The organism is Myroides sp. (genome assembly GCF_032073645.1).
In the GTDB taxonomy this organism is placed as follows: Bacteria; Bacteroidota; Bacteroidia; order Flavobacteriales; family Flavobacteriaceae; genus Flavobacterium; species Flavobacterium odoratimimum.
In genome coordinates this window covers 1-230,686 of record NZ_DAMANB010000003.1, presented here as the reverse complement: position 1 = coordinate 230,686, position 230,686 = coordinate 1, and the positions used below count along the sequence as shown (strand labels likewise).

The 230,686-nt window shown below is 35.3% G+C and carries 206 protein-coding genes, 6 tRNA genes and 2 pseudogenes (1 of these 214 cut by a window edge); 159 read left to right on the top strand and 55 right to left on the bottom strand.

Annotated features, from left to right (window positions below; all coding sequences use genetic code 11):
- From RT228_RS04025 to RT228_RS03990, 8 genes are all read left to right on the top strand, one after another.
- Nucleotides 1-100, top strand: the final stretch of a protein-coding gene (locus RT228_RS04025) for a CBS domain-containing protein (RefSeq protein WP_006259671.1). Its footprint begins 323 nt before the window's first position; the window shows 100 of its 423 coding nt (coding positions 324-423); its start codon lies beyond the left edge, outside the window; it ends in the stop codon at nt 98-100.
- Nucleotides 101-310: 210 nt separating this feature from the next.
- The gene (locus RT228_RS04020) at nt 311-775 is read left to right on the top strand and encodes a GAF domain-containing protein (RefSeq protein ID WP_006266872.1); all 465 of its coding nucleotides are present in this window, start codon (nt 311-313) and stop codon (nt 773-775) included.
- A gap of 206 nt (nt 776-981) precedes the next feature.
- On the top strand, nt 982-1,251 hold the full coding sequence (rpsO, locus tag RT228_RS04015) for a 30S ribosomal protein S15 (RefSeq protein ID WP_006259669.1): 270 nt from the start codon (nt 982-984) through the stop codon (nt 1,249-1,251).
- A 173-nt stretch (nt 1,252-1,424) separates the two neighbouring features.
- A complete protein-coding gene (locus RT228_RS04010) occupies nt 1,425-3,581 on the top strand; it encodes a polyribonucleotide nucleotidyltransferase (protein WP_006259668.1) in 2,157 nt (718 codons plus the stop codon).
- 481 nt (nt 3,582-4,062) lie between these two features.
- Nucleotides 4,063-5,448, top strand: a complete 1,386-nt coding sequence (locus RT228_RS04005) for an NAD(P)-binding domain-containing protein (RefSeq protein WP_006262183.1) — start codon at nt 4,063-4,065, stop codon at nt 5,446-5,448.
- A gap of 187 nt (nt 5,449-5,635) precedes the next feature.
- Complete coding sequence (locus RT228_RS04000; RefSeq protein ID WP_002987652.1) at nt 5,636-6,499, top strand: RNA polymerase sigma factor RpoD/SigA; 864 nt, start codon at nt 5,636-5,638, stop codon at nt 6,497-6,499.
- A 69-nt stretch (nt 6,500-6,568) separates the two neighbouring features.
- Nucleotides 6,569-6,937: a hypothetical protein gene (locus tag RT228_RS03995; RefSeq protein WP_006264640.1), complete on the top strand. Its 369-nt coding sequence runs from the start codon at nt 6,569-6,571 to the stop codon at nt 6,935-6,937.
- An 85-nt stretch (nt 6,938-7,022) separates the two neighbouring features.
- Nucleotides 7,023-7,895, top strand: a complete 873-nt coding sequence (locus tag RT228_RS03990) for a helix-turn-helix domain-containing protein (protein ID WP_006259665.1) — start codon at nt 7,023-7,025, stop codon at nt 7,893-7,895.
- 46 nt (nt 7,896-7,941) lie between these two features.
- Here the strand turns inward: RT228_RS03990 and lysS are convergent, their stop codons facing one another.
- Nucleotides 7,942-9,642, bottom strand: coding sequence for a lysine--tRNA ligase (lysS, locus tag RT228_RS03985; protein WP_006259664.1), 1,701 nt, complete (start codon nt 9,640-9,642; stop codon nt 7,942-7,944).
- Nucleotides 9,643-9,832: 190 nt separating this feature from the next.
- Here lysS and RT228_RS03980 point away from each other — a divergent pair, with 190 nt between their 5' ends.
- The 3 genes from RT228_RS03980 to rpe all read left to right on the top strand — a co-directional run bounded on the left by RT228_RS03980 (nt 9,833) and on the right by rpe (nt 11,443).
- Nucleotides 9,833-9,997 carry a YqaE/Pmp3 family membrane protein gene (locus RT228_RS03980; protein ID WP_006259663.1) on the top strand — a complete coding sequence of 55 codons (165 nt, stop codon included), beginning with the start codon at nt 9,833-9,835 and terminating at the stop codon, nt 9,995-9,997.
- Between the two features lie 11 nt (nt 9,998-10,008).
- A complete protein-coding gene (gene lipB, locus RT228_RS03975) occupies nt 10,009-10,713 on the top strand; it encodes a lipoyl(octanoyl) transferase LipB (RefSeq protein ID WP_006259662.1) in 705 nt (234 codons plus the stop codon).
- Between the two features lie 67 nt (nt 10,714-10,780).
- A complete protein-coding gene (gene rpe / locus RT228_RS03970; protein ID WP_006259661.1) occupies nt 10,781-11,443 on the top strand; it encodes a ribulose-phosphate 3-epimerase in 663 nt (220 codons plus the stop codon).
- A 138-nt stretch (nt 11,444-11,581) separates the two neighbouring features.
- On the opposite strand, the gene groL is transcribed toward rpe, so the two are convergent.
- The 7 genes from groL to miaB form a co-directional block, all read right to left on the bottom strand.
- Entirely contained in the window at nt 11,582-13,210 is a 1,629-nt protein-coding gene (gene groL / locus RT228_RS03965) for a chaperonin GroEL (protein ID WP_006259660.1), read from the bottom strand.
- A 36-nt stretch (nt 13,211-13,246) separates the two neighbouring features.
- Complete coding sequence (groES, locus tag RT228_RS03960; protein WP_006259659.1) at nt 13,247-13,522, bottom strand: co-chaperone GroES; 276 nt, start codon at nt 13,520-13,522, stop codon at nt 13,247-13,249.
- Nucleotides 13,523-13,672: 150 nt separating this feature from the next.
- A complete protein-coding gene (gene secG, locus RT228_RS03955; RefSeq protein ID WP_006259658.1) occupies nt 13,673-14,047 on the bottom strand; it encodes a preprotein translocase subunit SecG in 375 nt (124 codons plus the stop codon).
- A 4-nt stretch (nt 14,048-14,051) separates the two neighbouring features.
- Nucleotides 14,052-15,017 (bottom strand): tetratricopeptide repeat protein, encoded by a 966-nt coding sequence (locus tag RT228_RS03950; RefSeq protein WP_006259657.1) that lies wholly within the window; start codon nt 15,015-15,017, stop codon nt 14,052-14,054.
- Nucleotides 15,018-15,036: 19 nt separating this feature from the next.
- Nucleotides 15,037-15,540: an LptE family protein gene (locus RT228_RS03945; protein WP_006259656.1), complete on the bottom strand. Its 504-nt coding sequence runs from the start codon at nt 15,538-15,540 to the stop codon at nt 15,037-15,039.
- 2 nt (nt 15,541-15,542) lie between these two features.
- A complete protein-coding gene (locus tag RT228_RS03940) occupies nt 15,543-16,832 on the bottom strand; it encodes a sigma-54 interaction domain-containing protein (protein WP_006259655.1) in 1,290 nt (429 codons plus the stop codon).
- A 26-nt stretch (nt 16,833-16,858) separates the two neighbouring features.
- Nucleotides 16,859-18,307: a tRNA (N6-isopentenyl adenosine(37)-C2)-methylthiotransferase MiaB gene (miaB, locus tag RT228_RS03935; RefSeq protein ID WP_006259654.1), complete on the bottom strand. Its 1,449-nt coding sequence runs from the start codon at nt 18,305-18,307 to the stop codon at nt 16,859-16,861.
- A gap of 1,218 nt (nt 18,308-19,525) precedes the next feature.
- Here miaB and topA point away from each other — a divergent pair.
- The 8 genes from topA to RT228_RS03895 all read left to right on the top strand — a co-directional run bounded on the left by topA (nt 19,526) and on the right by RT228_RS03895 (nt 30,990).
- On the top strand, nt 19,526-22,057 hold the full coding sequence (topA, locus tag RT228_RS03930; RefSeq protein ID WP_006259653.1) for a type I DNA topoisomerase: 2,532 nt from the start codon (nt 19,526-19,528) through the stop codon (nt 22,055-22,057).
- A 6-nt stretch (nt 22,058-22,063) separates the two neighbouring features.
- The gene (locus RT228_RS03925; protein WP_006259652.1) at nt 22,064-23,206 is read left to right on the top strand and encodes a formimidoylglutamase; all 1,143 of its coding nucleotides are present in this window, start codon (nt 22,064-22,066) and stop codon (nt 23,204-23,206) included.
- A gap of 121 nt (nt 23,207-23,327) precedes the next feature.
- A complete protein-coding gene (gene gldK / locus RT228_RS03920) occupies nt 23,328-24,728 on the top strand; it encodes a gliding motility lipoprotein GldK (RefSeq protein WP_006259651.1) in 1,401 nt (466 codons plus the stop codon).
- A gap of 34 nt (nt 24,729-24,762) precedes the next feature.
- On the top strand, nt 24,763-25,425 hold the full coding sequence (gene gldL / locus RT228_RS03915) for a gliding motility protein GldL (RefSeq protein WP_006259650.1): 663 nt from the start codon (nt 24,763-24,765) through the stop codon (nt 25,423-25,425).
- Between the two features lie 28 nt (nt 25,426-25,453).
- Nucleotides 25,454-27,016 (top strand): gliding motility protein GldM, encoded by a 1,563-nt coding sequence (gldM, locus tag RT228_RS03910; RefSeq protein WP_006259649.1) that lies wholly within the window; start codon nt 25,454-25,456, stop codon nt 27,014-27,016.
- Nucleotides 27,017-27,053: 37 nt separating this feature from the next.
- Complete coding sequence (gldN, locus tag RT228_RS03905) at nt 27,054-27,941, top strand: gliding motility protein GldN (protein ID WP_006259648.1); 888 nt, start codon at nt 27,054-27,056, stop codon at nt 27,939-27,941.
- Between the two features lie 58 nt (nt 27,942-27,999).
- Nucleotides 28,000-29,061 (top strand): NAD(P)/FAD-dependent oxidoreductase, encoded by a 1,062-nt coding sequence (locus RT228_RS03900; protein WP_006259647.1) that lies wholly within the window; start codon nt 28,000-28,002, stop codon nt 29,059-29,061.
- A gap of 12 nt (nt 29,062-29,073) precedes the next feature.
- Nucleotides 29,074-30,990 (top strand): ABC-F family ATP-binding cassette domain-containing protein, encoded by a 1,917-nt coding sequence (locus RT228_RS03895; RefSeq protein WP_006264646.1) that lies wholly within the window; start codon nt 29,074-29,076, stop codon nt 30,988-30,990.
- A 113-nt stretch (nt 30,991-31,103) separates the two neighbouring features.
- Here the strand turns inward: RT228_RS03895 and RT228_RS03890 are convergent.
- Nucleotides 31,104-31,176 (bottom strand) — tRNA-Met (locus tag RT228_RS03890).
- 332 nt (nt 31,177-31,508) lie between these two features.
- Between RT228_RS03890 and RT228_RS03885 the strand changes: the two genes are divergently transcribed.
- Nucleotides 31,509-31,949: a hypothetical protein gene (locus RT228_RS03885; protein WP_006264647.1), complete on the top strand. Its 441-nt coding sequence runs from the start codon at nt 31,509-31,511 to the stop codon at nt 31,947-31,949.
- 34 nt (nt 31,950-31,983) lie between these two features.
- Here the strand turns inward: RT228_RS03885 and RT228_RS03880 are convergent.
- Both RT228_RS03880 and RT228_RS03875 read right to left on the bottom strand, forming a co-directional pair.
- Nucleotides 31,984-32,056, bottom strand: a tRNA-Met gene (locus RT228_RS03880).
- A 76-nt stretch (nt 32,057-32,132) separates the two neighbouring features.
- Complete coding sequence (locus RT228_RS03875) at nt 32,133-32,789, bottom strand: CatB-related O-acetyltransferase (RefSeq protein WP_006259645.1); 657 nt, start codon at nt 32,787-32,789, stop codon at nt 32,133-32,135.
- Nucleotides 32,790-32,946: 157 nt separating this feature from the next.
- On the opposite strand from RT228_RS03875, the gene era reads away from it, so the two are divergent.
- From era to RT228_RS03860, 3 genes are all read left to right on the top strand, one after another.
- Complete coding sequence (era, locus tag RT228_RS03870) at nt 32,947-33,834, top strand: GTPase Era (protein WP_006259644.1); 888 nt, start codon at nt 32,947-32,949, stop codon at nt 33,832-33,834.
- Nucleotides 33,835-33,901: 67 nt separating this feature from the next.
- Nucleotides 33,902-35,212: a ribosome biogenesis GTPase Der gene (gene der / locus RT228_RS03865; RefSeq protein ID WP_006259643.1), complete on the top strand. Its 1,311-nt coding sequence runs from the start codon at nt 33,902-33,904 to the stop codon at nt 35,210-35,212.
- 105 nt (nt 35,213-35,317) lie between these two features.
- Nucleotides 35,318-38,017 (top strand): TonB-dependent receptor, encoded by a 2,700-nt coding sequence (locus RT228_RS03860; RefSeq protein ID WP_006259642.1) that lies wholly within the window; start codon nt 35,318-35,320, stop codon nt 38,015-38,017.
- 291 nt (nt 38,018-38,308) lie between these two features.
- Here RT228_RS03860 and RT228_RS03855 read toward each other — a convergent pair whose 3' ends face one another.
- From RT228_RS03855 to RT228_RS03835, 5 genes are read right to left on the bottom strand one after another with little or no spacing between them, the layout of a single operon-like run.
- On the bottom strand, nt 38,309-39,139 hold the full coding sequence (locus RT228_RS03855; protein ID WP_006259641.1) for a TPM domain-containing protein: 831 nt from the start codon (nt 39,137-39,139) through the stop codon (nt 38,309-38,311).
- Nucleotides 39,140-39,143: 4 nt separating this feature from the next.
- Nucleotides 39,144-39,584 carry a TPM domain-containing protein gene (locus tag RT228_RS03850; protein ID WP_006259640.1) on the bottom strand — a complete coding sequence of 147 codons (441 nt, stop codon included), beginning with the start codon at nt 39,582-39,584 and terminating at the stop codon, nt 39,144-39,146.
- 11 nt (nt 39,585-39,595) lie between these two features.
- Nucleotides 39,596-40,180: a LemA family protein gene (locus RT228_RS03845; RefSeq protein ID WP_006259639.1), complete on the bottom strand. Its 585-nt coding sequence runs from the start codon at nt 40,178-40,180 to the stop codon at nt 39,596-39,598.
- A gap of 16 nt (nt 40,181-40,196) precedes the next feature.
- Nucleotides 40,197-40,526 carry a MerR family transcriptional regulator gene (locus RT228_RS03840; RefSeq protein WP_006259638.1) on the bottom strand — a complete coding sequence of 110 codons (330 nt, stop codon included), beginning with the start codon at nt 40,524-40,526 and terminating at the stop codon, nt 40,197-40,199.
- Nucleotides 40,526-41,503, bottom strand: coding sequence for a M23 family metallopeptidase (locus RT228_RS03835; RefSeq protein ID WP_006259637.1), 978 nt, complete (start codon nt 41,501-41,503; stop codon nt 40,526-40,528). The genes RT228_RS03840 and RT228_RS03835 overlap by 1 nt, the downstream gene beginning before the upstream one ends.
- A 224-nt stretch (nt 41,504-41,727) precedes the next feature.
- Here RT228_RS03835 and alaS point away from each other — a divergent pair, with 224 nt between their 5' ends.
- From alaS to RT228_RS03820, 3 genes are all read left to right on the top strand, one after another.
- Complete coding sequence (alaS, locus tag RT228_RS03830) at nt 41,728-44,355, top strand: alanine--tRNA ligase (RefSeq protein ID WP_006259636.1); 2,628 nt, start codon at nt 41,728-41,730, stop codon at nt 44,353-44,355.
- 78 nt (nt 44,356-44,433) lie between these two features.
- Nucleotides 44,434-45,390 carry a GSCFA domain-containing protein gene (locus RT228_RS03825; RefSeq protein WP_006259635.1) on the top strand — a complete coding sequence of 319 codons (957 nt, stop codon included), beginning with the start codon at nt 44,434-44,436 and terminating at the stop codon, nt 45,388-45,390.
- Nucleotides 45,391-45,392: 2 nt separating this feature from the next.
- Entirely contained in the window at nt 45,393-46,025 is a 633-nt protein-coding gene (locus RT228_RS03820) for a DUF4230 domain-containing protein (RefSeq protein ID WP_006259634.1), read from the top strand.
- Here the strand turns inward: RT228_RS03820 and RT228_RS03815 are convergent.
- The 3 genes from RT228_RS03815 to RT228_RS03805 all read right to left on the bottom strand — a co-directional run bounded on the left by RT228_RS03815 (nt 46,020) and on the right by RT228_RS03805 (nt 50,515).
- A complete protein-coding gene (locus RT228_RS03815; protein WP_006259633.1) occupies nt 46,020-47,771 on the bottom strand; it encodes an aromatic amino acid hydroxylase in 1,752 nt (583 codons plus the stop codon). The genes RT228_RS03820 and RT228_RS03815 overlap by 6 nt on opposite strands.
- A 177-nt stretch (nt 47,772-47,948) precedes the next feature.
- On the bottom strand, nt 47,949-48,506 hold the full coding sequence (locus RT228_RS03810; RefSeq protein WP_006259632.1) for a DUF4136 domain-containing protein: 558 nt from the start codon (nt 48,504-48,506) through the stop codon (nt 47,949-47,951).
- Between the two features lie 20 nt (nt 48,507-48,526).
- Nucleotides 48,527-50,515 carry a urocanate hydratase gene (locus RT228_RS03805; RefSeq protein ID WP_006259631.1) on the bottom strand — a complete coding sequence of 663 codons (1,989 nt, stop codon included), beginning with the start codon at nt 50,513-50,515 and terminating at the stop codon, nt 48,527-48,529.
- Nucleotides 50,516-50,695: 180 nt separating this feature from the next.
- On the opposite strand from RT228_RS03805, the gene RT228_RS03800 reads away from it, so the two are divergent.
- From RT228_RS03800 to hemL, 4 genes are all read left to right on the top strand, one after another.
- The gene (locus tag RT228_RS03800) at nt 50,696-51,028 is read left to right on the top strand and encodes a hypothetical protein (RefSeq protein ID WP_006259630.1); all 333 of its coding nucleotides are present in this window, start codon (nt 50,696-50,698) and stop codon (nt 51,026-51,028) included.
- Complete coding sequence (locus RT228_RS03795; RefSeq protein ID WP_006259629.1) at nt 51,021-51,899, top strand: 1-aminocyclopropane-1-carboxylate deaminase/D-cysteine desulfhydrase; 879 nt, start codon at nt 51,021-51,023, stop codon at nt 51,897-51,899. Before RT228_RS03800 ends, RT228_RS03795 begins: the two co-directional genes overlap by 8 nt.
- Before the next feature lie 81 nt (nt 51,900-51,980).
- The gene (locus RT228_RS03790; protein ID WP_006259628.1) at nt 51,981-52,877 is read left to right on the top strand and encodes a glucosaminidase domain-containing protein; all 897 of its coding nucleotides are present in this window, start codon (nt 51,981-51,983) and stop codon (nt 52,875-52,877) included.
- Nucleotide 52,878: 1 nt separating this feature from the next.
- A complete protein-coding gene (gene hemL / locus RT228_RS03785; RefSeq protein WP_006259627.1) occupies nt 52,879-54,159 on the top strand; it encodes a glutamate-1-semialdehyde 2,1-aminomutase in 1,281 nt (426 codons plus the stop codon).
- 289 nt (nt 54,160-54,448) lie between these two features.
- Here hemL and RT228_RS03780 read toward each other — a convergent pair.
- A pseudogene (locus tag RT228_RS03780) lies at nt 54,449-55,047 on the bottom strand (ribonuclease HII).
- A 407-nt stretch (nt 55,048-55,454) separates the two neighbouring features.
- Here RT228_RS03780 and RT228_RS03775 point away from each other — a divergent pair.
- The 10 genes from RT228_RS03775 to RT228_RS03730 all read left to right on the top strand — a co-directional run bounded on the left by RT228_RS03775 (nt 55,455) and on the right by RT228_RS03730 (nt 77,348).
- Nucleotides 55,455-58,514, top strand: coding sequence for a SusC/RagA family TonB-linked outer membrane protein (locus RT228_RS03775; RefSeq protein WP_313138473.1), 3,060 nt, complete (start codon nt 55,455-55,457; stop codon nt 58,512-58,514).
- A 6-nt stretch (nt 58,515-58,520) separates the two neighbouring features.
- Nucleotides 58,521-59,939: a RagB/SusD family nutrient uptake outer membrane protein gene (locus RT228_RS03770; RefSeq protein WP_006259624.1), complete on the top strand. Its 1,419-nt coding sequence runs from the start codon at nt 58,521-58,523 to the stop codon at nt 59,937-59,939.
- A 65-nt stretch (nt 59,940-60,004) separates the two neighbouring features.
- Nucleotides 60,005-60,496, top strand: a complete 492-nt coding sequence (locus RT228_RS03765; protein WP_006259623.1) for a sugar-binding protein — start codon at nt 60,005-60,007, stop codon at nt 60,494-60,496.
- A gap of 284 nt (nt 60,497-60,780) precedes the next feature.
- Nucleotides 60,781-63,984, top strand: coding sequence for a SusC/RagA family TonB-linked outer membrane protein (locus tag RT228_RS03760; protein WP_006259622.1), 3,204 nt, complete (start codon nt 60,781-60,783; stop codon nt 63,982-63,984).
- 17 nt (nt 63,985-64,001) lie between these two features.
- On the top strand, nt 64,002-65,504 hold the full coding sequence (locus tag RT228_RS03755; RefSeq protein WP_006259621.1) for a RagB/SusD family nutrient uptake outer membrane protein: 1,503 nt from the start codon (nt 64,002-64,004) through the stop codon (nt 65,502-65,504).
- 169 nt (nt 65,505-65,673) lie between these two features.
- Complete coding sequence (locus tag RT228_RS03750; protein WP_006259620.1) at nt 65,674-68,733, top strand: SusC/RagA family TonB-linked outer membrane protein; 3,060 nt, start codon at nt 65,674-65,676, stop codon at nt 68,731-68,733.
- Between the two features lie 5 nt (nt 68,734-68,738).
- Nucleotides 68,739-70,205 (top strand): RagB/SusD family nutrient uptake outer membrane protein, encoded by a 1,467-nt coding sequence (locus RT228_RS03745; RefSeq protein WP_006259619.1) that lies wholly within the window; start codon nt 68,739-68,741, stop codon nt 70,203-70,205.
- Nucleotides 70,206-70,473: 268 nt separating this feature from the next.
- Nucleotides 70,474-73,593 (top strand): SusC/RagA family TonB-linked outer membrane protein, encoded by a 3,120-nt coding sequence (locus tag RT228_RS03740; RefSeq protein WP_006259618.1) that lies wholly within the window; start codon nt 70,474-70,476, stop codon nt 73,591-73,593.
- Nucleotides 73,594-73,601: 8 nt separating this feature from the next.
- Complete coding sequence (locus tag RT228_RS03735; protein ID WP_039851946.1) at nt 73,602-75,272, top strand: SusD/RagB family nutrient-binding outer membrane lipoprotein; 1,671 nt, start codon at nt 73,602-73,604, stop codon at nt 75,270-75,272.
- A gap of 93 nt (nt 75,273-75,365) precedes the next feature.
- Entirely contained in the window at nt 75,366-77,348 is a 1,983-nt protein-coding gene (locus tag RT228_RS03730; protein WP_259637926.1) for a putative porin, read from the top strand.
- A gap of 53 nt (nt 77,349-77,401) precedes the next feature.
- On the opposite strand, the gene RT228_RS03725 is transcribed toward RT228_RS03730, so the two are convergent.
- Nucleotides 77,402-79,087 (bottom strand): PNGase F N-terminal domain-containing protein, encoded by a 1,686-nt coding sequence (locus RT228_RS03725; RefSeq protein WP_259637927.1) that lies wholly within the window; start codon nt 79,085-79,087, stop codon nt 77,402-77,404.
- A gap of 78 nt (nt 79,088-79,165) precedes the next feature.
- On the opposite strand from RT228_RS03725, the gene RT228_RS03720 reads away from it, so the two are divergent.
- From RT228_RS03720 to RT228_RS03705, 4 genes are all read left to right on the top strand, one after another.
- Entirely contained in the window at nt 79,166-80,449 is a 1,284-nt protein-coding gene (locus RT228_RS03720; RefSeq protein WP_259637928.1) for a DUF2851 family protein, read from the top strand.
- A 68-nt stretch (nt 80,450-80,517) separates the two neighbouring features.
- Nucleotides 80,518-80,739, top strand: a complete 222-nt coding sequence (locus RT228_RS03715; protein WP_006259613.1) for a hypothetical protein — start codon at nt 80,518-80,520, stop codon at nt 80,737-80,739.
- 63 nt (nt 80,740-80,802) lie between these two features.
- Nucleotides 80,803-81,699: a ComEA family DNA-binding protein gene (locus tag RT228_RS03710; RefSeq protein WP_313138471.1), complete on the top strand. Its 897-nt coding sequence runs from the start codon at nt 80,803-80,805 to the stop codon at nt 81,697-81,699.
- Nucleotides 81,700-81,710: 11 nt separating this feature from the next.
- The gene (locus RT228_RS03705; RefSeq protein WP_006259611.1) at nt 81,711-82,853 is read left to right on the top strand and encodes an acyl-CoA dehydrogenase family protein; all 1,143 of its coding nucleotides are present in this window, start codon (nt 81,711-81,713) and stop codon (nt 82,851-82,853) included.
- A gap of 30 nt (nt 82,854-82,883) precedes the next feature.
- On the opposite strand, the gene RT228_RS03700 is transcribed toward RT228_RS03705, so the two are convergent.
- Nucleotides 82,884-84,062: a cation:dicarboxylate symporter family transporter gene (locus tag RT228_RS03700; protein ID WP_006264679.1), complete on the bottom strand. Its 1,179-nt coding sequence runs from the start codon at nt 84,060-84,062 to the stop codon at nt 82,884-82,886.
- A 49-nt stretch (nt 84,063-84,111) separates the two neighbouring features.
- Nucleotides 84,112-85,266, bottom strand: coding sequence for a dicarboxylate/amino acid:cation symporter (locus tag RT228_RS03695; RefSeq protein ID WP_058699090.1), 1,155 nt, complete (start codon nt 85,264-85,266; stop codon nt 84,112-84,114).
- A gap of 467 nt (nt 85,267-85,733) precedes the next feature.
- Here RT228_RS03695 and RT228_RS03690 point away from each other — a divergent pair, with 467 nt between their 5' ends.
- The 25 genes from RT228_RS03690 to RT228_RS03570 all read left to right on the top strand — a co-directional run bounded on the left by RT228_RS03690 (nt 85,734) and on the right by RT228_RS03570 (nt 108,427).
- Nucleotides 85,734-86,234 (top strand): GNAT family N-acetyltransferase, encoded by a 501-nt coding sequence (locus tag RT228_RS03690; protein ID WP_006259608.1) that lies wholly within the window; start codon nt 85,734-85,736, stop codon nt 86,232-86,234.
- A gap of 46 nt (nt 86,235-86,280) precedes the next feature.
- Nucleotides 86,281-86,733 (top strand): hypothetical protein, encoded by a 453-nt coding sequence (locus RT228_RS03685; protein ID WP_006259607.1) that lies wholly within the window; start codon nt 86,281-86,283, stop codon nt 86,731-86,733.
- A 935-nt stretch (nt 86,734-87,668) separates the two neighbouring features.
- Complete coding sequence (locus RT228_RS03680) at nt 87,669-89,801, top strand: TonB-dependent receptor (RefSeq protein ID WP_006259605.1); 2,133 nt, start codon at nt 87,669-87,671, stop codon at nt 89,799-89,801.
- Between the two features lie 96 nt (nt 89,802-89,897).
- Nucleotides 89,898-90,518, top strand: a complete 621-nt coding sequence (locus RT228_RS03675; protein ID WP_006259604.1) for a hypothetical protein — start codon at nt 89,898-89,900, stop codon at nt 90,516-90,518.
- 45 nt (nt 90,519-90,563) lie between these two features.
- A complete protein-coding gene (locus RT228_RS03670; protein WP_230486183.1) occupies nt 90,564-91,646 on the top strand; it encodes a sensor histidine kinase in 1,083 nt (360 codons plus the stop codon).
- Complete coding sequence (locus tag RT228_RS03665) at nt 91,646-92,389, top strand: LytR/AlgR family response regulator transcription factor (RefSeq protein ID WP_006259602.1); 744 nt, start codon at nt 91,646-91,648, stop codon at nt 92,387-92,389. The genes RT228_RS03670 and RT228_RS03665 overlap by 1 nt, the downstream gene beginning before the upstream one ends.
- Nucleotides 92,390-92,463: 74 nt before the next feature.
- Nucleotides 92,464-92,919: a hypothetical protein gene (locus tag RT228_RS03660; protein ID WP_006259601.1), complete on the top strand. Its 456-nt coding sequence runs from the start codon at nt 92,464-92,466 to the stop codon at nt 92,917-92,919.
- Nucleotides 92,920-92,928: 9 nt separating this feature from the next.
- Nucleotides 92,929-93,297 (top strand): hypothetical protein, encoded by a 369-nt coding sequence (locus RT228_RS03655; protein WP_230456765.1) that lies wholly within the window; start codon nt 92,929-92,931, stop codon nt 93,295-93,297.
- Between the two features lie 332 nt (nt 93,298-93,629).
- Complete coding sequence (rpsU, locus tag RT228_RS03650; RefSeq protein WP_006259599.1) at nt 93,630-93,824, top strand: 30S ribosomal protein S21; 195 nt, start codon at nt 93,630-93,632, stop codon at nt 93,822-93,824.
- Between the two features lie 66 nt (nt 93,825-93,890).
- Nucleotides 93,891-94,793, top strand: a complete 903-nt coding sequence (locus RT228_RS03645; protein WP_006259598.1) for a tyrosine-type recombinase/integrase — start codon at nt 93,891-93,893, stop codon at nt 94,791-94,793.
- Nucleotides 94,794-94,812: 19 nt separating this feature from the next.
- The gene (hpf, locus tag RT228_RS03640) at nt 94,813-95,112 is read left to right on the top strand and encodes a ribosome hibernation-promoting factor, HPF/YfiA family (protein WP_006259597.1); all 300 of its coding nucleotides are present in this window, start codon (nt 94,813-94,815) and stop codon (nt 95,110-95,112) included.
- A 93-nt stretch (nt 95,113-95,205) separates the two neighbouring features.
- A tRNA-Thr gene (locus tag RT228_RS03635) sits at nt 95,206-95,279 on the top strand.
- A gap of 30 nt (nt 95,280-95,309) precedes the next feature.
- Nucleotides 95,310-95,390 (top strand) — tRNA-Tyr (locus RT228_RS03630).
- Between the two features lie 20 nt (nt 95,391-95,410).
- Nucleotides 95,411-95,482, top strand: a tRNA-Thr gene (locus RT228_RS03625).
- Nucleotides 95,483-95,540: 58 nt separating this feature from the next.
- A complete protein-coding gene (tuf, locus tag RT228_RS03620; RefSeq protein ID WP_006259596.1) occupies nt 95,541-96,728 on the top strand; it encodes an elongation factor Tu in 1,188 nt (395 codons plus the stop codon).
- Between the two features lie 60 nt (nt 96,729-96,788).
- Nucleotides 96,789-96,859: transfer RNA gene (locus tag RT228_RS03615), tRNA-Trp, on the top strand.
- A 16-nt stretch (nt 96,860-96,875) separates the two neighbouring features.
- Nucleotides 96,876-97,073, top strand: coding sequence for a preprotein translocase subunit SecE (gene secE, locus RT228_RS03610; protein WP_006259595.1), 198 nt, complete (start codon nt 96,876-96,878; stop codon nt 97,071-97,073).
- Nucleotides 97,074-97,092: 19 nt separating this feature from the next.
- Nucleotides 97,093-97,644, top strand: a complete 552-nt coding sequence (gene nusG, locus RT228_RS03605) for a transcription termination/antitermination protein NusG (protein WP_006259594.1) — start codon at nt 97,093-97,095, stop codon at nt 97,642-97,644.
- Between the two features lie 56 nt (nt 97,645-97,700).
- Nucleotides 97,701-98,138 carry a 50S ribosomal protein L11 gene (gene rplK / locus RT228_RS03600; RefSeq protein ID WP_006259593.1) on the top strand — a complete coding sequence of 146 codons (438 nt, stop codon included), beginning with the start codon at nt 97,701-97,703 and terminating at the stop codon, nt 98,136-98,138.
- An 18-nt stretch (nt 98,139-98,156) separates the two neighbouring features.
- Complete coding sequence (rplA, locus tag RT228_RS03595) at nt 98,157-98,846, top strand: 50S ribosomal protein L1 (protein WP_006259591.1); 690 nt, start codon at nt 98,157-98,159, stop codon at nt 98,844-98,846.
- A 23-nt stretch (nt 98,847-98,869) separates the two neighbouring features.
- Nucleotides 98,870-99,358 (top strand): 50S ribosomal protein L10, encoded by a 489-nt coding sequence (rplJ, locus tag RT228_RS03590; RefSeq protein WP_006259590.1) that lies wholly within the window; start codon nt 98,870-98,872, stop codon nt 99,356-99,358.
- Between the two features lie 83 nt (nt 99,359-99,441).
- Nucleotides 99,442-99,810 carry a 50S ribosomal protein L7/L12 gene (gene rplL, locus RT228_RS03585; RefSeq protein WP_006259589.1) on the top strand — a complete coding sequence of 123 codons (369 nt, stop codon included), beginning with the start codon at nt 99,442-99,444 and terminating at the stop codon, nt 99,808-99,810.
- 125 nt (nt 99,811-99,935) lie between these two features.
- Entirely contained in the window at nt 99,936-103,748 is a 3,813-nt protein-coding gene (gene rpoB, locus RT228_RS03580; protein ID WP_006259588.1) for a DNA-directed RNA polymerase subunit beta, read from the top strand.
- Nucleotides 103,749-103,818: 70 nt separating this feature from the next.
- Nucleotides 103,819-108,114 (top strand): DNA-directed RNA polymerase subunit beta', encoded by a 4,296-nt coding sequence (rpoC, locus tag RT228_RS03575; protein WP_006259587.1) that lies wholly within the window; start codon nt 103,819-103,821, stop codon nt 108,112-108,114.
- Between the two features lie 4 nt (nt 108,115-108,118).
- On the top strand, nt 108,119-108,427 hold the full coding sequence (locus tag RT228_RS03570; RefSeq protein ID WP_006259586.1) for a DUF3467 domain-containing protein: 309 nt from the start codon (nt 108,119-108,121) through the stop codon (nt 108,425-108,427).
- A gap of 143 nt (nt 108,428-108,570) precedes the next feature.
- On the opposite strand, the gene RT228_RS03565 is transcribed toward RT228_RS03570, so the two are convergent.
- On the bottom strand, nt 108,571-108,939 hold the full coding sequence (locus RT228_RS03565) for a hypothetical protein (protein WP_313138469.1): 369 nt from the start codon (nt 108,937-108,939) through the stop codon (nt 108,571-108,573).
- Nucleotides 108,936-109,529, bottom strand: a complete 594-nt coding sequence (locus tag RT228_RS03560; RefSeq protein ID WP_006259584.1) for a superoxide dismutase — start codon at nt 109,527-109,529, stop codon at nt 108,936-108,938. The genes RT228_RS03565 and RT228_RS03560 overlap by 4 nt, the downstream gene beginning before the upstream one ends.
- Before the next feature lie 211 nt (nt 109,530-109,740).
- Between RT228_RS03560 and RT228_RS03555 the strand changes: the two genes are divergently transcribed.
- The 8 genes from RT228_RS03555 (at nt 109,741) to RT228_RS03520 (ending at nt 121,253) form a co-directional block, all read left to right on the top strand.
- Nucleotides 109,741-112,989 (top strand): SusC/RagA family TonB-linked outer membrane protein, encoded by a 3,249-nt coding sequence (locus RT228_RS03555; protein WP_006259583.1) that lies wholly within the window; start codon nt 109,741-109,743, stop codon nt 112,987-112,989.
- Between the two features lie 17 nt (nt 112,990-113,006).
- Nucleotides 113,007-114,455, top strand: a complete 1,449-nt coding sequence (locus RT228_RS03550; protein ID WP_006259582.1) for a SusD/RagB family nutrient-binding outer membrane lipoprotein — start codon at nt 113,007-113,009, stop codon at nt 114,453-114,455.
- Between the two features lie 708 nt (nt 114,456-115,163).
- On the top strand, nt 115,164-116,162 hold the full coding sequence (pdhA, locus tag RT228_RS03545; protein WP_006259581.1) for a pyruvate dehydrogenase (acetyl-transferring) E1 component subunit alpha: 999 nt from the start codon (nt 115,164-115,166) through the stop codon (nt 116,160-116,162).
- Nucleotides 116,163-116,172: 10 nt separating this feature from the next.
- Nucleotides 116,173-117,786 (top strand): 2-oxo acid dehydrogenase subunit E2, encoded by a 1,614-nt coding sequence (locus RT228_RS03540; RefSeq protein ID WP_006259580.1) that lies wholly within the window; start codon nt 116,173-116,175, stop codon nt 117,784-117,786.
- Between the two features lie 145 nt (nt 117,787-117,931).
- Complete coding sequence (locus RT228_RS03535) at nt 117,932-118,864, top strand: M20/M25/M40 family metallo-hydrolase (protein WP_006259579.1); 933 nt, start codon at nt 117,932-117,934, stop codon at nt 118,862-118,864.
- Nucleotide 118,865: 1 nt separating this feature from the next.
- Nucleotides 118,866-119,543: an SDR family NAD(P)-dependent oxidoreductase gene (locus RT228_RS03530; protein ID WP_006259578.1), complete on the top strand. Its 678-nt coding sequence runs from the start codon at nt 118,866-118,868 to the stop codon at nt 119,541-119,543.
- Nucleotides 119,544-119,555: 12 nt separating this feature from the next.
- Nucleotides 119,556-120,179, top strand: a complete 624-nt coding sequence (locus RT228_RS03525) for a SprT-like domain-containing protein (RefSeq protein ID WP_006259577.1) — start codon at nt 119,556-119,558, stop codon at nt 120,177-120,179.
- A gap of 6 nt (nt 120,180-120,185) precedes the next feature.
- Entirely contained in the window at nt 120,186-121,253 is a 1,068-nt protein-coding gene (locus tag RT228_RS03520; RefSeq protein ID WP_006259576.1) for a mannose-1-phosphate guanylyltransferase, read from the top strand.
- 53 nt (nt 121,254-121,306) lie between these two features.
- Here the strand turns inward: RT228_RS03520 and RT228_RS03515 are convergent, their stop codons facing one another.
- The 3 genes from RT228_RS03515 to RT228_RS03505 form a co-directional block, all read right to left on the bottom strand.
- Entirely contained in the window at nt 121,307-122,083 is a 777-nt protein-coding gene (locus tag RT228_RS03515) for an ABC transporter ATP-binding protein (RefSeq protein WP_006259574.1), read from the bottom strand.
- Nucleotides 122,084-122,086: 3 nt separating this feature from the next.
- A complete protein-coding gene (locus RT228_RS03510) occupies nt 122,087-122,833 on the bottom strand; it encodes an MlaE family ABC transporter permease (RefSeq protein ID WP_006259573.1) in 747 nt (248 codons plus the stop codon).
- Between the two features lie 68 nt (nt 122,834-122,901).
- Nucleotides 122,902-123,756 carry a glycosyltransferase family 2 protein gene (locus tag RT228_RS03505; RefSeq protein ID WP_039328535.1) on the bottom strand — a complete coding sequence of 285 codons (855 nt, stop codon included), beginning with the start codon at nt 123,754-123,756 and terminating at the stop codon, nt 122,902-122,904.
- Nucleotides 123,757-123,892: 136 nt separating this feature from the next.
- Here RT228_RS03505 and RT228_RS03500 point away from each other — a divergent pair, with 136 nt between their 5' ends.
- The gene (locus RT228_RS03500; RefSeq protein WP_006259571.1) at nt 123,893-125,359 is read left to right on the top strand and encodes a lipopolysaccharide biosynthesis protein; all 1,467 of its coding nucleotides are present in this window, start codon (nt 123,893-123,895) and stop codon (nt 125,357-125,359) included.
- A gap of 77 nt (nt 125,360-125,436) precedes the next feature.
- Here the strand turns inward: RT228_RS03500 and RT228_RS03495 are convergent, their stop codons facing one another.
- The 4 genes and pseudogenes from RT228_RS03495 to RT228_RS03475 form a co-directional block, all read right to left on the bottom strand.
- Nucleotides 125,437-126,348, bottom strand: coding sequence for a DMT family transporter (locus tag RT228_RS03495; RefSeq protein ID WP_006259569.1), 912 nt, complete (start codon nt 126,346-126,348; stop codon nt 125,437-125,439).
- A gap of 295 nt (nt 126,349-126,643) precedes the next feature.
- Nucleotides 126,644-127,865 (bottom strand): annotated as a pseudogene (locus RT228_RS03490) (MFS transporter).
- Nucleotides 127,866-127,960: 95 nt separating this feature from the next.
- Complete coding sequence (locus RT228_RS03480) at nt 127,961-128,872, bottom strand: helix-turn-helix domain-containing protein (RefSeq protein WP_006259565.1); 912 nt, start codon at nt 128,870-128,872, stop codon at nt 127,961-127,963.
- 128 nt (nt 128,873-129,000) lie between these two features.
- A complete protein-coding gene (locus tag RT228_RS03475) occupies nt 129,001-130,386 on the bottom strand; it encodes a phosphatase PAP2 family protein (RefSeq protein ID WP_006259564.1) in 1,386 nt (461 codons plus the stop codon).
- A gap of 415 nt (nt 130,387-130,801) precedes the next feature.
- Here RT228_RS03475 and RT228_RS03470 point away from each other — a divergent pair, with 415 nt between their 5' ends.
- Nucleotides 130,802-130,951 carry a hypothetical protein gene (locus RT228_RS03470; protein WP_155242285.1) on the top strand — a complete coding sequence of 50 codons (150 nt, stop codon included), beginning with the start codon at nt 130,802-130,804 and terminating at the stop codon, nt 130,949-130,951.
- 65 nt (nt 130,952-131,016) lie between these two features.
- Here RT228_RS03470 and RT228_RS03465 read toward each other — a convergent pair whose 3' ends face one another.
- Both RT228_RS03465 and RT228_RS03460 read right to left on the bottom strand, forming a co-directional pair.
- Nucleotides 131,017-132,075, bottom strand: coding sequence for a 3-oxoacyl-ACP synthase III family protein (locus RT228_RS03465; protein ID WP_006259563.1), 1,059 nt, complete (start codon nt 132,073-132,075; stop codon nt 131,017-131,019).
- Nucleotides 132,076-132,285: 210 nt separating this feature from the next.
- Entirely contained in the window at nt 132,286-133,335 is a 1,050-nt protein-coding gene (locus tag RT228_RS03460; protein WP_006259561.1) for an alpha/beta hydrolase, read from the bottom strand.
- 142 nt (nt 133,336-133,477) lie between these two features.
- Here RT228_RS03460 and RT228_RS03455 point away from each other — a divergent pair, with 142 nt between their 5' ends.
- Together RT228_RS03455 and RT228_RS03450 are read left to right on the top strand one after the other, a co-directional pair.
- The gene (locus RT228_RS03455; protein ID WP_006259560.1) at nt 133,478-134,092 is read left to right on the top strand and encodes a hypothetical protein; all 615 of its coding nucleotides are present in this window, start codon (nt 133,478-133,480) and stop codon (nt 134,090-134,092) included.
- Nucleotides 134,093-134,936: 844 nt separating this feature from the next.
- Nucleotides 134,937-138,413, top strand: a complete 3,477-nt coding sequence (locus RT228_RS03450; protein ID WP_006259559.1) for an AAA domain-containing protein — start codon at nt 134,937-134,939, stop codon at nt 138,411-138,413.
- 322 nt (nt 138,414-138,735) lie between these two features.
- Here the strand turns inward: RT228_RS03450 and gcvP are convergent, their stop codons facing one another.
- Nucleotides 138,736-141,585, bottom strand: coding sequence for an aminomethyl-transferring glycine dehydrogenase (gene gcvP / locus RT228_RS03445; RefSeq protein ID WP_313138468.1), 2,850 nt, complete (start codon nt 141,583-141,585; stop codon nt 138,736-138,738).
- 124 nt (nt 141,586-141,709) lie between these two features.
- Here gcvP and RT228_RS03440 point away from each other — a divergent pair, with 124 nt between their 5' ends.
- On the top strand, nt 141,710-142,546 hold the full coding sequence (locus RT228_RS03440) for a hypothetical protein (RefSeq protein WP_006259556.1): 837 nt from the start codon (nt 141,710-141,712) through the stop codon (nt 142,544-142,546).
- An 18-nt stretch (nt 142,547-142,564) separates the two neighbouring features.
- Here the strand turns inward: RT228_RS03440 and RT228_RS03435 are convergent, their stop codons facing one another.
- From RT228_RS03435 to RT228_RS03425, 3 genes are all read right to left on the bottom strand, one after another.
- Nucleotides 142,565-142,774 (bottom strand): helix-turn-helix domain-containing protein, encoded by a 210-nt coding sequence (locus RT228_RS03435; protein WP_006259555.1) that lies wholly within the window; start codon nt 142,772-142,774, stop codon nt 142,565-142,567.
- Nucleotides 142,775-142,783: 9 nt separating this feature from the next.
- Nucleotides 142,784-143,326 carry a DUF2975 domain-containing protein gene (locus RT228_RS03430; RefSeq protein WP_313138467.1) on the bottom strand — a complete coding sequence of 181 codons (543 nt, stop codon included), beginning with the start codon at nt 143,324-143,326 and terminating at the stop codon, nt 142,784-142,786.
- 81 nt (nt 143,327-143,407) lie between these two features.
- Nucleotides 143,408-144,028, bottom strand: coding sequence for a DUF2975 domain-containing protein (locus RT228_RS03425; RefSeq protein ID WP_313138466.1), 621 nt, complete (start codon nt 144,026-144,028; stop codon nt 143,408-143,410).
- 295 nt (nt 144,029-144,323) lie between these two features.
- Here RT228_RS03425 and RT228_RS03420 point away from each other — a divergent pair, with 295 nt between their 5' ends.
- Nucleotides 144,324-145,715 carry a leucyl aminopeptidase family protein gene (locus tag RT228_RS03420; RefSeq protein WP_041894145.1) on the top strand — a complete coding sequence of 464 codons (1,392 nt, stop codon included), beginning with the start codon at nt 144,324-144,326 and terminating at the stop codon, nt 145,713-145,715.
- Between the two features lie 70 nt (nt 145,716-145,785).
- Here RT228_RS03420 and RT228_RS03415 read toward each other — a convergent pair whose 3' ends face one another.
- The gene (locus tag RT228_RS03415; RefSeq protein WP_313138465.1) at nt 145,786-146,361 is read right to left on the bottom strand and encodes a hypothetical protein; all 576 of its coding nucleotides are present in this window, start codon (nt 146,359-146,361) and stop codon (nt 145,786-145,788) included.
- Between the two features lie 125 nt (nt 146,362-146,486).
- Here RT228_RS03415 and RT228_RS03410 point away from each other — a divergent pair, with 125 nt between their 5' ends.
- A complete protein-coding gene (locus RT228_RS03410) occupies nt 146,487-146,996 on the top strand; it encodes a GNAT family N-acetyltransferase (protein ID WP_313138463.1) in 510 nt (169 codons plus the stop codon).
- A gap of 35 nt (nt 146,997-147,031) precedes the next feature.
- Here RT228_RS03410 and RT228_RS03405 read toward each other — a convergent pair whose 3' ends face one another.
- From RT228_RS03405 to RT228_RS03395, 3 genes are read right to left on the bottom strand one after another with little or no spacing between them, the layout of a single operon-like run.
- On the bottom strand, nt 147,032-147,910 hold the full coding sequence (locus RT228_RS03405; RefSeq protein ID WP_313138462.1) for a hypothetical protein: 879 nt from the start codon (nt 147,908-147,910) through the stop codon (nt 147,032-147,034).
- 17 nt (nt 147,911-147,927) lie between these two features.
- Nucleotides 147,928-148,776 carry a hypothetical protein gene (locus RT228_RS03400; RefSeq protein WP_313138460.1) on the bottom strand — a complete coding sequence of 283 codons (849 nt, stop codon included), beginning with the start codon at nt 148,774-148,776 and terminating at the stop codon, nt 147,928-147,930.
- A gap of 4 nt (nt 148,777-148,780) precedes the next feature.
- Nucleotides 148,781-149,674 (bottom strand): hypothetical protein, encoded by an 894-nt coding sequence (locus RT228_RS03395; RefSeq protein ID WP_253113302.1) that lies wholly within the window; start codon nt 149,672-149,674, stop codon nt 148,781-148,783.
- Nucleotides 149,675-149,864: 190 nt separating this feature from the next.
- On the opposite strand from RT228_RS03395, the gene RT228_RS03390 reads away from it, so the two are divergent.
- From RT228_RS03390 to RT228_RS03375, 4 genes are all read left to right on the top strand, one after another.
- The gene (locus RT228_RS03390; protein ID WP_006259546.1) at nt 149,865-150,410 is read left to right on the top strand and encodes a HugZ family protein; all 546 of its coding nucleotides are present in this window, start codon (nt 149,865-149,867) and stop codon (nt 150,408-150,410) included.
- A 109-nt stretch (nt 150,411-150,519) separates the two neighbouring features.
- Nucleotides 150,520-150,834: a hypothetical protein gene (locus tag RT228_RS03385; protein ID WP_006259545.1), complete on the top strand. Its 315-nt coding sequence runs from the start codon at nt 150,520-150,522 to the stop codon at nt 150,832-150,834.
- Nucleotides 150,831-151,220: a hypothetical protein gene (locus RT228_RS03380; RefSeq protein WP_313138459.1), complete on the top strand. Its 390-nt coding sequence runs from the start codon at nt 150,831-150,833 to the stop codon at nt 151,218-151,220. The genes RT228_RS03385 and RT228_RS03380 overlap by 4 nt, the downstream gene beginning before the upstream one ends.
- Before the next feature lie 506 nt (nt 151,221-151,726).
- Nucleotides 151,727-152,080 (top strand): hypothetical protein, encoded by a 354-nt coding sequence (locus RT228_RS03375; protein WP_041894120.1) that lies wholly within the window; start codon nt 151,727-151,729, stop codon nt 152,078-152,080.
- Between the two features lie 180 nt (nt 152,081-152,260).
- Here RT228_RS03375 and RT228_RS03370 read toward each other — a convergent pair whose 3' ends face one another.
- On the bottom strand, nt 152,261-153,157 hold the full coding sequence (locus RT228_RS03370) for an EamA family transporter (RefSeq protein WP_313138458.1): 897 nt from the start codon (nt 153,155-153,157) through the stop codon (nt 152,261-152,263).
- 222 nt (nt 153,158-153,379) lie between these two features.
- On the opposite strand from RT228_RS03370, the gene RT228_RS03365 reads away from it, so the two are divergent.
- The 6 genes from RT228_RS03365 to RT228_RS03340 all read left to right on the top strand — a co-directional run bounded on the left by RT228_RS03365 (nt 153,380) and on the right by RT228_RS03340 (nt 158,097).
- Nucleotides 153,380-154,090, top strand: coding sequence for a hypothetical protein (locus RT228_RS03365; RefSeq protein WP_313138457.1), 711 nt, complete (start codon nt 153,380-153,382; stop codon nt 154,088-154,090).
- A 23-nt stretch (nt 154,091-154,113) separates the two neighbouring features.
- Entirely contained in the window at nt 154,114-154,809 is a 696-nt protein-coding gene (locus RT228_RS03360; RefSeq protein ID WP_313138456.1) for a hypothetical protein, read from the top strand.
- 177 nt (nt 154,810-154,986) lie between these two features.
- Entirely contained in the window at nt 154,987-156,552 is a 1,566-nt protein-coding gene (locus RT228_RS03355) for a M20/M25/M40 family metallo-hydrolase (protein ID WP_313138454.1), read from the top strand.
- Nucleotides 156,553-156,645: 93 nt separating this feature from the next.
- Nucleotides 156,646-156,975, top strand: a complete 330-nt coding sequence (locus RT228_RS03350) for a hypothetical protein (RefSeq protein ID WP_006264716.1) — start codon at nt 156,646-156,648, stop codon at nt 156,973-156,975.
- A gap of 199 nt (nt 156,976-157,174) precedes the next feature.
- Nucleotides 157,175-157,606, top strand: a complete 432-nt coding sequence (locus tag RT228_RS03345; protein ID WP_006264717.1) for a hypothetical protein — start codon at nt 157,175-157,177, stop codon at nt 157,604-157,606.
- Between the two features lie 104 nt (nt 157,607-157,710).
- Nucleotides 157,711-158,097 carry a hypothetical protein gene (locus RT228_RS03340; protein WP_313138451.1) on the top strand — a complete coding sequence of 129 codons (387 nt, stop codon included), beginning with the start codon at nt 157,711-157,713 and terminating at the stop codon, nt 158,095-158,097.
- 76 nt (nt 158,098-158,173) lie between these two features.
- On the opposite strand, the gene RT228_RS03335 is transcribed toward RT228_RS03340, so the two are convergent.
- Complete coding sequence (locus RT228_RS03335) at nt 158,174-159,124, bottom strand: alkaline phosphatase family protein (RefSeq protein ID WP_313138450.1); 951 nt, start codon at nt 159,122-159,124, stop codon at nt 158,174-158,176.
- A 222-nt stretch (nt 159,125-159,346) separates the two neighbouring features.
- On the opposite strand from RT228_RS03335, the gene RT228_RS03330 reads away from it, so the two are divergent.
- The 3 genes from RT228_RS03330 to RT228_RS03320 all read left to right on the top strand — a co-directional run bounded on the left by RT228_RS03330 (nt 159,347) and on the right by RT228_RS03320 (nt 166,950).
- The gene (locus RT228_RS03330; protein WP_313138448.1) at nt 159,347-165,229 is read left to right on the top strand and encodes an alpha-2-macroglobulin family protein; all 5,883 of its coding nucleotides are present in this window, start codon (nt 159,347-159,349) and stop codon (nt 165,227-165,229) included.
- Between the two features lie 133 nt (nt 165,230-165,362).
- Nucleotides 165,363-166,235: a pirin family protein gene (locus tag RT228_RS03325; RefSeq protein WP_006264720.1), complete on the top strand. Its 873-nt coding sequence runs from the start codon at nt 165,363-165,365 to the stop codon at nt 166,233-166,235.
- Between the two features lie 169 nt (nt 166,236-166,404).
- Nucleotides 166,405-166,950 (top strand): hypothetical protein, encoded by a 546-nt coding sequence (locus RT228_RS03320; RefSeq protein WP_006264721.1) that lies wholly within the window; start codon nt 166,405-166,407, stop codon nt 166,948-166,950.
- A gap of 59 nt (nt 166,951-167,009) precedes the next feature.
- On the opposite strand, the gene RT228_RS03315 is transcribed toward RT228_RS03320, so the two are convergent.
- From RT228_RS03315 to RT228_RS03305, 3 genes are all read right to left on the bottom strand, one after another.
- Complete coding sequence (locus tag RT228_RS03315) at nt 167,010-167,543, bottom strand: DinB family protein (protein ID WP_235811665.1); 534 nt, start codon at nt 167,541-167,543, stop codon at nt 167,010-167,012.
- 37 nt (nt 167,544-167,580) lie between these two features.
- Nucleotides 167,581-168,090 (bottom strand): Crp/Fnr family transcriptional regulator, encoded by a 510-nt coding sequence (locus tag RT228_RS03310; protein WP_016650402.1) that lies wholly within the window; start codon nt 168,088-168,090, stop codon nt 167,581-167,583.
- Nucleotides 168,091-168,154: 64 nt separating this feature from the next.
- Nucleotides 168,155-170,182, bottom strand: coding sequence for a M3 family metallopeptidase (locus RT228_RS03305; protein WP_006259528.1), 2,028 nt, complete (start codon nt 170,180-170,182; stop codon nt 168,155-168,157).
- 157 nt (nt 170,183-170,339) lie between these two features.
- Between RT228_RS03305 and RT228_RS03300 the strand changes: the two genes are divergently transcribed.
- Both RT228_RS03300 and RT228_RS03295 read left to right on the top strand, forming a co-directional pair.
- Nucleotides 170,340-171,416: a hydroxylase gene (locus tag RT228_RS03300; protein ID WP_313138447.1), complete on the top strand. Its 1,077-nt coding sequence runs from the start codon at nt 170,340-170,342 to the stop codon at nt 171,414-171,416.
- Between the two features lie 106 nt (nt 171,417-171,522).
- Entirely contained in the window at nt 171,523-172,587 is a 1,065-nt protein-coding gene (locus RT228_RS03295; RefSeq protein ID WP_313138446.1) for a hydroxylase, read from the top strand.
- A gap of 41 nt (nt 172,588-172,628) precedes the next feature.
- Here the strand turns inward: RT228_RS03295 and RT228_RS03290 are convergent, their stop codons facing one another.
- The 3 genes from RT228_RS03290 to RT228_RS03280 all read right to left on the bottom strand — a co-directional run bounded on the left by RT228_RS03290 (nt 172,629) and on the right by RT228_RS03280 (nt 174,811).
- On the bottom strand, nt 172,629-173,003 hold the full coding sequence (locus RT228_RS03290; protein ID WP_016650406.1) for a four helix bundle protein: 375 nt from the start codon (nt 173,001-173,003) through the stop codon (nt 172,629-172,631).
- A gap of 162 nt (nt 173,004-173,165) precedes the next feature.
- Nucleotides 173,166-173,651 (bottom strand): 5-(carboxyamino)imidazole ribonucleotide mutase, encoded by a 486-nt coding sequence (gene purE, locus RT228_RS03285; protein WP_025124058.1) that lies wholly within the window; start codon nt 173,649-173,651, stop codon nt 173,166-173,168.
- Nucleotides 173,652-173,656: 5 nt separating this feature from the next.
- Nucleotides 173,657-174,811 (bottom strand): 5-(carboxyamino)imidazole ribonucleotide synthase, encoded by a 1,155-nt coding sequence (locus tag RT228_RS03280; RefSeq protein WP_286415803.1) that lies wholly within the window; start codon nt 174,809-174,811, stop codon nt 173,657-173,659.
- 1,022 nt (nt 174,812-175,833) lie between these two features.
- Between RT228_RS03280 and hpt the strand changes: the two genes are divergently transcribed.
- The 13 genes from hpt to RT228_RS03215 all read left to right on the top strand — a co-directional run bounded on the left by hpt (nt 175,834) and on the right by RT228_RS03215 (nt 189,583).
- A complete protein-coding gene (gene hpt / locus RT228_RS03275; RefSeq protein ID WP_006259520.1) occupies nt 175,834-176,367 on the top strand; it encodes a hypoxanthine phosphoribosyltransferase in 534 nt (177 codons plus the stop codon).
- Between the two features lie 30 nt (nt 176,368-176,397).
- Nucleotides 176,398-176,973: an adenylate kinase gene (locus RT228_RS03270; RefSeq protein WP_006259519.1), complete on the top strand. Its 576-nt coding sequence runs from the start codon at nt 176,398-176,400 to the stop codon at nt 176,971-176,973.
- A gap of 88 nt (nt 176,974-177,061) precedes the next feature.
- Nucleotides 177,062-178,063 (top strand): GTPase ObgE, encoded by a 1,002-nt coding sequence (obgE, locus tag RT228_RS03265; RefSeq protein ID WP_313138445.1) that lies wholly within the window; start codon nt 177,062-177,064, stop codon nt 178,061-178,063.
- Nucleotides 178,064-178,226: 163 nt separating this feature from the next.
- Entirely contained in the window at nt 178,227-180,533 is a 2,307-nt protein-coding gene (gene mbhE / locus RT228_RS03260) for a hydrogen gas-evolving membrane-bound hydrogenase subunit E (protein WP_313138444.1), read from the top strand.
- Nucleotides 180,523-180,966, top strand: coding sequence for a Na+/H+ antiporter subunit B (locus RT228_RS03255; RefSeq protein WP_006259516.1), 444 nt, complete (start codon nt 180,523-180,525; stop codon nt 180,964-180,966). Before mbhE ends, RT228_RS03255 begins: the two co-directional genes overlap by 11 nt.
- Nucleotides 180,967-180,977: 11 nt before the next feature.
- Complete coding sequence (locus RT228_RS03250; RefSeq protein ID WP_006259515.1) at nt 180,978-181,331, top strand: Na+/H+ antiporter subunit C; 354 nt, start codon at nt 180,978-180,980, stop codon at nt 181,329-181,331.
- On the top strand, nt 181,328-182,839 hold the full coding sequence (locus RT228_RS03245) for a proton-conducting transporter membrane subunit (protein ID WP_006264730.1): 1,512 nt from the start codon (nt 181,328-181,330) through the stop codon (nt 182,837-182,839). Before RT228_RS03250 ends, RT228_RS03245 begins: the two co-directional genes overlap by 4 nt.
- 7 nt (nt 182,840-182,846) lie before the next feature.
- Nucleotides 182,847-183,329 (top strand): Na+/H+ antiporter subunit E, encoded by a 483-nt coding sequence (locus RT228_RS03240; protein ID WP_006262079.1) that lies wholly within the window; start codon nt 182,847-182,849, stop codon nt 183,327-183,329.
- Entirely contained in the window at nt 183,326-183,601 is a 276-nt protein-coding gene (locus RT228_RS03235; protein WP_006259512.1) for a cation:proton antiporter, read from the top strand. The genes RT228_RS03240 and RT228_RS03235 overlap by 4 nt, the downstream gene beginning before the upstream one ends.
- Entirely contained in the window at nt 183,594-183,995 is a 402-nt protein-coding gene (gene mnhG / locus RT228_RS03230) for a monovalent cation/H(+) antiporter subunit G (protein WP_006262078.1), read from the top strand. Before RT228_RS03235 ends, mnhG begins: the two co-directional genes overlap by 8 nt.
- 65 nt (nt 183,996-184,060) lie before the next feature.
- Nucleotides 184,061-186,214: a S46 family peptidase gene (locus RT228_RS03225; RefSeq protein ID WP_313138443.1), complete on the top strand. Its 2,154-nt coding sequence runs from the start codon at nt 184,061-184,063 to the stop codon at nt 186,212-186,214.
- A gap of 83 nt (nt 186,215-186,297) precedes the next feature.
- Entirely contained in the window at nt 186,298-187,302 is a 1,005-nt protein-coding gene (locus RT228_RS03220; protein WP_313138442.1) for a hypothetical protein, read from the top strand.
- Nucleotides 187,262-189,583, top strand: a complete 2,322-nt coding sequence (locus RT228_RS03215) for a hypothetical protein (protein ID WP_313138441.1) — start codon at nt 187,262-187,264, stop codon at nt 189,581-189,583. Before RT228_RS03220 ends, RT228_RS03215 begins: the two co-directional genes overlap by 41 nt.
- Nucleotides 189,584-189,632: 49 nt before the next feature.
- Here RT228_RS03215 and RT228_RS03210 read toward each other — a convergent pair whose 3' ends face one another.
- Entirely contained in the window at nt 189,633-189,932 is a 300-nt protein-coding gene (locus RT228_RS03210) for a hypothetical protein (protein WP_073145607.1), read from the bottom strand.
- Between the two features lie 106 nt (nt 189,933-190,038).
- Here RT228_RS03210 and murC point away from each other — a divergent pair, with 106 nt between their 5' ends.
- From murC to RT228_RS03195, 3 genes are all read left to right on the top strand, one after another.
- Nucleotides 190,039-191,400 (top strand): UDP-N-acetylmuramate--L-alanine ligase, encoded by a 1,362-nt coding sequence (gene murC / locus RT228_RS03205; RefSeq protein WP_006262074.1) that lies wholly within the window; start codon nt 190,039-190,041, stop codon nt 191,398-191,400.
- Between the two features lie 165 nt (nt 191,401-191,565).
- Nucleotides 191,566-192,258 carry a RadC family protein gene (gene radC / locus RT228_RS03200; protein ID WP_313138440.1) on the top strand — a complete coding sequence of 231 codons (693 nt, stop codon included), beginning with the start codon at nt 191,566-191,568 and terminating at the stop codon, nt 192,256-192,258.
- Between the two features lie 55 nt (nt 192,259-192,313).
- The gene (locus tag RT228_RS03195; RefSeq protein ID WP_313138439.1) at nt 192,314-193,012 is read left to right on the top strand and encodes a YjjG family noncanonical pyrimidine nucleotidase; all 699 of its coding nucleotides are present in this window, start codon (nt 192,314-192,316) and stop codon (nt 193,010-193,012) included.
- 14 nt (nt 193,013-193,026) lie between these two features.
- Here RT228_RS03195 and RT228_RS03190 read toward each other — a convergent pair whose 3' ends face one another.
- The gene (locus RT228_RS03190) at nt 193,027-194,304 is read right to left on the bottom strand and encodes a replication-associated recombination protein A (RefSeq protein WP_006262072.1); all 1,278 of its coding nucleotides are present in this window, start codon (nt 194,302-194,304) and stop codon (nt 193,027-193,029) included.
- Nucleotides 194,305-195,041: 737 nt separating this feature from the next.
- Between RT228_RS03190 and RT228_RS03185 the strand changes: the two genes are divergently transcribed.
- Entirely contained in the window at nt 195,042-195,785 is a 744-nt protein-coding gene (locus RT228_RS03185) for a rhomboid family intramembrane serine protease (RefSeq protein WP_006259502.1), read from the top strand.
- Between the two features lie 22 nt (nt 195,786-195,807).
- Here RT228_RS03185 and RT228_RS03180 read toward each other — a convergent pair whose 3' ends face one another.
- Nucleotides 195,808-196,854, bottom strand: coding sequence for a hypothetical protein (locus tag RT228_RS03180; protein WP_006264736.1), 1,047 nt, complete (start codon nt 196,852-196,854; stop codon nt 195,808-195,810).
- A 3-nt stretch (nt 196,855-196,857) separates the two neighbouring features.
- Nucleotides 196,858-197,592 carry a 23S rRNA (guanosine(2251)-2'-O)-methyltransferase RlmB gene (gene rlmB, locus RT228_RS03175; protein ID WP_006259500.1) on the bottom strand — a complete coding sequence of 245 codons (735 nt, stop codon included), beginning with the start codon at nt 197,590-197,592 and terminating at the stop codon, nt 196,858-196,860.
- Between the two features lie 461 nt (nt 197,593-198,053).
- On the opposite strand from rlmB, the gene rpsL reads away from it, so the two are divergent.
- The 40 genes from rpsL to RT228_RS02975 all read left to right on the top strand — a co-directional run bounded on the left by rpsL (nt 198,054) and on the right by RT228_RS02975 (nt 225,998).
- Nucleotides 198,054-198,434 carry a 30S ribosomal protein S12 gene (gene rpsL / locus RT228_RS03170; RefSeq protein ID WP_002987523.1) on the top strand — a complete coding sequence of 127 codons (381 nt, stop codon included), beginning with the start codon at nt 198,054-198,056 and terminating at the stop codon, nt 198,432-198,434.
- Between the two features lie 25 nt (nt 198,435-198,459).
- On the top strand, nt 198,460-198,936 hold the full coding sequence (rpsG, locus tag RT228_RS03165) for a 30S ribosomal protein S7 (RefSeq protein ID WP_006259499.1): 477 nt from the start codon (nt 198,460-198,462) through the stop codon (nt 198,934-198,936).
- A gap of 21 nt (nt 198,937-198,957) precedes the next feature.
- Entirely contained in the window at nt 198,958-201,093 is a 2,136-nt protein-coding gene (gene fusA / locus RT228_RS03160; protein WP_006259498.1) for an elongation factor G, read from the top strand.
- Nucleotides 201,094-201,105: 12 nt separating this feature from the next.
- Nucleotides 201,106-201,411, top strand: a complete 306-nt coding sequence (gene rpsJ / locus RT228_RS03155) for a 30S ribosomal protein S10 (protein ID WP_006259497.1) — start codon at nt 201,106-201,108, stop codon at nt 201,409-201,411.
- Between the two features lie 112 nt (nt 201,412-201,523).
- Nucleotides 201,524-202,141 (top strand): 50S ribosomal protein L3, encoded by a 618-nt coding sequence (gene rplC, locus RT228_RS03150; RefSeq protein WP_006259496.1) that lies wholly within the window; start codon nt 201,524-201,526, stop codon nt 202,139-202,141.
- Nucleotides 202,141-202,770, top strand: coding sequence for a 50S ribosomal protein L4 (gene rplD, locus RT228_RS03145; RefSeq protein WP_006259495.1), 630 nt, complete (start codon nt 202,141-202,143; stop codon nt 202,768-202,770). The genes rplC and rplD overlap by 1 nt, the downstream gene beginning before the upstream one ends.
- 7 nt (nt 202,771-202,777) lie before the next feature.
- The gene (rplW, locus tag RT228_RS03140) at nt 202,778-203,068 is read left to right on the top strand and encodes a 50S ribosomal protein L23 (RefSeq protein ID WP_006259494.1); all 291 of its coding nucleotides are present in this window, start codon (nt 202,778-202,780) and stop codon (nt 203,066-203,068) included.
- A gap of 6 nt (nt 203,069-203,074) precedes the next feature.
- Complete coding sequence (gene rplB, locus RT228_RS03135; protein ID WP_006259493.1) at nt 203,075-203,899, top strand: 50S ribosomal protein L2; 825 nt, start codon at nt 203,075-203,077, stop codon at nt 203,897-203,899.
- Between the two features lie 11 nt (nt 203,900-203,910).
- On the top strand, nt 203,911-204,189 hold the full coding sequence (gene rpsS, locus RT228_RS03130; RefSeq protein WP_006259492.1) for a 30S ribosomal protein S19: 279 nt from the start codon (nt 203,911-203,913) through the stop codon (nt 204,187-204,189).
- A 9-nt stretch (nt 204,190-204,198) separates the two neighbouring features.
- Nucleotides 204,199-204,609 (top strand): 50S ribosomal protein L22, encoded by a 411-nt coding sequence (gene rplV / locus RT228_RS03125; RefSeq protein ID WP_006259491.1) that lies wholly within the window; start codon nt 204,199-204,201, stop codon nt 204,607-204,609.
- 8 nt (nt 204,610-204,617) lie between these two features.
- On the top strand, nt 204,618-205,337 hold the full coding sequence (rpsC, locus tag RT228_RS03120) for a 30S ribosomal protein S3 (RefSeq protein WP_006259490.1): 720 nt from the start codon (nt 204,618-204,620) through the stop codon (nt 205,335-205,337).
- An 18-nt stretch (nt 205,338-205,355) separates the two neighbouring features.
- Nucleotides 205,356-205,775: a 50S ribosomal protein L16 gene (gene rplP, locus RT228_RS03115; RefSeq protein WP_006259489.1), complete on the top strand. Its 420-nt coding sequence runs from the start codon at nt 205,356-205,358 to the stop codon at nt 205,773-205,775.
- Nucleotides 205,776-205,788: 13 nt separating this feature from the next.
- Nucleotides 205,789-205,980: a 50S ribosomal protein L29 gene (rpmC, locus tag RT228_RS03110; RefSeq protein WP_006259488.1), complete on the top strand. Its 192-nt coding sequence runs from the start codon at nt 205,789-205,791 to the stop codon at nt 205,978-205,980.
- A gap of 17 nt (nt 205,981-205,997) precedes the next feature.
- On the top strand, nt 205,998-206,255 hold the full coding sequence (gene rpsQ, locus RT228_RS03105; RefSeq protein ID WP_006259487.1) for a 30S ribosomal protein S17: 258 nt from the start codon (nt 205,998-206,000) through the stop codon (nt 206,253-206,255).
- 2 nt (nt 206,256-206,257) lie between these two features.
- Nucleotides 206,258-206,626 (top strand): 50S ribosomal protein L14, encoded by a 369-nt coding sequence (rplN, locus tag RT228_RS03100; protein ID WP_006259486.1) that lies wholly within the window; start codon nt 206,258-206,260, stop codon nt 206,624-206,626.
- 12 nt (nt 206,627-206,638) lie between these two features.
- Entirely contained in the window at nt 206,639-206,956 is a 318-nt protein-coding gene (rplX, locus tag RT228_RS03095) for a 50S ribosomal protein L24 (protein ID WP_006259485.1), read from the top strand.
- 2 nt (nt 206,957-206,958) lie between these two features.
- On the top strand, nt 206,959-207,510 hold the full coding sequence (rplE, locus tag RT228_RS03090) for a 50S ribosomal protein L5 (protein WP_006259484.1): 552 nt from the start codon (nt 206,959-206,961) through the stop codon (nt 207,508-207,510).
- Between the two features lie 2 nt (nt 207,511-207,512).
- Nucleotides 207,513-207,782 carry a 30S ribosomal protein S14 gene (rpsN, locus tag RT228_RS03085; protein ID WP_006259483.1) on the top strand — a complete coding sequence of 90 codons (270 nt, stop codon included), beginning with the start codon at nt 207,513-207,515 and terminating at the stop codon, nt 207,780-207,782.
- A gap of 21 nt (nt 207,783-207,803) precedes the next feature.
- Nucleotides 207,804-208,202: a 30S ribosomal protein S8 gene (gene rpsH, locus RT228_RS03080; protein ID WP_006259482.1), complete on the top strand. Its 399-nt coding sequence runs from the start codon at nt 207,804-207,806 to the stop codon at nt 208,200-208,202.
- A gap of 17 nt (nt 208,203-208,219) precedes the next feature.
- Entirely contained in the window at nt 208,220-208,762 is a 543-nt protein-coding gene (gene rplF / locus RT228_RS03075; RefSeq protein WP_006259481.1) for a 50S ribosomal protein L6, read from the top strand.
- Nucleotides 208,763-208,773: 11 nt separating this feature from the next.
- On the top strand, nt 208,774-209,124 hold the full coding sequence (gene rplR / locus RT228_RS03070; RefSeq protein WP_006259480.1) for a 50S ribosomal protein L18: 351 nt from the start codon (nt 208,774-208,776) through the stop codon (nt 209,122-209,124).
- Between the two features lie 6 nt (nt 209,125-209,130).
- Complete coding sequence (gene rpsE / locus RT228_RS03065) at nt 209,131-209,655, top strand: 30S ribosomal protein S5 (RefSeq protein WP_006259479.1); 525 nt, start codon at nt 209,131-209,133, stop codon at nt 209,653-209,655.
- Nucleotides 209,656-209,667: 12 nt separating this feature from the next.
- Entirely contained in the window at nt 209,668-209,850 is a 183-nt protein-coding gene (gene rpmD, locus RT228_RS03060) for a 50S ribosomal protein L30 (protein ID WP_006259478.1), read from the top strand.
- Nucleotides 209,851-209,861: 11 nt separating this feature from the next.
- The gene (rplO, locus tag RT228_RS03055) at nt 209,862-210,314 is read left to right on the top strand and encodes a 50S ribosomal protein L15 (protein WP_006259477.1); all 453 of its coding nucleotides are present in this window, start codon (nt 209,862-209,864) and stop codon (nt 210,312-210,314) included.
- A 16-nt stretch (nt 210,315-210,330) separates the two neighbouring features.
- Entirely contained in the window at nt 210,331-211,677 is a 1,347-nt protein-coding gene (gene secY, locus RT228_RS03050) for a preprotein translocase subunit SecY (RefSeq protein WP_006259476.1), read from the top strand.
- Nucleotides 211,678-211,682: 5 nt separating this feature from the next.
- Nucleotides 211,683-211,898 (top strand): translation initiation factor IF-1, encoded by a 216-nt coding sequence (gene infA / locus RT228_RS03045; RefSeq protein WP_002987492.1) that lies wholly within the window; start codon nt 211,683-211,685, stop codon nt 211,896-211,898.
- 13 nt (nt 211,899-211,911) lie between these two features.
- The gene (ykgO, locus tag RT228_RS03040) at nt 211,912-212,028 is read left to right on the top strand and encodes a type B 50S ribosomal protein L36 (RefSeq protein ID WP_002987490.1); all 117 of its coding nucleotides are present in this window, start codon (nt 211,912-211,914) and stop codon (nt 212,026-212,028) included.
- A gap of 2 nt (nt 212,029-212,030) precedes the next feature.
- The gene (rpsM, locus tag RT228_RS03035; RefSeq protein WP_006259474.1) at nt 212,031-212,405 is read left to right on the top strand and encodes a 30S ribosomal protein S13; all 375 of its coding nucleotides are present in this window, start codon (nt 212,031-212,033) and stop codon (nt 212,403-212,405) included.
- An 11-nt stretch (nt 212,406-212,416) separates the two neighbouring features.
- Nucleotides 212,417-212,800 carry a 30S ribosomal protein S11 gene (gene rpsK / locus RT228_RS03030; protein WP_006259473.1) on the top strand — a complete coding sequence of 128 codons (384 nt, stop codon included), beginning with the start codon at nt 212,417-212,419 and terminating at the stop codon, nt 212,798-212,800.
- Between the two features lie 89 nt (nt 212,801-212,889).
- Nucleotides 212,890-213,495 carry a 30S ribosomal protein S4 gene (rpsD, locus tag RT228_RS03025; protein ID WP_006259472.1) on the top strand — a complete coding sequence of 202 codons (606 nt, stop codon included), beginning with the start codon at nt 212,890-212,892 and terminating at the stop codon, nt 213,493-213,495.
- Between the two features lie 25 nt (nt 213,496-213,520).
- On the top strand, nt 213,521-214,513 hold the full coding sequence (locus RT228_RS03020; protein WP_006259471.1) for a DNA-directed RNA polymerase subunit alpha: 993 nt from the start codon (nt 213,521-213,523) through the stop codon (nt 214,511-214,513).
- A 32-nt stretch (nt 214,514-214,545) separates the two neighbouring features.
- Nucleotides 214,546-215,022: a 50S ribosomal protein L17 gene (gene rplQ / locus RT228_RS03015; RefSeq protein WP_006259470.1), complete on the top strand. Its 477-nt coding sequence runs from the start codon at nt 214,546-214,548 to the stop codon at nt 215,020-215,022.
- A 105-nt stretch (nt 215,023-215,127) separates the two neighbouring features.
- Nucleotides 215,128-216,252, top strand: coding sequence for a glutamine-hydrolyzing carbamoyl-phosphate synthase small subunit (carA, locus tag RT228_RS03010; RefSeq protein WP_006259469.1), 1,125 nt, complete (start codon nt 215,128-215,130; stop codon nt 216,250-216,252).
- Nucleotides 216,253-216,348: 96 nt separating this feature from the next.
- Nucleotides 216,349-217,641, top strand: a complete 1,293-nt coding sequence (eno, locus tag RT228_RS03005; protein ID WP_006259468.1) for a phosphopyruvate hydratase — start codon at nt 216,349-216,351, stop codon at nt 217,639-217,641.
- Between the two features lie 339 nt (nt 217,642-217,980).
- Entirely contained in the window at nt 217,981-219,267 is a 1,287-nt protein-coding gene (locus tag RT228_RS03000) for a citrate synthase (RefSeq protein ID WP_006259467.1), read from the top strand.
- A gap of 108 nt (nt 219,268-219,375) precedes the next feature.
- Nucleotides 219,376-220,290 carry a dimethylarginine dimethylaminohydrolase family protein gene (locus RT228_RS02995; RefSeq protein ID WP_006264737.1) on the top strand — a complete coding sequence of 305 codons (915 nt, stop codon included), beginning with the start codon at nt 219,376-219,378 and terminating at the stop codon, nt 220,288-220,290.
- 10 nt (nt 220,291-220,300) lie between these two features.
- Entirely contained in the window at nt 220,301-221,239 is a 939-nt protein-coding gene (gene ctlX, locus RT228_RS02990; protein ID WP_006259465.1) for a citrulline utilization hydrolase CtlX, read from the top strand.
- 144 nt (nt 221,240-221,383) lie between these two features.
- Nucleotides 221,384-223,507, top strand: coding sequence for a TonB-dependent receptor plug domain-containing protein (locus RT228_RS02985; RefSeq protein ID WP_313138437.1), 2,124 nt, complete (start codon nt 221,384-221,386; stop codon nt 223,505-223,507).
- 50 nt (nt 223,508-223,557) lie between these two features.
- Nucleotides 223,558-224,949 carry an HmuY family protein gene (locus RT228_RS02980; RefSeq protein ID WP_230456763.1) on the top strand — a complete coding sequence of 464 codons (1,392 nt, stop codon included), beginning with the start codon at nt 223,558-223,560 and terminating at the stop codon, nt 224,947-224,949.
- A 380-nt stretch (nt 224,950-225,329) separates the two neighbouring features.
- The gene (locus RT228_RS02975; RefSeq protein ID WP_036496893.1) at nt 225,330-225,998 is read left to right on the top strand and encodes a hypothetical protein; all 669 of its coding nucleotides are present in this window, start codon (nt 225,330-225,332) and stop codon (nt 225,996-225,998) included.
- Here the strand turns inward: RT228_RS02975 and RT228_RS02970 are convergent.
- A complete protein-coding gene (locus RT228_RS02970; protein WP_006264741.1) occupies nt 225,995-226,963 on the bottom strand; it encodes an AraC family transcriptional regulator in 969 nt (322 codons plus the stop codon). The two genes, RT228_RS02975 and RT228_RS02970, sit on opposite strands and share 4 nt — an antisense overlap.
- 130 nt (nt 226,964-227,093) lie before the next feature.
- On the opposite strand from RT228_RS02970, the gene RT228_RS02965 reads away from it, so the two are divergent.
- From RT228_RS02965 to xpt, 3 genes are all read left to right on the top strand, one after another.
- Nucleotides 227,094-227,756, top strand: a complete 663-nt coding sequence (locus RT228_RS02965; protein ID WP_006262058.1) for a class I SAM-dependent methyltransferase — start codon at nt 227,094-227,096, stop codon at nt 227,754-227,756.
- A gap of 70 nt (nt 227,757-227,826) precedes the next feature.
- Nucleotides 227,827-229,161 carry an MATE family efflux transporter gene (locus RT228_RS02960; RefSeq protein WP_006262057.1) on the top strand — a complete coding sequence of 445 codons (1,335 nt, stop codon included), beginning with the start codon at nt 227,827-227,829 and terminating at the stop codon, nt 229,159-229,161.
- Between the two features lie 153 nt (nt 229,162-229,314).
- Nucleotides 229,315-229,881, top strand: a complete 567-nt coding sequence (gene xpt / locus RT228_RS02955) for a xanthine phosphoribosyltransferase (protein ID WP_006259458.1) — start codon at nt 229,315-229,317, stop codon at nt 229,879-229,881.
- Nucleotides 229,882-230,686: the final 805 nt, after the last annotated feature.

The window sequence follows — 230,686 nt, the reverse complement described above, 5'->3', positions numbered from 1 at the left end:
GAGAGGATTTAGATCATTGCCTGTTATGGATGGAGATATATTAGTAGGAATGCTTACTAGTACTGATTTGATTAAGTATTTGATAAAGCAATACGAATAAGAAATAAAAAGAATTGCTATAAAAAAGATTATTATATTTTGTAGTTTGTGAGTTTGGCTACGAAATTACATATTGTTGTTTGAAAAAAGCATTAGAGGTGAGTTCTAATGCTTTTTTACTTTTATACCTATGTGTACGTTTTTTTGAAATATTTCTATTGATAGAATGAAGTGATTGTTATATTTGTTTTTCTATAAAACCATATTTAAGATGAATAATTTATATCAAGAGCTTTTAGTGGCAGCTAAGGCAATATTAGAATCTAATGTATTAGATAGAACAGAGAAGTTAAAACAGGTATGTGTTCTTTTAAACGAGAAAATATCGTACTATGATTGGGTTGGTTTCTACTTTGCAGTGCCAGAAGAGAGAGTGCTTCATTTAGGACCTTACAGCGGTCCTGAGACAGACCATACAGTGATTCCCTTTGGTAAGGGGATTTGTGGACAGGTGGCTGTTAGTAATGAGACTTTTTTAGTAGAAGATGTGACTGCTCAAGATAATTATATTGCTTGTAGTATTACTGTTAAGTCTGAGATCGTAGTTCCGTTATTTGTTGATGGAGTTAATATCGGACAAATAGATATTGATTCTAATACAATTAATGCATTTACAGCTGAGGATCAATCATTTTTAGAATTACTAAATGTAGAAATAGCTAAATTGTTTATTTAGTTCCTATTATAAAGAAGACTTGCGTTTTGTTTAGATTATACTGTTGTTAATTGAGGTATTGGTAATCAATGTACTAGAGGGTAAATAAGAACCTAAAAAAAAGTGTATTATTTATAGTTGTATTTTGAAAAATAAAATTACCTTTGCAAACGTAAATATGGATACACCATATTTCATGCATAAAAATCATTAAAAATAATATTGGCATGTATTTATCAAAAGAGAAAAAAGCTGAGATCTTCGCACAACACGGTGGAGCTGCAGCTAACACTGGATCTGCTGAAGGACAAATCGCTTTGTTCACATACAGAATCACGCATTTAACTGAGCACTTGAAAAAAAATCGTAAAGATTATAATACAGAGCGTTCATTAGTTCTTTTAGTAGGTAAAAGAAGAAGACTTCTTGACTACTTAAAGAATACAGAAATTAACAGATATCGTGAGATTATCAAAGTATTGGGTATTAGAAAATAATCAATATAGAGAAGAGGTGCCTTTGTGCGCCTCTTTTTCTTTTTAGCCTTTTTGCAGAAAAAGACTGGTTTTTCATTGGGTTTCATACAACTACACAACAACACACACAACACAACACACAATTATTAATGTCTCTCTTCGGAGAGACAGAAACCCTAAAGTATTAATTTATTATGATTCCTAAGGTAACTAAAGAGATTATCGATTTAGGAGATGGCCGTAGCATCTCGATCGAAACTGGGAAATTAGCGAAACAAGCAGATGGTTCTGTAGTTGTTCGTATGGGAGACTGTATGCTTTTAGCTACAGCTGTATCAGCGAGAACTGCTAACCCTGGTGTAGACTTCCTTCCTTTAACTGTAGATTACAGAGAAAAATTTTCTGCTGCTGGACGTTTTCCAGGAGGCTTTTTTAAACGTGAGGCTCGTCCGAGTGATCAAGAGGTGTTAACAATGCGTTTAGTAGACCGTTGTTTACGTCCATTGTTCCCAGATGACTATCACGCAGAAACACAAGTTATGATTCAATTAATGTCTCATGACGAAAATGTAATGCCTGATGCATTAGCTGGATTAGCTGCTTCTGCAGCATTAGCAGTATCAGATATTCCATTCTATAATTCTATTTCTGAGGTAAGAGTTGCTCGCGTTGATGGGCAGTTCATCATCAATCCATCTAGAGAACAACTAGACGCATCTGATCTTGATATGATGATCGGTGCATCTAAAGACTCTGTATGTATGGTGGAGGGTGAGATGAAAGAAATCTCAGAACAAGAAATGATTGATGCAATAAAGTTTGCTCATGAGGCGATTAAAATTCAGATCGAAGCTCAAGAGAAGATGCGTGCTGCATTAGGACTTACTTACCGTGAGTACGAACCAGAAGCAACTGATGAAGAGGTGGAGAAAATCGTACATGATGCAGCGTATGCTAAATTGTATGAAATAGCTTCTCATGCTAGTGCTAAATCTGAGCGTGGAGAGAAATTCGCTGAGGTGTATGAAGAAGTTAAAGCTTTATTCTCTGAAGAAGATTTAGAAGAGAAAGCAGAACTAATCAGTACATACTTTAAGAAAACTCAAAAAGAGGCTGTACGTAACCTTATTTTAGATCAAAACATTCGTCTTGATGGTCGTAAGACTACTGAGATTCGTCCTATCTGGAGTGAAGTAGATTACTTACCTTCAGTGCATGGGTCTTCTATCTTTACACGTGGTGAAACGCAAGCGTTAGCTACTGTAACATTAGGTACATCAAGAGATGCGAATATTATTGACTTACCAAGTGAGCAAGGTGAAGAGAAGTTCTACTTACATTATAATTTCCCTCCATTCTCTACAGGTGAGGCAAAACCATTAAGAGGTACTTCTCGTAGAGAGGTAGGTCATGGTAACTTAGCACAACGTGCTTTGAAAAACATGATCCCTGCAGACTGTCCTTATACTATTCGTTTAGTATCTGAGGTATTAGAGTCTAACGGTTCTTCTTCTATGGCTACTGTATGTGCTGGTACTCTAGCATTAATGGATGCAGGTATTCAAATTGAAAAACCAGTTTCAGGTATTGCAATGGGACTTATCTCTGATGCAAAAACTGGACGTTGGGCTGTATTGTCTGATATCTTAGGTGATGAGGATCACTTAGGAGATATGGACTTTAAAGTTACTGGTACTAAAGATGGTATCACTGCATGTCAAATGGATATTAAGATCGAAGGATTAGCTTATGATATCATGGAGCAAGCGTTAAAACAAGCTCATGATGGTCGTATGCATATCTTGGGATTATTACAAGAGACTATCGCTGTGCCTAATCCTACTGTTAAACCTAAAGCTCCTAAGATTGTTACTGTTACAATTCCTAAAGACTTTATCGGTGCAGTTATCGGACCAGGTGGTAAAAACATCCAAGCGCTTCAAGCAGAAACTGGTACTACTATCGTTATTAACGAAGAAGGTGATTATGGTATCATCGAAGTATTAGGTACTGATCAAGCAGGTATGGATAGAGCATTAGCTGCTATTAGTAATACTACTTTCTCTCCAGTAGAAGGTGAGACTTACCATGTTAAAGTGGTTAAGATGCTTGACTTCGGTGCAGTAGTAGAATTTGTACCAGGTAAAGAAACTTTACTTCACGTATCTGAATTAGATTGGAAACGTATTGAGAATGTATCTGACGTTCTTAAAATGGGAGATGAATTAGATGTTAAGTATTTAGGTATAGACCCTAAAACTAAAAAAGCTAAAGTATCTCGTAAAGCTTTAATGCCACGTCCTCCTAGAGAAGAGAAAAAAGACGCGGCTCCAAAACAAGAAAATAAATAAGAGTAATTCTTTTTATTATATAAAGGACATCTAGTAATAGGTGTCCTTTTTTTGTATTCATTTTTATGAGATAGCTAGTCTGTGGGGGACTATATTAGATATATGTTAGTATATTCCGCTTCTTATTTTCATATCTATATTGTAAATTGCTGATTATTGTCATTGTGACAGTTGTGTTTTTGCGTTTAATAATGGTGTTTTTTGGTTAAGTCATTAATTTGTATTATATTAGCAATTAACGTTAATAGGGGGTGGCGTGCTTATATATTTCTAGCACGTGTATTCAACTCCTATCCAAATTCAAGTTTGATATACTTGACCTTATTTTCAGCATATAATTATGCTGCCTAATGTACATCGCTTATTAGATGTATCTATTATAGAATACGAACATGTGGTATTCTATCTCGGCTGAGCAATCAGTGATAATCATTTTATTAATTTCTTCACTTTATAGTGAGGACAAATTCGTTATGTAGTTATGTTAAATTTAAAAGTTGGAATTATTGGTGCTGGTCCGAGTGGATTAGCCATGTTACGTGCGTTCGAGTCAGAACAAAAAAAAGGTAACCCTATTCCAGAGATTAAATGTTATGAAAAACAAGATAATTGGGGAGGAATGTGGAACTATACTTGGCGTACAGGTGTAGGAAAATATGGTGAACCAATACACGGGAGTATGTATAAATACTTATGGTCTAATGGGCCTAAAGAATGTTTAGAGTTCTCTGATTATACATTTATGGAGCACTTTAAACAACCTATATCTTCATACCCACCGAGAGAGGTTTTATTCGATTATATACAAGGGCGTATTAAGCAGAGTAATGCAAGAGATTTTATCAAGTTTAATACTGTGGCTAGATGGGTAGATTACCTAGAAGATAAGAAGCAGTTTAGAGTAATATTCGATGACTTAGTAAAGAATGAAACTTTTGAGGAGTACTTCGATTACTTAGTTGTGGGAACGGGACACTTCTCAACGCCAAATATGCCTTATTTTAAGGGAATAGATAGTTTCCCTGGAACAGTGATGCATGCGCACGATTTTAGAGGTGCAGATCAGTTTATAGATAAAGATATTTTGTTAATAGGAAGTAGTTATTCTGCTGAGGATATCGGTGTACAATGTTTTAAACACGGTAGTAGATCAGTTACTATTTCGTATAGAACCAATCCTATTGGGGCTAAATGGCCTAAGGGGATTGAGGAGAAACCCATTGTAACCCATTTCGAGGATAATGTGGCTCACTTTAAAGATGGCTCTAAGAAGGAATATGACGCAGTAATTCTGTGTACGGGGTACCAACATAAGTTCCCGTTCTTGCCAGATAATTTAAGGTTAAAGACAAAGAATAACTTATATCCAGATAATCTGTATAAAGGAGTTGTGTTCAATGAGAATGAACGACTAATCTTTTTAGGAATGCAAGATCAATATTATACGTTCAATATGTTCGATACGCAAGCTTGGTTTGCTAGAGATTATATGTTAGGGCGTATCACTTTACCTAACAAAGAAACTAGGGATAAGGATATCGCTAAGTGGGTAGAACTAGAAAAAACATCTGTAACAGGAGAGGAACATGTAGATTTCCAAACTGATTATATTAAGGAATTGATAGAGCTGACAGATTATCCTACTTTTGATCTAGATAGAGTGGCAGAGATGTTTAAAAGTTGGTTAAATGATAAAGAAACTAATATTCTAAATTATAGAGATAAAGTATATACTTCTGTGATGACAGGTGTCACTGCTGAAGAGCATCATACACCATGGATGAAGGAGTTAGATGATAGCTTAGAAAGGTATCTAGATGAGGTAGAGGTAGATGAGTTAGAATTAAGTAAAGAGAATTACTACTAACATAAAAGAGTTATATTTTTTATAAAATAAAGTTAGCGCTACAGGATTTTGATTTTGTGGCGCTTTTTTTGTGTAGATAATATGAGGTTAAAAAATATTTTTAAAAATGTTGTAACCTTTTAGTAATAGTGTACGTATAACTAATGTGTGAAGAGCACATCATAGCAAAAATAAGGATAGAAATAATATGAGACAACTTAAAATTACCAAGCAGGTAACGAATCGTGAGACCGCTTCTCTAGATAAGTACTTGCAAGAAATTGGTAAAGTAGATTTAATTACTGCGGATGAGGAAGTAGAGTTAGCGCAACGAATCAAAGCAGGAGATCAAAGAGCACTAGAGAAATTAACGAAAGCAAACTTACGTTTCGTAGTATCGGTGGCAAAGCAATATCAAAACCAAGGATTGACATTACCCGATTTAATTAATGAAGGAAACTTAGGTCTGATCAAAGCTGCACAGCGTTTTGATGAGACACGAGGATTCAAATTCATTTCTTATGCAGTATGGTGGATTCGTCAGTCGATTTTATCAGCTTTAGCAGAACAATCTCGTATCGTACGTTTACCATTGAATAAGATCGGTTCTATTAATAAAATTAATAAGATGTATGCTTTATTAGAGCAATCTAATGAACGTCCACCTTCAGCAGAAGAAATCGCTGTAGAGCTTGATATGACTGTAAATGATGTAAAAGAGAGTATGAAGAACTCTGGTCGTCATTTATCAATGGATGCTCCGTTAGTAGAAGGAGAAGATTCTAACTTATACGATGTATTGCGTTCAGGTGAGTCTCCTAATCCAGATAGAGAGCTTATTCATGAGTCTCTTAGAACAGAAATCGAGAGAGCATTAGAGACTTTGACTCCTAGAGAAGCTGACGTTGTACGTTTATACTTCGGTTTAGGTGATCAACATCCTATGACATTAGAAGAAATAGGAGAAACATTCGATCTTACTAGAGAGCGTGTTAGACAGATTAAAGAGAAAGCTATTCGTAGATTAAAACATACGTCTAGAAGTAAAATTCTTAAGACATACTTAGGATAATATAGATTAGAAGCGTTACTATTTAGGTAACGCTTTTTTTTATACCTTAGGTTAGCGTATATTTGTATTGTGAGAAAGTTTTTGTTTATAATCATATCCTTATTAGTATTTAGACCAGTAGTGCCGTTGGTAGACTACCTGGTAGACTATGATTATATCGCTACTTTTTTATGTGTGAATCAAGACAAGCCTGAGATGCATTGTAATGGACAGTGTTATCTAATGCAAGAATTAGCTAAGATAGCTAAGGAAGAACAAAAGAAAGATGCTGTTAAGCAGGTATATACTATTGCTTTTGTTTTGATGTATGTTGATTATAAATCTGAACTACCTACTCCTAATTTTGATATAAAAGGAGTACATAAGGTTTATGATAGATATAATAATTTGTATTCCTCTTTATTTAGCCGTCAGGATCTACGTCCTCCCCTCGTTTAATTAGTATTTATAATGTGATTATTTGATCGTCTATCTATAGTAGTGCGGTCAGTGAGCTTATGTATAATATTAATTAAAGATTCTTATGTCTACTAAGATTATAAAATCCTTTCCAATCAGTTATTTTACACAAGATCAGTCTTCATTTTTTATTAAGCCAATAAGTGCCTTAGGCAATGCTTATCCTTTATTAAAAGATAGTTTTAGGGCTAACTTTTACATGATTGTCTTTGTGTATAGAGGGAGTTATGCTATTAAGATTAATGGGGTTGATTATGTTGATTATCAGTCAAGTGTTTACTTTATAAAACCAGGTGATGTTGTACAGATGCAGTTCAATACTGAATGTACAGGTATATTCATCGGTTTTGAGGATTCTTTCTTTTCTCAACGCTATCATGAGAACATATTGCGTTATTTTGATTTCTTTCAATTAGATAGTGCCTCTCAGCAGATAGTGAGTGAGAGTGTGCGTACTAAGGTTGTGTTATTGGTAGATATGATGTTGGGTGAGTATAGTACTGATAGAGTATATCGAATGAAGGTTCTGCGTTCTTATTTAAATATATTGCTATGTGAGTTACAGAGCGTGGACGAAGAAGATCAGCACTTTTCGATAGAGTATAATAAGGCTGGTTATAACGATCGTATTCTTGCTTTTATGGATTTAGTCGAAGTTCACTTTAAAGAGGCTAAAACGCCTTCTTTTTATGCTGAGAAGCTCTGTGTGACTCCTAACTACCTCAATAAACTTTGTAAACAAGAGCGAGGTATAACTGCAGGACAATTAGTTCGTCAACGCATTGTGGTAGAAGCAAAGAGATTGTTGCAGTTTAGCACATTTAATGTCAATGAGATTGCGCAGGAATTGTGTTTTGATAGTACGTCTTACTTTGTTACATTCTTTAAAAAACAAGAAGGGATTACACCAGATCATTACCGCAAGTCATTTTCTTGAATATAGGTATAAAAAAACGAGACTTAATAGTCTCGTTTTTTATTTCTTAGTGTTGGTACACTACATATTTTGTATCACCTTCAGTTTCTACTTTAGTAAGATTGTGAGAAGCAAGTCCTTTCATTGCTTTATCCCATTTCTTACCACTTAAAGCAGCTTGTTCTTTTAGAGAACCTAATTCTACTTTATTGTCATTGTTTTCTAATATCTGAATAATGATTTTCTCTTCATCTGATAATTCTACTGAAGGAGCTGTTTTCTCTGGTCTCATTTGAGGGAAGAATAGCACCTCTTGGATAGAAGGATTATTGGTTAAGAACATAATTAAACGGTCCATACCGATACCTAATCCTGATGTAGGAGGCATACCATACTCTAATGCACGTAAGAAGTCTTGGTCGATAAACATCGCTTCATCATCTCCACGATCAGCTAAAGCCATTTGAGCTTCGAAGCGCTCTCTTTGGTCAATAGGGTCATTAAGCTCAGAGTAAGCATTCGCAATCTCTTTACCACAAACCATTAGCTCAAAACGCTCTGTCAATTCTGGATTATCTCTATGAGCTTTTGTCAATGGAGACATTTCTTTTGGATAGTCAGTAATGTATGTTGGTTGGATATAGTTTCCTTCACATTTCTCTCCAAAGATTTCGTCGATAAGTTTTCCTTTACCCATTGTTTCATCTACTGGAATACCCATGCCTAAAGCAGCTTGACGAATCTCATCTTCTGATTTACCAGTGATATCAAATCCTGTAAACTCTTTAATAGAGTCAGCCATCGTGATACGTTTGTAAGGAGCTTTAAAGTCGATTTCGTGTTCTCCGAAAGTAGCTTTAGTAGTTCCATTAACAGCGATAGCACAGAATTCTAATAAACGCTCTGTGAATTCCATCATCCAGTTATAGTCTTTATAAGCTACATAGATCTCCATAGCTGTAAACTCAGGATTGTGTGTTCTGTCCATTCCTTCGTTACGGAAGTTTTTAGAGAACTCATACACACCATCAAAACCACCAACGATTAAACGTTTTAAGTACAATTCATTAGCGATTCTCAAGTATAGAGGAATGTCTAATGCATTGTGGTGAGTGATGAATGGACGAGCAGAAGCTCCACCAGGGATAGACTGTAATACAGGAGTTTCTACTTCCATATAACCAGCTTCGTTGAAGAACTGACGCATAGCGTTGAATAACTTCGTACGTTTAATGAAGATATCTTTATTTATAGGGTTTACCACTAAATCAACATAACGCATTCTGTAACGCAATTCTGGATCTGTAAAAGCGTCAAATGTATTTCCTTCTGCATCCGTTTTTGGTAATGGAAGTGGTCGTAAAGATTTACTTAATAGTTGTAATCCTTGTACACGTACTGTTTTTTCTCCTACTTGTGTAGTGAATAACTCTCCTTCGATACCAACGAAGTCACCTAAGTCAATAAGTTTTTTGTAAATCTCATTGTAAAGAGTCTTGTCCTCTCCTGGGCATAACTCATCACGATTGATATATAACTGAATCTTTCCTTCGCTATCTTGAATAGTTGCAAAAGAAGCTTTTCCTTGAATTCTTGAAGACATTAATCTACCAGCCACGATAACCTTCTTACCTTCTTCAAAATCGTTCTTTATCTCCTTCGATGTATGGTCTACTGGAAATAGATTAGCAGGATAGGGATTCACACCAAGCTCTTGTAACTTGCTCAGCTTTTCTCTTCTGATGATTTCTTGTTCTGAAAGTTGCATAATAACTGTAAATTAATTTAAAAGGCAAATATAGTTAATCTTTGAAAATGCGACAATTAGTATTCGCTATAAAACGACTTAATTTGCAATACTTTGTAATAAAACGAGGTAGGTCTCATCATTTTAACTTCATTAACGAGGGAGTTGACTAAAAAATGCCGAAATTTGTATCAGACAAAATTATTTAGCCATGAGTTTAGGAAGAGTATTATTATCTATTTTTTTACCACCTTTAGCCGTTTTAGACAAGGGATGTGGATCTATTTTGATAGTGACACTGTTGACTATCGCAGGTTGGGTACCAGGGGTTATTGCGGCATTAGTCATACTAAATAATCCTAAATACAATAAATAACAAACAACACAATGAATAAACAAGTAAAGCTTATTGATTTAGGCGAGAAAGATTATAAAGATACTTGGGATTACCAAGAAGAGATATTCCAATCTATTTTAGATGTCAAAATTAGAAATAGAAGAGAAGAGCGTACAGATGATACAGATAACTATTTACTATTCGTAGAACATCCACATGTTTACACATTAGGAAAAAGTGGAGATGTGCACAATATGCTTTTAAACGATGAACAGTTAAAGGCAAAAGGTGCTACATTCTATAAGATTAATAGAGGAGGTGACATTACTTATCACGGACCTGGTCAGGTAGTAGGATATCCTATCTTAGACTTAGAGAACTTCTTTACAGATATACATAAGTATTTGCGTTTATTAGAAGAGACTATCATTTTAGTTTTAAAAGATTACGGAATAGAGTCTGGTAGAAGTGAAGGAGAGACAGGAGTATGGTTAGGAGTAGGAACACCTTTTGCACGTAAGATATGTGCGATGGGGGTAAGAGCCTCTCGTTGGGTGACGATGCACGGTTTTGCCTTAAACGTAAACTCGGACTTAGGTTACTTTGACAATATTATCCCATGTGGTATTCGTGGTAAAGGAGTTACTTCTCTGAATGTAGAACTAGGTGTAGAGCAGGTAGATGAAGATGAGGTAAGAGCTAAGATTATCCAATATTTTTCTGAATTATTCGAAGCAGAAGTCATTAAACAATAAGCAATATACGTCCCAAGAGCCTTCGCTGTTGGGATTTTTTTTATCTTTGTACAAACAACACAATTATATGAAAAATACGATTATAGCACCTTCAGTATTAGCAGCAGACTTTGCTAATCTTCAGAGAGATATTGAAATGGTGAACAACAGTCAGGCAGATTGGTTCCATATTGACATTATGGATGGAGTATTTGTGCCAAATATTTCTTTTGGAATGCCAGTATTAGCTGCTATTAATAAGCATGCTAAGAAGACATTAGACGTTCACTTAATGATAGTAGACCCTGATCGTTATATTAAGACGTTTAAGGAGCTAGGAGCAGATATCTTGACTGTGCATTATGAAGCGTGTACACACCTACACCGTACAGTACAAGCTATTAAAGCTGAAGGTATGAAAGCTGGAGTAGCACTTAACCCTCATACACCTGTAAGTGTATTAGAAGACATCATTCAAGACTTAGATTTAGTACTTATCATGAGTGTTAACCCTGGTTTTGGAGGACAGAGCTTTATTGAGAACACATATGAAAAAGTGCGTAAACTAAAAGCAATGATAGAAGCTAAAGGAGCGAATGTAATGATAGAGATAGATGGAGGGGTAAATAATAAAAATGCAAAAGCTTTAGTAGATGCTGGAGTAGACGCTTTAGTAGCAGGTAACTTTGTGTTCAGTGCTGCTGATCCTATCGCAACTATTGCAGACTTAAAAGAAATTACTTCTAAGTAAGAAGTTTAAAATAATGATATAAAAAAGGCTTGGTGTATTCAGTACACTAAGCCTTTTTTTGTTCTTACTGGTAAGGTAAAAAATAAGAGGCTGTCTAAAAAGACAACCTCTTATATAATATTGAAATAAGATAAGGTATTACATCATACCTGGCATACCACCACCCATAGGCATAGCAGCAGCGCTGTCATCTTTAATGTCTACTAATGCACACTCAGTGATTAAGATCATACCAGCTACAGAAGCAGCATTTTCTAAAGCTACTCTAGTTACTTTCTTAGGATCGATTACACCAGCGTTAAGCATATCTACATACTCGTTTGTTTTAGCATTGTATCCGAAGTTTTCTTTTCCTTCTAATACTTTAGAAACAACTACAGAACCTTCTAATCCAGCATTCTCAACAATAGTTCTCAATGGAGCTTCTACTGCTTTAGCGATGATAGCGATACCTGTTTCTTCGTCAGCATTCTCAGCTTTAATGTCAACTAAAGTATTTTTAGCTCTTAATAAAGCTACACCACCACCAGCTACGATACCTTCTTCTACAGCAGCTCTAGTAGCGTGAAGAGCGTCATCTACGCGATCTTTCTTCTCTTTCATCTCTACTTCAGATGGAGCACCTACGTATAATACAGCTACACCACCAGCTAACTTAGCTAAGCGCTCTTGTAACTTCTCTCTGTCATAGTCAGAAGTAGTAGTTTCCATTTGAGCTTTGATTTGGTTGATTCTGTTTTTGATCATTTCAGCCTCACCATCACCACTAACGATAGTCGTATTATCTTTATCGATGCTAACTCTCTTACAAGTACCTAGCATTTCTAAAGTAGTATTCTCTAATGTATACCCTTGCTCTTCAGAGATAACCACACCACCTGTTAAGATAGCGATATCTTCTAACATAGCTTTTCTTCTATCTCCGAATCCAGGAGCTTTAACAGCAGCGATTTTTAACGCTCCTCTTAATTTGTTTACTACTAATGTAGATAACGCCTCTCCATCCACATCTTCAGCGATGATTAATAGAGGTTTTCCTGATTGAGCGATTGGCTCTAATACTGGTAAAAGTTCTTTAAGAGAAGATACTTTCTTGTCGTATAATAAGATATATGGAGTATCTAATTCTACTTCCATTTTCTCAGAGTTTGTAACGAAGTATGGAGATAAGTACCCTCTGTCAAACTGCATTCCTTCTACTACATCTACATAAGTCTCAGTTCCTTTAGCTTCTTCTACAGTGATAACACCTTCTTTACCTACTTTTTCGAATGCTTGAGCGATTAACTCACCGATGAAGTCATCGTTATTAGCAGAGATAGATGCTACTTGTTTGATTTTATCCATAGAACCACCTACTTCTTGAGATTGTTTTCTCAAGTCTTCTACGATGATTTCTACAGCTTTATCTATACCACGTTTTAAGTCCATTGGGTTTGCACCAGCAGCTACGTTCTTAAGTCCTTCTTTTACGATAGCTTGAGCTAATACAGTAGCAGTAGTCGTACCGTCACCAGCTAAGTCATTCGTTTTAGAAGCAACCTCTTTCACCATCTGAGCACCCATGTTCTCTAATGTGTTCTCTAACTCAACTTCTTTAGCTACAGAAACACCATCTTTAGTTACTGTAGGCGCACCAAATGATTTACCGATGATTACGTTTCTTCCTTTTGGTCCTAATGTTACTTTTACTGCGTTTGCTAAAGCGTCTACTCCGCGTTTTAAACCTTCGCGAGCTTCGATGTCGAATTTAATATCTTTTGCCATTTTATTCTTTTGGATTTAGTTGTTAATGATTCAATTTTAAACGATTGCTAAAATGTCGTCCTCTCTCATGATTAGATAGTCTGTACCTTCTAATTTTAGTTCAGTACCAGCGTATTTACCGTATAGTACAGTATCTCCTACTTTTACTGTCATTTCATGATCTTTAGTACCATTTCCTACAGCTACTACAGTACCTCTTTGTGGTTTTTCTTTTGCTGTATCAGGGATGAATAATCCTGAAGCAGTTTTAGTTTCAGCTGGTAATGGTTCGATAAGAACTCTGTCTGCAAGTGGTTTAATATTTACTGCCATAGTTTTATAGTTTATGAAATTGAATTATTATTTTTAATTATTATAGATAATGAAAAGGCATAAAGTGTGCCAAAGCTAAAAAGTGACAATATAGGCAAAAAAAAATGCCAGCTTGACAGCCGGCATTTCGTGTATTGTTTAAAGCTAAAATTATTCAGCTTGATTTTGAGTCTCTTGAGTTGGAGTAGTCTCTTCTGTTGTCACAGGAGCTTCTTGCGTAGCAGGCGCTTCTGGTGTCAGATTTTGAGTAGGTACTACTGCGTTAGGATCTAATAATTTAGAATCTCCAGCAGCTCCACCACTGAAACTAGTAGATGATAACAGGATTAAGATGATTAATGCTGCACCTAATGTCCAAGTACTTTTATCTAAGAAATCATTTGTATTTTTAACTCCTCCAGCTACAGTAGATCCACCGAAAGAAGAATCTAATCCTCCACCTTTAGGATTCTGTACCATAATTACTACGATTAGTAAAAAACATACAATTGCGATTAAGATTAAAAATATTGTAAATGTGTTCATGGTGTTAACTATTATGTTGTTGTAACGCTTTTATATCTAATATTTGGTTTGCAAAGAAACTACTTTTTTCTGGATATTTCAAAATTAATATTTCATAAGCTTGTATTGCTTTCTGATATTTCTTTTGTTCTAAGTATATTTTTGCCAACGTTTCTGTCATTAAACTACTGTTCTCTTGTACTGAAGTGTCAATGTTTGCAGGGGTTACGGTAGGTTTCTTAGTAGGAACTATCTTAGGGTTAGTTTCTATAAATTTATCTATTAATTCTATTTTTTTTTGTTTTTCGATATCTGATTTTTGTTCTAAATCTGTTAAAATAGAATCATTTTCTCTGTCTATCGGTTTTATTTTAGATAATTGTAACCACTCTTGGAAAGACAATTTCTCGTTTTCTGAGAAGTTTAATGGTTTTCCTATTTCTAATTTCTCTTCTAGCTTTTCTATTTCTTGCTGTACAGTTTCTTTTTCTTCTAGCGTAGTGACGATGGGAACCTCTGCGATGACCTCTTCAGACTCTATAACGACTTCTGTAGGTGTTTCTTCTACAGGATCTTGTATTTCTTCCTTATCGTCTGTCTCGTGGAAGGTGATAGACTGTAGTAAGCTCTTAATAGCCGTAGAGGTTAGCTTAGGTTCTGGAGCCTCTTGTTGAGGTTCTTCTTCTGTTGGTATTTTAGACTCCTCAGCAGCTGTAGGCTCTGTCATGTCTATCACGATAGGAGTATACGTAGCGAACTCTGGAGAAACGATGAAATCAAAAAGAATATCTCTGTCTAGCGTATGTGCAGCAGTCTTCTTTAACTCTAAGTTATATTCTGTACTTTCTTGTACATATAAGCTCTTCAAATAAAGACTTCTCACAGACTGGAAGTACGGATACTTCTCTATGAGTTGCTTTAGCTGAGGACTGTCACTCTCTTGGATTTGCTGAGGTTGACGAAGCAATATGTCTAATTCGTTTAGAGTCAAGATATTTATTTTTATATAATTACCACTTAGCTAATGATTCATTGAACACATCCTGTGTGATACGCTCATAGATAGTCTCGATAGCTGTGTTAAGACTAGCCCCTGCTAACTGTACGTTCGCATCATAGTCATAATAGAATGAGAATCTCTTTTCGAAGTCGTCATCAGGTTTTTTCTTGTTGAAGAAACGCACATTCACAGACACATATAGTCTGTTCTGAGCCGCTCTCTGATCAGCTGTAGCAGTCATCGGACTGATACGGTATTCTACGATTTCTCCCTCATAGACTAAGTCAGCATCAGCATTAGTAAGACTTAAACTAGTTTGGTTTTGGATAAGATCTTGTAAGGACATTGTGAAGGTACGCTCTATACCAGGCTCTACTAAAGGAGCATTGTTCTGGAATGAGTTGACCTGAAATGAACTAGCATCTATCTTACCTGTTCCCGTAAAGTTATAATATTTACAGCTAGTAAAAAATAAAGATATAAATATTAGAGCAAATAATTGTTTGATTCTCATGTCTATAAGTCGTATTGTTTTATTTTTCTATACAATGTTCTCTCTGAGATGTTTAATTCTTTAGCAGCAGCCTTTCTCTTGCCGTTATGTCTCTCTAGTGCTAGTTTGATCAGCTTTATCTCCTGATTTGCTAAGTTTAGAGGTTCATCATCTACTGTCTCTGCTTCTAGATAGTTAGAAGTATCTTCGTCATCATCTACTGTCTCGTGAAAACCTAGATTAGCACTAGGAGATACCGGAGTATCCATAGCGATGATGTCTAGATTAGTACTCGGTGGAGCCATCAGTTCTGGTAGCTCAGTCTTCTTCGTACCATAGATCTTTTGGATAAGAGATTTGTTGGTTTCGGATACTGTCCCTTTATCGTGTTGTAGTAGCTCTAGTGTCAGCTTCTTTAGATCAGTTAAGTCACTCTTCATGTCGAATAGGACTTTGTACAGTATTTCTCGTTCATTGCTGAAGTCAGACTCTGCCTTTGGCCCATTCACGATAGAAGGTAACTGTCTGTCATGGTTGGGTAAATACCCTTGAAGTACAGGTAGAGAAATATCTCTATTGGTCTCTAATACCGATATCTGTTCTGCCACGTTTCTTAACTGACGGATATTACCATTCCAGCTATAGCGCATAAGGTATGCAGCTGCAGCAGGCTCTAGCTTTATCGGAGGCATCTTATACTTATGTGAGAAGTCAGAAGCAAACTTTCTGAACAGTAGGTGGATATCTTCGCCTCGCTCGCGTAGAGGAGGTAAGGTGATCTCTACCGTACTCAGTCTGTAGTATAGGTCTTCTCTAAACTTGCCCTTATTGATAGCATCCATCATATTGACATTAGTCGCAGCGATGATGCGTATATCTGTTTTTTGGACTTTAGAAGAACCTACTTTTATAAACTCTCCATTCTCTAACACACGCAATAGTCTTACCTGAGTAGTCAGAGGTAGTTCTCCCACTTCATCTAAGAAGATTGTACCGCCATCTGCCTCTTCGAAGTAACCTTCACGAGTGCTTATAGCACCCGTAAAAGCCCCTTTTTCGTGTCCGAATAACTCACTGTCTATCGTCCCTTCTGGGATAGCACCACAGTTCACCGCGATGAACTTACCGTGCTTTCGATGAGACATAGAATGTATAATCTTAGGAATACTTTCTTTACCCACACCACTCTCTCCAGTGACTAAGACTGAGATATCAGTAGGAGCTACTTGTATAGCTTTTTCCAATGCACGGTTTAGTTTGACATCGTTACCGATAATTTCGAAGCGTTGTTTTATGACTTGAAGGTTTTCCATTCTTATATTTTAAATATTGCTATTTACTATCCTTGCATAGGAGAGTATCCTACCGCTTTACCGATTAATGTAGCAGAAGTACAGTCAGCGATCTCTACCATCACGAAGTCTCCTACGTTATAGTGCTCCTTAGGGAATACTACTGTAGTGTTCTGAGAGTTACGCCCAGACCATTCGTCTTCATTACGCTTAGATGTTTTCTCGATAAGTACTTCTACCGTTTGACCCACGAAGCGTTTTGTACGCTCAAGGCTGATTTTGTTTTGTACAGCGATGATCTCTGTAAGACGACGTTTTTTAACCTCTTCTGGCACATCATCCTCTAACTTACGAGCAGCTAATGTACCTGGTCTCTCAGAGTAGGCGAACATAAACCCGAAGTCATATCTCACGTGCTCCATTAGTGATAATGTATCTTGGTGATCCTCTTCAGTCTCTGTAGGGAATCCAGTGATCATATCTTGTGATAACGAGATATCTGGTATCAATGCATAGATCTTATCTACTAGTTCGATGTATTCTTCTCTAGTATGCTGACGGTTCATCTCCTGTAAGATACGTGTACTTCCAGACTGTACTGGTAAGTGGATATACTTACAGATGTTCTCATGTCTAGCGATAGACTCTATCACCTCGATATGCATATCTTGAGGGTTAGAAGTAGAGAAACGGAAACGCATCTTAGGGAATGTAGTAGCACACTGATCTAATAACTGAGCGAAATCTACAGCTGTCGCTTTCTGCATATCGCTAGCTTTATCGAAGTCTTTTTTAAGACCTCCACCATACCATAGGTAGCTATCTACGTTCTGACCTAGTAACGTGATTTCTTTAAAACCTCTCTCTTGTAAGTCTGTGATTTCTTCTATAATACTCTGTGGGTCACGGCTACGCTCACGACCTCTAGTGAATGGTACCACACAGAATGTACACATATTATCACATCCTCTAGTGATAGATACGAATGCTGTCACCCCATTACTCTGTAGACGCACTGGAGAGATATCACCATAAGTCTCATCTTTAGATAAGATCACGTTGATCGCATCTCTACCTTCTTCTACGTCTTTAAGTAAGTTAGGAAGATCTTTATAAGCATCAGGACCTACTACCATGTCCACGATTTTTTCTTCTTCTAAGAACTTTGCTTTAAGACGCTCAGCCATACATCCTAGAACACCTACTTTCATACCAGGGTTCTTTCTTTTTACTTGGTTGTATTGGTCTAAACGTTTTCGAACAGTTTGTTCTGCTTTATCTCTGATCGAACAAGTGTTTACTAACACTAAGTCCGCTTCTTCTAAGTTGTCTGTTGTATTATACCCTTCGTTAGATAGGATAGATGCTACAATCTCACTGTCAGAGAAATTCATTTGACAACCGTAGCTTTCGATAAATAGCTTCTTGTTGTTGTCTTGTTTTTGTTCTAAATGTAAGCTTGTACCTTGTTTATTTTCGTCAATTACCTTTTCCATAAGATACTTTAAGGATGTTTTACTTTAAGGGACAAAGATACTTTTTTTTGTCTAACTGACAAGATGACAGTGTTAGTTTTAAGGTTTTTTTGTACCCCATTTTATTTAACGCTATAGAATACCTTTTTTGCTCATAATCTTTGAGTTGTAATTCTAAGTTGTTGAGTTGATTATTACAGAATGGATACTAATGAACTGATTTGGCGTTTATGGCTCTATAATCCCTTTTTGACCTCGTATGCACTTTTGTTTTGGTTTTATTTTATTGATATTCAGTATTTAGTGTTGTTTTGGTTTATTTTCGTTCGGAAGTTGTTCGGAGATAGTCAGTGCTTACTTGGGATGAGAGGTGTTTTCTAAAAGCGTACCCTATCTCTACCCGAACCATCTACTACCAAAATAAAATGGAATACAAGGAAATTTCTAATAATGATACGATGAATAGTGGGGCATATATATAAAACTATAAATATTAAACAAAACATATAAACCTCAGTTCAATTAAAAAGATTTTATGCACGATTCTAGAATAATGTTGTTTTTAAATGATATAAATATGTGTACTTCGCTTGCACTTCTTAGGGGATTCCTAGGAGTTTTCTAGGGCTTTCCTTGCCCAGAAGGCATCTTTGTCGAAGAAAGGTGCAAGAAACCCTCAAGCAATCCCCTAGTAGATCAGAACGAAAATATCTTTAGTTAACTAGTATATGCTGATGAGCTAAAAATAGTTTTTTACGTACACGCCTTTAAAAAACACTAAGTCGTTGTATTTATAATGTTTAAACTAATACTGTTTTTGCTTATTAAGTAATTATTTAAAACAATTGATTAATAGAACTCAGGTTATAAATAAAAAGTGATTTTAAAAAAATGCAATTTGTTTAGTTGTTAAACAGTAGATTCACTATTGACTTTTTTACTTCTAAAGGTTTAGAAAACTTTAAGCATTGTGCGAAATAAAAGGGGTATAAAAGCATTGAGAGAGGTAAAAATTAAAAAATTTAGAGAATTGTTATTAAATTGTGTAATTTCTTGATTTTGTTTGTAAAAAAAATCAATATATCGGTTTATTACTAGAATGTTGGTTTATTTTACGAATAACTAGGTAATTATTACAATTTTTATATGCTGGCATATTAGTTAAAAGAAGCATTAATAAGTAGTGGCACGGATATATTCAAAAAAATCATATATTTTTGCTTCACAAAATAATGAAGTATGGCAAAGAATTTAGTGATTGTTGAGTCACCTGCAAAGGCAAAAACCATTGAAAAATTTTTAGGACAGGATTATCAGGTAGAGTCTAGCTATGGACATATAGCGGATCTGCCTTCTAAAGAAATAGGAGTAGATGTAGAGAATAACTTTAAGCCTAAATATGAGGTATCGAGTGATAAGAAGGCGGTAGTTAAGAAGTTAAAGGATCTTGCGAAGAAAGCTGAAATGGTTTGGTTAGCATCCGATGAGGACCGCGAGGGAGAGGCTATTGCATGGCACTTAGCGGAAGAACTAAATTTAAAGAGTAATAACACAAAGCGTATTGTATTCCACGAGATTACAAAAAATGCTATTTTAAAAGCGATAGATAACCCACGTCAGATAGACTATAATCTAGTGAATGCACAACAGGCTCGTCGTGTACTAGATAGATTAGTGGGGTATGAACTGTCTCCTGTACTGTGGAAAAAGGTAAAAGGAGGATTATCTGCTGGACGTGTACAGTCTGTGGCTGTACGTCTTATCGTAGAGAGAGAAAGAGAGATTAATGACTTTAAGGTAGAGTCATCTTACCATATATCAGCAGAGTTTAAGACTGCTGAAGGAAAAACATTAAAAGCTAAACTGCCTAAGAACTTTGCGACTGAGAAAGAAGCAAGAGACTTTTTAGCAGTTAATATTGGAGCAGCGTACAGAGTAGCAGATTTAGAGACTAAACCTGCTAAGAAATCACCTGCAGCTCCATTTACCACTTCTACACTACAACAGGAAGCGGCTAGAAAGCTTCACTACTCAGTAGGTCAGACGATGATGTTAGCGCAGCGTTTATACGAGAGCGGACTGATCACGTATATGAGAACGGATAGTGTGAACTTATCTAAAGAGGCAATGAGTGCAGCAGCAGCTGAAATCACGAAGTCTTACGGAGCAGAATATTCTAAACCACGTACTTATACGACTAAGAGCAAAGGAGCTCAAGAGGCGCACGAGGCTATCCGTCCGACGAATATGGCTCTGCACAGTGCTCCTGTAGATAGAGATCAGGCTCGTCTATATGATCTGATTTGGAAGCGTACTTTGGCATCTCAGATGAGTGATGCTCAGTTAGAGAGAACGAATGTGCGTATAGAAGCAAATAAGTTTAAAGAGTTATTTGTGGCTACGGGTGAGGTATTGCTTTTTGAAGGATTCTTAAAAGTGTACTTAGAAGGGCATGATGATGAGGATGAAGAAGTAGAAGGAATCTTACCAGCATTGAGAATTGGAGAAGGATTAGAACAAAATGCGTTAGTAGCTACTCAACGTTTTACTAAGCCTGCTGCTAGATATACAGAAGCGTCATTAGTGAAGAAGTTAGAGGAGCTAGGTATCGGTCGTCCGTCTACTTATGCACCTACTATTTCTACTATTATCGCTAGAACGTATGTCGAAAAAGGAGAGACTGAAGGTAAAGAGCGCAACTATAAGATGATGATGCTTAGAGGTGCTGAGGTGAAAGAGAAGGTGCTGACAGAGAAAACGGGATCTGATAAAGGGAAGTTAGTACCTACAGATATCGGTATGATCGTGAATGACTTCTTAGTGAAGAACTTTAAGACGATCTTAGATTATAACTTCACTGCTAAGGTAGAAGAGGACTTCGATGAGATCGCGGCTGGTAATGAGGATTGGGCTAAGATGATGAGAGAGTTCTACGATCACTTCCACCCAACAGTGAAAGATGTAGAAGAGAACGCAGAGCGCGAGTCTGGAGAGCGTATATTAGGTATCGACCCTAAGAGTGGACGTACAGTATTAGTGCGTTTAGCTAAGTTTGGTCCTGTGGCGCAGATCGGTAATCCTGAGGATGAAGAGAAGCAATATGCTAGCCTTACTGCTGAGCAGAATATCGGTACGATTACATTAGAAGAAGCACTAGCATTATTCCTATTGCCAAAGGTATTAGGAGAATATAAAGGAGAAGAAGTAGAGGTAAACAATGGTAGATTTGGTCCTTATGTGAGAGTAGGTAAGTCATTTATCTCTCTGCCTAAAGGAGAAGAACCTGCTGATGTGACGCTAGATAGAGCATTAGAATTAATCAAAGAGAAAGAGCAAGCAGATGCTCCTATCGCTACATACCAAGGGCTGCCTGTGCAGAAAGGTGTGGGACGCTTCGGACCATACTTAAAGTGGAATGGTATTTTTATCAACGTGAATAAGAAGTATAACTTCGACAATCTATCTCAAGCGGATATCAACGAGCTAATCGAAGATAAGATTCAGAAAGAGAAGGATAAGGTAATTCACGATTGGGCAGAAGAAGGTATCCGAGTAGAGAAAGCAAGATGGGGTCGTTCTGTAATCTTAAAAGGAAAAACGAAGATAGAGCTAGGTAAGGATGTGGATGCTGCAGCGTTATCTCTAGATGAGGTAAAGGCAATGATCGAAGCAAAAGCGCCTGCTAAAAAGACAGCTGCTAAGAAAACGACAGCTAAAAAAGCAACTACTACTGCTAAGAAAACAGCAACTAAGAAGACGACTAAAAAATAAGAAAGAATGATCTACGAACTGCTAAGACCGATAAATAACGAATTAATCACTTATATAGATGGTTTACAGAGTCAGTGTATAGGGAAGAAAGTAACGTTCTTCTCTGGTGGTTCTTTTGAGAATGAAGGTCGATATAATATTGCTATTATAGGTATTAGCGATAATCGAGGTAATGGTGAAGGAGTGAGTATAGTAGATATCACTAAAATAAGAAAGGCTTGGTATTCGTTATATCCTGGTAACTGGGGTGTGAATATTATAGACTTAGGAGATGTAGTAGCGGGTGAGAGATTAGAGGATACATACTATTTAGTAAAGACTCTAGTAGCTGATCTAGTGAGACAAGGGGTAATCCCTGTGTTCGTAGGAGGATCTCAGGATATGACTTATGCGATGTATAGAGCATATGATGCGCTAGAGCAGTCTGTGAATCTAGTGTCTATAGATGCTAAGTTAGACCTTTCTAAGACAGAAGGTGATGTGGCAAATAGTTATCTGACGCGTATTATACTAGAAGAGCCTACGAATCTGTTTAATTTTTCTAATATCGGGTATCAGACTTACTTCAATGCACAAGAAGAAATAGACTTAATCGCTAGTTTATATTTTGAGGCGTATAGAGTAGGAGAAATATCTGGTAATATAAAATTAGCTGAGCCAGTACTTAGAGATGCTGATATCGTAAGTATCGATATGACTTCTGTTAAGTCTGCAGATTCTGGTAATTTTGAGTTCTTTAATCCGAATGGATTTGATGGAAGAGAGATATGTGCCTTAGCTAGATACAGTGGGTTAAGTGATAGAGTTTCATCTTTTGGAATATTTAATTATAATAATAATAAAAATGAAACGTTATTAATAGCACAAATCCTTTGGTATTTTGTGGAAGGTGTTAATTATAGATCGAATGAATACCCTTTTGTCAGTAAGGCTAGTTATATGAAGTATATCGTGCCGATAGAGGGATATGACGACTTGATATTCTATAAGAGTGATATCTCCGAACGCTGGTGGATAGAGGCTTCTATAGAAACGATGGATGCCGAAAGAAAAGTGTTGTTGCCTTGTAGTTATGAGGATTATGAGCTGGCTATAAGCCAAGTTATACCTGAAAGATGGTGGCGAACAATAAAAAAAAGTGTAGTATAAAAATTAATTTAACAAAAATAAATAATTAAGTTAAATTAATTTTTAGCTTTGTTTTGTGAAATAAAAAGAAAAAAAATTACTTGTAAGTATTTTATAGTAGTACATAAAAACCTAAAATTATATGAAGAAGATCATTACGTTAGGAGCAGTTTTAGCTTTGATGACCAGTTGTGGAACTGGAGATCGAGGTGAATTGATGCATGGTGAGGCTGGAAAAAGATGGAGCAGTGAGAAACCACAAGGGATGTCACTTATTCCAGGAGGTACTTTTACCATGGGTCAAGCCAATGAGGATTTCTTAGGAGCCCAAGATGCGCCAACAAAAACAGTTACTATCGGTTCATTTTATATGGATGAAACTGAAATTTCGAATAACCAATACCGCAAATTCGTAGAATGGGTAAAGGATTCGGTTGTTCGAACTAAATTAGCTATTGCAGCTGATGAAATGGGTGTGGCTAAAGAATCAGGTGGTATCGGTGCGTATGCATTCGTAGATGCTGAAGAGGATTTAGAAAGAATGACTCCATACCAACGATATATGTATGAGAACTATTACAGCCTTCAGGTGAGTGATGATATCTACTCTGGACGTCGTTTAAATAAAAAAGTTCCTTTAGTGAAAGATACTAGAAAGTATCCAGACGCTAACTATGTGGAAGTAATGGATTCATTATATATCCCAGCTAGTGAGACGTATAATGGTATGACTACTTTCGATAACTCTAAGTTGAAGTTTAAATATTCTTATGTAGATGTAGATGCAGCTACTAGAGATAGATCAACAGAAAATAGAGGGAAGAGAAATAGACACTTAAAAACGGAGACGCTATTAATCTATCCTGATACAACACGTTGGATTAAAGAATTCCAATATTCTTATAACGAACCAATGCACAATGATTACTTCTGGCACGAAGCTTTTGGTGATTATCCTGTAGTAGGGGTAAACTGGCACCAAGCTAAAGCATTCGCTGCATGGAGATCAATGTATAAAAACATTTATCTGAAAGATAATAAGATGACTCTTGAGATCAATGAATTCCGTTTGCCAATGGAAAGTGAGTGGGAGTACGCTGCTAGAGGTGGTCTAGAAGGAGCTATGTATCCTTGGGGTGGACCTTATGCAACGGATGAGAAAGGATGCTTTATGGCAAACTTTAAACCAACTCGTTTTGATTATGCAGCAGATGGAGCTCTTTATACAGCTAATGTTCGTTCTTACCCTCCTAATGGATATAACTTATACAATATGGCAGGTAACGTAGCAGAGTGGACTAGCTCTACTTATGATGCTTCTAGTTACGATCACATGTCAGCTTTAAAGCCTAGAAATAGACCTAGCGAAAGCCCACTAAAAGTAGTAAGAGGTGGTTCTTGGAGAGACCCAGCATATTTCTTACAAGTTGCTACTCGTGATTCTGAGTACGCAGATTCAGCAAGAAGTTACATTGGATTTAGAACAGTACAATCTGTGTCAGGTTCTTTATCACGTGTTAACCAAGCAAAAATGGCTCGTTAATAATCAAACAAAAAAATAAAAGAAGAAAAAGGCTATGGCAATATCTAAAAAAGTGATGAACTTCTGTTATGGAATGGGAGCTTCAGTAGTAATCATCGGTGCATTATTTAAAATTACGCACATGGAATTTGGACCTTTTAATGGTAACAATATGTTAACTGCAGGTCTATTAGTAGAGGCGTTTATTTTTGCAATCTCTGCATTCGAGCCAGTTGATGAGGAATTAGATTGGGCAAAGGTATATCCAGAATTAAAAGATGGGAAAGCTAGAGAAGTAAAAGTGGCTAAACAAGCTGTTGTAGAGCCTCAAGATACAGAAGGGATGCTTTCTAAAAAATTAGATCAGATGTTGAAGGATGCTAAAATTGATGGAGAGTTAATGAATAGCTTAGGAAATAGTATTCGTAACTTCGAGGCTGCTTCTAGAGAGATGGGGCCTTCTGTGAATTCTGTTGCTTCAACACAAAAATATGCGCAAGAAATGACATTAGCTGCTCAACAGTTAGAGTCTCTAAATAAAGCTTATAAAGTACAATTAGAAAGCGCAACAGCGAATGCTGAAATCAATAAGGCAGTAGCTGAAAACAATGCTCAGTTAAAAGAGCAAATGCAAGCATTAACAAACAATTTAGCGTCATTAAACAACGTTTATGGTGGAATGCTTTCTGCTATGGGTGGTGGAAGAAATGCTAATTAGTTTATAATTTTTAAAATATTATAAGGTAATGGCTAAACAAAAACTGACCCCAAGACAAAAGATGATTAACCTGATGTATCTGGTGTTTATCGCGATGATGGCACTTCAGGTATCTACAGAGGTTTTATCAGCTTTTGGTGTAGTGAACGAGAAGTTCGAGGCAGCTAATGAAGGTGCAAAAGCAAATAATGAAGGTTTGCTAGGGGCTTTAGAGAAGAAGGCTGAGGAGAACCCAGCTCAATTCGCTGACCCTGCAAAAAAAGCAAAGGAAGTAGAGAAAATTACGCAAGAATTCTATGACTTCGTGGGTAAATATAAAACTCTAATTACTAGCGAATTTGAAGGAGAACGTACAGAGAATGGTAAGTTACCTGCTGAGCGTATGAATAAATCTGATATTATCAATGACGCTTGGTTTACAGGTGATAATTATTCAGCAGAAGGACAGGCTTTTATCGATGGTATTAATAAGTACAAAAAAGCACTTCTTGATATCTTAGAAAAAGATGCTAAGTTCCAACCTATCGTATTAGATATAAATAGTAAATTTAATCTAAACGATGTTAAAGATAGCCAAGGAAAAGATAGAGCTTATTTAAATTATAACTTCTATGGTTTCCCAGCTATTGCTTCTTTGACTAAGTTATCAACAATGCAAAACGATGCAAAAATAGTTGAGGCAGAGATTTATAACAGCTTAATGGGTAATACACTTAGTAAAGCTGCATCTATGAAGAACTATCAAGCAATCGTAGTAGCTGATAAATCTACTCTTTTTGCTGGTGAAACTTATAAAGGTAAAGTTGTCTTAGGTCGTTATGACAAATCAACTGTTCCTACTAAAGTAGTTGTTAATGGTCAAAACATTGATTTATCTAAATCATTAGTTGATGGACAAGTTAACTTAGGGTTTACTGTTGGTAACGTAGGTGAGCACCAAATCGGAGGTAAGTTTACTTTCGTAGAGGATGGCCAGCCAGTAGAGATTGATATTAAAGGTAGTTATGTAGTAGTACCTAAACCGAACTCAGCTAATATATCTGCTGATAAGATGAACGTAGTATATCGTGGTGTTTCTAACCCTATGACTATTTCGTTTGCTGGTATCGCTAATGATAAAGTACAAGCTTCTGCTCCAGGACTTACAAGTCAAGGAGGTGGTAAATATACACTAAGACCACAATCAGGAAGAGAAGTAGTTATCAATGTAACAGGGACTTTACCTGATGGACAAAAAGTATCTGATAGAAAAGTTTTCCGTATTAAAGATATTCCTTCTCCAAGAGGAACAGTACGTGGGGAGTTCAATGCTAAGGGACCTAAGTCTAACTTAGAGATTGTGACTATCGGTGCTAAATTAGAAGACTTTGACTTTGATTTAAATCTTACAGTTACTAGTTTTGTATTGCAAATACCTGGACAACCTAGTATCGTTGTTCCTGGAAATAGAATGAATGAAAGAGCAAAAGCGGCTATTCGTAGAGCTCAGTTAGGTGACGTGGTAGTAATTTCGGATATTAAAGTGCGTTTAGAAGGTGCAGGAGACTATGCATTGAAAAAAACATCACCATGTACGTTTGAGATTATGTAATTTCACTTAAATTTATAAGAAGAAAATTTTGAAGAATATGAACTTGAAGAATTTTTCACTATATATAGTGTTTACGCTGTTTTCAATAGCATCATTCGCTCAGACGAATCTATTGAATGCAAAATCTGCTGCTGATATTGGTATTATGCCAATCTCGGAGATTCTAATCAAAGCAGAAGGACCAATACCTTACGGACACGTTCGTGAGAAAGATATCTTATTCGGTATTAAAGTATGGGAGAATATTTCATTAGCTGAGAAAGCGAATGAGATGTATCTATATCCTATTGATGAGTATTCATCTGAAGGAAGAAAACCTCTGTTCCAAGTTTTAATCGATGGTATTAAATCTGGAGAGATTACTGAAGTGTATGATAATAGTGATTTTAAAAATCAACGTACATTAAAAGATATTCAAGACTCTTTCGTGAGAGTTGATACTACAGATGCTGGTATCGAATATTACAATGCTGGAGAAGCTATTCCTGAGGAATATATTCAGAAAGTAGAGTTAAGACCTTCTGATGTTAAAGAGTATCACATCATGGGTATGTGGTATTTCGATAGAAATGAAGGACAGTTAAAATATAGATTATTAGGTATTGCTCCAGTAGTAGCAGACTTGTATACTAAAGGATCAGCTAACGAGAACTATGTAGAGTTATTCTGGATATTCTTTGCTGATGCTCGTAATACATTGTTCCAAAACTATGCATTCAATGCTAAGAACCCACTTAATCCTATCAACTTTGACCATTTGTTAAACTCGAGAAGATTCAGTGCTACTATTTATAAAGCAGATAACCAATACGGTAATCGTAAAATTGATGATTACATCAAGAGTAATGATTTAAAACGTTTATTTGAGGCAGAAAGAATTAAAGAATTGATTCGAAACCTTGAAGATGATATGTGGAATTACTAATTTTGTAGTTTCTAATTTATTAAGCTCTTATCTATTAGAATAGATAAGAGCTTTTTTAATGGCTTTAAGTATGGTAGATTATATTGTAGTAGGTACGGGTTTGGCAGGAATCTGTTTTACAGAAAAACTAGCTAGTGAAGGAAAGACCTTTGTGGTGATAGACAATGAGAAGCGCTCATCTTCACTAATGGCCGGTGGTATGTATAACCCTGTTGTATTAAAGCGTTTCACGGATGTGTGGAAAGTAGGAGAACAATTAGATATTGCTTTGCCTTTTTATGCAGCATTAGAAAGAAAGTTAGGAGAGAAGTTTATCTTTGAAATGCCTTTGTACAGAAGATTGTTATCTGTTGAGGAGCAGAATAATTGGTTCCATGCAGCTGATAAACCTAATTTAGAAAAGTATTTATCGCCTAAGTTAGTTCGTAATGAAATTAATGGAGTGAAGTCTCCTTTTGGTTTTGGTGAAGTGAATTATACAGGTTATGTCGAAACTAAAACCTTGATTAAGGCTTATAGAGCTTATTTGAACGAAATCAAGAGTTATAGACAAGAGGATTTTGATTACGATTGTTTAAGTTATACAGAGGATGAAGTTAGCTATAAGGATATAGTGGCTAAGCATATTGTTTTTGCAGAAGGTTTTGGGATGTTACAGAATCCATTCTTTAAAGATTTGCCTTTAGATGGTACTAAAGGTGAGGTGCTTTTGGTGAAGATTCCAAATCTTAATATAGATATTATATTGAAGGCAAATGTATTTTTAATCCCAGTAGGTAATGATCTATATAAAGTAGGTGCTACTTATGATTGGGAAGATAAAACAGATACGACTACAGAAGAAGGGTTAAGAGAGTTATTAGAAGGATTGAGAGATGTTGTTGACTTAGACTTTGAAGTAGTAGCTCATAATGCTGGTGTGCGTCCTACTGTAAAAGATCGTCGTCCATTGTTAGGAAGAAGTAGAGAGTCTGCGAGAATCCATGTGTTGAATGGATTGGGAACTAGAGGGGTGTTATTAGGCCCTTTCTTAGCAGAGAAATTATATAATAATATAGAAAAGGCTATGGAGCTAGAGGAGAATATCTCTATTCATAGATATAAGAAGTTTAAATTTTAGTACAATCTAAGTATGTTAAATATACACAATCTATCAGTTTCTTTTTCTGGTGAGTATTTATTTGAGAATGTGACATTCCGCATCGGTGCAGGTGACCGTGTGGGGTTAGTTGGGAAGAATGGAGCTGGTAAGTCCACTATGTTGAAATTATTATCAGGAGATTTAGAGCCTGATACTGGAAGTATGGCTGTTGAAAAAGACCTCCGTATCGGATTCTTAAGACAGGATATTGATTTTATACCTGGTAGGACTGTACTAGACGAAGCTTATCAAGCTTTCGTAGAAATCAAGAAGGTAGAAGCAGATCTTGAAAAGGTTAATATTGAATTAAATGAACGTACAGACTATGAGTCTGAAAGTTATAGTGAGTTAATCGAAAAGTTAAGTGATTTGACGCACCGCTTTGAGATTATCGGAGGATATAATTATGTTGGTAACACAGAACGTATCTTATTAGGACTTGGTTTTAAACGTGAGGATTTTAATAATCAGACAGATACTTTCTCTGGAGGATGGCGTATGCGTATCGAGCTAGCGAAATTGTTATTACAAGATAACGATTTGTTACTTCTGGATGAGCCAACGAACCACTTGGATATCGAGAGTATCATTTGGTTAGAACAATTCTTAAAGTCGTATGCTGGTGCAGTAGTGATTATTTCGCACGATAAGATGTTCTTAGACAACGTAACGAATCGTACGATAGAAATATCACTAGGGAAGATATATGACTTTAATAAGCCTTATTCACAGTATTTAGTATTGCGTGAAGAGCTTCGTGAGATGCAGTTAGCTTCTCAAAAGAATCAGGCGAAGAAGATTGAGGAGACAGAGAAACTTATCGAGAAGTTTAGATATAAAGCGACGAAGGCTTCTATGGCACAATCTCTTATCAAGAAATTGGATAAAGTAGAGCGTATCGAAGTAGATGAGGATGATAATGCGGTGATGAATATCTCTTTCCCTGTGAGTATAGATCCAGGTAAAGTAGTTTTGGAAATTGATAAAGTAACGAAGCGTTATGGTGATAAAGTGATCTTTAAAGATATTGATCTTTTAATTGAACGTGGTACTAAGGTAGCCTTTGTAGGACAGAATGGTCAAGGTAAATCTACGTTGATCAAAGCTATAATGGAGGAGTTTGAATACGAGGGTACTATTAAGCTAGGACACAATGTTCAATTAGGATACTTCGCTCAGAATCAGGCAGACTACTTAGATGGTGAGAAAACGGTATTAGACACAATGTTAGACGCGGCTACTGATAGTAATCGTGTGAAAGTACGTGATATGCTAGGGTCTTTCTTATTTAGAGGGGACGATGTTGAGAAGAAGGTGAAAGTACTGTCAGGAGGAGAGCGTAACAGACTTGCGTTGTGTAAAATGTTACTTCTTCCTATCAACGTATTGCTGATGGATGAGCCGACGAACCACTTGGATATTAAGTCTAAAAACGTATTGAAGAAAGCTCTAGAGAACTTTAAGGGAACTTTACTGTTAGTATCTCACGACCGTGACTTTTTACAAGGGTTAACGCAGTTGGTTTATGAGTTTAAGGATCAGAAGATAAAACAATACTTAGGTGATATCAATTACTTCTTAGAAGAGCGCAATGCACAGAATATGCGTGAAATCGAGAAAGTAACTGTTGCTCCAGTAGCTAAAGCAGTAGTGGTGGAGGAGAAAAAAGCACCTGCTTTATCTTATGAAGAACAAAAGAAGCAAAAGACACTTCAAAATAGATTGAGCAAGATTGAGAATGAAATAGCTGAACTTGAAAAAAAGGTAGCTAAGGATGATGAACGTCTAGCTGTGGACTATGAAAAACTAATGGCTGACTCTAATTTCTTTAGTGACTATGAGAAGAAAAAGAATAAGATTGATGATTTGATGATTGAGTGGGAAGAAATCCACGAACAATTACAATAGATAATAAAAAAGGGATTACATTAAGTAATCCCTTTTTTTATAAAATAGGCGTAATAAAGTTATATTATTTCAAGAAAAAACCACTTCAAGTGATTGAAGTGGCTTTTACTTAGTAGCGGGAACAGGACTCGAACCTGTGACCTTCGGGTTATGAGCCCGACGAGCTGCCTACTGCTCTATCCCGCGCTATTGTGGTACAAATGTACAACCAATATTCGGGTTGACAAAATCAGACAATTGAGTAAAACAGTGTTTATTGGCTTTAATGTTAAATGTTTTTCACTGCTAGGAGTCTTTTTTACTTAATTATTATTGATAATATATTTTATAGAAGTAATATTACTAGAAGGTTATATTCTTTTTAAGAAAGTTGTTTGATAGGTGTGTAAGTGTTAATTAAAAAAGAGGTGATTCATTTATTTTGTGAATATTTTAGTATTTTTGACTGTGTTAGTCAGGGTAATAATAGTACTTATTCTGTTTCTGAGACTTATTATGAATTAATACTTCCCTATTATATGAAGAATATTGAGAAAACATTTCAAATTATTAGTTACCTACAGTACCCTTTTCTATTAATAGCTTTATTCTATAGCTTTAAACCGATCTATGATAGAATAGCTTTCGGTAATATGGATACTTATTTATCGTGTATGAATAATGCATTGATGTTTATAGGAATTGGGGTCAGCTTTTCGGCATTGCAGGATTCGACCAAGACGCAGAATAATTTCTCTAAACGTATATGGCAGGACAAGAAGAAAGGTGTAATAGCCTTATATATTATAACGCTAATGGCTGTACTTTCTTTTATTGGAGGTGGAGTAGGATACTATTTTGCTGTTTCTAGTGTTTTAGAAGAGATAGCAGTTGGTTTACTTGTACTAGGTATTGGTTTGCTTGGATTGCTAAGTGTTGCCATAAATATGTATAAGTACCAACAGAGTATCATCAAATAAAAAAGCCACTTCGTTAGAAATGGCTTTTACTTAGTAGCGGGAACAGGACTCGAACCTGTGACCTTCGGGTTATGAGCCCGACGAGCTGCCTACTGCTCTATCCCGCGTTATTGTGGTGCAAATATAGAACGAATATTTGGGACTCACAAATGAGTCCCTAAAATAATTCGCTCTTTTTTACTTTTATTTTGATTGTAAGCCTTGTGTATACTCAGAATGAGCTGATTCTAAAGCCTCAATGTCATTGTTAAATAGGTGTTTAAGGAGATGATTTAGTTTTTCTTCTGGCCAATCATAAATTTTTAAATCCAATAACTTTTTTATTATTTCTTCTGAGAAACGCTGTTTTATTGGTTTTGCAGGGTTACCAGCTACGATAGTATACGGTTCGACATCCTTTATAACGACAGCACCCGAGGCGATAATAGCTCCTTCACCTATAGTGATGCCTGGCATGATCATAGATCGCATACCTAACCATGCGCCATCGCCTATCGTAGTGTCTCCTTTTGCCTGATACGCTTCTTGTATCACATCTAGATAAGGATATAGACTAAACCAATCTGTGCGATGCGTATTATTCCCTCCCATTAAGATAACGACTTCCGCCGCTATACAGACATGAGATCCTATGTATAACTGATCTATATGCCATAGTGGTTCCCAGGCTTGTAGACTGTATTCATCACCATATAGGTAACGTACTACACTATCTTCAAAGCTGTCCGTCCAGGCATTGCTGTAATAACTTGTTGTTCCCTTGATATGTATATTAGGATTCTTGACTGTTTCGTGTAGGTATTCTACTTTAGACCAATGTTTTTTGTTCTCATCTATCATTTGTTCTCTTCTATTTTTAAGTATATAACCTTAGGTAGGCTAATTGTTTATCTATATTTCAAAAGCTAAATATATATAAAGTGTTGTTATAAATAATATTTAATTTTTCCTATGTCATTGATATAAGCTACCTTTGCTACCGAAAAAATTAAATAATATGACGCATAAAGCTGGTTACGTTAACATTATTGGTAATCCAAATGTAGGTAAATCAACACTAATGAATGCTTTAGTAGGAGAGAGATTGTCTATCATCACTTCTAAAGCACAGACTACTAGACATAGAATATTAGGAATCGTAAATGGAGATGATTATCAGATCGTTTTCTCAGATACTCCTGGTATTATTAAGCCTGCATACGAATTACAAGAATCAATGATGGACTTCGTTAAATCTGCTTTTGAGGATGCGGACGTATTGATTTATATGGTAGAGATAGGGGAGAGAGAGTTAAAAGACGAAGCGTTCTTCGCTAGAATTAACAACTCTAAAGTACCTGTAATGTTGCTTCTAAATAAGATAGACAAATCTAATCAAGAACAACTAGAAGAACAAGTAACCCTATGGAGTGAGAAGGTTCCTAATGCTGAGATATTCCCAATATCTGCTTTAGAGAAGTTTAATACGCAGGCTGTATATGATCGTATCATAGAACTATTGCCAGTATCTCCACCGTATTTCCCTAAAGATGCCCTAACAGATAAGTCAGAACGTTTCTTCGTGAACGAGATTATACGTGAGAAGATTTTGCTTAACTATGATAAGGAGGTGCCTTATGCTGTAGAGGTAGAGACAGAGGAGTTTAAAGAAGAAGAGAATATCATTCGTATCAAAGCTGTTATTATGGTAGAGCGTGATAGTCAGAAGGGGATTATCATCGGACATAAAGGTGCTGCTTTAAAGAAAGTAGGGATAACAGCTAGAGAAGAGATGGAACAATTCTTTATGAAGAAAGTTCACTTAGAACTATTCGTAAAGGTGAATAAAGATTGGAGATCGAGCGACTATCAACTACGTCGTTTTGGATATAATCAAAAGAAATAAGGAATAATAAAATAATCATTAAAATATCGCATTGAAATACTAACTTTGCGACATATTTAAAATATTTATGAGTAGTATAGTAGCCATAGTTGGTAGACCAAACGTAGGGAAGTCAACTTTTTTTAATCGATTGATTCAAAGAAGAGATGCCATCGTAGATTCGGTTAGTGGAGTGACACGTGATAGAAACTACGGCAAGTCAGAGTGGAATGGAAGAGAGTTCTCAGTGATTGACACTGGAGGATATATAAAAGGATCTGACGATGTTTTTGAAGGTGAGATTAGACGTCAAGTATCTTTAGCTATTGAAGAGTGTGATGTAGTAATATTTGTAGTAGATGTAGAAGAGGGTATTACACCTATGGATGCTGAAGTAGCTCGTTTATTGCGCAAGGAGACTAAACCTGTATTCGTAGCTGTAAATAAAGTGGACAGCTCGAAGCGTATGGATGATACATTCGAGTTCTATAACCTAGGTTTAGGAGAGATATACCCTATCGCAGGGATGAGTGGAAGTGGTACTGGAGATCTATTAGATGCTGTAGTAGCTGCATTGCCAGAAGAAGAAGTAAGAGAGACAGAAGAAGAAGAGTTACCACGTTTTTGTGTTGTAGGTCGTCCTAATGCTGGTAAATCTAGTTTTATCAATGCACTTATTGGTGAAGATCGTTATATCGTTACAGATATTGCTGGTACTACACGTGATGCTATTGATACGCGTTTTACACAGTTTGGTTTTGACTTTAACTTAGTGGATACTGCGGGTATCCGTAGAAAATCAAAAGTAAAAGAAGACTTAGAGTTCTACTCAGTGATGAGATCTGTGAGAGCTATCGAGCACAGTGATGTATGTATCCTTATGGTAGATGCTACACGCGGGTTCGAAGGACAGGATCAGAATATATTCTGGTTAGCAGAGAAGAATAGAAAAGGGGTTGTTATCCTTGTAAACAAATGGGATTTAGTAGAGAAAGATACTATGACTACTAAACAGTTTGAAGATAGAATCCGTCAAGAGATCGCGCCATTTACAGATGTGCCTATTATCTTTACCTCTACAGTGACTAAACAGCGTTTATTAAAAGCGTTAGAGACTGCTGTGGAAGTATATGAAAATAGAAAAGCAAGAATTTCGACTTCTAAATTTAATGAAGCGATGTTGCCTATCGTAGAGAATACGCCACCTCCTGCAATTAAAGGAAAATATATCAAGATAAAATACTGTATGCAATTGCCTACAGCTACACCTCAATTCGTATTTTTTGCTAACTTGCCACAATATATCAAAGACCCTTACAAACGATATATTGAGAATAAGTTAAGAGAAATGTACAACTTCAGTGGTGTGCCTATCGATATTTATTTCCGTCAGAAATAGTAAGTAATATATTCTATATATACTAGCGGTCTTTGTGTAATAACATTGACCGCTTTTTTTATGAGAAACTTATTGACGTTACTACTATTAATCTCCTGTGTGAATATGTACTCACAGAGTACTGTGAATATTACTGGGACAGTAGTAGATAGTTTAAAACAGCCGATAGAAGCGGTGACGGTATACCTATCGAAAGAGAAAGACTCTACGCTAGTGGAGTACACCATGACGGATGTCAAAGGTAACTTTAAGCTTGCCTTCAGTAAGCTATCTGATCCTTCAGTGCTCAAGCTTTCTATGGTAGGGTACCAAGATTACGCTAAGAAGTTTGAAAAAGGGGTACAAGAAAATATAGACCTTAAAACACTTATCCTTAAAGAATATGGCAATCAGCTAGACGAAGTGCTGATTGTGGCAGATGCTCCACCTATTCGAATGAAGAAAGATACTTTAGAGTTTAACGCTGCTTCGTTTAAGGTAAGACCTGATGCTAATCTTGAAGAGCTTTTAAAGAATCTACCAGGAGTGCAACTAGATGAAAATAAAAAGATCACGGTCAATGGTAAGCCTGTCAATGAAATCTTAGTCAATGGTAAACCTTTCTTTAACGAAGATGGTGCAGTAGCGCTAGAGAACTTACCTGCTGAGATTATCCAGAAAGTACAAGTCACTGAAAAAAAGACTAAGAAAGAAAAATTCACAGGTGAACGCAGTAGAACAGATGATGCGAGTATCAATATCACGATAGACGAGGATAAGAATAAAGGGCACTTTGGACGAGTATCAGGCGGATATGGAACAGATGAGCACTATGAAGCAGGAATGTTCTTAAACACCTTTAATAAGCGTAGAAAGATTAGTCTGATCGGATCTGCTAATAATATTAACGCTGTTGGGTTCTCTATGGACAAGGTGTTTGATAATATGCGTACAGGGCGCTCTAGAGGAGGGCTTACAGAGTCGCGTATGTTAGGATTAAACTTTGTAGAAGATGTATCCGATAAGCTCAAGGTTAATGGTAGTTACGATTATAACTTTGCAGAGACAGAACAAGCTAATAAGTCATCTAGTACTAAGTTTTTGCCTTCAGGGCAGTTTAGCACAGATTCTAATTCTTCTTCCCTAGGAGGGAATGAAGGGCATAGGGGGAATGTATCTGTAGACTATATGGGAGAGAAAGACGCTTTCTATTTTAGCCCTCATTTTAGTACAGATCACACCTATTCGACTAGTGAGAGCAATCAAGTATCTTATGATGAGCATGGAGAAAAACTGAATAGTAGCAATGCTCACTCATCATCTAGAGGAAACTCAGATAGTTTTAGTTCATCTGCACAGTATACACGCAAGTTTAAAAAAGAGGGACAATATCTAAGTATAGGTTTTAATAATAGCAATAGGAGTGCTACAAATAATGCATTGAGCGAATCTCTGACGCAGTTTTTTCAATCAGATACAGAAGACGATTGGCGTAGACAGTACAGAAAGAATTATACGACTACGGATAGTTATGGTATATCTGTAGAATTCACACAGCCGATTACAGATTCATTAAGAGTATCTATAGGTGTGGACTGGAGTAGAAATCAGAGCATTAACGATCTGCAAGTGTTTAACTATAATGAGACAGAGCAGGGGTATACTGATGTCAATGTACTAGAGACAAATAGATATACGGATATTGGGAATAAGGTGTCTCCTTATGTAAACTTTGCGTTGAATAAGAATAAGTACAATATTAATATTTCGACGAGGACTCAGATCGTTAAGAATACAGCTACTGCTCTTTATAATGCGAAGTGGTATAGTCTAGATAAACACTACATCGACCCGAATATTAATGCTATGATTAATTATAGACTGACGAAGGATAAGAGTCTATTCGGTATCTATCGATATAATGTGAATTATCAAAGTGCAAGCCAATTACTAGATATCACAGATATCTCTAACCCATTAACGACTACGATCGGTAACCCGGATCTGAAGCCTACTGGGCAGCATAACGTTAATCTTAGCTACCGTTCGTATGACTTTCAGACTCGTGCTGGATATAGTATTTCGGCTAATGCAGGAATATTTGATAATAGTATAGTAGGATCTGTAATCTATGATGAGGATAAGAAGGCTATCTCTACGTATAAGAATATACAAGGGAACTACCAATGGGGAGTTACAGCTGACTGGTTTAAGAATAGTAAGTGGGGAGAGCATGCGCTGAGATACGGTATTATGTTTAGATATAATCAGACCATTAATAATGGGTATATAGACGGAGAGACCTATACCGCTAGAGGGAATACGATGGGACCACGTGTGTATCTAACCTATGATTACGGAGAATGGGTGTCTATAAAACCATCATATAACTATAATTATAATAGAACGAGTTATACTAATTTCTCTGTAGATAAGGCTTCTAACTTTACACATAGATTTAATATACAGACAACAACGTATTGGCCGAAGAAGGTTACATTTGGTAACGACTTTGCTTATAATTATAATTCACAGATTGCTAAAGGCTTTAAGAAAGATTTCTATATGTGGAATATTAGTCTAGCGTATGATTTCTATAAAGACAAATTCAGTGCTAAGGTGAAAGTGTATGATGTATTAAATCAGAATACTAGTAGTACACGTACCATCGACCCAATGCAGATAGTGGATTCTGAGAGTTTGGTACTGAAGCGATATGTGATGTTCTCATTGACTTATAAGCTTAATGAGTTCGCAGGAACTAAAAAAGGAGGGAATAGAGGAAGAGGAGGAGTCTCTAGACCGATGCGTGTGATGAGGTATTAAAAAAAGGACTTAAGTAAAATACAAGAAAATATAGTAAAGGCAAGTCGAGTATAGCTAGAATAGGAGTTATACTCGATTTGCCTTTTTGACTTGTGCGGTTTGACTCCGTAGTGAGTCCGTTATGTGTCCGTACTGACTCCGTAGTATCAAGAGAAATAACGGAGTCAGTATGAAGGTGTAAAATAGTTGTGTTGTAAAGACAGCGAGCGAGAGTGCATAAAAAAAGCAGGCAATGTAGAAGCGACTAGCACTAACTATATTACCTGCTTATATGTTTAGAATGACGTATGTCTACCAGCTACCGCTAGATCCTCCTCCGGAGAACCCACCGCCGCCAAAGCCTCCACCGAAGCCTCCGCCACCGCCTCCACTTCCGAAGCCACCACCGCCACCGAAGCTTCCGCCGCCTCCGCCACCACGGCCAAGACTGCTTAATACAAGGATGTCTAGTAAGCTACTTCCAAAGTCACGTGAGCGATGATTACCTCCGCCTCTTCCATTGTTATCTTTCTTACCGAATACGATAGTCAGTACGATGATCAGTATAATGATTCCTAAACACGCTAGACCACCGATGCTATTATCACCATCTGTTCTAACGGTCTTGTCTGCCTTATATGTACCCGTCAATAGCTGGAAGATGGCATCTGTCCCTTTGTCTAATCCTGCGTAATAATCATTGCGCTTAAACTCTGGGATAATGATATTACGGATAATCTCTCCTCCTTGTCCGGCTGTGATAAGGTGTTCTACTCCATAACCAGGGTAGATACCGATCTGACGTTCTTTTGCCGCCATAAGGATTACGATACCATTGTCCTTTCCTTTCTGTCCGATGCCCCATTCTTGTCCCCATTTAGGTCCTAGTATACCAATGTTTTCTCCTTTTAGAGATGGAATGGTAATTAGGACTATCTGAGTAGAAGTAGAATCACTATAAGCAATGAGTTTGCGCTCTAGCTGCTTCATTTGATTCGCTTCTAATATGGTAGCATAGTCGTATACAGAAGTTTGGAAAGAGGGTTTCTTAGGGACGTCTAATTGAGCATAAGTTACCTGTGATAATAATAGAATTATAATCAGGGTTATGAAATGATATGCTTTTAGTAATAGCTTGATCATTGATTTATGCTTTTGAAATTTCGTTTGATAATTCGTTTTTATTTTCTTCAAGTGAAGGGAAGTGTACTTTTAGTTGACTTCCTGCTTTTAGGATCCCGTAGACTAATCCTTCTTTGAACAGACCTTGTCTGAAGTGATTAATCACTAGTTCTTTGGTTCCTTCCCAGAAGTTATCTGATCTAACTTTATGATCTATTCCCTGATCACCCAGTATCACGAATGCTTTAGAGTTAATACAGATGTAAAACAGTACACCATTTCTAGCAGCTGTCTTATCTATGCCTAATTCAAAGAAGACCTCCTGAGCTCTTTCAAAAGGATCTTTCTTAGAAGTCGTTTCGATATGTACTCTAATCTCTCCAGAAGTATTCTTTTCTGCTTGAGTTATAGCAAGAACAATTTCTTCTTCATCCGTTTTGGTTAAAAACTCTCTTAGTCTATCCATTTTATAGTTTTTTAGAATTTTACTTCAGGTGCTTTCTCTGCTCCAGCTTCTGCTTGGAAGTAAGGTCTTTCTTTATAATCGCTTAAGAAGAACTTATTAGGCATCTTAAGTACATAACTGTTATATACAGCTACAGCGTCATTAAAACGAGTACGTTGAGTTAATATTTGGTTCTCTGTACTAGCTAGTTCATCTTGTAGTTTTAAGAAGTTTTGATTTGTTTTTAAATCAGGGTATTTCTCTACAGTTACTAATAATCTTCCTAATGCACTAGATACACCAGATTGAGCTTGTTGGAATTCTTGGAATTGTTCAGGGGTTACATTAGATGGGTCTATATTAATAGAAGTAGCTTTTGCACGCGCATTTACTACAGCTTCTAATGTTGATTTTTCGAAGTCAGCAGCCCCTTTTACTGTGTTTACTAAGTTTCCGATAAGGTCGTTTCTACGTTGGTAAGCCCCTTGCACATCAGCCCAAGATTTATCTGTAGCCTGTTTGTGTACTAGAGCCGAGTTGTTGTAGTTCATAGATAGCATAAAGTATCCTCCGATTAATACTACAAGTACGATGATAATTGGTAAAGCTTTTTTCATTTTGATTTTTTGTTATTTAGAGTTCATTTTTAATATTCAGTAGCGCTGTTTTGATTCCTTCTAGTTTCTGTATGATTTCGAAGTTATCCATAATGTCTTTTGCATTCTTCTTCATGTGTTCTTTAGCACCGTCTAGTGTGAATCCTCTTTCTTTCACTAAGTGATAGATGAGCTGAAGATTTTGCACATCCTGAGGTGTGAACATTCGATTTCCTTTTGCATTCTTTCTAGGTTTGATAATGTCAAATTCTTTCTCCCAGAATCGCAATAACGAAGCATTTACATCAAATGCCTTGGCAAGTTCGCCAATGCTATAGTATCGTTTATCAGGTAAGTTTAATTCCATTAGTCAAGTGATTGGTTTTCTTGGTTAGCTTCTTGTGATAGAAGTTCAAATTCTTTAGCAGAGATTTCTCCGTAGTAGTAATTCAGTGGATTGACTACGTTCCCTTGGTAGTGTACCTCATAGTGTAAGTGAGGACCAGAGCTACGCCCAGTACTACCTACATATCCTATGATATCTCCACGTTTAACAGACTGTCCAGCTCGAGCTTGGTACTTGCTTAAGTGAGCGTACCTAGTTAGGTATCCATATCCGTGATCTATCTCGATTAGGTTACCATACCCAGATAGTTCGTTGTTAGCACGGATTACTTTACCGTCTCCAGTAGCGTATATCGGAGTACCTACCTCTGCAGAGAAGTCCATACCAGCGTGGAACTTCTTGATTTTAGTAAAGGGGTCACTACGATATCCGTATCCAGATGCCATTCTCTTTAGATCTTCATTCTTCACTGGCTGTATCGCAGGGATAGAAGATAAGAATTCTTCTTTCTTCTTGGCCAGTGCGATGATGTCATCTAAGGATTGGGACTGTATGGCTACTTGTTTCAGTAGTTGATCCATCTTCACATTCGTTTCTGTCAACAGCTTTTCGTTGTTAAGCCCTACGAATGATCTATATCTATTAATACCTCCTAGGCCAGACTTGCGTTGTTCATCAGGGATAGGCGCGGTATTAAAGTAAGCTCTATAGATATCGTTATCTCGCACCTCTAATTCGTCTAGTACCTCTGTGATCAGGTCAAGTTTCTTGTTTAGAAGAGTATAGTTAGTTTTGAATTCTGCTATTTCTCTAGCTTGTTTCTTTTCTTTAGGAGTTTGTAGGATATCACTATTAATTAAAAAGATTAATCCAAGCACTCCAAAAATAGCTGCTGTTAGTAAAAACAAGAGTATATTACCTATCTGTCTAAACTTTTTAGGGCGTATTTTAAGGAACGCTAATTTTTCAGGGTCGTAATAATATTTTACCTTAGCCATATTTTTAAAAAAACACTATTTTTGCACTATCTTTTTTGTATCTTATAAGAAGTGCTGTCATTGGTTAGCTAACAAATTTAAAAAATGTTTTCGTTATAATGATAGTTTAAGTGCCAAAGAGAATAAAATAAAAGCTAGTTATTCGTTAATTTATAATATGTTTAACAACTAACCGAATAACTTAATAATAAGAATATAAAAGAATAAATTAGTTTCCAAAGGATATGAAATCACAAGAAATTCGTCAGAAGTTTTTAAACTTTTTTGAAGAAAGAGGTCACATGGTAGTGCCTTCTGCTCCGATCGTTCTTAAAGACGATCCAACTTTAATGTTTAATAACTCTGGGATGGCCCAGTTTAAAGAGTATTTCTTAGGAAACGCCAAGCCTAAAAGTAACCGTATCACTGATACACAGAAGTGTCTTCGCGTGTCTGGTAAGCACAATGACTTAGAAGAGGTAGGTATCGATACATACCACCACACAATGTTCGAGATGCTAGGGAACTGGAGTTTCGGAGATTACTTTAAGAAAGAAGCTATCAATTGGGCTTGGGAATTATTGACTGAAGTTTATAACATCCCTAAAGATATTTTATACGTTACTGTATTTGAAGGTAGCGAAGAGGAGAACGTTCCTTTTGACCAAGAAGCTTATGATATTTGGAGTACCCTAATCGGCAAGGATCGTATCCTGATGGGGAATAAGAAAGATAACTTCTGGGAAATGGGAGATCAAGGACCTTGTGGACCATGTACTGAGATACACGTAGATATCCGTAGTGCTGAGGAGAAGGCAAAGATAGCGGGTAGAGAATTAGTGAATGGAGATCATCCACAGGTAGTAGAGATCTGGAATAACGTATTTATGGAGTTTAACCGTAAAGCGGATGGTTCGCTAGAGAAGTTACCTGCTCAGCACGTAGATACAGGTATGGGGTTTGAGCGTCTATGTATGGTGCTTCAAGGAGTACAGTCTAACTATGACACAGATGTATTCTCTCCACTTATCGCTAAAGTATCTGAGCTAACAGGTGGTAAATACACAATGAAAGCAAAAGATGATGAGGAAGAGAAGATTAATATCGCTATCCGCGTTATCGTTGACCACGTAAGAGCAGTTGCCTTTGCTATTGCAGATGGGCAGTTGCCTTCTAACAATGGAGCAGGGTATGTGATCCGTCGTATCTTACGTCGTGCTATTCGCTATGCATTTACGTTCTTAGATAAGAAAGAACCATTCATCTATGAGTTAGTAGAGGTGTTAAGTACACAGATGGGAGCATTCTTCCCAGAAATCACTAGTCAAAAAGAATTAGTGAAAAACGTGATTAAAGAAGAAGAAACTTCTTTCTTAAGAACGTTAGAGCAAGGGTTACATTTATTAGACAATGTGATCAAACAAACAGAAGGTAAAGTAGTATCAGGAGTGAAGGCTTTTGAACTATACGATACTTTTGGTTTCCCTATTGACTTGACAGCGCTTATCCTTAGAGAGAAAGGGTATGAACTAGACGAAGCTGGTTTTGACGCAGCAATGTTAGAACAAAAAACACGTTCTCGTGCGGCTTCAGAAGTATCTACTGATGACTGGACTGTGTTAGTGTCAGGAAATGTAGAGCAGTTCGTAGGATATGATCAGTTAGAGAATGAAGTGAAGATCACTCGTTATAGAAAGATTGACAGTAAAAAAGATGGTAAGTTATTCCAAATCGTGTTAGATTCTACTCCATTCTATCCAGAAGGAGGAGGACAGGTAGGAGATACTGGAATATTAGTATCTGCTAATGACACTATCCAAGTAATCGATACGAAAAAAGAGAATAACTTAATATTACATATCGTAAGAGAGCTTCCTGCTAATGTAGAAGGAACTCTAGTAGCGAAGGTAGATGTAGAAGCGCGTAAGCAATCTATGGCTAACCACTCTGCTACTCACTTACTACACCAAGCATTGCGCACTATCTTAGGTACTCACGTAGAACAAAAAGGTTCGTTAGTGGCTCCTACGCACTTGCGCTTTGACTTCTCTCACTTCTCTAAAGTGACAGAAGAAGAGTTAGCACAAGTAGAGGTATTCGTGAATGATAGAATTCACGATCACTTGCCATTAGTAGAGCGCAGAAGTATACCGATGGCTCAGGCTATTGCTGAAGGTGCTATGGCATTATTCGGTGAAAAATACGGTGATGAGGTACGTGCTATTAAGTTTGGAGAGAGTATGGAGCTATGTGGAGGTACTCACGTAGGAAATACAAGTGATATCTGGCAGTTCAAGATCGTAAGTGAAGGAGCTGTAGCTGCTGGTATTCGTCGTATTGAGGCGATTACGAATAAAGCTGCTCGTCAGTTCTACGTAGAACAAGAAGATACATTAAAAGAGCTTAAAGCAGTATTAAAGAATCCACAAGATACCTTAAAAGCGGTAGTATCTCTTCAAGATGAGAATGCTAAACTTAAAAAACAAGTAGAGCAATTATTAAAAGAGAAAGCAAAGAACCTAAAAGGAGACTTAAAAGGTCAAATCCAAGAGGTAAACGGTATCTCTTTCTTAGCTGTAGAAGTGGACTTAGATGCTGCTGGAGCAAAGGACCTTGCGTATGAGTTAGGTAATGAGTTCTCTAATCTATATGTACTGCTTGGTAGTGTAGCGAATGATAAGCCAATGCTGACTTGTTATGTATCTAAAGATATAGTAGAGAGCAAAGGTCTTAATGCAGGTACTATCGTACGTGAGTTAGGTAAACACATCCAAGGTGGTGGTGGTGGACAAGCGTTCTTCGCTACAGCAGGAGGTAAGAACCCAGCAGGTATGGCAGACGCTATCGCTCACGCAAAAGATTATTTGAAATAGTATTATATTTGTAATAATAATAGATAAAAAAAGATTCTCATATGAGAATCTTTTTTTTGTTCAAGAGTTCATCAGATTATGAAGTTTAGTACAGTAGTGCCTACTAAGGTAGCAAAGGATAGAATTAAATACGAGCATAAGATCTTATCTATGGGATCTTGTTTTGCTGTGAATATAAGTGATAAGCTAAAAGAGTATCAGTTCCAAAGTGTGGTGAATCCATTCGGTATTCTGTTTCACCCTATCGCGATAGAGCGCATATTAGAGTATGCGGTGAAAGGGCATGAATTTACAAGTGCAGATGTGTTCTGTCATAACGAGGTGTGGAGTAGCTTTATCGCACATTCTGATTTGAATGAATTAGAAGAAGAAGATATCGTGACGAAGCTGAATGTAAAGTTGTTTGACTTACAGGTAGCTTTAAAAGAGAGCTCGTTTATGTATATCACTTTAGGAACAGCTTGGGTATATGAGCATATCGAGAGTGGAATGGTTGTTGCCAATTGTCATAAGGTAGCGCAGAGTAATTTCAAAAAGAGGTTATTAAGTACTGAAGAAGTGAAGGTTAGCTTGTCTAAAATTATTACATTAGTACAAGCTATTAATCCGGATATACAGATTGTGTTTACGGTGTCTCCAGTGAGACATTTTAAAGATGGTATAGTAGAGAATCAGAGAAGTAAGTCAGTATTATTTACTGCCTTACACGATGTGTTAGATCAGCAAAGTGGAGATAAAATTAGTTACTTCCCTTCTTATGAGATTGTAATGGATGAGCTAAGAGATTATCGCTTTTATAAAGCTGATATGTTACATCCAAATGAGTTGGCGATAGATTATATCTGGGAGCGCTTTGTGACGACTTGGATTCATCCTGATATGTATCCGATTATGCATAAAGTAGATGAGGTGCAAAAAGGATTGAACCATAGACCTTTTAACCCTACTGCAGAACAGCACTTAGCTTTCTTAGATACATTGGTAGCCAAGATAGATTACTTATTAGAGAAATATCCATTTATGAACTTTAGATAGTTATGAGAAAGTTATTGCGCGTACTCTTCGGTATATTTATAGTGCTCTTCTTTATGTTTGCAGGAGTTGTTTTGTATAACAGCTTTGTGAAGGGGGATAAAGATGATATGCAATACAATACAGCTCTAATCCAAGAGCAGTTAAAAAACGTGAGTAAACTAGTCGTGACAGAAGCTACTTTCTCACAAGTAATGACGTATAAGGATCAGCAGAAATACTTTTTAAATATGCTTTCTTTTGATAAAAAGGCTGTGGTTATTATTAATGCAAAGGCTACAGTGTCTTATGATTTGAGTCAACTGCAATATCAGATCGATGAGAAGAATAAGGTAGTGCAATTAATATATATACCAGAAGCAGAAGTTAATATATATCCTGACTATAAAATACTAGATGTAGAACAGAGTACTTTCAACCCTTTTAAAGGTGATGACTACAATAAGATTAATGCAAAAGTGAAGAAAGACTTAGAAGATAAAATAGAAAAGTCCACTTTAAAATCGAATGCGGAGAATCGACTTATAAGTGAACTTTCTAAAATATTAATAGTTACCAATACTCTAGGTTGGAAACTAGAGTATCAAGGTAACGTTATTCAAAGTGATAAAGATTTGGTATTAGATATAGCTTTATAAGCTTTTTAGAATAATATCTATACCGTCTTTGATTAAATGAGCTACTTCAGGTCTGTTTGTTTGAACAGATTTAAGGTGGCTCATTGCTTTTTCAGCTAATACTGTATTTGAAGCTTTTTTAGCTAATTCCAGTATTTCTACTGTAAGTAACCAATCAGAAGGGTATTCGTTGATTAGAACATCTAGTACGTTGTTTAAATCAGTTGTTTTACTCTCTTCTCTCATGGCTCTAACTTCTTGGTAGAAGTTTTCAAGCTTTATTTTACTCTCGTCTCTTTTTGCTTTTATTGTTTGGCTAGAAGGAACATGATTGATTAGATCAAAACTGTGGTAGTCAGCAGGTCCTGAGAAAGCAGAAATCACATGAGCACCAACAGCCATATCATAAGTCCCCCATTCTGGTTGGAATAGTACTTCATCATTGTGCTTCACTGTACAGTCACTAAAACTAATCAGAATAATCTTACCATGTATATTGCGAATACCCGTGATATTAGTTCCAGATACAGTGATCCCTCCTTCGAACTCTAGAGTTACTGGCTTGCCTTCATATAAGTTATAAGCTTTTAGATCTCTAGGGCTCATGTCTTCTATAGCAAGGTTGATTCCCTTTAAACGACCTAATGCAGTACCAAAACCATGTGGATGAGTCTCTGTGCCGTGTCCTACTAATTCTTTCTCTCTATAAGACAAAGCTGTTTTGCCTGTTGTCTGTACATAAGCAGGTGTGCCTTCGTGTTCGATTACACGTGTAAATACACCTGATATCTGTAGACCTGTATTCAGTTCTATCGTACCTAAGGCTTTAGAGTCTATTAGTTTGTTTATTCCCATTAAGCCTCCTTTTCTTAAAGCCATCTTATTTGCAAACTCTTCTAATACTTCACTTAGATAAGCAAAGTCAGGAGTTACATATAACTGAGGTTGAGGTTTAGTGATATCAAAGCCTTGGTATGCAGCTTCTATGCTGTAAGGAAGTTTTTTTACATTATCAGTCATACACCATGCACTCTCTCCGATAGAAGATAGTAAGCCTGCTCCGTATATCTTAGGGTTATCCGTAGTACCGATTAATCCATACTCTACTGTCCACCAGTGAAGATTACGGATAAGTGCCATCTCAGAAGGTTCTTCTGTTATACCTTGTAAATAATCTACCTGCTCTTCTGCCTTTTTGATTTCTTCAGGGTCTACACCCTCAGCCTCTTTTAAGATAGACAGTAAGCGGATAGCTTCATATATCTCATAGTCTCTGCCAGAAGAAATAGCCTTACAGCCTATCTCTCCGAAGCGTCTCAGATACTCAGCATACTCAGGGTTAGCGATAATAGGAGCATGTCCTGCCCCTTCGTGTATAATGTCTGGTGCAGGTGTGTATTCTATATTTTCTAATTGTCTAATATCTGATGCAATAACAAGTACTTTATACGCCTGAAACTCCATAAAGGCATTCGGTGGTATAAAGCCATCTACTGCTACAGCAGCCCAACCAATTTCTTTTAATATTCTATTCATCCCATACATACTAGGGATACTTTCTATAGAAATACCTGTTTTAGCTAGACCGTCAAGATATGATTCGTGAGCAACTTTAGATAGATAATCAACATTTTTACGCATAACGTATCGCCACACAGCTTGATTAATAGGTGTATAATCCTGATAACTCTGTGGTTTGATAAATTGTTTTAAATGCTGTGGCAATCTTTCGATCAAGTCGTTACTTTCATATTCTTGTGTTTTCATAAATGAAATTTGTTATTGTTTGTCGTAAATATAATAAAAACAATGGACGATAGGCACTCAGAATACCCTATTATTGTGTTTTTAGTCGAATCATTAAGAGAATTCTTTGGAAAAGTATAAAAGAACAGAGGCTCTCCTTTAAGGGAAAGCCTCTGTGTATATCATCTATAGGAAGAATTATTTCTTCTCTAGCGTAGGAGGGAACTTAGTTAATATCTTTTCGATAAACTCATGTATTCTCTCTTCTTTTTTCTCTGGAGTAGGTGCATTGTCTAGGTATCCTGTTCCTATTCCTTGCCAGATTAAGGCTTTTTTCTTTGTGTCTAGAACGTCTATATAAAGTGTCCCCTCTATAGAAGTAGACACTGTCGTATTATTAGGTCCCCAATATGGTCCCCATCCCCAACCGTAGTATCCGTAAGGAGAATAGAAGTTGTTATGGGTAGTCACATTGACTTGTTTTGACGCTTTAGTGAAAATATTAATAACAAAATCAGGATTGCTACTAGCTTTTGTAAAACCTTTTGCTGTAAGATTACTATCAATAGCAGTTAGAATTCTCTTCTTGTCTAAGTCATTAATCGTTGCTTGATCAATACCTTCTTTAAAGAAAGCATACGTTTTGTATTGTTCGAAGTCCACAGCTTTATCATAATCTGCTGTTACTTTAACGCTACTACATGATGCTATAAATAACATCAATAGAGCTAGTGGTAATAATTTAATAGCTTTCATGAGTGAAATTGTTTTAATTGTTATTTCAATAAGTTTTCATCTACTATATTTGGAATAGTTACTTTTAGAAGTGGTTCTACTTCCATCGCTCTTTTTATTGCAAAAATAGCTTCGTCATTTCTAGCCCAGCTTCTTCTAGCGATTCCATTATTAACATCCCAGAATAGCATTGATTCTAATCTTTTTTGTGCTTCAATAGTACCATCAAGTAACATACCAAAACCACCATTGATTACTTCTCCCCATCCTACACCACCACCATTGTGGATAGATACCCAAGTAGCTCCTCTGAAACTGTCTCCGATAACGTTATGGATAGCCATATCAGCTGTGAATTTAGAACCATCATAGATATTAGACGTTTCTCTGTATGGTGAGTCTGTACCTGATACATCATGGTGATCTCTTCCTAATACTACAGGGCCTATCTTACCTGCTTTAATAGCGTCGTTAAATGCTCTGGCGATATTAATACGCCCTTCAGCATCTGCATATAAGATACGAGCTTGTGACCCTACTACTAGTTTATTCTCTTGAGCACCTTTTATCCAACGGATATTATCAGCCATCTGTTGTTGTATTTCTACAGGCGAGTTTTTAATCATCTCTTCTAATACCTCACAAGCGATCTCATCTGTTTTGGCTAGATCTTCTGGCTTACCAGATGTACATACCCATCTAAATGGTCCAAATCCGTAGTCAAAACACATTGGCCCCATAATATCCTGTACATAACTAGGGTATTTAAAGTCGATATTATTAGCTGCCATAACATCAGCTCCTGCTCTAGAGGCTTCTAATAAGAAAGCATTTCCATAGTCAAAGAAATAAGTTCCTTTAGCTGTGTGTTTATTAATAGCGGCAGCTTGTCGTCTTAGAGACTCTTGTACTAGTTCTTTAAACTTAGCTGGGTTATTAGCCATTAAGTCATTTGCTTCTTCAAAAGCAACGCCTACTGGGTAGTATCCTCCTGCCCAAGGGTTGTGAAGAGAGGTCTGATCAGAACCTAAGTCTATGTATAAATCTTGTTTGTCAAATTCTTCCCATATATCTACTACGTTACCTTGGTATGCGATAGATACGATTTCTTTATGCTCTTGTGCTTTTTTAACGCGAACGACTAGGGCGTTGATATCAGTTATTACTTCGTCTACCCATCCTTGAGAATGTCTAGTATGTACTGCTTTAGGGTTTACCTCTGCACATACCGTAATACATCCTGCAATATTTCCAGCTTTTGGTTGAGCACCACTCATTCCTCCTAATCCTGAAGTCACAAACAGCTTACCTGCTAATCCTTCTCCGTTTTTAGCTATTTTTCTACCGCCGTTTAGCACTGTGATTGTTGTCCCGTGTACGATACCTTGAGGACCTATATACATATAGCTACCTGCAGTCATCTGACCGTACTGTGTCACACCTAACGCATTGAACTTTTCCCAATCATCCGGTTTCGAGTAGTTAGGGATCATCATACCATTAGTCACTACTACACGAGGTGCGTTTTTATGAGAAGGGAATAGCCCCATAGGATGACCAGAATACATTACTAATGTCTGCTCGTCAGTCATCTCTCCTAAATACTTCATCGTCAGTAAGTATTGAGCCCAGTTAGAAAACACAGCTCCATTACCTCCGTAAGTAATTAACTCATGTGGATGTTGTGCTACAGCATAGTCAAGGTTGTTTTGGATCATTAGCATGATTGCCTTCGCTTGTAGACATTGTCCAGGATATTCATCTATTGGTCTAGCATACATCTTGTAGTCCGGGCGTAGACGGTACATATAGATTCTTCCGTACTTTTCAAGTTCTTCTTTGAACTCAGGGATAAGTGTACTGTGGTTCTCACTTGGGAAATAGCGTAGCGCATTCTTAAGGGCTAATACTTTCTCATCATCAGATAAGATTTCTTTTCTCTTAGGAGCGTGGTTGATAGATAAATCATACTCTTTCTTAGGAGGTAACACAGTCGGTATCCCTTGTAAAATATGTTCTTGAAAAGTCATTTTTATAATTTTTTGTTTGTTATTAATTTTTATTTAAATACTAGTGAATTAGCCAAATCATTAACTATTTTTGCTACGTTGACGCTTTATTACACTAGCTGTAGTAAAACTGATGGGAAGATAGTAATAAACTTGGATAAAATTAATATCTCGATTATTAAAAAGTTCTAAAAAAAGAGAGTGGTAATTGTTTGTAAATATTTAGTTCCTAAAGGATATCAGGGAATAACATTGTTTCCCTTTATTATTTTAAGATCAGCAGAATCTAAAGGAGATCGTTATTTACTAAATCATGAACGCATCCATCTAAGGCAACAAATAGAACTGTTGATTGTGTTATTTTATCTTTGGTATGTTTTAGATTTTGTGTGGCGTTATTTTCAAACTAAGGATGTGAAAAAGGCATATCGTAAGAACCTGTTTGAGAGAGAAGCGTATCAATATGAACACAATCTTGACTATTTAAAAACGAGAAGACTTTATTCATTCTTAAGAAATAATACTAATGTTTGAGAGCGAGAATGTATATAATGAACAATTGAAAGTAGAATTGCCTAGAGGGATTACTATTTTTGTCAAGAGAGAAGATTTATTACATGAAGAAGTATCAGGTAATAAGTTTAGAAAATTAAAGTACAATATTTTAAAGGCGCAAGAGTTAGGATATAGTAAGCTTTTGACATTCGGGGGGGCATATTCTAACCATATAGCGGCTACTGCCGCGGCAGGACGTATCTGTGGAGTAGAGACGATAGGTATCATTAGAGGTGAAGAGCTAGAAAATAACTACACAGGCAATCCAACACTAACGAAGGCAGTAGAGGATGGAATGACGCTTGGTTTTATGACGCGCACAGAGTATAGAAGTAAAGGAGAGGTAGAGATCATCGATAGACTAAAAGCTAGGTATGGAGATTTTTATTTAGTACCAGAAGGAGGAACGAATGCAGAGGCAATAAAGGGAACAGAAGAAATATTAAAAGAAGGTGATGAGGCCTTTGATTATATCTGTACAGCTGTAGGAACAGGAGGGACGATAGCGGGTATTATTAACAGTTCTCATCAGAATCAAACCATATTAGGCTTTCCTGCCCTTAAAGGGAGCTTTTTATATGAGGATATTCGTAAGTTTGCTACTAATGACAATTGGGACTTAGTTTTAGACTATCACTTCGGAGGATATGCTAAGTACAATGAGGAATTGCTGTCATTTCTAAGAGAACTCTATAGACTGACAGGCGTTTTGTTTGATCCTATTTATAATGGTAAGATGATATACGGGGTGTTAGAAGAGATTAAGAAAGGAAGATTTAAGGATAATAGTAAAATACTTGTAATACACACTGGTGGCTTGCAAGGTTGGAATGAAAAGATAAATATTTAGCAATAGTAATGTATGTATAGAAGAATCATTTTTTTTATTTGTATGGTCTTTCTTGTTGGGTGTGCTAGCAAGAAAACTCCAATGCCTAAGAGTAAGGCTCTAACTACGAAGAGATATCCTGCTCCTACTGGAAAAAAAGTAAAAGAAAAAGAACTCGTGTCTAAGTCTGAGTATAGAGATAAACTTCAGAAAAATGAAGTGGATAGAAAAAAAGAAGAGAAGAAGAGAAGCTCTAGTGAGGTCTTAGAAGCTACCTCTAGACTAAGTGTGACGACTGATATGATACGCGACTATATACTTACATATAAAGATGTTGCAAAAGATAATATGACGACATACGGGATCCCTGCTAGTATTAAATTAGCTCAAGGGGTGTTAGAATCTGGCTCAGGACAAGGGACACTGAGTAGAAATGCGAATAACCACTTCGGTATTAAGTGTCATCAAGGATGGGACGGTGAGTCTGTACGCCATACAGATGATGCACCAGACGAATGCTTTAGAAAATATAGCAATCCTAACGAATCTTATACAGACCACTCTCTGTTTTTAACGAATAGAGGGCGTTATAGCAGTCTGTTTTTATTAGAAAAGGATGATTATGAAGGATGGGCAGTAGGACTAAAGAGTGCGGGGTATGCTACTGACCCTAGATATGCTGAGAAGTTGATCAGTCTTATCGAACGATATGAACTGTATAAATACGATGCTGAGGTGCTAAATAAGACTGTGACAGGGCCTAGACCTAGAACAATAGCTACAACGACTGATAAGCCGAGTACAGTAACAGAAACTAAATCTACATCGAAGTCTTCTCAGTCTAGTGCTAAAAGTAAAGGGACGGTACATGTAGTGAAAAAAGGTGATACATTATACTCTATCTCTAAGAGATATAATACCACTGTAGCACAAGTACAGAAAATGAATAAATTAACAGGAACAAACCTTTCAATAGGTCAAACTTTAAAAATAAAATAATATGTTATACCAAAGAAGTAGTAAGCTTTTTGCAGAAGCTGAGAAAGTGATACCAGGAGGAGTTAACTCTCCAGTACGTGCTTTTAAATCTGTCGGAGGAACTCCTATCTTCGTTAAAGAGGCTAAAGGAGCATATTTATACGATGAGGATGGTAATAAACTTATAGATTATATTAACTCTTGGGGACCTATGATCTTAGGACATGCTTATGAGCCAGTAGTTAATGCTGTAGTCGAAAAAGCAAAACTAGGGACTTCTTTTGGGATGCCTACAGAGATAGAGACACAGATAGCTGAGCTAGCTGTATCTATGGTACCTAATATTGATAAAATTCGCTTTGTGAATTCTGGTACAGAAGCCTGTATGAGTGCTATTAGATTAGCTAGAGGGTATACAGATAGAGAGAAGATTGTCAAATTTAAAGGTTGTTATCACGGGCACTCAGATTCATTCTTGATTTCTGCAGGAAGTGGAGCTGTTACTTTTGGTTCTCCTAACAGTCCTGGTGTAACTGCAGGTACAGCAAAAGATACTTTATTAGCAGATTATAATAATCTGAGTAATGTAGAGTCTATCCTAGAAGCCAATAAAGGAGAAGTAGCTGCGATCATCATCGAGCCTGTAGCGGGGAATATGGGATGTGTACCTCCTGCAAAAGGATTTTTAGAGGGATTAAGAACACTATGTGATAAACATGGTGCGCTATTAATCTTTGATGAGGTGATGACAGGGTTCCGTCTAGCGAAAGGTGGAGCACAAGAATTATTTGGTGTGAATGCCGACATCGTTACTTTTGGTAAAGTGATTGGTGGAGGATTGCCAGTAGGAGCTTTTGCTTCTCGTAACGAGATTATGAATTACCTTGCACCAGTGGGGCCTGTATACCAAGCAGGAACACTATCTGGTAATCCATTAGCGATGGCAGCTGGTCTTACGATGTTACAAGAGATTAATAAGGATGCTGATTTATTTAAGCGCCTTGAAGAAAAGACAGCATATTTAGAAAAAGGAATGCGCAAGGTATTAACAGATAATAAAGTAGCTTATACGATTAACCGTGTGGGATCTATGATCTCTGTATTCTTTGACGAAAGAGAAGTTGTTGATTTCGAAACAGCAGGGTATGGTAATAACGATACGTTTAAGAAATTCTTCCATGGATTATTAGCTGAAGGGGTATATATCGCTCCATCATCTTATGAAACTTGGTTTATTACTGACGCATTGACTTATGAAGATTTAGATTACACGATTAATGCAGTGAATAAGATCTTCTCTTAAGCGAATTATTGCAATTTCAAAATACAGATCAATAACCTATTCTATGGAAAGAATAGGTTATTTTTTTATCTGCTATTTTGGGAGTTATCGCATAGTGGTCGCATAGTGATGGGATAGTGGTCGCATATTTTTGCCTGTTTTTAATGCGATCACTATGCGATAAGTGTCTTATCATTATGTTATGATAGGTATCTATGAGGACTAAATGAGATATTGTGTAGACTGTAGTGAGATGTTGTTAATAAAAAAGCACACCGAAGTGTGCTTGTAATCTATAGTATTTAGGCTATTATAAGTCTAGTTTTAATTGATCAGGTAGAAGTTTAAAAGACATTCTATGGTACTTGCAAGGGCCATATTTTGCAATAGCTTCTCTGTGTTCTTTAGTAGGGTATCCTTTGTTTTTCTTCCAATTGTACATTGGGAATTCCTCGTGGATTTTATCCATATAATCATCTCGATACGTCTTTGCTAATATAGAGGCAGCTGCTAAGCTTAGGTATTTCATATCTCCTTTGACAATACACTGATGAGGTAAATCTGGGATAGGAGTGAACTTATTTCCATCTATAATGAGAAACTCTGGTTTAGGGTCTAAGTCAAGTACAGAAAGAGTCATAGCCTTAATAGAAGCGTGTAAGATGTTTAGTTCTTCGATTGCGTCTTCGTGAAGATGAGTCACTTTATAAGTTAATGCCTGATCTTCTATGATATCTCGGAGTTTGTATCGTATCTTAGAGGTGATTTTTTAGAATCGTTTATTTCTTCATTGATAAAGTCTAGTGGGAGTATTACAGCTGCAGCCGTTACAGGGCCAGCGATGCATCCTCTACCAGCTTCGTCAGTACCAGCTTCTAAGCTAAACTCGGAGAAATTTTTTAATAACATCTAAAGTCTCGTTTTTAATTACCGCAAATGTAAATAATATTAGCTGGATAGTTAGAGAGAATCTTATGATAAATTTTATAGTTCTTAGTTCAATGTTTTGTTAAAAAACGATGAGTTTTTTAGTGATTTATTTTTGCTGATAAGACGTATTTAGTGGTATTGGAAGATTTAAGTGTTAAAAAAAATAAGTCAGTTTTGTTTTTTTTAGCATTGAGTTAAAAAAACAATTGTTTTGATGTTTAGTTATTGTTGTTTTATTTGATTGTATGTATTTTTTAATTGTTAATATTTTAAATATTAATTAATATATTGTGAATGCAATTGGTTAGTATTGTTAATAATGGGTATTCTAGTTAGGTTATCTAATTACTTTTTTAGATTTGTGAACTAACTAATTCAATTTAATAATGATTTCTAAGTTAAGATGGACTTTAGCTCTTGTAGCAGGGCTAGCTGTGCAAACTTCTTTTGCACAAGAAAAGACTCTATCTGGAGTAGTATCAGAAGGAGGACTTCCATTACCAGGTGTAAGCGTGGTAATCAAGGGGACTAACGAGGGTACTCAAACAGATCTAGATGGAAACTACTCTCTTAAGGTAAAACCTGGAGATGTATTGGTATATTCTTTCATCGGAATGAACGATAAAGAATATAAAGTGTCTACAGCAAATAACTATAATGTTTCTTTAGAATCGGAAGATTCTGTGCTAGAAGAAGTAGTAGTATTAGCTTATGGGCAGGTTAAAACTAAGAATGAAGTAACAGGTAATGCTGTAGCTATTAAAGGTGATGCTGTTGCAGCCACTCCATTGGCTTCTGCTGACCAAGCTTTACAAGGACGTGTGGCAGGTTTACAAATGTCTGCTTCATCTGGTTCTCCTGGAGCTAAACAAAATATTCGTATTCGTGGACGTAACTCTATGACTGCTACTAATGAGCCGTTATACGTTATCGATGGTGTACCTATGTATGATGGTGATTTCTCTGGAGGAAATCAAGGATCAGACTCACCTTCTACATCATTATCATTATTAGCAACAATTAACCCAGCAGATATTGAGTCTATGACTGTATTAAAAGATGCTGGTGCGACTGCAGTATATGGTGCTCGTGGTACAAATGGGGTAATCTTGATTACTACTAAAAGAGGTAAATCAGGAGCTACTAAATATAATTTAAGTGCGCGTGTAGGATTCCAAAATAACGCTGTTAGAGGACCTAAATTATTATCATCTAATCAGAAAGAAGAGCTTTATTTAGATGGGTTATATAATACTTTTGGTGCTGCAAATGGGTTCACTCGTGCAGAAGCTGGAGCTTGGGCATTAACACAACCTAAACATGCTAATGCAGGTGGTTACAGTAATTGGATTGCTGCAGGCCGTCCTGATAATGATTGGGGTGAATATGTTAAGAATGCAGATGCACCTTTAACTAGTATCAACTTTTCTGCTACAGGTGGTGGTGAGCGTAACAATTTCTACGCATCTATGTCACATGACAAAATGGAGAGTACTGTTATCGGATCTGATTTTAGACGTATCGGAGCTTCTTTAAGCTTTATGCAAAAATTAAGTGATAAAATCGAATTTAATACTAGTATTAAAGTTACAAATACTAAACAAAATGGTATTTCTGAAGGGGGATCATATTTCTCGAATCCTAACTATATTAAGTTAGTTATGAATCCATGGAACCCATTGTATAACGAAGATGGTAGTTACTATCTACCACCATCAGGATATCACAATGTTGTATATACTACAAAGCATAATCAAAATTTGAATGATGTTACTCGTGTAATTAATTCTAATTCTATTAGTTATGCTATTACTGATAACTTGAAGTTTACTTCTTCTATGGGTATTGATTATACATTAGCAGATTATTCTGAGTATAGAAACCCTATTCATGGTGATGGTAGAACTTATGATGGTACTGCTGCTAAATATGTTAGAAGAAACTTTAGTTATGTAGCTCAAAACGGATTAGACTATAGATTCTATTTAGGAGAGAACCATAAGTTCGATGCTAAAGTATTAGTAGAATATCAAAAATCTAAACGTAGCTTCTTACAAGGAACGGGACAAATCATCTTAGATGGATTCAATTCTTTAGCTGCTGCGGCTGCTAATAGAGATGCTGGATATGATTTCTTAGATGATTCTAACTTAGGATATGTAGGTATCTTAAACTATAACTATCAAAATAGATTCTTAGTAGATGTAACAGGAAGACGCGAAGGTTCTTCTAAATTTACAGATAGAATAGGTTACTTCTATTCAGTTGGTGGTGCATGGAATATGCATATGGAAGAGTGGATGCAAAATCAACAAACTATTTCGACATTACGTCTTAGAGGATCTTATGGTACGAATGGTAACTCTCAGATTAATCCTAATCAATATGTACGTCGTGCTGATATCGTATCTTATGATGGAGAGGCAGCACTTATTCCAACTCAGATTGGAGGACCAATTGGATGGGAGAAACAACAAAAAATGGACTTTGGTTTTACTTTAGGGTTATTTAATGAGCGTATTACATTAGGAGCTGCTTATTTTGACAGTAAAACAAGTGACTTACTATACAATAGATCTCTTTCTAAAATGTCTGGTTTCACTAGCCAAATGATGAATATGGGAGCTATGAATAACCGTGGTATTGAAGTAGAGTTCAATGGGGAAGTTGTTAGATCTGATGATTTTAATGTTTCTGTTGGTTTTAACTTTGGTACAGTTCGTAATAGAATTACTGAGATGCCTGTTGTTGATGGAAAAGAGTTGGAGGTTTATAAATCTTATAATGCTGATGTAACTGGACATGAAGTAGGTGAGTGGTATATGCCAACATGGGCTGGAGTTGATCCTGCTACAGGACAACCTATGTGGTTTGATAAAGACGGTAATGCTACTTCTGATTATTCTAAAGCAGAACATAGATTCCAAGGAGCGAGTGCTTTACCAAAATATACTGGAGGTGCTAACTTACACGTAGATTATAAAGGATTCTTCTTAGATGGTATGTTTACTTTCGCTGGAGGACATAAAGTATATGAGCAGTATGCATTTAAAACAGCTGGTACTACAAGTGCTTTAGTTTCTTCAAATGCTTCTGTAGAGATGTTAGATAGATGGCAAAAGCCAGGTGATATTACTAACGTGCCAATCGTAGAGTACACTGCTACTGGAGGTAACAAGAGTTTCACAAGTCCATCTACTAGATTCTTACACGATGGAGATTATATTAGATTGCGTAATGTTACTTTAGGATATAATTTCAATTCTGAATTTACAAGAGCTTTGAAAGTTGATGGTTTAAGTTTCTCAGTTATTGGAACGAACTTATGGACATGGGTTAAAGACAAAGGATTAAAATATGATCCAGAGGTTGACCCTTCAGGTTACGTTAGTGTAGCTACTCCGCCTGTAAAATCAGTAGTATTCTCTGTAAATGTTAAGTTTTAAAAAGTTATGAAAAAAATTATATTTTCAATATTATCTGTAGTTCTTTTATCTGCTGGAATGACTAGTTGTTCAGATGATAGATTAGACGCTACATTAGAAGGTGCTCGAGATATCGAATCTAAGCCACTAGTATCTGCTACTGACTTAAGAGCGGCAGTATCTGGGGCGTATTATAGAATGGTAAATTATAATTACTACGGACGTGATATGGTTATCTTCAGTGAAGTACGTGGAGATAATGCATATGCGGCGGCTGGTTTTTCTAACCGTTTTCAAAATGTATCTAGTTTTACTTTGACTCCTACTCATGCTTTTCCATCAGATACATGGAAGAAGATTTATGAGGTAATTAGTTCTGCTAACTTAGCTATAGGTTCTAATATTACAATAGGTGATAAAACTGATATTAATCAAGGAAAAGCTGAAGCTTTAGCAATAAGAGCATTAGCTCATTTTGATCTATTGCGTTTATTTGGACAACAAAATGTTGACAATGCAGGATTAGCAGGATTAGGAGTACCTTATATTACGCAGTTTGGTGAATTAGATGCTAAAAATTACAAAAGACTTTCTGTTAGAGAAGTTAGAGATCTTATTTATAGAGATTTAGATGAGGCTTTGACTTTAGTGAACAAGATTGAAACTAAGAAAACACGTTTCAATGCACAATCAATTAATGGTGTGAAATCAAGAGTGGCATTGTTTTTTGGAGCATTTGATAGTGCAGATTATAACATTGCAATGGAAAGTGCTGAGAAAGCATTGAGTTTAGGTGGTGCTGTTGTTCAAAGAAGTGCATATGTTGCTTCATTTAGAGCTGAAGAACCACAAAGTAACTCTATATTAGAATTAGCACAAGATAATATCAATAATCAAGGTATTAATGGATTATCATATATCTATTCTTATTTAGGATATGGAGATGTAGTAGGTATAGAAGAGAACTTAAAAGCTCTTTTTACAGACAAAACAGATATCCGTTCATCTGAAGAGATGCAAGGTGTAAATATGGTGAAAGGTGCACCTGAGTACTACCGTAACTTTGGTAAGTATACAGCTGTTAGCTCTAACATCAAGGTTATGCGTTATGAGGAGTTAATTTATAACTACGCGGAGGCTGCAGTTCGTACAAAATCAAATGTTACAAGAGCTTTAGAATTAGTTAATAAGGTGGCTGAAGAAAGATATGAAGGTAACCCTAAGGCTAAATTTACTTCTTTAACGTTAGAAACTGTATTAGCAGAGAGACGTAAAGAATTAGTATTTGAAGGATTCCGTTTCGACGATCAAATGCGTAATAAAGAGAATTTAGGTGCTACGCCTCAATCTAAGGATGGAATTAAATATGGTGATGCTAAGTTAGCATTCCCTATACCTCGTAGTGAGATCAATGATAGTAAAATCGATCAAAACAAAGGTTACTAGTTTTTTAGTAATGTTTAATATAAAGGCTTTCGCAGATGCGAAAGCCTTTTTTGTTGTAAAATAATTTGTTATTACTATCTGTGAATAAAAGAGAATATAATTTAGTTAGTATAGGCTGTATATTTGACTATTTGAATGATTTGACAGGTAAGAAGAGTTCTTTTATGTATGAATATTCAAGCGGTAATGTAGTTAAGGCATCTAGTAGTGATAAAGTTTATACTTATGACTATGATAACCGTGGTAATCTGACTTCAGTATCGGACGATACAGGTGAATTATTTACCTATACTTATGGTGCAGGATATAATCCATTTGTACACAGTGAGTATAATTTGACATTTGAGTATTTTCCCGGTGGTGATCTAATCCGTTTTGTTCAAAGTTCTAAGAACAATATAGAGACAGCTACTAATAAAAAGACAGGAGAGATATATACATTTAAAACGACTGCCTCTCATGAATTTGGGTATCCTACTAGTATAGAAGTTAAAGGAAAAGATACTTCTAAATTGTTTAAGTTTGATTATGTTATTATTAGAGAGCCAGAGAAATAATCCTATGTAGTATCTAAAATAAAAAAACCTATAAGAATTTCTTATAGGTTTTTTTTATGAAAAAAATTAAGATATAATTATTCGTATTTTACGATGAATTTATAAGTTTAAAATATTTATAAGTTTATTTTTTTGTTAATTATATAAGTTATGTTTTTATTTTTTGTGTTTTAGTTATCTATTATTTTTTACTACAAATATGTTTTACTGTTGTTTCTTAATATTATTGTAAAATAATTCAAATATTTTGTTAGATTTGTTTCACTAACTAATCAATGTTATTAATGAAGAAATCTAGACTTAATTGGTTTTATGCTAGTTTGCTATTACTTTCGGTAAGCGCAGGTTATGCACAAGACAAGAAGCTTACGGGAGTTGTAAGCGAGGGAGGAACTCCTCTTCCAGGGGTTTCTGTTACAATCCAAGGTACTAACCATGGGACACAAACAGATTTGGATGGTAATTATTCTTTGAATGTAAAACCAGGAGATGTATTAGTCTTTAGTTTTATTGGTATGCAAGACACCACTTATAAAGTAGGTAATGCAAATACTTACAATGTAAATCTATCTACAGATGAGAACATCCTAGACGAGGTTATAGTTGTGGGGTATGGAACTGCAACTAAAGAGTCATTTTCAGGTTCAGCATCTCAAATTAGTTCTGCTCAAATTGAGAAAAAAAGTGTTTCTAATGCTGTAGCCGCATTGGCCGGAGAAGCTGCAGGTGTACGTATTATAAATCCAACTGGACAACCGGGGGCAGAGCCAACTGTACGTATTCGTGGTTTTGGTTCTGTTAATGGTAACCGTAGCCCATTGTATATTGTAGACGGCGTACCTTATAGTGGTAGTATTAGTTCTATTAATCCAGCAGATATTGGTTCAATGACTGTGCTTAAGGATGCTACTGCAACTGCAATTTACGGTTCTCGAGGAGCTAACGGGGTAATCATAATAAATACAAGAACTGGGAAAGGCTCGAAATCTTTTATAGAGGTTGAAGCAAAAACTGGTGTTAACTGGAGAGCTCTACCTAAATATGATAAGATTGAATCCCCTGAAACCTATATAGAGTATTCTTACGAAGCATTGAAAAATTATGGTAAAATTAAAGGTAATTTTTCTGATGCTGATGCTACTTTATGGGCGAATAAGAATTTATTTCTAGCTGATTATGGTATTCGTCCAAATTATAATATGTGGAATGTTGCTAATGGAGGAGAGTTAATTGATCCGACTACTGGTAAAGTTCGCCCAGGTGTGACGAGAAAATACACTCCTGAAAAATGGGATGATTATGCATTTCAGTCTTCTAGACGTATAGAGGGAAATTTAAATATGGGTGGATCAAGTGATAAGACATCATATTTTAGCTCTATTGGATATTTAAAAGATGAAGGATATTCAGTGAAATCTGATTATGAAAGATTAACTGCTAGATTAAACTTGCAACATAAGCCAAAAGAATGGTTAGATGCAAAAATGAATATTGGTTATACTCATTCTCAAAGTAATAACAGTGGGCAAGCTAGTGATTCTGGAAGCGTGTTTTGGTTCACAGATAATATACCATCAATCTATCCATTGTTTTTAAGAGATTCAGAAGGAAATTATGTTAAAGATATTTATGGTGGGAATCAGTACGACTATGGTGCTGGTAGAGGATTTGGTGCATTAACCAACTCTCTTGGAGATGTTCATTATGGCTTAAATAGAAGTATTCGTGATGAGATAAATGCAAACGCATCATTTGTTGTTGATTTATATGATGGTTTAACCTTTGAGACAACTATTGGAGGTCAGTATTACAATAATACGAATAATCAAAGAAGTGACCGTTTTTATGGATCAGCTGTTGCGATGAAAGGGTCTATTTATAAAGTAAAAAGTGAGGTTTTTTCTTATAACTGGACTAAGATGTTAAGGTATAAAAATGTTTTTGGAGAACACGGACTTGAGGCTTTAGCTGCACATGAGAATTATTCATATGAGTATAGATATAATACGATGAATAAGAGTGGCCTTGCAGATCCGAATGGTACAGAATTAAATAATGCAAGTACTACGATCAATGCTACAGGGTATATTAGTGATTATACTTTAGAAAGTTATTTTGGACAAGTAAATTATGATTATGCAAATAAGTATTATTTAACTGGGTCTATTAGACGAGATGGGTCTTCTAGATTTAAAGAAAATAAATGGGGAACATTTGCTTCTGTAGGTCTTTCTTGGGTAGCTTCAAAGGAAAACTTTATGTTAAATCAAGACTTATTCAGTTATTTAAAGTTTAAAACAAGTTATGGTACTGTTGGTGATCAAGCTGTAGGTAGCTACTATCCAGGGGAAAATATGTGGCAAGTAGATAGTTATGGAGGTGCTTTAGCAATCTATGAAACGAGTATTGGAAATCCTCTTTTGACTTGGGAAAAAAGTAAAATGTTTCAGGTAGGAGTAGAGTTCAGTCTTAAACAATTTTTAGATGTAAATATTGATTATTATATAAAAAATACTGATGATCTAATCTTTACACGTGCTGTTGGACCTTCTGCAGGATATGCTTCAATGACGGTAAATGACGGTAAGTTATTAAATAAGGGATTAGAATTCAATGTTACTGGTCATTTGTTAAAAACTAAAGATGCTTATATCGATTTATCTATCAACGGAGAGTATTTAAAAAATGAATTAAAGAGAATGCCAATAGATCCATCTACAGGTAAGGAGAAGGTTCTTGATGTAAGTGGTATTTATGGAAGAGCTAAAGGACATTCTTTAGGAGATTTCTATATGAGAGAGTGGGCAGGAGTTAATTCAGAAACGGGACAAGCTCAATGGTATACCTATACCTATATGGGGGATGATGGTAAAAAGAAGCATGTAGGGTCAATGGTAGATTTTTTAGAAAGTAATCCTGAAATGAAAGGGAAATTAACAAAAGAAACTACAACAACTTATTCTAATGCTACTTTACAACATACTGGTAAGTCTGCAATACCTAAACTTAGAGGAGGTGTTAATTTAAGTGCAGGGTACAAAGGATGGGATTTAAGCGTTCAGATGTTGTATAGTCTAGGAGGATATGCGTATGACAGTGCTTATGCTCAATTGATGGGTAATGATAAAATAGGTAGTAATAATTGGCACAATGATATTGCTAACCGCTGGCAAAAGCCAGGAGATATCACAGATGTTCCAAGATTATCTAGTGAGGCTGATACAAATGTAAATTCAACATCTACAAGGTTTTTAGTTAAAAGTGATTACTTAGCGATAAATAATATCAGATTAGGTTATACACTACCTAAAACATATGTAAAACAATTAGGATTAGCGGATTTAAGTTTCTTTGTTTCAGGTGATAATTTATTCTTGTTTACAAAACGTGATGGATTTAATCCTGCAGCCTCAGAGTTTGGTTCTTCTTCTATGTACCAATATCCTCCATTGACAACATTCACAGGAGGTGTTAAAGTTAAATTTTAAGTATTAAATTGAAGATAATGAAGACAAAAATAATGATAGCACTTAGTGCAAGTATGCTTTTAGGAGCTTGTTCTAAAGATTTTTTAGAGACATCAAGTACTTCTACTCTCTCTAAGTCAGATATAGATAAAATTTCAGAAAACTCTCCTCATTTAGGTGAAGCAACGTTAAATGGATTGTATGCTTATAACGTACGTGCTGGTGGAGGTGGAACTACAGGACATGATGATTTCGGACAAAAGGGGTATGATGTATATATGGATATTCTAAGTGGCGATATGAATCAAAATCAAAATGGCTACGGTTGGTATAGAGAAATAGGGAATTTTAGTGGTTTGATAAACTTTGCTAGTCAACCGAATTATAAAGGATGGCGTTTTTATTATTATATGATTCGTGGAGCTAATAATATTATTGTTAGTTACAATGGAAAAACTAGTTTGAATGATAGTGAAAAGAAAGTATTAGCTGAGTCTAAAGCTCTTCGTGCATATATGTATTATAACTTGGTTATGATGTATACAAAGGGATATGATGCTAATGAAAAATTATTGCCAGTTTATACAGATCCTTCATTAGCAAATAAACCTGCAAAACAAACACAAGAAGTTTTTGAGCTTATGATTGCAGATTTAAAAGAATCATTATCGTTATATGAGGAGGCTAATTTCACGAAGGGACCGAATATAAATTATTATGTGGCTAAAGCATTTCTAGCTTATGTCTATGCAGCTAAGGGAACAACTGATGCTTTACAAGAAGCAGCCATATTAAGTGAATCTATTATCAATGAAGGAGGATATCCTTTAGCTACTAAAGAAGTATTATTAGGAGGGTTTAATAAAGCTGTAAGTAATCCAAACTGGATGTGGTCAGCTACATTGACACTAGACAATAAATTGAATCTTATTTCTTGGTATGGACAAATAGATGTATTTACTTATGGTTATGCCGGTCTTGGAGATACTAAAGGAATGGCATTTGAATTATATAATGCTATTCCAGTAAATGATGTAAGAAAGAATCAATATGTTGTGAATACGGTTACTGATGATAAAGGAACTTCTAGGGATTATGGAACTAAAGCTGTTATTGCAGCAAATAAATTTTATTCAGCAAAAGGAAAGATTTTAGATGGACAACGCTACATAGAGTCTGATTATGTGTTTATGCGAATAGAAGAAATGTATTTATTAAATGCAGAAGTAAATGCTAGGCTTGGTAATGAAGCTAATGCTAAGCAAGTTTTAAAAGATTTGTTATCTATTCGTCTTGATGATACTTCACATGTTGATAATTTATCAGGTAAAACATTAATTGATGAGATTTTATTCCAAACTCGTATAGAGCTATGGGGTGAAGGTAAAGCTTATGCTGCTATAAAGAGAAATAAAGGAGTATTCCAATATGCTTCTAATCATTTGGCCAATCCAAGTGGTAGATTTCAGTATAATGATGATCGTTTAACTTTTAAGGTTCCGCAAGCCGAATTATTAAACAATACTGTTTATAATGATTAATTAAAATTAGATTTCTAATTTTTCTTTAGAATTGTATTAAAGCCCATCCAAATTTTGGATGGGCTTTTTTATTTGAATTCTATTACAAATACTTTATAGTTCTTTGTTTATGTTAATTTAATGTTAAGTACTGTGTTTAGATTTGTCATACTAACTAATCAATGTTTTTATGAAGAAATTTAGACTTAATTGGTTTTATGCTAGTTTACTATTACTTTCAGTAAGTGTAGGACACGCACAAAACAAAACACTTACAGGGAAAGTGAGTGATGGAGGAACGCCTCTTCCTGGTGTTTCGGTTACTATAAAAGGAACACAACATGGGATACAAACTGATTTGGATGGTAAGTACTCTTTAAATGTTAAGCAAGGAGATGTGCTTGTATTTAGTTTTATTGGTATGCAAGAAGTTACTTATGAAGTGGGTGCTCATACTATGTATAATGTCAATTTATTGGCTGAGGATAATCAGTTGGCGGAAGTTATTGTGACAGCTTATGGAGAAAATAAAGCTAGAAATGAGGTTACAGGTAATGTAGTATCAGTTAAGGGAGACGTTATTTCTAGTGTGCCAGTGGCATCTGTTGATCAAGCTTTGCAAGGTCGTGTAGCAGGATTACAAATGGCAGCTACTTCGGGATCACCTGGTGCTATGCAAGATATTCGTATACGTGGACGTAATTCATTGTCTGCTAATAATGAACCATTATTTGTAGTAGATGGAGTGCCTCTTACAAGTGGCGATATCTCTGGTAGTAAGACTGAAGTAGGTAATAGTTCTACATCAATTTCGTCTATATCTGGTATTAATAGCGAAGATATCGAAAGTATTAGTGTGCTAAAAGATGCTGGAGCAACTGCTGCATATGGTGCAAGAGGTGGAAATGGTGTTATTTTGATAACCACTAAACGTGGGAAAAAAGGAAAACCTAGTTTTGACTTTAAAGCTACAGTAGGTTTTCAAGATTTTGCTGTAAAAGGCCCTAAGTTTTTGAATGGGGAACAGAAAAAAGAACTTTGGTTAGAAGCTATTTATAATACGGATGGAAAGGCGAATGGGTTTACAAAAGATGGTACTTATGATTGGTATGTTCAAACCCGAGAAGGTTCACAAAGTCAATTAAAAAATTGGGTAGACAATGGTTCTGTCAATAATGATTGGAGAAATGCTGTATTAAATAAACACGCTTTTATGAGTTCCGTAGCGTTAAGTGTAACTGGTGGTGATGATAAAGGAACTTATTTTGCCAGTGTTGGACATGAGAAGTATGATGGTGTGGTGATAGGAACTGACTTTAGAAAGGTAACAGGTTCTTTTAATATGAGTCGCAACCTGTCAGATAGGTTTGATATAAAAATCGGAGCGAATGTATCTAATATTAAGCAAAATGCAATTTTAGAAGGAGGAGCATACTTTTCTAATCCGAATTTAACAGGTATGTTTATGAGTCCATGGGTAGCTATTTATAATGAGGATGGTAGTTTAAATACTAATATTGGTGGACTTCATAACTCTTTGTATACTGTTAAAAATGATTTTACTGAAAATGACATTTCTAGGGTTATTTCGAACAACTCTCTAGGATTTAAGATTATAGATGATTTAAAGTTTGAATCTACCTTGGGTTTAGATTATATCTTAGCTAATTATAAAGAATATAAAAATCCTAATCATGGAGATGGTGTTGGTGTAAATGGTTATGCTCAAAATGCAGTAAATCAGCGTTTTAATTATGTTTGGCAAAACTCTTTTAATTATAAGTTTTATTTAGGAGATGGACACCGTTTTAATACTCGTGCTATTATGGAGTTCCAAAAAAATAAATCAAATCTATTAAATGGTTATGGAGAAGTGATACCTCCTGGAATGACAGGTTTAGGAACGGCAGCAGCTAATTTTCACACTAGTGCAGAATATATTGATTGGTCGCAGTTAGGTTTTTTAGGATTAATGAATTATAGTTATGAAAATAGATATCTTCTTGACCTTACTTTACGTAGAGAAGGTTCGTCAAGGTTCTCAGATGACAATCGTTGGGGGACTTTCTATGCTATCGGTGGTGCTTGGAACCTGAGTTCTGAAAGCTTTCTAAAAGATATAAAGAATATTAATTTACTTAGACTGAGAGGGTCTTATGGAACTACAGGGAATTCTGAAATTGAAGCAAATAGATATGTGCAGCTTGTAGGTACAGGATATTATAATAATGAGTCGGCTTTAGTTTCAACTCAGTTTGGAGGCCCATTAGGCTGGGAGAAACAAACTAAAGTAGATTTCGGTATCGAGTTTGGTTTGTTTAATAATCGAATTTCAGGTAGCGTAGCTTATTTTGAAAGTAAAAGTAAGGATTTATTATATAGAAGACCTTTATCATTGACTTCAGGTTTTGAATTTCAATGGATGAATATGGGGGATCTTAAAAATAGTGGTTTTGAGTTTGAAATAAATTTTGACGTGATAAGAAAAGATAATTTTAATTGGTCAATAGGTGCAAATTTAGGAACTGTTAAAAACGAAATGGTTAATATGCCAATAGTGGATGGCAAACCATTAGAGGTTTTGGGGAGTTTTAAGGGGACAGTAAATGGTAAAGCCTTAGAGACATGGAGGCTAAGAGAGTTTGCAGGTGTTGATAGTCAAACAGGTTTGGCACAGTGGTATAAAGAAGATGGAACTAAAACTACTTCGTATAATCAAGCTGAAATTCGCTTCCAAAACACAAGTGCATTACCAAAATTTACAGGAGGTGTTAATACTAGGCTAGAGTATAAAGGGGCTTATATTGATGCATTATTCTCTTTTGCAGGGGGGTATAGTGTATATGATTATTGGGCAGGTTATACTAATGGAGTAAATTCAAGAACATTAAACACATATAATGGAACTACGGAATTATTGGATAGATGGCAGAAACCAGGTGACGTTACTGATGTACCAAAGTTAACAAAAGGTGGTGGAGGAAGCTATACTTCTGCAAGTACTCGTTTTCTTTATAAAGGAGATCATATACGATTAAAGCAGTTAACTGTTGGGTATAGTTTGAACAAGAAAGATGTTAAATTTATCGGCGTAGATGCAGTAAATTTATCTTTAACAGCACGTAATCCATTAACATGGGTTAAAGATAGCAGATTAAAGTGGGATCCAGAAGTGAAAGCAGATGGTTATATTGAGATGGCAACACCACCTTTAAAAACTTTTATATTTACATTAAATGTTAAATTCTAGATAGTATGAAAAAGAAATTTAGTATTTTCCTGATAGTAGGAATGATAACTTTGACGGGTGGTGTGCTTAATTCATGCTCCATAGAACCTAGTCAATCAAATTATAAAGACAACACAAAAGATCCTATTAAAAACAAGTATGACATGTTGGCTAGTTTAAATGGATCTTATGCAAGAATGACTTCTGCAAGTTATTATGGAAGAGATATTATTGCTTTTTCTGAATGTAGGTCGTCTTATATGTACTCAGATGATAGAACTGGTCGATTTGGAGTAGTATCAGCTTTTTCTTTGAATCCAACGTTTGCCTATCCAAGAGATACTTGGAAGCAAATTTATATGGTAATATCTAATACAAATAGAATTTTAGAAGCTCAAGTAGAGGATTCTCCTGAAGTGAAAAATTATCGAGGACAAGCTTATGTGATTAGAGCATTAGCACACTATGACTTATTGCGTTTGTATGGAGAGCAATATGTGGATGGTAAAGGCTTGAATGCTTTAGGTGTTCCATATAAGACAAGCTTTAAAGATATTGATGAAATATTATCACGTCCAAATGTTGGAGAAAACATGAATGCCATTTTTGCTGATTTGAATCAAGGTATTGATTTGCTTAAAGATGCAAAACTTGGTAATGGCGACAAACATCGTATAAATTTAGCGAGTGCTTATGGGATTAAATCAAGAATAGCATTGTTTTTTGGTAAATATGATAAAAGTAAATATGATATTGTGATAGAGAGTTCTTTGTTAGCTATTAACAGTTCTAATGTTAAAGTAATGTCTCGAAGTAGTTTTTTAGATGCTTATAAAGGAGATGGAATTATGTCAAATTCTTTGTTTGAATTAACTCAAAGTGGTACTGATAACAAAGGTAATAATAGCCTGTATAACATTTATGTGAAGAAACCTGATACAGGAGAAGGTTATGGAGATTTAGTATGGATAGAAGCAACAAAAGAAAATATCTTTCCAACAAAAAAGAATAATGTTCGCATAGATGATATTAGAAGTGCTGTAGTTGATACTTTAAAAAAGAATGATGTGTATCGAAATATTGGCAAATATACGAGTCGTAGTTCTAATATTAGAATGTTACGTATAGAGGAAATTATGCTTAATTATGTTGAAGCGGCGCTTTATGGAGCATCAAATGCAGATATGGCTAAGGCTTTAGATTTTTTCAATCAAATTGTAGAAGAGCGCGTGCTTGAAGGAGGAATTCCTAAAGTTTATTCTACCCTTTCTATATCTGAATATAAGGATGAGAGAGTAAAAGAGTTAATGTTTGAAGGGTTCGCTTATGAAGATATTATGCGTTGGGAAACTAAAGTTAATAATCCAAAATTGTCAGAAAATCCTGATATTCCAGTAAAAACAATTCAGTTTGGTGATAAGCTGACAGTTTTTCCTATACCACAATCAGAGATAAATGTTAGTAAGGTAGAACAGAATCAGGCTTATAAATAGAAGATTAAGAGTCTTGTTTAAAAGAAAAGGTTACTATGTTAGATAGTAGCCTTTTTGTTTTAATGTTAAAAATGTTTTTGTTTTTAATTTAATGTTTATTTGTTTTTGGATTATGTTTTCTTTTTGTTGTTTTTTTTTGATAAAAAACACAAGTTTGGATGATTTAATAATGTAGGTTGTAATTTTTTTATTTAAAAATAATTAAAGAAAACTTAACATGTTTAAAATCTTTTGTTAGATTTGTGATACTAACTAATCAATAATTAAAATGAAATCAAAGTTTAAATGGATCTTAGTAGGGTCTCTTGCTTTTTTGGTGCAAGTAGGTTTTGCTCAGGAAAAGACTTTTAATGGGATTGTAAGCGAAGGTGGGCTTCCTCTTCCAGGTGTTTCCGTTACGATTTCTGGTACTTCAGAAGGTACTCAGACTGACCTTGACGGAAAGTATTCATTAAAAGTTAAAAAGGGAGATGTAATTATTTTCTCTTTTGTAGGAATGAAAGACATTAAACACACTGTAGGTGGTGAAGCTGTTTACAATGTGACTATGGCGAGCGATGAAGAAATGCTTGACGAAGTGGTAGTAACAGCTTTAGGTATTAAGCGTGACAAGAAAAAGTTAGGTTATTCTTCACAAGAAGTTAAAGGTGATAACTTATCTGGATCAGGTCAGACAAATGCTGTTAATGCACTTTCAGGAAATGTTGCTGGTCTTCAAGTGACTTCTCCTTCTTCTATGGGTGGTTCTGCGCGTATCGTATTGCGTGGAGTGAAGTCTGTTACGGGGAATAATCAACCGTTAATTGTTGTGGATGGAGTGCCATTGGATAATAGTAACTTTGCTGATAGCAATATGCAACGTGGAGCTGGAGGTCGTGATTACGGAGATACTTCTGCCGACATTAATCCAGATGATATTGAATCTGTAACAGTATTAAAAGGAGGGCCTGCTTCTGCACTTTATGGTAATAGAGGAGGTAATGGTGTAATTATATATACTACTAAGTCTGCTAAAAATGGACGTACTGATATCGAGTTTAATACTGGATTGAGTTTTGAGAGCATTAATATTATGCCGAAACTTCAGACCTTGTATGGAGGGGGGTCTGCTAGTAAATTACCTACTGCTGTTATAGGTGGTAAAACGTATAACATTGCGGAGTATAAAGTAGATGAAAGTTGGGGACCTAAATTTGATGGTACACCATATTTACCATGGTATGCGTTCGATCCTGAGTTTGCTGATGATTATATGAAAGAAGTGCCTTGGCAAAAAGCTAAAAATGACGTTAAATCATTCTTCGATACTGGAATTACACATAGTCAATCTGTTTCTGTTGGAAAATCGTTTAAAGAGAGTAATGTAAGGATGTCTTTTAGTAACAATGTTACAGAAGGAGTAGTTCCAAACTCTAAATTGCAACGTAACAATTTTTCGGTTAATGCTTCTACGCAGTTGACAGATAAATTAAAGGCAGAGACTAACTTTAATTACGTTTATACAAAAGGATTTAATCGCCCTGAGGTAGGATATGGTGATAATTCTGTTGCACAAAAGTTCTTTCAATGGGGACAACGTCAAGTTGATTTTAAGAAATTAAAAGATTATAAACTTGCTAATGGAGATCAACGTTCTTGGAATAGAAATGCTTGGGATGATGGTACTCCTGCTTATTCTGATAATCCTTATTGGGTTGTTAATGAAAATACATCTCAAGATGTTCGTAATAGAATGTATGGGAATGTGAAGTTAACATATAATATTACAGATAAAATTTATGCTGTAGGTACTGTATATGGTGATCGTTATAGTTTTACAGTGGAGGAGCGTGTTGCTAAAGGATCCCAAGCTACGTCTAAGTATAGTATTATGAAACGTGATGTGTCAGAGTACAATTACGAAGGGCGTGTGCATTATGATGATCACTTTGGAGATTTTGGACTTAACGCTTTTGTAGGTGTTAATAGAAGTGAAAAGCGCAGAGACTATGTTTATGGTACTACTGTTGGTGGGTTAGACTTACCTAATCTTTATAACTTAAGTAATAGTGTTTCTGATGCGAAAGCAAGTAATGAGAAATTTCATTCAAGAACGAATAGTGTTTTTGGGTCTGTTAGTTTGAATTATAAGGAATTTTTATTCTTAGAGGGAACTATGCGTACGGATTGGTTTTCAACTGTTAAAAAATCAGTTACGTATCCTTCTGTAACAGGAACATTTATTTTCTCACAATTATTGCCAGAAGTTGACTGGTTATCATTTGGTAAAGTTCGTTTAGGATGGGCGCAAGTTGGAAATGATACAGAAGCTTATAGAACAGCAGATTATTATAATTTAGATGGACCATTTAACGGAAGTCCTACTTATTCATTAAGTGCAACTGCAAATAATCCTGATTTAAAACCAGAGATGATGACTACTAAAGAAATTGGATTAGAAGCTGGTTTCTTAAATAATAGAGTAGGGTTTGAGGTTTCATATTATCAAATTGACACAAAGGATTTGATTACTCGTGTTCAGTATGATGCAGCTAGTGGATTTGCTTATCAATGGCAGAATGCTGGAGATATGAAAAACAAAGGTATTGAAGCTACAGTGAATTTAGCGCCTGTACGTACTGATGACTTCTCATGGGATATTACTTGGAACTTCTCTAAGAATAAAAATGAGTTGACTCGTTTAGCGGATGGTGTTAAATCTGTAGAAATCACACGTGCTCCATTCCAAGTTTCATTACAAGGACAAGTGGGAGAAACTTATGGTCAAATTTATGGAACTGATTTTGTCTATGATGATCATGGAAATAAAGTTGTAGGTGCAGATGGTCTGTATCAAAAAACAGGTATTCAGGCATTAGGTTCTTATTTACCAGACTATAATATGGGACTTAGAAATAGTTTTAAGTATAAAAACTTTAGCTTAGGCGTGTTAATCGATATGCAAAAAGGAGGTAAATACTTCTCTACTTCACATATGTTTGGTATGTATACTGGTATGTTAGACAAGTCTGCAGAAAATGGTGTACGTGAAAATGGAATTATTCTTGATGGGGTTAAAGAAGATGGGACTAAAAATGATAAAGTAGTTTCTGGGCAGAAGTGGGCACAAAGCCACTATGGCGGTGTTGATGCACAAAACGTTTTTAACTCTGATTATATAAAATTACGCGAGATTTCTTTAGGATATGATTTGCCTACTAAATGGATAGGACCTTTCAAAGGGATTACTATCTCAGCTTATGGGCGTAACTTGTTTACATGGAACTTAGACTGGAAAGGAATGGATCCAGAAATGGCTTCTTACGGAAGTGGAAATATTCAAGCTATTGAAGGGGCTTCATTGCCTTCTACAAGAACTTATGGTATGAATGTTAAATTTAAATTCTAGAAACTCACATGAAAAAATATATGTATAAGATATCTCTTTTAGCTTGCGTTATAGCTTTTGTGAGCTGTGATAAAGACTTAGAAGATATCAATGTTAACCCTAATAAACCTTTGGAGGTACCAACGGGAGGGTTGTTTAATAAAGCGAATAAAGATTTAATGACTAATACACGAGGGGTATTCCCTTCAGGGCGTATGTCGTTACCTTGGGTTCAGTATTCAGCTCAAAGAAATTATACTGATGAGGATTTATATTTATTCCGTACAGGAGTGAATAATAGTTTATACACGAATATTTTTTTAGCAGCAAAAAACTATAAAGAAATAATAGATATTGTTACTAATGAGAATAATCAGATAAAAGTTCAAACTTATGGACATCCTGGAAATATGCTATCTGCGGCTCGTATAATGATCGTATATGCTCAGTTACAAGCTTTAGAGACGTATGGTGATATACCTTATTATTCATATGGTAGTGATGATCCTGATTTTGAAGCAATGACTGTGGGTACTGCAAATGCAAAACCAACACCTAAATTTGCTCCTCAGGAGAAAATTTATAAAGATATGTTGAAGGAATTGAAGGAAGCAGCAGAAAGTATAGAATTGGATGCAAAGATTTTTAATGCTGGAGATTTTCTTTTTCAAAGTCCTCTTAAGATGCAAAGATTTGCAAATTCACTTAGATTGAAAATTGCAAATCGTGTTAAAAGTGTTATTCCTGAAGCTCAGGCACATATTGATGATGCTGTTAAGGGAGGTGTTATGCAGTCTAATGACGATACAGTTGGATTAAAGTTTCAGAATGATAAAGTTAATCCAGCACCTTTTTATAGAGGAGCTTTTATAGATAATCGTAATGACTTCGCTCCTACAAATACGTTTGTTGAGCTATTAAAAGGAGAGGAAAAAATGACAGGTAAAAAGAATCCTTTTAAAGGTATTGTGGATCCGCGTTTATTTAAAATGGTGGCTCCTAAGACACAATATCTACCTGTGAAGCAAGATGATGGTTCAGTAAAAATGGAAGAGGTTACTGTGCGTTTTAGAGCAACTGATGATATTCCTAGTATTGAAGGAATGAACTATATAGATCGCCCTGTTGAATTTTATGTTGGATTGCCTATAGGGATTGAAGGTGCTTTTACTGGCTCACAGATAGGAAGTGTATCTCAATTTGGTGGTGCTATTTATAAAGCCGATAAGGTAGAGGTGCTAATGGAGTATTCAGAAGTAGAGTTTATTCTATCAGAAGTAAATAAATGGAATGATACTAATTATAAAAATGGAATTAGAGCATCTATGCTTAGTTGGGGAATCGATCAGACAGAGATTGATAAGTATCTGAAAAGTGTGCCAGCGGCAAATGAAGAGAACGTTATGACACAAAAGTATATTGCTCTTTATATGCAGCCTTATGAAGCATGGTCTGAATACAGAAGAACTAAATTCCCTAAAACATTCCTTTTACCAGGTGAAACAAGAGAACTTGTTGCACCTGGACCAAATGGAGAAACTCAGTATACATTTGTGCCAAAAGTAGATCTGAAAGATTTACCTGAAAGAATTACATATCCTTCTGATATGGAACTTGTAAATAAGGCAAATAAAGATGCTGCAGCTGCTCGTATGGGTGGTGACAAAATGGATACAAAACTTATCTGGGCTAAGAAATAATTAGCTTATTAAGTATAAAATAGAAAGCCATCTTCGGATGGCTTTTTTTATTTAATTCAAAAATAAATTTACCTTTGTCCAAATTATATTTTTATGAGCAAGTACCTAGGTGTTTTTCTATTGTTTTTTTGTTGTATGACTATCCATGCACAGTTTCAAACTTTAGATATGCAAGGAAGTTATAGACCTGATGGAGACCAAGATAAAAAAGGGAAGAAAGAAATAGGAAGCCTTAGACAGAAGGTAAAGAAAGACTCTGTGGCACCTATCAGTGACTATAAGATAATCTCAATTAAGAATGATACGATAGCTGTTGATACAGCTCTATCTGTAAAGAAGCACTATGAGTTTAATTACTTAAGAAAGGATCCTTTTGGGTTACTACAGTTTGCTAATGAAGGCCAGACCTATAACGTATTAAAATATAATTATAAAGCAAATCATGTTTTACCAGGTTTTGGTTTCGAAGCAAAACAATTTGCATACTTAAACGTAGAAGATATAAAGTATTATTCTGCACCTACGCCTTATACTGATTTATATTATAGATCTGTAATGAAGCAAGGACAAAATCTAGATGCTTTTATTACCTTAAATACAAGTAAGAACTTAAATTTCTTTGTAGGATATAAAGGATTGCGTTCTCTTGGGAAATACATTAATCAACTGTCTTCAACAGGAAATTTTAGAATAGGATCTAGTTATCAATCAGAAAATAAAAAGTATTTGATGAGAGCTCACTTTACAGCTCAAGACATCATGAACAAAGAAAATGGAGGAATACGTGACTTAGATCTTTTCGAAAGTAGTGTTAAACCATATAATAAACGTGAACGTCTTAATGTGTATTATCGAGATGTTGAAACGATGTTGAAAGGAAAGCGTTTATACTTAAATCATCAATATCAATTAAATAATTCTTTTAAGAATGGTATTCTACTGACTCATGAGTTTACCTATGAGGATAAGTTTTTTGAGTATCAACAAGCTGATATTAATAATCAATTTACTGATAAGACACACTTTGGAGAAGCATTTAATAGTAGTATAAATAATAAAACTAGATATTACAATGTATTTAATAGAGTAGGAGCAGCGTATCAATCAGATGTGGCAGGACGCTTTGAAGGATTTGTTGATTTCTATAAATATAGATACCATTATAAGAGCATAGCACATATTGGCGGTGGTCTAATACCTGATCAGTTAGAGAAGAATATAACAATGTTAGGTGGTAGATATATTTATCATAAAGATAATTGGAAAGCAAATGTTTTAGCGAGCACATCTTTAGGTAATGATGAAACAAGGAATTTTGAAGCTAATTTAGATTATAAGTACTCAGAAGACATTGCATTTCAATTAGGCTATCAAAATCTAAATAGAATGGGGAATTTAAACTATTATTTATATCAAAGTGATTATGTTAATTACAATTGGTATAATGAGTTTAAGAACGAAAAGATTAATCAATTCGACGCTTCTGTGACTACACCATGGGTAAAGCTGTCAGGGACATATTCAGTATTAAAAGATAAATTATATTTTTCAAACGATGCTACTGAGTTTGATAAGTTTGGTATACCACAGCAAGTATTAGTTACACCTAAACAATATGGAGGTACAATAAACTATCTATCTATTCAAGCTGAGAAAGACTTTAAATTTGGTAAGTTTGGATTAGATAATACATTCTTGTATCAGAAGGTAGATCAAAAAGATAATATCTTAAATGTACCAGAGTTTGTGACACGCAATACTTTATATTTCACAGATGCATTCTTTGATAAGGCTTTAAAGTTTCAGACAGGTATCACCTTGAGTTATTTTACGAAGTACTATGGAAATGACTATAATCCATTGATAGGAGACTTTTTTGTACAAGATAAAGTAGAAATAGGGAATTATCCAGTATTGGATTTCTTTATTAATATGAAGATTAGAACAGCTAGAATATATTTAATGTTAGAGCACTTTAACTCTAGTATGACAGGATACAAGTATTATTCAGCTCCTAATAATCCTTATAAGGATTTTACTTTGAGATTTGGGATAACTTGGAACTTCTTTACATAAGAATTTATAAATAAAAAAAGCGCAGTTTTACTCTTTGTAAAACTGCGCTTTTTTTATTCTCCAAAGAGAACACCTGATACATTCCAATAACTAAAGCTATTACCTTCTCTTCTTCCTTGCGGTATTTTGACTTCTAATGTATGTGTACCTTTCTTTATATTTCCTAAAGGAACCCAAATAGGTGGTGTGACAGTGCCCGGACACCAGTTAGAACGACTGAGGTCAGATGAAGATAATCCACTCTCAAAATTACCAGAAGCTGGATTGTATTCTCTATAAGAGCCACAGTCTTGTCTCCATGGGAAGTAGTCTAACACTTTAGTAGAATCTAAGGTAATTGTATTTAGTTTAGGGTTAAATTCATCTCCATTCTCCCATCCGCCATGACCTGTTGTGATATACCTTAATCTAGCATTTTTGATATCAGTAGTTGTCGTAAAGGTTATTTTTAAACCTGTTGGAGAAGCAAACATAATAGGATAGTTCTGACCTGCCATCTCCATTAGATTAGTAGTGTTAAAGATAGGCATCATCGTTGTCGTTTTATTAGCGTTGCTTAGTCCGTCAGGATGGATAGTAATATCAGCACTTATTTTATGACCACCTTTATCATAATTGCCTATATATACCCCTACATACCATTCACTATTGCTTAATAAAGGTTGAAACTCAGAAATCTCCTGTCTATAATAGACTTTCTCTTGCCATGTATAATCTAGTACATCGATATGATTAAAGCCTTTGACACCGAATGGAGTGAAGAAGCGCATTAACTCTATAGGAGGTGTATAGTTTTGTGTAGCGATAACACCTTGAAATTTCTCTGACGAATCCTGATTCTGATAGATAGGGAGTACCTCTATACCTTGTTCTAAAGCATCCATAAAAGAAATTTCGTGATAGTGCGGTATTAAGAACACACTACCTGTTCTATCATAAGCATCACCGTTAGATTGTTCTGTTAAGTTGACAAATATCTGATCAGTCGGTTTTATAGCAGGTATTTTTACTCTAGTAACGATAACTGTTCCTTTAGCGAAGCGCATTAGATTTGGCTTATTAATAATAGAGTCAGAGAAATTGACCAAGTCATCTTCGAATAACTTAATTGTAGTGAATCTACTTTTCCATAACTCAGTTTTATAAGTTTTAATATCTACCTCATGAGTATCTTCTAGCTGTATATAGTCTTGTATATTCAGTTTTAAATCTTTGTTTATTTTATTAGCTATCGTTTTGTATGTACCATTGCGATCTATTTCTAACACTACCCCTAGATTAGCTCCTAATGACATAGGACTTCCTTTCGCTTTTAGATCGTTAGTGTACCATAAGGTGATTTTATTAGAATTAATTGTTATAGTCGCTTTATTGCATTTATAGCCTAATATTGTTTTGGTCTCTTTATGATGTGTGAAGGATTGGTTGGTGTTTGGAAGTACCATCTTTATTTTATTCTTCTTTGTTAGATGGGCTACACTGTATTGAATATTGTTTTTATAGTCGATATAAGTTTGTTCATAGGGATATTTTTCTAGCCCTACATCGAGTTGTTTTTTCTTAGCGATAAAAGCATTATCCTCATTTGCTATCAGTATTATAGGGTCTTCTACATTGACTATTTTATTATTGGAGTAAGTATAGTATTCTATAAGCGTATTTTGGTTAGGTTTTTGTGCGTATATAATACTAGAAGACAAGGTCATAGTAAGACAACTGAGGTAGAATAATATTCTCATGATTGTAGTTAGTGTGATTATAGTTTTTTATAAAAATAGAGAAAACGAATTGAATATAATCAATAAGCGAATACTTTTATGAAAGAAGCATTTCTACATTATGTTTGGGCAAATCAGTTGTTCAATTCTAAAGACTTATATACAACATCTAATGAATCTCTCAATATACTTTCTACAGGGACTTTTACAGGTCTAGATGGGCCTGACTTTTTTAATGCAAGAATATGCATTGCTGATCAGGAATGGGCGGGAAATGTAGAGATACATATTAAGGCTTCTGACTGGTATGCACATCATCACGAGCGAGATCAACGTTATGATAGTGTGATACTACACGTAGTTTGGGAATATGATATTCCAGTTTTTAGATTAGATGGCAGTGAGATATCTGTTTTCATTTTGAAGAACTATGTAGATCAACAAGTATTAGAGAAATGTACTCAACTCTTTTTGCGCAAGAATCACTTAAACTGTGAAGATAGCATAGGAGCAGTTGACCCATGTATCTGGACCTTCTGGAAAGAGAAGTTGTTTCTGGAACGGTTGATAGAAAAAACCAAACCAATGGAACAATTGCTTTTAGAAACAAATAATCATTGGGAACATGTATTCTTTTGTTTTCTAGCTAAGAGCTTTGGTTTGAACGCGAATGGCGAAGCATTCTATGATGCAGTAAGACATCTACCTATAGTGTCTATTTATAAACAATCCCAATCCTTGTTACAAATAGAAGCCCTATTGTTTGGAGTAACAGGTCTGTTAGAAGAAGAGTATGAGCTAGAGGATGACTACGTAAAAGACATAAAAAGAGAGTGGGCATTCTTAAGACATAAGTATACTATTTCAGTATCACCCCCATCCTCGATACGTTTCTTTCAGCTTAGACCACCTAATTTTCCTACTATTAGATTAGCACAGCTGAGTAGTTGGTTATATCACCAGCAGATCCCTGTTGTAAAGATACTGACAACAACAGATTTAAATTATTTCTATCAATTATTTGATATAAAAGTGAGTTCATATTGGGAGACACATTATGTATTTAATAAAGTAAGTAAGAAACAGGCTAAGAAGCTGACTAAAGACTTTATTGATTTAGTAATTATCAATGTCATTTTACCGATGCAGATTATTTATCAGAAGTCCATATCGCATGAAGATTACGATATTAGTGATATTATAACACTAGCCGAAAGCATAAAAGCGGAGAAGAACAGTATCGTCAGTTTATTCTCTAATTATAATATAACAGCGATTAATGCTGTAGATAGCCAAGCTCTAGTTCATCTGAAGAAGAAGTATTGTGATACTAATCGATGTATAGAGTGTGCTATAGGGAAAGAATTTCTCAAAAAAAGTTAATCATACACCATAGTTCACTTCGCTGTGATGGATATTGTTTATCTTTGTCTAGTTAATATGATATAGGTATGGTTACTAGTTTAAGACACTATTTCGAGAAAAGAGGATTCAGAGTATCTAGCCGTCTAGGGGATAGACTAGGGATGCGCGCTACTAGTGTACGTCTGTTCTTTATCTATTTATCATTCTTCACCTTAGGATTAGCTTTTGCTTTATATCTTACTTTAGCTTTTTTAGCTCGTATTAAAGACTTAATCTATACAAAGAGAACATCAGTGTTCGACCTATAAATCTCTTTGAATACTGTATGTGAGTTAGATAGTAATCTTGTAATTTTCCTGTAAAAAGAGGAGATGTTATCTAACTACAGAAAAAGATTTTACTACTACACGAAGTCACAGAAGCGAGGCCTTTTCTTTTTAGTGCTCCTTGTGATTGCCATTCAGCTTTATATCTATTATCCTAGGTCATCTGATCAACATATAGTTGATCAGTATTCTACCCTTTTTAACGATGAGTATCAGAAGCAGATTAGTCTCTTAGATAGTATTAATACTATTGCTATAGCTAAGCGAGATACGATCTATCCTTTTAACCCCAACTTTATTACAGATTATCGAGGCTTTGTTTTAGGAATGTCTACAGCGGAGATAGATCGGTTATTGTTATTCCGAAAGGAGAATAAGTATGTCAATTCTGCTAAAGAATTTCAACAAGTTACTCAAGTTTCAGACGAATGGCTGAAGACCTATAGTACTTATTTTAAGTTCCCAGATTGGGTGAATAACCCTAAGGTGAAACGAGAATATGTTGAGTATAGTAAGCCTAAAGTAGATGTCCCTGTAGTAGCAATATGTATAAATAGTGCAACTTTAGAAGACTTACAGAAAGTCAGAGGAATAGGCCCGTATTATGCAGATAAGATTATGAAAGAAAGGGAGAAGTACGGCGGTTTTGTGTCCATACAGCAGTTAAGGTTTGTGTATGGGCTTTCTGAAGAGGTTGTAAATGAATTATATAGGCATTTTAAAGTGATGAATGCCCCAACTGTTACAACTTTAAATATCAATGAAGCCTCTATAAATCAATTGAAAGAATTACCCTATATGAATTATTATATCGCAAGAGAAGTAGTTAAGCATAGGAGTATGAACGGATATTTTGTTAATAAAGAAGGATTACTACAAATTGAGAAATTCCCTATTGACAAAATTGATATAATTAGTTTATATTTGAGATTTACGAATTAAAACTATCAACCATGAATTTTGAATACAATGAAACTCAAGCAATGATTGCTCAATCTATAAGAGACTTTGCAGAACAACATATTCGTCCACATATTATGGAATGGGACGAAGCTCAAATCTTTCCTGTAGATTTATTTAAAAAACTAGGAGAGATGGGATATATGGGAGTTTTAGTTCCTGAAGAATACGGAGGATCGGGACTAGGTTACCACGAATATATCACTATCGTAGAAGAGATTTCTAAAGTTGACTCATCTATTGGTTTATCAGTAGCAGCACATAACTCATTATGTACTAATCATATTTTATCATTTGCCAATGAAGAACAAAAGAAAAGATGGTTACCTAAGCTAGCGACAGCAGAGTGGATTGGTGCATGGGGATTGACAGAGCACAACACTGGATCTGATGCAGGAGGTATGAGTACTACAGCTGTGAAAGATGGTGATCACTGGATCTTAAATGGAGCGAAGAACTTTATCACTCACGCTATCTCTGGTAACGTTGCAGTTGTTATCGTTCGTACAGGAGAGAAAGGTGATTCTCACGGGATGACAGCTTTCGTAGTAGAGAAGGGTACACCTGGATTCTCTAGTGGTAAGAAAGAAAATAAATTAGGAATGCGTGCATCTGAGACTGCAGAACTTATCTTTGATAACTGTCGTGTACCTGATGCTAACCGTTTAGGAGAAGTAGGAGAAGGGTTCATTCAAGCGATGAAAGTATTAGATGGAGGGCGTATCTCTATTGGTGCATTATCATTAGGTATTGCTAAAGGAGCTTATGAAGCGGCATTAAAATACTCAAAAGAGAGAGTTCAATTCGGAAAACCAATTAGCCAATTCCAAGCTATCGGTTTTAAATTAGCTGATATGGCTACTGAGATTGAGTGTTCTGAGTTATTATTACACAAAGCAGCTTTCTTAAAAAACAATAACAAACCGATGACTAAGATCGGAGCTATGGCGAAGATGTATGCGTCTGAAGTATGTGTGAAAGTATCTACAGAAGCGATCCAAATCCATGGAGGATATGGATATACTAAGGACTTCCCAGTAGAGAAGTTCTTCCGTGATTCGAAGTTGTGTACTATCGGAGAAGGAACTACAGAGATTCAAAAATTAGTTATCTCTCGTAACATTTTAAAAGACTAATCAGATTAGGCGATATATAAGAAAGGGAAGCTACTGAGCTTCCCTTTTTTGTTGTCGTTCATGGAATGCTGTCGCCATAAGACTTAATGCGCCATCACCCACTATATTACACGCAGTACCAAAACTGTCTTGTAGTGCGAATATGGTTAATACTAATGCTATCCCTGTATCATCGAAGCCCAGCATAGAGGTTATTAATCCTAAGGATGCCATTAGCGCTCCCCCAGGTACACCAGGTGCTCCTAGAGCGAATACGCCTAGCAAAAGCACAAAGAGAATCAATGTGCTAACATCAGGTAAATGCCCATAAAGGACTAAGGATACTGTCATCACAAAGAAGGTCTCTGTAACCATAGCACCACATAAGTGTACGTTAGAAAAGAACGGAATAGTGAAGTTCGTAATCTCTGGTTTCAGTACCTTGCTCTTATGTGCCGATTGTAGAGCCACACCTAAGCTAGCCGCTGAAGACATCGTGCCTAATGCTGTTAGATAGGTCGGTCCATAATGTCTGAGTACTTCCCATGGGTTCTTTTTAGCGTACAGACCTGCGATCGTGTATAAGATGGCGATCCATACGATATGAGCTAAGATCACGATGATAATCACGATTAAGAATATAGGTAATTGGGACTGTATGCTACCTACATAACTAAGCAAAGCAAAATTACATGCAATGTATAGAGGTAATAAAGGAACTAGTACTCTATTGACTAATAATAACACGATCTCTTTAAAATGATCGAAGGCGATTTCTAGTGGTTTAGACTGCGTCCATAGAATACCTAAACCTATCATGAGTGCAAGTACTAAGGAAGTCATCACATCGAATATAGGTGGAATGTCTAGTTTAAAAAGCATTTCAGGTAATGCTCTTCCCGTAGCAGCAGTAGAGGGGATATCTAGCCAAGGTAATATAGTGTATCCTAATGAACCACTGAATAGTCCTGCTCCCACACTCGATATATAGGCTATAGCTAGGGAGAACCCTATAATAACAGAAGACTTCTGATCTAGCTTAGCGATAGACGATACGATAAATCCTAAGATGATTAAAGGAACTAAAAATAAGATTAATTGCCCTAAAATATGTTTCGTTGACAAGATGACTTGAAGTAGAATATCATTTAGATAAGGTCCTACTAATAGACCGATGATTACTCCTGATATTAATCTAACGATAGTATTGTTTACTAATTTCTTTAGCATAGCGTAGAAGGTATAAAAAAGGGAAAGCACAGGCCCTCCCTCATTATCTTTATTTATCACTGTATTTTGTTACCATAAGGCTAAGTGCTCCATCTCCTGTAATATTACATGCAGTACCGAAGCTATCTTGTAATGCAAATATCGTTAAGGTTAATGCAATACCAGCATCGTCAAAACCTAGTACGGAAGCGATGATACCTAATGAGGCCATTACAGTACCGCCAGGTACACCAGGTGCTCCGATAGCGAAAATACCTAGTAGTAGTACGAATAAGATCATCGTACCCAGCGTAGGTAATGTACCATATAACACTTGAGATACAGTCATCACGAAGAATACTTCTGTCAATACTGATCCACATAAGTGTATATTAGAGAAGAACGGAATAGTGAAGTTCGTGATCTCAGGTTTTAGCACTTTACTTTTGTGTGCAGACTGTAGTGCTACACCTAGAGAAGCCGCTGAAGACATCGTCCCTACTGCTGTTAGGTAAGCAGGAGGATAGTGTTTAATAACTTCCCATGGATTCTTACCAGAGTATATCCCTGCTATCGTATATAACACACCTAACCAAATGAAGTGTGCCACTATCACGATAAGAATCACAGTTAAGAACACAGGTAGCTGTGACTGTATAGACCCTTCATAACTAAGTAATGCAAAGTTTGCCATAATATAGAATGGCAATACAGGTACTAATACTCTATTCACTAATAATAGTACGATACCTTTAAAAGAATCAAATGCACGCTCTAGTGGTTTAGACTCTGTCCATAGAATACCGATACCAATCATTAAGGCAAGTGTCAGAGAAGTCATTACTCCAAAAACTGGCGGTATATCTAGCTTAAACAACATCGCAGGAAGCTCCTTAAGAGTCTCCACATTGTTCTCTATCTGTAAGTGAGGGATAATGTTAAACCCTAGTGTACTACTAAAGAACCCTGCTCCGATACTAGATAAGTAAGCAATAATAATAGAGAAACCGATTATACCAGTCTGTCCCTTGTCTAGTTTAGCGATAGAAGATACTACGAATCCTAGAATGATCAGCGGTACTAAGAACAGAATGATCTGACCTAGTATATGTCTCGTTGATAAGATGATTTGTAGTAAGCTGTCTGTAAGATATGGTCCTATGACTAGACCAACTATCACCCCTAGTAAAAGTTTTACTATTGTATTACTAAAGAATTTCTTCATGTTCTGATACCTGTATTTTTGATTAAAGTACTAAATTATTCAAAGCAAAGATATTTATAAACCTTGTTTTTTATTAGTCATTTTCAGAATATACCATATATATGGTAGTCGAGGTAGGGAGGTATAATATAGGATGTTAGTAATGATATGTTTTTGTTGATATAGTTTGGTTCGGAGACAGATTTAGTGTCGTTCGGAAAAGGGGTCTTTATCCTAGTAAAAACCGAGGTTTTTCCGAACAACTTCCGAACAATGTGCTTAGTAAAGCGTAACCAATTTCTTGTAAGCCTTGTCAATAAAGAGTTGATAAGGATTATCGTTTTCTCATAAATATCTATTTTAACCAAATCAGATCATTTTCTCCAAAGTAGGTCAACTCTAAAATGAATAGGGTGTTTATAAGGAGTTTATGAATTGTTACTTCATTAAATATTCGTAATATTAACCTATTGGAAATATGAATAGGCATGAAGAGCGTTTTAGAAACAGATCGATTAGCATTAAGAGAATTAACTACTGCAGATGCAGCGCACTTTTATCAACTAAACCTTAATCCTAATGTGATGCGCTATACAGGAGATGATGCTTTTGACAGTGTGGATGATGCGCATACTTTCTTAGCTAATTATAGCGATTATGAGAGAAACGGATATGGACGATGGGCAGTTATTCGTAAGGAAGACAATGCGTTCTTAGGATGGTGTGGGCTGAAGTACAATGCTGATATAGATAAGACAGATATAGGCTTTCGCTTCTATGAGGAGCATTGGAATATGGGGTATGCTACCGAGAGCGCAAAGGCGTGTTTAGAATATGGATTTACAACCTTAGGGCTACACTGTATTATTGGTAGAGCGATGAAAGAGAATATCGCATCGATTAAAGTATTAGAGAAAATAGAACTAGTCTATGAGAATGATTTTGACTTCGATGAGCATATAGGCGTGTTGTATGTAATAGCACAGTAGAGGCGGCAATACTTTTTGACTAAATAGTATAAAAAATAGAACTGAAATGGATAAAGAAATAAAAGAATATACAAAGCAAGAATTAGGGATATCAGCTATGTCTATTGGCCAATTAAAACGGATAAGAGTATTAGCAAAAGCGTTATTAATCTTAATTTTATCACAGGTATTGTTAGTAATACTATTTGATCTTTTTTTAAGTGATACACTTCAACCTTTAATGAGTCAATTTTTCCTTATCATAATAGCGGGTTTTATAGATGGTAAATTGTTTGGTTTAGGATTGTGTTTCTTATTAGCCTTCTTAATATTTGTGTATATATGTTATCTTCTATATAGATTTAGTACATCTTTAAAAATAGCTTTAGAGATGAAGAACAGTAATAAGTTAGAATATAGTTTAGGTAATCTTAGTAGGATAACTATACTTATCACTAGTTCTGTTTTAGTAGGTATTATTACTGCATTTATAATTTTTTTCTCAGTTATTAAGTCATGAATAATCAAGTAAATCAACATAGTGAAGATAGCAATCAAAAGTTAGTGCTAACAGAACAATCACTACTCTACTTAAAACGTATTAGTAAGTGGGTTATACCTTTAATTGTTGTATGTGGAGTCATTAGTTTAGTCAGTTTTTTTGAACTATTTGTGAGGTTATCAAAACAAGAATATCTGCCTGTTTTAATGAATCTGTTAAGTTTTGTATTAAGTAGTTATTCATGTATGCATTTGTTCTTTTTAAGTAGACGAATCAGAAAGACCATTATTCATAATTCTGAAGAATTTTTAGAAGACACTTTCAGTACTATTCGAAAGTTATTGTTTGTTTTCTGTTTATTCTTTATAATTAATTTAGTTATGACAGTCATTATAGGATTCGTAAGATAGAGAAGTAGGAGAATGATTTTGACTTCGATGGTCATGTAGGTGTATTGTATGTAATAACACGGTAGAAACATAATACTTTGTGTCTAACATAATACATTCTTAATGATGATCCTTATTTGATGTAAGATACTAATGAATTGTTTCTCATAAGCTTTTTTTAAAAGAATAGCTCTATCTGTCTAGTATGTCATTCCGACGAAGGAGGAATCTCATATTATAAGACATGCTGTATATGATACAAAGTGTTATGTTTTAAACCTAATCTGTTCAATATAGCATTCTTTATCTGAGTTAGTATACGAAAAACGGTTAATAGTATAAAAGCTATTAACCGTTTTTTTATGGCTATAAGTCAACAAGAATAAATAAACACCTCAATGTACTAGAGTTTATCCACATCACTAAAACTGTGAACCGCGAACTGATAACAGTAAACTGTTAACCAATCCCCATTCGCGCAGTAAATACTCCCATTCGCGCACTCGTTTTTTTAGAAGTTGTGTTGTCAGATTACGTTTGTGATAGAGTTAATCAAGAAGAAAGATGAGAACACTACTATGTTTGTTATTAACCATGTGTTTAGGTGCTTTACAGGCACAACAGATTCAACTATCGGGTACAGTGGTAAACGATAAGAATAAACCAATCGAGAATGTGAATGTATACCTTGAAGATAGCTTTGAAGGAGGATTGACCGATGCGAAAGGGCATTTCAGTTTTATAGTTACAGATACAGTAGTGAGTGGCGTACTGAAGTTAATGCACCCACAGTATGGCAATCTAGATGTAGAGATCAATACAAAGGAGAATTATAATGAACATTTTGTGTTAAGTGGGCAAGATGAGGTGATGGGAGAGATACTTATTACTACGAATAGTAAGAATAAGAGAGGACGCGCAGAGAGTATAGGATTAAATGCGATGGATGTAGTGAGTACTGCGGGTAGCCCTGGTAATATTATGGGAGTCCTAAGTACCATGCCAGGAGCGCAGACCAATGGAGAAGATGGGAGGCTACTGATACGTGGAGGTAGAGCAGAGGAGAGTGGTATATTCGTCAATGGTGTAAGGGTGTTTCAGCCTTATACTTCTTCGGTGGGTAATGTACCTGTGCGTTCTAAGTTTAATCCATTTCTGTTTAAGGGAATGTCCTTCTCAGCAGGAGGGTATAGCGCAGAGTTTGGAGATGCGCTATCAGGAGTATTACAGTTAGATACATCAGATGAGATAGATCCTTCACGTAGAGATTACTCTATCTCTACTGTAGGAGGGAGCTTCGCGCAGACACATCAGTGGGGCAAGAACTCGCTGTCATATAGTCTAAACTATCTAAACTTAGGAGCCTATACTGCAGTGGTAAGACAGCGATATAATACTAAAAAACCATTCTCTACAGCTTCTGGAGAGATGATGTATAAGCGCGAGATTAAGGACGGAGGATATAAACTATATACTGCTGTAGACTTCTCTACCATTAAGTATGAGCAAGAGATACAACCAAGTAATCGAGTAGATACACTAGGCTTTAAGTCGAGTAATGTGTATATGAATAGTGTGTTCTTTAAGAAGCTTACTCCTTATATGAGACTTGATATTGGTACAGGGTTAGGGTATATGGATTATACAGGAGATAGCAATGATTTGAGTGTAAAGAAGATTAGTTGGGATGTGAATCAGAAGGTGAAGTTGTCTTATCAGTGGAATGGGCAGTTTCAGTTTTTTGTTGGGGTAGATGTACAGGCTTCTAAGTTAGATTTGACGAGAAGTAAAGGAAGTAGAGCAGAAGACTTAGGTACGGATGCGAATAGATGGGCATTGTTTTTTGAGAACAATTGGAAGATAACATCAGACTTGTCATTGAGAGCTGGTTTGAGAACGAGTAAGTATTCAGAGATAGAAGATTGGACAGTGGAGCCACGAGCGATGCTGACGTATCAGATGACATCTAAGCATCAGATGTCTTTCTCTTATGGGGTGTTTAATCAAGCGATGAACTTAGAACAGTCATTAGCAGTGAAACAAGAAGACTGGATGCAGGCTAATCATTATATACTGAACTATACTTATGAGTTTAGAAAACGTCTATTGAGAGCAGAGATGTTCTATAAAGATTACAGTAAGTTGTTATTAACTCCACTGGGTAAACCAAGTGAGTATGCACAGTTAGGAGAGGGGTATGCAAAGGGATTTGATTTGTTTTGGAAAGATAATATCACGTTTAAGAATTTTAGCTATTGGGTAACCTATACTTACATTGACTCTCAACGTAAAGAGATGTATTGGAACGAATGGATACAGCCGTCTTATGTAGTGAAGCACAATTTCTCTGTGGTGACGAAGTACTGGATAGAGCAATGGAAGTCTCAGGTGAGTATGACGTATAACTACAGTAGCCCACGTCACTTTCACGATATAAATACAACTAATAAAGCTACTTATGAGAGTAGTCCCATACACAATGTAAGTATGAGCTGGGCTTATCTATTCAGTGGGCAAAAGATAGTGTACTTATCAGTAGATAATTTGTTAGGACGCAATCCTGTGTATGCTTATCAGTTTAATCAACGAGGGGGACAACCTGATATCACAAATGCCTCTGCAAAGCGATTTATATATGTAGGGTTTATGTGGACAATAAGTGCTGATAAGAAGAAAAACCAATTAGAGAATTTGTAAAACAACTTAAACATTAGAAACAACAGTTCGCGCAGTTCGTTTTTTAAAGATTTGATAGTCAGTGTAGATTTGTTGTGTAATTAAATAATTAGAAAGATGAAAAAGTTATTGATTTTATTATTCAGTGTATTTAGTGTAATGAGTTTCGGACAATCTAAATACGAGGCAGGAATGCAAAAAGCGATGCAACAATGGCAAAGTGGGCAATCGAAAGAAGCAGTGGCTATGCTAGACCGCATAGCGATGTCTGATAAAGAGAATTGGATACCAGTGTACTACAAGGTGTTTATAAGTATCACAGGAGGGTTTAGTAATCCGCAGGCTGATAATATAGAAGATATCGTAGCAGCTAACCGCGTACTAATAGACCAATGGTTAGAAAAGGGAGGAAGTGAGTGGTATGTATTAAAAGGAATGAATGAGACACTAGAGTTAATTACTGATCCGATGAATAAGGGGATGGTACAGACTCCAATTATCAATAAAGCGTATGATAAGTCGATAGAGTTAGATCCTACTAATCCGAGAGCGGTGTACTCTGTGGCAAGTTTTCAGATTAATAGCGCTAAGTTTATGAAGGTAGATATGACTTATTACTGTAAGATGCTAGAGAAGTCGATAGAGCTATTCGATAAACAGAAGAGTGATGTGCCATTTTATCCATCATGGGGGAAAGATTGGGCATTAAAAACACAAGAATTGTGTAAAGGGAAATAATTGTTACTGTCTTTGTTGTAATTTAGATTTTTATACATGAGAACTATGGTTATTAATTGGCGTCGACATATTCTATTAGCTACCAGCTTTGGATTGATTTTAAGTTTAATGATATCTTACTATTCTTTTCAAGATAAAGGGATGAGTTTTTTTGAGTTGTTTGGTAATGCTCGTTTTCAAAAAGCTACATTCTCTTCATTTGTATTATCAGTACTGATCTATCTGTCTAATTTTATTACAAGCACTTTAGTTTGTTGGGGGATAGAGAGGCATGAAAAAAAGATAAAAGGACAGTTAAGTAAGAAGGTTAGTAATATAGCGTTCTTTATAAATGGTATCATTACTTCTGTTACTGCCTATTATCTGTTCTTAGCTATAATGCTCAATATCTTTTATGGTTTATCGTTTAAAGACTTTTACAATGGAGATCATATGCGCTTTGGTAACTTCTTAGCAATTGTGTTGATTAGTGTATTTATTTTACTTGTTGTATTCATATTTGCTTATAATGATCAATTAAGGTTGTTAGAGTTGAAGAATAAGGAAATAGAGATAGAATTACAGAAGAGTCAGATAGAGAGTATGAAAGAGCAGCTATCGCCACACTTCTTGTTTAACAATATGAATGTACTGATAAGTACAATACAAGAGGATCCTGTTAAGGCAGAACAGTTCGCCCGTTCGTTCTCTAAAATTTATAGGTATGTATTAGAAAGATTAGACAATACATCATGTGCTCTATCTGATGAGGTAGCTTTTATAAAAGACTATGTATATCTACTCAATGTGCGTTATGATAATGCTATTGATTTCAGAATTAGTGATGAGGTGATGCACTATAGCGATATACAAGTACCTACGTTATGTCTACAGATTTTGATAGAGAATGTAGTAAAGCACAATATAATTCCTTCTGATGGAAAAATTAGTGTGATACTTACTGTAGAAGATAATGGTTTAGTGCTGTGGAATGAAAGATGTGCGAAGCCTAAACAAGTAGATTCAACTGGATTAGGACTTCAGAATTTGTCTAAGCGAAGTCTGTTGTTGTTTAAACAAGATATTGTGATAAAAGATTTAGAAGATAGTTTTAGCGTTAGAATACCTTTAGTTAGAAAAGACAGCTGATGAAAATAGTAATTATAGAAGACGAGAAGCCTGCAGCAAGGCTGTTAAGTAGAGAATTAGAAAAACTTGGGTTAGAAGTACAGCATACGCTGTATTCTGTAAGTGAGGCTATCCCTTGGTTTGTGCAACATGAGCACCCAGACTTGATATTTGCTGATATACAGTTAGCGGATGGGCTGTCATTAGAGATATTCGAACAAGTAGAGATTAAGAGTGCTATCATCTTTGTCACAAGTTTTGATCACTATGCGATTAAGGCATTTAAACTAAACAGCATTGATTATCTACTAAAGCCAATAGAGCCAACAGAACTATTAGGTGCTATTAATAAATACAAGTCACAACAACGCAGTACAACACAGACCGTAGAAAACCTTAGGCAAAGTATAGGTGGGAATAGTTATGCAAAACGGCTGATGATAAAAGTGGGGATGCAGATAAAGATGGTGTTGGTAGATGAGGTGGTGTGTTTTTATAGAGAGGATAGAGGAGTGTATGTCTCTACAGTAGAAGGAAAGACTCATCTGCTAGAAGAAGGCTCTATAGAAGCAGCTATTAAAATGGTCAACCCAGAGAAGTTCTTTCGAGTGAATAGATCTCAAGTAGTGTGTATCGATTATATAGAACAGATCGTACAACTGTCTACTGCTCGATTAAAACTAACGATGAGGAATTATACAGATGAGGTGATTGTGAGTAGAGAAAGAGTGAGTGAATTTAAGAGCTGGTTAGCGGAGAATTAGTAAGAAGTAAAAAGGATAATAGTAGTCCTAGATTTATTTAGTAATTTGGTGAGGATAAATAATACCTATTATTAATGAATGAAGGTTACGAACAAATCACAGAGAGTAATATAAAAGTACTTACTTCTATGCATAGTGGTTTAGGACTATTAGGAACTTATATGAATCGGGTAAGTTATGTGACGATGTTACTTTCTTTAGGAGGAGTAGGGTATACATTATACTATATGAAGTATAAGGTAAAACCCCCAATGTTTGATAACCCAGCGTTAGATGATCGACTAATGACAGAAGATACCTGTTTAATATTAGCAGGGGGTTGTGTGATTTTCTTTTTGATTAATGTACACCTGATGAATAGTAGTAAGAAATTGAGAAAAGCTGTGGATGTGAATAATGTGGAGTTATTAGAGAGTGGATTAATGAGCGTGAGCTGGAGTATGAGGATTATGGGGATATTTATTATGCTGTTAGTATCCTCTTTTATCGGCTGGATTGCTTATTCATTAGTGATAATTGATTTACCTTAATTTGTTTGAATGATGACAAAAGAATTTGTGTTTACTCAAAAGATACAGTCATATTTGAGAAGTATTGGTAGATGGGGAGCGTTTATAGCTGTGTGTAATTTGATGTTAAGTGTCTTATTAGTGATTATGTTTGGGATAGCATATTCAGATAAGATGATAGTCGTTTTCACTTTAGCTATTTTGTTTTTTCTTCAATTAGTTTCTGTAATAGGAATGTTAAACTATAGTATAGGCTTAAAGTCAGCCATTAGAAATCATGATAGAGAAGGGCTAGAGTATGCAATAGAAGGGATTAAAGGTTATTTTAAATATCTGTTCTTCACACTGTGTTTAGCATTTTTAGCTTTAGGAATAGGTTTGCTTTTAGTAGGATGGTAAGTGTATAGAAGTTAGCTGTTTGGTCAGCTGTTTTATGTACTAATACCTTAGTAGATAGTATAGGAAACAATGTGATCTTAAGTATTCGTATAGAATTTTTGAAATTGTTGTTTTTGGGAGGGAAACCTCAAAGAGTGGGTAATAATTAGGTAAGAGGCTCTAAGAATGTTCACACTCGTTTCTATGGCTGTTAGTTCTCTATCTTTATTTCTTAGATAAACGATAAGTATTTGTTTTTAAGTATATGTTTTTTAAAAAAAGATGTTTTTTTATTGTGATGAATAAAAAAAGTTTTACTTTTGCACCACTAATGAGAGGAGGTGTATGAAAACATGTTAATCATTCCAATTAAAGACGGAGAAAATATCGATAGAGCACTTAAGCGCTATAAAAGAAAATTTGACAGAACAGGAACTTTACGTCAGTTAAGATCTCGTCAGGCATTCTTAAAACCGTCTGTACTTAAAAGAGACAAAATGCAAAAAGCTGCATACGTTCAACACTTGAAAGATTCAGTAGAAATCTAATAAGTATTGAATATTAAAAAATAACCGTTGTAATAAAGTATTAACTTTGTTGCAACGGTTTTTTTTATGTTTGAAAATTTAGAAAAGTTTATTGAGTATATACAGAAAGAAAGAAAGTATTCTGACAAGACGGTTTTAGCCTATCAGAACGATATTGGAGATTATGTGTCTTTCTTAGAGCAACTGTCGTTAGATTATCTAAAGGCAGGATATGATGGTGTTCGTCTCTGGATAGTGAAGTTATCCGAAGAGGGACTGACTAATCGGTCTATAAATAGAAAGACTAGTGCGCTGAGTTCTTTTTATAAATTCTTGTTGAAGATAGGGGAGGTAGAGACTAATCCGCTTTACTTACATCGATCTTTAAAAGTGGAAAAAAAGTTGCAATTGCCTTTTTCTATAAAAGAGATTGATGCAGTACGTACGATGTTTGAAGGTAAGGAGGATTTTAATTCTCTGAGAGATTTGCTGATTGTGGAGATGTTGTATTGTCTTGGGCTTCGTAGAGCAGAGTTGGTTGCTTTAGATGTGGATGATATAGATTTTTATTTGCATCAAGTGCGTATTTTAGGAAAGGGGTCAAAACAGCGCATCGTACCATTATTAGGTAGTGTAGAAGTGTTATTGAAAAAATATCTTGAATCAAGAAGTTTAGTCTTGAGTTCTGTGGTGGGTATTAAGGGACTTTTGGTAACAGAATCTGGTAAGAAAGTTGATGAAATGTTTGTTTATCGAGTAATAAATTCATACTTTAGTAATGCAACAACAAAGGAGAAGAAAAGCCCTCATATGTTGCGTCACTCTTTTGCTACGCACCTTTTAGAAGGAGGAGCAGATATTAATTCAATTAAAGAATTAATGGGGCATGAAAGCTTATCAACAACACAAGGATATGCACAGATTAATCTAAGTGAGTTGAAGAAAGTGTATCAAAGTTCGCATCCAAGAGGGAAGAATAAAGAAAAATAACCTTTTAAAACCGTTAATTATGAAAGTAAACATTCAAGCTATTAATTTCAATGTGGATCGTAAGTTGGTAGATTTTGCAAACGAGCGTTTGTCAAAAATCGAAAAGTATTATGATAAGATAGTTTCAGTAGATGTTTTTTTTAAATTAGAGAACACAAATGAAAAAGAAAATAAGATTACAGAAATAAAAGTACTGGTTCCGGGTGACGAGATGATTGTTAAAAAAACGTGTAAGACTTTCGAAGAAGGTTTAGATGCTGGAGCAGATGCACTAGAGCGATTAGTGGTAAAACACAAAGAGAAAATCAAAGCTCATTAATTTAAAAAAATAAGTAAATTGTTTTTTTTAATCAATAAAATATATACATTTGCAGTCCGTTAGAAATAGCGGACTTTTTCTATTGAGTCATTTGCCGGTGTAGCTCAGCTGGCTAGAGCAGCTGATTTGTAATCAGCAGGTCGTGGGTTCGAGTCCCTCCATCGGCTCAAAGAAAAGTAATATCAAACACAGTTTGAGGGGAGATACTCAAGCGGCCAACGAGGACGGACTGTAAATCCGTTGGGAAACCTTCGCAGGTTCGAATCCTGCTCTCCCCACAGAGAATAAGAAGCATCAAGCCGGTGTAGCTCAGGGGTAGAGTGCTTCCTTGGTAAGGAAGAGGTCACGGGTTCAAATCCCGTCATTGGCTCAGGTTTTTTTATTATATTTGAACACTAATTATATAACTAAGATTAAATTATTAAATCATGGCAAAGGAAACTTTTGATCGTTCGAAACCGCACTTAAACATCGGTACTATCGGACACGTTGACCACGGTAAAACTACTACTACTGCTGCTATTACTAAAGTATTAGCTGACGCAGGATTCTCAGAAGCTCGTTCATTTGATTCAATTGATAATGCTCCAGAAGAAAAAGAGCGTGGTATTACAATTAATACTTCTCACGTAGAGTACCAAACAAAAAACCGTCACTATGCACACGTTGACTGTCCAGGTCACGCGGATTACGTGAAAAACATGGTTACTGGTGCTGCTCAGATGGATGGTGCTATCTTAGTAGTTGCTGCTACTGATGGACCAATGCCACAAACTCGTGAGCACATCCTTTTAGGACGTCAGGTAGGTATTCCAAGAATCGTTGTATTCTTAAACAAAGTTGACTTAGTTGATGATGCTGAGTTATTAGAGCTTGTTGAGATGGAAGTAAGAGATTTATTATCTTTCTACCAATACGATGGTGATAATGGACCAGTAGTTCAAGGTTCTGCTTTAGGAGCATTAAACGGAGAGCAAAAATGGGTTGACGCATTATTACACTTAATGGAAGAAGTTGATGCTTGGATCGAAGAGCCAGTACGTGACAACGAGAAACCATTCTTAATGCCAGTAGAAGACGTATTTACAATTACAGGACGTGGAACTGTTGCTACAGGACGTATCGAAACTGGAGTTGCTAATACAGGAGATGCTGTTGAAATCATCGGTATGGGAGCTGACAAATTAACTTCTACTATTACAGGAGTTGAGATGTTCCGTAAAATCTTAGACCGTGGAGAAGCTGGAGATAACGTAGGTTTATTATTGAGAGGTATTGACAAAACTGATATCCGTCGTGGTATGGTTATTTGTAAACCAGGTTCAGTAAAACCACACGCTAAATTCAAAGCTGAGGTTTATATCTTGAAAAAAGAAGAAGGTGGACGTCACACTCCATTCCATAACAACTACCGTCCACAGTTCTACGTACGTACAACTGACGTAACTGGAACTATCCAATTACCAGAAGGAGTAGAGATGGTTATGCCTGGAGATAACTTAACTATCACTGTTGAGTTATTAAGCCCAATCGCTTTATCAGTAGGTTTACGTTTCGCTATCCGTGAAGGTGGTAGAACAGTAGGTGCTGGTCAGGTAACTGAAATTATTGACTAATTATTTAGTATAAATAAGTTCCAAAAGTCAGTGGTTACGGCCACTGACTTTTATTAACAAACGGGTGTAGTTCAAGGGTAGAATAGCGGTCTCCAAAACCGTTGATGGGGGTTCGAATCCCTCCACCCGTGCAAAAACAATATTAACATGGCAAAGGTTTTTAATTACATATCTGATGCTTTCACAGAGTTAAAAAGTAATGTTACTTGGTCTCCGTGGTCAGAAGTTCAACGATACACTATAATAGTTGCTATTTTTGCAATTTTGTTTTCTTTAGCAACGTGGGGTGTAGACACTGCGTTCGGAAGAGTTTTAGGAGTATTTTATAATTGGGCTACTGCATAGAGAAAATTAAAGAAAGATTATGGCTGATACAAGTGTCAAAAAATGGTATGTGGTTCGTGCGGTAAGTGGACAGGAGAATAAGGTTAAGAATTATATCGAAACTGAAATTACTCGTTTAGGTTTATCAGATTACTTATCACAGGTATTAGTTCCTACTGAAAAAGTAGTAACTGTAAAAGATGGTAAAAAGAAGACTACGGAACGTGTTTACTTTCCAGGTTATGTTATGATTGAAGCTAACTTAACAGGAGAAGTTCCTCACGCTATTAAATCGATAACAGGAGTTATTGGTTTCTTAGGAGGTGAAAGAGGTGGAGATCCACTTCCTTTACGTGAGTCAGAAGTAAACAGAATGTTAGGTAGAGTTGATGAACTAGCTGTAAAAGTTGAGTCAGGATCTATTCCTTATGAAGTAGGAGAGTCAGTGAAAGTTATCGACGGGCCATTCAATGGATTCGATGGAACAATCGAAAACATTAATGAAGAGAAACGTAAACTAGAAGTAATGGTTAAGATTTTCGGAAGAAAAACACCATTAGAATTAAGTTTTACACAAGTAGAAAAATTATAATGTTACAATAGTCACATCTTGGCTTCCAAATGAGATGTGCCAAATTTTTTTAAGAAATGGCAAAAGAAATTAGTAAAGTAGTTAAACTACAAGTTAAGGGAGGTGCTGCGAACCCATCGCCACCGGTTGGACCTGCTTTGGGGGCTGCTGGAGTTAACATCATGGAGTTCTGTAAGCAATTTAATGCTAGAACACAAGATAAACCAGGCAAAGTTTTACCAGTACAAATTACTGTTTACAAAGACAAATCATTTGACTTTGTTGTTAAAACGCCACCTGCTGCTGTTCAATTATTAGAGGCTGCGAAAGTGAAATCTGGATCTGGTGAGCCTAATAGAAAAAAAGTAGCTAGCGTAACTTGGGAACAAGTTCGTGCTATTGCGGAAGACAAAATGCCTGATTTAAATGCATTTACTGTTGAGGCAGCTATGAGTATGATAGCTGGTACTGCAAGATCTATGGGAATATCAGTAACAGGAACAGCTCCTTTTTAATTGTAAAAGAAAGAAGAAATGGCAAAATTAACGAAAAAGCAAAAAGAGGCTGCTGCTAAAATTGAAAAGAATAGATTGTATTCTTTGAAAGATGCATCTGCATTGATTAAAGAAGTTGCTTCTGCAAAATTTGACGAGTCTGTAGATATCGCTGTACGTTTAGGAGTTGATCCACGTAAAGCAAATCAAATGGTTCGTGGTGTGGTTACGTTACCTCACGGAACAGGTAAAGATGTAAGAGTGTTAGCATTGGTTACTCCTGATAAAGAAGCTGAAGCTACAGCTGCTGGGGCTGACTATGTTGGACTAGATGAGTACTTACAAAAGATCAAAGACGGTTGGACAGATGTTGATGTAATCATCACTATGCCTGCTGTTATGGGTAAATTAGGTCCTTTAGGTCGTATTTTAGGGCCAAGAGGTTTAATGCCAAACCCTAAAACAGGAACTGTTACTATGGACGTAGCGAAAGCTGTTCAAGAAGTGAAAGCTGGTAAAATCGATTTTAAAGTTGATAAAACTGGTATTGTTCACGCATCTATCGGTAAAGTTTCTTTCGAAGCTGATAAAATTACTGAGAATGCAGCTGAATTAATCCAAACATTAATCAAATTGAAACCAACTGCAGCTAAAGGTACTTATATCAAGTCTATTAATATATCTAGTACTATGAGCCCTGCTATTGCTTTAGACCCTAAAGCAGTATAATTGGTAAATAAAAAATTATTCGTATGACTAGAGAACAGAAAGCAGTAGCGATAGAAGAATTAAAAGCTAAGTTAGCTGACGCTAATATCTTCTATATCGCTGATATATCAGGATTGAATGCTGAAGTTACTTCAAACTTAAGAAGAGCTTGTAATAAAGCTGGAATTAAAATTGAAGTAGTTAAGAATACATTGCTTGCTAAAGCAATGGAAGCTTCAGATAGAAATTATGAAGAGCTACCTTCTACTTTAAAAGGGAACAGTGCTGTTTTATTTGCAGATGTTGCAAATGGACCTGCTAAAATTATCAAAGACTTTAGAAAAAAATCTGATATTCCAGCTTTAAAAGGAGCTTATATCAACGAGGAAATCTATATCGGAGATAACAATTTAGATGCATTAGTTGCTATTAAATCTAAAGAAGAAGTTATTGGAGAAATCATTGGATTACTTCAATCACCAGCTCAAAGAGTTATTTCAGCTCTTAAAAACCAATTTAAAGACGAAGAATAGTCGACGACTAGATCTAGTTTTTAAAGTTCATCAGAACGCACATTAATAAATTATATTTTTACAAATCATTAAAAGATAGAAAAATGGCAGATTTGAAACAATTCGCAGAACAATTAGTTAACTTAACTGTAAAAGAAGTTAACGAATTAGCAACTATATTAAAAGATGAGTACGGAATCGAACCAGCTGCTGCTGCTGTAGTAGTTGCAGGAGGTGCAGGAGGTGATGCTGCTGAAGAGCAAACAGAATTCACTGTAGTATTAAAAGAAGCTGGAGCTTCTAAATTAGCTGTAGTTAAAGCTGTTAAAGAATTAACAGGTTTAGGATTAAAAGAAGCTAAAGATATCGTAGATTCTACACCAGCTAACATCAAAGAAGGAGTTTCTAAAGATGAGGCTGAAGGTCTTAAAAAAGCATTAGAAGAAGCTGGAGCTGTAGTAGAGCTTAAATAGTTTTTTTCTAAAAAATATTTTAGGTTTAGGTCTTGGGAAGCTTCCCACAGGCCTAAACCATTTTGCGTATAAAGAGATTTTGCGTAAAAACAATTCAAATTCTAATCAAAATTTTTTGTCCATTGATGATCACAAATCAGACTGAAAGATTAAATTTTGCCTCTACAAAGAACATACCTGCGTATCCAGATTTCTTGGATATTCAAGTTAAGTCTTTTAAAGATTTCTTTCAATTAGAAACGAAATCTGAAGAGAGAGGTAAGGAAGGTTTATACAATACCTTCATGGAGAACTTCCCGATCACTGATACAAGAAACCAGTTCGTATTGGAGTTCCTTGATTACTTTGTTGATCCTCCTCGTTATTCAATCGAAGAGTGTATTGATAGAGGATTGACTTACAGTGTTCCGCTAAAAGCGCGTTTAAAATTGTACTGTACTGATCCTGAACACGAAGATTTTGAAACAATAGTTCAAGATGTTTATTTAGGAACAATTCCGTATATGGCACCAAGTGGTACTTTCGTAATCAATGGAGCAGAGCGTGTTGTAGTTTCACAATTACACCGTTCACCTGGTGTTTTCTTTGGACAGTCATTCCATGCAAATGGAACTAAGTTATATTCGGCGAGAGTAATTCCTTTTAAGGGATCATGGATTGAGTTTGCTACCGATATTAATAGTGTAATGTACGCTTATATCGATAGAAAGAAAAAGTTACCTGTTACAACATTATTCCGTGCTATTGGATTCGAAAGAGACAAGGATATCCTAGAGATTTTCGACCTTGCAGAGGAAGTTAAAGTATCAAAAACAGGACTAAAAAAATATAGCGGAAGACGTCTTGCTGCACGTGTGTTAAACACTTGGCATGAGGATTTCGTAGATGAGGATACAGGAGAAGTTGTTTCAATTGAGAGAAATGAGATTATCTTAGACCGTGATACAGTCCTAGATAAAGATAATATCGAAGAAATCATTGAGGCTAACGTTAAGACGATCCTTTTACATAAAGAAGATAATAATCAGGCAGATTATGCCATCATACATAATACATTACAGAAGGACCCTACTAACTCTGAAAAAGAGGCAGTAGAGCACATCTACCGTCAGTTGCGTAATGCAGAACCGCCAGATGAGGAAACTGCACGTGGTATTATTGATAAATTGTTCTTCTCAGATCAACGTTACAATCTAGGTGAAGTTGGTCGTTATAGAATGAACAAGAAACTTAATCTTGATACTCCAATTGACAAACAAGTTTTAACAAAAGAGGATATTATTACTATTGTTAAATACTTGATTGAATTAATTAACTCAAAAGCTGAGATTGATGATATCGATCACTTATCTAACCGTCGTGTTAGAACAGTAGGAGAGCAATTATCTGCTCAGTTTGGTGTTGGTTTAGCTCGTATGGCTAGAACTATTCGTGAGCGTATGAACGTACGTGATAACGAGGTGTTTACTCCAATCGACTTAATTAACGCTAAGACTTTATCGTCAGTAATTAATTCATTTTTCGGAACGAACCAGTTATCTCAATTCATGGACCAAACGAATCCATTAGCTGAGATTACACACAAACGTCGTTTATCAGCTCTAGGACCTGGAGGTTTATCTAGAGAAAGAGCAGGTTTCGAGGTGCGTGACGTTCACTATACTCACTATGGACGTTTATGTCCTATTGAGACACCAGAGGGACCAAACATTGGTTTGATTTCATCTTTAGCAGTTTATGCTAAAGTAAATAATATGGGATTCATCGAAACTCCTTACCGTCCAGTTACTGAAGGGCAAGTAGATATCGTTAATGATCCTATTTATTTAAGTGCAGAAGAGGAAGAAGGTATGTTAATCGCTCAAGCGAACATTCCTGTTGATGAAAAAGGATTTATCACTGAGCAAAAAGTAGTAGTAAAAGAAGAGGGTGACTTCCCTGTAGTTGAACCAAAAGATGTTCACTATACTGACGTTGCACCAAACCAGATTGCTTCTATTTCTGCGTCATTGATTCCTTTCTTAGAGCACGATGATGCCAACCGTGCGTTGATGGGATCGAACATGATGCGTCAAGCGGTTCCTTTATTACGTCCAGAATCTCCAATCGTAGGTACTGGATTAGAAAGACAAGTAGCTTCAGATTCTCGTGTTTTAATTAATGCTGAAGGAGAAGGTACTGTTGAGTATGTTGATGCTCAGAAGATCATCATTAAGTATGATCGTACTGATGAAGAGCGTTTAATTAGCTTTGATCCAGATGAGAAAACATACAACTTAATTAAGTTTAGAAAAACGAATCAAAGTACAAGTATCAACTTAAAGCCAATTGTAAGAAGAGGTGATAGAGTTACTAAAGGACAAGTACTTTGTGAAGGATATGCTACTCAACAAGGAGAGCTTGCTCTAGGTCGTAATATGAAAGTGGCGTTCATGCCATGGAAAGGTTACAACTTCGAGGATGCTATCGTTATTAGTGAAAGAGTAGTACGTGAAGATATCTTTACATCTATCCATATTGATGACTATACTTTAGAAGTTAGAGATACTAAGTTAGGTAACGAAGAGTTAACTAATGATATTCCTAACGTTTCTGAAGAGGCAACAAAGGATCTAGATGAAAACGGTATGATCCGCATTGGTGCTGAAGTTAAGCCTGGTGATATTCTTATCGGTAAGATCACTCCAAAAGGAGAGTCTGATCCTACTCCAGAAGAGAAATTATTACGTGCTATCTTTGGTGACAAAGCAGGAGACGTTAAAGATGCTTCATTAAAAGCTTCTCCATCATTAAGAGGGGTTGTTTTAGATAAGAAATTGTTCGCAAGAGCAGTAAAAGATAAACGTAAACGTTCTAAGGATAAAGACGAATTGGCTTTATTAGAAACTAGATTTGAAGTTAAATTCAACGAGTTAAAAGAGCGTTTAGTTGAGAAATTATTCTTCATCGTGAATGGTAAAACATCTCAAGGTGTATTGAATGATTTAGGAGAAGAGATTTTACCAAAAGGTAAGAAATTTACTCAAAAAATGTTATTTGCAGTAGATGATTTCGCTCACTTAACTAAAGGACAATGGACAACTGATGAGGATACAAATGGTATGATTACTGATTTGATCCACAACTACAAAATCAAATTAAACGATCTTCAAGGAGTTCTAAGAAGAGAGAAATTCATGATTACTGTAGGGGATGAGTTACCATCTGGAATTTTGAAATTAGCGAAAGTATATATTGCTAAAAAACGTAAATTACGTGTAGGAGATAAGATGGCTGGACGTCACGGTAACAAAGGTATTGTAGCTCGTATCGTTAGAGATGAGGATATGCCTTTCTTAGAAGATGGAACACCAGTAGATATCGTATTGAACCCATTAGGGGTACCTTCTCGTATGAACATTGGACAGATTTATGAAACAGTATTAGGGTGGGCTGGTCAAAAACTTGGTAAAAAGTATGCGACTCCAATCTTTGATGGTGCTGAATTAGATCAAATCAATGCTCTTACAGATGAGGCAGGTATACCACGTTTTGGACATACTTACTTATATGATGGAGGTACAGGAGAGAGATTCCACCAACGTGCAACTGTTGGGGTTATCTATATGCTGAAACTTGGTCACATGGTAGATGATAAGATGCACGCGCGTTCTATTGGTCCTTACTCATTGATTACGCAACAACCATTAGGAGGTAAAGCTCAGTTTGGTGGTCAACGTTTCGGAGAGATGGAGGTTTGGGCATTAGAGGCTTATGGAGCATCTAGTACATTACGTGAAATCTTGACGGTAAAATCGGATGACGTTATTGGTAGAGCTAAAACTTACGAAGCAATCGTTAAAGGAGAGACTATGCCAGAACCAGGATTACCAGAATCATTCAATGTATTAATGCATGAATTAAAAGGTCTTGGACTAGACATCAGATTAGAAGAATAAACTAAGATTATAGGGTAAGCAGTGTTGCACTGCTTACTCTTTATCATACACTTTAACAAGTAAGTTTACCATGAATAAAAATAAAGAGAAAAATACCGTAAAAAGGTTTAATAAAATCTCAATAGGTTTAGCATCGCCAGAGTCTATTCTTGCAGAATCGAGAGGTGAGGTTTTAAAACCTGAAACAATCAACTATCGTACTCATAAACCAGAACGTGATGGTCTTTTCTGTGAGCGTATTTTCGGACCTGTAAAGGATTACGAATGTGCGTGTGGTAAGTATAAGAGAATCCGTTATAAAGGAATCGTGTGCGACCGTTGTGGTGTTGAAGTTACTGAGAAGAAAGTACGTAGAGATAGAGTTGGTCACATCAATTTAGTTGTGCCAATTGCTCATATCTGGTACTTCCGTTCATTACCAAACAAAATTGGTTATATCTTAGGTCTTCCTTCTAAGAAATTAGATATGATCATTTACTATGAGCGTTATGTGGTAATCCAAGCTGGTATTGCTAAAAACGTTGATGGTGAACCTATCAATAGATTAGATTTCTTAACTGAAGAAGAGTACTTAAACATTTGTGATACTCTTCCGATGGAAAATCAATATTTAGATGATACAGATCCAAATAAATTCATCGCTAAAATGGGTGCTGAATGTATTATGGATTTATTAGCTACTACAGACTTAGATCAGTTATCATATACTCTACGTCACGCAGCTAATAACGAAACATCTAAACAAAGAAAAACTGAGGCGTTAAAACGTCTTCAAGTAGTTGAGTCTTTCCGTGATTCTAATTTGAATCGTGAGAACAGACCAGAGTGGATGATTTTGAAAGTTATTCCAGTTATTCCACCAGAATTACGTCCATTAGTTCCACTTGATGGAGGTCGTTTTGCTACATCTGATTTAAATGACTTATACCGTCGTGTAATTATCAGAAATAATCGTCTGAAACGTTTAATGGAGATCAAAGCTCCTGAAGTAATTTTACGTAATGAGAAACGTATGCTTCAAGAAGCTGTTGATTCATTGTTCGATAACACTAGAAAATCTTCTGCTGTTAAAACAGAATCTAACCGCCCATTAAAATCTCTTTCTGATTCATTAAAAGGTAAACAAGGACGTTTCCGTCAAAACTTACTTGGTAAACGTGTTGACTATTCAGCTCGTTCGGTAATTGTTGTTGGACCAGAATTAAAATTATTCGAGTGTGGATTGCCAAAAGATATGGCAGCTGAGCTTTACAAACCATTCGTTATTCGTAAGTTAATCGAAAGAGGTATTGTTAAGACAGTAAAATCTGCTAAGAAGATTATAGATAAAAAAGAACCAGTTGTTTGGGATATTTTAGAAAACGTAATTAAAGGACACCCAGTTTTACTTAACCGTGCTCCTACGTTACACAGATTGGGTATTCAAGCGTTCCAACCTAAGTTAATCGAAGGTAAAGCGATTCAATTACACCCATTAGTGTGTACGGCATTCAATGCCGATTTCGATGGTGACCAGATGGCAGTTCACTTACCTCTAGGACCAGAGGCAATCTTAGAAGCACAATTATTAATGTTAGCTTCTCACAACATCTTAAACCCTGCAAATGGTGCTCCTATTACTGTACCATCTCAGGACATGGTATTGGGGTTATACTACATGACTAAGTCACGTAAATCTACTCCAGAACATATCATCAAAGGTGAAGGATTGACTTTCTACTCTGTAGAGGAAGTACATATTGCATTAAATGAAGGTAAACTTGATCTTAACGCTAACGTTAAAGTTAGAGCTAAAGATTATAATGCTGAAGGAGAATTAGTATATCAGATTATTGAGACTTCTGCAGGTAGAATTTTATTTAATGAAGTAGTACCTGAAGTTGCAGGATACATCAATGAGGTATTAACTAAGAAATCATTAAGAGATATTATCGGTCGTATTTTAAGTATTACTGATGTACCTACTACTGCTGCATTCTTAGATGATATCAAAAACATGGGATACGGTTACGCATTCCGTGGAGGATTATCTTTCAGTTTAGGTGATATTATGATTCCTGAGCGTAAACAAGAATTAATTGATGATGCGAACCAACAAGTAGATCATATTACTATGAACTATAATATGGGACTTATCACAAATAATGAGCGTTACAACCAAGTTATTGACGTTTGGACTTCTACAAATGCTATGTTAACTGAGTTAGCAATGAAAAACATTCGTGAAGACAAACAAGGATTTAACTCAGTATATATGATGCTTGACTCTGGAGCCCGTGGTTCTAAAGAGCAGATTCGTCAGTTAACTGGTATGCGTGGTTTGATGGCTAAGCCTAAGAAATCTACAGCTGGTGGTGGAGAGATTATCGAAAACCCAATTCTTTCTAACTTTAAAGAAGGTCTTTCGATTTTAGAGTATTTCATCTCTACTCACGGTGCTCGTAAAGGACTTGCGGATACGGCGTTAAAAACAGCGGATGCTGGATACTTAACTCGTCGTCTACATGACGTAGCTCAAGATGTTATCGTTAACTCTGTTGACTGTGGTACATTAAGAGGTATTGAAGTTAAACCACTTAAGAAGAATGAGGAAGTTATCGAATCATTAGGAGAGAGAGTTTTAGGACGTGTTGCTCTTAATGCAGTGATTAACCCACTTAATTCTGATGTATTAGTTGAAGCTGGTGAAGAAATTACTGAAGCTATTGCTAAATCAATCAACGCTGCACCAATTGAATCAATTGAGGTACGTTCGCCATTGACTTGTGAGGCTAAAGTTGGTATCTGTGCTAAATGTTACGGACGTAACTTAGCTACTGCTAGAATGGTTCAAAAAGGTGAAGCTGTAGGTGTTATTGCTGCTCAATCTATTGGGGAGCCTGGTACACAGTTAACATTGAGAACATTCCACGTGGGAGGTACTGCTGGTAATATCTCTGAGACATCTAGTATTACTGCTAAATTTAAAGGTCGTTTAGAAATAGAAGATCTTAAAACAGTAAAAGGTGAGGATAATGAAGGAAATGCTATTGATATCGTTATTTCACGTTCTACTGAGGCTAAGTTATTTGATACTAATACAGGTATCTTATTAACAACAAATAACATTCCTTATGGTTCTACAATCTATGTGAATGATGGAGATGTTGTTGAAGAAGGTGCTACGTTATTTAAATGGGACCCTTATAATGGTGTAATTGTTTCTGAGTTTACTGGTAAAGTTGCTTATGAGGATATCGAACAAGGACAAACGTTCATGGTTGAGATCGATGAGCAAACAGGATTCCAAGAAAAAGTTATTACTGAATCAAGAAATAAAAAATTAATTCCTACTTTATTAATCTATGGTAAAGATGGTGAGTTAATTCGTTCATACAACTTACCTGTAGGTTCTCACCTAATGGTAAATGATGGCGATAAGATTAAAGCTGGTAAAGTTTTAGTTAAGATTCCTCGTCATACATCTAAAGCTGGGGATATTACTGGAGGTCTTCCAAGAATTACTGAGTTGTTAGAAGCTCGTAATCCTTCAAACCCTGCAGTAGTTTCAGAAATTGATGGTGTTGTATCGTTCGGTAAAGTTAAGAGAGGTAACAGAGAGATCGTTGTTGAGTCTAAAACTGGAGATGTTAGAAAATACTTAGTTAAGTTATCTAATCAAATTTTAGTTCAAGAGAATGATTACGTGAAAGCTGGTATGCCACTTTCTGATGGAGCTATCACTCCAGACGATATCTTAAGAATCCAAGGACCTTCTGCTGTTCAACAGTACTTAGTAAACGAGATTCAAGAGGTTTATCGTCTACAAGGGGTTAAGATTAGTGATAAACACTTTGAGGTAGTTATCCGTCAAATGATGCGTAAAGTTAAAATCGAAGATCCAGGAGATACTTTATTCTTAGAAGATCAATTAGCACATGCTGCTGACTTCATCGCTGAGAATGATAGATTATATGGAATGAAGGTTGTAGTTGATGCAGGTGAGTCTGATAATTTGAAAGAAGGACAGATTATTACTATGCGTGAATTACGTGACGAGAACTCATTATTGAAACGTGAGGATAAGAACTTAGTAGTTAGTCGTGATGTTATGCCTGCTACTGGTACTCCAATGTTACAAGGTATTACTCGTGCGTCTTTACAAACGAAATCATTTATTTCTGCTGCGTCGTTCCAGGAAACAACGAAAGTGTTAAACGAAGCTGCTGTAGCAGGTAAAGTAGATGGATTAAACGGATTAAAAGAAAACGTTATTGTAGGTCACAGAATCCCTGCAGGTACAGGTATGAGAGAGTACGAAAGTATCCTTGTTAGTACTTCAGATGATGAAGGATTTGCAAATAAAGAAACAGATTTAAACTTCTAGTATTATGGAAAAAGAACAAGATCAATTTAGCCTTGAATTAGACGAGGCAACAGCAGAAGGAGTGTATTCTAATTTAGCGATTATCAATCATTCTAATACTGAATTTGTGGTTGATTTTGTTACCATAATGCCTGGAATGCCAAAGGGTAAAGTAAAGTCTAGAATTATTTTGACGCCTCAACACGCGAAGAGATTAATGACTGCTTTACAAGAAAATATCCAGCGCTATGAAGGTAGTAATGGAAGTATAGTTGATGTTGAAGCTACTGGTGAATTATCAGCTATAAAGTTTGGCACTAAAGGAGAAGCATAAATCCAATAGAATAGTTGATTTAACATCAACCAAAAGAAAAAGGTCTACATTTAATGTAGACCTTTTTTGTTTAAAAAGAGTTTTTTATTCTTGTCAATTTAGAATTATGGCTTTACTAATTAATGGAATAATCTCTTTTAGTTTTAAATATTATTAAGCTTCAGTTTGAAGTTAGCTAGTGTAATTGACATTTCATGATCTTTGCTTATAAGCTCTTTGACATTGTCAATATAATTGTTAAGCTTAGAGACTAGTTTTTTATACTTGTCAGTCTCCTGTTCTTTCCTATATAAGGTGGCTAACCTCATAGATATGTCTATGTATTGTAGATAGAGTTTAGGACCTGTTTTTAGATATGCTTTATAAGAAGCACATAATACTTCTAATCGACTTATGGCTTCGATATAGTAGTTAATAGCTAAACCATTATTTCCTTTTTGGAGCTGCTCATTAGCAAGTTCTTGCTTTAGTTTACAGCTTTTCTCTATGTGCATAATACATTCTATACTCATTTTACTAAATTTTTATTGACAAATTCCCAGTTGATTGCATTCCAAAATAATTGAATAAAGCTTGGCCTTGAATTTCTGTGGTCTATATAATATGCATGTTCCCATACATCTATAGTTAGTAAAGGCGTGTTTCCATAAACTATTGGTGTGTCAGCATCTTTTAGACTCATTAGTTCCAGTTTATTTTCTGGAGTTAGTACTAACCATACCCATCCACTTCCAAATAATTTAGTCGCTTTGTCAATGAATTGAGTTTTTAGTTCTTCTAGAGATCCGAAGTACTTACCTATCATATCTAGTAGCTCTTCATTAGGCTGACCACCTTGGTTCGGAGTGATGGATTTCCAGAAAAAAGAGTGATTAAAATGTTGTGCAGCATTGTTAAATATGGCTACTTCTCCTTCTGCTTGTGTACCTGTGATAATGTTCTCTAAACATTCATCTTCCCATTTCGTGTTTGTTATTAAATGGTTAAGGTTGTTTACATACGTTTGATGATGTTTTCCATAGTGATAATCGAATCCTTCAGTAGATATAAAAGAATTGAAAGAATTTTTATCATATGGTAAATCAGGAAGTTTGAATTTCATTATTTATAGTTTTATTTTTATTAGACAAGGCTAAATTAATAATTTAGATTAGACTAAAAAATTATTTAGATATTTTTTTGTTTACAATTATATAACAATGATTAACTGTTTGGTAATCGTTAAACGTTGTGCCGACTAATGGCATTTCATTCTTTTGTGACTGTATTAAGTGGGGTATTTAGTACAACCAACAACAACACAATTTTAAGTAATGAAAAAAGTTAGACGTAATTGTCATCAAATTTGTTTGATTATAGGAAGTGTTTTATTGCTACAATCAAATTCATTATTCGCTTCTAATGTTTCAACTGATGCGTTAGATAGTATGACTACTGAATCTTCTTCAGAGCAAAGTAGTGGCTCGATCGTAAAGGGAAAAGTAATTGATAACCTTGGATTGACTTTACCTGGTGCAGTGGTTCAGCTGTCTGGATCTAAGCACATCACATCGACTGATCTAGATGGTAACTTCACATTATCTGTGCCTGATACTTTCTTAAAAGGTGAGATCATCATTTCTTTTATGGGATTTGAAGAGAAGAAAATGATTGTTAGTAAAGGTGATTTTGTGAATGTGACCTTAGTAGAGTCAAGCAGTATGCTTAATGAAGTTGTAGTAACGGCTTTAGGTATTAAGAGAGAAGAGAAGCAATTGGGGTTCTCTCAACAGACTTTGAACAGTGAACAACTTGATAATACTCGTTCTAATACTTGGTCAGATGCTTTAAAAGGAAAAGTGGCTGGTATGACTATGACCTCTGCTAGTTCTGGTCCAATGAATTCGACACAAATTAAGTTGCGTGGTGATCGATCATTAAATGCTGATGCTAATGGAGCGTTAGTGGTAGTAGATGGTGTGATCGTTAATAGTACTTTGTGGAGCAGTGGTGCTGGAGATTCTTATATTGGTACTGATGCTCCTGTAGATTATGGTAACGGTATAGCTGATATAAATCCTGATGATATAGAAAGTATCTCTGTGCTTAAAGGACCTGGTGCAGCTGCATTGTATGGTTCTAGAGCTAGTAACGGAGTATTAATGATTACTACTAAATCTGGAAAAAAAGACAAAGGATTAGGTATATCATTTAATTCTAATGTTAGTTTTGATGTGATTCAGAGATGGCCAAAATATCAATACGAATATGGTCAAGGTAGTGGAAATAGCTTTGACAAGGAAGGTAATCCTTATTACTCTTACGGCTTATCAGATGATGGTGCGAATACGGGAAGTACGAGTAGTGCATTCGGACCTAAGTTTGAAGGACAATATTACTATCAGTACGATCCTACAACAGAGACTCAAGGTGCAGAAAGAACCTTGTGGAGACCATATAAGAATAATATAAAAGACTTCTGGCGTACAGGTATTACTACCACTAACACTTTAGGTCTATCAGGCGGAAGTGATAAAGGAGATATTAGAACAACGATAACGCACTCTAAGAATGAGTGGATCATGCCTAACACCGGCTTCGATAGAACTACGCTGTCTACTAAGGCGAAGTATAATATCTCTGATGCAGTTACTTTAAATGCTAATGTTAGTTATACCAACAGAAAGAGTGATAACCTACCAGGTACAGGATATGGTAACCATACGATAGGATATTTTATGATCTTTCAGAATCCTAATGTTGACTTAGAATGGTATAGACCTATCTGGAAAAAAGATTATAACCAGACACAACAAATACATCCGTTTAGCTCATATATAGAGAATCCTTATCTAATCGCTTATGAGACGACTAATCCAGTAAATACAAACACTATAACAGGAAGCCTATCGACTGATATTACTCTTGCACCTAAATTAAAATTAATGTTGCGTGCTGCGTTGAACTCACGTAATGATAAACGTGAACAACGTAGACCTTATAGCACGACTAAGTTCGGTAAAGGATACTTTAGAACACAACAGATAAACTTCCAAGAGATCAACACTGATGTCTTATTAACCTATACAGATAATGACTCAGATATATTTACCTATAGCGGATCTATAGGAGGGAATATGCTTGATTCTAAATATCACAGTGTGACATCTTATGTAGACGGACTAGTTACGCCTGGTGTATATATGTTAGCGAATGGTATCAATAATCCTATCACTAATGTTCTAGATGACGATTATAAAGTGAACTCTGTCTATGGAATGGCTTCAGTTGGGTATAAGAATATGGTATTCTTAGATGGAACTATTCGAAATGACTGGTCGAGTACATTGCCTAAAATGAATTGGTCATTTTTATATTCTTCATTAAACGCAAGTTTTGTGTTGAATGATATTTTTAGAATGCCTGCGAGTATTGATTACTCTAAACTGAGAGTGTCTGTGGCAAAAGTAGGTAATGGTACTAAACCATATCAAACGTTGAAATATTATTCTAATAGTGCTTTTGCGAGCTCTGCTACGTCTGCTACCACTTTACATAATGGTGAATTAAAACCAGAAGGTACTAATTCGTTTGAGATTGGATATGAACACAAAATGTTTGGCAATAGGTTAGGTCTTGATGTGACAGTCTATGAAACCAATACAAAAAATCAAATTATTACTGTACCATTAAATTATGTGACAGGATATAATAAGGCTGTAATTAATGGAGGAGATGTACGCAATAGAGGTATTGAACTAATGTTAAGTGGTACACCTATTAAGACAAAAGATTTCTCTTGGAACACCTCAGTGAACTGGGCTAAAAACAAGAATAAAATCTTAAGCCTAGCAGAAGAGTTCGAAGGAGGAGATCAACAAGTATTAGCTACATCTGGTACAGCATCTATTATAGCTAAAGTAGGAGGAACCACAGGAGACTTATACGGTTATAAATTTGTGAGAGATGATCAAGGGCAAATCGTATATACTGATAAAGGACTTCCTGAACAATCTAAAGAAATAGAATATATCGGTAGTGCTTATGCAGATTGGACGATGGGATGGACTAATACGTTTAAGTACAAAGGATTTAAGTTCAGCTTTACGATAGATGGGCAGTACGGAGGTAATGTATATTCACAGTCCCATCATAAGATGAGTGAACAGGGGAAACTAGAACACACTTTATACGGTAGAGAACAAGGATATATCATAGGAGATGGAGTAGTGAGAAATGGAGATGGTACATTCTCTCCTAATACGACTAAGGTAGACCCAGCTAGTTACTATAAAGAATACTATAGAAGAGCTAATCTAGAGTCTAATACATTCGATGCTTCTTACATCAAATTGAGAGAAGTGAGTTTTGAATATAATTTCTCTAAGCAGATATTAAATAAGTTACGCCTGAAGAAGCTAAGTGTGTCTGTATATGGACGTAATCTAGCGATGTTGTCTAACTTCCCGTTATTTGATCCAGAGACAGCAGCGTTAAATGGAGGTTCTATGATGCCAGGAGTAGAGATGGGGCAGATGCCATCACCTGCTACTTACGGTTTTAGCATTAAACTAGATATCTAATATTAAGAAAACGACAGATGAAAATCAAAAATATATTTTTAGGATTATCAGCAACAGTATTGCTGACTGTAAGTTGTACTTCTGATTTTGAAGAGAAGAATATTGATCCTAACCGTTTACAACAGATTAGCCCAGCAACGTTATTAAATCCTATCATCTATGAGATGGCTAGTCATAATATGTATCGCAGTTGGTCTCATAATAATCATTTAATGCAAGATATCGTGGTTTATCCTAGTGATGTACCAGGTATGCAACGATATGATTTAAGTGATGATGTAGGAGCGTCATCGTGGAATGCTTATTACAGATGGTTAAAGAATGCTCGAGATATGGAGTATGAGGCTGTGAAGGTTGCAGATCCTAACTATGAAGCGATGGCTTTAACTCTAAAAGCGTGGATCACTTCTAACTTAACTGATTTATTTGGGGATGTACCTTATTTTGAAGCGTCTAAGGGAGAAGAGAAGATTCTATATCCAGCATTTGATTCACAAGAGAAGATATATGATAGTCTTTTAGCTGATCTAGAGAGAGCGAATAGCTTATATGATTTAAATAGGAAGTTAGTATATAATCCTGATATTTTATATATAGACTCAAAGACATATTGGGATGACTGGCAAAAGTTTACGAATAGTTTGCATTTGCGTTTATTGTTGAGAATATCAAATAAAGAAAATAAGAATGCATATCAACGTATGCTAACGATACTTAACGATCCAGATAAATATCCTATTATTAATGATGTGAAGTCACAGGCTAACCTAAAGATAACAGGGGTAACACCTAATATCTCTCCATGGAGTCGTATTCAAGATTTTACATTAAGTCGTAAGATGGCTTCTTTCTTTATTGATAATTTAAATGATTTTAATGACCCAAGGCTTCCATTATATGCAACAGAAGCATACAGAGTAGAAGGAAAGAAGAAAATATATATAGGGTATAAAGGAATACCTAGTGCCTTTGATGGTTCAGATTCACAGTTTGATTACGAAGCTTCTACATTGAATAATGTTATGGCGGCTAATCCTACAGAAGCACCTATACTAACGTATGCTGAAGTATTATTTATAAAGGCTGAGTTAGCTCAGAAGGGATACTTATCAGATGCTAAGAGCTATTATGAGCAGGCGGTGAAAGAGGCTATTACATCTAAGGGATTAGAGATGCCAACTAATTATTTTACTTTAGAAAGTACTAGGTATAATGGTACATTAGAGCGTATTATGTTGCAGAAATATTATGCATTGTATATGAACGATTATCAACAGTGGTTCGAATACAAGCGTACAGGATACCCTAAACTACCTAAGACAGAGTCAATGCTAAACGATGGGAATATGCCTAATAGATTCCCATACCCGATCAATATACGTACTCAGAACAAAGGTAATTATGAGAAAAAGGTAGCAGAGATGGGAGGAGATAATATTAACTATAAGATGTGGTGGCAAAATTAGTTTTGATTAGAACTACTTAGTTTATTCACTATTATAGATCATTAAGTAAGAGAGTGTTTATAGTGTATTATATATTTTATAATGTAGAAGAGAGCCTGTGAGAATAGGCTCTCTTCTTTTTTAGGTATTGCATGCAAACTTAGTATGAATTGGTACTAAAGTAATGCGAGTTGAGTCCGTAGTGAGTCCGTTATGAGTCCGTAGTGAGTCCGTTAAAACAAGGATAGAAACGGACTTAGTATGCAGGCAAGATAGAAGTGCGATTAACTGATCTGCACTAAGAGACAATGAATAGTCAAGGTTGATAGATGACAGATAATAACACTAGCAGATGGAGAATACTATAAATGAGCTATAATAGGAGTTTTTAGAAGATTTTACAGACTAGTTGCCCTTTATTCGAAAGGTGGTATAATTTATGTCTCTTTAAATGAGGTTGATATTAGCAATATTGAGGATGTTATAATAAGATTAAAAAAGCAAAAGAGGGATTTTTAGGTTTAAGTTTTAAAAAATAGAAATGTAAGTAAACGATCTAATTATAAGGTATTGTTAAATTAATTGTCTAAAATATTATCAAATCTAAAATACTTCAAATAAATTTTTCAGTCTAGTGTAGATATATTATTTTTGCTTCTCCACAGTAGTGTGGTTAAACGAGAAAGTCTGTATTTTAAACGGGAGACCGTTTATGAAAAGTAAAGTCATATGAGAGAAATTACAAAAGAAGTTTATCTAAAGTGGTATGAAGACATGCTATTTTGGAGAAAGTTTGAAGATAAGCTTGCTGCTTTATATATTCAACAAAAAGTGAGAGGATTCTTGCATTTATATAATGGGCAGGAAGCAGTATTGGCTGGAGCTTTACATGCAATGGACATGTCTAAAGACAAGATGATTACAGCATATAGAAATCACGTTCAGCCAATCGGATTAGGAGTAGATCCTAAGCGTATTATGGCTGAGTTATTAGGAAAAGGTACTGGTACATCACAAGGATTAGGTGGATCTATGCACATCTTTTCTAAAGAACACCGTTTCTATGGTGGTCATGGTATCGTAGGGGGGCAAATTCCTCTAGGAGCTGGATTAGCATTCGCTGATAAATATTTTGACAGAAATGCTGTGACTATGTGTTACTTCGGTGATGGTGCAGCACGTCAAGGGTCTTTACACGAGACATTTAATATGGCTATGAACTGGAAATTGCCAGTAGTATTCATCATTGAGAACAATGGATATGCTATGGGGACTTCAGTAGAGCGTACAGCTAACCATAGTGATATTTGGAAATTAGGTTTAGGATACGAAATGCCTAGTGGACCAGTAGATGGTATGAACCCTGTAAAAGTAGCTGAAGCTATGTACGAGGCTATCGAAAGAGCTCGTCGTGGAGATGGACCTACTTTATTAGAAATGAAAACATACAGATATAGAGGTCACTCTATGTCAGATGCTCAACACTACCGTACTAAAGAGGAAGTAGAAGAGTACAAAAAAATAGACCCAATTACACAAGTATTAGATGTAATTAGAGAAAAAGGATATGCTACTGAAGCTGAGATCGAAGCAATGGATCAAAGAGTAAAAGATTACGTGGCTGAGTGTGAGAAATTCGCTGAAGAGTCTCCATTCCCAGAGAAAAACGTAATGTATGACGTAGTATACGAACAAGAGAATTACCCTTTTATCCCTCACAGATTATAATAAAAAGAACATGGCAGAAGTAATTACAATGCCACGCTTAAGCGACACGATGACAGAAGGTGTTGTTGCAGCATGGTTAAAAAAAGTTGGAGATAAGATTTCTGAAGGAGATATCCTTGCAGAAATTGAAACAGACAAAGCAACAATGGAGTTTGAATCATTTAATTCAGGTACATTGTTATATATTGGATTACAAGAAGGTGAATCTGCTCCTGTAGATTCGTTACTTGCTATTATAGGAAATGAAGGTGAAGATATTTCTGCTTTAATCAGTGGTGCGGGTAATGCTGCTCCTGCTGCTGAGGCTGCTGCTGCTGTAGCAGAGGCTAAAGTTGAAACACCAGCTCCTGCTGCGGCTACTATGCCTGCTGGAGTTAAAATCATTACTATGCCTCGTCTTAGTGATACTATGACTGATGGTACAGTAGCTACTTGGATTAAAAAAGTAGGTGATAAGGTTCAGGAAGGTGATATCCTTGCAGAAATCGAAACTGATAAAGCTACTATGGAGTTCGAAGCTTTTGAGGCTGGAACTTTATTATATGTTGGTATTAACGAAGGTGAGTCTGCTCCTGTTGATAGCGTATTAGCGATCTTAGGGCCAGAAGGAACTGACGTATCAGCTGTAGTTGCATCTGCTCAAAATGGTGGTACTTTCGCTGCTGAGGCTCCTGCTACGGAGGCTCCTAAAGCTGAAGAACCAAAAACTGTAAGTGTGGAGGCTGCTACTTCTACTAATGGGAGAGTATTCATTTCTCCATTGGCTAAGAAAATTGCTGAAGATAAAGGAATAAATATTACTGAGGTGAAAGGTTCAGGTGAGAATGGACGTATCATCAAGCGTGATATTGAAAACTATACACCTGCTGCTAAAACTGCTGCTCCTGAAGCTGCAGCTACTGCTGCTGTACCTGCTGTTAAGGCATTCGTACCAGCTGGAGAAGTAAGTGTAGAGGAAGTGAAAAACTCACAAATGCGTAAGACGATTGCTCGTCGTTTAGCTGAGTCTAAGTTTACTGCTCCTCATTACTATTTAACTATCGAGTTAGACATGGATAATGCTATTGAATCTCGTAAGATTATCAATAACTTACCTGATACGAAAGTGTCGTTTAACGATATGGTAGTGAAAGCATGTGCTATGGCACTTCGCAAACACCCTCAGGTGAATACACAATGGACTGATAATGCAACTATCTATAACAATCACATCAATATCGGTGTAGCTGTAGCTGTAGAGGATGGATTAGTAGTACCAGTATTACCATTCACAGATCAGATGTCTTTAACTCATATCGGTGGTAAAGTAAAAGAATTAGCTGGTAAAGCTAAGACTAAAAAACTTACTCCTGCTGAGATGGATGGAAGTACATTCACTGTGTCTAACTTAGGTATGTTTGGTATTCAGTCATTTACTTCTATTATTAACCAACCAAACTCTGCAATTCTATCAGTAGGTGCTATTGTAGAAAAACCAGTAGTGAAGAATGGTCAAATCGTAGTAGGTAATACAATGACAGTAACTCTAGCATGTGACCACAGAACTGTGGACGGTGCTACAGGTGCTCAGTTCTTACAAACATTTAAAGATTATGTAGAGAACCCAGTGACTATGTTGGCGTAATCTAAATAATAATATACTTAAGCCCTTATTCTTTTGAATAAGGGCTTTTTTATTGGTGATAATTTATTGTGTATGCTTGATATACGGTAGAATTTATTTTCTATAGTTGATTACCTTTTTGTATTTTTGATAAAAATATTTATAAATGAGAATTTTAAGCCTATTGGCAGCAGTCTTATTAGTTGGATGTGCTACTACTAAGACACCATCTGTTGTTAAAGCTAATGCTGAACAAAAGAATATTAAAGAAACATTATATTATTTAGCTTCTGATGAGTTACTAGGTAGAGATACTGGTACAGAAGGAGGTAAAATGGCTGGAGAGTACTTAGCTAAGCGATTAGAAGAGTACAAGATTAAGCCTTATTATAGTTCTTATAACGATACGTTACAGAATGTAGCAGATGCTTGGAATATCGTAGGAGTTATACCAGGTAGTGATGAGACTTTAAAAAATGAGGTAGTGGTGTTAGGTGCTCATTATGATCATATCGGAATAGAAAAGCCTGTAGATGGGGATTCTATTGCAAATGGAGCGAATGATAATGCTGCTGGTACAGCTATCCTGTTAGAGTTAGCACGTAACTTGAAGTTGCAAAATAATAAGCGTACAGTACTTGTGGCATTCTTCACAGGAGAAGAGAAGGGACTATGGGGATCTAAGCATCTAGCAGAGCGTTTAAAGAAAGAAAATGTGAATGTGGTATCTATGCTTAATTTTGAAATGTTAGGGCTGCCAATGAAGAGAGATTATATGACTTATCTTACAGGGTATGATCTATCTACTATGGCAACTAAGTTAAACGAATTGGCAGGGAAGCCTATTGTAGGTAAATTAGAAAAGGCTGAGGAGTTTAATTTGTTTAAGCGTTCTGATAATTATCCTTTCTATCAAATGTTTAAAGTACCATGTCAAACATTTAGTTCTTTTGACTTTGAAAATTATGAATATTACCACCATGTAAAGGATGAAGCTCATTTAATGGATTTAAATTTTATGACTTCTTTTACACAAGATATAATACCGGTTGTGAACAAACTTGTTAATTTAGCTCCGGGAGAAATAAGAATGTATTAAGATGAAAAATGTAATTGTTACAGGGACAAGTAGAGGTATTGGACTAGAGTGCGTACAATGGTTGTCAAAATTAGGTCATAATGTATTGGCTGTATCTAGAAAAATATCAGATAAACTTATTGATTTAGATAATGTTACTTGTTTAGCTGTTGATATAACTAAAGAAGAGGACATTCAGAAGGTAGTTGCCTTTGTACAGGACAATTGGGAGCATGTAGATATCCTGATTAATAATGCAGGGGCTATCGTGAACAAACCTTTTGAGGAGATCACACAAGAAGATTTTCAGTATGTATATAACGTGAATGTATTCGGTGCTGCTCGTCTAATGCAAGTTACTATCCCATTTATGAAAGTGAATAGTCATGTGGTATCAGTAAGTAGTATGGGAGGAGTGCAAGGAGTATTAAAATTCGGAGGATTAGCTGCCTATAGTTCTAGTAAAGGGGCTATCACTATCTTAAGTGAGTTGCTAGCTGAAGAGTATAAGGATAAGGGAGTATTCTTTAATGTAGTAGCTTTAGGAGCAGTACAGACAGAGATGTTAGAAGAGGCATTCCCTGGATATCAAGCTCCACTTATGCCAGATGAAATGGCTGAGTATATCGTGAATTTTGCGATACATGGAAATAGATTTTTTAATGGGAAGGTGTTGCAAGTGTCTACTACTACCCCTTAAATAAAAATGTAATTGATAGAGAAGCTAAAGCCATATTTACCAGAACAAGCAGTTGAACCTGTATTTGAATTGATAAAACACTATCATGTGCATCTAAAGATTGTACATGAGAGAGTTACACGTCATGGAGATTATACTCGTAATCACGATGGGAAACACATTATAACGATAAATTCTAACCTGAATCCTTACCGTTTTTTGATGACCTTGATTCACGAGATAGCTCATTTAGTGGCTTATCAGAAGTATAGAGGAGGAATAAAACCGCACGGAGTAGAGTGGAAAAGCACTTTTCAATTATTAATGTTACCCTTTTTAAGAGAAGAAGTGTTTCCTAGTGCATTATTACCTTTGTTAGCAAATCATTTTAGAAACCCTTCTGCTAGTAGCGATACTGATGAGAAGTTATCTATAGCGATGAGAAGGTATGATGTGCAGGATATAAATAATAACAATTGTTTTATATATGAAATCCCTTTAGGGAGTCATTTTAAAACGTATAACGGAAAGATATTTAAGCGTGGTCCTATACGGGTAAAACGCTTCGAGTGTTTAGAAGTTTCAACGGGCAGAATGTATACTTTTAAAGCAAATGCTGAAGTAGAGTTGTTGACCCATTATGTTGTAAATAGATAAAGATATATGAGTTCAAATTATTACGCTGTGATTATGGCAGGTGGAGTAGGGTCACGTTTTTGGCCTGTGAGTACACCAGAGTTTCCAAAACAGTTTCACGATATGTTAGGATCAGGAGATACCTTGATACAAAAGACTTTTAAACGTCTGTCTCAGGTAGTGCCTAAAGAGAATATTCTGATCTTAACACATGAGAATTATAAAGAAATTGTAAAAGAACAATTGCCTTCTGTAGAATCTGATAGTATTATCCTAGAACCAGATATGCGTAATACAGCTCCTTGTATTCTCTATGCAGCTATGAAGATTAAGAAGAAGAATCCTAATGCTGTAATGGTTGTGGCTCCTAGTGATCACTGGATAGAAGATGAGTTACAGTTCGTGTCTAACTTACAACGTACCTTTGATGTATGTGAGCGAGATAAGGTATTGATGACTTTAGGTATCTTACCTACGTTCCCAAATACGGGGTATGGGTATATAGAGTTTAACAAGTTAGACTCTCGTCCTATTAAAAAGGTAGTTCAGTTTAGAGAGAAGCCTGATTATGTTACCGCGCGTAAATTTATTCAAAGTAGACATTTTCTTTGGAATTCGGGTATTTTTATATGGAGTGTAAGCTCTATTTTAGATGCCTTTTCAGAATTTCAACCTGCGATGACTGAGTTGTTTGATAAAGGATATGAGTTCTTAAATACAGATAAAGAAAAAGCATTTATAGAAGAGAATTATTCTAAGGCAGAAAATATCTCTATAGACTATGCTGTGATGGAGAAGGCTAATAATGTATATGTATTGCCAGCTACATTTGATTGGAATGATTTAGGTACATGGGGATCTTTATATGATAAGCTTCCTAAAGATGATAATGACAATGCAGTAGTGAATGCTACAGCTTTCTTTAATAATGCTACAAATAACATTGTTAGAACTGCGAAAGGAAAAGTGGTGGTAGTAGATGGTCTGAATGACTATATCATCGTAGATAAGGATGATATCTTACTATTATACCCTAAGAAGAAAGAACAAGAGATTAAGGTTGTGAGTCAGCAAGTGACAGATAAACTTAAGTAAGAATACAAGAAAAGAAAAAGGAGTAGAACTATTAGTTTTACTCCTTTTTTATATTATTTCTTTTCGTTTCCGATTTGTCTCATAGCTTGACGTACCATTCTGAATAATTCTGATGAGTACACAAAGTCAACTACATCTTCATTGTCTGTCTGAATGATCTCTTTATGATTACCAGACCAAGCTAATACTCCATTCTTTAAGAATACAATGTGCTCGCCGATCTCTAATACAGAGTTCATATCGTGTGTATTGATTACTGTAGTAATGCCGTACTCATGTGTAATTTCTTGAATAAGGTTGTCTATAACGATAGCTGTCTTAGGATCAAGGCCTGAGTTAGGCTCATCACAGAATAAGTATTTAGGGTTGTTAACTATTGCTCTAGCTATTGCTACCCTTTTTTGCATACCTCCTGATATTTCTGAGGGCTTTTTTGTGTTAGCATTGATTAGATTCACACGATCTATAACTTCATTTACACGATGTGCTATTTCTGCATCGGATTTATTAGTAAACATTCGAAGAGGGAAAGCTATATTCTCTTCTACAGTCATAGAGTCAAATAAGGCACTTCCTTGGAATACCATTCCTATTTCTGTTCTCAACTCTCTTTTTTCGGTATTTGTCAGGTCTGTATATATTCTGCCATCAAAACTGATGGTTCCTTCATCAGGAGTGTGAATACCTAGAAGAGTTTTAAGCATTACTGTTTTACCAGATCCACTCTGCCCAATGATAAGGTTAGTTTTACCTGTTTCGAAAGTAGTTGTAATTCCTTTCAGTACTTGTGTACCATTGAACGACTTTTGTATATTTTTTACTTCGATCATTTCTTAGTTGCTTAAAAGTAGAGAGGTTAATATATAGTTGGTTAAGATAATAGCTACACTCGTCCATACGAATGAAGTAGTACTGGCTTTACCAACTTCTAATGCACCACCTTTCATATAGTAACCAAAGTATGATGGGATGGTAGCTAATAAGAATCCAAATAAGAAGGTTTTAATAAATGCGTATGTAACGTGGAATGGAGTAAATGAATCTTGTAATCCAATGATGAATTGTTCTGATGTAACAAAGTTCCCCATCACACCACCAAACCATCCTCCGACGATTCCTAAGAACATACTGATACCGATAACGAATGGATATAACATTACTGCTACTAGCTTAGGGAACACTAGGTAGTTAAGTGAGCTAACCCCCATTACTTCTAGTGCATCGATTTGTTCTGTTACACGCATCGTACCAATACTAGAGGTAATAAATGATCCCATCTTACCTGCCATAATGATAGAGATAAAGGTAGGAGCGAACTCTAGGATTACAGATTGTCTCGTCGCGAATCCAATAAGATATTTAGGTATAAGAGGGTTGGTTAAGTTAAGAGCAGTTTGGATAGCTACTACACCACCAACGAAAAACGATAGGAATGCCACAATACCTAAAGAACCAATGATAAGATCATCTATTTCTTTAAATATAAGTACTTTCATAACCTTCCACTTTGTCATTTTGCTAAACATTTCTTTTAGCATTATAAAGTACTGTCCTATATGTGTTAATCCAGATTTGATCATAAATATTAAAATATCGGCTAAATTACCAATTACAAATGAGTTTTAAGTTTATTAAAGTAAAAAAGTGATTAGAGTAACTTTGATTTTATCTTACTCCAACGGTATTTACGTATAAAAATGCCTTGCTCTTCAGTGACTAAATACGGTTGTTTTTCTCTTTTTGCTTTGTAGTAGCCACTGATATAATCTATGAATAAGAAAGGTTTCTTCTTCTTCATTGCTAGTTTTAATGCTGCTATACTTGTGATTACTATTCCGTAGTGAAGTCTGTAGAAAGCTTCTCCTTGTTTATACCTAGCCGCTTTATTATACATTGCACCAGTAGGTTTGAGGTGTTTCACTTTTAGCGTATCTATCGTAATGATCTTCCAGTTGTAAAATCTACACAAGAGTTCATCTACTGTATCCCATCCCATGGCAGGTTTAAGTCCTCCTATCTGTTTAAAACAGTCTAGTCGATATGCTTTAAATGCGCCTCTAATATGATCTTTATCTGTAAGGTTTTCGATTGTCCATTCCTTGTTTTTCTCTATGTAGGCAAAGCCTCCCACCATACCTATAGCTTGGTCTTGCGCAAAAGTACTTGCAATAGTAGCAAAGTAATCATTAGGTAGGATAAGATCAGCATCTAGCTTTACAATGAAGTCGTATTGATCTAAGTTGTTTACTTGTTCTAAACCATAGTTAAAAGCTTGTACAACTTTACTACCAGGTAGATGTATAGCCTCAGACGTTTTGTTGATTAGTGTGATATAAGGAAGATGAGCATAGTTGTTCATAATGATATTGGCTGTGTCATCTGTGGAATTATCGTTTACAACTATTACATCAGTAGGTAATAACGTTTGAGAAATTATACTGTCTAGAGTATGACCGATAAAAGCCGACTCGTTATAAGCAGGCATGATAATTAGGTATTTCATGTAATAGTGTTTGTGCGAATAAGTTTTCTTTTATAAGTTGGTATATTCACATAAGAATTACAAATTTAAAAAAAATAGTAGTTAAGGACTTATTAGCAAGTATATTTGTAAGTGATTAACAGATTTACGCATCCTCATGCAAGATAAAATATCTACAAAACAGGCATTTCTTTTTACTCTTATCAATTATATTGGTGTATTGATAGGAGTGGTGTCTACTGTGTTAATCTATCCTCAGGACAAAGAACTGTTAGGTATTATCCGTTTTGTAGATGCATGTGCGCAGATTATATTTCCGATTATTGTATTAGGGAGCACACATGCATTGATTAACTTTTATCCCAAATTAAGTGAGCGTTTACAGGGTAAACTCTTTAGTTATAGTATGCTCTCTATGATTAAGCTCACGATAGGAGTAGGGATAGTATTACTATTAGGATCCTATGTTTATGATGGTGCTGAGCTGAGATATGTAGTTATGGGGTTTGTACTAGCTATTTCGATGGCTTATATAGAGCTATTTAGACGACAAGCGACTAATCTACAACGCCTTTCTTTTCCTACGTTTTTTGAAAAGATTATCCCAAAGATAGCTTTACCAACAGTGTTCTTAATAGTAGTGTATGGTAGTTTTTCGATAGATAAGGCAGTGTGGTATTATATTGTTTCTTACTACGTTATCGCCATAGTAATAGGTGCTTATATATATAGACATTTTAAGTTTAATTGGCATTGGAAATACGAAGACTTATTTACTTATGTAGGAAAGAAGGAGTATTATGCATATAGCTTATTCGCCTTTGCAGGAAGCTTTGGATCTTTCTTTGCATTTAGAGTAGACTCTTTGATGATTCCTTACTTTATCTCTTATGAAGCGAATGGTACGTATAATATTGGAGTGACATTAGCGTCTACACTCGCTATACCAGCTACAGGAGTATTTGCACTATATGCGCCTATTATATCTGATTTAATAAAGAGAGCGGAACTGCGTACACTGAATATGAAATATAAAGAAGTAGCACGTAATCTTTTTTTTATCGGTATGCTTCTTTTTAGCTGTGTAGTCGTAGGTATAGAACCTCTTTTTCAGTTGTTGCCTACTTATGATAAGTTAGCCCCTTCATTGCCGATTATCTATTTACTTGGTATTAATGTGGTGATTAATATGTCTACGGGGTTTAATACAGAGATTATTTCTTATTCTAAGTATTACCGTTTTAATTTAGTTTCTATCTTAAGTTTGATGGTTCTTAATGTTGTTTTGAACTATGTATTATTAGCCTATACAGATTTAGGAATATTCGGTGTGGGACTAGCTTCACTATTATCTTTAACGTTGTTTAATATAGCTAAGACCTACTACATTTATCAGAAGATGAAGTTATGGCCATTCGATATTAACTTCTTTAAGCTATTGCTATTAATGGTCGCTTTTGTTGTTATTATATTTTCTATACCTAATAGTTCTCACCCTCTATTAGTCTTAGTCTTAAAAGTTGGATTAGTGATTATCCTAAACTTCATTGTTCTATTAAAGACAAATTGGGTTATAGGAATAAAGTCAATGTTAGATAAGCTACTTCGCAAACTAGGTTTGTAACCTATATAAAAACAACAACGCGATATACCTTACAGGGATATACCGCGTTGCTTATAAAAAATGGATATTCTCGTTGTTTAATTTTCTGGAATAACTTTCTTCTTGATTTTAGTCAATAGGAATATCGTTGTTATAATACAAAGACTTCCTATATAGTCCATCAATTCAAAGTTGACCCCAAAATATACTACAGCTATTAAAGTAGCAGACAGAGGTTCGGCACAAGCTAATAAACTAGCTCTTTGTGGTCCAATATTCTTTATCGCCATTAAGAAGATATAGAACGGTATCAATGTACCTAAGAAGATAATGAATAATACTGCCAAATATGTATCTGTATCCCATATACCTTCTAGCTTATGTGGAGGGTGTATAATACTCATCGCTATACCTGCGATAAGCATGCTCCAACCTATAATAGCAATAGGGCTATATCTATTCAATAAATGTACAGGCATAAGTGTATATACGGCTAATGCTATAGCAGAAGCTATACCCCATATTAATGCTGTAGGAGTGATATTCAGTGTATTAATATCTCCATGTGTTACCAATAAGAATGTACCTAACATCGCCATTCCTATCGCTAAGAATTCAATAGGCTTAGGCCATTTGCGCAGTCTTAATGCTAGATAGATAGCGATGAACACAGGGCCAGTGTATTGTATTACTGTTGCTGTTGCTGCATTAGAGTGAAGTATAGTTACAAAGTAAGTGTACTGTACTGTCAGCATTCCTAGTATACTGAAAAGAATCAATTGGACAGCATCTTTTTTGTCTTTCCAGATATTTACGACATCAGGATTCTTTCTGACAATCCCAAATAATAACATTAATACTCCTGAGATAAGAAGACGAACAGTAACTAACCATTCTGCGTTAAACTCTTTTTCTCTAAAAAGGAACTGAGCAAAAGCTCCAGATACTCCCCATAACATCGCTGCAAAGATTGCGGATGCAAAGCCTAAAAACTTATTGTTTAATTGCATTTTTAAAAACGTACTTCTAAGTACATTATTAGTTGAATATATTGTGATAAAAAGGATTCTTTTTACCTAAAGACTAACGCAAAATTACTGATAAATATGACTGTAAAATAGTAAAAAATACTACAGTATACGAATTGTCTACTCTGTATAAAATAGCTAGTTTTAAGAGAGGTTTATTAAGTATTTATCGAGATGTAATGCATATTCGATAAGTTATTTTTAGTTTTATAATTACAGCGATGTTCTATTTTATGCTGTATTGTATAGAAATATGCAAAGCTTAGTTATTTTTCTTCTAGTTTATTACTTTTTCTTTATTGTATAGCTTGATTATATAAAGTATAGCTAGTAGTAATGCTATAGCCGTTATGAGGTATCTTATTCCTAGTGCAGTGGGAGTGGTAATAGCTCCTGTAGATGAGATTATTAATGTGACAAAAGAGGTAAGCACATATACCAATCCGCCCATTAGACCACCTGCTGTACCTGCATTATTTGGAAACTGTAACATGGTCGTGGTAAAGAAATTATTAAATAAAGTACCAGAACAGATATGTATTAAGAATAAAAAACCTATTAGTATAGGAAGACTTTCTATCCATAAGGTAGAGAGTAGTAAAGCACTAATAAGTGTCAGTTGTACTCCAGAAGGTTGTAATACTTTTGGACGAAATGCTAAGTGCATCCTCTTTTTACCAATAAGTCCTCCTAACATCCATGAGAAGCCTAAGATAAGCGTACAGTATCCTATAATAACAGAGTTGTGAAGGAATACATTTTCTATTAAGAATGGTCCCGAAATATTAAAGATCATCACAATAGAGTAGCTCAATCCCAATATTAAGGTTCCCATCATAAATCTTTTCTCACTCAACATGACTTTGTATAAATCTAATGTATCTGATAAGTTAAACTTCTTCTTCTCAGGAATACTCTCACCACTGATACACAAGTCTAAGATTAATAATACCCCAGCATAGATAGCTAAAAAATAGAAGTTGGCATGCCAGTTAAATAGCTTCTCTAAGTATCCACCTAAGAAAGGCGCTAATATAGGACCACATGACCATACGATCGTAAAGTAGCTTAAGTAATACTGTCTCTTCGTTTCATCATAGATGTCTATAAAGATAGCACGCGTAGCAACTACTAGTGTAGAGATAGCCATCCCTAGTATAATCCTCATAATACAGATGTAGAAGACGCTATCCATCTGTGTGATACTAAGATTGGTAATGATTAATATCAGTAATGATTAATATCAGTAATGCGACTAAACGTGGTTTGTATCTTCCTATATTGTCTAAAAGGCTACCTACGAATATCTGTGATATACCATAGCTTAATAGATAGCAGGTAAGGGTAAGCTGTATGTCTTGTTCTGATACAGCTAGTCCTTTAGCCATAGAAGGGAATGACGGTAAATATATATCGGTCACAAAACCAGAAAGGGGTATAGAACAAAAGGCAAGTATTGTGGCTAGCTTTTTTCTTTGTTCACTTGCTTCTCTTAGCATATATTATAATTGTTGTTTGAGGAGCAAAATTAAGTAGGCAATCATTATCTTGAATTAAATATCTCAAAGGTATAATTGCAAAAATCAAAGATTGGTTATATTGGGTTTTTATATTTTAATGGAGTTACTCCAGCATTCTTTTTAAAGAAATTATTAAAATGAGAAGGCTGATCGAAGCCTAGTGTATATCCAACTTCTGCTATATCCCAACTCGTATTCTTCAATAGGTTTTTAGCCTCTTCGAATAATCTTTCTTTTATCAGTTGAGTAGTAGTCTTACTTGTTACAGACTTAATAGATGCATTCAGGTGATTGACATGTACGTTTAGGGCTGTAGCATAGTCAGACGCTGTCTTGAGGTTTAGAGGATAAGCAGGTGAGTCTAGTGGAAACTGTTTGTTTAGCAACTCATCAAATAGTCTGTATAATCTAGTGCTATTAGGTGTTTCATCTAGTTTAAGGTCTTCTACTTTTAACTGTAACGCTTGATGCAGTAATAGAGCAAGTAAGTTACGGATAATCTCAAACTTTAGGGGATAATCACTTTGTGCCATGGCATACATCTGTTTAAAGTAGGTAGAGGCCAACTCTAATTGCTCTTCATCTAAGAATATAAATGGCTTACTCCACTCTTTAAAGAGAGATGTTTTTTTAAAGAACTCTATTGTACTGTGTTCCACTAAAAACTCTTGGTTGAAAAGGCAGAAAAATCCTTCTTGTTGATTACTCAGACATTCCCATTCATAAGGTATCGTAGGACATGGAAGGAATAAAGCAGGTCTGTCTAGTATCAGTGTGTGTTCACCGTATTTAAATACACCTTCTCCTATAATTAAGCACACCTTGTAATAATCTCGTCTGTTATAAGGCGTATTAAAATTACAATATTTACGAATATTAATATTGAAGTGTGATTTACCACATTGGTAGTCAGACGCATCGAAGGCATAGTGACTAATCGTGTTCTCTCTATAGTGGTCACCGATTGTTTCTAGATGTTTGCTCATAGTATTAAGAGAATAAGTAAATTAGGGTAAAGTTACTAAAATCAAATAAAGTTCTGTTTCTTCTTTAATGTTGTTTTAACGTACAGATACAAAAAAAGAGCTAATAATTAGCTCTTTGTCTTGACTGCTTAGAAGTAAGCAGTCAGTCTAATTCCCATACTTAGATAATTAAGAGGGTGTTTGACTGTATTGACTTTGATGTCTTCTTTGTCTAGTACGATGTCATTTATTTTATAAGTAATCTTAGATTGACTGTGATTGAAGTCCGAGTAGGCAGTTAGTCCTAAGTTATCAGTGATATTATAAGTCAGCGCTAATCCACCTGTAAATTGAAATACATTAGCAGGTTTATATTCTGCTAGCTGTACTTTTCCATCTTCTAGTTCAGGGATATGAACTTCATGAGACAACACTTTTAACGAGATATTACCATCTGCTCCTATGCTATAACCTCCTAATGCTTTTATCATCAGATTCCATCTATCAGAGAAATGAATAGCATAGTATGGACCTAGAGAGAAAGTTAAATTACCCATTGATTCAGATAACACTTTTCCATTGATGTTTGTGTTATCAGGATCGTTGACTTTGTCTTCAGAGAATGGGAAACTAGCCACAGCTATTTGACCGCCTACTCCCCAGTGTTTATTGAAGAAATAAGCTCCTTCTAATCCCGCTTCCCATCCTAGCTTAGCTAATGGTTCTTCGTTTTCTGTTTCTACTATACTTTCTAGTCCGCTAGTGAATCCTAGTTTAATAGCCATAAAAGAAGGGTTTTCATTTCCTTCAAATCTAGAGATTAGGCTGAGGTTATCGCCTTTGTTTCCATATATTTTATCTACAAAGAAATAGGCTAGTTGAGTAGATAATATACCAATACCTGCTCCAGCTAATATATCGGGCACCCAATGTCTATTATTAAGGCTACGTCCAAGACCTGTCATAGTAGCGGCTCCATACCCACCTATAGAATACATAGGATTGACTAGACCGTATTCTTTGTCTAAGAAACTAGCGTTAGCAAAAGCCATTGCAGTATGACCCGATGGAAATGAATTCTTAGAAGAACCATCAGGGCGTTCTACTTTTGCAGTATATTTTACTCCATTGACTAGAATAGCCATGATAGCCATACTAGTAGCATAGGATATAGCAGAACGCTTAAAGTCATTACGCCCTTTTACACCAGCTGCTTTTAGACCAAAGGTAGCCGCTGCAGGAGCATATTGTAATAGATCATCATATTTATACTGAAATGTGGGAACGTATCTATTGCGTATTTCTCTAATTTCTTCTTTTTTATTCCACGTTAGCCCTGAAGCTGTTAAGAGTATCGCAGGGACAAAGCTAATTTGTACAGCATCTTTCTCAAAAAAAGTCTTCTCTTTCTTAGGAGATAAACCGTAGTTAGGCGTTGTCGGTGCAGTTAGATGTTGTTTATTATTGATTAATTGCCCCCAACCTAGGGTTTGATACAATGTTAATAAACAGACGAAATAAATAGTGTTTTTCATTCTTTACTTTCTTTTTGTTTGCAAAATTACCTTTTAAGGTGTTTTTTAGAATCAAAAAGAGCTTTATTATACTGATGGCGTTAGTTTAGAAAATTTGTTATTTGTATAAGGAAGCTGGAATTATTTTTCTTCTAATAAAGAATAAGAAGAATGACTAAAAATAGACGATTGCTTCTTTTATTATTGATTTAAACTTAAATATTTCTAGTAAACTTTCGATTTAATTAAAATGACTATATGTGAACTTGTCTTTTGAGCTTATATTTTGTGAAAAATTGGCATTACTATTGATAATTATTTGATAGTATTTTTATTGTGTTTTTAGTGATATTGCTAGACACAACAGATAGAACCATATAATAGAAAGTGTAGTCGAGTGTATAGTTTAGATCGGATTTTAAAGTTTATAATAGCTGTGGCTACATTATTATTAATCGTTGATTTATTTGACTTTTTTAGTAATAATGTAGTTAGTTATATATGTTATAGTGCATTAGGTATCTGTACAGCTATTCTCTTTTATACAGGAAAGTCTTGTGGAAAAGAGAGAAAGGAGAATAAATAATAGAGATATTAATAGAGTAGTTTTATAAAAAAAGAGAGCGCGAAGCTCTCTCTCTAATTGATGTTTTATACCTGATAAGTAAAGGCATTTATGTTCATCCCTGCCCCTACGGAAGCAAAGAGGATAATATCCCCTTGTTCTAATTGGTGTGGGTCTAGTTGCTTATTGATAATCATATCATATAGTGTCGGTAGAGTAGCCACACTACTGTTCCCTAGTTTTTGAATATTCATAGGCATGATATGCTCTGGCATTTCCATGTCGTATAACTCAAAGAAACGTTTTACGATAGCTTCATCCATTTTCTCATTAGCCTGGTGTATCATCACTTTTTTGATTTTGTTGATATCTATTCCGCTCTTATCCACACAGCTCTTCATTGCTAACGGTACATTAGTTAGTGCAAATTCATAAATCTTGCGTCCAAACATCTTGATGTACTTAGTGTTCTCGTCTAAGTCAGGATTATAAGATTTGCCATAATGAATGAAGAAAGCCTCGTCTAGTGTATAACTAGCAGACTCTACAGATAGTATTCCTCCTTCTTCATTAGTCAGTTCTAATATAGTAGCTCCAGCACCATCTGCATAGATCATAGAGTCTCTATCGTGTAAGTCTATCACACGTGATAATGTCTCTGCTCCGATGACTAAACATCTCTTAGCCATACCTACTTTCATAAACGCATAGGCTTGTATCACACCTTGTAGCCAACCAGGGCACCCAAAAAGAACATCAAATGCTACACATGATGGATTGGCGATCTTTAGGTTGTGTTTTACCCTAGATGCTAAGCTAGGTACGATATCAGACTGCAATGTTCCGTGCTTTACATCTCCGAAGTTATGCGCAAAGATGATATAGTCTAATGTCTCTGGGTCTATACCTGCACTTTTGATAGCGTGCTCAGAGGCGATAGTACCGATATCACTGGTAGTTAATTCATGTTCTACATATCTTCTTTCTTCTATCCCTGTTATTTGTTGTAGTTTATAAGCTGTACGTTGGTTAGTATCTTTTAATGGTTGTCCTTGTTCATCTCTAAAGTCAAATTGGTCGAAATTCGTATTATCTATTACTTTAGTCGGGATATAAGATCCTGAACTTATTATTTTAATATTCATAATATCGTTTTTGGGTTAATTGTAAGGTAAACTTAGAGCTTTATATTTATTAATGATAAGTTTTTTCTCTTTTTTTTGAAGTATTCTGAAATGCTGTTTTGATTTCGTAGTACTTTTCGTGTAGGTATATAATAATAATGCCAATAAGTAATATTTATTGTTTACTATTACTTATTGGCATTAAAAGAATGTGCGCGCGATACTACTGCGTTATTTCTTGTAAAGCGTATTCTTATACTTAGTGACTTGATTGGCTGTCTCATTGTCTCCTGTAGAGGTGAAATATTTAATCACCGTATCTAAGAATTTTTCAGTCGGTTTAAAATCATAATGCATCTGTTTATTCAGCTGATCGAAAGTTTCTTCTAAGAGTGTTGGATTGGTCTTTAATTCTTTAAAGTTGATTCGATAGCCGTCAAATATATATCTTAGTCCATCTAGATTTCCTTTTAGTGGTATACTACCGTGGTCTTCTCCTTCATAGGCTACATATTGATAACTCAGTGTAGTAGGAGTATTAGTACTTAATAATTTATCAAATTCTTTAATCGAACTATAATGATCACTTAGGTGACCTTTGTTCTCGCTTTCGCCCACTTGGGTAAGGAATAGTCTTCTGTGTTTAAAGTCTTGGTTTATCCCATCAGTATATTCTCTTAGTATAACCTTATTATCCCACCATATACTTGGGTCGTGTACGATATAAGCGTTAAACATATCTGTGTAGTTCAGTAGATTGTTTAACGCAGTAATTCCTCCGAATGAGTGACCGATTAGTATTTTGTAATCCAGTGTTCTGTAGTTGGTATCTACGTAAGTAAAGACTTCTTCCTTTAAGAATTTAAAGAAGGCATCATTCCCTCCATTTTCACCTTTTATTTTCTTAGCCTGTTCTGTAGACATCTCCTCACTACTTACTTTAGTAGGAGTCAGATCTCTTGTTCTATTGGTATTAATCACTCCTACTATGATCATCTCAGGGATAGAAGGGTATGGATATCTACTTAGCTTATCTAGATAGGCTGTTAGATAATTAAAGTTACTTTCTCCATCTAGTAAGTAGATGACAGGATACTGCTGATTAGGATATTGAGCTTCATTATATCCCGCAGGTAGGTATACTTGTATCTTTCTATCTTCGTTAAGCACTTTAGATTGGATTGTATATGTTTTTCCTATTTCTATTGCTTCTTGAGCAGTGATAGGATGAGCAAATAGTAGAGCCAATGGAAATAATAATGTATAGAAAAACTTCTTCATGATATAGATAATGATTGTTTTGTGTTTGAGTACAAATATAAGTCCTTATTTATACTTGTTCTAATTTGTGAAATTATAATTCCTTTTAGAGGACAAATAATATGTAGTTATTATCTTGTGCGGATTAAAGAGACGGTTGAAAATGAATAGATTAATTATTGTTTTTGTTGCACTTATTAGTGCATTTTGTGCTTTTGGCCAAAGCGCAAAAAAACCAATAGAGATTAAGGTGTTAGACTCCACTGTGAAGGATAATAGCCTAGCTACTATTGTAGTAATGAATAACTCTAATGATACATATTGGTTTCCGTGGGATACTTCAGAGTTAGCTTATGGAGCTAGTGTAGGAAGTACGTATGAGAACCAAGTATATGTGTTGAGACAGAGAGTGTATAATAAGGCAAGTCATATCGATGAGCCGATGCTGATGAGTGGGGATTATGATTCGGACGGTTTATTAACGAAGTGGCAAGAGAAGCTAAAAACAAAGAAGGTAACAGACTATGTGATCATCAAGCCGAAAAGCTTCGTACAGCTAAGACTTCCTTTTAAATCCGAACTAGCAGTAGCTCCTACTTGGTATGCGTGTAAAGATAGTATCAGTGATGGTGGGTATAAGTACTATGTAGCCTATGTGTATAATACGAAGGCTGTAGAGCAGGTACTAAGTCCTAAGCTACTAGAAGAGGTGAAGAAATTAGGGTATAAAATCTATGAGGCTCCACTAGAGTCTAACAAGGTTCCTATCGTGAAATAATAAAAAGAGAAGTATATCCCATATACTTCTCTTTTCGTCTAAAAAACAGCTGTATAAAAACTTTATACGAATTATTGGCACTGGTAAAAGTACTAATATCTAAATCGATATTATATGATAGTTATCAGTTTGTCTAAAAACAATATCACTGTAGAGAAATTTACTTTTATTTCATGAACGCTATGATTATAAGAGGGTAGATCAGGTAAGGATATTGTCTATAAATAGCATGTGTTATGTTTAGTTAAAGAATATGAGGAAGTAGTGGTTCTTCTGTGCATTTAGTTAGCTTTTAGTCTTATAGCAGTTATGTTGCTTTTGATTCTACACTAGAAGGGATGTGTCTCCTTCTTCAGTCCGTTGTTTTGGTTAAAATAACGGACTTACTACGGACTCATAACGGACTCATAACGGACTCACTACGGACTCAAGGCGACTAAAACTGAATGAAATGTAACAGTATGCAGAAGTAAACTTAGAAGGAAATAGTGGAGGACAGAAGACTGTACTTCTCGACTATACTGACAGTTGTTTTACTCTGTACTAAAGAATAGTATATCAATAGGATAAATATACATGATCATAAATTGTAATAAGAGGCGATTAAGTCAAATATTTGATTTATTGACGTATTAGTTATTTTTACTTTGAATAGTGAATAGAACTATAGATTATTATAAGTTAAATTTGCTTGAGAGGTTACAATTATAGTTCACAAGTTATTAAATGTTTTAGAGAAGAATTGTCTTAGTTAATAAGACAATTCTTTTTTTTATGTATAGGTGAGATATTTTACTAACTGTAAAATCTAGATTATCTTTGATGTTTAAAACGGATACTGCACATGCTTGATAATAAATATACTTCCTTATACTTTACCTCATTAGTAGATATTATCAATAATACAGAACTGACTACACGTGCTAAGTACAGACTACTTAGAAATCTACTAGAGAAAATATGTAAATATGTAGTAAAGGATGAGGTGATCAGTCTTTCTAATCTATTCTCTCGTCTATCCTTTATATGTAATAAGTATAATGCGAGCCGTGTTATCCACAGTTTTAGAATGATCAGTAATGATTTGACTAAGTATGATTCGGCAGAGTTAGATCTATATCTAGAGACCTACTGGATGGATGTAAATGATTTTATCTCTTACGTATTTCAGGTGCCTGTACCTGATGCGAATAGGTCATATTACCCATTTCCTATTCAGAGGTTAGCCCTGAAGCATAATGAGTTTGAGCAGATTATTGATAAGTTGAGAGTTAATGTATTGGGGATTAAGGATAATTTACTTTTATGTGATGTAGAGAATGCAGAAGATGGACAGCCTATACGTGTACAGATTAATGAAGAAGGAGTGAATGCTTCATTTAGTTCTATAGAGAAAATATGGAAGGGAGCTACACTACACTTGATTAATATAGGAGTGGATGATCATCAAATACATCATCCGAAGATATTTATACTAGAACCAGATTACTTAATAGATGTGTCTGCTATAGCAGAATGTTTTCAAGACTATGGGACTTCTTCATTGAGCTTTATAAAGTCGAAGTTCGATGAGATACCTAATAATAAGTATCTACTCATTGGTAACTTTGCTAATGCTGTCATGGATGAGTTAGTAGGTGCAGAAGACGCGCAGACAGTAGACTTTAATACAGTCTTTGTCCACCACTTTGAGAACTATCCTTTTGAACATACGGCTTGTCCTGATATATTAGACATAGAGCAGTTTAAACAATATCGATATGATTGTGAAACTCATTTTAATACAATCAAGAGAGTGTATCTAGAAGAGTTTGTACACTATGGTATCACGAATGAGGGAGATATTAATCTAGAGCCGAGTTTTTTGTGTAATACTTATGGGGTACAGGGACGTTTAGACCTTCTTCATAGTATAAAGAAAGATAACCTAAAGACAACTATCGTGGAGCTGAAGTCTGGTGGAACGGTCTATCCTGATGACGGGGTAGGGGTGAAACCTAATCACACTGTACAGCTGTATTTATATCACCTCATGCTATCTGTGGTATATGATATACCGTATCGAGAGATAGGAAATGAGAAGTATCTGAGTGGTTTTATTTTTTATAGTAAACCAAGAACTAATAATCTTCGTAAAGATCAGATCAACCTTCGTCGAGTGCAGGCGATATTTGAGTTGAGAAATAGAATAGTACTAAATGAACATATCTTAAAGTCAGATGATCTGGAGAAAGTAGCGCTGCTACTCCACTATGTAAAAGGGGAGAATATAGTGCGTAACCCTAATCTGAATACCAAGTTTAAAGATATGCTCTATAAGCAGATAGATATGTTTACGTCTGTGCTAGAGAAGTGCTCAGCGTTAGAGCGTACTTATTTTTATTCTTTTGTCAGCTTTATCGCAAGAGAACAATACATTAGTAAGTTAGGAGCGAGTGACTACGAAGGAAGTCACGGATTGGCAAGTTTATGGATAGACAGTGCTGAGGTCAAAAAAGATAAGTATAGTATCTTATATGATTTAGAGATTATAGAGAATAAAATCTTTGAAGAAGAGAAGCAAATTATCTTTAGGCGAACATTAGTAGATGACTTTGTCAACTTTAGAAAGGGAGATGTCTGTGTATTATATCCTCGAGATCACGATACTGACACAGCAGTGAAGCATCAGATATTTAAATGTACGATACAGAGTATCACTAAAGAAACGGTAACAGTTGTATTTCGTCATAAACAGAGAGGGATTAATTACTTTAATCAATATCGCTTATGGGCGCTAGAACGCGACTCTATGGATTCTTCTTTTACGAGTATGTATAAGAGTCTATATGCGTTCATGAACGCACCGAAGAATAAGAGAGAGGTAATCCTCAATGTGCTACCTCCTAGACAAGGGATAAATTATGGGTTCTATAAGCCTACTCTTTCTGTAGAGCAGAATAGAATATTAAATAATGCGTTGTCAGCAGAAGATTACTTTGTACTAAATGGACCTCCTGGTACGGGTAAGACTTCTCATATTATTAAGGAGCTTGTAGAAGAATTATATACCAATACTAATCAGAATATATTACTTCTAGCCTATACTAATAAGGCTGTGGATGAGCTATGTGGTGCGGTGACGGATGCGCTAGAGCATGTATCTGCTATAGATAAGTTTGTGCGTATAGGTAGCCCGTTATCTAGTAGTCAGAAATATGCTGATCATCTAGTCAGCACGATTATTAAGCGAGAGAGTGAGGCGTTAGAGAAATCGGGTAGGAGATTTACTAGAAATGTTTTGTCTAATATCATTCGTAATAATAGAGTGTTTCTGTCTACAGTAGCTACTATGTCTAGTAAGAATGATGTGTTCAAGCTAAAGAAATTTGATACGGTTATCATAGATGAAGCTTCTCAGATATTAGAACCTCAGATTATAGGGTTATTGCCGAAGTGTAAAAGGTTTATTATGATTGGTGACCACAAACAACTGCCTGCGATAGTGGTACAGAGTGATACATTGTCTAAGACTAATAATCCTCTGCTAGAACAGATAGGACTAGCGGATAGACGCAATTCATTATTCGAACGATTATATAACTTCTGTGAACTGAATAAACTTAGTTATGCACATGATACATTGACCTATCAAGGGCGTATGCATAGAGAGATAGCGGCATTTCCTAATATAGCATTCTATGAAGGCAAACTAAAAGAGGCATATACATTAGAGAATTTAACTAGAGTAGCTAAAAATAGTCTGGAGAGACAAGTAGCTCCGTTAAACTTAAAGCCTGTAGATGATGATCTATTAAGTGCAATACTAGCACAGAAGAGAGTCCTCTTTGTCAATGTGGAAGAACACCACGCAGGACAACAAAAGAAAACAAGTGAGAAAGAAGCTGACTTCGTAGTTCAATTATTACAAAAGATAGAACAACTTTATCAACTAAATGGTCGTAGTGCAGATTTGACTAAGCGAGTAGGAATTATAGCTCCGTTTAAGAATCAGATAGCCCTGATTAAAAATAAGCTAGAAGGTAGTGATATTCTAAATGCTGGAGATATAGTAGTCGATACAGTAGAACGCTTTCAGGGAGGGCAGAGAGATATTATTATTTATTCGTTTACCATTAATGAAGTACTTCAGCTAGATGGGGTAGTGAGTCTTAATGAGGATCAGTCAGTAGACCGTAAGTTAAATGTGGCTCTGACTCGTGCAAAAGAGCAAATGATTATCATCGGTAATGCTGAGGTGCTTAGTCATAATAGTATATATAAAGAGATGGTCACTCATATTAAAGAACAAGGAGGTTACTTCGAATACGATAGTTTATAGTTAACAACAGTGTTTATAACTATGTTGATAACCCTGTTAATAAAAATTATTTACGGAGTAAAAATGTTGATAACTCTAGAGATATATTATTCTCTATAATTAATATTTTTTTTGTAAGTGATTGTATTAGTGGTGTTTGTTTCTTTATTGATATTGAGGTTATCACTGTTTATAATGTGAATAAGATGAATTATAGTTATTAACAATATTGTTGATAACTATAGAGGTGCTACCTAGTAGCTTTGGTCAAAAAGAACATAGTAGAGCATAAAAAAACGCCATCGTAGTGATGGCGTTTTCTGTATAGATAAATCAGTTAAGATTAGTTCTCCATATAAACTTCGATAGGAGCACAAGAACAAATTAAGTTTCTGTCACCGTAAGCATCGTCAATACGACGTACAGTAGGCCATAATTTGTTTTCAGCTACATAAGGAAGTGGGTAAGCAGCTTTCTGTCTTGAGTATGGAAGATCCCAGTTATCAGCAGTTAATAATGCTAATGTGTGAGGAGCATTCTTAAGCTCGTTCACAGGGTTCTCGATAGTTGCATTCTCAATTTCTTGACGGATAGAAGCCATCGCATCACAGAATCTGTCAAGCTCTTCTTTGCTCTCACTTTCTGTTGGTTCGATCATTAGTGTACCAGCAACAGGGAAAGATACTGTAGGAGCGTGGAAACCGTAATCGATAAGACGTTTAGCGATATCTGTTACTTCAATACCTTTTTCTTTGAACTCACGTACATCAACGATCATCTCGTGTGCAGCACGTCCTTTCTCTCCTGTATAAAGGATAGCGTAGTGCTCTTCAAGACGAGTCTTCATGTAGTTAGCATTTAAGATTGCTTGTTGAGTTACTTTCTTAAGACCTTCAGTTCCTAACATAGTGATGTATCCGTAAGAGATTAAACATACTAATGCAGATCCATAAGGAGCAGCAGAGATAGCAGTGATTCCTTTCTCACCACCTACTTTAACGATAGGGTTAGTAGGTAAGAATGGTACTAAGTGCTCAGCCACACAGATAGGTCCTACACCAGGTCCACCACCTCCGTGAGGGATAGCGAAAGTCTTGTGTAGGTTTAAGTGACATACATCTGCCCCGATATTAGCAGGGTTAGTGATTGCCACCTGTGCATTCATATTTGCACCATCCATATATACTTGTCCTCCGTTATCATGGATGATTTGAGTGATTTCCATGATAGCAGACTCATATACACCATGTGTAGATGGGTAAGTAACCATCAGACAAGATAAGTTATCTTTATATTGTTCAGCTTTAGCTTTTAAGTCAGCCACGTCGATATTACCTTCTGGAGTAGTTTTAGTCACTACTACTTTCATACCAGCCATTGCTGCAGAAGCAGGGTTAGTACCGTGAGCAGAAGCAGGAATAAGTGCGATATCACGTTGGAAGTCTCCTCTAGAGTGGTGGTATGCACGGATAGCCATAAGACCAGCGTACTCTCCTTGAGCTCCAGAGTTTGGTTGTAATGTAGTACCAGCAAAACCAGTAATCACATTTAACTTCTCTTCTAATCCGTGTAACATCTCTAAGTATCCTTGTGCTTGGTCAGCAGGTACGAATGGGTGAACGTTGTTCCACTGTGCGTTACTCAATGGTAACATCTCAGCAGCAGCATTCAATTTCATTGTACAAGAACCTAAAGAGATCATAGAGTGGTTAAGAGCTAAGTCTTTGCGTTCTAATTTTTTGATATAACGCATTAACTCAGTCTCAGAGTGGTAGCTGTTAAATGCAGCGTGCTCTAAGAACTTAGAAGTACGTTTTAGTTTATCTTGGTATTTAACTTCAGTGCTTAATGTAGTTACTTCTGTAGCTGTCTTACCAGTAGCTTGAGCAAATACATTAACGATAGCGTTAATATCAGCTAACTCTACAGTCTCGTTTAATGAGATAGAGATAGTGTTTGCATCGATATAGTTGAAGTTGATAGAGTTTGCTTCAGCGATAGGTTTCACTTTAGCAGCATCAGCTTTCACTAAGATAGTGTCGAAGAAGTTAGCGTTCACTTGCTCGATACCTAATTTACCTAATTCAGTAGCTACAGTTACTGCTTTAGCATGGATTAAAGAAGCGATATTAGTCAACCCTTTAGGTCCGTGGTAAACAGCGTAGAAACTAGCCATAACAGCTAATAATACTTGAGCAGTACAGATATTAGATGTAGCTTTTTCACGTTTGATATGTTGCTCACGAGTTTGTAAAGCCATACGTAGAGCGAAGTTACCATCAGCATCTTTAGATACTCCGATGATACGACCTGGCATACTACGTTTATACTCTTCTTTAGTAGCGAAGAAAGCAGCGTGAGGACCTCCGAATCCTAATGGAATACCAAAGCGTTGAGTAGTACCTACTACTACGTCAGCTCCCATTTCTCCTGGAGGAGTTAATAATACTAATGACATGATATCAGCAGCTACAGCTACTTTAATGTCTTTTGCTTTTGCTTGGTTGATAAAGTCAGCGTAGTCAGCTACGATACCGTGTTTACCAGGATACTGTAAGATCGCTCCGAAGTACTCTTCTGAGAAGTTAAACTCTTCGTGGTTACCTACTACTAATTCTACACCAAATGGAGTAGCACGAGTCTGTAATACTGATAGAGTCTGTGGTAATATCTCTTCAGAAACGAAGAACTTCACTACGTTGTTTTTCTTTTGATCTCTTGTTCTTACGTCGAATAATAAGATCATTGCTTCAGCAGCAGCAGTAGCCTCATCTAGTAATGAAGCGTTAGCAATCTCCATACCTGACAACTCAATAACAGTAGTTTGGAAGTTTAATAAAGCTTCTAAACGACCTTGAGCTACTTCAGCTTGGTAAGGAGTATAAGCTGTATACCATCCTGGGTTTTCAAATACGTTACGGATAATAGCTGCAGGAACTACTGCCTCATTATATCCTAAACCGATGAAAGAACGGAATATTTTATTTTTGTTTCCTAATGCTTGAATGTGAGATAAGTACTCATACTCAGTCATTGCAGGAGCAAGGTTTAAGTCTTCTTTAAGACGGATTGCGTCTGGGAAAGTTTCGTTGATTAATTGTTCGATGCTATCAGCTTTCACTGTTTTAAGCATTTCTGCCATATCCTCAGGACGAGGACCAATGTGTCTTAATGCAAATGCGTTTGTTTTCATTTGGACAATAAATAAAAGTTGTGTTTAATCACACAAAAATAACCATTAATCTGACAATTGTATGTTTATATCGATTAATTTTGAAAAGTAAATAAGCATTACACTAGTTAGATTGATAATTAATATGGATTTGTTAAAAAACAGAATAGTTGCTCTTTATTTAAACGGAAGTGTTCACGTTTCGTTAGCAGTCTTTGCTTTAGTGCAGATGACATTTTATTTCTGTCACCTTCCATTTGATGCAGTCGTGTCTACTTTAGCTTTTACAGGAACGCTGTTTTCTTATAACTTTATTAAGTATGCTGAAGTAATCTATAGACATAAGAACCCATTTACACTACGTCTGAAAGTCATTATAGGGATAAGTATTATTGCGTTGCTGATAGGTACTGTTGCCTTCTTTATGCTGAATTGGAAAGCACAATTCGTTACTTTGAGTTTATTGGTGTTATCAGTACTATACGCTATTCCTATCAGTAGTAACCGAAGTAATCTGCGCAATCTAGCAGGACTTAAAGTGTATATCGTATGTCTGTGTTGGGCTACTGTAACGCTTATAGTGCCAGTGATGAATGCTGATATACCAGTCAGTTGGGATATTGTAGTTAAGTTTATACAGCGTTTTATCTTAGTGTTTATTCTAATTGGAATATTTGAAGTCGTTGATTTACAGTATGACGATAAGTATTTGAAGACCTTACCTCAGATGCTAGGAATAGCTAATACCAAATGGCTATTAGGATTACTGCTAATTCCTTTTTATGTTATCGAATTCTTTAAGGTAGGTTATCAGCCTATACAGGCATGGAATAATATGTTGATTGTATTATTAACGCTGTTTTTTATTGTATATGCTTCACCGAAACGAACTAAGTTCTTTACGCTATTCTGGGTAGAGAGTGTGCCTATTGTATGGTGGTTAATTGTTGTTATTCAAGGGAATGCAAGTATGTTAGAATAAAAAGACCAAGCATTTAGCTTAGTCTTCATTTACATATTCTAGTATATCAGCTGGTTGACAATCTAATTCTTTACAGATTGCCTCCAATGTACTGAAGCGTATGGCTTTTGCCTTATTGGTCTTGAGTATGGATAGATTACTCACGGTGATACCTACACGCTCAGCCAACTCATTAAGCGATATCTTTCGCTTAGCCATCATGACATCAAGGTTTACTATTATTGGCATATCGTGGGGTTATATGGTTAGTTCTGCATCTTCTTTTAGACGCAAATGTTGTTTCAATACTTCTACAATCATCAGCAAAATTAAAGGAATAAAGAACATCGTGAAATTAAAATCACCTTTTACAGCTTCTAGGTTATATAGAGATGCTATTCTTGATGCTTCGTAAGTAGATAGATATTCGAGTATATTCTCATAAATAGCAAGACCTAAAAGTATAGAAGCTAGTACTTTTATACGTTTAATTTGAATACGACTAACAGTTTCTCCTTTGTACAAAAACTTTAGAATAGTAAAGCTATTGTATAAGGCATAGACTATAAAGCCGATAAAAATAAATGAACTCATTATCATAATAGTTCTAAGAAATGAATAACTAAAAGGAACATCATCTACACGAATTCTACTTGTTGAATCAGTTACTGCTATCTTAGGTGAGTTATGATTAGTAGTTAATTTTGCATTGTATTCTGTACCGTTTTTGATTGTTATATAGTAAGGATTTGTCGAAATGCTTCTTGCGCTGTCAGAACCTTCATTAAAACCTCTTTTCATATCCCTAAAGTGGTTGTTAAAGGAAAATAAATAGGCAATGATTAATAATATAGTTAGAAATTTTAGTTTCATAAGATCAAGTTATATGGTTAGTTCAGCATTTTCTTTTAAAGTTAAATGTTGCTTTAATACTTCAACAATCAATAACAGAATTAAAGGAATAATAAATAACGAAAAATCATAGTCATACTTAACTAGGTTGAGGTTATAGATATTAGCTACTTCTTGTTGTTCTTTGTTTGAATAATAAATAAATATATTCCCTAATACAGGTAGAAGTAATTGAAAATAAGCTAGAATTTGTAGTCGTCTTATTTGACTATTAGATGCTATATTACCATTATATAAGTTTTTAAAGAATTTTATAAATACAATAATGATAACTGGGAAAAGGAGTATAGTAAGGATACCTAACAAACCTATGAAGAAATTACTAATCCCGTTCGAATATTGTTTAGGAACTTCTATTTCAATAGTCTCTTTTATTTCACGTATTTGTATACCAGTAGTTTTTTTATCTGTTAGAGATAAATGAAGGTCAGAGGTATCACTAGGAGTCTGTTTAACGATCAAAGTAGTATACACTTTATCATCATGACATTCTGGAGCATTATTATACCCTTGTTGAAAATCTCTAAAGTGTACACAAAGATTGGCTATATATAATACAATAAATATAACTGTAAGTAATTTCAGCTTCATAATCTAGGTTTAAAATAATACGTTTATTAATCGTTCACATAATGCTATTAAAAGCATAGCCCAATGGATTAGTAATTTTATCATCGTTAGTAATTTAGTTGGTTAATTGTAATTCAAAAGTATATTTAATTTTTTATAAAACAAATAAAATTTATTGTTATTCGATAAATACTTGTCTAAAAACGTAAAATGTGTCTTTTTTGGATACTTCAAGGATTATAGCAGAGTTTTAAGAAAAGCTCTTTTTTAGTTGCGTCTAAAAATGTTATATTTGCAGTAATATAAAAAGACAAAGATGATACAACTAGTAAATAACATGAAAGAAAACGGGAACGTTGTTTTCGTTTTAAGTAGTGAGAACAAAGGAATTGTTGAGGTTCCTGCATTCTTAAATGATTTTGTAAAAGCATTCGAAGAAGGGAAAAAAGAAGAAGACTTTGCTAAAGTGGGAAGTCAGTATTTCTTTTTCGTAAAAGAGAATGAGAACTTAGAAAAAATGCGTTTAGCTGGTAATAGCGTTCGTAAACAATTAGATAAAAAAGCTGACAACCTTACTATCGTAGGTAATGGCGCTTCTACATTAGCTTTAGTAGAAGGATTTATGTTGTCAAACTACCAATTCTTAAAATACTTCAAAGAAGCAGAAGAAATGAAGTTCGCTTTGAGTAATGTTGAGGTAAAAGGAGATTTCACAGCTAAACAAATCAGCGACTTAAACAATACTGTAAAAGCGGTGTATTGGGCTCGTACTATGGTAAACGAACCTGTAAGCTTCTTAAATGCTACTCAATTAGCAACTGAAATAGAAGCTCTAGGTAAAGAGGCTAACTTCTCAGTGAAAGTATTAGGTCGCAAAGAGATTGAAGATCTTAAAATGGGTGGTTTATTAGCTGTTAATAAAGGATCTATTGATCAACCTACTTTTACTATTATGGAGTACAAGCCTGCTAATCCAATCAATAAAAAGCCTATCGTACTAGTAGGTAAAGGAGTAGTGTATGATACAGGAGGTCTAAGCTTAAAACCAACTGCGGGTTCTATGGACTCTATGAAGAGCGATATGGGAGGTGCAGCATGTATGGCAGGTACTATCTATGCAGCAGCTTTAAATGATGTGAATGTTCACGTTATCGGATTAGTTCCTGCTACAGATAACCGTCCTGGAGGAAATGCTTATGCTCCTGGTGATGTGATTACTATGTTTGACGGTACGACTATCGAGGTATTAAACACAGATGCAGAAGGACGTATGATCTTAGCAGATGCTATTGCTTATGCTACTCAGTATGATCCAGAGGTTATTATTGATGCAGCTACGCTTACAGGTGCAGCTTTAGTAGTAGCTGGAGATATGGCATCTTGTATTATGGGGAATGATGAGCAGACTATCGATGCTATTATCGCTTCAGGATACAACGTACACGAGCGTTTAGCTAAGCTACCTTTCTGGGATGACTATAAAGACTTGTTGAAATCTAACGTAGCAGATATGAAGAATATCGGTGGACGTTTTGCAGGTACTATCACAGCAGGTAAGTTCTTAGAGCACTTCGCTAAAGCACCTTATGTACACATGGATATCGCAGGTCCAGCTTGGATGGATGCTCCTAGAGATTATAAAGGTAATGGTGGTACAGGAAGTGGAGTACGTACTCTAGTTGACTTCTTGACTAACTATAAAGGATAATATCTAATCAGGATATAAAGTAAAAGGCGTTCGAAAGAACGCCTTTTACTTTATAACTTAAATCACAGTATTATTTTAATCGTTGATATGTTTCAAATGCATTAACATGCATCTTTGTATCAACAACGTATAAGATAAGGGTGTTCTCGGAAAACTCTTTAATTTTAACTGTTCTGTTTGGATGGTAATGTTGTGATCCACTTCCATCATATGTTATTTTGATATATCCTCCAGAATTCACTAAATACTTTCCTCTATAAGTTTCATATGTGCATTTATTTACTTCATCGTCATTTGAATTTTGTTTATTCTGTTCTAGACAATAAATGTATACTTGTTTATCGTATTGCAATTGAAAAACAAGAAGACTTGAACCTGTAAAATGAAGAGTAGAATAGAACTCTTCTGATTCATTAACATAAGGCGTTTCTGTGTCAGTAAGTGTAATATTTTCTCCTGTTTCGACATCAGTAAGTTTTATGAGTTCCCATTTTCCAGTTATCTTTTTATGTATTTCATCTGGAGACATTAGTGATATTTCTTCTTCAGTTATTGTTTTATTTGTAATTGAATTGTCATCAGAGGAGCAGTTTGCTGCAAACATACCTACTAGGCATAGTGCTAGTATTCTTAAATTGTTTTTCATAGTTAAGTTTTTTTAACAAAATTACTTAAAATATTGTTATTGTCAAGTGATTGATAATTATTGTATGGAAAGCTTGAATTCAGTGCATTTATCGTATTTTCGTCATCTTATAAAGAATCATAACAATGAATAACTTAGTAGAAACAACCACTTTTATATCTGTAGATAAAAGTAATATACACTTAATTCTTCCTTTAGCAGAGAAGATATGGGAGGATACGTATCTTCATATTATCGGACAAGAACAGATAGACTATATGCTACCAATGATGTATAGTGATGAGCGTATCTTAGGTGAACTAAAAGAAGGGTACCAATGGGAACTGTTAATGCAAGGGGACGAGTTATTAGGCTACACAAACTATAAGCTTATGGAGGACAACCGTGTGTTTCTTTCTAAATTATATACTAATGTGTATAAACAAGTAAAGGGCTTAGGATATTTTATGTTTGAGCATGTAGTAGAGTATGCTAGACGTGAAGGCGCTACTGCGCTATATCTTACCGTAAATAAAAATAACCAACGTGCTATAGATTTCTATATCCGCAATAATATGAAGTGTATAGAGTCTAAGACTTTTGATATCGGACAGGGATATGTAATGGATGATTATATCTATCAGTTAGATTTATAATAACAAAGAAGTTAGCCATTGGCTAACCTTCTTTGTTATAACATCAGCTCTATTACTCTATAAGTAAACTCATATTCATAAATACTTGGTTGCTCGTTAGGCATAGACTTGACTACTGTTTTTACCTTAGCAGTCAGAGGTAGATCTTGAGCATTATAAGTGTACTCTATCGTAGTTAGGAGGTCGCTACTTTCTATTTTAACGACATTGTTTTGTTGATTATAGTTAGTGTACATCAGCTCATTAGCACTAAGATAGTTTGACACATTATACGCATAAGGCAAGTAAGCAAATGGGTAATTCTTTTGGTCATAAGTATAGATTGTCTTATTGCTATCTAGGTTGACTAACTTTAGATTGTTACTAGGATTATAGATAAAGTCAGTTACTTCAGGATCAGAGTACTGAGGCTTAGAAGATATCTGTATAGAGCCAGGTAAGTCTAGTCTATTATACACGATCTTACTTACTCTAGACTCGTCATAGTATAAATCCTTAAACTCTGTATATTGAAGTATTTTATTGTCGTATACTAGGTCTAAGCTCATTTTATTCTCTCCATAGATGACCTTGCGCAGTAGGTTATTCTCATCTAACTCCATGGTAGCAGTGAAAGAACTACTAGGTGCTCCATTCTCTACTAAATAGGATTCCACAGAAGTCAGTTGACCTAAATCATTATAATTAAAGTCATATTTAGTAATAGATACTTCAGTATTAGACGTACTTCCGTCTACTACATTTACATCACCGATAAGGGTAGCGTTATCAATAGGAACATAGTTCTTCTCGACAACTTGGCTTACTACAGTCAGTTTCTTTATCTGATCAGAAGGTATAGGACTGGATGTACTATAACTATTCCAACTAATTACGAATAGTAACAGTGGAGTGAATAACAAACTTCTTTTCATAGTATTTTTATAATATATTACTTCATTATTGGTATATGTAATTCTTTATAGATGAATTCATACTCATATAAAAGCCTTTTGTTGTTCTTATCCTCTTTATCTATACTAGTGATTCTAGCAGTAATAGGGAATTCTTTCTTGTTATATGTGTAGTCTATAGAAGTTATAAATTTAACATTTTCAATTCTAATTACATTGTTTTGTTGAATATAATTTGTAAATATTAAGGATTCAGTCCCTAAGAAACTAGATATAGTATATCCGTATGGCAGATAGCTGAAAGGATATTTTTTATTGTCATAAGTATAGTCAGTGTATTGACCATTATATATTTCTCTGTTCAAGCTTAACTTATCGTTATACTCCAAACTTATTTTAATAGCATTCGTCTTTTCTGGTATAGTGCTAATCGTAATCTGACTTGGTAATAAGTTCGTGTTATAGTTATATGTACTAGTTCTCGTTTCTCTAAAATTACTGTTAGTAAATATAAACGAGCTTAGTAGTTTATCTGTGTACTCTAGTTTGTAAGAGCTCGTATCAGATCCTAAATCAATATTTTTAATAGTATGCTTATCCTCCATCTCTATGTATGTAGTAAAGGGATAACTAGGCATATCATTTTCTATAGTGTAACTACTAGTCGAAATTAAGACACCCTGCGTATTGTATGTAAAATCATAGTGTCTTATAAATACCTCAGTATCTCCATCAGTTTGATCTATGGAAGGATTGGGGTTGATAGATATAATATGCGCTTTCGGTATATGTTGTTTCTCTATTACTCGTTCTACTACTGTGATTGGTTGTCCCCAAGCAATAGGAAATATAAGTAGTAGTAGAAGAACTAAGCTGATAGACTTCATGGTTTTATCTTTTCTTGTTTTTTAAACGGATTAGCTCTAGTTCTTTATAATAAAACTCATATTCACACGTCACTCTACTATCTAGAGCATTTGTTTTAGAAGTCTTTCTAACCCTTGCTGTGATAGGTAAGTTGTCTGTATTATAAGTATAGTCTATGGTAGTGATGTGTTCATCATCTTCGAACCCCACAATGTTGTTTTTAGGAGCATAAGTAGTAAAGGTCAACCAATCTATAGACATATAGTAGAACGGATTATAGTAATAAGGCTGCCCTGCTAGTATATACTGCTTATCATCATAGCTAAAAGAGAATAACTCTAGAGGATTCTTATAGGTACGTACATTCTGATTAAGGTCATAGGTGAAGTCAAGATTGATAACTTCATTAGGTTTGCTTTCATTGCCTAATCTTGCATGTACAGGTAGTTGATGCTTATCATAGCTAAATGTACTAACCACTAGTTCTTTAAACTCTGGCTCGTAATGTGTGATTTGATGAAGGATATTATCTTTATAAACAGCTTTTAACTTATCGGTATCCTCGTCTAGTGAAATAGTTGTCAATTGCTTCTTAGCATTTAACACCACTCCTAAGCTAGAAGGGTTAGTCGCTTTCTCATTGACGATATTACTAGAGTAGGTGTTGACTAATTGACCATATTCATCATAAGTAAATAAGAAGTTGCGTATTTCTGTTTCTGTATTCTCTTTATCTTTATTTATTGTATTCGATTTTCCATCTGCATAAGTTTCTGTGATTAGTAAGTAACTTTTCTCTACAGCATGGTCTAATACTGTTGTTTTAAATGTTTTCCCTTTTCGTTTTGTAGTAGAGTTAAAACTACCACAATTCATTAATAGTAATAATAGTGGTGCTATTAAAAGTGTTCTTTTCATTGTTGTCTTGACTAGGCGATAAAAATACAATTATTTTTAAACACACACTTCTAGGCAATTTATTTAAACCTAGTACGGATAGCTAGTACATTTATTTGTGTCTTTATGGCATAATGTTGTTAAAGCTACTTTCTTATTCTTATTTAGTTTAAATAATTTATTATCTTCGCTTCATTAAAATTTATAAGAGATGAGTACAGATACAATAAACCCAAATTTCGATCAACATAAAGTAAAGCCTAAAGCTCCTAAAATCGAAGAATTAATCAATGAGTGTAAGTCAGTAATGATGGCTACTATCAGCGAGGACGGAACACCATTAGTAAGTACAGCTCCTTATTCTAGAGTAGGTAATGAGTTTCAGATATTAGTTTCTTTTATGGCAAAACATACAAAGAACTTACGTGATCGCAAGCAAGTATCATTCATGTTTGTAGAAGATGAGAGCGTATCTAAACAATTATATGCTAGACACCGTTTAACTTTAGATACTCAAGCGGAGTTAATCGAGAAAGAAAACCCATTATACGAGAAAGCAATCGCTGACTTAAGAGAAAGACATGGTAAGGTAGTAGAAGTATTAGATAACTTAGAAGACTTCATCATGTTTAACTTTAAGCCAGTTAAAGGTTCTTATGTGAACGGATTCGGTAGTGCATACTTCGTAGATGAGAATCTAGAAGTGATGGAACACAGAAGAGGTGCTCATGGACAACATAACGTAGATCAAAAGTAATAACTATATTTTTATTAACGGAAGAAGCCTTTATTTCCTTATTGGAGTAAAGGCTTTTTTTATTGTACTATAAAATAGTAGTTTTGAAGACAGAAGATTATTTTGATTTATGACTAAAGGACAAGTACATATTCGTTGTTCCAAATGCGGAACATTTAATGTAGATACAGATAACTGTATATCGTGTGGACATGCATTGAATATGGTACAGCAACGTGAAGAAGAACGCAAGCACTTAGAACGCGAACGCATTGCTAAGGCATTAGCCGAAGAGCCTTCTGCGATAGAGAAGTTTCTACTCCGTATGACGAAGCACCCATGGCTGCTAGTACGTTTATTTTTTAAGTTAGTCTATGGCGTTTGGTTTACTGTGATGGCAGTGACGATGTTTATAGCTTGGCTAATCGGGATGATAGTAGCATGAGTGTATTGAAGCATTGGACTTTCATTACTATGTTAGTAGTGGGTGGGGCTATCTATACAGCACAACGCCTGGAGGTAGAGTTACCATCCTTTATTAATAATTATGTCAACGATATTCTCTCTATTCCCCTTACTATGACAGTGATATTAGTCATTCTACGCCTATGGAAAGGGAGTGCATATCAGTTGTCACCTTTGATGATCACTAGTGTAGTCTTATACTACACCTTTTATTTTGAATATTACCTTCCTCAGCACACTTCTCGTTATACAGCAGATCTATATGATATAGGCTGTTATATCTTAGGAGGTATCCTCTTTTATCTTTTACAACAATATGTGTGGAGCGCAAATAATTCCCTTCAGAAGAAAGTATCACACAAATAAATAGCATTACTTTTTTGTTTTCATCTAGTTATTAGTCGTTTTTTTCTCTCATTTTAGAAATTTTGAACACCTTTTTTTAAGAAATCCCCCTTTTTTGGAGATTAATGGGGATTTAATAGAAAAAAATGGTATGTTTTTTTTGAGTAGTATTTTTATTAAGTATTTGATATATAGATTGTTGTTGTTTTTTGTGTTAAGATTACTATTAGCATACACCTGTCTTAAAGCCAGTATTCATGGGGTTTTATCGAAGATTGTTCGACAATAGTGGGACAATACACCGATAATGGTGGAGCTAAGAGGTTGTTTGTTGAAGGAGTATCCTTTTATACTCCACGTATTCTTCATGTATTTGCTCTTGAGGTTGTGATAGGTTATTTTGAAGGATGGTGTTTTAATTACTGAGAAGATATCTGAAGATAAGGCAAAAAATGAAAAAAACGATACCTTTGTACTTCCACTGAGATAGCGTTGTCTAGAAGGTGTTATAACAATTAAAGCGCAGTATGATTACAGTATTTTATACAGATTATTATGAGAATCTATCTGAAGAGAATCTAGAGCTAACACTAGAAGAATGTATAGAGATATTCTCAGAGACGATAGATTTAGTGGATAACTTCGTCGGTATTACGGTAGGTGCACACACGATGCAGTTTCACTGTGATGAAGACCGTATCTTAGTAGAGGTGTTAAATCCTCCTACATTAGTCAACCCACAGATGTATGCTGATAAAGCACAATGCTTAGCCATCATTAAAGATATTTATGCAAAACAACAACTGTTCGTCTATCCACAGATGAAATTAGTAGATGTGCGCAAAGAGAGTCTTGACGATGTATTAGAAAGAGAAGCTTAATAAAGAAGAATAGAAAAAGCCTGCTAGACATACTAGCAGGCTTTTTTTGAAATCGTTTTTTTGTGAAGGTGTGAGGTCGTTTAGTTTATTATATTAATACATAGTTTGTCACATCATCTAGGTACCTTATGCCCGTAGGGCAAGACTGTTAACCGTTCACTGATAACCGTAAACCAATTACTATTTCTTTTGATTAGCGATAATAACTAAGGTTACAGCACCTAATACGAATAGTAGACCTATAGCAGACATCCAGTCGAAGTGCTCTGCGAAGAATAAGGTACCTACTAGTACAGCTACTATGGGTTCCATAGATCCTAGGATAGAGGTGACAGTACTACCTGCGTGCTTCACTGCTAGTACTAGACATAAGTCAGAAATGAAGGTAGCGAATACTCCTAATAGAATAAGGTTGATCCAATCGCTTGTAAGGGTCACCGTCTGTATTCCTGTAGTGAAAAGACAGTAGAATAAGAAGATTAAACACCCCATTAACAATACGTAGAAAGTCAATGAATCAAAGTTCATCTCTGATATTCTAGATTTATTTAAGCCTACGATATACAGTCCATAGGTGAATATCGTCAGGGCAGAGAGTACTAGACCTGTGATCAGTGAAGGCGAAGCCTCACCGTGTATACACATCATACCGACTCCCACTAGAGATAGAATAGACGCTACCAAGAGTGCGATAGACTTCTTCTCCTTATAGAACATAATCATGACAATACTGACGAATATAGGGTATAAGAAGTGTACAGTAGTGGCTAGCCCACTATCTATATACTCATACGCATCGACTAAGAATTTGGCTGTTGCGGCATACAATAACGCCAAGAAAAAGACGACTGCTAGATCTTTAATAGAAATTTTTAAGCTTGTTTTTTTGTACAAACATACTGCGCCCATGGTCACAGATGAAAATAAGAATCGATAAAATAGAATGGTCGGTATGCCTATAGCAACCACTCCTTCTGGTCGCAAGTTCGGCAGTATCAATGGTAAGGAGAACAAAGGCACCAAACCAAATGTACCCGAAGAAATCAATGCGAATAGAATTCCTTTAAGGTTTTTCATTGTTTTAAAAATCTTTTAATTAAAAATCTGCGCAAAGGTACATTTTCAAGTCGGGGTATAGAAGTAGGAGGTATATTATTGCTAATCTCTTGTTTTACCTAGGATAGGACCGTTTATTTTGATAAGAGATTTGGTAGAGAAAAATTAAGATGATAACATTTTTCGTAATAATTTTAGAATAAGATAATTAAGGAATAGTGTATCTTTAACATAAAATTCGATATGAGGAATATGTTGATATTGATCTTTATACTTATTTCTGTCTCTTGTTTAGGGCAAATACCTACAGATTGGCAAGTGGATGGGTTAAAAGGAAAGGTGAAGAATATGGAAATAGTTATGAATGGGGTAGGTGAAAGTGCATGCTTTAAAGAAGTAAATGTTTATAATGAAGAGGGGTATTACCTATCTAAAAAGATGTCAGTTTTAGATGAAAAAGCACCTGATGTTGCTATGTTTTTAAATATGATGGAGAACTATGAACCATATAAAGGTAATAAAAGGATTACGATAAGCTTTTTAGGTGATAAAGTAGAGATAGCTAAGGGGACAGAAGAGTGGCAGTCAGATAGTATTCGCGTTAATATTAGTAAAGGAATTTCGTGGGGAGAAAGTAGTGAAGAAAAAGAAGTTCTGATTAATATAACTACCGAAACATTTAATGGAAAAGGGCTTTTAGTAAAAAGTTTGTATGAAGATGAATTTAGTAGTTCAACTGATTTGCCAGGTAAAAGATTAGAGACAGTTAATACGTTCAATACAGAAGGATATTTAACTAGTTTAAGAGTAAATGATTTAAATAAAAATACATCTACAGAGTTAAAAGTGGTAAATGTAGAACTAGATATTAAGGGAAATGTAACAGTACAAGAGCATTACGAGGATGATGTATTAGTGCTTAATAAAACCTTTACCTACGAATATTACGATTAATAAAAAAAGCTAAAGAAAAAGAAATGATTAAGCAGTTAATGTTGGTGCTAGCAGTGATGCTAGTAGGGTGTAAGTCAGAGGGGAGTACTACACCCTATAGTGATGCGAAGTTAGAGGGGATCAGAGGAAGAGTAAAGTCTGTAACAGAGGTTATACGACTGTCTGACTCTAATGTTGTGTCACAGAGAATAAGCCTATATGATGAGAACGGATATAAGATATCGATGGAGTCTTTAGACAATGAGTTAGATACTGAGTTGTTAGAATTTAGTAGTAATGGTATCCTTAAATATGAGCCGTATAATGGACAACAACGTCTATTAAAAGGGTATGATTATGAAGGAGCTGTGATAAGTGAAGCAACTCAGAAGTGGTCTTCTCCTATGGCTTATACTGTAGTTACATCTTATGCTAATACTCCTTCAATGAGTAATACTATAAAAGGAGCATTGGATAAAGAAGGGAAGATAAGCTCTATGCAGATGATAGCAAAGAGTGGAGAGGATATACAGATAAACTCATTGACGAAGTTTATATATGATGATAGTGGATATCAGAATGGTTATATACAGAAAGATGTGCTAGCATCTACAGATATTAAGTATGTGATAATGAATAAGGGGTACGATAGTTTTGGGAATATTACAAAACAAGAAGTATATGTGGAACAAAGTGTACTAGTGAGTGAGAAGGAGATTACGTATGAGTATTATGAATAGGTTGACTGTAATTATGTAATAAAAAGTAATTAAAATTACGTGATGAGTATTTATAGAGGTTAATTATTGTGAATTTTATTGTATAATCTAGTGTTTATGGTGAAATAGGCGATTACTAGCCTTGGAAGTATGGTTAAAATGTGTAATTTGCCCATCTTAAACTAAACACTAACCAATATGAAAATCACAAACGTAATCAGTAAGACGATTGCACATAGTGTACTAGGGGTGACCTTACTGTCTAGTGCGCTAGTATTAGCACAAAAACAAGATCCTATAGTAGAGGCTATCGTAAAAGAAGGGACTACTAATTCTCAGTTAAAAAAATATGCATTTGAACTAATGGATGTCATCGGACCTCGCTTAGTTGGAACACCACAGATGATGCAAGCACATAATTGGGTTAAGGATCAGTATTCTTCTATGGGCTTCGAGGCGCGTAATGAAGAATACGGAACATGGAAAGCATGGGAGCGTGGTACTACACAGATCACGATGACTTCACCTCGTACTAAATCATTAGAGGGAATGCAACTGGCATGGAGCCCTGCTTCTAAAAAAGGAGGGGTGGACGGAGAAGTAGTGATATTAGCAGATGTAGCTTCTCAGGCTGACTTTAATGCATGGTTACCTTCTGTAAAAGGAAAGTATGTCATGATCTCTATGCACCAACCTACAGGAAGACCAGACTACCAATGGCAAACTTTTGCTACAGAAGAGTCTTATACTAAAATGAAAGAAGAGAAAGCTGCAGCTGAGAAAGCATGGGCTACTCGTATCAAAAATACAGGATATACAGCTAAGGAATTGCCTAAAGTATTAGAAGATGCAGGAGCTGCTGGTGTGATAATGTCATACTGGACAGGTATCATGGGGTCTAATAGAATCTTTGGAGCAGAAACTAAAAAAGTGCCTACTATAGATATCGCATTAGAAGATTATGGAATGCTATATCGATTAGCAGAGAATGGTAAGAAACCTCATATCCATGTGAATGCACAGTCAAAAGACCTTGGTACTGCGAAGACATATAATACAGTAGCTGAACTTAAAGGTGGAGAGAAAGGAGATGAGTATGTAATCTTATCTGCACACTTAGATAGCTGGGATGGTGGAACAGGTGCTACGGATAACGGTACAGGCATCATCACGATGATGGAAGCAGCTCGTATCTTAAAAGCGGTATTGCCTAATCCTAAACGTACTATCTTAATCGGTAACTGGGGAAGTGAAGAGCAAGGATTAAATGGTTCTCGTGCTTTCGTAGCAGATCACCCAGAACTACACAATAAGATACAAGTAGTATTCAACCAAGATAACGGTACAGGACGTGTGGCCAATATCTCTGGGCAAGGGTTCTTAAACTCTTATCAATATATCACAGACTGGTTATACGCAGTGCCTGAGAAATATAAGAAAGAAATTAAGACTCATTTCCCTGGATCGCCTTCAGGAGGTGGTTCAGATCACGTATCATTTGTAAGTAAAGATATACCTGGGTTTATGATGAGTTCATTGAGCTGGGGGTATGGTAACTATACTTGGCATACGAATAGAGATACAGCTGACAAAATCGTTTATGACGACGTACAGAACAACGCTATTCTGATCGCTATCATGGCTTATAAAGCAAGCGAGGAGAAAGAGTTGGTATCTAGAGAAAAGATTGTTCTTCCATTAGACAGTAAAGGAGAACGTCAAGAGTGGCCAGAGTCAAGAGGACCTAAGCGCACAAGTAACTAAGATATAAAGAAAGAGCATTGCTGAGGTAATGCTCTTTTTTTGTTGTAAAATGTTGCATAGAGTTGTTTAATTTTGAAAGATAAAAAGGTAGATATGATAAAGTTGTTTTACTATGACGCTCTTACTGATCAGGGGCAAGAAGGAGACGAGTCTAAGGTGGCTACAGAGCTAGAAGTAATCACGTGTTTTAAGAAGTTGTCGACAGAAGAAGGTACTTTTATTGGAATATTTAAGGGAGAGGATGATACACTACAGTTTGGTTGGTTAAGAGATGATATGTGGATTATAGATATTCCTATAGTGAGTAAAAAAGGCTCTTATCAGAAGGAAGGGACTAGAGAAGAGTGTATAGAATTAATTAAAGAGCAATATAAAAACTTTGATTTGAGCTTCAGTCATAGTTATACATTTGAGGAGTGGTAGTGAGTTTTATATTAGTGTAAACTAGTTTTTATATTTAGTTTCTAGTATTGATGGTTATTTTTTGGTGACTATTTTAATAAACTATATTTTTTAATCTTAATTTTATTGTTTTCTGTTTTGTATTTACGTTAAATAATATTTTTTTGGTATAAACTTTTGTTGTTTTTATTTTACTTTGATGCCCTAAAATAATAAGAACATGAAAAATATAAGTTTGGTTATCATGATGTTAGTCATGGTTTTTGTTACTGGATGTTCAAAAGAAGACTTAGAAGTAAGCAATAAAGATGTCAGTATTCAGTACAATGGTACATCTGTAGAAACTAGAAAAGCTAAGGAGTACACTAATTTTTATTTTACTATTAGATCTAAAGTGCGTACACCTATGCAAGGGTATGTAGAAATAGTTACTATAAATAATGAGAAGATAAAGTCGGATAGATTTTCTCTTAGTATGGGAGAACATAGAGAAGTTCTAGTGAAGAAAGAAGGAGTAGTAGTTGAAAGAGATTATGTAAAAAGCTATAAAGTGTATGCTACACCTATCAATTTTGATGCATTTCCGAATAAGGGAATGCCTTCAAGAGACTTCTTTAATCCACCTATGTATAAATTTCCAAAGGCAGGATAGAATGTCTATAGGATATATACAAATGGGATACTTAATGTTGACGTAGTGTTAAAGCATTGTGTTTTATTTTGTTTGTGCAGTTTATTTGTAATAAAAATTGCTTTATGAATAAGATATTGATGTCTATGATCATGATGATGCTATTATTAGTTAGTTGCTCGTCAGATGACAATGGACTTAAGAGTAATGATAAAGATGCTTATACAGAATATGTGAGTCATACTGTTATACAAAGAGATTCAAAAAGGTATAGTCAGTTCATGTACAATGTGAAGTCTGTTACTACTAACCAGTTAAAGGGATATCTAGAACTAACTACTGTAGAGGATAAAAAGTATAAGTCAGAAGACTTTAGTGTAAGTCCTGGAGGAGTAACATCAGTGAAAGTGCTTGTGGAAGGACAAGTGAGTGATGTGGGCTTTATTAAGGATAGAAAGCTATATGTTAGACCTGTTATTGCCTTTGTGGATCCTTTGTTGCCAAGAAAATAAATTATTACTTATAACTAAAAAAAGAGCTATTTGAGATTTTCTCTAATAGCTCTTTTTGTTGAAATAAAGTATAGGTTTATTTAAAGATATCTTTTATCACTTTCCCTTTACTGTATTCTAGTTTTATACCTAATAGTTCAGCCATTGTATTCGCCACATCTATTTGCTCATAACTACCTGTACTGATTGTTGTATTTTGTTTAAAGTCTGGCCCCATAGCGAAGAATTCGATATGACGACATCCTAGACAAGCATCTCCATGGTTAACAAAAGAATCTTTTACCCCATCTAAGTGACGACCATGGTCATTTGATACCATTAGTGTTGTCTTGCCTTTATAGTCAGGTTGAGATTGTAAGAAATCCCATATATCTTTAATGCTTTGATCTGTTGTTTTGATAGCTTGTATGTATTCATTCCATTTGTTAGCATGTCCATAGCTATCCACATCTTTTAGGTTAATAACAACTACATTAGGTTTGTCAGTTGTGATTACTTTTTTGAAGTTCTCGATAGTTACTTCATCTGTTCTATAACCTGTACCATTACCTGCTACTCCTGCATCTGCTTTAGGCATATATTTATTGTTCCAATCTGGGTTTTTAGTATTGTTTAGTACTTCTAATTTGTCTTTAGATACGACAACCCAAGCTTTGCTACTGTCTTTGTTCGTTTGTTTTAACCATTGTTGTAACACAGAAGGATTGGTAGGAAGTTCTTTACCGTTATTTTTAATACTGTCATATACACCTGTGATAAGAGCTGTATGTCCTGCATTAGTATTCGTTAGTCCATTGTTTCTAAAGTTGCTGATAAAAACTCCTTCTTTTAATAGAGAAACACGGTTAGGGATATGCGCTTGTGTAGTTTCTTGCCACGTCTCTGTCATTCTAGGGCCGTCGATTACGAGTAATACGACATTCTCAGTTTGATACTTTTTGTTTTCTTTTTGTTCTACTTTGTTGTCATCGCTAGAGCATGATGCTAGGGATACACATAAGATAAGGCTTAGAATAATTCTTTTCATAATGATGTTTTTGTATATCACAAAGTAACCTCGATTATGCTGCATAATACAAGTTATTCGCATTATGCGTTTGTGAAGCTTAGGTTACATAAATGTTTAGAAAAAAGAAGAACAGAAGTTGTTATTTAATGATGGATTAACGACTATTTTGTATCATTTGCTGTACAAGTTTTTAGAAGTAATTTATAAAAACTCTATCTTTAAGGATTCAATTATAAAACTATGAAGAAGTTAGGTTTGTATCTTATGATTCTTGCTCCGATGATCGGCTTTGGACAAAGCTCGAATGGGAGAATACAAGAGTTGTGGAATATTATTCAGAAACAAGAAGAGAATGCTGAGGTAAAGAGCATGTTGCCCAATATACAGGAAGTAAAGAAGTTGTCTAAAAGACACAATGACTATCCTAGTATGATTAAGGCAATGTTCTATGAGGCAAGAGTGAATATCTTAGTCAGTGAAGATGATAAGTATGATGTCAATACAGTCATTAAGCAATTCGCTGAAGAAAGAAGAAATGCTAAAGGAATTAATAAGGCTATTATCGACACGTATATCGCTGAAATATTTAAGCTTTATTACACTGCTAATAAATATAAACTTAGAGGTAGAACAACTTTAGAACAAAGTACAGCTTCTGGTGTTGCATACTGGACTGCTGAGGAGTTTAAGAAAGAAATAGAAAAGTATTATCAAAGTGGACTTTCTCTAGCAGCTAAAGAACAAGGAGAATCTATTGGTAATTGGGGAGATATGTTTAGCTCTAATGTTTCTAACTTAGGTGTTAATAGGACTAAACTGACAGTGTATGATGCATTGCGTCTAAATTATTTAGACAATCTACAGTATAACTCATTTGATTTGTCAGATGAAGAACGTAGAACACTAGAGCAAAAGGAGGAAGAGTTAAAAGCATCTCTTCTAAAAGATGTAAAAGCTAAGAATGATCCTACACTCTATGTGTATGTAGAGATGTATCTAGCAGCTACTATAGAATCTAGTGAGGATAGAAAAGAGAAGTTCGAAAGCTTATTAGCAGCGTATCCTAATGAGCCTCTTGTGTATGAGGGATATGCTAATTATCTAAATGGAGTAGAACTAGTAGCTCTAATAGATAAGGCTGTAAAGTTATTTCCTAATACCAAGACGGCAGAGAACTTAAGTGCACTGAAGAAGTATACAGAACGCAAACAATACACTTATAATATCAATAAGTATGTGCTAGATAAGCAGGCTATACCTGTGAGCATAGGACATCAGAATGGGGATAAGTTATATGTGCGCGTGTATAAGAACAACCAGGCTAAGAGAAGTAACAATGTACCCTTTCATAAGGGGATAGAGGCATATAACAGATTAGATAAGGAATATACTTCTATAGATACTTATGCATTGCAGTTGAGTACCTTCACTGATTATGAAATGCACAAGACTGTGGTAGCATTACATCCGTTAGAGGCAGGTAGATACTTTATAGCATTTTCTAATGTGCCTTTTGATCAGATTAAAGAAGGGGAGTCGGATGTACAAGTGAGCCTAGTCAATGTGACACCTAATATTATAGAAATAAACGAAGGGAAATTACGTGCTTATAATAGAAGAACAGGTAAGCCATTAAGCAATATTAGTATTCACATCGCTAATGAAGATGAGAAGCGAACTAATAGTAATTATTGGGAAACGGTGATAACGACAGATTCGAATGGAGAGGCTAATCTTGATTTTGCTAAATCTGATCGATATCTCTATGCTAATATAAAAGGGGAAGAGGTATATTATTCTTCTTATGTATACAATCGTTATCAGCAAGAAGAAAAAGAAGATAATGTACAGTATAAAGCGACTGTACTAACAGATAGAGGTATCTATAGACCTGGACAAGTCTTATATTTTAAATCTATAGTTTCTAAAAAGAGTAAGCTAAGTGAGCAGGTCGTAGCTAAGGCACAAGTATCTATAAAGCTATATGATCCTAATGGAAAGGAATTGACTACACAACAACTGTTGACCAATGAGTTTGGTTCTGTGAGTGGACAGTTTGTATTGCCATCTGTAGGTAGATTAGGTAATTATAGTGTTGAAGTCATATTAGGAGAGGAGACTGTAGGATGGAGTCATCTATCAGTAGAAGAGTATAAGCGTCCGAAGTTTGAAGTAGAGTTCGAAAAACCTAAAGAGATCTATAAGCTAAATGAGGAGGTAATAGTAGAAGGAAGTGCAAAGGCTTTCTTAGGGGCTAATATAGATAAGGCGAAAGTAATCTATAGAGTAGAACGACAAGAGATATGGCCTTATTGGATATGTGGACCTTACTACCCAAGTAGATATCTGAATCCTGAGACAATGATTCAGGGAGAGACAATAACGGATGAGAAAGGAAAGTTTACTATCAGCTTTAAGGCGTTGCCTAAAGAAGAAAAAGAAAGTAAGCTGCCTCGTACCTTTACTTATTTTGTCTATGCAGATGTAATAGACCAGAATGGAGAAACACATAGCAGTAGTATAGATGTTGTAGTAGGAGAGAAGAATATAGAGTTAGCTGTTAATCTTCCTTTTATTTCTACAGTAAAGGATTTGAGTAAGTTTACGATTAGTACGAAGAACTTAAATGGGATAGACTACGCTTCTCAAGGGGAGTTAAGTATATTTCCTCTTTTAGCTCCTAATCCTGAGCGTATCTCTGATAATTTTGGTTTAGATAAAGGAGATTATAAGTTGTATGATTACAATGAGTTTGTCTCTCTATTCCCTCATTTAGATTACGGAGATGAGAAAGATACTGCGCAATGGGGAATAGGTAATTCTGTGTTTAGTACATCATTTAATACAGCAGATACAAAAGAGGTGGTATTTAAGGGAGCTAAACAATTGTCTTCGGGTGCGTATATCGTTAAGGGATATGTATACGAGAACGGTGAGAAGAATGAGATAGAGAAACGCTTTACATTAAGAAATGAGGAGTCAAAAGAGCCATCAAAGGTCTTAGTAGAATTAAAAGCAGAGGACAAAGTATATAAAGTAGGAGATAAGGCTAGTGTAGAGATACGCAGTGCTGAGAATAATACGTATGCATTCGTAGAAGTAAAAGCAAACGGTAAACAGGTTTATCAAAAAGTGATGAAGATCAATAAGAGAGGTTCGTCAATAGATATTCCTATTAAACAGGATTATAAGGTAGTAGATGTTTATGCCTTAGCATTAAAGCACAATATAGCAGCACAAGATGCGGCTAGTGTTGCTCTAAAAGGAGAAGAGAGTAAACTGTCTTTAGTTATTGAGTCCTTTAGAGATAAGGTAGAACCAGGAGCTAAAGAAAAGTGGTCTTTAAGAGTAAAAGGTAAGGAGAAGGAGCAAGTGGTATCTGAAATATTGGCTACTATGTATGATGCTTCTTTAGATCAGTTCATATCACATAGTCTAAATACTACTCTTAAGGTTCCTGTACATTATTACAACAGACCTTCATTTAGTATGTATGATTTTAGTAATATCAAGGGAATAAGTTACTTTAATTCATTAGCAAGTGAGACAGTTGATTATACTAAGTTTATAATAGATAGACCAATCGTATTTAATACTTACGGCTTAAACTTCCAACCTAAAGTAAGAATTGGTTCTGGAACAATGCGAGTGAGAGGGATGAGTAAGGTGAGTGGAGATGCAATGGCTGAAAACATAGTTGCTCCAACTGTTGCGTTTAAGGAGGAGTTAAAAGAAGATGCTTCTATGAATGAGTCTAAGGACGTAAGTACTGGAGGTAACAGTGTAGAAAAAACGGATGCCCCTGCACCGACTATTCGTAAAAACTTACAAGAGACAGCTTTCTTTTACCCTACACTAAAGACAGATGAGAATGGTGATGTGAAGTTTGAGTTCACAATGCCTGAAGCTTTGACTAAATGGAAGTTTATGGCTTTTGCTCATACTAAGGATTTGCGTAGTGACTATGCAGAAAAAGAAGTAGTAACTCAAAAAGAGTTAATGGTAGTGCCTAACTTACCTCGTTTCTTACGACAAGGAGATAAGTTAACGTTATCTACTAAAGTAGTTAACCTATCTGATGCTAATAGAAAAGGAAAAGCTACTCTTCAACTGTTTAATGCTTATACGAATGAGTTGTTGGTAGAGAAAACAGGAGAGTTCTCTGTCAATAAGGAAGAGTCAAGTGCTGTAAGTTGGAATATAGAAGTTCCGAATAGTGTAGATGTAGTATCGTGTAGAATAGTAGCTGTGTCAGATAATTATAGTGATGGAGAAGAGTCTGTACTACCAGTATTGACTAATAGAATGCTAGTAACAGAGACAATGCCTATCTATATCAAAGAAGGACAGAATAAGATATTCAAGTTTAAAGAGTATGAAGCGAATAGAAGCAATACACTGCAGAATCATAAACTGACATTAGAGTTAACGACTAATCCGATTTGGAATGCTGTGTTTGCTTTACCATACTTACAAGAATATCCTTATGATAGCTCAGAGCAAGTGTTTAGTAAAGTGTTTGCTAATGCTGTTGCAACGAAGATATTAAATGACAATCCTAAGATTAAGACTGTCTTCGATCAATGGAATGTAAAAGGAGAAATGTCTTCTAAACTAGAACAGAATCAAGAGTTGAAGAGTGTACTGTTAGCTGAGTCGCCATGGGTTAGAGAAGCAACAAGTGAGGCTGAGCAAATGAAGCGTATGGCAGTCTTGTTTGATTTGAATAAAATGCAATATGATCTTCAGTCGGATATTGATAAGTTAATCGATCAACAAAACGAAGATGGAGGATTCTCTTGGTTTAAAGGAGGTAAATCAGATAACTATATTACACAAACTATTGTAGAAGGTTTTGGTAATCTGAAACGCATAGGTGCAATGGATGCGCCTTGGGCAAGTGATGTGAATTATATCGAGATGCTAAAGAGAGCAATAGAGTATATGGATCAGGCACAATATAAAGATTATGAAGAGCAAGTGAAGTTTGGTGTAAAAGGTAAAGTTCCTAGCTTAGGTACACACTATTTATATGCACGTAGTTACTTTATAGGAGACTTCGGTATCAATGAAAAATACTCTCCGATGATAACAGCTATTCGTCAAAGTATCGAGAGCGAGAAACCTGCTAATAATCTTTATCAAGAGGCTATACGAGCTGTGATAGCAAAGAGATTTGGTTCTGATAAAAAGGCAGAGAGTATTGTTAAGGGGATTATGGAGACAGCAGTAGAGTCTGATGAGATGGGAATGTATTGGAAGAATAATACTGCAGGATGGTTATGGTATCAGGCTCCTATCGAAACCCAAGTAGCAATTCTAGAAGCTACCAACGAGGTAAATAAAGAGAGATACGCTAATGCGATAGAACAGATGAAAGTTTGGTTACTAAAGAATAAACAAACTACTGGATGGAGATCTACTAAAGCAACTACAAAGGCTGTATATGCCTTATTAAATACAGGTAAGTCTTGGTTAGATGCAGAGCAAGGTCTTGAAGTAAAAGTAGGAGGATATCCTATGGACACAGAAGCAAATGCTCAGGCGGGTAGTGGTTATATCAAACAAAGTTGGACTAAAGCTGAGCTGACAGCTAAAAAAGGTGTTGTAGAAGTAAATAAGACATCTCCTGGTATTGCTTATGGCGCGATGTACTGGCAGTACTTCGAAGATTTAGATGCTATTAATGCTGCAGAGACAGGTATTAAGTTAACTAAAAAACTATATATAAAAGCGAATACAGAGCAAGGTCAAGTACTACGTGAGATCACTAAGGAGTCTCCAATTAAAGTAGGTGATGTGGTGACAGTACGTTTAGAGATAAGTACAGATAGGAATATGGACTATGTTCACTTAAAAGATATGCGTGCTAGTGGCTTTGAACCTACGAATGTACTATCAGGGTATAGATGGAAAGGAGAGTTCGGATACTATGAAGAAACGAGGGACGCATCTACGAATTTCTTTATATCGAGGTTGAGAAAAGGAAGTTATGTATTCGAGTATGAGTTAAGAGCTAATGTAAGTGGTCAATTCTCGAATGGTATTACAACCATGCAGAGTATGTACGCACCAGAGCTAAGTGCTCATAGTGAAGGCATCAGAGTAGAGATTAAGAACTAGTGTAGCTAGATAAATAAACAGAAGGAGGTTTGCTGAGGTAAACCTCCTTTTTTATGAGGTATACTTCTTGTTGTAGGTTAAGTGTTTAAGGGGTGATGAGGTTGTAAATTTGTAATACAAAAAACAAAGAGATATGAAAACAAGAAATATTAAACAAGTAGTAAAACCACAACCAGCACACTTTGTAGGAGATGGTTTTAGAGTGCACAACTTTATTCCAAGTATGCCTAATATGAATATGCAACAGATGGATCCTTTCATCATGTTTGATTATAATTCTAAATACACATTTGGGCCTTCAGAAATCCCAAGAGGTGTAGGAGTACACCCACATAAAGGATTTGAGACTGTAACAATAGCGTATAAAGGACGTGTAGAGCATGGAGATAGCAGCGGTGGTGGAGGTATCATAGGGGAAGGTGATGTACAGTGGATGACTGCAGCGTCTGGAGTTTTACACAAAGAGTTTCATGAAACAGAATGGAGTAAAACAGGTGGTGAGTTTCAAATGGTACAGTTATGGGTGAACTTAAAGAGAGAAGATAAGAAAGGACCTGCTAAGTATCAAGCAATAGAACATGATAAAATGGCAAAATATACATTGTCTAATGGAGAGGGAATAATAGAAGTGATAGCAGGAGATTATAATGGGACTAAAGGAACAGCTTCTACATTCTCGCCTATTCACATGTACAATTTAAAAGCAAAAGTAGGTACAAGTACTAACTTTAGCTTTCCTTCAGGGTATACTACCTTATTGTTAGTATTAGAAGGTGAAGTAAAAGTAAATGGAACAGTAGTAGCTACAGATCATGTGGCTCACATGGAGAGAGAAGGAGAAGAGTTTACAGTAGAAGTTACTAAAGATGCTGTAGTCTTAGTAATCTCAGGAGAACCTTTAAATGAACCAATAGCACATTATGGACCATTCGTAATGAATACAACAGATGAGTTAGTACAAGCAGTAGATGACTTTAACTCTGGGAAGTTTGGAGATCTAGCATAATAATAAATTTCATAATAAGTAAGGAGACTATATTTTTATAGTGGTTTTGTTTTGGTGAAGGGAGAGGTAGTGATTGCCTCTCCCTTTTTTTGTGGATGTAAAATAGCTGTTTATAGCTATTGCATATTGACTAGGTATGTTTTTACATTTGTCATATTAATCGATAGGTATGAAAAAAGTAGGGATTACATTATTTGCACTAGCACTTTTGACGGTTAGTTGCAAGGATAAAGAGGTGCAAACAGAAGTAGTAGAAGAGACTCAAATCGTGACTCCTCAAATACAGCCAGAGACAGCTGACTTAAAGTTAGCCGCAGACAATATGGATGCCTATATGGATTCTGAAGATAAGATGATGGTAACTTTAGGAGATGCAGATCAATTGCGTCTTCAAAAGGCAATACAAATCATCGGAAATATGAATGTCATCTATACAGAAGATGAGGGAATAGACCATGATAAGACAGACGCAGCTTTCTTAAAAGAAGTAGGAGGTAAAACTTTTAAAGAAGTATGTAAAGTAGCAGAAGGATATCTTAAAGCTGATCAACAACGCGAGTTTGACCGTATCAATGCAATATTAGAGAGTATAAAGGATCCTAAAGCGGATGCTGATATCGAGCGTTACAATGAGGTACAACATGATCTTAAAGAGGCTAATAAAATACCTGTTACACTAGATGCTTATACTTATAGTGAAGAGTGTTTTTTATAATGAATAATGTACTTTAAAAGAAAACTCCTATTGTAACAATACAATGGGAGTTTTTGTTTTTATGGCAGTAACTTCTGTATTTGATGAAAGTGTCTATCGTTGTGATACACTACAATGCGCAAGCTATCTCCTACATTGAGTTTGTACCAATTAGAAAACATCGTTACAATCGCTCTATTGTTTACTACTTCTTGTGGCATTTTTTTTATAATATCTTTCAGAGCAATCAAGTTGGCTTCAAAGGTGATAATTACATCTTTAGAGATGATCTTATCTATTGGATTAGTCTGTTTAGGGCTTTTAATAGGCTTTTGATTCTCTTTGTATAATAATATATTGGCAAAGTACTTACCTATCACTCCTGATTTAAATAGTAGCTGTTCTCTCTTTTTACCATTCATTGCACTTTTAAATTGAGGTAAGTAAAAATCAAAGTAATAGTTAAGATGTGCAATACACTGTAATATATTCCATGATTCTACTGTTGGTTTATAGTTAAGCTGTTCTGTACTAAGTCTCTTTATGTATTGCAACTGCTCTAAATGCTTATCTGTAAGCAAGCATAATCTATCTAATACTTGTTGGTTAGTCATCATTAATAATTTTATACTACAAAAGTCTAGTAAAGGATTAATCTAAATCTTGATTCAAATCAAGATTTTTAAGTCGAGATAGAGTTTCAGCTGTCATTCGTAAGTAACGAGCAATATACTTTTGTGGAACTTCTTGAAATAGTAGAGGAGATCGTTTTAAGACTCTTTGATATCGAAGAATAGGAGAATCTGTTAGTAAGTCTATTTCTCTTTCTTGAAACTGAATAATAAGTTTCTTTATTCCTTCCATATCGTTTAGTAATCTAGTCGTTTCTTCAGAAGATAGTATAATGACTTCTGTTTGTCTGATGGCTTGTAAGTAATAGATAGTAGGCTGTTGAGTAATTAAACTGTCTAAAGCACAGATTGTACTTCCTTTATATCCGAAGCGAATGATACGTTCCTCATTATTATCTAAAATATATAATTGAACACAACCATTTACTATATAATACAAGTTAGTATTAATATCTCCCATTTGACAGAGATAGTCACCCTTTTTTAGGGTAAACTTATTTTTAATAGAAGTAGTTGAGCTAATCGACATAAAATACTAATTATACCTATAAAGATAAAAAAAGGAAGCTAATTAGCTTCCTTTTGTCTGTCTATTATAACAATCCTGCTCTTTTTAATAAAGCATCCGGAGTAGGTTCTTGACCTCTGAATTTTTTGTATAATGTCATTGGGTGATCAGTACCTCCCTGAGACAACACATAATCTTTAAACTTAGTAGCTACTTCTTTATTGAAGATGCCATTGTCTTTGAAGTATGCGAATGCATCAGCATCCAATACCTCTGCCCATTTATAACTGTAGTATCCAGATGAGTAACCACCTTGGAAGATATGGGAGAATGAAGTACTCATTGCATTCTCTTTTACATCAGGATATTGTTGAGTAGAGGCAAATTGTTTTGTTTCGAAGTCTTTTAGACTCGTGATAGCAGTAGGGTCTTGCCCATGCCATCCCATATCTAATAGACCGAAGCTCAACTGACGTACTGTAGCTATTCCTTCTAAGAAGCTCGCACTCTCTTTGATTTTTTCTACTAATTCCATAGGGATAGTCTCTCCTGTCTGATAGTGTTTAGCGAATAGCTCTAAAGCTTCTTTCTCATAACACCAGTTCTCCATCACTTGGCTTGGCAATTCTACGAAGTCCCAATACACATTAGTTCCTGATAGAGATGGGTAAGTGGTATTTGCTAACATGCCGTGTAGTGCATGCCCAAACTCGTGGAATAGAGTAGTCACTTCGTTAAAGGTAAGTAGCGATGGCTTAGTCGCAGTTGGCTTAGTGAAGTTACATACGATAGAGATATGTGGTCTTTCATTGATACCATCTTTGATATATTGGTTTTTGAATGAAGTCATCCATGCACCGTTTCTCTTTCCTTTACGTGGGAAGAAGTCTGTATAGAATACTGCTATGAAATCCCCTTGTTCGTTCGTTACCTCAAATGTACGTACATCTGCATGATACTTCTCTATAGTCTGTACTTCTGTAAAAACTAATCCGTATAGCTTATTTGCTACTTGGTAAGCACCGTCTAATACATTCTCTAATTGGAAGTATGGTTTAAGTAATTCATCATCTAAGCTAAAGCGCTCTTGTTTTAACTTCTCAGAGTAGTATGAACCATCCCATTTCTCTAAGACATCTACTTTGTCTGTTTTTTGAGCAAAAGCAGTTAATTCAGCAAACTCTTTATCAGCAGCAGGCTTAGCCTTTGCTAATAACTCTTCTAAGAAAGCATTAACTTTATCTGGGCTCTGTGCCATACGCTCTTCTAATACGAAGTGAGCATGTGTAGCATATCCCAGTAGATTAGCTCTCTCATGACGTAGGTTTACGATTTTTAAGACATTCGCTTCATTGTTGTGTTCATTATCTTGAAAGGCTTTTTTACCTGAAGCGATAGCCATCTCTTTACGCAACTCACGATTATCAGCATAGGTCATAAAAGGGATATAACTGGGATAGTCTAATGTGAATATCCATCCCTCTTTACCTTCTTGTTCTGCTAAAGCTCTTGCCTCTTCTATAGCACCTTCCGGAAGACCAGCTAAGTCTTTCTCCTCGGTGATGTGCAGTTGGTATTTATGTGTTTCTGCTAATACGTTTTCTCCAAACTTTAGGGCTGTAGTAGACAGTTCTGCATCTATTGCTCTTAATCTTTCTTTTTTATCTTCTGATAACAATGCACCATTGCGGACAAAGCTTTTATAATTCTTTGTCAATAAGGTTTCTTGTTCTATAGTAAGGTTCAGTGTCTCCTTTTGCTCATAAACTGCTTTTACACGTTTAAATAACTCTTCGTTTAAAGAAATATCATTGCCTAATGCAGATAACATAGGAGCTACCTCTTGTGCTATTTTCTGCATCTCATCGTTGGTCTCTGCAGAGTTCAGGTTAAAGAAGATATTAGACAATACATCTAATTCCATCCCTGAGTAGGCTAATGCCTCTAGTGTATTCTCAAAAGTAGGTGTTGCAACGTTAGCCGTAATAGTGTCTATCTCTGCTTTTGTATCTTGTATTGCTTTTTTGAAAGCAGGTATATAGTCTTCCGTTTTAATTTGAGTAAATGGTGCTGTACCATGTACGGTGTTAAATGGATTGTTCAATGCCGACATATTTTCTAATTTATTTTTATACTATAAAAGTAAGTTTTTTTTAAATAATGGTTAGTTAATAATATTGGAATGTTTTTTGCACTAGGTGTGAATAATCACATATTAATCAATTTTTAAATTAATATGTTTGTTGTAATAGATAATTAATCAATATGTTATGATGGAAATATCATCAAAGGATGTAGACATTCTGAGAAGTGAAGTAAATGAAGCTATTAGATTAGGTACATTAACGGATAAGCAACTACAAGTTATCTATGATAATAAGTTGTTTAATATGTTTGTGCCTGAATATTTAGGAGGCCTAGGAGTTAGTTTGATTGAAGCTTTGCAGGTAGAAGAGCAGTTGGCCAGAATAGATGGTAGTCTAGGGTGGACAGTGACCATGTGTGCTGGTGCTAATATGTTCGTAGGATATTTAGAAAGCTTTCTTGCCAAAATGATTTTCCAAGATCCAAAGGTGTGTTTTGGAGGGAGTGGACAGATAGATGGTATCGCTAAGGTATCCAGAGATGGGTATATAGTGAATGGTACTTGGGATTATATCGTCGGATTACCACATTGTACCGTATTGACCTTGAACTGTCATATTGAAGAAAAAGGAGAATTGCTTTATAAGGAAGATGGTTCGCCTTATTTTAAAACGTTTTTCTTCTTTCCTAAGGAGATTAATGTTATTGAAGATTGGCAGTCTGTCGGGTTAAAAGCTACTGCGAGTCACAGTGTCAATATCAGAGACTTTAGGGTAAGTAGTAATCGTGCATTTGAGATAGATAGTAATCATCCTGTTATCAACGAGCAGACCTATCACTATCCATTTATGTCGTTTGCATTGTTAACCTTGACTGCAAATCATTTGGGCATGCAAGAGCATTTTATGGATGAACTAAGAAAGTACTTTACAGGAGAGTTGTATAATAAATACTTTGAGTTTAAGGATGAATTGTTCTATCAATATGAAGAGAAATTCCTTGAGAGAAGAGCAGCCTTTTATCGATTAGCTCAGTCCTCTAGTGATGAGATAGCATTAAATGGGAAGTTAACAGAACAGACTACTGCTGATATTGAGAAGATGTGCAAAGGTCTAGTCTATAAAGGACGTAATGCTGTTCTGAAAGTCGTGCCTTATTTAGGTATGGGAGCGATGAATTATACTACAGAGATGAACCGTATCATAGGAGATATTCTCACAGCGAGTCAGTTTAGTTTATTATTACCAGAAAATTTAGAATAGAGAAAAATAGAGCAATTTGAAGAGATCTCATCAGTATTACTGATGAGGTCTTTTTTGTTTAAAGTGTTTTAATGCGGTAGCTTTGTTGTTGACAAAACAACATATTATGAGACAGTATCTAAGTGATGCCGATGTGCAAATACTTAAAGACAATATAACTACAGCAGAACAATTAGGTCATCTAACAACAGAACAACTAGAAGTGCTGTATAGAAACAATTTATTCAACCTATTTGTGCCTAAACAATATAATGGATTAGAACTAGACTTTATAGATGCACTAAGGGTAGAAGAGCAATTAGCTACTATAGATGGGAGTTTAGGATGGACAGTGACGCTATGTGCAGGAGCTAATATGTTTGTAGGCTTTTTAGATCCTAATGAAAGTAATAAAGTCTTTCAAGACGCTAAGGTGTGTTTTGGAGGTAGTGGTAAGGTAAGTGGAGTAGCAAGAGAAGAAGGAGAATATTACCTTATCAATGGGACTTGGGATATCGTTACAGGACTACAGCATTGTACAGTTTTTACAGCGAATTGTCATCTTGAAGTCAATGGGGAATTGCAGTATGATGCAGAAGGAAGACCTGTGTATAAGTCATTTTTCTTTTTGCCTTCTGAAGTAACAACTAAGAACAGTTGGGATACCTTAGGACTAAGAGCTACAGGGAGTCATTCTATCGTGGCAGAAGGATTATGCGTACCTAAATCACGTAGCTTTAGTATCACGAGTGAGGCATGTACTATCGACACCCCACTTTATAAGTTTCCTTTTTATCCGTTTGCGAAGTTTACATTAGCTGTGAATCAGTTGGGAATGCAATACCACTTTCTACAAGAAGTAGAGGTATATTTTAATAAACTCAAAGGAGGTGTTTATGAACAGTTCCAGACAGAATTGTTAGTGAAACTACAGACAGCATATCACGCGCGTAGAGAAGCTTTTTATGATTTAGCATCTACTACATGGCAGAAAGTACAAGAAGGTATTGAACTGACAGAAGAAGAGTGTAATACTATAGATAAACTGTGTAAAGAAGTGGTGTATCAAGGGAGAGATGAGGTGATACAGCATTTACCTTATCTTGGGATGTACGGAGTGAATAATAGCTCTCCTATAAGTAGAATCGTCAGAGATATATTAACAGCATGCCAACACAGCCTGTTTCTTTAATTAAGAATTAAGAATTAAGAATTAAGAAAGTGCTTAAATACCTATTTATTCTGTGTAACTCTTTCTTTATTTTGTATAGTAATTCTGATACTACCAATGATTTTTAGAATCTCATCTAAATCCTGAAGTAAGCTGTTTTTCTCACGAATAGTCAAAAAGTCTGTGTCTGCTAATAATCTAATCCAGTAATGAGTTTCACGAGCTTCTTTATAAGCAATAGATAATTTAGCGTAGAAGTCTTTTTCTGTCTGTGCACCAAGGGCTTCTTCAACATTAGCACCTATAGAAGTACCAGAACGAAGAAGTTGTTTGCTTAGTACATATTCTTTTTTAGTCGCAGATAGATGTTTATATAGGCGTATGGTTCTTACAGCAAAATCATAAGTTTTAGTCTGTATTATATTTTCTTGCTTCATAAAGTAACAAGGTAGTTATAGGTTTTAAAGTAATAATAACCGAAATATGAAGTAATATACTTACTCTATATTTCGGTTATATTTAAGTTGCTGAGTCATCCCTCACCCGTAGGGTGATGATTCTTAATTTTTAATTTATAATTCTTAATTTAAATAAAAGGTCTAAAGACCTTTTATTTCAGTTGCTGCTTTAAGCACCGCTTCTCTTAATCCATTTTTATAGTCTACCATCTTATTGCGAAGGTCTTCATTTTGACTACCTAATATCTGTATCGCTAGAAGACCAGCATTTTTAGCACCATTAAGGGCTACTGTAGCTACAGGTACACCACCAGGCATCTGTAAGATAGATAGTACACTATCCCATCCGTCGATAGAGTTACTAGATTTAACAGGTACTCCGATCACAGGAAGTGGAGACATAGAAGCTACCATACCAGGTAAGTGTGCTGCTCCTCCTGCTCCTGCGATGATCACATTGATACCACGCTTATGAGCATTAGAAGAGAAGTCTACTAGTTTCTCAGGTGTTCTGTGAGCAGATACGATATCCACGTCTACTTCTACACCGAATTCTTTAATAATATTGATTGCATCTTGCATTACAGGCATATCAGATGTACTGCCCATTACTACTGCTATTTTCATAAGATTTATTTGCTGATTACTTTAATAGTTTCTTTTACTTGCTGAGCTATTTCTCTAGCTTTAATCATATCGCTATTCACGATCGTTACATGTCCCATCTTTCTAAAAGGACGAGTCTCGCGTTTGCCATAGATATGAGGAGTCACACCTTCTATCGCTAAGATATCTTCCATTCCTTCATAATACACTTGTCCTGTATAGCCTTCAGCACCTACTAAGTTTACCATGATACCAGCCACTTTGCTATCTGTATTCCCTAAAGGCAAATCTAGAATAGCACGGATGTGTTGTTCGAACTGAGAAGTATAGCTTGCCTCTATAGAGTAGTGTCCAGAGTTATGAGGACGAGGAGCCACTTCATTCACTAGTACATCGTCATCTTGCGTTTGGAACATCTCCACAGCCAATAAACCTACATGATTAAATTTTTCAGAAACTTGAAGAGCGATAGCTCTTGCCTTATCTGCTACAGCGCTATCGATACGCGCAGGACAAATCACATATTCTACTTGGTTAGCCTCTGGGTGGAACTCCATTTCTACTACAGGGTATGTTTTGATTTCTCCAGAAGCAGAACGAGCTACGATAACAGCTAATTCATTTTTAAAAGGAACCATCACTTCAGCGATACACTCTACATTAGGTAGTGCATCTAAGTCAGTAATCGTGCGAACTACTTTTACTCCATTACCATCATACCCAAACTGAGCTGACTTCCATACGAATGGCATCGTTACTTCATTAGCTGTAGCTGCTGTTTTTAGAGCTTCTATATCAGAGAATCTCTTATAAGGAGCAGTTGGGATATTATGAGTAGTATAGAAATCTTTTTGATTTCCTTTATTTTGGATTAATCGAAGTGTCTTAGGAGAAGGGAATACTTTAAGCCCTTCTTCTTCTAACTTATCTAGTGCGTCTAAGTTGACATTTTCTATTTCGATCGTTAAGACATCTACTGTTTTACCAAAGCGATAAACAGTTTCAAAATCCATTAAATCCCCTTGGAAGAACTGATGTGCTCCATACTGAGAAGGGGCATCTTTACTAGGGTCTAGTACATTGGTAGCGATGTCAAATTTACGAGTGTCATATAGGAGCATTTTACCTAATTGACCTCCTCCTAATATTCCCAAACGGAAATCAGTAGAAAAGTAATTCATTGTGTAGTTGTATTGTTATTGAGCAAAGATAATTTAAAAATATAAAAGAGTAAGTCTAAAATTCACCTCATGCCTAGTTTGGTTTTATATTTAAGGGTAAGATGTAATGAACATTGATTTTGGAAAGTGCTTATTCTATTTAAAAATGATTTTGAAGAGCTTAGTCTGGTTATCTAGAGTATGTTATTGGATGGAGGTGATATATAATATAGGTGTAAAGATTATAGGGGAAGATGTGTCTTTTTTACCTTTTTGGGAGAGGTGGTCGGCATGTGGTCGGCTAGTGATAGGCATTTGGTCGGCTTAAAAGTACCAAAAATAGCCTATCACTACCCGAGCAGATTGATATCACTTACTGATCAAGGTATATATGAATGGAGAATAGAGGAATAGTTCAAAGGGTATGAATGTATTAATGATGGATTGAGATATTTTTTATGTGGAAGTAAGAGTTTTATCCGCTATATCTAAGTATGACAAGCTATCGTAGAAGAGATAATGAGAGTTTGATAAGAATAGAATTATATTCTCGTAAGAAATAGTGTGAAAAGTTTTTTAAAGAAGTGTTATTTGTATAGTTAATAAAGGAGGTTTTTGTGATTAATTTTTAGTTAATATGTTGTTTGTTTGATGATAGTTGTAGTTTTATGGGGTATTGATTGGTTATTTTTGATTTCAGTATGGTAATAAAATATTAAATAAATATTTTTTAGTTAAAAAAATTAACTTATATTTGGTAGGTTATGAGTTGTGAATTGGCTCATTAAAATTGAAATTACGTTTTAAGTAGTGAAAATAATCTTAACGATAGAACTATAAACTTTGGTTTTAGAGTTAGATTGAATTAGTTTGTTTTAGACGTAGCGTGTAATAGCGCTACGTTTTTTGTTTTTAAAAACAAAAGGCCAAAAAGTAAATTATTGAGGTTTATTTTTTGGTTATTTAGGTTAAATCCTTTGCATAGAAACGAATAAACCTGTATTCTTTTTGTATATTTGCAAATTACGAACAACTTTGACACAATGGAAATACAAGTATTGGATAAAGTGTTTGTTCCTTTTATTTCTAGGGAGCAGATTGATACTAGATTGCGTGAAATCGCAGAACAAATAGAAATGGATATGAACGGAGATGTTCCTGTATTTATAGGGGTTCTAAACGGTTCGTTTATGGTTATTTCTGATTTGGTGAAGCACTATAAGGGCTCATGTGAAATGAGTTTCGTTAAAATGGCTTCATATATAGGAACTCAATCAACTAATCAAGTTAATCAGTTATTAGGACTTGATATAGATGTAACTGATAGAAGAGTGGTTATTATAGAAGATATCGTAGATACTGGGAATACACTAGTAGCGTTAAAGAAATTATTTGATCAACATAAACCTAGTGAAGTACGTATATGTACACTATGTCTAAAACCAGAGGCGTATACGAAAGATATTCATTTAGATTATGTAGCTTTTGAGATTGAGAATAAGTTTATCGTAGGATATGGAATGGACTATGATAAATATGGTAGAAATATACCAGAGATATACCAAATTAAAGAATAAAGATTAGACTAACAGAATAAACAATAAATAATGATTGCAATAGTTTTATTTGGAAAACCAGGTGCTGGGAAAGGTACACAGGCTGAGTTTTTAAAAGAAAAGTATAATTTAACACATATCTCTACAGGAGATGTATTCCGTTTTAACTTAAAAAACGATACTGAGCTAGGTAAACAAGCTAAAGTATATATGGATCAAGGAGAACTAGTTCCAGACAGTGTTACAATTAATATGTTGGCAGAAGAGGTGAGCAAGAATATGGATAAATCAGGATTCTTATTTGATGGTTTTCCTCGTACAATCGCTCAAGCTGAAGCACTAGAAAAACTATTGAATGAGAAAGGAATCACTTTTGCAGGAACTGTAGGTTTAGAGGCTGATGATGATGTATTAGTAGCACGTATCCTAGAGAGAGGTAAAACGAGTGGTAGAGCTGATGACCAAGATGAGGCTAAGATCCGTACACGTTATACAGAGTATAATGAGAAGACTGCTCCTCTTATCGCGTTCTACGAAGCAAAAAATAAATTCTACGCTGTAGATGGAATAGGTTCTATCGAAGAAATTACAGGACGTTTAAGCAAAGTTATAGATACTTTAATATAAGGTACTTTATAACATTCGCTAAAAAATATTACATTTGCCGCCCAATTCCTATTGTATGGTGCAATAAGGACGAAAAAAATTAAAGGAAATGACTGAAGGGAATTTTGTCGATTACGTAAAGATATATGTAGCTTCTGGTAAGGGAGGTAGAGGATCTACACACTTACACAGAGAAAAGTTTATTGAAAAAGGTGGGCCTGATGGTGGTGACGGAGGTCGCGGAGGTCACGTATACATAGTCGGAAACGAAGGCTTATGGACTTTATTTCACCTTAAATTTGCACGTCATATTAAAGCAGGTCACGGTGGTGATGGGGGGAGTTCTAGAAGTACAGGGTCAGATGGAGAAGATAGAATTATCGAGGTGCCATTAGGAACTGTAGTGAAGGACAAAGAGACAGGTGAAGTATTATTCGAAATTACTGAACACGGCGAAAAGAGAATCGTAGCCGAAGGAGGTAAAGGAGGATTAGGTAACTGGCATTTTAGATCATCTACTAACCAGACTCCTAGATATGCACAACCTGGGTTGCCTAGTGAAGAACTAGATGTGATATTAGAATTAAAAGTATTAGCTGATGTCGGATTAGTAGGATTCCCTAATGCGGGTAAATCTACATTACTATCTGTACTTACTTCAGCTAAACCAAAGATAGCGGATTATCCGTTTACAACACTGAAGCCTAACTTAGGTATCGTGTCGTATAGAGATTTTAAATCTTTTGTGATTGCAGATATTCCTGGTATTATCGAAGGAGCTGCAGAAGGGAAAGGTTTAGGTCATTACTTCTTAAGACATATCGAGAGAAACTCTACTTTGTTATTCATGGTGCCTGCGGATGCTGATGATATTAAAAAAGAGTATAACATCTTAATAGATGAGTTAAGAAGATATAATCCAGAAATGCTGGATAAAGACCGTCTTTTAGTAGTTACTAAGTGTGATATGCTAGATGATGAGCTTAAATCAGAATTAAAAGAACAGCTAGATGCTGAACTAGATGGAGTACCATATATGTTTATCTCTTCTGTGGCTCAACAAGGGCTAATGGAGTTAAAGGATAAATTATGGGAAATGTTGAATAAATAAGATTAAATTAAGGGAATTGCCTTTAATTCCCTATTGGCAGGGTGAAGGTGAGAAAAATGTGGATGTTATTTGTTGTTATACGGCAAGTTATAAGTTAAAATTTATTTTTTTTGTATATATTTACATCAAACTGAAAATATATATTTAGAGAAATAAACAAAATATGCTAACATTAATTTTTCTCACTTTTGTACTTGCTTTCGGAGTGTTATTTCTAAAGAAGTTTGTACAAAGTAAATTTGTAGCATTAATATCCCTACTTCCATTTTCAATTTTTTTATATCTATTATCTTTTTTACGTTCTGTAAAAGACGGATTTAATAGTGTCCTATTTAGCACTGAATGGATTCCTTCATTAGGTATCAATTTAGACTTTAAAATAGACGGTCTATCACTTTTGTTTGGATTATTGATTTCTGGAATTGGAACATTGGTATATTTATATGCTTCTTCTTATTTAAGAGGGCATCCTCTGTTACACCGTTTTATTTGCTACCTCACTGTTTTTATGGGAGCAATGTTAGGAGTCGTTACTTCTGACAATCTAATCACCTTGTTTATTTTTTGGGAGCTTACGAGTATAAGTTCTTTCTTCTTGATTGGTTTTAATAATGAAGAAGAAGAATCTAGAACGAGTGCATTATGGGCTTTAGCTATTACAGGGTTAGGAGGATTCTTCTTACTGTCCTTTGGTGTCATAGTAGGAACTATATCCGGAACATATTCTATACACGAGTTATTAGGACAGAGTGATGTGTTAAGAGAGAGTCCTTTCTACTTATTAATTATCATTTTCTTATTCATAGCAGCTTTTACTAAGTCTGCACAGTTTCCTTTTCACTTCTGGTTACCAGGGGCGATGAAGGCTCCTACACCAGTATCAGCGTATCTACACTCTGCTACGATGGTGAAGGCAGGTGTATATTTAGTAGCTAGATTCACTCCTATACTAGGAGGTAAGATGGAGTGGAACACAATCTTACTGGTAGTAGGTGGTGTGACGATGCTATTCGGTGCTTTTCACAGTGTCTTTAGAAAAGATATGAAAGGAATATTAGCTTACTCTACTATATCTGCCTTAGGACTATTAATGTTCTTGTTAGGGATAGGTACTCAGATAGCGCTATATGCTATGGCGGTATTCGTATTAGCACACGCATTGTATAAAGCAGCTTTTTTCTTGATTACAGGTATTATAGATCACGCTTTACATACCCGTGATATTAACGAGTTGGGAGGACTGCGTAAGTATTTCCCTCTGTTAAGTGTTGCAGCTGTTGTTGCCGCATTATCATGTGCAGGTATTCCTCTGACTTTTGGGTTTATTGGGAAAGAGTTGATCTATGAGAGTGGACTTCATTATATGGATGAGACTTTAGCGATAATATTAGTAGGTGCCTTATTCTTCACAAATGTGTTTTTGACGGGCTCAGGTTTCTTAATTGGTATAAAACCTTTCTTCGGTAAAGCGACTAAGAATGTCTGTATCTCTCATCAACCTGATTGGGCACTTATAACTCCTCCTGTAGTATTAGGATTCTTTACCTTACTATTAGGAGTATTACCAGCTATAGCGTATCACGAAATCATCATAGCGACCTTTAGTGCTATGTACGGTTCTGTAGTAGAGATGCCACTAGCGATATGGCATGGTGTAAATACTAGCTTATTATTAAGTGGATGTACGATCGTGCTGGGTACGATAGTGTATATCATCTTTAAGAGATGGAAGAACCCGCTATGTGTAGTAGAGAACTTCGAAAAAGTATCTCCTAAGAATATATTCTCTATCATCGTAGAGTTCTTCAGAGTATTAGCTTATCGTTATACTTGGATCTTCCACAACGGATATCTAAGATCTTATCTAGCAGTAATCATTGTTTTCTTTGTGGGATTAGTAGGATATAAGTTATTTGCAGATGTACCACTACGTGTGAACACGACAGGGCTGTCTGAGTTTAGAGCTTATGAGTTAGTCGTATTCTTAATTGCGGTAGTAGCAATTGTCTTTGCAATAAATACATCATCAAGATTGACAGCAATTGCAGCTACTGGAGTAGTAGGGTATTGTATCTGTTTAATATTCGTATTCTACGGCGCGCCTGATTTAGGAATGACGCAGTTCGCTATTGATACATTGACTACAGTACTATTTATTTTGGTACTGTTTAAGTTACCTCCATTCTTAAAACTAGGTAATAGGAAGATACAGTTTAGAGATGCAGTTATTTCTATTGCATTCGGTGTTTTGATTTCTATTATTACTTTACAAGCTTTAGTATCTCCAGCAGATAAGGATATCAGTAGATATTATGCAGAAAACGTATATGTGCTAGCTAAAGGTAAGAACGTGGTGAATGTTATTCTAGTTGACTTTAGAGGATTTGATACCATGATAGAGACGATAGTATTATCTATCGCAGCATTAGGAGTATTCAGTATGTTAAAATATAGAGAAGATGAAGAATAAGACTAAGTACGATATAAAGAAGATGGACTCAACGATATTGAGGACAGCGACTAATTATTTATTGCCTCTGTTATTATTATTCTCTCTTTTTGTATTACTGAGAGGACATTATTTATCAGGAGGAGGTTTTGTTGGAGGATTGATAGCGTCTATAGCATTTGTGTTACACGCTTTTGCTTATACGACTAGAAGAACATTGAGACTGTTTCAGATTCCGCCGCGTATGTTGATACCTATAGGCTTGACAATTTCTTTTATAAGTGGTTTTTTGCCTGTAATATTGGGAAGACCTTTTATGACAGGAGTATGGTTCGCAGATAATGTAGCAGTTATAGGCTCAGTGGGGACTGCTTTGTTTTTTGATATTGGAGTCTATTTAGTGGTGGTTGGTGTTGTGCTAACTATATTATTAACTATTTCAGAAAGTGAATAAAAGAGATAAGTATGGAATTACTATTAGTATTATTAGTTGGAATCTTATATTCTGCAGGTATATACTTGATCTTGCGTAGAAGTATGGTTAAGTTACTTTTAGGGTTTATGATGCTAGGTAATGGCGCCAATATATTGATCTTCTTAATGGGGGAGTTAACCAAAGGGAAAGCGCCTATCATTAACGGGGAGAGTAAACATTTTACAGATGTATATGCAGACCCAGTGCCCCAAGCACTAATCTTGACAGCCATAGTTATCAGTTTTGGGTTGACAGCTTTTGCTATTATTCTATTGAAGAAAGTACATGAGACAACAGGAACTGATGATTTAGATTCACTTAATATCCAAGATTTAGATATATGATTTCGAACTTTATATTAGCTCCTATATTAGCACATATGCTGACGGCTATTGTACTGTTGTTCTTCTGGAAGAATGTACAGGCACAGAAGACTGTGAGTGTAATAGGTAACATCATCGGCTTCTTTGTGAGTTTGAGGTTGTTTACCCTAATATGGGAAAATGGAAATATGACTTTACAAATGGGAGGCTGGGAAGCACCATTTGGAATTACCTTCGTAGGTGATATGTTGAGCGCTACGATGGTGATGCTTACTGCTATAGTGTCATTAGCTGTAGGTATATACTCAACGGCTGCGACTAATATTAGTCGTATACGATATGGACACTTCTTTATCTATCACTTCCTAATTATGGGGTTGATGGGAGCCTTTTTGACAGGAGATATATTTAATCTTTATGTGTGGTTTGAAGTAGTGATTATTTCTTCTTTTGTTTTATTGACATTAGGAGGAAAAAAGAGACAGATGGAAGGTGCTGTGAAGTATGTAACCATGAATATGTTAGCTTCGGTAATCTTCTTAACAGCCATCGGGATTCTATATGGAATAACAGGTAGTTTGAATATTGCAGACCTACCTGAACATGTAGCAGCAGTGGAGAATAGAGGATTAGTAACAGTAACCGCATTGTTGTTCTTTGTTGGTTTTGGTATTAAGTCAGCAGTGTTCCCAATGTACTTCTGGTTGCCATCGTCTTATCATACACCACCATCAGCTATCGGTGCTGTGTTTGGAGGATTGTTGACTAAGATGGGAGTGTATTCTATGATAAGAGTATTCACAGTAGTATTCGAACCTGATGATTTTGTATTACAAGTATTTATAGTTATTGCTATTCTTACCATGATAAGTGGAGCACTAGGGGTGATCAATAAGCGTAATATTAGAAGAATATTATCTTACTTTATTGTTTGTCATATAGGGTATCTGATAGCAGGTATTGGTATCTATACAGAGCTAGCTTTTGTAGGAGTAGTGTTCTATCTAATCCACGATGTTATTGTGAAGAGTAACTTCTTTATGATGAGTGGTCTGATACAGAAAATACGTGTAACACAAGATATTTATCGATTAGGAGGGTTCTATAAGGATTACCCTAAGTTGTCTATCGTCTTTGCGATTATCCTATTCTCTCTAGCAGGTATACCACCGTTGTCTGGGTTCTGGCCAAAGATTCTTTTGTTCCAAGAAGCCTTTAAGCAGGAGAGTTATGTGTTATTAGGGACATTGATATTTGCGAGTTTTATTACTTTATTTATTGTAGCTCGTATTTGGTCAGAAGTGTTTTGGAAAGATTTGCCAAAGCCGAATGCGGAAGAGGTAGACTATTTCGCACCGTTCCATACTAGAGGTAAAATAGCTTTAGTATTACCAGTTATTGGATTAGCTGTAGTATCCTTGTTGATCGGGTTTAATGCCTCTTTTGTATTTAAAGTAGCAGAGCGTGTAGCATACGAACTAATGAATCCGTCAATCTATATAGAATCAGTAATGCATCATTTAAAATAAGCAGATTATGTTGAAGTATTTTTTACTTAATTTATTATTGACATTTGTCTGGGTTGCTTTAACAGGACAGTTGAATTATTCTAACTTCATCTTTGGAGGTGCGGCAGGATTCTTTATTTTATGGATGTTAACAAGACGATCTAAGCAAGCAGATAAGGAATACTTTTATCGTGTACCGAAGATTATGATCTTTATTCTCTATTTTATTTATGATATGATGGAGGCTAACTTACGTGTGGCGATAGATGTAATGACACCTAATTATCATACGACACCTGGTATCATTAAGTATAATCTAGATGCTAAGACAGATTTTGAGATTACGATGTTGACCAATATTATCGCTTTGACTCCAGGTACTATGGTGATTGATATTGCAGAAGATAAAAGTTATGTTTATATACATACTATGTATTTAAGAGATAAACACAAGTTTATTAAGAATATGAAAGAGAGAACAGAAACTAAACTATTAGAGATATTGCGATGACAGTAGAAGATTATTTAATATATGTAATTATGCCTATCATCAGCTTGTCTTTAATCTTCATATTTATAAGATTTCTAAAAGGGCCAAGTGTATCAGATAGAGTAGTTGCTCTAGACTTACTGATTACAGTAGGAGTAGGGGTTATTGGAGTGTTTAGCTTGATTGCTAATGATCCAATATTCTTAGATGTGGCAATGATATTAGCGTTAATAGCATTCTTGAGTACAGTGGCTTTTGCATATTATTTATTAAAAAGGAATAGAGATGATTGATATTGTGATAATGATATTAAGTACTGTAGGAGCAGTATTTGTGTTAATAGCTTCTATAGGAATTGTACGTATGCCTGATTTCTATACAAGACTGTCTATTACGATTAAGGCAGCGACTTTAGGCATTGGTTGTATTCTTACAGCGGCAGCTATACATTTTGCAGAGTTTTCAACAACGACTAAAGTGTTAGCTATTATATTTTTCTTGTTTATCACTTCTCCTGTTGCAGCATTCTTAATTGCAAGAACGGCTTATATTACAGGGATAAAACTATGGGATAAGTCTGTAGTAGATGAGTTACAGAATCGATATGATAACCATAATAATATTCCTTTAGACGCTTGTAAAGAGGAAAAGCTAATAGCTGATAAACAATCATCAGACAAAGAATAATTACAACAATTGAGGAGGATTTATAGAATTAAATTTATCTTCGCATTTCTAACATACTAATTAATATGAAAAAAATCGTTTTATTTTTAACTGCGTTCATATTAGCGATACCTACTACGGTAAAAGCTGATGAAGGGATGTGGTTCTTAATGTTCATAGAGCGTTTAAACCAACGCGATATGGAGAAGATGGGACTACAGTTGACATCTGAAGAAATATATAGTATCAATAATCATTCGTTGAAAGATGCTATTATACAATTTGATGGTGGATGTACAGCAGAGATTGTATCTAATCAAGGTTTGGTATTGACTAACCACCACTGTGGATATGATAAAATAGCTAAATTATCTACACCAGAAGACGATATCTTAACGAATGGATTCTGGGCAAAAGATAAAGCAAGTGAGAGAGCTGCTAAAGGTCTTTCTGTTCGTTTCTTTGTGAGAATGGACAATGTAACAAAGCGTATCTTAAGCGTTGTTAATGATAAGATGTCTGAAATCGAAAGAGAGAAAGCAATCAACCAAGAAATCGCTAAGATTCAAAAAGAAAATGATGGAGATGGAAAATATACTGTTTCTGTAAAATCATTCTTCCAAGGTAATGAATTCTACTATTTCGTATACCAAGATTATAATGATGTACGTTTAGTAGGAACTCCTCCTAACAGCATCGGTAAGTTCGGAGGTGATACTGATAACTGGGAATGGCCACGTCATACAGGTGACTTCTCTTTGTTCCGTGTTTATACGGATAAAGATGGTAATCCTGCAGAGTACTCTGCAGATAATGTACCAATGGTTCCTAAACACCACTTACCTGTATCTATCACAGGTATAAAAGAAGGTGACTTCTCTATGATATTAGGATATCCAGGTAGAACAAATAGATGGATGCCTGCACAAGGAGTAGAGCAAAACATTAAGTTCGCTTATCCAGCTTGGGTTGAAGGATCTAAGTTAGGAATGGATGTAATGAAAAAGTATATGGCTGCAAATGACGCAGTACGCCTTAACTATGCATCTAAATATGCTGGTGTAGCTAACTACTGGAAGAACCGTCAAGGTATGATTGATGCATTGACTCAACATCAGACTGTAGCAACTAAAACAAAAGCTGAAAAAGATTTCCATAAATGGGCTTCTAAAAAAGAGAACGCTGCTAAATACGGAAATGTAATAGCTGATATTAATGCTTGGTATAAAGCGACTAATGAGAAGTCTCGTCATGATAATTACTTAATGACAATGTTGCGTACTTCTAATTTAGTAGCTGCGCCATATCGTTTAGCTGGAGGTATGGAAGCGTATGCTGCTGGTGATGATAAGAAACGTGCTGAGATGTTACCTGAGTTTAAAGAGTATATCAAGAGTATCTATGGTAGTACTTATGAGCCATTAGAAAGAGAAATGTTAGCTAAACAATTAGCTCTTTATGCAACTAAATCTACAGGATATGACATCGCTCCTTATGTAGCTGAAATCAACAAAGAATACAATGGTGATTTTGAAAAGTATGTAGATGAGATTTTTGAAAAGAGTGTATTTGCTAACCAAGAGGCTATTGATGCTTTCTTAGCAGATCCTAAAGGAGTGACTATTTCTCGTGACCCAATGTTTAAGTTATCTGTAGCTATTATGGATCATTATAGAGCTATGCCTGATAATGTAACTGCATTAGAAGATAAGTTCCAAAAAGCATATAGATTATTTGTAGATGGAGTACAAAAAAGTAACCCTACAGGTAAGTACTATCCAGATGCAAACTCTACTTTACGTTTAACTTATGGTACTGTAAAAGACCTACCAAGAGGAAATAAAGTAAATGATGCTGCAGAGAACTGGTTTACTACTTTAAAAGGAACAGTTGCTAAACATAAAGTTGGTGACGAAGAGTTCGAAGCACCACAAAAACTAATCGACTTATATAATAAGAAAGATTATGGTGTATATGCTGATAAAGCAGGACATATGCCTGTAAACTTCTTGACTGACCATGATATCACAGGAGGTAACTCAGGTTCTCCAGTATTAAATGGAAAAGGAGAGTTAATCGGACTTGCGTTTGATGGTAACATCGAAGCTATGGCAGGAGACGTTATTTATGACCCTAAATTACAACGTACAATTAACGTAGATATTCGTTACGTACTATTCATTATAGATAAGTTCGCTGACGCTAAACATATTGTAGACGAGATGACTATTGTAAAATAGTTCGTTTAGTTAAAATTCACAAAACGCCTAAATTATTTAGGCGTTTTTTTGTGCATAAATGTTTCGTGAATTAAGTTTACATCATGAAAAAGTATGTGTTATTTATCTGTTTAATATTCTTGGTTAGTTGTGTCTCTAAGGGAGATAAGGACTTGCAGACGAAGTTGTCTTTTTACTATTGGAGAACTAACTTTCAGTTAGACTCACTAGAAAGTACTACGCTTAAAGAGTTAAAAGTGGACAAGCTTTATATTCGCTATTTTGATATTGGACTACAAGGAGACTCTCCTATACCTATACGACCTATACTGTTTAAAGACTCTATCCCTGATGTAGAGATTGTTCCTGTTGTATACATAAAGAATGAAGTCTTAGTGAATAGTAAGGTAGATAGAGAATTGTCAAAAAAGATAATAGACTATATCAATCAGATTAATAAACACAACCATATACAGATAAGTGAGATACAACTAGACTGTGATTGGAGCTTAAAGAGTAAGGATTCTTTTTTTGAATTAATAGAGTCGATTAAGAAAGCCAGCCAGTGGAAGGTGTCATCTACGATTAGACTACACCAAGTGAAGTACGCTGGTAAGACCGGAATCCCTAAAGTAGATTATGGTGTACTGATGTACTATAATATGGGGACTATCTCAGCAGATTCGTTGAACTCTATTTATGACCGTAATATAGGAAGTAAATATATAGGTGCATTAGCCGATTATCCTTTAGAACTGAAGTATGCTTTTCCTATTTATTCATGGGTAGTACATACTAGAGCTAATAAAGTAGTTCGCTTGATCAGTAGAGTTCGTACAGCTGAAGTGGATAAAATTAGTGCTTTTAAAAAAATAGACGAGACTAGATATAGTGTGACAAAAGAAGGAATGTATTTTGGACAATTGTTTTTAGTTGGCGATCAGATAAAAGTAGAAACGACTACTAGTGCACAGTTGTTAGAGATGAAAAAAGACTTAGAGAAGGCAAGTGGGAAGTGCCCCTCTGAAATTATACTATATGATTTAAATTCAAGAAATATCCCTTATTATGAAAAAGAAGTTTGGAAAAAGATTGTTGTATGCGAGTAGCTTATCACTGCTGTTAGGAGCAGGTGTGTATTCATACGGATGTGCTGATGGGTGGTGGAGTTATTCCTCTGTTTCAAGTTTTACACCAGAAGCATTTGTAGATAACTCATATAAGCCTTTGTTTTTTGCACCTTATGAGAAGTTTTATGATGGTGCATATATGTATAACGCAGGTATGTATAATGAGGATATTGTTAAGGAGTGGACACAATATTTAGGCAATGCTGTACCAGCGGATGTAGTGAAAGAATGTTTAGTGTCTAATGAGTTTGAGATAGACACGATGTATACTATATATAGTGAACTGCGAAAAGGAAAGAAACGAAGTAGTATCTATGACTTAGACTTAAAGAATAAGAAAGTAGAGAACTTTATTAACTTTCTAAACTTTGCCAAAACAGTAGAACAGTATTCAGCTCAAGAGTTCGAGTATTGGAACTATGAGCAACAAGTCAAAGAGCAATTGCCAACAGACTATGCTAATAAAGTACAGAGCTTCTATGAGAAGATGGATAAGAAGGATACTTTTTTTGCTAATAGAATGTGGTTTCAGGTGATGAAAGCTAAGTTCTACTCAGTAGATAAGAGTAGTGTGATTACTTATTTTGAATCTACAGCGAGTAGTCAACCTCAGAATACACTGTATTATAGAGCGATGTCTTATGTAGCAGGGGCGTATTATGAGCAAGCTAATTTTGCGAAGTCAAACCTACTATACGCTACTGTTTTTGATAGAGAACCTTCTATGCGTCAAGTTGCTTTGTATAACTTTAAGCCTCTTGATAAAGCTGCTATTACAAAAATAGTGGAGAATACAGACGATAGAGATGTGAAAGCTGCTATATGGTCTATAATGGGATACTATGATGACCTAGGTGAATCTATGAAACGCGCCTATGAGGTTAACCCTAAGAGCCCGCATATAGACTACATCTTGACGAGATGGGTGAATATGCAAGAGCAAGCAGTCAATGTATTTGCAGAAAGTAGTTTTAAGTCTCGTGATGAGTATTTCAAGGCGATTAAGAAGAAGATAGATCAGAATACACTGAAGTGGATAAAGTCTGTCGCAGATAAACCACAAGAAGTAGCCAATCCAGTGTTGTGGAAGTTAGCAGCAGGGTATATGGATATCTTCCAAGGAGAGTACAAGAGTGCCACTAAGCAAATAGAGGAAGCAAGTAACTATACTAAAAAAGGAGATAAGTTATTAGCTGAGCAAATCCGATTATTTGCCTTGATTAATACAGTGTCTCAAGTCAAAAAGTTAGATAAGAGCACAGAAGAAAAACTATTGCCAGAACTGAAATGGGTTTATACAGAACTAGTGAAGAATGACTATAGTGATCCTTTTAGATATGAGTACGCAGCAGGTTGGATTAGACAGTTTTTATCAGCTACTTATAAAGAGCAAGGCAATGCTATCATGGCAGAGATATTAAACTCTCAAGGTGTAGCTTTTTATAAGGATAAGAAGCAATCTAGTGCTATGGAGAGTTTCTTGTTAAAAACTAATCATTCAGAGACAGAAAAGTTGTTCACTTCTTTATATCAATATAATCTTAGTGATATTTATGAGAGTAGAGCGATTCATTTGTTTTATGAAGATAAGATAGATGAAGCTATTGTAGAGATGAAGAAGGCAGAACCTATCAAGAAGAAGAATACCTATGATGATGAGTACACGGTGTTGATGTATAACACAGCTACTCTTTTAGGTAATCCATTTAACGGAAAGATCAAGGACTGTAACGATTGTGATCATGCAGCTAAGCAGACTACGGTATATACGAAGCTATCATTCTTAGAGAAACTAAGAGATATGAAGGCAAATATTGCTAATGGTACAGATGTATTTAGCAATGCACTTTTAGTAGGTAATGCTTATTATAATGCTACGTATTTTGGTAATGCACGCGTATTGTATTACAACAGTATTTGGGATGAGTATGGCAGTAATAGTATCGGTATGGAGAATAAATCTAGCATCTTGAATATGAATAATGCTAGAAAGTACTATACGATAGCTAAGCAATATGCGACTACAAAAGAAGAAAAAGCAAAGTTAGCTTACTTCGATGCTAAGCTTGAGCGAAATGAATTCTATGTACAGACCTATCATAATAAGGATTATTATATGGGAGCATGGGGTGATGATGTCATGTTTAAGAAGTGGAATGGCTTCTCAGAATTAGCTGCTAAGTATAGTGATACAAAGTATTATCAAGAAGTGATTAAAGAATGCGGATACTTTAGAAAGTATTTAGGACTGAATTATTAAGAATGAAAAAAGCTCAAGGTCACTTGAGCTTTTTATATTTATAAAGTATCTATTTATTGATATAGATGAGTAGTACCGATGTAGTGCCTATAGAGATTACTAGTGGAAACAGTGAAATAATAATAGCAACTAAGGGCATAGTAGTACTGACAAGAGCTTTTTTAGCTCTTCGATAGGCTGCGATGCCGAAGGCAAGACCTATAAGGCTAAAAAATATAGAGATAAAATTGACAAAAGGAATCCAACAGATAAAGAATGCAATAACCGAACATACAAAGGAGATAATGTAGTAAACAAGACTCGTATCTCTGTTGTTGTTTATTTCGTAATAGGATTTATCATGTTGCATGGTATATTAGCTAAAAATTGAATGTAATATAAAGAAAAAGAATTTCATATTGTTATTTAAATTGTAATTTTACAACTAGTAGAATTGACAGTAAAAAACTTATATAATGCGTATACATTTTATCGCAATCGGAGGAAGTGCAATGCACAATTTGGCATTAGCCTTACATGCAAAAGGAGATATTGTAACAGGTAGTGATGACACTATATTTGAACCTTCTAAGTCTAGATTAGAGGCTAAGGGATTATTACCAAAAGAAGAAGGGTGGTTCCCAGAGAAGATAACAGAAGAGATAGACGTTATTATTCTAGGGATGCATGCTAAGGGGGATAACCCAGAATTGCTAAAAGCAAAAGAATTAGGACTGACTATTTATTCTTACCCTGAGTTTATCTACGAACATTCTAAGAATAAAACACGTGTAGTGATAGGTGGGTCTCATGGTAAGACTACCATTACTTCTATGATATTACATGTGATGCATTATCATAATGTAGAAGTAGATTATCTAGTAGGGGCACAGTTAGAAGGCTTCGATAGAATGGTAAACCTTACTTCAGATAATGAATTTATGTTGATAGAAGGTGATGAATACCTATCATCAGCATTAGATCTTCGTCCTAAGTTTCATATCTACCAGCCGAATATCGCCTTGTTAAGTGGTATCGCATGGGATCATATCAATGTATTCCCAACTTTTGAAAACTATGTAGAGCAGTTTAAGATTTTTATTGGAAAGTTAGTGAATGGAGGAATCTTAGTGTATAACGAAGAAGACGCTGTGGTAAACCAACTGGTAGAAGAAGCTACTAATCCGATTAGAAAGATACCTTATACTACACCTTCTTATACTATCGAGAATGAGCAGACTTACTTAGATACGAATGACGGGCCTATGCCGTTAGAGGTTTTTGGTAAGCACAACCTTAGTAATATAAGTGGAGCGAAGTGGATCTGTCAGAATATGGGGATAGATGAAGAAGATTTCTACGAAGCTATCGCATCATTTAAAGGAGCGTCTAAGAGATTAGAGAAGTTAGTAGAGACTGAGCAGACAGTAATCTATAAAGACTTTGCACATTCACCGAGTAAAGTTATCGCTACAACAGAAGCAGTGAAGGCACAGTACCCAAATAAGAAAGTAATCGCTTGTCTAGAGCTACATACATATAGTAGTCTTAACTCTGCCTTCTTATCACAGTATGAAGGAGCGTTAGCTAAAGCAGACGAAGCTGTAGTATTCTATTCTTTAGATGCGCTAAAGATTAAGAATATGCCAGAGATCTCTCAAGAGCAGATGCAAACTGCATTTAATAGACCTGGATTAGCTACGTATACTAACGCTGCTGATTTCAAACAATATTTAGAGCAATTAGACTTAAGCAATACTGTATTGTTATTCATGAGCTCAGGTAACTATGGTGGATTAGATATGCAAGCTTTTAGTGAGAAAGTAAAGAATAAATAGACGGCATACGTCATTATTATAATACTATTAAAGAGGTTATCAAGTACAGCTGTATTTGATAACCTTTTTTTGTTTGAATACTGACTGCTTTTTAATAGAAGCTTTATATAGAATAACTGCATTAGGTTTAGTTTTTGTACGATAGAATAGTATAAAACAATGACTATGGAACACCAAAAGATCACGATCAAACAATGGGCAGAAGATGATAGACCTAGAGAAAAGCTAATGCTGAAGGGAAAGACTTCCTTAAGTGATGCCGAACTATTAGCGATACTCATAGGTTCAGGGCATAGAGAGGAGTCTGCAGTAGAGCTGTGTAAGCGTATATTAGCGATGTATAATAATAATCTAAGTGTATTAGCGAAACAGAGTATCTCGAAGCTCACTGCGTTTAAAGGAATAGGAGAAGCGAAGGCTATTGCGATTATTGCGGCTTTAGAGATAGGGCAGAGAAGGAGATTAAGTGAGCGTATAGAAGAACCTATCATCACTACTAGCAGTGATGTGTTTGAACTGATTAATCCTATCATAGGGGATCTAGAACATGAGGAGTTTTGGGTGTTATATCTGAATAACTCTAATAAAGTTAAGTTTAAATCGCCATTGAGCAAGGGGGGAATCACAGGTACTGTAGTAGATATAAGATTGTTGTTTCAGACAGCATTAGAGCAGAAGGCTGTCGGGATAATCTTAACGCATAATCACCCTAGTGGTAAGGTCAAGCCTAGTGATGCAGATATACAGATCACTAAGAAGATTAAAGAAGCAGGGCGTATTATGGACATACAGTTACTAGATCATTTGATTATTACGGAATACAGTTATTATAGCTTTGCAGATGAGAGTATTTTATAAGTAGATTTAGTTCTAAAATACCTACTTTTGTAATTCAAACAAAAGATTATAAAAAATGGGAGTAAAAAGCTTAACAAGTAAGACAGATATCTTTTTTGATTTAGACCATACCTTATGGGATTTTGAGAAGAACTCTGCTTTAGCTTTTAATGATGTTATTGAAGAATTAAAATTACCTTTTAGCACAGAGGCTTTTCTAAGCCACTATGTTGCAATCAACAATGAGTATTGGGACAAGTATAGTCTAAATCAGGTAAGTAAAGAAGAGCTTAGAATAGGGAGAATCAGAGATACCTTTGCTAAGTTAGGGTATCAGTCTACTACAGAAGAGATGTTGCTACTAGGGGGTAATTATCTAAAGGCTATGCCTAATCATAATTATTTATTTGATGGTGCGATAGAAGTATTAGACTACTTACAAGACAAATATAAACTTCATATTATTACTAACGGTTTTAATGAAGTGCAAGGCAAAAAGTTAGATCGATCAGGGATATCAGGTTATTTTCAGACAGTGACTAATTCTGAAATGGCAGGAGTGAGTAAGCCAAATCCTGAGATATTTAACTACGCTTTAGATAAAGCAAAGGTAGGAGTGAAAGACTCCGTGATGATAGGTGATAACTTCTTAGCGGATATAGAAGGAGCGCTAGGCGTAGGAATGGATGCAATCTACTACAGCCAATCTAAAGAAAAAGTAATACCTCAGATCTATCACGTACAGAAATTAATAGAACTAAAAGACCTGCTATAAGCAGGTCTTTCTATTTAATAGTTGTATTTAAATTGCCATCTGTTGCGTAAGAACTCTCGAGTGCTATTCTCTCTATTGTTTACACCAGGCTCATAGAGTACAGTGCCCTCTAGTTCGTCTGGTAGGAATTCTTGTTCTACGAAGTTATTTGTATAGTCATGAGAGTATAAGTACTCTTTGCCATACCCTAGTTCTTTCATTAGTTTAGTAGGTGCATTCCTTAAGTGTATAGGTACAGATAAGTCGCCTGTTTGTTTGACGAGTTGTTGTGCTTTGCCTATCGCTAGATAGGTAGAGTTACTCTTAGGGGATGTAGCTAGATAGATAGCACATTGACTAAGTAGTATTCTACTCTCAGGGTATCCTATGACAGATACAGCCTGGAAGGTATTGTTTGCCATAATGAGTGCTGTCGGATTAGCATTCCCGATATCTTCTGATGCAGCTATAAGTAATCTTCGTGCGATGAACTTCACATCTTCACCACCCTCTATCATTCTTGCCAGCCAATATACAGCCCCATTAGGATCACTACCTCTGATAGATTTGATAAAAGCAGATACGATATCATAGTGCTGCTCACCAGTCTTATCATATAGTACAGTATTCTTTTGTACTACTTGCATTACGCGTTCATTGGTGATTTCTATCTCGTCATCATGAGTAGCATTGATGATAAGCTCGAAGGTGTTTAGTAGCTTACGACCATCTCCACCTGATATTCTAAATAGAGCTTCTGTCTCTGTCAGGGTTATCTTTTTCTTTTTTAAGAATAGATCTTTATTCATAGCGCGCTCTAGGAGGTGCTGTAAGTCTTCTTTTGTAAACGCATTAAGCGTATAAACTTGACATCTAGAGAGAAGAGCAGGGATAACTTCGAAGCTCGGATTCTCTGTAGTGGCACCGATTAGTGTTACCCAGCCACGCTCTACTGCAGCTAGTAGAGAGTCTTGTTGAGATTTACTAAAGCGGTGTATCTCATCGATGAATAGGATAGGGTTCCTAGCAGTGAATAGACCACTGTTAGACTTTGCCTTCTCGATTACTTCTCTGATATCTTTAACCCCTGAGTTAATTGCGCTCAATACATAGAAGGGTCTCTCGCTTTCTTTTGCGATAATCTCTGCCAGAGTAGTTTTGCCTGTACCTGGAGGTCCCCAAAAGATTAAGGATGGGATAAACCCAACTTTTAACTGATTCGTTAAGATACCATTCTCTCCCACGAGGTGTTCTTGACTGACATAGTCACTCAGTGTATGTGGGCGTACTCGTTCTGCTAAAGGTGCTTCCATTATCGTAATTAAATCTCTTCTCACAAAAATACAATCTCTTTTTTAGATAACGATGTTTTTCAGTAATGGAATGTTTAAGGCGCAGTAGTTATTGATTAGAGCATGAATATCTGTGCATAAGCTAATGTTGATGTTTATTCTTACTTGAAGGAGAATGCGGGGAGTATAGAAGAAGTATTCTTGGACAAAGGGCTTCTCTAGTCCAGTATTCATTGCTTATTGTCCTATTATTGTCCAAGGAATTCAAATTAAGAGCCTATTTTACTAGGTTGGCGGTATGTTTTCAATATTTTGTTTTTTAAGGGGTGTTGTGTAATTGGTTGATATTTAGTCTTTTGTTTGTTTTGTTGAATAAAAAAAATGATTTGTTTTTTTACTGATTTAGGGATTATGGACTTGTTTTAGACCCTTTTTCAAATAAAAAGAGGTAATGATATTGTTTATTATCCTTTTTTAGACCTGAATATGTGATTATAAATAAAAAAGTGAATTGCTTTTTTTAGAGGTTAGTTACTGTATAGAGTTGTTTGTAAGGAGGGTGATATTCTTTTCAATGCTAAAATGGTGTGAATGAAAAAACAATTCGTTATAAAATGAGTTATATTTAACCTATATAAAATTTGAGTACTATGTATAATAGCCTTTCATTACAAGGGGTGTTTATGGATAGGTTTGGTATAGGGAGTAAATATGCACCTTATATAGTAAGATGTACTTAAGGAGAAAGGAATGAATATATGAGTAAAGAGAAATTACCTCCATTATCTATTAATCTAATTTTACTACCCTTATTCGTCGTTGTACTGATATGGGGAGTGTATTGGATGGATTGGAATAATTTTTATGAGTTACACGAGTATGGCGTATTGCCGAGAACGGTAGTGGGGTTAAGGGGAATTGTGTTTAGTCCTTTTATACATGGTGGGATAAAGCATTTGTATAATAACTCTATAGCCCTCTTTGCACTGCTATTAATGTTGCAGTATTTTTATAAGAAACAAGCGTTGGTGGTACTGATCTTAGGGATTCTGCTATCAGGTTTCGGTACATGGTTGATGGGTAGAGATAGTTATCATATCGGTGCTAGTGGATTAGTCTATGTGCTAGTGAGCTTTATGTTCTTTAAGGGAGTACAGACGCGATATTATAGACTGATGGCATTATCGCTGGTTATCGTAGTGCTATATGGGGGTACGGTGTGGTATATGTTTCCCCATGTAGAGAGCGGTATTTCGTGGGAAGGACATTTGAGTGGTTTTTTGACAGGATTGATTCTTAGTTTTGTAGTTTCATCTCCTGAGCATATAGAGCAGGGGTATAAGTATGAGTGGCAAGACCCTAACTTTGATCCTCAGTCAGACCCCTTTATGAGGTGCTTCGATGAGCATGGCAACTTTATTATCATACCGAAACAAAAGAAGAGTAAAGATCCTTATAGAAAGACATTACCAGTACTGATCTCTCAGTATCAAATTAGATAACGATATAAACTATAAAAGCACCTTAGAAGGTGCTTTTATAGTTTTTGACTACGAAGTCTATTGCTGTTTCGAGTATCTCTCCCATATTTTTACAATATTTGAAAGACTTCTCGTGAGTTAATTTGTGTAAGGACATTTTTAACTCTTCTACATGTTCTGGAGTAGAGACTGTATCCTGTATCATCACGTGGATTAGTTCGTCTAGTCTCTCTTTATTACTCAGTACTCTTCTTACGATCACAGATCTCACTTCTCGTCGATACTGTTCTATCGAAGTATGTTTTAGTTTCTCTAATACCATCTTCACGATAGTATAGTTCTCTTTAAAGAACTGAGGAAGGTAGAACTTGAGGTTGCCTTCATAGTTCTGCTGATCGAAGTCGATAGCTCTGATTCTATAGACTACCTGATCGAAGTCATGAGTAGGTATAATGACGAAATTATAAGATCTCATATCACCCAGTAGACCGATCATACAGCGTTCATTAAACTTGACAAACTCTTTAGCGATCTGTGATTTTTCACTTTCAGTACATTTAGGTAGGTGATTTGTGATAAATACATCAGCAGGTATACCTAATATGTGTTCTTCTATTAAGGTGTCATTGTGTACGAGATAATTCATCGTATTCGGAGACAGCATCTCTTCTAGTTCTAATCCGTATATGCGTGAGGCATCGGCTCTCTTTACATAGAAGTTGGTGATATTGTCATTGAGTATATTTCGAACTTTCACTCGGAATGGTTTAGAATTACCAAACGAACAAAAGTCAATATGATCAATAGTTAGATACTGTAGTGTCTCGATGTCACCATCAGAGTGAAGTAAGGTATATATCTTAGTAAGGCTAGCTTCTATCTCTTTATACTCGAACTCTGGATAATATACACGTAACCACAGTGTATCATTACCGTTGCTGTCCTCGATATTGATATAACCACTGAATCGCAATAAGTCATCATAGATCACACTAGTTTTAGTAGTGCGCTTATACTTGGTTAAGTATGCCATGAACTCATCGCTAACAGGGTAGTTAGGCTTCTTTAATAATACCTTTACGTCTTTCAAATCTTATCTTCTTTGTCTGATTGTTTCGTATAAAAATGCTCCACACGCTACAGATACGTTTAGTGAATCTATTGTGCTAAACATCGGTAACTTTGCTTTCTCGTCTATGATTTTAAGTACAGATGGGTTGATACCTTTATCTTCACTTCCCATAATGATGGCTACAGGCACATTTAGGTCTACATCATAGATTTCTTTTTCTGCTTTCTCTGTTGCACCTAGTGTTATTACACCAGACCCTTGTAGATAGAATACAGCGTCCTTAATATGGTCTACTTTACAGATAGGAATATTAAATACAGCACCCGCAGATGTTTTTACTGTATCTCCGTTTACCGGAGCAGCTCCATTCTTAGATATAATGATACCATCTGCACCACAGCATACAGCTGTACGTATAATAGCACCGAAGTTACGAGCATCTGATATCTGGTCAAGGATGACGAAAAGAGGTTTCTCTTTTTTCTCTAATACACCTTCTACTAGTACTTCTAATGAAGTAAAAGAGATAGGGGAGATATTCGCTACAGCTCCTTGATGGTTTTTATTAGTTAGTTTATTTAGTTTCTCGATTGGTACATAAGAGAAGTTTACGTTGTTCTTCTTTAGTGTCTTAAGAAGAGAACTCATTAACTCTCCAGAAGCTTCTTTCTGTATGAATACCTTATCTATATCTTTTCCTGCTTCTATGGCTTCGATGATTGCACGAATACCAAATATCTGATTGTCCTGTTCCATGGGGCAAAGTTACTTAATAATATAATTTAAAAAACGTGCAAAGATAGATTTTAAGTATTTGGATTTAATGGTATTTATAAAAATATTAGATAGTATATACTATAATGTATAATAAGAGGTGTGCTGTTGTGTTATAAAGCTGTAAAGAGGAATGTTTTTTGTGGTGATGTATAAAAGGGAGAAGAGTGCTAAGGTTTATTTTTTTTGGTGTTATTGAATAGTGAAAGAGAAGATTTAGAACAAATGCTGGATTACTAAAAAGGGAGAGAAATAATGTTGATAACTTTTGAATAACTATCGTATAAAGAGAAAAAAAGAGGTAAAAGGAGAATTGTTGATAAAAAAAATTAATTATGTTGAAAATTAATGCTTTGAGGTTTGAATAAATAAAAAATAGTTATACATTTGCAACCCCGTATATAGTGCGGAATAATATATTGTAGAAATTATTAATAAACATTATGCCAACAATTCAACAATTAGTAAGAACAGGGAGAACCCAATTGACTAAGAAGAGTAAATCGGTTGCTTTGGATTCTTGTCCTCAAAGAAGAGGAGTTTGTACGCGTGTTTATACTACTACACCTAAAAAACCAAACTCTGCAATGCGTAAAGTTGCAAGGGTACGTTTAACAAATGGTAATGAAGTAAACGCATACATCCCAGGAGAAGGACACAATTTACAAGAGCACTCGATAGTATTAGTTAGAGGTGGAAGGGTAAAAGATTTGCCAGGTGTTAGATACCACATCGTACGTGGAGCTTTGGATACTGCTGGAGTAAACGGTAGAACACAAAGAAGATCTAAATACGGAGCAAAACGTCCTAAAGACAAAAAATAATCGTTTAAACGTTTAAGAAGAAGACATGAGAAAAAGACAGGCGAAAAAGAGACCTCTTTTACCAGATCCAAAATTTAATGATCAATTAGTTACGCGTTTTGTAAACAACTTAATGTGGGACGGTAAGAAATCAACAGCTTTTAAAGTATTCTATGATGCTTTAGAGATCGTTGAGGAGAAAAAACAAGATGAAGAAAAATCTTCATTAGAAATTTGGAAAGATGCATTAACTAATGTTATGCCACACGTAGAAGTTCGTTCTCGTCGTGTAGGTGGAGCTACATTCCAAATTCCAATGCAAATTCGTCCAGATAGAAAAATTTCTATGGCGATGAAATGGATGATTTTGTATGCGAGAAAAAGAAATGAGAAATCTATGGCTGGAAAATTAGCGTCTGAAATCTTAGCTGCTGCTAAAGAAGAAGGAGCTGCTGTTAAAAAGAGAATGGATACTCATAAAATGGCTGAAGCTAATAAAGCATTCTCTCACTTTAGATTTTAATCCATACAGAAACTATATACAATGGCAAGAGATTTAAAATATACAAGAAACATTGGTATCGCTGCACACATCGATGCTGGTAAGACAACAACTACAGAGCGTATTTTGTTCTATACAGGTAAAAACCACAAAATGGGAGAGACTCACGAAGGATCTTCTACAATGGACTGGATGGAGCAAGAGGCTGAAAGAGGTATTACTATTACATCAGCAGCTACTACATGTACTTGGAATTTCCCAACAGTTCAAGGTGCTAAAATACCTGAATCTATGGAGTACCACTTCAATATTATTGATACTCCTGGACACGTTGACTTTACTGTAGAGGTAAACCGTTCTTTACGTGTATTAGATGGATTAGTATTCTTGTTTAGTGCAGTTGATGGTGTTGAGCCTCAGTCTGAAACTAACTGGAGATTAGCTGATAATTATAAAGTTCCACGTATGGGGTTCGTTAATAAAATGGACCGTCAAGGAGCTAACTTCTTAGCAGTATGTCAACAAGTTAAAGATATGTTGAAATCTAACGCTGTGCCAATCGTTTTACCTATTGGTGATGAGGCTGATTTCAAAGGTATCGTTGACTTAGTGAAAAACCGTGCAATCGTATGGCATGATGAGAATCATGGTTCTACTTTTGACGTTGTTGAGATCCCTGCAGAGATGGTTGACGATGTAAAACAATACAGAGGTCAATTAATCGAAGAGATTGCTGCTTATGATGAAAATCTTCTTGAGAAATTTATGGAAGATGAGGACTCAATCACAGAGGACGAAATCCACGTAGCTTTACGTGCTGCTACTCTTGATATGAGCATCATCCCTATGACTTGTGGATCTTCATTCAAAAATAAAGGTGTTCAGTTCATGTTAGACGCTGTATGTCGTTACTTACCTTCTCCAATGGATAAGGAAGCTATCGAAGGTACAGATCCTGATACTGAAGAGCCAATCGTACGTAAGCCATCGGTTACTGAGCCGTTCGCTGCATTAGCATTTAAAATTGCTACTGACCCATTCGTAGGTCGTTTAGCATTCTTTAGAGCTTATTCAGGACACTTAGACGCTGGATCTTATGTATTGAATACTCGTTCTGGAAACAAAGAGCGTATTTCTCGTATCTACCAAATGCACGCTAACAAACAAAACCCGGTTGAATATATTGAGGCTGGAGATATTGGAGCTGCAGTAGGATTTAAAGATATCAAAACTGGAGATACTTTATGTGATGAGAAAAAACCTATCGTATTAGAAAGTATGATATTTCCAGACCCAGTAATCGGTATCGCTATTGAGCCAAAAACAAAAGCGGATATGGATAAAATGGGTACTGCTTTAGCTAAATTAGCTGAGGAAGATCCAACTTTTACAGTTAAAACTGACCAAGCGTCTGGACAAACTGTAATCTCTGGTATGGGTGAGTTACACTTAGACGTATTGATCGACCGTATGAAACGTGAGTTCAAAGTTGAAGTTAATCAAGGAGAGCCACAAGTTGAGTATAAGGAAGCTCTTACACGTGAAGCACAACATAGAGAAGCTTATAAAAAGCAATCTGGTGGACGTGGTAAGTTTGCTGATATCGTATTCAAAATGGGACCTGCTGATGACGTTGATGGAAAACCATTCGTTGGATTACAGTTCGTGAATGAAGTTAAAGGTGGTAACGTTCCTAAAGAATATATCCCTTCTGTAGAGAAAGGATTTAGAGAGGCGATGAAACAAGGACCTTTAGCTGGATTCGAAATGGATTCTATGAAAGTAACTTTAACTGACGGTTCTTACCACGCGGTTGACTCGGATGCATTATCGTTCGAATTAGCTGCTAAAATGGGATACAAAGCTGCTGCTAAAGCTGCAGGTGCGATCATCTTAGAGCCTATCATGAAGTTAGAAGTATTGACTCCTGAAGAAAACATGGGTGATATCGTTGGAGATTTGAACCGTCGTCGTGGACAAATCAACAGCATGGATGATAGAGCTGGATCAAAAGTTGTTAAAGCTTCTGTTCCATTATCAGAAATGTTCGGATATGTAACTACATTAAGAACATTATCATCTGGTAGAGCAACTTCTACAATGGAGTTCTCTCACTACTCTGAAACACCATCAAACATTTCAGAGGCAGTAATCACTAAAGCAAAAGGTAACGCTTAATTTTAGAGTAAAATGAGTCAAAAAATCAGAATAAAATTAAAATCTTACGATCATATGTTGGTTGATAAATCAGCAGAGAAAATCGTAAAAACTGTAAAAAGTACAGGAGCAGTAGTAACTGGACCTATTCCATTACCTACTCATAAAAAAATCTTTACTGTTCTTCGTTCTCCTCACGTGAACAAAAAAGCAAGAGAGCAGTTTGAGTTAAGTTCATACAAAAGATTGTTAGATATCTATTCTTCATCTTCTAAAACTATTGATGCTTTAATGAAATTAGAGTTACCAAGTGGAGTTGAAGTTGAAATCAAAGTGTGATAAATAACAAGATTCAATAAGAATATCAAAGGCTAAGTATTGGTGTTATAGTCACCAATACTTAGTTCTTTTAGAAAATAAAATAAAATTTTATAATTAATAATTAATATTTATGTCTGGGTTAATTGGTAAAAAAATCGGCATGACTAGTATTTTCGATGAGAATGGAAAAAACATTCCATGTACAGTAATCGAAATGGGTCCTAATGTCGTTACCCAAGTCAGAACCATTGAGGTTGACGGGTATGAAGCGTTACAACTTGGTTTCGATGACAAGACAGATAAACATGCTACTAAAGCTGAGTTAGGTCACTTTAAAAAAGCTGGAACATCTGCTAAGAGAAAAGTTGTTGAAATCAAAGATTTTGCTGGAGAGTATAAATTAGGTGATGTGATCACTGCAGATTTATTCATAGAAGGTGAATATGTAGATGTACAAGGTGTATCTAAAGGAAAAGGATTCCAAGGGGTTGTAAAACGTCATGGTTTTGGTGGAGTTGGTCAGGTAACTCACGGTCAAAAGAACCGTTTAAGAGCGCCAGGATCTATTGGAGCTTCTTCTTACCCATCAAGAGTATTCAAAGGAATGCGCATGGCAGGAAGAACTGGAGGAGTAAATGTAACAGTACAAAACCTTAGAGTTTTAAAAGTAGTAGCTGATAAAAATCTACTTGTGGTTAAGGGAGCAATTCCAGGACACAAAAACTCTTATGTAATCGTTCAGAAGTAATGGAAGTAAAAGTTTTAGATATCACAGGAAAAGATACTGGTAGAAAAGTTGAGCTTTTAGATTCAGTATTCGGTATAGAACCAAATAATCACGCAGTATATCTTGATGTTAAACAATATTTAGCAAATCAAAGACAAGGAACTCACAAAGCTAAAGAAAGAGCTGAGATCTCTGGAAGTACGCGTAAGATTAAAAAACAAAAAGGAACTGGTACTGCAAGAGCAGGAAGTATTAAATCGCCAGTTTTCCGTGGAGGAGGAAGAATCTTCGGGCCAAGACCAAGAAGCTACTCTTTCAAATTAAACAAAAGTTTAAAACGTTTAGCGAGAAAATCTGCTTTCTCTATCAAAGTGAAAGAATCAAATTTAATCGTAGTTGAGAACTTTAATTTCGAGGCTCCAAGCACTAAGAATTTCATCAACGTATTGAAAGGTTTAGGATTGGAAAATAAAAAATCTCTATTTGTGTTTGGTGAATCAAATAAAAATGTATATTTGTCATCACGCAATTTAGGGAAGGCTGCTGTTGTAACTAACTCTGAATTAAGTACTTACAGTATTTTGAATGCTGGAAGTTTAGTGTTAACTGAGGGTTCTGTAGCAGGAATTGTAGAAAATTTAAGTAAATAATAGGAACATGAGTGTTTTAATTAAGCCTATAATTACAGAAAAAATAACTAAAGACGGCGAAACTTTTGGCCGTTTTGGGTTTGTTGTTGATAGAAAAGCGAACAAAATTGAAATTAAAAAAGCAGTTGAGGCTGCTTATGGAGTTTCTGTTGTTAACGTGAATACTATGAACTATGCTGCAAAGCGTTCTGTTAAGTACACGAAAAGTGGAATGATCAACGCTAAAACTAATGCTTACAAGAAAGCAATAGTTGAATTGAAAGAAGGAGATAGTATAGACTTTTATTCAAATATCTAATAAATAATGTCAGTTAGAAAATTAAAACCTATTACCCCAGGTCAGCGTTTTAGAGTTGTGAATAGTTTTGACGCTATAACAACTGATAAGCCGGAGCGTAGTTTACTAGCACCGAAAAAAAAATCTGGAGGTAGAAATAGTCAAGGAAAAATGACCATGCGCTACATGGGTGGTGGTCATAAACAAAGATACCGTATAGTTGATTTTAAAAGAACTAAAGTTGGTATCCCAGCTACTGTTAAGTCAATTGAGTATGATCCAAACCGTACAGCATTCATCGCTTTGATTGCTTATGTAGATGGAGCTAAATCATACGTTATTGCACAAAGCGGTATGAAAGTTGGACAAACTGTAGTTTCAGGAGTAGATGCGTCACCAGAAGTTGGTAATGCAATGCCTTTAAGCAAAATTCCTTTAGGAACTGTTATATCTTGTATCGAATTACGTCCTGGACAAGGAGCAGTTATCGCTCGTTCAGCAGGTACTTTCGCTCAGTTAGTTGCTAGAGATGGTAAATATGCTACTATTAAAATGCCTTCTGGAGAGATCCGTTTGATTTTATTAGAATGTATGGCTACTATCGGAGCAGTGTCTAACCACGATCACCAATTAATCGTTTCTGGTAAAGCAGGTAGATCAAGATGGTTAGGTAGAAGACCTAGAACTAGACCAGTAGCAATGAACCCAGTAGATCACCCAATGGGAGGTGGAGAAGGTCGTTCGTCAGGAGGACACCCACGTTCTAGAAACGGGATGCCTGCTAAAGGGTACAGAACTCGTTCTAAAGTTAAGTCGAGTAATAAGTATATCGTTGAACGTAGAAAGAAATAAAAGATTAAGACATGGCACGTTCGTTAAAAAAAGGACCTTATGTTCACTATAAATTAGAGAAGAAAGTTCAAGTAAACGTAGAAAGTGGAAAAAATGGAGTTATCAAGACTTGGTCAAGAGCTTCAATGATTACACCTGATTTCGTTGGACAAACTATCGCAGTACATAATGGTCGTCAGTTTGTTCCTGTTTATGTAACAGAGAACATGGTAGGACATAAATTAGGGGAATTTTCACCAACAAGATCGTTCAGAGGTCACGCTGGTGCAAAGAATAAAGGTAAAAAATAATAAGAAGCTATGGGAGTTCGTAAAAGAGAAAGAGCTGAGCAAATTAAAGAAGCTAACAAGCAAGTTGCTTTTGCAAAGCTAAACAATTGCCCTACTTCTCCTAGAAAAATGCGTTTAGTAGCGGATTTAGTAAGAGGACAGAAAGTAGAAAAAGCTCTAAATATATTAAAATTCAGTTCAAAAGATGCTTCTCGTAATTTAGAGAAATTACTTTTGTCTGCAATTGCTAACTGGCAAGCGAAAAACAGCGACGCTAACATTGAAGAAGCTGGATTGATCGTTAAAGAAATCAGAGTAGATGGAGGAATGATGTTAAAAAGACTTCGTCCTGCACCTCAAGGTAGAGCACACAGAATCAGAAAACGTTCTAATCACGTAACAATCGTATTAGGATCTAATAATAACACACAAAGCAATTAATAAGCAGTATGGGACAAAAGACTAATCCAATCGGGAATCGCCTTGGTATTATCAGAGGATGGGACTCAAACTGGTATGGTGGAAATGACTACGGTGACAAAATCGCTGAAGATCACAAGATCAGAAAGTATATCCATGCTCGTTTATCAAAAGCTAGTGTATCTAAAGTAATCATCGAGAGAACTTTAAAACTTGTAACCGTTACTATCACTACTGCTAGACCTGGTATCATTATCGGAAAAGGTGGACAAGAGGTAGACAAGTTAAAAGAGGAATTGAAAAAGATTACTGATAAGGAAGTTCAAATCAATATCTTTGAAATCAAACGTCCTGAATTAGACGGATACTTAGTGGCTGCTAGTATCGCTCGTCAAATCGAAAGCAGAATTTCTTACCGTAGAGCTATCCGTATGGCAATGGCTGCAGCGATGAGAATGAACGCTGAAGGAATCAAAGTTATGATTTCTGGTCGTTTAAACGGTGCTGAAATGGCTCGTTCTGAGACTTTCAAAGAAGGAAGAATTCCGTTGTCAACTTTCAGAGCAGACATCGATTATGCACTTGCTGAAGCTCACACTACTTATGGTAGAATGGGAATTAAAGTGTGGATCATGAAAGGTGAGGTTTACGGTAAGAGAGATCTTTCTCCGTTAGCTGGAATGGATAAAAAACAATCTAAATCAGCAGGATCTCCAAAAGGTAAATCTAACCCACGCAAAAGAAAGTAATTTTTAAACTGAAGAAAAATGTTACAGCCTAAAAGAACAAAATACCGTAAGGTACAGAAAGGTAAAATGAAAGGGATTTCTCAAAGAGGGCATGAACTTTCAAATGGTATGTTTGGAATCAAATCTATGGACTCTGCATTTATCACTTCACGTCAAATCGAGGCAGCGCGTATCGCTGCTACTCGTTTCATGAAACGTGAAGGGCAGTTATGGATTAAAATTTTCCCAGACAAACCTATTACTAAAAAGCCTCTAGAGGTACGTATGGGTAAAGGAAAAGGTGCAGTAGAATACTGGGTTGCTGTGGTAAAACCAGGAAAAATTATGTTCGAAGTTGGTGGAGTGCCAATTTCAGTAGCAAAAGAAGCGTTACGCTTAGCTGCTCAAAAACTTCCTGTAAAAACTAAATTTGTAATTGCTAGAGATTTCGAAGCATAATAAAATTTTTATCATGAAACAATCAGAAATAGTAAATCTATCTGTAGCTGAATTACAAGAGCAACTGGTACAGTTGACTAGCACATATAATAACTTAAGATCTGCTCACGCAATCTCTCCAATCGAGAATCCATTACAGTTGAGAAACGTAAGAAGAAGTATTGCAAGAGTGAATACAGAGTTAAGTAAAAGAGAGTTACAATAATTGTATTCTGCCGAAAGATGGAAAATAGAAAATTAAGAAAAGAGAGAATAGGTGTTGTTACTAGCAATAAAATGGAGAAATCTATTGTTGTGTCTGAAGTAAAGAGAGTAAAACACCCATTATATGGTAAGTTCGTGTTGAAAACGAAAAAATACGTTGCACACGACGAAACAAATGATTGCAACATTGGTGATACAGTAAAGATCATGGAGACACGTCCATTATCTAAATCAAAATGTTGGAGATTAGTTGAAATCATTGAAAGAGCGAAATAATTATGGTACAACAAGAATCTAGACTTAAAGTAGCAGATAATACGGGTGCAAAAGAAGTTTTGACTATCCGTGTTTTAGGAGGAACGAAACGTCGTTATGCCTCTGTAGGTGATAAAATTGTAGTTTCAATTAAAGAAGCAACTCCAAACGGAAGCGTGAAAAAAGGTAGCGTTTCAACTGCAGTTGTAGTTCGTACTAAAAAAGAAGTGAGAAGAGCTGACGGATCTTACATCAGATTTGACGATAACGCATGTGTATTGTTAAATGCTGCTGGGGAGATGAAAGGAACTCGTGTTTTTGGTCCGGTTGCGAGAGAACTTCGTGAAAAACAATTCATGAAAATTGTATCATTAGCACCAGAGGTGTTATAATTCGTTCTAAACATGATTAAGCTAAAGATAAAAACAGGAGATACTGTACGCGTTATCGCTGGTGACCATAAAGGTACTGAAGGTAAAGTTGTACGTGTATTACGTGAAAAGAACAAAGCTATTGTTGAAGGGGTGAATATCATTTCTAAACACGTGAAGCCTAGTGCTTCTAACCCTCAAGGTGGAATTGTTAAAAAAGAGGCTCCAATCCAAATCTCTAACTTAGCGATCGTAGATCCTAAGACTAACGAAGTTACAAGAGTAGCTATCGTGAAAAACGAGAACGGAAAAAATGTTAGAGTTTCTAAAAAATCAAATCAAGTATTATAGTTATGGCTTATATACCAAGACTTAAAGAAGAATATAAAAGCAGAGTTATCTCTGCTCTTACTGAGGAATTCGGTTATAAAAACGTAATGCAAGTTCCAAAACTTGAGAAAATCGTTGTTAGCCGTGGAGTTGGTGCTGCTGTTTCTGATAAAAAATTAGTTGATTACGCTGTTGAGGAGTTAACTAAAATTACAGGACAAAAAGCAGTAGCTACTATCTCTAAGAAAGACGTTGCTACTTTTAAATTAAGAAAAGGAATGCCAATCGGGGCAAAAGTAACGTTACGTGGAGAGAGAATGTATGAATTTTTAGATCGTTTAGTAACTTCAGCTTTACCACGTGTAAGAGACTTTTCAGGTATTAAATCTGATGGTTTTGACGGAAGAGGAAATTATAACTTAGGTGTTACTGAGCAAATCATTTTCCCTGAAATCAATATCGATAAAGTTAACAAAATCGCTGGTTTTGATATCACTTTCGTAACATCTGCTCAAACAGATAAAGAAGCGAAATCTTTACTTGCTGAATTAGGATTACCTTTTAAAAAGAATTAAGTATGGCTAAAGAATCAATGAAAGCCCGTGAGGTTAAAAGACAAGCATTAGTAGATAAATATGCTGCTAAGAGAACAGCTCTTTTAGAAGCTGGTGACTATGAAGGATTACAAAAGTTACCTAAAAATGCTTCTCCAGTTCGTTTACACAACAGATGTAAGTTAACAGGAAGACCAAGAGGGTATATGCGTCAATTCGGTATTTCTCGTGTTACATTCCGTGAAATGGCAAATAATGGATTGATACCTGGAGTAAAAAAGGCAAGTTGGTAATTAAGATTTAAAGGTAAAAACATGTATACAGATCCAATAGCAGATTTCCTTACAAGAGTTAGAAACGCTGTGAGAGCTAACCACAAAGTGGTTGAAATTCCAGCTTCAAACTTCAAAAAAGAAATCACGAAAATATTATTCGATCAAGGATATATCTTAAGCTATAAATTTGATGATAGTTCAGTTCAAGGGACAATCAAAATAGCTTTGAAATATGATAAAGACACAAAAGAGTCTGTAATTAGAGATATCCAAAGAATTAGTAAACCAGGTTTGCGTAAATACGCTTCTGCAGCAGATCTTCCTAGAATCCTTAACGGATTAGGAATCGCTATCGTTTCAACATCAAAAGGATTGATGACTGGAAAGCAAGCGAAACAATTGAATGTTGGTGGAGAAGTAGTTTGTTACGTATACTAATTTAAAAAGACTAAGAGATGTCAAGAATAGGTAAAAGTCCAATAGCAATACCTGCTGGAGTAACGGTTGACGTTAAAGAAGGAGAGATTGTTGTAAAAGGTAAATTAGGAGAGCTTTCTCAAAAGTTTGATACAGTTAGTATTAAAGTTGAAGAAGACCAAGTAATCGTTGAGCGTTCTTCTGATGATAAGATTGAAAGAGCTAAACACGGATTATACCGTAGTTTAATCAACAATATGGTTAAAGGAGTTTCAGAAGGATTTACTATCAGTTTGGAATTGGTTGGGGTAGGATACCGTGCTGCTAATCAAGGACAAAAGTTAGATTTAGCTTTAGGTTTCTCTCATAATATCGTGATGGATATTGCAAAAGAAGTTACAGTGGAAACTATATCTGAAAAAGGTAAAAATCCAATCGTTAAATTAACTTCATTTGACAAACAATTAGTTGGTCAAGTAGCAGCAAAAATCCGTTCATTCCGTAAACCAGAACCTTACAAAGGAAAAGGTATCAAGTTTGTGGGTGAAGAGTTAAGAAGAAAAGCAGGTAAATCAGCTTAAAAATTAAGACTATGTCATTAACAAAATCTGAAAGAAGACAACGTATTAAATTCAGAATTAGAAAGATCGTTAGCGGTACTGCTGCTAAGCCAAGACTTTCTGTATTCAGAAGTAATAAAGAAATCTATGCGCAAATCATAGATGACGTGAATGGAGTAACTCTAGCTGCAGCATCTTCAAGAGAAGCTGGGATAACAAGAGGAACCAATATTGAAACTGCTGCATCGGTTGGGAAACTAATTGCAGAGAAAGCTTTGAAAGCTGGTGTAGAAACTGTATCTTTCGATAGAGGAGGTTATTTATACCACGGTCGTGTTAAATCATTAGCTGAAGGCGCTAGAGAAGCTGGATTAAAATTCTAATTAGTTATGTATCAAAATTATAAAAACGTAGAATTTGTAAAACCAACTGGTCTTGATCTTAAAGATCGTTTGGTTAGTGTAAACCGTGTTACTAAAGTTACTAAAGGGGGAAGAGCTTTTGGATTCTCTGCTGTAGTAGTAGTAGGTGACGAAAACGGTGTAGTGGGTCATGGTTTGGGTAAATCAAAAGACGTTTCTGAAGCAATCGCTAAAGCAGTAGAGGATGCAAAGAAAAACTTAGTTAGAGTTCCTTTAAATGGTCATACTATTCCTCACGAACAAAAAGGAAAATTCAGTGGAGCAAGAGTATTATTGATGCCTGCATCTTTGGGTACTGGAGTAATCGCTGGAGGTTCTGTGAGATCGGTTGTAGAATCTGTTGGGATTAAAGATTTATTATCTAAATCTCAAGGATCTTCAAATCCTCACAACGTGGTGAAGGCTACTTTTGACGCTTTATTACGTTTAAGAAGTGCTTCTACAGTTGCAAAACAAAGAGGAATTTCTTTAGAAAAAGTATTTAAAGGTTAATTTGAGAGAGTTATGTCAAAAATTAAAGTAAAACAAGTAAGAAGCCAAATTAATTGTCCTCTTGTACAAAAGAGAACATTAGAGGCTTTAGGACTTCGTAAGATTGGTCAAGTGGTGGAGCATGATGCTACATCTGCAATCTTAGGAATGGTAAGTAAAGTTCAACACTTAGTTTCTGTAGAGGAGGCTAAATAATATTGTAGAGTATGAATTTAAGTAATTTACAACCAGCAAAAGGTTCAGTACACAACCAAAACAAACGTGTTGGTCGTGGTGAAGGGTCTGGTAAAGGAGGAACTTCTACAAAAGGACACAAAGGTGCTAAATCACGTTCAGGATATTCAAGAAAAATCGGATTTGAAGGAGGACAAATGCCACTTCAAAGACGTGTTCCTAAATTTGGTTTTAAAAACATCAATAGAGTAGAATATGATGTTATCAACTTAGAAAGATTACAATCTTTAGTTGATAGCGGAGTAGTAAAAGACACTGTTGATTTTGCTCTTTTAGTTGAGTTAGGATTAACTTCTAAAAATAGTTTAGTTAAGGTTTTAGGGCGTGGAGAGATAAAAGCAAAATTAAAAGTTTCTGCACACAAGTTTTCAGCATCTGCTAAAGAGGCAATCGAGGCAGCTGGTGGAGAAATTGTAACGTTATAAAATCTTAATAAACAAGATGAAGAAGTTTTTTGAAACATTAGCCAGTATTTGGAAAATTGAAGAGTTAAAGAACAAAATCTTGATAACTTTAGGGTTATTGCTTGTGTACCGTTTTGGTACACAAGTTACCCTTCCAGGTATTGACGCAACGAAATTGCAAGCTTTAACTGATCAAACTGATCAAGGTATCGGTTGGTTAATAAATGTTTTTACAGGTGGTGCATTTGCGCAAGCATCTGTATTTGCATTAGGTATTATGCCTTATATTTCTGCTTCCATAGTAGTTCAGTTGATGGGAATCGCGGTTCCTTATCTACAAAAGCTACAAAATGATGGAGAAAGCGGTAGAAAGAAGATGAACCAAATAACAAGATGGTTGACAATCGGTATTACTTTATTACAAGGACCTAGTTACATCTATAACTTGTATGTGCAATTACCACCGGATGCATTTTTGTTAGGTTTCAATTCTTTCTCATTCTTGTTTTCTTCAGTAATTATACTAGTGACCGGAACTGTTTTTGCAATGTGGTTAGGTGAAAAAATTACTGATAAAGGTATTGGAAATGGAATTTCATTATTAATTATGGTTGGTATTATTGCAAGACTTCCAATGTCTTTCATCCAAGAATTCCAATCAAGAATTACAGAAAATAATGGAGGACCTATGTTGGTGGTTATAGAAGTAATTTTATGGTTGTTAATCATCGTTGCTTGTATCTATTTAACTCTTGCTGTGAGACGTATACCGGTTCAGTATGCAAGAAGAAGTGCTTCAGGAACTTATGATCAATCTATGTTAGGCGGTAACCGTCAGTGGATTCCATTAAAGTTAAATGCATCAGGAGTTATGCCAATCATCTTCGCTCAGGCGATCATGTTTGTGCCAGCTGCAGTAGCAGGTTTGTCAACTTCGGATACTGCTAAATCAATCAGTACAACATTTCATAATGTGTTTGGTTGGGAGTATAATGCACTTTTTGCTTTATTAATCATAATTTTTACGTACTTTTACACCGCAATTACAGTACCTACTAATAAGATGGCTGATGATCTAAAGAGAAGTGGCGGTTTTATACCAGGTGTTAAACCAGGTAGTGAGACAGGTGATTTCTTAGATAGAATCATGTCTTTAATAACATTCCCAGGTTCTCTTTACTTAGCACTAATCGCAGTTTTCCCTGCAATCGTGGTAAGTTTATTAGGAGTTCAACAAGGTTGGGCAATGTTTTATGGAGGAACATCGTTATTGATTATGGTAAGTGTTGTAATCGATACAATTCAACAAGTCAATGCTTATTTACTGAACAAACAGTATGATAGCATGATGACAAGTGGTAAAAATAGAAGAGCAACAGCTTAGTTTTTATGGCAAAACAATCAGCAATAGAACAAGACGGAGCAATTATTGAAGCATTATCAAATGCTATGTTCCGTGTGGAATTAGAAAATGGACACGTAGTAATCGCCCATATCTCAGGTAAGATGCGTATGCATTATATCAAATTATTACCTGGTGACAGAGTAAAATTAGAGATGAGCCCTTACGATTTGACCAAAGCAAGAATTACTTATAGATATTAAAGAGGCTATTAAAATGAAAGTAAGAGCATCAGTTAAAAAAAGAAGTGCCGAGTGCATTATAGTACGTAGAAAAGGTAGACTTTACGTTATTAATAAAAAGAATCCTAGATTTAAACAAAGACAAGGATAATTATGGCAAGAATCGCAGGGGTAGATATACCTAAACACAAAAGAGGAATCATTGCTTTAACTTATATTTTTGGAATTGGTTCAAGTAGAGCTAAAGAAATTCTAGAAAGAGCTAAAGTTGACGAAAATAAAAAAGTTCAAGATTGGAATGACGACGAGATCGGAGCTATCCGTGAAGCTGTAGGTCAATTCACAATTGAAGGAGAATTACGTTCAGAGATTTCATTAAACATCAAACGTTTAATGGATATCGGATGCTACAGAGGTATCCGTCATAGAGCTGGTCTTCCATTAAGAGGACAAAGAACTAAAAACAACTCTAGAACAAGAAAAGGTAAAAGAAAAACTGTTGCTAACAAGAAAAAAGCAACTAAATAATAAGTAGTAATATGGCTAAAGCGAATACAAAAAAACGTAAAGTACTTGTTGAGTCAACAGGTGAAGCTCATATTAATGCGACGTTTAACAATATCATCATTTCATTAACTAACAAAAAAGGTGAAGTGATTTCTTGGTCATCAGCAGGTAAAATGGGATTCAGAGGTTCTAAAAAGAACACTCCTTACGCTGCTCAAATGGCTGCAGAAGATTGCGGTAAAGTTGCACTTGAGGCAGGATTGAAAAAAGTAAAAGTTTATGTAAAAGGACCTGGAAACGGAAGAGAATCTGCAATCAGATCTTTACATAACGGTGGTATCGAAGTAACAGAGATTATCGATATTACTCCAATGCCACACAACGGATGTCGTCCTCCAAAGAGAAGAAGAGTTTAATTTTATAGTATAACCAAAGGTAGGAATAGATTATCGGAGGAAAGTGACCTGAATTCATAATCCCTACCTTTTTTCAATTTTATTAAGAAATGGCAAGATATACTGGTCCACAAACAAAAATCGCACGTAGGTTCGGTGAAGCAATTTTCGGAGATGACAAGTCTTTAGAAAAAAGAAATTACCCTCCAGGACAACATGGTTTAGCAAGAAAAAGAGGTAAGAAATCTGAATATGCTATCCAGTTATTAGAAAAACAAAAAGCTAAATATACTTACGGTATTTTAGAAAAACAATTCAGAAACTTATACAAAAAAGCTGCTGCAGCTCGTGGAGTTACTGGTGAGGTATTAATTCAATTATGTGAGTCAAGATTAGACAACGTAGTATTCAGAATGGGAATTGCTCCATCTCGTAGAGCTGCACGTCAAATCGTTTCTCATAGACATATTACTGTAAATGGGGAATTAGTAAATATTCCTTCATACCAATTGAAACCTGGTGATAAAGTTGCTGTTCGTGAAAAATCAAGATCTCTAGAGACTATCGAACGTTCATTATCTAATTCTAGCGCTGTTTACGAGTGGATTACTTGGAATCCTGAAACGTTAGAAGGAACATTTGTTTCTGTACCTCAAAGACTTCAAGTTCCTGAAAACATCAAAGAACAGTTAATCGTAGAGTTGTACAACAAATAATAATTGACATTCAGTCGAAACAAATATGGCAATATTTAATTTTCAAAAGCCCGATAAAGTTATCATGATTGATTCGACCGATTTTAAAGGCAAATTCGAATTTAGACCTTTAGAACCGGGATATGGATTGACAATAGGTAATGCATTAAGAAGAGTTCTTCTTTCTTCTCTTGAAGGATATGCAATTACTTCAGTTCGTATTGAAGGAGTAGATCATGAGTTTTCTACTATCGCTGGTGTAGTTGAGGATGTTACTGAAATCATTCTTAACCTAAAACAAGTTCGTTTTAAACGTCAAATTGAAGATGTTGATAATGAAACTGTTAGTATCTCTTTCTCTGGTAAAGAACAGTTGACTGCAGGTGATTTCCAGAAATTCATTTCTAGTTTCCAGATTCTGAATCCAGAATTAGTTATCTGTAATATGGATAGTAATGTAACTATTAATATGGATCTTACTATTGAGAAGGGAAGAGGTTACGTACCAGCTGAAGAGAATAGAAAACCTAATGCTCCTATTGGTACTATCTTTACTGACTCAATTTATACTCCAGTTAAGAACGTTAAGTATGCTATCGAAAACTATCGTGTTGAGCAAAAAACTGACTATGAGAAGTTAGTTTTTGATATCATTACCGATGGTTCTATTCATCCAAAAGATGCGTTAACTGAAGCTGCAAAAACATTAATACACCACTTTATGTTATTCTCAGATGAGAGAATTACTTTAGAGGCAGATGAGATTGCACAAACTGAATCGTATGATGAGGAATCTCTTCATATGAGACAGCTTCTAAAAACTAAACTAGTTGATTTAGATCTTTCAGTTAGAGCATTGAATTGTTTGAAAGCGGCTGAAGTAGATACATTAGGAGACTTAGTATCATTTAACAAAAACGACTTGATGAAATTTAGAAACTTCGGTAAGAAGTCTTTATCTGAATTAGAAGAGTTAGTAGCTGTTAAGGGACTTAATTTCGGGATGGATCTATCAAAATACAAATTAGATAAAGAATAAACTAGACTGCAAAGTCTAAATTCTAGTAAGAAATGAGACACGGAAAGAAAATAAATCACTTAGGTAGAAAAGCAGGACATAGAAACTCTATGCTTGCTAATATGGCTTGTTCTTTAATCGAGCACAAGCGTATCAATACTACTGTAGCTAAAGCTAAAGCTTTAAAGCAGTTTATTGAGCCATTAGTAACTAAAGCTAAAACTGACGATACTCATAACCGTCGTGTTGTTTTCTCTTATTTGAGAGACAAAGACGCAGTTACTGAACTATTTAGAGAAGTAGCTCAAAAAGTAGGAGATCGTCCAGGTGGATATACTCGTATTATTAAGTTAGGTAATCGTTTAGGAGATAACGCTGATATGGCTATGATTGAATTCGTTGACTTCAACGAATTATACAACGTTGCTAAGAAAGAAGCTAAAAAATCATCTACTCGTAGAGGTAAAAAGAAAGCTGCTGAAGCTCCTGCGACTGAGGCAACTTCTAATGAAGCTGAAACTAATGAATAGTATCAACAAAATTTATTTTTGTTATTTATAATATTAAGGACATTCTTTATAAGGATGTCCTTTTTTTTTTATTTTTGCTAAAAATTAATACAACACAACAATACAATGGAATATTCAGAAAGAAAGAAGGCGGTTTTAGTTTTAAAAGATGGAACTGTTTTTTTTGGTAAGTCGGTTGGTGTAGAAGGTACAGCATTCGGAGAGATTTGTTTTAACACTGGAATGACAGGTTATCAAGAAATCTTTACAGATCCTTCTTACTTCGGTCAAATCATGTTATCAACAACTGCTCATATTGGTAACTATGGGGTTAATGTTGACGAAGTTGATTCTGATGGAATTAAGATTTCTGGTTTAGTTTGTAAAAACTTTAGTTATTATCATTCACGTCCAAATTCAGAATCGGATTTATTGACTTATTTGGAAAAGGCTAATCTTATAGCTATTTCTGATGTTGATACACGTGCTCTTACCGCTCATATTAGAGACAACGGTGCTATGAATGCTATCATCTCAACAGATGGTAAATCAATTGAGGAGTTAAAAGTGATGTTAGAGAACGTTCCTTCAATGGAAGGTTTAGAGTTGTCTTCTAAAGTATCTACTAAAGAAGCTTACTACTTTGGTAATCCTGATGCGTCTCATAAAATTGCGGCAGTTGATTTTGGTATTAAAACAAATATTTTGCGTTGTTTCGAAGAGAGAGATTGTTATGTAAAGGTGTTTCCTTACAATGTTTCTTATGATGAATTAGTAGCATTTGGTGCTGATGGATATTTCCTATCTAACGGACCTGGTGATCCACAAGCTTTAGCAAAATTAGGAGTTCTTGACACGGTTAATAAAGTTATAGATTCAGGGCTTCCTGTTTTCGGTATTTGTTTAGGCCATCAATTAATCGGCTTGTCTCAAGGTGTGAGTACTTTTAAGATGTTTAGCGGACACCGCGGAGTGAACCATCCTGTTATGAATTTAGGTTCTACTCAAGGTGAAATCACATCACAGAATCATGGTTTTGCAATTAATAAGGAGGAGCTAAGTAAGCATGATAATCTTGAGCTAACTCATGTGCATTTAAACGATGGTACTGTTGCTGGTATGAAGATGAAAAATAAGAATGTTTTCTCTGTACAATATCATCCTGAATCAAGTCCTGGACCACATGATTCAAGATATTTATTTGATGAGTTTGTCGAGAATATAAAAAATAATAAAGGAGCTACAGTGTAGTTCCTTTCGTTATATATAAACTTTATTTCTTATCTGTATTAAGTAAGTTCAATTAAAGTTGTAAATTTGTTTATACTAAATTTTAAGACACAATTTATGAGTACAATTATTAGTGTGCATGCACGTCAAATATTAGATTCTAGAGGGAATCCTACAGTAGAAGTAGATGTTATTACTGAAAGTGGTATGTTAGGTCGTGCTGCTGTTCCATCTGGAGCTTCTACGGGTGAGCACGAAGCAGTAGAGTTACGCGATGGTGGTAAAGCTTTCTTAGGTAAAGGAGTATTAAAAGCTGTTGATAACGTTAACAATGTAATTGCTGAGCACATCGTAGGTGTTAGTGTTTTCGAACAGAATACTATTGACCAATTGATGATTGAATTAGATGGTACTAGTAATAAAGGAAATTTAGGAGCGAATGCTATTTTAGGTGTTTCTTTAGCAGTAGCTAAAGCAGCAGCAAATGAGTTAAGAATGCCATTATATCGTTATGTAGGTGGTGTTTCTGCAAACACGCTACCAGTTCCAATGATGAATATTATTAATGGTGGGTCTCACTCTGATGCTCCTATTGCATTTCAAGAGTTTATGATCATGCCTGTAAAAGCAATTACTTTTACACATGCTATGCAAATGGGGACTGAGATATTCCATCATTTGAAGAACGTTTTACACGAGAGAGGATTAAGTACAGCAGTAGGTGACGAAGGAGGTTTTGCTCCTACATTAAAAGGTACTGAAGATGCTCTTGATTCTATTAAATTAGCAGTTGAGAATGCAGGCTATAGATTTGGAGATGAGATTATGATCGCTTTGGATTGTGCGGCTTCTGAGTTCTATGTAGATGGTAAATATGATTATACTAAATTCGAAGGTGAATTAGGTAAAGTTCGTACTTCTCAAGAGCAAGCTGATTACTTAGCTGAGTTAGTTGAGAAGTATCCAATAGTATCTATTGAAGATGGTATGTATGAAGATGATTGGGATGGTTGGAAGTATTTAACGGATAAGATTGGTGATAAAGTTCAGTTAGTAGGTGATGATTTATTCGTTACTAATGTAGCTAGACTTGAGCGTGGTGTTAATGAAGGTATTGGTAACTCTATTTTGATTAAAGTAAATCAGATAGGAACACTTACTGAGACTATAGCTGCTGTTAACATGGCTAAGAATGCTGGATTTACTTCTGTTATGTCTCACCGTTCAGGTGAAACAGAAGATAGTACTATTGCTGATTTAGCTGTTGCTCTTAATTGTGGACAAATTAAAACTGGTTCTGCGTCTAGATCTGATCGTATGGCTAAGTATAATCAATTATTAAGAATAGAGGAAGAATTAGGTGATATCGCTTATTATCCTCAGGGGAATGCTTTTAAAGTAAAAAGATAATCCTTTATAAATAAAAAGCGGTAGATATGATATCATATCTACCGCTTTTTTATTTTATAGTACATGGGCACGGTTATGCTGGTATTTTGTAAAAATAAATTATTGTGAATAATGTTTTTTTTTAACTAATCCAATGTGTTTATGATTATTTAGTATGCCTTATTTTTTCATTCGTTTTGTTAGTCTCTAAAATGAGGTTTTTTGTTCATTTTTAATGATTACTTTACGAATATGACTTGTATGTATGCATAATAATTCCTATCTTTCCTACTGAAAAATTACTAGAATATGTTTGCTAGTAGTGAGTAAAACTTATAGAAAAAATAAAATAATAACAATATGTCTAAAACAGCTTATATAGAGGTTGACGGTAAAAGACATGAGTTTCCTGTATTAGTTGGTACTGAGAATGAAGTAGCAATTGATGTATTGAAATTACGTGCTTTAACTGGAGCTATTACTTATGACCCAGGTTATAAAAATTCTGGTGCATGCAAGAGTGCAATTACATTCTTAGATGGAGAAGAAGGAATCTTGAGATACAGAGGGTATTCTATTGAAGAATTAGCAGAATATTCTAACTTCTTAGAAGTTTCTTATTTGATTATCTTCGGTGAATTACCAACTCAAGAACAAATAGAAAAATTCGAGAATGATATTAGAAAGTATTCATTAGTTAATGAAGAAATGAAGAATATCATTGATGGGTTTCCTAAGACGGCACACCCAATGGGAGTGTTAGCTTCTTTGACTAGTGCTTTAACTGCATTTAATCCTAAAGTAGTGGATGCTGATTGTTCTAAGTCATTATATGAGGCTGTATGTAAGACAATGAGTAAATTCTTAGTAATAGCAACTTGGACCTATAGAAAAGCTAAAGGATATCCTTTAAACTATTATGATAACACTAAGAGCTATGTGGATAACTTCTTAAGATTGATGTTTGCTTTGCCAACAGAACCTTATGAAATCGATCCAATTATAAAAAATGCAATTGATAAATTATTTATCTTACATGCTGATCATGAACAAAACTGTTCTACATCTACAGTACGTATGGTAGGTTCTTCTCATGCAGGATTATTTGCATCTGTATCTGCTGGTGTTTCTGCTTTATGGGGTCCATTACACGGGGGAGCTAATCAAGCTGTATTAGAAATGCTTGAAGCAATTCAGAATGATGGAGGTGATGTTGAGAAATATTTAAACAAAGCTAAAGATAAAGACGATTCTTTCCGTTTAATGGGATTCGGACACAGAGTTTATAAAAACTTTGACCCAAGAGCTAGAATCATCAAAAAAGCAGCTGATGAAGTATTAGGAAAATTAGGTGTTGATGACCCTGTTTTAGATATTGCTAAAAAATTAGAAGAAGCAGCGCTTAAAGATCCTTATTTCGTAGAAAGACACTTATATCCTAATGTTGACTTCTACTCAGGAATTATTTATAGAGCTTTAGGTATCCCTACTGAAATGTTCACAGTTATGTTTGCTATTGGACGTTTACCAGGATGGATCGCTCAGTGGAAAGAAATGAGAATTAATAAAGAGCCAATTGGAAGACCTAGACAGTTATATGTTGGTGAAGCATTAAGAACATTTGTTCCTATGAAAGATAGAAAATAATATTTATTTTATATTTGTTGAGGAGGCACCCTAATTAAGGGTGCCTTTTTTATTTTGTAAAGAATTAAGTAGAGAGTATTTTGTTATATTTGTGGAAAATCAATATTTATGCTTAAGTTAAACGTTAAGAATGAAACCTCGAGATTGCGGGCTGTGGTCCTTGGTACAGCTAATAGTATCGGACCCACACCTACAGTAGAAGAAGCTTACGACCCTAAGTCGTTAGAGCATATTAAAGCAGGTACTTATCCTGTAGAATCTGACATGATTCAAGAAATGGATGCTTTTAATAAAGTATTCGAAAAATATGATGTAAAGGTGTATAGACCTGAAATCATTGAAGACTACAATCAAATTTTTACTCGTGATATTGGATTTGTGATTGAAGATAAATTCATTAAAGCAAATATCCTACCAGATAGAGATCGTGAATTACATGCAATACAGTATGTGTTAGATCAAATTAATCCAGCATCTATAATCTCTGCTCCAGAAGAAGTACATTTTGAAGGAGGAGATGTAATGCCATGGAATGATTATATTTTTATAGGAAGCTATAAGCGTCCAGATTATAAAGAATATATTACAGCAAGAACAAATCAACTAGGTGTTGATTTTATTAAAGAATTATTCCCTAATAAAACAGTTTTATCATTTGACTTGGTGAAGTCTAGAACAGAGCCACGTGATAATGCATTGCATTTAGATTGTTGTTTTCAACCAATCGGACATGATAAAGGAATAATCTATAAAGGTGGTTTTTATGATGAGAAAGAATACTATCAATTAGTTGAGATTTTCGGTAAAGACAACTTATTCCACATTGAAAGAGAAGAAATGTATCATATGTTTTCGAATGTATTTTCTATTAGTCCAGAAGTTATTGTGTCTGAACGTAATTTTACAAGACTGAATAATTGGTTAAGAGCAAATAATTTCGTTGTAGAAGAGATTCCTTATGCAGAAATTGCAAAACAAGAGGGGTTATTAAGATGTTCTACATTACCTTTGATACGTGATTAAAATATATGTTATGAATCAAACTACTAATACAATATTAATGATTCGCCCTGTGGCGTTTCGTATGAACGAACAAACTGCTGTAAATAACTATTATCAAAAAGTACTTGATAATACAACTCCTGCTACAGTTAATGCAAAAGCTCAACAAGAATTTGATGCTTTCGTAGAAAAATTAAGAGCTGTTGGAGTTAATGTTATTGTAGTAGAAGATACTGTAGATCCTGATACACCAGATAGTATTTTCCCGAATAACTGGATTTCTTTTCACGAAAGTGGAGAAGTGGTTCTTTACCCAATGTTTGCTGAGAATAGAAGGCTGGAGAGAAGAGAAGATATATTTGATATCTTGGAGAAAGAGGGCTTTGTAATTGATGATGATATATGGGATTATACGTCGGCGGAAGAAGATGATTTATTCTTAGAAGGAACAGGAAGTTTATTGTTAGATAGAGCTAATGAAAAGACGTATTGTGCATTGTCACCACGTGCTGATGAAGGTTTAGTTATTGAGTTTTGTGAAGATTTTGAGACAGACCCGGTAATTTTTGAAGCGTTTCAAACAGTAGATGGAGAAAGAAAACATATCTATCACACTAATGTTATGATGTGTTTAGCCGAAACATTTGCTGTAATTTGCGCAGATTGTATTGATGATAAACAAGAGAGAAAAACAGTCTTAAATAGTTTAAAGAGCACAGGAAAAGAAGTTATTACTATTACGGAAGAACAAGTTAATAATTTTGCTGGTAATATGTTACAAGTAAAAGGAGCAAACGATCAACGTTATTTAGTAATGTCAACGCAAGCTTATAATAGTTTAGACGCTAATCAAATAAAAGCAATAGAAAAGCATTGTCCAATCTTACATAGTAGCTTAGATACTATAGAAGCTTGTGGTGGTGGAAGTGCTCGTTGTATGATGGCAGAAGTGTTCTTACCTAAGAATTAGATAGATATTTATTTTGATATACTGAAAACGAAGCAATAGCTTCGTTTTTTTATTTATAAAATAATTATTTAAAATGAATTTAAATAAGATATTTTTCTATCTTTGCAATCAAGAAATCATCTAAATAAAAAACAAAAAGAATAAATGAAGCGTAATACCATATTTGTACTGAGTGCTTTTTGTGCAATTCCAGCATTTACTTTTGCTCAAGTACAAGATACTATAACGCCACCCAATGCTAATCTTGGAGAAATTGTTATCTCTGGACAGTATAGTCCACAATCTATAAATAAGGCTGTTAATAATGTGACAGTTCTGAATAGGCAACGTTTAGAAAATTTAGGGGCAGTAACATTAGCTGATGCATTAAATCAAGTGATGAATATATCTATACTACCAAATGCTGGTACAGGTAGATCTACTGTGAAGATGTTTGGTTTAGACGCCCAGTATTTTACGATACTAGTGGATAATGTACCTATGATTTCTGATGAAGGGTTTGGAAATAATACAGACCTAACTCAGATTAACTTAGATGATATTGAACAAGTAGAAATTGTAGAAGGAGCCATGGGGGTTGACTATGGAGCCAATGCAGTAACAGGAATTATAAATATCATTACTAAGAAAAATAATATTCATGATTGGAACGTAAATTTCTTTACACAAGAAGAGACTGTTGGTGATGAATATAATTTGAAGAATAAAGGAAAGCATATTCAGGGGCTAACGATAGGACATAATATAAATGATAATTTATATGCAAGTGTTAGTTATACTCATAATGATTTTAAAGGATGGTTTAATGATAGAAAAGGGTTTACTTATTATGGAGACGAGGATAAAAGGGGACACGAATGGTTACCAAAGAATCAAAATAATGTAAAGGCTCTTCTGAATTACCACCATAAGTCTTATCGTGTATTCTATAAGTTCGAATACTTTGATGAGAGAATGAAGGATTATAGTAAGACCTTCGAGGTAAACGAGGATCCTGTGTTTGAAACGATTGATCCTATTGCTAAAGACCGTATTACGAATACAAAGAGATGGTCTAACATTCTAAATACTTCTGGTAAATTTCAAGATCTTTTCCGTTTTGATTTGTCTTTTACTTATCAGAAACAAGAGAGGGAGATAGATTTTTATAGATATAGAATTAAGTATGACGAGAAATTTGATAAAAACTCATATAAAAGTGAAAGTAGAGAAGTGTTCTTTTCGAGAGGAACTTTTAGTGATTTTATTAAATGGGAAAGAGCTAGATTCCAATTAGGATATGAAGTAGCGAATAGTAAAGGGTATTCATTAATGAGCGAATCATTAGGAGAATCTCCTCAAAGCAGATCTTTAGGAAGTTATGATTTTTATGCTTCATCAGAGATTGACGTTATGCCTAATTTCATGATTCGTCCAGGATATCGTTTAATGACTTCAAATACTTTTGACAGTCAGCATGCTATGAGTTTAATGCTTAAATATGTATTGCCAAATGATTATGAGATTCGTGCTACTGTAGGTACATCTCCTCGTTTGCCTAATTATGAAGAGTTATATACGTATTTTGTAGACGTTAATCATGATTTACAAGGTAATCCAAATTTAAATCCAGAGAAAGGAAAGACGTTCTTTTTGAATATTAAAAAGGCAGTAGAATTTAGTGAAGATATTGAATTTAGTAGTAGTTTGACTGGACGTTTTTTGAATGTACAAGATAAGATTGATGTAATTCAGATTATTGATCCATCAGGACTTAAGTATAAATATCATAATGTTAATCGTTATAGAAATATAGGAGTAACTTTCTTGAATCAATTGCGTTGGAAAACATTAGATGTAGGTCTTGGTTTTACTTATTCAGGGGCTGCTCAGCAAATATATGGTGCTCCTAGTGATACAGATAAATTCTTATATACTCCTGAAGTGACAGCTAATGTTAGTTATAAGTTGCCATCTACAGGGACTATGTTCTCGTTATATTATAAATTTAATGGGGAAGAGTATCGTTATAAGATGGAGTCAGATCTTTTTGGTGAATACTATATGAAAGGAAAGCAAGAAAGCTATTCTTGGATGGATTTTAGTGTCCGCCAGCCTTTCTTTAAGAATATGTTGTTTGCAACAGTTGGGGTAAGAAATATATTTGATGTTAAAGATTTAACATCAACAACAAGTTCTGGAACAGCGCATAGCTCTTCTTCTCCTTCACAACCACTGGGATATGGAAGAAGCTTCTTTGTAAAATTACAATATAAATTAGGTTTTTAATGATGATGAGACGTTTATTACATATTAGCATATTTATTGTATCTCTTTTTATGATGATATCATGTGAAAAGGATTCTAAGAATGGTAATAGTGACACAAGGGATTTTATTGTAGCTTATGAAGAACAATCTATCAGTTATGGAGAAATCGTAGATAAGAAAGAATTAAATGTGATTTTTTCTGAACCGGCTGCCGAAGCGGGTAGTATTGAGATGAGAGTTTCTGAAGTAAATGCAAGATATGATGTAGATTATAATACTATTCCAAGTGCTAAAGCGGGTATATTAACTATTCCTTTCGCTAAAGGCGATCGAAAAGTGAATTTTGTATTTAATAACCTAATATATCCTTATGATCGTTCTGATAAGACAGTCCAGTTTGATATAGTGAAGGTTAATTATTCAATAAAAGAACCTAAGATTCAAGGATATAATGTGATGGTGGTTAGTTTTGATACAGCTATTGGAGGTCTTTTAATGCCTGCTATTGGTGGACCGAGCCAACCTAAACAAGTATACGTAGATTTAGGAGGAAAGGCAATGTATCTTGTACAACGTGATTCTTGGGACTTAGCCTTTTATGCAGATAAAGAGTTTAGAGTTAAATTGAACGGATCTATTTATATGGCTACAAGTGCTTTATCAAGTACAGATATTGATAAAGTGAGAGAAAGTGATGTAACGAGTCTAAAAGCTCAGGTACAGATAGGTACATTTGATCCAGCTAATGTTGCTTATATAGATGCTCCTACTGGTGAATTATCAGCAACAGCAATTAAGGAGGTAAAACTTAACCCTGATGAAAATAAAGTTTATTTAGTAAACTTAGGTTTTAAACCTGGTGCTTCTAGTGTTGCTGCAGGTTCTGTAAATGTAACTGGTGATACAAGAGGATGGAAGAAGATTAGAATACTAAGAAAAGATCAAGGTTATCTACTGCAGTATGCAGATTTAAATGATAGTACACATAAGGAAGTGTTTATAGAGAAGAATTCATCTTATAACTTTGTTTTCTTTAGTTTTGATACTAATAAAATTGTTAATGTTGAACCAAGTAAACAAAAATGGGATTTAAACTTTACTGTATTTACAAATACGGTTGATCAAAATGGTGACCCAAAAGGTTCTTATGGTTATTCTGATTTTATTGTAAACAATAGATATGCGGGTGTTACTGCTTATAAAGTTACAATACCTGAAAAGGATAAAACAATGTATAAGAGTTTCTCTTTAGCCGATGTAGATAAAGGAGCACTGTCTTTAGACTTGCGTACTATAGGTGGTACATGGAGAGATGTAGCGAATGATAAAAAATTATTCACTAATATCTTTTACGTAATTAAAGATTCAAAAGGTAATTACTATAAGATGCGTGTACTAAGCTTTATGAATGAAAAAGGTGAACGTGGATACCCAAGATTTGAATATAGCCTATTAAGGTAATTAATAATATTACATAACTATTTGTTGTCGCAGGTTATGTATGTGATTCAATGTAATCATACAGTACTTCAAGTATTTGTTGTTTATTGAGTTGTTAGTTTATTTTTGTTAGAAAACCCCAAGATTGTCGCTCTTGGGGTTTTTTTATTACTTTTAAGTTTTTAATCTGTCTATGATGCCTATAGTTACACATTCTAATAAGATTCTACATCCTTTATTTTTAGTATGCCTAGCTTTGCTTCTGTGTAATGATTTTTGGTTGAAAGAAGAGTTTTCTAATGTGATAACGGGCAAACTATCAGATTTTACAGGACTATTTATCTTCCCTTTTTTTGGTCTGCCTTTTTTCCAAAATATACTAGAGGTATTCATATAAGACAGTGTTATTGTTTATATGGTTTAAAAGTCCTTTATCTACCCCTGTGTTATCATGGCTTAATGGTTTTGGATTATCTATCGGACGGGTGGTTGATTATACTGACTATATGGCTTTAGTCAGTGTGGTGTTGTCCTATTATGTATTTAATAATATTACTATCCATAGATCATATCGCAGTGCCAAAGTAGGAGTGATTTATCTTTCTATTTTTTCTTTTATGGCAACTTCTCAGATTCCTAAAGTATCTACTTTTTATCCTATTCAGGACCAAGAGTATTATTTTAAAGGAACGAAGAGAGAACTGATTCAAAAATTAAATGAAGTTCAAGTAGAAAAAGTGCAGGAGTGGAATAATAAACTTACTCCTGTTCAAAGACCTATTGTAATTGACTCGGTTAATGATTTGATACATTATGAACTAAATGATCAATATGTACTAGGTAGATTATTAGATGTCGAAGAGGGACAGAAAGATAGCGTTTACTATGAATCTGATCTGGTTAAGTTTGTCATCACACAAGAGAACACTAGAGCCAAAATAACTCTTCTTGAGATTATGGTTAGAGTTCAAGGGATAGGAGATGTTGATATCACTAAACTACCATATCCTAAAAAGGAAGTCAGAGCTTTCAAAAGAAATTTGATAAGCCCCTTAAAGAAGAAATTCTAAGCTTCTCTGTATTTAGCTGGTGTAGTTTGATACATACGTTTAAAGGCAGAAGTGAAGTGTTGTACATGCTCATATCCACAGTAGTGAGCTATTTCTTTGATAGGTATAGTTGTGTTGCGCAACAATTTATGAGCGTATTCCATTCTTAATTGATACACATATCCGAATACTGTAGTATTGTAGACCTCTTTGAAGCCTTTCTTTAGTTTATAATCATTTAATCCCACTTCTAGTGCAAGTTCTGATAAACTAAGAGGGGCTTGATAGTTTTGTTCTATGTGTTCTTTAGCTTCTGCCAGTTTTTGTTTATCAGATAGAGATATTTTTGTCAAATCCTTATTGGAATTTAAACGTATATATTGCTCGAATTGTAATAGGAGTAATTCTTTACTCTTTACATCTAAGTATAATTGTTTCATGACACCAGTTCTATTTGTGTTATAAATTTCGGTAAGAACTGCTTTTATTTCTACGTTTACTAAAGCATTGTTTTGGAATAACTGGTTGTTTGTTTTATTGATAGGAGGGATCAGACCTTCATATTGATTAATTAAGGAGTCCACATGGTCTTGAGGGAATAGTACCTCCATATATTCATTGCTGTTTTCATTTTGTTTAAAAGTACCTTGTAGTTCTTTTTGTAAATATAGGTTGTGTTGATTTTTATTAAACTTTACATTGTTGTAAGTCGAATTAAAGGCTGATCTACCATTTATACAAAAGTGCATTTCATAAAATGGTTCATCTGTATACATCTCTATAGAGATATCCTTTTTTATATTCATCATCCCGAAGATTAGAATAGAATTCTGATTATAGTACTCTGTTACTTTATTTTCTACTATATCATTGTGGATGCGTATGGTCTTACATTTATCTAGATTAGCTGTTTCTGAGTATAAAGTTTGATATCTTTTCTCTAGTAAGATCTCTTTTGTATTGATGTCCTTAATGATCATTTCCATAATAATCCGTTTTGCGTAAAGTTTACTCCTTTTTAGGTAACAACTATTTTAGTTACATGAAGGAAATTTGCACAAATATAATTATTAAGATTAATTCTAAATAACTATATTTGGTCAAAATTTATAGTATATGGAGCCAATGGATAATATTGAATTAGCAAAACAGCTTAGATGTCCTAGTGGAGATGATGGAGTTAGGGTTGGAAATAGGATGTATGCATCCAATAGCAATATGATTTATAAAACTATTGACCGCTTAAACATTAAAGCAGGGATGCATATTCTAGAATTAGGATTTGGTAATGGTCGCCATTTGCCATATTTGTTTTCTAAAGAAAAAAGCTTGAGTTATGAAGGTATTGAGTTATCTGATGTCATGTTAAGTGAAGCAGCCGAATTCAATAAAGAGCTAATAAAAGAAAGTAAAGTCAAATTGTCTTTAGGGAATGATACAGGAAGAATGGATTTTGAAGACAAATTTTTTGACGGTTTCTTTTCTATCAACACTATTTATTTTTGGGAAGAGCCAAATAAGTATTTTCAAGAGATATATCGTATTTTACGTTCAGAAGGACAATTAACTTTATCGTATATTCAGAAGGACTTTGCTCTAAAACAAGCTTTCGTTACAGAAGAAATCTTCCATTTTCATAAGACAGAGTGGCTTATTCGTTTATTGACTAATATTGGTTTCTATAATATAGAACAATGGCAGTATATGGAGAATACAACTAATAAGTTGGGACAAGCTGTTGTACGTCCATTTGTTATTCTAAAAGCGACTAAGTTGTAAAGAAAGAAATCTTCTTATCCTTGTTTCTAATGTTTATCTGTGAGAATTATTAAATCATTCACTTATAAATATGGATAAACAGAAACAATTGATTTTAAAAGGCAATTTGCCTAATGTGATGTGGCAGATGTCTTGGCCAGCTATTATAGCGATGGTCTTATTTGGGCTAAATAACTTTTTAGACGGTGTCTTTGTTGGGCACCTGATTAATGATACAGCATTGGCAGCTGTTGGGATAGCTTTTCCTTTAGCACAGATTGGACAAGCTATCGGTAGCCTTATAGGCACGGGTGCAGGTGCCGCTATTAGTATTTGGATAGGAGCAGATGATCAGAGTAATTTGGCTAGATGTTTAGGTTCAGTTAATTTTCTTAGCATTTTATTCTCCGTGGCTTTTATGCTTCCCGCCTATATTTTTGCCGATGAACTAATCTATTTGATGGGAGGCAGAGGGGAGATAGCTATTTTAGCTTCCCAGTATTATAAGGTTATTCTATTAGGTACTTTCTTTTGGGTACATGGTTTAGCGTTGAATATGATGATTCGCGCAGAAGGAAAGATGAAGACTGCAGCTATAATGATAGCGATAGGGTTAATAATCGATATAGTACTTAAGCCTATTTTTATCTCTACATTAGGAGGTGGGGTAGTTGGTGCTGCTTGGGCTACTAATGTATCGATGATTGTTTATACTATTCTAGGTATAGGGTATTATCATTTTTCTAAATCTTCTTTTAAGACTGATGTTTGGTCATTTTTTAATGATAAGCAGATTACTAGACTTATTATTAAGCTAGGAATGCCTGCCATGATTATGATGGTGATGGTTGTCATTCAGAATATAGTCATTTTTAATGCCTTGTCTAAGTATGGTACAGATAGTGACATTACCTTCTTTACTGCTGTTAATCGTTTTTATTTATTATTGTGTACACCTATGTTCGGATTGATGCGTGCACTTCAGCCAGTAGCAGGGATGAATTATGGTGTCCAGAATTATGTTCGTACTAAGCGATCGTATGTGTTGTTTACTTGGACTGGAGCAGGACTATTATTACCCTTCTGGTGTTTAGTAATGTTTTTTCCTCAGGATGTCTTATCCTTAATGATACCAAACCAATTATTTTCAATAGATCAATTGATTAATTTTCGTGTATATATGAGTGTTTTGTTGGTGTTGCCAGCTATATTCATGGGGATGGTTTGGTTTCCATCTGTAGAGAATGCGAGGCCAGCTAGTTTGGTTGCGCTTTTTAGACAGTTAGTTTTGTATGTTCCTATCATGTTAGTTGTGCCCCGTATTTTTGGGATTAATGGTATTTATTGGGCAAGTGCTTTGATTGATTGGGCTATTTTTATTGTTGTCATCTTTGTGTTAAGACGTAGTTTTAAGATGCTGGTATAAATTAATAGAAGAATAGAGGCTGTTTTTTCTTGCTTGAGTAAAGAATTTAAAGGAACTAGGATAGGGATAAAAGGATTATGCGTAAATTCGCTTGCAATTTTCAAAGGAAGTTTAGTCGTCCTTTTCATTTTATAATTATACAACACAACATATATGGAATTATTAAGAGAGAGAATTTTGCAAGATGGAAGATGTTTTGAAGGAGGAATTTTAAAAGTAGACAGTTTTATCAACCATCAGATGGATCCTGTACTAATGAAATCTATTGGAGTAGAATTCGTAAGAAGATTTGCAGGAACTAATGTGAATAAAATTATGACTATTGAGGCTAGTGGGATTGCTCCAGCTATTATGACAGGATATTTATTAAATCTTCCTGTGGTATTTGCTAAGAAGAAAAAACCTAGCACAATGGAGAATATGTTACATACACAGATACACTCTTTTACTAAGGATAGAACGTATGATGTAGTTATAAGTAATGATTTTCTTCAGCCTACAGACAATGTTTTATTTGTAGATGACTTTTTAGCGTATGGTAATGCCGCTTTAGGAGTACTAGATTTAATAAAACAGTCTGGTGCTAATTTAGTAGGAATGGGATTCATTATAGAAAAAGCATTTCAAGACGGACGTAAGTTAATAGAAGAGCAAGGAGTAAGAGTAGAATCTTTAGCAATAATAGAAGATCTGTCTAACTGCACGATTACGATTAGATAATATTTTAGAATAGTTTTATATTCATATACAGCCCTGGACTATATAGTCTAGGGCTTTTTTATTGTCATCATAAGTTACCCCTCTTCAAGAGTGCGACAAGACCTTTTCAATATTGCTTCAAGAAAGAGGTGCTCAGATAGAGCAATCTTGGAGAAATGTTGAAGCGGTGTTGAAGAAGTAGGCATAAAGGCTTGCTATTACTGGGATACAGAAGTGTTTTGGCTTTAGAAAGATAATACTGGTAATTTACTTTACTTTTTGATAGACAATTGTTTACGATGATAATTACTCAATGTGAGAATAAAAAAAGTACATCTGTTTTTCTTCGAAACAAGATAATAGCCATATAATAAGGGACTTTTCTTCTAAAAAAGCATACCTATATAAGTAGATCAACTACAAAAAAGTAGATAAAACACCTTTGGGTAGGATAAAGTAACATTTAGAAATAGACAGAAAGGGCATAAGAAGGTATATTCTCAATTATTACATATATATAATAGAGTACAATATTAAATACATTCTACCGTCCAACCTTACGTATATATAGTATAGAGACGCCATAACGCTATAACCATTAAAAAAAGACAAAAAAACTTTCGCTTGTAAAAGGTGGTATAATAATGAGTTATGAAATACTTTTTAAAAACATTGAAAAAAAGACAAAGATAAGTTTGGAAGTAAGAGAAAAGACACTACTTTTGCATCCGCATTAGAGAAGTAGTTGCTACGGTAACAATGTCTCGAAGAGCAGACGATCATAAACAAAAATTGAAGCAAGAGCGACTAAAAAATAAGCTTTAAA

Coding starts and splice junctions, on each gene's coding strand:
- RT228_RS04020 (WP_006266872.1), top strand. CDS start 311: ATGAATAATTTATATCAAGAGCTTTTAGTGGCAGCTAAGGCAATATTA.
- rpsO (WP_006259669.1), top strand. CDS start 982: ATGTATTTATCAAAAGAGAAAAAAGCTGAGATCTTCGCACAACACGGT.
- RT228_RS04010 (WP_006259668.1), top strand. CDS start 1,425: ATGATTCCTAAGGTAACTAAAGAGATTATCGATTTAGGAGATGGCCGT.
- RT228_RS04005 (WP_006262183.1), top strand. CDS start 4,063: ATGTTAAATTTAAAAGTTGGAATTATTGGTGCTGGTCCGAGTGGATTA.
- RT228_RS04000 (WP_002987652.1), top strand. CDS start 5,636: ATGAGACAACTTAAAATTACCAAGCAGGTAACGAATCGTGAGACCGCT.
- RT228_RS03990 (WP_006259665.1), top strand. CDS start 7,023: ATGTCTACTAAGATTATAAAATCCTTTCCAATCAGTTATTTTACACAA.
- lysS (WP_006259664.1), bottom strand. CDS start 9,642: ATGCAACTTTCAGAACAAGAAATCATCAGAAGAGAAAAGCTGAGCAAG.
- RT228_RS03980 (WP_006259663.1), top strand. CDS start 9,833: ATGAGTTTAGGAAGAGTATTATTATCTATTTTTTTACCACCTTTAGCC.
- lipB (WP_006259662.1), top strand. CDS start 10,009: ATGAATAAACAAGTAAAGCTTATTGATTTAGGCGAGAAAGATTATAAA.
- rpe (WP_006259661.1), top strand. CDS start 10,781: ATGAAAAATACGATTATAGCACCTTCAGTATTAGCAGCAGACTTTGCT.
- groL (WP_006259660.1), bottom strand. CDS start 13,210: ATGGCAAAAGATATTAAATTCGACATCGAAGCTCGCGAAGGTTTAAAA.
- groES (WP_006259659.1), bottom strand. CDS start 13,522: ATGGCAGTAAATATTAAACCACTTGCAGACAGAGTTCTTATCGAACCA.
- secG (WP_006259658.1), bottom strand. CDS start 14,047: ATGAACACATTTACAATATTTTTAATCTTAATCGCAATTGTATGTTTT.
- RT228_RS03945 (WP_006259656.1), bottom strand. CDS start 15,540: ATGAGAATCAAACAATTATTTGCTCTAATATTTATATCTTTATTTTTT.
- RT228_RS03940 (WP_006259655.1), bottom strand. CDS start 16,832: ATGGAAAACCTTCAAGTCATAAAACAACGCTTCGAAATTATCGGTAAC.
- miaB (WP_006259654.1), bottom strand. CDS start 18,307: ATGGAAAAGGTAATTGACGAAAATAAACAAGGTACAAGCTTACATTTA.
- topA (WP_006259653.1), top strand. CDS start 19,526: ATGGCAAAGAATTTAGTGATTGTTGAGTCACCTGCAAAGGCAAAAACC.
- RT228_RS03925 (WP_006259652.1), top strand. CDS start 22,064: ATGATCTACGAACTGCTAAGACCGATAAATAACGAATTAATCACTTAT.
- gldK (WP_006259651.1), top strand. CDS start 23,328: ATGAAGAAGATCATTACGTTAGGAGCAGTTTTAGCTTTGATGACCAGT.
- gldL (WP_006259650.1), top strand. CDS start 24,763: ATGGCAATATCTAAAAAAGTGATGAACTTCTGTTATGGAATGGGAGCT.
- gldM (WP_006259649.1), top strand. CDS start 25,454: ATGGCTAAACAAAAACTGACCCCAAGACAAAAGATGATTAACCTGATG.
- gldN (WP_006259648.1), top strand. CDS start 27,054: ATGAACTTGAAGAATTTTTCACTATATATAGTGTTTACGCTGTTTTCA.
- RT228_RS03900 (WP_006259647.1), top strand. CDS start 28,000: ATGGCTTTAAGTATGGTAGATTATATTGTAGTAGGTACGGGTTTGGCA.
- RT228_RS03895 (WP_006264646.1), top strand. CDS start 29,074: ATGTTAAATATACACAATCTATCAGTTTCTTTTTCTGGTGAGTATTTA.
- RT228_RS03885 (WP_006264647.1), top strand. CDS start 31,509: ATGAAGAATATTGAGAAAACATTTCAAATTATTAGTTACCTACAGTAC.
- RT228_RS03875 (WP_006259645.1), bottom strand. CDS start 32,789: ATGATAGATGAGAACAAAAAACATTGGTCTAAAGTAGAATACCTACAC.
- era (WP_006259644.1), top strand. CDS start 32,947: ATGACGCATAAAGCTGGTTACGTTAACATTATTGGTAATCCAAATGTA.
- der (WP_006259643.1), top strand. CDS start 33,902: ATGAGTAGTATAGTAGCCATAGTTGGTAGACCAAACGTAGGGAAGTCA.
- RT228_RS03860 (WP_006259642.1), top strand. CDS start 35,318: ATGTACTCACAGAGTACTGTGAATATTACTGGGACAGTAGTAGATAGT.
- RT228_RS03855 (WP_006259641.1), bottom strand. CDS start 39,139: ATGATCAAGCTATTACTAAAAGCATATCATTTCATAACCCTGATTATA.
- RT228_RS03850 (WP_006259640.1), bottom strand. CDS start 39,584: ATGGATAGACTAAGAGAGTTTTTAACCAAAACGGATGAAGAAGAAATT.
- RT228_RS03845 (WP_006259639.1), bottom strand. CDS start 40,180: ATGAAAAAAGCTTTACCAATTATCATCGTACTTGTAGTATTAATCGGA.
- RT228_RS03840 (WP_006259638.1), bottom strand. CDS start 40,526: ATGGAATTAAACTTACCTGATAAACGATACTATAGCATTGGCGAACTT.
- RT228_RS03835 (WP_006259637.1), bottom strand. CDS start 41,503: ATGGCTAAGGTAAAATATTATTACGACCCTGAAAAATTAGCGTTCCTT.
- alaS (WP_006259636.1), top strand. CDS start 41,728: ATGAAATCACAAGAAATTCGTCAGAAGTTTTTAAACTTTTTTGAAGAA.
- RT228_RS03825 (WP_006259635.1), top strand. CDS start 44,434: ATGAAGTTTAGTACAGTAGTGCCTACTAAGGTAGCAAAGGATAGAATT.
- RT228_RS03820 (WP_006259634.1), top strand. CDS start 45,393: ATGAGAAAGTTATTGCGCGTACTCTTCGGTATATTTATAGTGCTCTTC.
- RT228_RS03815 (WP_006259633.1), bottom strand. CDS start 47,771: ATGAAAACACAAGAATATGAAAGTAACGACTTGATCGAAAGATTGCCA.
- RT228_RS03810 (WP_006259632.1), bottom strand. CDS start 48,506: ATGAAAGCTATTAAATTATTACCACTAGCTCTATTGATGTTATTTATA.
- RT228_RS03805 (WP_006259631.1), bottom strand. CDS start 50,515: ATGACTTTTCAAGAACATATTTTACAAGGGATACCGACTGTGTTACCT.
- RT228_RS03795 (WP_006259629.1), top strand. CDS start 51,021: ATGTTTGAGAGCGAGAATGTATATAATGAACAATTGAAAGTAGAATTG.
- RT228_RS03790 (WP_006259628.1), top strand. CDS start 51,981: ATGCCTAAGAGTAAGGCTCTAACTACGAAGAGATATCCTGCTCCTACT.
- hemL (WP_006259627.1), top strand. CDS start 52,879: ATGTTATACCAAAGAAGTAGTAAGCTTTTTGCAGAAGCTGAGAAAGTG.
- RT228_RS03775 (WP_313138473.1), top strand. CDS start 55,455: ATGATTTCTAAGTTAAGATGGACTTTAGCTCTTGTAGCAGGGCTAGCT.
- RT228_RS03770 (WP_006259624.1), top strand. CDS start 58,521: ATGAAAAAAATTATATTTTCAATATTATCTGTAGTTCTTTTATCTGCT.
- RT228_RS03760 (WP_006259622.1), top strand. CDS start 60,781: ATGAAGAAATCTAGACTTAATTGGTTTTATGCTAGTTTGCTATTACTT.
- RT228_RS03755 (WP_006259621.1), top strand. CDS start 64,002: ATGAAGACAAAAATAATGATAGCACTTAGTGCAAGTATGCTTTTAGGA.
- RT228_RS03750 (WP_006259620.1), top strand. CDS start 65,674: ATGAAGAAATTTAGACTTAATTGGTTTTATGCTAGTTTACTATTACTT.
- RT228_RS03745 (WP_006259619.1), top strand. CDS start 68,739: ATGAAAAAGAAATTTAGTATTTTCCTGATAGTAGGAATGATAACTTTG.
- RT228_RS03740 (WP_006259618.1), top strand. CDS start 70,474: ATGAAATCAAAGTTTAAATGGATCTTAGTAGGGTCTCTTGCTTTTTTG.
- RT228_RS03735 (WP_039851946.1), top strand. CDS start 73,602: ATGAAAAAATATATGTATAAGATATCTCTTTTAGCTTGCGTTATAGCT.
- RT228_RS03730 (WP_259637926.1), top strand. CDS start 75,366: ATGAGCAAGTACCTAGGTGTTTTTCTATTGTTTTTTTGTTGTATGACT.
- RT228_RS03725 (WP_259637927.1), bottom strand. CDS start 79,087: ATGAGAATATTATTCTACCTCAGTTGTCTTACTATGACCTTGTCTTCT.
- RT228_RS03720 (WP_259637928.1), top strand. CDS start 79,166: ATGAAAGAAGCATTTCTACATTATGTTTGGGCAAATCAGTTGTTCAAT.
- RT228_RS03715 (WP_006259613.1), top strand. CDS start 80,518: ATGGTTACTAGTTTAAGACACTATTTCGAGAAAAGAGGATTCAGAGTA.
- RT228_RS03710 (WP_313138471.1), top strand. CDS start 80,803: ATGTTATCTAACTACAGAAAAAGATTTTACTACTACACGAAGTCACAG.
- RT228_RS03705 (WP_006259611.1), top strand. CDS start 81,711: ATGAATTTTGAATACAATGAAACTCAAGCAATGATTGCTCAATCTATA.
- RT228_RS03700 (WP_006264679.1), bottom strand. CDS start 84,062: ATGCTAAAGAAATTAGTAAACAATACTATCGTTAGATTAATATCAGGA.
- RT228_RS03695 (WP_058699090.1), bottom strand. CDS start 85,266: ATGAAGAAATTCTTTAGTAATACAATAGTAAAACTTTTACTAGGGGTG.
- RT228_RS03690 (WP_006259608.1), top strand. CDS start 85,734: ATGAAGAGCGTTTTAGAAACAGATCGATTAGCATTAAGAGAATTAACT.
- RT228_RS03685 (WP_006259607.1), top strand. CDS start 86,281: ATGGATAAAGAAATAAAAGAATATACAAAGCAAGAATTAGGGATATCA.
- RT228_RS03680 (WP_006259605.1), top strand. CDS start 87,669: ATGAGAACACTACTATGTTTGTTATTAACCATGTGTTTAGGTGCTTTA.
- RT228_RS03675 (WP_006259604.1), top strand. CDS start 89,898: ATGAAAAAGTTATTGATTTTATTATTCAGTGTATTTAGTGTAATGAGT.
- RT228_RS03670 (WP_230486183.1), top strand. CDS start 90,564: ATGGTTATTAATTGGCGTCGACATATTCTATTAGCTACCAGCTTTGGA.
- RT228_RS03665 (WP_006259602.1), top strand. CDS start 91,646: ATGAAAATAGTAATTATAGAAGACGAGAAGCCTGCAGCAAGGCTGTTA.
- RT228_RS03660 (WP_006259601.1), top strand. CDS start 92,464: ATGAATGAAGGTTACGAACAAATCACAGAGAGTAATATAAAAGTACTT.
- RT228_RS03655 (WP_230456765.1), top strand. CDS start 92,929: ATGATGACAAAAGAATTTGTGTTTACTCAAAAGATACAGTCATATTTG.
- rpsU (WP_006259599.1), top strand. CDS start 93,630: ATGTTAATCATTCCAATTAAAGACGGAGAAAATATCGATAGAGCACTT.
- RT228_RS03645 (WP_006259598.1), top strand. CDS start 93,891: ATGTTTGAAAATTTAGAAAAGTTTATTGAGTATATACAGAAAGAAAGA.
- hpf (WP_006259597.1), top strand. CDS start 94,813: ATGAAAGTAAACATTCAAGCTATTAATTTCAATGTGGATCGTAAGTTG.
- tuf (WP_006259596.1), top strand. CDS start 95,541: ATGGCAAAGGAAACTTTTGATCGTTCGAAACCGCACTTAAACATCGGT.
- secE (WP_006259595.1), top strand. CDS start 96,876: ATGGCAAAGGTTTTTAATTACATATCTGATGCTTTCACAGAGTTAAAA.
- nusG (WP_006259594.1), top strand. CDS start 97,093: ATGGCTGATACAAGTGTCAAAAAATGGTATGTGGTTCGTGCGGTAAGT.
- rplK (WP_006259593.1), top strand. CDS start 97,701: ATGGCAAAAGAAATTAGTAAAGTAGTTAAACTACAAGTTAAGGGAGGT.
- rplA (WP_006259591.1), top strand. CDS start 98,157: ATGGCAAAATTAACGAAAAAGCAAAAAGAGGCTGCTGCTAAAATTGAA.
- rplJ (WP_006259590.1), top strand. CDS start 98,870: ATGACTAGAGAACAGAAAGCAGTAGCGATAGAAGAATTAAAAGCTAAG.
- rplL (WP_006259589.1), top strand. CDS start 99,442: ATGGCAGATTTGAAACAATTCGCAGAACAATTAGTTAACTTAACTGTA.
- rpoB (WP_006259588.1), top strand. CDS start 99,936: ATGATCACAAATCAGACTGAAAGATTAAATTTTGCCTCTACAAAGAAC.
- rpoC (WP_006259587.1), top strand. CDS start 103,819: ATGAATAAAAATAAAGAGAAAAATACCGTAAAAAGGTTTAATAAAATC.
- RT228_RS03570 (WP_006259586.1), top strand. CDS start 108,119: ATGGAAAAAGAACAAGATCAATTTAGCCTTGAATTAGACGAGGCAACA.
- RT228_RS03565 (WP_313138469.1), bottom strand. CDS start 108,939: ATGAGTATAGAATGTATTATGCACATAGAGAAAAGCTGTAAACTAAAG.
- RT228_RS03560 (WP_006259584.1), bottom strand. CDS start 109,529: ATGAAATTCAAACTTCCTGATTTACCATATGATAAAAATTCTTTCAAT.
- RT228_RS03555 (WP_006259583.1), top strand. CDS start 109,741: ATGAAAAAAGTTAGACGTAATTGTCATCAAATTTGTTTGATTATAGGA.
- RT228_RS03550 (WP_006259582.1), top strand. CDS start 113,007: ATGAAAATCAAAAATATATTTTTAGGATTATCAGCAACAGTATTGCTG.
- pdhA (WP_006259581.1), top strand. CDS start 115,164: ATGAGAGAAATTACAAAAGAAGTTTATCTAAAGTGGTATGAAGACATG.
- RT228_RS03540 (WP_006259580.1), top strand. CDS start 116,173: ATGGCAGAAGTAATTACAATGCCACGCTTAAGCGACACGATGACAGAA.
- RT228_RS03535 (WP_006259579.1), top strand. CDS start 117,932: ATGAGAATTTTAAGCCTATTGGCAGCAGTCTTATTAGTTGGATGTGCT.
- RT228_RS03530 (WP_006259578.1), top strand. CDS start 118,866: ATGAAAAATGTAATTGTTACAGGGACAAGTAGAGGTATTGGACTAGAG.
- RT228_RS03520 (WP_006259576.1), top strand. CDS start 120,186: ATGAGTTCAAATTATTACGCTGTGATTATGGCAGGTGGAGTAGGGTCA.
- RT228_RS03515 (WP_006259574.1), bottom strand. CDS start 122,083: ATGATCGAAGTAAAAAATATACAAAAGTCGTTCAATGGTACACAAGTA.
- RT228_RS03510 (WP_006259573.1), bottom strand. CDS start 122,833: ATGATCAAATCTGGATTAACACATATAGGACAGTACTTTATAATGCTA.
- RT228_RS03505 (WP_039328535.1), bottom strand. CDS start 123,756: ATGAAATACCTAATTATCATGCCTGCTTATAACGAGTCGGCTTTTATC.
- RT228_RS03500 (WP_006259571.1), top strand. CDS start 123,893: ATGCAAGATAAAATATCTACAAAACAGGCATTTCTTTTTACTCTTATC.
- RT228_RS03495 (WP_006259569.1), bottom strand. CDS start 126,348: ATGCAATTAAACAATAAGTTTTTAGGCTTTGCATCCGCAATCTTTGCA.
- RT228_RS03480 (WP_006259565.1), bottom strand. CDS start 128,872: ATGAGCAAACATCTAGAAACAATCGGTGACCACTATAGAGAGAACACG.
- RT228_RS03475 (WP_006259564.1), bottom strand. CDS start 130,386: ATGAAAAACACTATTTATTTCGTCTGTTTATTAACATTGTATCAAACC.
- RT228_RS03465 (WP_006259563.1), bottom strand. CDS start 132,075: ATGAATATTAAAATAATAAGTTCAGGATCTTATATCCCGACTAAAGTA.
- RT228_RS03460 (WP_006259561.1), bottom strand. CDS start 133,335: ATGAAGAAGTTTTTCTATACATTATTATTTCCATTGGCTCTACTATTT.
- RT228_RS03455 (WP_006259560.1), top strand. CDS start 133,478: ATGAATAGATTAATTATTGTTTTTGTTGCACTTATTAGTGCATTTTGT.
- RT228_RS03450 (WP_006259559.1), top strand. CDS start 134,937: ATGCTTGATAATAAATATACTTCCTTATACTTTACCTCATTAGTAGAT.
- gcvP (WP_313138468.1), bottom strand. CDS start 141,585: ATGAAAACAAACGCATTTGCATTAAGACACATTGGTCCTCGTCCTGAG.
- RT228_RS03440 (WP_006259556.1), top strand. CDS start 141,710: ATGGATTTGTTAAAAAACAGAATAGTTGCTCTTTATTTAAACGGAAGT.
- RT228_RS03435 (WP_006259555.1), bottom strand. CDS start 142,774: ATGCCAATAATAGTAAACCTTGATGTCATGATGGCTAAGCGAAAGATA.
- RT228_RS03430 (WP_313138467.1), bottom strand. CDS start 143,326: ATGAAAAGAGGTTTTAATGAAGGTTCTGACAGCGCAAGAAGCATTTCG.
- RT228_RS03425 (WP_313138466.1), bottom strand. CDS start 144,028: ATGAAGCTGAAATTACTTACAGTTATATTTATTGTATTATATATAGCC.
- RT228_RS03420 (WP_041894145.1), top strand. CDS start 144,324: ATGATACAACTAGTAAATAACATGAAAGAAAACGGGAACGTTGTTTTC.
- RT228_RS03415 (WP_313138465.1), bottom strand. CDS start 146,361: ATGAAAAACAATTTAAGAATACTAGCACTATGCCTAGTAGGTATGTTT.
- RT228_RS03410 (WP_313138463.1), top strand. CDS start 146,487: ATGAATAACTTAGTAGAAACAACCACTTTTATATCTGTAGATAAAAGT.
- RT228_RS03405 (WP_313138462.1), bottom strand. CDS start 147,910: ATGAAAAGAAGTTTGTTATTCACTCCACTGTTACTATTCGTAATTAGT.
- RT228_RS03400 (WP_313138460.1), bottom strand. CDS start 148,776: ATGAAGTCTATCAGCTTAGTTCTTCTACTACTACTTATATTTCCTATT.
- RT228_RS03395 (WP_253113302.1), bottom strand. CDS start 149,674: ATGAAAAGAACACTTTTAATAGCACCACTATTATTACTATTAATGAAT.
- RT228_RS03390 (WP_006259546.1), top strand. CDS start 149,865: ATGAGTACAGATACAATAAACCCAAATTTCGATCAACATAAAGTAAAG.
- RT228_RS03385 (WP_006259545.1), top strand. CDS start 150,520: ATGACTAAAGGACAAGTACATATTCGTTGTTCCAAATGCGGAACATTT.
- RT228_RS03380 (WP_313138459.1), top strand. CDS start 150,831: ATGAGTGTATTGAAGCATTGGACTTTCATTACTATGTTAGTAGTGGGT.
- RT228_RS03375 (WP_041894120.1), top strand. CDS start 151,727: ATGATTACAGTATTTTATACAGATTATTATGAGAATCTATCTGAAGAG.
- RT228_RS03370 (WP_313138458.1), bottom strand. CDS start 153,157: ATGAAAAACCTTAAAGGAATTCTATTCGCATTGATTTCTTCGGGTACA.
- RT228_RS03365 (WP_313138457.1), top strand. CDS start 153,380: ATGAGGAATATGTTGATATTGATCTTTATACTTATTTCTGTCTCTTGT.
- RT228_RS03360 (WP_313138456.1), top strand. CDS start 154,114: ATGATTAAGCAGTTAATGTTGGTGCTAGCAGTGATGCTAGTAGGGTGT.
- RT228_RS03355 (WP_313138454.1), top strand. CDS start 154,987: ATGAAAATCACAAACGTAATCAGTAAGACGATTGCACATAGTGTACTA.
- RT228_RS03350 (WP_006264716.1), top strand. CDS start 156,646: ATGATAAAGTTGTTTTACTATGACGCTCTTACTGATCAGGGGCAAGAA.
- RT228_RS03345 (WP_006264717.1), top strand. CDS start 157,175: ATGAAAAATATAAGTTTGGTTATCATGATGTTAGTCATGGTTTTTGTT.
- RT228_RS03340 (WP_313138451.1), top strand. CDS start 157,711: ATGAATAAGATATTGATGTCTATGATCATGATGATGCTATTATTAGTT.
- RT228_RS03335 (WP_313138450.1), bottom strand. CDS start 159,124: ATGAAAAGAATTATTCTAAGCCTTATCTTATGTGTATCCCTAGCATCA.
- RT228_RS03330 (WP_313138448.1), top strand. CDS start 159,347: ATGAAGAAGTTAGGTTTGTATCTTATGATTCTTGCTCCGATGATCGGC.
- RT228_RS03325 (WP_006264720.1), top strand. CDS start 165,363: ATGAAAACAAGAAATATTAAACAAGTAGTAAAACCACAACCAGCACAC.
- RT228_RS03320 (WP_006264721.1), top strand. CDS start 166,405: ATGAAAAAAGTAGGGATTACATTATTTGCACTAGCACTTTTGACGGTT.
- RT228_RS03315 (WP_235811665.1), bottom strand. CDS start 167,543: ATGACTAACCAACAAGTATTAGATAGATTATGCTTGCTTACAGATAAG.
- RT228_RS03310 (WP_016650402.1), bottom strand. CDS start 168,090: ATGTCGATTAGCTCAACTACTTCTATTAAAAATAAGTTTACCCTAAAA.
- RT228_RS03305 (WP_006259528.1), bottom strand. CDS start 170,182: ATGTCGGCATTGAACAATCCATTTAACACCGTACATGGTACAGCACCA.
- RT228_RS03300 (WP_313138447.1), top strand. CDS start 170,340: ATGATGGAAATATCATCAAAGGATGTAGACATTCTGAGAAGTGAAGTA.
- RT228_RS03295 (WP_313138446.1), top strand. CDS start 171,523: ATGAGACAGTATCTAAGTGATGCCGATGTGCAAATACTTAAAGACAAT.
- RT228_RS03290 (WP_016650406.1), bottom strand. CDS start 173,003: ATGAAGCAAGAAAATATAATACAGACTAAAACTTATGATTTTGCTGTA.
- purE (WP_025124058.1), bottom strand. CDS start 173,651: ATGAAAATAGCAGTAGTAATGGGCAGTACATCTGATATGCCTGTAATG.
- RT228_RS03280 (WP_286415803.1), bottom strand. CDS start 174,811: ATGAATTACTTTTCTACTGATTTCCGTTTGGGAATATTAGGAGGAGGT.
- hpt (WP_006259520.1), top strand. CDS start 175,834: ATGGAAATACAAGTATTGGATAAAGTGTTTGTTCCTTTTATTTCTAGG.
- RT228_RS03270 (WP_006259519.1), top strand. CDS start 176,398: ATGATTGCAATAGTTTTATTTGGAAAACCAGGTGCTGGGAAAGGTACA.
- obgE (WP_313138445.1), top strand. CDS start 177,062: ATGACTGAAGGGAATTTTGTCGATTACGTAAAGATATATGTAGCTTCT.
- mbhE (WP_313138444.1), top strand. CDS start 178,227: ATGCTAACATTAATTTTTCTCACTTTTGTACTTGCTTTCGGAGTGTTA.
- RT228_RS03255 (WP_006259516.1), top strand. CDS start 180,523: ATGAAGAATAAGACTAAGTACGATATAAAGAAGATGGACTCAACGATA.
- RT228_RS03250 (WP_006259515.1), top strand. CDS start 180,978: ATGGAATTACTATTAGTATTATTAGTTGGAATCTTATATTCTGCAGGT.
- RT228_RS03245 (WP_006264730.1), top strand. CDS start 181,328: ATGATTTCGAACTTTATATTAGCTCCTATATTAGCACATATGCTGACG.
- RT228_RS03240 (WP_006262079.1), top strand. CDS start 182,847: ATGTTGAAGTATTTTTTACTTAATTTATTATTGACATTTGTCTGGGTT.
- RT228_RS03235 (WP_006259512.1), top strand. CDS start 183,326: ATGACAGTAGAAGATTATTTAATATATGTAATTATGCCTATCATCAGC.
- mnhG (WP_006262078.1), top strand. CDS start 183,594: ATGATTGATATTGTGATAATGATATTAAGTACTGTAGGAGCAGTATTT.
- RT228_RS03225 (WP_313138443.1), top strand. CDS start 184,061: ATGAAAAAAATCGTTTTATTTTTAACTGCGTTCATATTAGCGATACCT.
- RT228_RS03220 (WP_313138442.1), top strand. CDS start 186,298: ATGAAAAAGTATGTGTTATTTATCTGTTTAATATTCTTGGTTAGTTGT.
- RT228_RS03215 (WP_313138441.1), top strand. CDS start 187,262: ATGAAAAAGAAGTTTGGAAAAAGATTGTTGTATGCGAGTAGCTTATCA.
- RT228_RS03210 (WP_073145607.1), bottom strand. CDS start 189,932: ATGCAACATGATAAATCCTATTACGAAATAAACAACAACAGAGATACG.
- murC (WP_006262074.1), top strand. CDS start 190,039: ATGCGTATACATTTTATCGCAATCGGAGGAAGTGCAATGCACAATTTG.
- radC (WP_313138440.1), top strand. CDS start 191,566: ATGGAACACCAAAAGATCACGATCAAACAATGGGCAGAAGATGATAGA.
- RT228_RS03195 (WP_313138439.1), top strand. CDS start 192,314: ATGGGAGTAAAAAGCTTAACAAGTAAGACAGATATCTTTTTTGATTTA.
- RT228_RS03190 (WP_006262072.1), bottom strand. CDS start 194,304: ATGGAAGCACCTTTAGCAGAACGAGTACGCCCACATACACTGAGTGAC.
- RT228_RS03185 (WP_006259502.1), top strand. CDS start 195,042: ATGAGTAAAGAGAAATTACCTCCATTATCTATTAATCTAATTTTACTA.
- rlmB (WP_006259500.1), bottom strand. CDS start 197,592: ATGGAACAGGACAATCAGATATTTGGTATTCGTGCAATCATCGAAGCC.
- rpsL (WP_002987523.1), top strand. CDS start 198,054: ATGCCAACAATTCAACAATTAGTAAGAACAGGGAGAACCCAATTGACT.
- rpsG (WP_006259499.1), top strand. CDS start 198,460: ATGAGAAAAAGACAGGCGAAAAAGAGACCTCTTTTACCAGATCCAAAA.
- fusA (WP_006259498.1), top strand. CDS start 198,958: ATGGCAAGAGATTTAAAATATACAAGAAACATTGGTATCGCTGCACAC.
- rpsJ (WP_006259497.1), top strand. CDS start 201,106: ATGAGTCAAAAAATCAGAATAAAATTAAAATCTTACGATCATATGTTG.
- rplC (WP_006259496.1), top strand. CDS start 201,524: ATGTCTGGGTTAATTGGTAAAAAAATCGGCATGACTAGTATTTTCGAT.
- rplD (WP_006259495.1), top strand. CDS start 202,141: ATGGAAGTAAAAGTTTTAGATATCACAGGAAAAGATACTGGTAGAAAA.
- rplW (WP_006259494.1), top strand. CDS start 202,778: ATGAGTGTTTTAATTAAGCCTATAATTACAGAAAAAATAACTAAAGAC.
- rplB (WP_006259493.1), top strand. CDS start 203,075: ATGTCAGTTAGAAAATTAAAACCTATTACCCCAGGTCAGCGTTTTAGA.
- rpsS (WP_006259492.1), top strand. CDS start 203,911: ATGGCACGTTCGTTAAAAAAAGGACCTTATGTTCACTATAAATTAGAG.
- rplV (WP_006259491.1), top strand. CDS start 204,199: ATGGGAGTTCGTAAAAGAGAAAGAGCTGAGCAAATTAAAGAAGCTAAC.
- rpsC (WP_006259490.1), top strand. CDS start 204,618: ATGGGACAAAAGACTAATCCAATCGGGAATCGCCTTGGTATTATCAGA.
- rplP (WP_006259489.1), top strand. CDS start 205,356: ATGTTACAGCCTAAAAGAACAAAATACCGTAAGGTACAGAAAGGTAAA.
- rpmC (WP_006259488.1), top strand. CDS start 205,789: ATGAAACAATCAGAAATAGTAAATCTATCTGTAGCTGAATTACAAGAG.
- rpsQ (WP_006259487.1), top strand. CDS start 205,998: ATGGAAAATAGAAAATTAAGAAAAGAGAGAATAGGTGTTGTTACTAGC.
- rplN (WP_006259486.1), top strand. CDS start 206,258: ATGGTACAACAAGAATCTAGACTTAAAGTAGCAGATAATACGGGTGCA.
- rplX (WP_006259485.1), top strand. CDS start 206,639: ATGATTAAGCTAAAGATAAAAACAGGAGATACTGTACGCGTTATCGCT.
- rplE (WP_006259484.1), top strand. CDS start 206,959: ATGGCTTATATACCAAGACTTAAAGAAGAATATAAAAGCAGAGTTATC.
- rpsN (WP_006259483.1), top strand. CDS start 207,513: ATGGCTAAAGAATCAATGAAAGCCCGTGAGGTTAAAAGACAAGCATTA.
- rpsH (WP_006259482.1), top strand. CDS start 207,804: ATGTATACAGATCCAATAGCAGATTTCCTTACAAGAGTTAGAAACGCT.
- rplF (WP_006259481.1), top strand. CDS start 208,220: ATGTCAAGAATAGGTAAAAGTCCAATAGCAATACCTGCTGGAGTAACG.
- rplR (WP_006259480.1), top strand. CDS start 208,774: ATGTCATTAACAAAATCTGAAAGAAGACAACGTATTAAATTCAGAATT.
- rpsE (WP_006259479.1), top strand. CDS start 209,131: ATGTATCAAAATTATAAAAACGTAGAATTTGTAAAACCAACTGGTCTT.
- rpmD (WP_006259478.1), top strand. CDS start 209,668: ATGTCAAAAATTAAAGTAAAACAAGTAAGAAGCCAAATTAATTGTCCT.
- rplO (WP_006259477.1), top strand. CDS start 209,862: ATGAATTTAAGTAATTTACAACCAGCAAAAGGTTCAGTACACAACCAA.
- secY (WP_006259476.1), top strand. CDS start 210,331: ATGAAGAAGTTTTTTGAAACATTAGCCAGTATTTGGAAAATTGAAGAG.
- infA (WP_002987492.1), top strand. CDS start 211,683: ATGGCAAAACAATCAGCAATAGAACAAGACGGAGCAATTATTGAAGCA.
- ykgO (WP_002987490.1), top strand. CDS start 211,912: ATGAAAGTAAGAGCATCAGTTAAAAAAAGAAGTGCCGAGTGCATTATA.
- rpsM (WP_006259474.1), top strand. CDS start 212,031: ATGGCAAGAATCGCAGGGGTAGATATACCTAAACACAAAAGAGGAATC.
- rpsK (WP_006259473.1), top strand. CDS start 212,417: ATGGCTAAAGCGAATACAAAAAAACGTAAAGTACTTGTTGAGTCAACA.
- rpsD (WP_006259472.1), top strand. CDS start 212,890: ATGGCAAGATATACTGGTCCACAAACAAAAATCGCACGTAGGTTCGGT.
- RT228_RS03020 (WP_006259471.1), top strand. CDS start 213,521: ATGGCAATATTTAATTTTCAAAAGCCCGATAAAGTTATCATGATTGAT.
- rplQ (WP_006259470.1), top strand. CDS start 214,546: ATGAGACACGGAAAGAAAATAAATCACTTAGGTAGAAAAGCAGGACAT.
- carA (WP_006259469.1), top strand. CDS start 215,128: ATGGAATATTCAGAAAGAAAGAAGGCGGTTTTAGTTTTAAAAGATGGA.
- eno (WP_006259468.1), top strand. CDS start 216,349: ATGAGTACAATTATTAGTGTGCATGCACGTCAAATATTAGATTCTAGA.
- RT228_RS03000 (WP_006259467.1), top strand. CDS start 217,981: ATGTCTAAAACAGCTTATATAGAGGTTGACGGTAAAAGACATGAGTTT.
- RT228_RS02995 (WP_006264737.1), top strand. CDS start 219,376: ATGCTTAAGTTAAACGTTAAGAATGAAACCTCGAGATTGCGGGCTGTG.
- ctlX (WP_006259465.1), top strand. CDS start 220,301: ATGAATCAAACTACTAATACAATATTAATGATTCGCCCTGTGGCGTTT.
- RT228_RS02985 (WP_313138437.1), top strand. CDS start 221,384: ATGAAGCGTAATACCATATTTGTACTGAGTGCTTTTTGTGCAATTCCA.
- RT228_RS02980 (WP_230456763.1), top strand. CDS start 223,558: ATGATGATATCATGTGAAAAGGATTCTAAGAATGGTAATAGTGACACA.
- RT228_RS02970 (WP_006264741.1), bottom strand. CDS start 226,963: ATGGAAATGATCATTAAGGACATCAATACAAAAGAGATCTTACTAGAG.
- RT228_RS02965 (WP_006262058.1), top strand. CDS start 227,094: ATGGAGCCAATGGATAATATTGAATTAGCAAAACAGCTTAGATGTCCT.
- RT228_RS02960 (WP_006262057.1), top strand. CDS start 227,827: ATGGATAAACAGAAACAATTGATTTTAAAAGGCAATTTGCCTAATGTG.
- xpt (WP_006259458.1), top strand. CDS start 229,315: ATGGAATTATTAAGAGAGAGAATTTTGCAAGATGGAAGATGTTTTGAA.